Here is a 230,686-nt window from a genome sequence, read left to right on the forward strand (position 1 = left end):
GTCCGACGTGCACTTCTCTCCGTGTACGACAAAACGGACATCGTTCCGTTCGCCCGGCGCCTCGTGGACCTCGACGTAGAACTCATCTCTACGGGCGGCACCGCCGCAACGCTGCGAGACGCGGGACTGCCCGTTACGGAGGTCGCCACGGAAACCGGGGTACCGGAAGTCTTGGAGGGCCGCGTAAAGTCCCTTCACCCCGCAATCCACGCGGGCCTTCTCGCTCGTCGGTCCCACGAGCCCGATATGGCGGCCCTAGAGGAACGGGGCTATGAACCGATCGACCTTGTCGTCTGCAATCTCTACCCATTCGAGCACGTGGTGTCGGATCCGGAAACGGACCGAGAGACTGCGATGGCGAATGTCGACATCGGCGGCCCCACCATGATCCGGGCCGCCGCCAAAAACCACGCGTCTGTCGGGGTCGTGACTACCCCGGACGCCTACGATGCCGTGGCCTCGGAACTGGAAGAAAACGATGGGCATCTCTCCAAACCGACGCGCAGGGGCCTAGCCACCGACGCCTTTGCTCACACGGCGACGTACGACCAAGCTATTCATCAATATCTATCAGCGACCGAGGACTCGGCGGACACGGAGGCGTCCACGTCTCTTCCCAACCCCCTCCGCCTCTCTCTTCCCCGCGCCGAGTCTCTTCGCTATGGCGAGAACCCGCATCAGGACGGAGCGCTTTACGGCCACCCCGAACGCTTCTTCGAACAAATTCACGGGGCCGACCTCTCGTACAACAATCTCAACGACATCAGCGCCGCCCTCTCGTTGATCGACGAGTTTCGGGACGCAGAGCCGACGTGTGCTATCCTCAAGCATACCAATCCCAGTGGGGTAGCTACGGCCGACGCTCTGGAGACGGCCTGGGATCGTGCATTTGCTACGGACCGGCAATCGCCGTACGGCGGCATCGTGATCGTAAACAACGCCCTGGACCGTGCCACCGCTGAGGCAATCGACGAGATCTTCACTGAGATCATCATCGCGCCTGAGTTTGAGCCCGGCGTCGTGGATTTCTTGGCCGAAAACGATCGTCGGCGGGTGGTCCGCCACGTAGCGGCGGCTCGCGATACCGACCGGCTCGACGTGCGCTCGGTTCTCGGTGGTCTGCTTGTGCAGACGCGTGACCCGGTCCTCCCCCCGTTCGACCAAATCGATCACTGGGACGTTGCCACCGACCGCTCCCCTACCGACGCCGAGCGGAAGGACCTCGACTTTGCCTGGCGGGTCTGCAAACACGTGAAGAGCAATGCCATCGTGTATGCGCGTGACAGAGCCACCCTCGGAATTGGCGCCGGGCAGATGAGCCGGATCGACTCGTCGGAGATTGCGGTCCATAAAGCCGGAAAATCGGAACTTGACCTTAGCGGCTCCGTGGTAGCGTCCGATGCATTCTTCCCATTCGCCGACGGGCTGGAAGCCGCAGCGGAGGAAGGGGCCCGTGCAGCCATCCAACCGGGCGGCTCCATCCGAGACGACGAGGTGATCGACGCCGCTAATGCATACGACGTCGCGATGGTCTTTACCGGTCAGCGCCACTTTCGACACTAGAATCCCCGGATCGGAGTTGGATCCGCTCTGACCTTCAGCGGTCGATGGCGCGCCTGATCCGCGTCTCGTAATCGGGACGGTCGAACAGACCCCGGAGGCCCTTGTGTAGAAATTCTGACGTCGCAGGCACTGTCCCTCCAAAACTAGCTGTATTCCCGGACGTTTTGAACGTGGACTCGACTCGATCTCCTTTTTCAGCTGATCGATTGCCGAGCAGCAACGGAGGCTCCCCCTTCTTGGGGTCGCCCTGTGTTTCCCGTCCCTCTTCCCACCGCTCTCCGATTGTGCCGGACCGTCTTTTCGTGAGCGAAGGGATTCGTCTCTCTTCATCATCCCAGCGTGTCATACCAACACTACTGCGGCGATGTATCAGGCTCTTGTCGAGATGATGCATCCAAAAACGCGCCGGTCTCCCCTTTGAACATTTGGAGGCGACACGAATAGGCCCACTTTTCCACTGCCCGTGACTCCATCCGGAGACTTGGACGCCCGCCCTCTAGCCCATATGATTAAGGACGGGACCTGCCTCTCCCCCGCTCATTCGTTTTGTGACCGAACACGTACTCCCCAGGATAGATGTTTTTCAATTTCTCACAGGACGTGGCCATCGACCTGGGCACGGCCAACACACTGGTCTACATCCGCGGCGAAGGTATCGTCCTGAATGAGCCAAGCATCGTGGCCGTGGACCACAACACGCGCGAGGTTCGCGAGCTTGGCTACGAAGCCCTACAGATGCATGAGCGTACCCATAAGGACATTGAGACCATCTGGCCACTCAAGGATGGCGTGATTGCCGACTTCAAGGTGGCCGAACAGATGATCCAGGGCCTACTGAAGAAGGTGAAGAAAAACTGGCTCACGTCCATTCGGAGTATGGTGGTATGCGTGCCGAGCGGGATTACCGAGGTGGAAAAACGGGCCGTACGAGACTCCGCTGAGCATGCTGGCGCCAAAAAAGTCAACCTCGTGGCCGAGCCGATGGCCGCAGCGATTGGCATCGGCCTCGACATTAGTGAAGCCGTGGGCAACATGGTCGTCGACATCGGCGGTGGTACCACCGAGATTGCCGTGATTGCCCTTTCCGGCATCGTGATCGATGAGTCGTTGCGCGTCGGGGGGTCGGAGCTCGACAACGCCATCATGCAATACTTCAAGCGCAACCACAACCTTCTGATTGGGTCCCGAACGGCCGAGCGTATCAAATGCGAGATTGGTAGTGCCATCGAACTGGATACCGAACTGGAGCTGTCGGTGAAAGGACGTGACCTGGTCAGCGGCATTCCGAAGCTGCGAACCATCTCGTCCGTCAACGTGCGAGAAGCCCTCCACGACAACCTCGACCAGATTAGTGCGGCTGTACTGCGCGCCCTCGAACGCACGCCGCCGGAGCTCGGGGCCGACGTATTGGAGCGCGGCATCATGATGACGGGCGGTGGGGCCATGCTCGAAGGCATCGACAAAATGTTGCGCGACCGGGTTGAACTGCCGGTATACGTGGCCGAAGACCCCTTGACGGCCGTGGTACGCGGCACCGGAGAGGTATTGGAAAACCTCGAAGACTACGAGCGCGTATTGACCTAGTGGTCGTGCCCCCCTCACTTTGGCACTTGTGAACGCTATCGGCGACGGTCGACGCTCCGGCCCTTTTGGCCCTCCCCCTCAGTCGCAGGCCGCAAGGATCGGAGGAGATCCCGATGTACTATCGACGATCTCTGGGCACTCAGTTGTGCACGCCCCCTAGCCTAACGCCTGCTGTAGATCGCGACGTACGAGCAGTAAAACGGTGGACCGCAGTTGTTGCCGGTTGGCCGTCTTTGGCGTTCTGTCGACGACCCTCCCCCATCCTCTTCTCCTCGACAGGCTCTCCCGTTGCGATGGACCTCCGATCCCAGCTGCTTGATTGGATCCTGCTTGCGGGACTGCTCTTCCTCTCAGTCGTCACGATGCTCGGTCAGAATCAACCGTTGAGCCGGGCCCTGCGCGCCCAGGCGCTCGAAGTTACCGCCCAGGTGGAAAATAGCTTTGCCTGGATGGGGGGCTATCTGCGTGCTCTGGAAGAAAACCAAGAGCTCCGCCGTCGAAACGTCGAATTGTCGAGCAAGGTGGCCCGAACCCGATCGGTCCGGATGCAAAACCGAGAGCTGGAACGATTGCTCAACCTCCGGGACAGCAGTTCGGCTCAAATGGTGGCCGCCCGCATCGTTACGAAAGACATTTTCCACCAAGAAAACTTCTTGACGCTCGACGTCGGAGCAGCGGACGGGGTGAAAGAGGGCATGCCGGTCGTCCACGAAGGCGGCATCGTGGGGACCGTGATGCTCACAAGCGACGACTATTCCCGAGTGATGCCGTATTTGAATACGGATTTCCGTGTGCCGGGAACGATCGTTCCCCTCCAAACGGAAGGAATCGTTCGCTGGGAGGGCGAACGTCACGACCGCCTCCTCCTCGAACACGTCGTAAAAACAGAGCCGGTCGAAGCCGGTCAGCAGGTCGTCACGAGCGGACACAGCGCTGTCTTCCCCCCCGGCCGGGCCATCGGCACGGTAGACTCCGTCATAGTGCAGCCGGGCCGAAGCGAGCTTCGAATTTACCTTGAACCTGCCGTCTCTCTTCACGAGATTGGGTATGCCTTCGTCATCCTGAGCACTCCGGACTCAGCCCGCCGACAGCTCGACTCTCGCTCGATCGGATAGCCCCATGCTCACGTTCTGTTGTCCCTCCCTCCGCCGTCCTGTTGCCGCACTCGTCTTCTTTGCGGCCTGTCTTCCCCTGTCTGCCGCCGGCCAGGCCCCGTACTCCGAATCCGCCGCGGCCGAAGAGTTGACGGAGACCATCTCCCAAACCCTGGACACTGAACCATTCGAAGGCGCATACTGGGGCGTTCACATCGTCAATCTACGGTCCGGGACCGTCCTGTACTCGAAAAATGCGCAGAGCAATTTCGTCCCGGCCTCGAACGTGAAGCTGCTCACCACTGCCGCCGCCCTCGACCAACTGACCGCCGACTATCGCTTTCGAACCCGCGTCTACGCCGACGGTCCTATCGAAGACGGCACGCTGAAGGGAAATCTCATTGTCCGCGGCAGTGGCGATCCCACCATTGGCGGCTACGAGCAACGCGACGATCCTACGCGGGTGTTCCGCCAATGGGCCGACTCTCTCAAGGCGCTGGGAATTACTCACATCTCCGGTAACATTATTGGGGACGACAACCGCATGGACGACACGCCCCTGGGCCACGGCTGGAGTTGGAGCGACATCTCCTACGCGTACGCGGCCGAGATTGGCGGACTGGTCTTCAACGAGAACACCGTCGACCTTCACGTGCTCGGACAGGAGGTCGGCCAACCTGCCAAAATCACGTGGGAGCCCTTCGACACCGACTACGTGAACGTGGTAAATCGCTCCCGCACCATTCCCTGGCGCACTGAGGACGACGAGAAGTACCAGCGCATTATGGGAACCAACACGATTCACGTTCGGACGAAAGTCCACCCCAACCGGGAAGAGACTGAATCCATTACCATCACCAATCCCACGCTGTACTTCGTCCACGTCCTGCGCGAGGTTCTCCTTCGGGAAGGAATTTCGGTGGGCGGCACGCCGGCAGACCTTGACGAAACGGCCACGACGGTGCAATACGATTCCGACCTCGTTCGCCCTGTGGCGTCCTACACCTCGAAGCCCCTTCGGCAGATCGTCCGCACGCTCAACCACGAAAGCCAAAACCTGTACGCGGAGCAAATCCTGCGAACGTTGGCCGTGGAGGTCCCTCCGCAGACAACCGAGGATCTCAAGCCTGGCTCGTCCGCCCTTGGCGTCAAATCAGTTCGGAAGACGCTCGCAGCAGCACGAGTAGACACGAGCCGTATCCAACTCGTCGATGGGTCCGGCCTCTCCCGTCAAAACCTCGTGCGGCCCCAGTCCATCGTGCGGCTGCTTCAGTACATGTGGACGCACCCCGCCCCTGCAGCCAGTTCTGCCTTTTACGACTCGCTTCCGAAAGGTGGGCAAGAGGGCACCCTCGAATATCGATTTCAGGGAAATGCTCCCGCACACGCAAACGTCCGCGCCAAAACAGGCACCCTCTCTAATACTAGTAGCCTGAGTGGGTACGTTACGTCTGAACGTGGCACTCCCCTTGCCTTCTCCATTTTCTGCAACCACCACCTTGCCGAGGGAAATCAGGTCCGGTCGGCTCAGGACGTCCTCGTAAATGCTCTTGCGCGCCTGCCGCTGTAGTAGGCGGCAGCAAATGCGTAAAGTTCGACAAATACCGTCCCTACAGCCCCTAAGGCCCCCGAGTAGACGAACTCCCCTTCCGGCCAATCGTTTTGGGAGAAGAAACCTTTGGTTTTCCTCGTTCGGGAATTCTCGTCGTAGAGAATGATCCCGGTCGCCTTCGTCTCTCCCAACACGCTGTAGTCGATCTCGATGGGTTCTGCCTCCGACACTCCGCACGGCACTACGGTCCTCGGCGTCCGCCACAACGGGAAAATCGCCCTTGGCTCAGACGGCCAGGCCACTATGGGCGAAACCGTTATGAAGCACAAGGCGGAAAAGGTACGTGAGCTCTACGGCGGGGACATCATTGCTGGCTTCGCGGGCTCCACGGCAGATGCCTTCACGCTGTTCGAGCGGTTTGAGGAGAAACTCCAGGAGTACGGCGGAAATGTCACCCGTGCCGCTGTGGAGCTGGCAAAGGAATGGCGCACGGACCGGTACCTCCGAAAGCTTGAAGCGTTACTGGCAGTGGCTTCCGCCCGACGCCTCCTGCTAATTAGTGGGAGTGGCGACGTGATCGAACCGGACGATAATATTGTAGCCATCGGCTCTGGAGGACCCTATGCCCTTGCTGCCACGCGCGCTTTCCTGGAAAATGGGGAGAGTTTCTCGGCCCGCGAAATCGTCGAGAAGGGCCTGTCGATTGCCGCTGACATTTGCATCTATACCAACAGCAATCAGACGATCCTCGAGATTGACGCCGAATCGAATTAGCCCTGTCATTGCGGTCCAATGACAACCCAGCTCCCTCCCACGGAGAGGCATACGAAACGGGAGACGTGTCCCATCTTACTCATCGGCACATTTATGCTCCTCGTCTCCCCCGTCGTACCGGGACCCGAACGAATGCACGATGTTCTGCGCCCCCACCGGCGTGCTTTCAGTCCAATACACACTGATAAATACATACAATGACCCACGATCAGACGCACGACCGCTCTGCACACGCGGCAATGTTTGTTGACTACGAGAATTTATATTCCGTTCTCACCTCTCAGAGCTCCAAAGACGCAAAGACCAGCGAGTACGCAACAGAGATCCTCGACGAGGTACAACGCTATCTCGAAGAGGGCGATGATACTCCAACCATTCTCGGCCGTGCCTACGGTCCCTTCGATGTATTGCTCGACACCGAAGATTCTGGCGTTCCCGCCGAACTTCACCGCCACGGCATCAATCCGGCCTACGTTCCGGCCGCCATGCAGGGCAATACCTCCGAGATCCAGCTTACCATTGAGGTGACCCAGTTTCTGCAGGAGCGTCCGGATGTGCAAACGGTGGTGATTGTCACGGGCGACCGTCCGTATCTCCCCCTCGTACGGACCATCCGAGAGCACGGACGCCGGGCTCTCGTTGCTGCCGTCAACCCTCCTCAGACGGACCGATACGTGGAAAGTGGCCTCTACCTCGACGCCCGCAACCTGTTGAGCCCCGATTCACGGGAAGACCTCCTGGCCAATGCGCCCAGAAACGGAAAAAGCTACGACGCCTCCTCGTCGAATCAGCGTCACGAGGAGCTCACCGACCCGTCCACCCGCCGGGCAATCGAAATTACGGAGGAGCACTTTGGCCAATACGAAGAAGTGTACCTAACGCCTCTCCTTCGAAAGCTGTCGGAGATTCTAGGCCCTGATGAAGATCCAAAGGCACTGGTAAGCGAGTTGGAGGCTGCCGGCGCCGTTCGACTCGAAAAGCGAAGTGGATACCCCTACGACTATACGGTGCTCATTGTCCACGACGACCACCCCGACGTGCGCGCCATCCAGAACGGGGACCGGACAGCGTCCCGTTCGTCTTCAGATTCCACAGAGCGCTCCTCCTCTGGCTCAACTGCATCCCCTGGGACTGATGAGGCTCCCACTGAGGCTCCCGATGAGGCCTACGAGCCATACGACTACGACGAATACGCGATCGATGAGGCACTTTCGGCGGATCCCGAGGACTCGACCGCCGATGCTGAGCCCGCAATGTCCTCTGAGGGGACCGATGGATCGTCTGCCACAGACGAGGACGCCTCGGCGCCGTCCACGGGGGAGGACTCCCGATAAGCCTTTCACCGAGCGGTTCGATCCTCTCCTTCCTGTTCTCTGACCAAATCGTTTTCCGTTCCCCAGTTTATGCCTAGCGCGACCGAGCACGTCGAAGACCTGACGCCCCGACAAATTGTTGAGGAGTTGGACAAGTACATCATTGGCCAGGAAGACGCGAAGAAGAACGTCGCCATCGCCCTGCGCAACCGGTGGCGCCGACAGAACGCGCCCAAGGAGATGCGGGACGAGATCATGCCGAACAACATCATCATGATCGGCCCCACCGGCGTGGGAAAGACTGAGATCGCGCGGCGGCTCGCGCGGCTGGCCCGGGCGCCGTTCATTAAGGTGGAAGCCTCCAAGTTTACGGAGGTGGGGTATGTGGGGCGTGATGTGGACAGTATGATCCGCGACCTCACGGACATTGCCGTAAACATGGTGCAGGAGGAGCACAAGGAAGAAGTGCAGGATCGGGCCCGGGAGCTGGCCGAAGAGCGCATCCTGGATATTCTCATTCCCCCCCAGGATCAACGTGCCGGCAATGGGGCCTCGGAGAACGATCCTGGATTCCAGGTCGAGCCGTCCACGACTACGGAGTCCTCCTCCGAAAACAGCAGCCTCCGGCAGCGCACGCGCGAGAAGTTTCGCAACAAGCTGGAGCGCGGCGACCTGGATGACCGCGAAATTGAGATTGAGGTGAGCACCGACTCCTCGTCGATGATGCAGGTATTTGGCCCAATGGGCATGGAGGAAATGGGCGTCGACCTGGAGGAGCTCTTTGGCAATCTCGGGGGCGGCGGCAAACAGAAGACACGCCGGGTTACGGTGGAAGAGGCCCGAGAGATTCTGACCCAGGAGGAGGCCCAAAAGCTGATCGACATGGATCAGGTGAAAGAAGACGCCCTGGAGCGCGTCCAGCAGGCCGGCATCGTGTTCGTAGACGAGATTGACAAGGTTGCGGCCGGTACTCGTACCCGAGACGATGGAGGCGCGGGACAAGGCGTGTCCCGGCAGGGTGTACAGCGCGACCTCCTTCCCATCGTGGAGGGGTCAAACGTGCAGACGAAGCACGGCATGGTGAAAACCGACCACATCCTTTTCGTCGCCAGCGGCGCCTTTCACGCCTCTAAGCCCAGTGATCTCATTCCCGAACTGCAGGGCCGCTTCCCCATTCGGGTCGAACTCAACAACCTCGATGAGGAGGACTTCTATGAGATTCTCACCAAACCCAAGAACGCCCTCATCAAACAGTACCGGGCCCTTCTGCGCTCGGAAAACGTGAGCATCGAGTTTGAGGATGACGGCGTACGGGAACTGGCCAAGATTGCCGCGCAGGTGAATGCCGACGTGGAAAACATCGGTGCACGACGACTCCACACGGTCCTCACCACTCTTTTGGAAGACCTGCTCTTTGACGTACCGGAAGAGATTCCGCCCGGCAGCAGTGTGACGGTAGACGCGGAGATGGTCAAGGACCGGCTCAGCTCAATTGCTTCCAGCCGCGACTTGAGCCAGTACATCCTCTAGCTCAGCACCGTTGCTCCCCATCCCCCGGAGGACTTCGGGCCCCGTGCCCTTTTCCTCCCAACGGTGTAGTCCCCGTGTGAGGCATCCTGGGGATCCCGATGCTAATCCTGCATGTCGTTTGGGAAAGCTCGCTTTCATACGAGGTCCGGTTGCAGGCTTCAGGTACGACGAGGCCCTGTCTTGACAGGAGAGGAAAAGGTCCGTTCCTGCGCTGAATGAAGTGGCCTCGGTAGCGCCCTTGGAGTCCAATGGCGCTACAAACCATTTTCATGGCTGGGAGCAAACTCCCGGATTTGATATCGGCCCTCTTCTAGGGCATAAGAGCAATCTCACTCGGGCCCCTGCATTTCTACTTCGATACCGCCCCCCGCGCAGGATTCGGGGGGATGAGGGGGGATCATTCCCGAACGGAGTATGCGGAGCTCGAATGAACCGGCATCTTCTGGAACTCCTGCGGAACGCCCCACGGCTCAAGAGCGAGACGGGTCCTCGCGAATCTGTGTGCAGCACTGAAGAGGCCCTCCATCACTTGAGAGATCATTGTCGTAGCTCCCCTCCACGACCTTCTCTCGGGAGCATTTTCTCAGCGATCGTCGTCGGCTCCAGGAGACTGGAATGCTCACAACAGACGCGCTGCTCCCCCCTGGTATTTCCCTTCGCTCATTCGTTTTGTCCCCAGGAGTCCAGGAAAAAAAAGACCTCCGTTCGTACCATGTCGGCAATCAATGTAACGGGTTCCAATGCGTAACAACACAAAATAAGCAGACGATTTGGACTCCCCCCGTTCCGTAGCCCATTAGCGCCCGATCCTGTTTTCCACTCTAGCCCGACACGGGAGACTGGCCCCCTGCTGCATATACGGCACCTGCGAGTGTGGGACAATTCCCTACATGCAAAAGCGCCATATGTGCTATTGTGGCGTTCTCCAATTTCGTGTCATTATATAGTCTCTGATCAGGCGGCCCAGACGTCGCCTTCCGCACATTCTGGAGATGACTATTTTCGTCCCCATGCAGGCCCGATTGCCCCACCGCTTTTCCTCTTCGGATGCCCCCTCGTACCAGCTTGCCACATCCCTGTACAATGTGGTGGAGTCCGTCTTGCCCACGGAATGTGACGAACGGTACGATGCCAGTGTTTTTTGCCAGTGCTTGGCGCTGGACCATGTGGAAGCCACACAGGACACAAGTGTAATGCGCATGTGTGTCCGTTGCCGTGGCCTGACGAACATGCGCGCTCACATCAAGGTGGAGCAAACGGGCAAACACGCCTTTGACGCTCTGTGCACAGTTCAGGACGGATCATCCCACCGATTCTCGTACTGTCTGCCCGCACGTGCTGTCTCCAGCACCTCCTGCGCCCCCTACCTGGGACGCGATCTCGCCACATTCCTGCGAACCGAACTGGAGAATCGCCTCGGCCGTCTGCTCTTGCAGAGCCCGGCACGCCCCCCTACAGGGGCCTCATCACTCGTGTGAGCCCGCGCCCATTCAGTCTTCAGCGTCGAGATGAATCACCTCCATTTGCTTGGGCGTTCCGTCGCGAATTGTGAGGCGAAGGCAGGTCTTGCGTTCATGGAAGCCGTGTTTGCCTGCCGCTCCAGGATTAACGAAGAGCATGCCCCCGAGGCGGTCGACCCGTTCGACGCGGAGGATGTGACTGTGGCCACAGATCAAAATATCCGGCGGATCTTCCGATAGCTTCTCCCCCATTCCGTTCTGCCAACGTCCGGGTCGGCCTGCAATGTGAGTCATCCACACGTCGAGCCCCTCCACCGTAAACCGCTCGTGCTCGGAGAGGCGACGCCGACTGCCAGCGTCGTCGATATTGCCCCACACGGCCCGTACGGGCGCCACCGTCCCCAGCCCATCCAAGATTCCGAGGTCGCCTACGTCCCCGGCATGAAGGATTAGGTCCACGCCGTCAAGGTCGTCAATGAGCTTGGGATGAAAATAGCCGTGGGTATCTGAAAGGATGCCGATTGTCACAAGCGCGAGCCAATAGTGAGCAGGAGGCAAAGAAAAACACCCGGACTACAACTGGGTGCAGCCCGGGTGCCGGCGACATAGAAGAATCCCTTACAGGGACAAGGTGGAGTTGGGATCCAACTGGTGGCATGTAACTCCAGCATCCTCAATGCTCTCTGCAACCTCTTCAATATCCACCTGAATGAACGGGAACGTATTGTAGTGAATGGGCACGACCGCATCAGCATCGGTCATGTCTGCGGCGTGAATCGCCCCGTCTACGCCCATCGTCACCACATCGCCGACCGGAGCAAGCATCAGGTCGACATCGTACAGATCGCCAATCCACTCCATTTCAGCGAACGGAGCCGTGTCGCCGGCATAGTACACCGTCCGCTCATCAAACTCGAGCACGAATCCTTCGGGCACCCCGCCGTACGATCCGTCCGGGAAGCTGGACGTGTGACGCGCATGAACGGCCTCGACGGATCCCCACTCAAAGTCCACAGTCCCTCCCTCATTCAGGGGCTGTACGTTTTCGTGGTCGTAGTCCTCTCCAACCCGAGAGATGATCTCAAAATTACTAAGCACCAGGGGGCCGTCCGGCCCGGCAAAGGCCTCCACGTCGGCGTAGTGGTCGAAGTGAGCGTGGGAGACGAGCACAACGTCGGGGGCCAACGCGTCGGGGGTCGTCTCAGTGTGTGGGTTGTCTTCGAAAAAGGGATCGAAGAGCAGAGTCGTGCTCTCCGTTTCAATCTGAAAGGTCGAATGCCCAAAGTACGTAAGCTCCATGATCTGTCGGATAAAATATCAGTCCCAAAACATACGAGCTAGCTCAGAAAGTCTACGGATGCCCGCCCTGGTGCAGTTTCGGCCCCGGAATGGTCGTGAGACGACATTCTTGTGAGGCATGCCGGCTGCCCCTCCCAAGTTGATACACTATTTCAGCACGACCATTCGGTGTGAGTCCGTCCCATTCTGCGTTTTCAGGCGCACAAAATATGTCCCGCTCGGAAGATCCTCCGCACTGAACGATACGTCGTGGTATCCGGGCTCTTTCCTTCCCGTTGCGAGTTCAGCAATACGGTGCCCCTTCAGATTCCACACGGTGAGAGTAACCGTCTGAGGGGAACGAACATCATAGGCAATCGTCGTCGTCTCGGCAAAAGGATTCGGAAAGTTGCCGATGAGCCTTACTGACGTCTGCTCCTGTGGAACCGCCCCAAGACCAATTTTAATGGTGCCCGAAAGGCGATCCGATCCATTCCGCCTTTGTTGCCGCACTCGATAATAGACGACCTGGCCGGCCACTTTCGAATCGGTGTAGACAAATTCGTCCCCTCCCGCGGGAGTCCCCTGAGGAGCCACCGTCACCGTAGAAGGAGAAAGTTCGGCAACGGTCGTGAAATGCTCCCCGTTCGTGGATCGCTCCACGAGAAATGTGTGTCCCTCCGACGCCTGCGCCTTCCATCGAAGGGTCACCGAACGGCCGTCCGCCTTCGCCCTCAGGTGACGCAGCCCCGATTGCAGCGAGAGCGTAACCGGAACGCGCCGGGCCCCGTCGGGCCATGCGTTCACGACCGCTCGCCCCTCTTCTTCAAAACCAAGGCGAACGCGGCGGTCTTCCTGCTTGTCTGAATTCGGCAGAGGACGGTTCCTCATGCGGCGAAGCATTCGGGGAGACCGAGCTTCCTTCCAGATGCGGAGTTCGTCCAACCGCCCTGAGTACAAGGGACGTTGCTCCGATTCCGTCATTTCTTTTCGATGCACCCGCCCCCCAAGCGCCATCGGCACTGGACCGGGCGCAACCGGCACCCGACCTTGCAGAGAATCAGTCGCCGTGCCGTTCACGATCAGTCGCAGCCGAGATCGCTTCGCCTCATAGACCGCTGCGATGTGGTGCCATCTGCCGTCTGCTACAGGTGTCCCCGAACGCAGAGCCTGATGTTGACCGGGTCGGCCACTGTAGAACCGAAGACGCCCGCTCCGATCTACGATAAACTCGGCAGGATAAGCTACGGCTTCATTCCCGCTCCACGTCGATAGCACGACCTCATCGAGCCCATTGGTTTGCATCCAAAACTCAATGGTAAATGACGACGCGCGCCCTAGAGGCGGAAGCTGGCCGGCTCGAAGAAGGAGGGGGGTCGAGGCTCCGCTGAGATCAAGCGCATGGTTGCCTCGTTCGGCGGACGAGACAGCGCGGACGTCCACACGACCTTGCCGCTCCAGAACCCGGCGCACCTGGCGCTGACTCGCAGGGTCCGCCTTTTTCTCCCAGACGAAGGGACTGAGCGTCCACTCGAAGCGTCCTGTCTGGTCGGGCAACTGTACGCGAACAATAAATTCGAGAGGCCCCCTGATGGCACGGTCCAGAACGAGCAAATCTCCTCCCGCCTGGTCGCGTGGTCGACGGTCAAAGCTCACAGGCTCCGTCCCGTACCGGAGCACGCGCACCTCCCGGAGCTCCCATTCCGGCGGGAGCTCTAAGACGGCGCCGTCGATAGACTGACGCGAATCAATTGTCTTGAACAAATTTACCGTTTCTCCGGCCTCGCGGACGGTGGATTCCGATAGGCCTTGGGCCTTCGCACAAAGGGACTGGAGGAGTATCAATGCAAGCGCAACACTCCCCACAACAAACATGTAGTTGCGCCGATAGGACATAGTCAGTCCAGCTGCCCGAAAGGGACCATAACTCAATAGGCCTATGGGCATCTGTCTCGGATGGTCCGCTGCCCCCCCTCAAAGCCTTCATTGATGAATCATAGTTGGCCCGTATCCTCGCCCGAACGGGCTCGTTATCATACTCCCCCGAGGAGTGAACCACTAATGACGCCCTTCTGGATATCCATGGACGATCTTCCTGACGACCTCACCTCCGTTGGTTCTCATCACGGCAACCAGCCCCCTACCGAAACGGGGCAAGAAGTCCGCTCCCCGTCGGGCCCGGATCCCGACTCGACCCCTGCTTCACCGACCCCCGCTCTATTTCAACTTGTCCGGGAGACAGACGCGAACCGGATCCAGGTTCGGGTCCACTCGGCCCGAGCGCAGGTATCGTCCCCCGAGGCGGAGACAATTGAAGAAGTAGGGCAGTATCGTACCGTTGACGAGCTCCGCACTGCCCTTCGCGAGGCACCAATTGAGGGCCGGATTGCTATTTTCGAAGATGCGAAAACCGAGACGGTTCTTACCGACGATGACGCCACCGCCGATCACCCGTGGATTGGTCAACCTCGCTATGAGCGTATTACGTTTGTGAGCGATGATGCTGCGGTGTCCAACTACGTCAACAGCCTCGACCGTCCCCTGGCTTAGACTGTCGTTCTCCCTCCAGCGATTGACGGCTCTCCGCCCCTGCCAGTGCCTGTACGGCCGGCCGGGGAAACTGTGAGACCACGCCGCGTGGGGGCCTTCTCACCGAAGGAGTAGATCTCGGAGCGTTAACACAGATTCTCAATTTTCTGCTTCTATGGCCCTCGATCTGCTCAGCGCCACAGTTGCTGCCACCTACTCTCTGACCCCACGCGTTCGCCAACTTGTGCTTGAGGTGGATGGACATACCTTCACCCATACGCCCGGCCAGCACGTCAGCGTGCGGTACGAATCTGACCAAGACGGAGTCGTATACCGCCCCTACTCTCCCGTCAACGGACCCGGAACCGATCGCCTCGTTCTGGCCGTCAAGCAATACGACGGAGGCACCTGTTCGGTGTGGCTGCATGAACGAACAGTCGGCGATACGATCTCGGTTATGCCCCCCTCCGGCAACCTCCACCTCCGGGATCCAGCTCGTGACGCAGCCTTTCTGGCGACGGGGACGGGCCTGACTCCCATGATGGCGATGCTGGAGCAGTATTTAGCTGAGGACTCGGGACATGCCGTACTCCTTTACGGAGAACGATCTCCCGCGGACCTGATGTACCGCCCTACACTCGACCGTCTGTCTGCCAGCCATCCCAACCTTACCGTTGAGTATGTTCTGTCCGATACGTCCTGGAATGGGCGTACCGGATACGTGCAGGACCACCTCGATTCTGCACTCGGTAGCCTGGACGCACCGCACGCTTACATTTGCGGGGTGCCGCAAATGGTCGTCGACACCCAATCAGCGCTTCGGGACGCCGGCCTGCCAGACGATCACATCTTCAGCGAGGGCTGGGAACAGGGCGCTGTTTCGAACTAAGCGACTGTTTTGACGTCACTCGTTGGCGTTCGACGCCTCGCGAGACTTCTGGGCAATACGGCGCGGCATCGGTAATGAGAACGTTGCCTCCACACTCTCTCCCCGCTCTGGAAGATCTCGGGGCCGCTTTCGGGCTCTCTCCGCTCAATACTCCATTCGCTTACAGAGATGTCCTCGAAGCTGCTTCCGGGCTCGGTGAAGCCGAACGCGTACATTGACTTCCGTAAGTCCAAGCCGCTCGGCGGTCTCCGTGGTTGACTTCTCTTCGAGGTCCCTGAGTTGTACCACGCGCCGGTAATGCTCCGGCAGTTCCTGGAGAGCGTCGTGCACAATCCGCTTGCGCTCCGCGGTCTCCACCGCCTTCTCTGTCACAGTCGTTCCCTCATTCTGTTCTGCCTGCAAGAACTCGAGGATTTCGTGCTCCTTGTAATTGTGACGCTTCGACTTCCGCACGTGACCGTACGCCAGATGCCGGGCAATTGAAAATAGCCACGTGGACACCTTCGCCTCCCCTCGAAATGAGTCAATCTGTCGGTAGGCTTCGGCAAAGGCTTCCTGGACAATGTTCTCGGCCTCATCAGCATCGCCCACAATTTTCCAAACGAAATTGTGAAGGCGCTCCCGTTCCTGTTCAAAAAGACAGCGAAACGCGTGCTCACTTCCGGCTTTGAGCGCATCAACCTTCGGGTCCTCTGCGGTGCAGGGCTGGGGCATTTCCATGGCGACTGTGGAATGAGGTAAACATTCAAGAGGATTGGACTCCCTCGTCCTTACTATCATCCTCGTGTACCTTCACATGCGCTACATGTTATCACAAAAGTATAACAGGGGAATAAGATTTTCCTCTCCCCAACAACGCCCCCTTTAACCTCTAGCGCCTGCGCACGAGCCCATGCCCAACGAACGCACGTCCCCCTCCGACAATACTCCCGACGACGATGAACAGATTGAAACAACATTTCGCCGACTCCGACGCGACGGCCACTCGCGCCTCGAAGCGGTGCAACTGATCCTCGATACCCTCGACGTATCCCTCGCCGAAGCCAAACAACTCCTCCTCACCCACAACACTTGGGCAGAAGCCCGCAGTGCAACGGACTCTGATGCGTCGTCTGGGACCTCTGTGCCCCCAGCCCCCGGTTAAGAACCGAATTCGTCACACGACCCTCACCTCAAGAGGCAATCCCACTTCGTCCTGATCGGTACCATGGGTCATAGATACTCGCCTCACGGCCTTTCGAAATAACCCTCCCGCACGATCATGGACTTGAGCGACGCCGTCGCTGTCGTTACTGGGGCCAGCAGCGGCCTCGGGACGCACTTTGCTAACTCATTGATTGGACGAGGAGCCGTCGTGTACGGCCTCGCTCGGAGTTCCGACAAATTGAACGCCCTGCAGAACGATTTCGGCGACGCATTTCGCCCCCTTCCGTGTGATGTACGTGACGAAGAGCAGGTGGCCGATGCCTTCGAGACCGTTCGCGAGGAAAGCGACCGAATCGACGTACTTCTCAACAACGCCGGGCTCGGCCAGTTCGGCCCTGTCGATGATCTGCCGGTTGAGGATTGGGACGTGCAGATGGAGACAAACCTGCGCGGCGTCTTCCTCTGCACCCGAGAGGTCGTACCCACCATGCGCTCACAGAACGAGGATTCGGGCTTCGGAGGCCACATCGTGAACATAGCCTCCATCGCCGGTCTGCTCGGCAATCCCAACCTCACAGCGTACAACGCAAGCAAATTCGGAGTGCGCGGCTTTAGCGAGTCGCTCATGAAGGAAGTGCGCGACGATGGCATCCGCGTCACGTGTATCTATCCCGGCTCCACGGAAACCAACTTCTTCGATGTAGCAGGGGTCGACATGACGGATAACCCCCTCCAGCCCGAAGATCTAGCCGCCACCGTCGTGCACGTACTGGAGTCGCCGGCCAACCATCTCATCTCCGAACTGGTGGTCCGCCCCCTCCGTCCTCGGGGCTGACGCACTGCTGCTGGCCGGAAGGAAGGTGTCCTTTTTCCAAATACAGGAAGCCGTCACAGAACCACTGTGATCAGGAGAAGATCGTCGCACTAAAGGATCTTCACCACAACCCCTTCCGGCAGCGGAAACATAGACGGAAATGGGCCTGTTGGGTATGACGCGTTGTTATCACTCACCACTGGCGAGTGATAACAACAATGAAGAATCCTACCGCACATCACTCACAAGAAGTCAGTCTGAACCGATCATGACGAGCATCAAACCTCTTGGCGACCGCGTCGTCGTCCAGCCGAAGCCGGCCGATGATAAGACCGAAAGTGGTCTGTACATTCCGGATTCGGCAAAGGAGAAGCCCCAGGAAGGCACGGTCGTCGCAATCGGTCCGGGCCGCGTGGAAAACGGCAACCGGATCGAGATGACCGTCGAAGAGGGCGATCAGGTCCTCTATGGAAAGTATGCGGGCACTGAAGTTACCCTCGATGGGGACGAGTACCTCATCATGCGCGAGAGCGACATCTTCGGAGTTGTCGAAGGATAGCACTGTGCCCCTCGCGGCGGAGGAGGATTCTCCCACCCGCGGTCGCACACGACTACTGAGCTGCACTCATAACGAATCAATTACAACCCTACATTATGGCCAAACAGATCAAGTTTGATTCTGAGGCACGAAACGCCCTTAAGGAGGGCGTGGACAAGATGGCGCGTGCCGTCAAGGTCACGCTCGGCCCGAAGGGTCGGAACGTGGTCCTTGAGAAGTCCTTCGGATCCCCGACCATCACGAAGGACGGCGTCACCGTCGCAAAGGAGATTGAACTGAAAGAAAAGATTCCGAACATCGGAGCCCAGCTGCTGAAGGAAGCGGCGTCGAAGACCAACGACGCGGCAGGCGACGGAACGACGACGGCTACCGTTCTCGCGGAGTCCGTCATCAACGCCGGTCTGAAGAGCGTGACCGCCGGTGCCAACCCGATGGAGATCAAGCGTGGGATTGACCTTGGTGCCCAGAAGGTTGTGGAGCACCTGCGCGAGCAGAGTGAGATCGTTGAGGGCAAAGACCGCATCCAGCAGGTTGCCACGATCTCGGCCAACAACGACGATGACGTGGGCGAGCTGATCGCCGACGCCTTTGAAAAGGTGGGCCAGGACGGCGTCATTACCGTGGAAGAGGCCCGCGGCATTGAGACGCACCTCGACGTGGTCGAAGGCATGCAGTTCGACCGTGGCTACCAGAGCCCGTACTTCGTGACGGACTCCGAGGAGATGGAGGCAGTGCTCGAAGACGCATATGTGCTGATCTACGACGACTCGATCAGCAACATGCAGGATCTTCTCCCCCTCCTGGAGAAGGTCTCGCAGACGAGCAACCCGCTGCTGATCATCGCCGAGGACGTGGAGGGCGAAGCCCTTGCCACGCTCGTGGTGAATAAGCTGCGCGGCACGCTGAAGGTCGCTGCCGTGAAGGCGCCTGGCTTCGGTGACCGTCGCCAGTCGATGCTCGAAGACATCGCTGTGCTGACCGGCGGTACGGTCATCAGCGAGGAGAAGGGCTATCGCCTCGAAAACGCCACGCTCGACTACCTTGGGCAGGCCGACCGCATCACGATCGACCAGGACAACACGACGATCGTGGACGGTGCCGGCTCGCAGGAAGAGATCAACGCGCGGGTCAACCAGATCCGGCAGCAGATCGAGAACTCCACCTCCGACTACGACCAGGAGAAGCTGCAGGAGCGCCTGGCGAAGCTCGCGGGCGGCGTTGCTGTGCTCAATGTCGGCGCGGCCACCGAGCCTGAGATGAAGGCGAAGAAGGCCCTCGTCGAAGACGCTCTCAGCGCGACGCGTGCGGCCGTGGACGAAGGCGTCCTGCCGGGCGGCGGCGTAGCCTATCTCCGTGCCCTCGAAGCCCTCGAAGGTGTGGAAGGCGAGAACGAGGACCAGGCGATTGGTATCGATATCGTCAAGACGGCGCTCGAAGCCCCGCTGCGCCAGATCGCCACGAACACCGGACACGAGGGATCCATCGTGGTTCAGAAGGTGAAAGAAGGCGAGGACGACTTCGGCTTCAACGCCCGCTCCGAAACCTACGGCGACCTCCGCGACGAAGGCGTGCTCGACCCGACGAAGGTCACACGCTCCGCGCTGGAGAACGCCGCATCCGTGGGCGGCATGCTGCTGACCACTGAGTCCGTCATCGCGGACCTCGACAGCGAGGACGATGATGACGACGGCGGTGGCGGCGGTGCCGGCGGCGGAATGCCTGCTGGCGGTGCCGGCGGCATGGGCGGCATGGGCGGCATGGGTGGCATGGGTGGCATGATGTAACCCATCCATCCGCGCGTGCCCTCGCGGCACACGCCGATGCACGAAACGAAAGGGCTGCCTTCTCCGGCGACGGAGAGGGCAGCCTTTTTTCTTTTTGGGGCGGTGTTACTTGGTCTGTTTATCCCCCTAGTGCGATTGTATCTTGATTTCGGCTACTCATTTTCAAAGCAGACAGGACGAATGCATTCTCCCTTTCCTCATCTTTCTTGTGTAAGGCACGCCGCCGATTAGGCAGGTTGAGTTGAAGAGTTGGAATTGTTGGCTCAGATTGGAAGTCTCTTGCCTCTGTATTGGCCTCCTCCCTCTTTTCTGTAGTCCATTTGCCACTGGCTACTCCCGAGCTTCGATGGGAACCCGTACAGTGTCGGTGTAAATCGACCCGACGAATCCGTGCCCCCCTTTTACGTTTGAGAATGTGTCGGGGCGCGCCAGGTTGTCGAGGGATGCTTCTCTCCACTGGGGCCAGTCCGGGCCTCCAGCCGCGACCACGACCGTCGCGAACGGATGCACAAACGCAGAGCGCGGCACGCACCGGTTCTCTGTCCCTCGAAACAGAGCATGCAAATCCTGACCGTAAAAAATGGGAAGCCGGTATCCCTCCCCGTCACGATGCTCCGCTTCGTCAAGGTAGTCAATGCCTCCCGCCCCCTCGGGTGCACTGTTCGACCGGCCCAGTGGATAGTAGACCTTGACGGCCGCTAGATGGTCGAGGTGTTTGGCCCTCACGGAAAACGTATTCTGTCGCTCCGCTGGATTTCCTTGAGCGTCAAATTCACAGGGAAGCAGGAACGGTTGCGTTTCTCCCTCAACAGAATGAAGGAGCGTGGGAGGCCGCTTTGGGGTCGTGGTCGTGGCCGTTGTGACGGGCTTGCCCTTCTTCTGAACAATGAGACGGTATGACGTGCCCGCCTGAAGTGCGTGAGTTGTTCGAAAGTTGTGCACCGTTGCCACCTGTCCTACGGTCTCGTAGGTGTCCTGCAGGCGCACCTGTGTACCGGTATCGAGATTCTTGAGAAGGACGCGGGCCTCTAATTCAGGAGGGCTTCCGACCTGCGTCGTGTCACCAATGGGCTCAACGCGCACCACCTGTGTATCGGCGGCCACGTTGAGCGCGGCAAAGAGACTGTACTGGTACTGCTCGGAGGGCTCCAAAACGTCCACAGTGGGATCACACCCCTCAAGGAGAAAGAGGCCCCCTAGAAGAAGCATTCCCCAAACCAAACACTGACGGGTGGATGGTACCATATGAACGCCATTCATGAACGTGAACCTGAGACGCCAAAATAAACTTCAGGTCCCGCTCCGTCTATTGGATGTCGATCTTCACTGAGACGTACGGGAGAAGCGGCAGCTGATCAACACGGTTGAGCGTGAATATGTCAACGTAGAACACATTGGCGCGATTGTATACATTGATGGCTCCTGCCTCAGCGGTAACCCCTACTTCTGAGCTCACATCGAAGGTTTTTCGAAGGGACACATCAAGCCGATGGTAGGCGGGGAGCCGAGCATCGTACGGCCGATCGTAAAAGGTCCGCGGGATTCCAACCACCTCCTCGGGAGATTCCCGAAGCCCTCGAATTTCGAGGAGTGTATCATATCCATATACCTGCGTGTAGGGACCGCCGGTGCTGTATTGCCACCGAAGATTGGCCTGGACCCACCCCGTACGGAAACTGGTAGTCAGCCCAACCTTATGCCGAATATCGTGTGGAGGGGTATACTCAACGAGGTCCTGTCCCCCCCACGCCCCGAGTCGCTCCCTTCCGGATCGATAGGTAACCGTACCATAACCGTACTGAGCATTTATCCGGAGCGGATCGGCATCATAGACCAGCGAAACATCGGCTCCGTAGGCCGTCCCCTCCGCCCGGGTAAGCTCAGTGTTAAACCGGACGATGGGCGTCCACCGTGGTACAGGCAAATCTCGAAATTGCTTGTACCATCCCTCCACTGAAAAGCGGAGAGCCGAAAGCAGCTGGTGCTTCCAGCCAAGGAGGGCGTGTTGTGCTTCAAGCGGGGTGTTCTCGAATGGAGAGGGCAGCCAAACCTGAAACGAGGACCCAGCATCACGCTCGTCCGTGATCCCAGCCGCAAATTGATGGTAGAGTCCAGCCGCGGCGGTGATCTTCATCGTGTTGCTCCCCCCAGGCCGATACGAGAATCGAAGTCGAGGATCAATAGAAAGACCGTCCCAGGCAAACAAGGCCTGAGTACCAACGCTTGGCTGCAGGGTTAGGCGATCGTTCCAGGTCCAACTGCCCCCTACGTGCGTCGACGCGCTCATCAGAAATCGATCCTTCTGCGCGGTCGCGAGTCCTAAAAAGGGCTCATTCAGCTTAAGGGCATACTTGTCAGCATGGACTGCTCCCCCCCACTGCAGAGTTCCATCGAGCAATGGCTGGGCAAGCTGCCATCGGCCATGTACTTTCCAGGTTCCAGCAGTGCGCACCGTTCCGTCCGATGATCGGACCGTATTATTGAAGTGACTCGTCCCGAAACTCACGTCGAGCGTTTGTGCCGATTGCCCCGAAAAGAGAAGGCAATCGCCTCCAACACTGGTGTTGTCCCAGCGGATTGAGGCCTTTTGGTCCGGATCGATTCGCCCTCGATCATAGGTACGCAGTCCCATAAATGAACACTGACTCGACCCTCCCTGGGTCTGGACCTTCGCCACGACATCGTAAAATCGATACGGGGTCTCTTCCCCAGTCAGCGAAGGACCCGCATATTCTACCACAGAATGCCGTGCATGGACGAGAAAGGACTTGGCCCCCGTCTCAAGAGGACCCTCCGCGTGCGCCGTCGCCAAAAAAGGCCCGATACCGATGCTCCCCTCATATTCTTTTGTATTCCCAGAGCGGAACTGAACGTCGAGGACTGACGAAATACGCCCCATATGCTCTGCACCAAACCCGCCTGCGTAAAAGTCTGCACTCGAGACCAATTCGCTCGGAAATGCCGAATAGAACCCGATGATGTGAAAGGGCTTGTAAACGGGAATGCCATCAACAAGCACAAGATTTTGTGAGGGCCTCCCTCCTCTCACGAAGAGTCGTCCACCCCGATCTCCTATTGCGGTGACCCCTGGCAAACGCCGCAGGTACGAAGCCAAATCCCCACCTGGACCCGGAGTGGGAACCCTCTCGATCTCAGCCCTCCGGATTTCCTGAAGTCCAGCCTCTGACTCTTCAACTCCCGCCCGGCCACGAATGGTTACTTCATCGAGACGACGTGGCTGCTGCTTTAATGCAATCGATATGGTTTGACGCGAGCCGGCACTCAACTGTAGCGTATCTTGATAAGCTCGATAACCGACGAAGCTGATCGTCAGTTGGTACTGTCCCGGTGCAATCCCAGACATCTGGTAAAACCCACGTCCATTGGTGGTTGCTGCTTCCTCCACCACACCGGAAGGCGACCGGATGGCGACGTTGGCTCCTTGCAACGATTGCCCATCTGCCACGTCGCGAACGAAGCCCTGAACCACAACGTCTTGCCCTCCCTGTTGTCCCCAGACCGGAGGAACCCACGCCAACATGCTTCCGACAACCAGTAGAGCAATCAGTGTCCAACATGGCCCCCGCTGCCGTTCTTTGAGCCTCCCGTGACAGGGCACGAACGAGGACATCCCAACGACTATGAAGGTAGAGGGGGGATTCATCGTTAGGTGCTCTACACAAGGCGTGCGGACGAGAGTAGAATATTCTCGTGTGACCATCTCTTCCCCCCGAAACTGCTTGGGGAATTGACGTGACTCCCAAGTCATAGGGGGCGAAATCGCTAAAAAGTGCCGAAATAAATCTCCTGGCGAATGCAAAAGACATGGCGCATGGACTCCCCGACAGTCGGAGTCCACAGAATGCCCGTCCGACTTCTTAGGAACGTGCCCCGACAGAATCAGCTGGTACTTGCTCCAAACGAGAAAGAAGAGAACGAATTGGAGCTCGATTTTCGTGCGAGATGCTAAAACTATTCCCTCCTACAGAGCCCGATACAGTGGACACGTTTCCGATTGTCGATAGTTGACGCCCCGATACGTCGACCTTTGCGAAGGTACCACTCCGCACTGTTGACGTCTGCGTGACCTCCCGGGTCTGCGGATCATTCCACTTGATGGTCTCCGTGCCAACCGTGAGCGATAAAGTGCGTGCTTCAAGATTGACAGGTTGTGGACCCCGCTTCACAAAATGAAGATCATACGTCGACGGTACACAACCTTCTCCCTTACAGCGTCCAACAACCTGCATGTAAAACCGATTTCGCTTCTGAAGCCCCGACGTCAACTCCAGACCATTCAGGCGCATCTCGCCGGTTTCGTACGTCGTACGATTCGACGTGGAATCATAGGTCGTAGTTACCGGCTGAGAAGAAGTTGCACAACTAGCAAAAAGAAACCCAAGGGAGAGAAGGCCAAAAATCGCGGATCTCATCATGATGTCAACCTGGTTGTCGAATGATCGGAATAGATGACACTGTCTCTCTACCCAAACAACGAGGACGGCGGATCCTCCAACCTGACAGAACGCAACAGAACAGAAGCCCTCTTCAAGCCCAATGCTCCTGAACTGAGTCCCTCGTGTTCACAAACGACGAATGGGGTCTATTCCTCGCACAAACCGAGAAGGCCGGCTTCCCCAGAGGGCAAGCCGACCTTCCGCGGTACCTTCTATCGTAGACACGAGCCGATCAGTTCGACCCAACCGGCTCTACTGTAATTTCAGCGTAGTCGATTACCGTATTCCCTTCCAACTGGTACGGAGTGTCGTTTCCCGTCAACACTCCTTGAGGAGTGGCAAAATCATACTGCTGATTATCATTCGAGTCCTTGTGAGGCATGGCCCCGAGGGTTACGTCCCCGCTCAATTCCTCGTCGAGAGCAATTTTCACTTCATTAGCGACCGTGGGTCCCTCTATGTAGTCAGAAACCCCCACAGTACTCGCCACTGCGCCTGCACTTTGCATTTCGCTCTTGTCGTGTAGGACAACGAACCCCCCGTCCGCGGGCATATATACCCCGTCCACGACGAGTGTATCTCCCTGAGCGACCGATGTATCCGGCAGTGCACGATCCGTGAAGTCCGCCGACGCAACCGGAGGCAGGAGCGGCGTATTAAGCTCATGGATGACACCGTTCGTCGCCGGAATATCAGCATCCGACACCATGCTTTCGTCCACCGACACCGTTGTATTTCCGAGCAACGTCTCAACATTGGATACCGGCAGGTCCTCCGATGTGAATGAATTTCCTTGCACGGCATGATACTTCACAAGGTCGGCCCGGACGCTTGACGTTCTTGGCTCATCCGCATCCACGGCCTGTGTGGGAACTCCCCCAATCGCTCCGGCCACCTCACCACCAGAGGCGAGAGACGCATTAGAGGGGCCAAAGAGCGTAAAGGTAGACTGGGTTTGTCCGAGGATGCCCGCGATTCCGGAGGGAACGGCCAATGTCGCGAGGGTGGAAAAGGACCCAATCCGGGCCACCTGGCCCCCAATGCTATCCCGAACCGCCGCTTCCACCTCAATCGTCTCGGCATTGATATCGTCCGGACTTGCATTCACAGAGATTGAAACCGTACTGGGATCGGACGTAGCGGTGGTCGACGCAATCGGATCGTCCGCCGTGTACATCACCGTGATGAACTCGCCCCCTCGACTTTCCCATCGGTACGTCTGCTCGGAATTACTAGCAGTAGGGAGATCCGAGTCGTTTACCGACCAGGTATAGCTTTTGTCGACTGTGTATCCTTGCACGTAGTAATCGACCGTGTCGGGCACACTGACCTCATTCGCTCCCGAGAACGACCCGGTTGCTGCGTCTCCAGCCGACGTTCCTCCCTGCTTAATGATATAACGGTTGGCGTTCTCCGGATCTGCCTTCTGTGCGCTCTGGTCGCAGCCGGCCAGGACAAAGGCGACCGCCAGACAGAAGAAAAGAAGCGTTTGATATCGATGTCTCATAGTACCGTAACTGTTTCGAAGTTGACGCATGAAATATGCGGTTCAGCAGAAAAGCAAGAGCTCCCCTACCCAATCTCCAGAGGGGAGCTCTCTGCCTTAGTTAGCATGTGCGTCCGAAGGAGGCCCTTCCATATCCCACCACATTTGGCAGGCCTCATCCTCTTGTTCGACCCCGCCACACATGTTCTCTGCGGCCGACCTCACATTTCTCTCATTGAGGTTGTATTCGGAGTCTGGATAATCAACGCGAAGCGGCGCGTAGGCATCAAATCCGCCGGCCACCCCGCCTACCGGAGAACCAAGCACTCCTTCGAAGTCAAATCGACGCCAGGTTGACCACCCCTGGATGTTGTGCATGTAGAAGGAGATGTAGCGCTGCTCACCGATCACCTGCATTGGGGCGGAGGAGAATTCGCTCTGCACCGCTGAGATGTACCCTTGCGTAGCACTCCCCGAAGCCGAAATGTCCGCATCCGTCTGGCTGGCGTAAAACCCTACGGAGGCCCTAATGGCCTGCGCAATTAGCTGCTGCGGATTTCCGCTAATCAGCCCCTTCTCAGCGGCCCAGGCCTTCGTGAGAAGGACTTCGTCGTAGTACATCATTGGTGCAAAAGCGTCACCGTTACCACTGGGCCCATTTGGAAACCACGCCTCCGGACGGGAAAACACACAGGTCGGATTCGCGCCGTACAGGCTCTGCGCACTTCCTTGCTCCTGCGCAAAGGGAAATCCTTTGTACTCCCCACTTCCATCCTCACAGGGACGGTTGCTGTTGGAGGTCTGCTCGAAGTAGGCATCCAGTCGTGGATCCGCCGAGCCATAGCCTGACTTCAGAAACTCAATGAATCGTTCTGAACCATCAAAGTCGTCTCGAAAGTCGACCTCCCGGTTCACGTAGTAGCTGTTTCGGTGGTCCGAGCTGGTCCCGAATTGGAAGTAGACGTTGTCGTCATTGCTCTGAAGGGCCTTGCCATTCGCGGAGGTAACGGCCTGTTCGGCCCAGCTTCCGCTCCCGGCTGCGTCGTAGGCCCGCAGTCCGATGCGCATCTTCAAGCCATTGGCAAACCGCTTCCACATCCTCATGTCCCCCCCATTCACGAGGTCTCCGGACGGGCCTTCCCCGTCCACACTAATTCGGCTTAGAGCGGTGTTTAGGCTATCAACCAGCACCGGATAAATTTCGGACTGTGACGTGTAGGATGGGGAGCGATTTTCTCGTCCCTGAAGCGCCTGCCCAAAAAAGGGGATGTCCCCGTACGCATCGGTCAGAATCTGGAAGGCCCACACCTGCATAATTGTGGCCACAGCCTGAAAGTTGTCCTGATTTCGGACCGTATTCGGACGCTCTCGGGCAATCTTTTTGGCGGCCCGAAGATCATTCAGTCGGTTGTAAATCCCTCCCCACGCGTAATCAACCGGGGAGTATCTGCTTTCCGACGGATAAAAGTTCTGGGTCGTGTACTGCGCCCAGACGTTTGCCCGGCGCATGGTCCGAGTTCCCCCGAACACCTCCTCCGAGATGTACCGCTGGGCGTTGCTAAGAAGGTTGTTCGGATTGGCAGAAGACGCCTGATTCGGATTCTCGTTGTAACTGGAGAGGCTATCGCATCCCCCCAGCGCGAGGAGCAGGGAAAGTCCCCCAGCAAGGAGGAGTACAAGTGTAGCGTGACGTCTCATATCAGAGAATCAGTCAACTGTTGGAAATGATCGCAAGCCCGGTAACATACCCGTTCCCCCCGGTGGACAGCACCGGGGGACGGACAACCATCAGCACACTAGAAATTCAGGTTCACGCGGAAGGTGAACTGACGCTGGGGTGGAATATTGGCGGCCTCAACCCCTTGAATGTTGCCGGACCCTAGAGTAACCGAAGGGTCCACATTTGGGGCTTTCTTGTAGAGGAACATGAGGTTGCTCCCTGTTACCGAGACGCTGGCCCGTCGAAGGGCAAACTCATTGAACCAACTCTGCGGAAGGCTATAGGTCAGCACCACCTCTTGCAGCTTCGCATACGTCGCGTCGTAGATGAACCGATCGCCGCCTCCGGCTGCAAACCAGTTCTTCCAGTAGCTAGCGGCGGGGATGCGCCCCACGGCTTCTCCGAAGTCAATTCCTTGCACCTGAGACGCGTTAGAGGGATCGGTGCCTTCCGGCAACACAACACCTTCCGGAATGACGCCGGTCTCCCGCTGGTTGTCGGCAATCGTGGACTCAAGCAGGCCACTATAGGTGCCGAACTTATTGGACAGCGAATAGATCTCGCCTCCCATCTGCCCATCGATCAAGGCACTCAACGTAATCCCTTTGTACGAAAGGGTGGTTGAGAGTCCGCCTTTCCAATCCGGCACGTAGCTTCCCAGCACCTGGGGCTGCGAGGTCGTCAGTGGAATTCCATCCCGGTTGAACACGATGTCGCCGTCTTTATCCCGACGGAGTGCCGGCTGCACAAGCGCTCCGAATTCAGCTCCTTCTCGCGCCTGAACCTCCGGCCCAAACACCACACCGCCATCGGAGATCGTGTAGGTTCGAAGGCCTGCTGCAAGCTCTTCAACCGTGTTGACGTTTTTGTTGAAGTTGGCCGTGACGTCCCACTGAAATCCTTCCGTGAGCACGGGTGTGACCGTGAGGCTCGCCTCCAAACCACGGTTTACCACCTTTCCGGCGTTGAGCAGCGACGAGTTCAAACCTGATGCACTAGAGACGTCAACGGCGAGAATCTGATCTCGCGTTACATCTCGGTAGTACGTGGTATTCAGGTTGACTCGATCATTGAAGAAGCGCAGGTTGGCCCCGAATTCAATCCCGGTGGTCAGTTCTCGCTCCAGTTCCGGGTTATTAGCGGACCGCTGCAACTGTTGAAGCGGCTGCCCCTGAAAGGGCACGTTGCCCGGATATGTAAGCCCCAGCCGGTACGGGCTCGTGTCTTGGCCCACCTGCGCCCAACTCGCACGCACTTTTCCGAACGACAGGATGTCCTGCCCCTGCAGTGCATCCAAGCTGGTGAAGATGAAGTTTGCCGAGATCGACGGATAGAGATACGAGTTGTTGTCTGCCGGCAGGGTCGAGGACCAGTCGTTTCGAAGTGTCCCTTCGAGATAGACCATGTCGTTGTACCCCAGACTCACAAGCCCGTAGGTACTGTAGACCATTTGCTCCTCAAAGTAGTCGTCCACAGTCGGGCGTCCCACGGAATTCCCGACCGTGTATACTCCCGGCGCCGCCAGACCATTGTTGGTTGACGACTCATTCTCCTCGTAGGTCGAGTACCGTACCTTTCCGGCCACAAACGAGGAGAAATCAATGCTCTCCGTAAGTGTCCCGGAGTAATCGAAGCGGAGCTCAGAGCTCGTCTCTTGCTCCTCAATGATGTCCTCACTATAACCAGCCGGGGCTCCAGTCGAGATTCCCGACCGCCGGTCGCCAAACCGATGACTCCGGTAATCGGTCGACACGGCGAAAGTCCCCGTCAGGTCCTGTATGATGTCGTACGCGACTTCGGCCTTCCCAATCAGACGCTGTTCATCGTCCTGCTGGAAGTTTTCGTATCGATTCACGTACGGATTGTCCGTATACTGAAACTGCGTGACTGGGCCTTGCGCCCCCGAAACGCCTGCATAGTTCCAGCCTCGCTGCTGGCCGTTTGGGCGCTGGTAATCCCGCATGTAGCTGTCCGGCCCGTAATTGAGCTGTCGCTGCGTGAAGGTGTTGAACGCAGCGAAGGGGTTTTCTTCAAATCCATAGCCCATGCCTGAGCGGCCCTTCACGTTGGTGTAGCTGTACTTCGCAAACGCGGTCGCCCTCAGTTCTTCACTGAGATCTGCCGACCCGTTGAAGTTTACCTGATATCGGTCCATTGAACCGTTCGGCATCACACCTCCCTGGTTTCGAGTGTTGAGGCTCAGCCGGTAATTCAGGAAGTCGGTCTGCTGAGACAAGGCGATGTTGTTGGTATAAACCGTTCCTGTCCGCAGAAAGTCCTTCACAGCATCGGGATGCGCGACCCAGGGCGTCGCCTCGCCTTCGAGTCCATTCACGTTGTCCCAGCTATACCACTGTCGGACTGGACGACCGTCAAGACGGGGTCCCCACGATTCATCTACCGCGTACTGTGCTACATAGTGATCGCTCTCACTCTGCTGCTTGTAGTCCCCGTCGAGCGTCGAGAACGTCGATCCGGGGGGACCTCCTCCGTACTGGTTCTGGTAGTCCATGAACTCGTACGGCTGGCTCAAGGACACACTCGAGGAAAAGGACACACCGAGCTCCCCCTCAAGATTGGCCCCGCTTTTGGTCGTGATCTGAATGACGCCGTTCGCCCCCCGGGAACCATAGAGCGCGGCGGCGGACGGTCCCTTCAAAACAGAGACGGACTTGATATTATTCGGGTTGAGGGACTGAGCTGCATTTCCAAAGTCGAATCCGCCATTCCCCTCAACGGTCCCATCGCCCGTCTGGCGACTTCGGTTTGAGACCACCACGCCGTCAATCACAATGAGCGGCTGATTGTCCCCACTGATGGAGCTATACCCGCGAAGAATGATGTTTGACGAACCTCCCATCGTACTGGAGGATCGAATGCTCGCCCCCGCAATCTTTCCCTTCAGGGAGTTTATAAAGTTCTCGCTGTTCGTCGCATCGAGCTCCGCTCCCCCAACCTGCTGGACAGACGTCGTCACAGCGCGCTCCTCGCGCTCAACGCCAAGAGCGGTTACGACGACATTGTCAATCCCGACCGTTTCGGTGGCCAATTGAATTCGGAGGTTGGTCGTGGAATTCGCTTCGACCTGAACCGTCCGTCTCTTCTGTTGATATCCCACAAAAGAAACGTTGAGGACGTACTCTCCAGCGGGAATGCCCGTGATCCGAAAGGATCCATCCGATCTGGTCGCAGCACCTCGGTTCAAAGCCTGGACGACGACGTTTACTCCAGGAAGGCTCTCAGAAGTGGTGCTGTCCACGACGGTCCCGGCAATCGTTCCGGTCTCCTGGGCGAAGACACTCCCCGGAACCGCCAGTAATACTCCTACCAAGGCAGCGAGTATCGTTCGGTACATGATAGATGGTGTACTAGACGTAAGGGATGCGCAAATGAGACGCTTACTGTGCGGCAAGCACTGCCAGGCAACGACTCTTTCGATAACACCGTCGTCGCGGTCTTATCTGATTGCATTTTGGAAGCGCTTCCACACCAGGGACTCTACTTTTCGGGGCAGGCTCCTCTGTTCACCTGAGTCTACCCTATCACCGATTTTAGGTTATGGGCAGGTTCGCTTAATGTCAAGGAAACCAGTACTTCTTCCTTCTTCATTCCGGGGACTCATGCACCTCAGACTTGAAAACTTCGTCTGACTGAGAAGAATTCAAGGAGAACCCCCTTATCTATGGTCGCTGAATATGTGGCGTGGTGGGGACATCTTCGCTGTTCTCTGTACCTGGTCCCCTTTTCGCCCGAAAGGACTTCTCTACTCGCTTCGTAGTATCCCCACAACCAACGCCTCTAATTTTTCTTTCAGAGCAGATGACCCGCCTCCATCGGAGGAGTGTGATGTTCAACGACAGAGCTTTTCGGCGAAGAAGCATTCTGCACCTGGTACATCTTGCGATCGGTTTCCTACCGTACTACCGTGAGCTTTCGGGTCTTGACCTCGTGTCCAGCCCGTAGTCGTAGAACGTAGACTCCGCTGGAGAGGCCGTCGACGTCCATCACCACCTCATGCCGTCCCCCCTCTGCCTCCCCCGCAACCGTGCGCACTCGCCGCCCCATCACATCGAAGAGCTGCAGGGTCACGGCCGTCGCCCGTTTTTGCGGGACCGCGTAGCGAATGATCGCCCGCTCCCGTACCGGGTTTGGATAGGTGTCCACCAACCGTACCTGGTTCGGTCCCTCGCGGGCCACGACGACGGAGGCCGTATACGAGGTGGTGCCGTCGGTATCCACCTGCTCCAGCCGGTAGCGTACTGAGTCAGTCGCGTACGGCACCTCCCGATCCGTAAATCGATAGTGTTGCGGCTTCGAGGTCGTCCCGCCTCCGTCTACGAAGCCGAGATCTGTCCAAGCCTCTACCGTTCTCTCACGTCGTTGCACCCGAAATCCGACATTCTCCGCTTCCGAAGCGGTTTGCCATTGTAGTTGCACACCGGCCTTCATGGTCGTCCCCTCGAAAGACGCCATCTCGACCGGCAGGTCCGTCGACCCATTTGAGAGTGGAAGCCCGGAAAAGCTCGTCTTATCGTTCCCATTGACCGAGCCGATCTGCGCCCCGAGAATGGAGAGGTCCTCCGGCTGCGCCAATTCAAACCGGACCCCCGAGGCGGAGGCTCCTGTCTCGACGTCAATTGCAACGATCAATGCATGGGCCGTCGGGGGTACCGATTGGTGAAACCCGGTAAACGTGATGGTGGCGGGCGCGCTGTCGACGTCGGTCGTCTGTGCGTCCAGTTCCGTATCCGTCCCCACATTCAGGTCGAGATCGTTCGACCAGAAGAGCCGAGCAGCACTGATGCCGGCCACGCCCGGGGCCTGATTTGTCACTGTAATCTCGTGGATCGTGGCTCCTGTCTGCCCGGCAGACAGTTTCAGCACCCCAATTGCATTGTTGGACGTCCCGGGAGAAACCTCCGCTGTAAAGTCGACTCCACTGCTCGATCCATCGGTAAGGGCCAATGTCGCATTCGTCCGCTGAACAAAGCGAAGTCCATTTGCATCGGCCTCAACGTCGCTAAAGGTAAGATCGGGATCTGCATCGCCATCCATATCCTGAGAAAAGGTGTTAGCCCCTACCCGAAGAGCAGGAACCGCGGCTCCACCGTCAAACGGACTGGAGCTCCCTGTCTCCTCCACAAAGCTCCCTGCTCCATCTCCGTCGTAGTACCGCTGCGTGCCGTCATGATACGTGATGAGATCGAGAGCACCATCAAGATCGAAGTCCCCTGTTTCGAGGGCTACGCTTTTTGCAGTGGCGTCGGCCGCCACGTCGCTCAACGGATGCGAGGCATCTGACTGCACTGCGTACCCAGTGTCGGTATCATCCAGATAGGTCCAGTTTGTGGCATCGCCAGTCCCATCGCGCGAAGCAAGTTCCACGACATCGTCGCCGTCAAAGTCGCGTACGAGGGTCGTGGTGTTGGTCCAAAATGGCTGCGAGATTCCATCGAACGGATTCGCAGCACCCGTCGTCTCAGAAAAAGACGCTTCGGAGCCCGAAGTGTCGTTCTGATAGTAATGAGTACTGCTGCCGTCGTAGACGAGGAGATCCGGGTCTCCATCATGGTCAAAGTCGCCCATGATGGCGTCCACAGTGGACTGGTTGCCGCTGACGGTAATGCCGTCGAACGGATTGTCGGTGCCAGTCCGCCGCGCGTAAGTCGAACCGTCGGTATTTTCGACAAAGGCAAGTGTGCCGGTCCCGCTCTCGGTATAATCGAAGGGCACCACGTCGAGGTCTCCGTCCGAATCTACGTCTCGAAGAAAGGTGCGCCCTCGCGTACCGAAGATCTGGCCAATTCCATTGAACGGATTCTCTGGGCCGGTCGTCGCCGAGAACGTCCCGCTGCCGTCGTTCGCAAAGAAGATTTCCGAAGAGCCGTCGTAGGCGAGGAGGTCCACGTCCCCGTCGGTGTCGAAGTCGCCCGCAAGGGCATCGACGGCAGCCGGGGTCGACGTAGCAGAAAGGCCGTCGAAGGGATTGTCACTCCCCGTTTGCTCGGCATACTGCGCCTGTGCGAGACGGGGGAAAGCGAGAAATCCGACAACAAGCAAACCGATAAACAACAGAGCGCGCCTCTGAAAGCTGACAAATCGAACAGAACGGGCAGACAAAGGGGTCAACAGCATAGGATCACGGATCTGAGAAACGCGGGAGACTGGATTCGAAGGCCCTATCCATATTTAACTCCGACTCGGGTAGATGCCGATCGTAGCGATAATGAAATTGACCGCCAAGTATGGCTGCACGTTACCATGGGCCTGCCCGCCCCCCGCGTTGCTGCTATTCACCGACATCGACCCGTCGGTTGAGCCCGTACTGTAGACCGGCACTGTTCCGCGTGCATCGGGCTGCGCTCCGAGAGCATTGCCCTCCGGTGTCGTGGCATCGGCCTCGTTTGAACTCACCGGAAGAGAGGGACCATGCGTATGACTCGGCATCTCTTGCGCTCCCAGCGTCACCTGCTCTGCTCCCCCATTCTCTCCAAGAGTCCGAGGAGTAAGTCCCGATCCCTGCCCAGTTCCCATCGGGACACGTCCTCGCAGGTCCGGTAAAGCAAAGGTGCTCCGTCCGTCGCCGCCGTATGTAGTGCCAAGAATGGAGAAAAGAGCCGTATTCGAACTGATGGGAAGTAATTGTCCATTACAGAAGGCCCAGTTCTGCGGGGCAAAATTCCCTCCGAACATAGCAATGGTGCCAATCATGCTCTTGTCTTGACTTGCCATTCCTCCGGTCGCACTCGTCCCTGCCCTTGCATCGACTGACCCGAACACGCCTCCAAGGAGCCCGGCCCCACCAAGGGCTGCCGCCACCTTCCCAAAAAACCCCCGTCGTGACGATTTCTCTCCCCGAAATGAGCGATCCGGCTCCCGATTGGGGACATGGCGCGCAAAGGTGGCCTGGTAGTGCATCGCGTCGGAGTCCGGATCAACGACGCACACCGGGCGCACGTCCGTGTCAAAGTCGTCGAGGCGCGGATGAGAAAAGCGGTGAATGCCGGCCTCAAACTGCTCCTCCGCGGGACCGCGAAAAAGAAGCGTAAAGTTCTCCCAATCCCTCGTGGTGTTGCAGGAGCGATCTACTTCGTCGAGGACGAGCGTAGCGTCATCAGCCGTACGAACGGTGAAGGTTGAGCCCTCGGCACCGGCGAAGGCGTGGAGATCGGGCGCGTCGATGAGTTCTCGCATAACGGGATGTGGTACAATGGTGGTGAATCAAAACAGCGGGTCGTGCCCTCTCAGTTCAACACTCCGAACAGTGAACAACGCTTTCTCCTCCCTTCCGCTCATGTCAATTCCTTGCCGCCCGCGTGCTGAAATGCTCGGAACGACATTGTTGGGAATAACCACCATTTTGGAAACGTGCTTACACTCACGTTTCAAATCCTTTGACATATGTTGCACTAACCCATATTCACTCCAACTTCACAATATAATTGAGACAAAACCCCACTACGCGTATCCTTACGACCATAGCGCATCTGCACGGGCGCAGTCCGAACCTACGCTGGTAGATGCATGCTCCCGGCCGGTACCTTCCTCCTGCCGGAACCGCCTCTCCACACGGCAATCGCGTGAAACGACCGCTCGGCGCACGTACCCGAAAGCCGATGACGGAAGGCCCACGCGCTCGGCCCGATCCGCTCGCCGCTCAATTCAGATCTGCTCTGCCCTGCTCGAGGTGCGTGTTCGACCCACCGTCGTGTAGTTCAACGAATTCGAGACCGGATCCAGCGCCTGAATGTTCAGAGGACCCGTCTCCGTGTCGAGTGGTCATTCCCAAAACAAGCCTCTCTCCCCTCGACGTCCCATTCCGAACGGCCAATCAGCGACAGCGAGGGAAGTGAGCACAGCGTGTACGGGCTATGGCGACCCTTCCCAGAGAAGCTCGTCCACACAAACAGTGCCTTCGTCCGCTAGTAGTCAGTCAAGCGGAGGGCGTCGGGTGCTCATTTGAACACGCAGTGTTGCATCCGGCATTCAGCAGCCTGAGTACTGTCCACAAGTCAGTGTTCTACCCGACATGGAAAACATGACGCACCACTAGGCCCTCGAGATGGCATACGGGCCCGAAGCAAAATGGAGGATCCTTGGAGTACGATACGGCAGTTGGGCCTTTATGAACGTCTATGAGATCGTCGGGGACGGTCCTGCCTCCACAACTGCAAGGCTGAAACCGATCTCCGTGCTATCACAGAGGATATTCCCCGATGATCGAGTTGAAGGCACTCAGTGGCGAGATCAGTCTCGAAGCGTTCTGACCGCCTTCACCATGTCCTCGTCCGGGTCGGAGCTATGAACGAGTTCGAAGTCGAGTTTTTCACACACGCGCTGCATGGCCCGATTCTGCTCCAGAATATCGGCAGTGATACGGTCGAGCCCCTCATCTTCTCCCACCTGCACGAGACGACGCAGGAGTTCAGTTCCGATGCCTTCTTCCTGGAACTCGTCGATCACCAGCATGCCAAACTCTGCCTCATTGCGACCGGGCTGTTGCGTGAGGCGGCCCACCCCAATGATCTGCTCCTCCCCATCCGCGTCCGTACGTTCGGCTACCAGGGCCATCTCTCGGTCGTAGTCGATAAAGCAAATGCGCGCCAGGCGATCGTGGGCCACCCGCTGCTCCAACTTCATGAGGCTGGCGTACCGTAGATACACACTTCGCTCCGAAAGTCGCTCGTGGAACGTCACCAGCTTGGGCTCATCCTCCGGGCGGATGGGACGAATGGTGACCTCCTCCCCATTGCGCATGACCTGGGTGCCGATATACTGGCGCGGATAGGGCCGAATGGCAGGAGTCGGAAGCTCCTCCTCATCGGTCGTGTAGGGGTGTAGCACCACTCGCGCGTCAAGTGCCAGGAGGCCGTCCTCACCGGGCCGGGCCAGAAGCGGATTCACATCGATCTCCTTCACACGCGGCTGCTCCACCACCAGCTGACTAAAGCGCACGAGGAGCGTTTCCAGGGCGTCCATATCGACCGGGTCGCGGCCTCGGACTCCCTTCAGAGCCTCGTAGATCTTGGTTTGCTCCATCATGCGACGGGCCAGTGTCGTGTTCAAGGGGGGCAGGCCAAGGGCCCGGTCCTTATACACCTCAACCAACTGGCCGCCGGATCCAAAGAGCAGGACCGGGCCAAATTGCTGATCCATGCTGCTCCCGATGATGAGTTCATACCCGTCACTCCGATCAATCATCGGCTGGACCGTCACTCCATCGAAGCCCTCCCCCACGATGTTGTCGTCGATGCGCTCAAATGCCGTCTTGACGTCTTCGTCGCTCGTGAGTTCAAGATGCACTCCACCGACATCCGACTTGTGCGTGATTGACGTGGAGTGAAGCTTCACGGCCACCGGATAGCCAATCTCTTGGGCCGCCGCCACGGCCTCATGGGGCGTTTCAGCAATCTTCGTCTCCACCGTGGGGATTCCGTACGCTGACAGCAGCTGCTTTGACCCGTACTCCGTCATCAGCACACGGCCCGACTGATGGGTCTCCTCCACGATAGCAGCGGCAGCATCTCGATCCGGAATGCCCTCTTCGTCTTCCGGCAGGCTGGGCGTCTCGTACAGGGCCTTCAGATTGTAGCTGTACCGCCACATGTTGTTGAAGACGCGCGCCGCCGTGTCCGGGTAGGCAAACGTCGGAAGCCCAGCCTCATTGAGAATGTTTTCGCCCGGTGCCACCGAGTCGCCCCCCATCCAGCTGGCAAGAACCGGCTTCCGGTTGTCACGAGCATAGGGTCGGAGATGCTCGGCCGTTTTGGTCGGCTCGGTCATGGCCTGCGGCGTAAGGACAACGAGCAGGCCGTCGCTGTTTTCGTCGTTTGCCGCCACTTCCAGCGACTTGGCATAGCGCTCCGGATCGGCGTCTCCGAGAATGTCGACGGGATTGCTGTGGCTCCAGGCCGGAGGCAGAATCTCGTCGAAGTCCTCCAGCGCCTCTTCAGACAATGGAGTGAGTTCTCCTCCCCCGTCAATGAGGGCATCGGTCGCAAGAACACCCGGTCCCCCCGCATTCGTGAGAATGGTGAGGTTCGGTCCTTCCGGCCGCGGCTGTTTGCCCAGCACCTCAGCCATGTAAAAGAGATCATTGATGTCGTCGACCCGGAGCACCCCGGACCGGCGAAAGGCCGCATTCAGAACCGCGTCGCTGCCGGTAAGGGTGCCGGTGTGAGAAGCCGCCGCTTCTGCCGCCGCCTGCGTGCGCCCGGCCTTGATCACGATGATGGGCTTGCTCTGCGCCACGTCCCGGGCCGCTGACAGGAACGAGCGTGCGTTCCCAATCGACTCCATGTAAAGGACGATGCTGTCGGTCTTCGGGTCGTCGCCCAGATAGGTAATCATGTCGCCCCAGTCCACGTCTAGCATCGACCCGATGGAGACGAACGAACTGAAGCCGACGTTCTCGCGGAAGCTCCAATCGAGAATGGACGTAAGAAGCGCCCCACTCTGGCTGACGAAGGCCACATTGCCCTCCTGGGCCATCGATCCTGCGAAGGTCGCGTTGAGCCCGTCCGGGGGACGCATCACGCCGAGGCAGTTCGGCCCCACGATGCGGATGTTGTACTCACGCGCAATCTCTTTAATTTCGCGTTCGAGCTCGGCGCCTTCTTCCCCAACCTCTCGAAAACCTGCCGACACGATGACGAGACCCTGCACGCCAGCCTCTCCGCACTCTTCCACGATGGTCGGCACCGTGGGAGCCGGCGTCGCGATCACCGCCAGATCCACATCCGCCTCCACGTCCTGGATGCTGCTGTACGCCTCAATGCCGAGAACGCTGTTGCGCTTCGGGTTTACCGGAAAGATCGTACCGCCGAAGGGATTGCTCACAAGATTCCAGAGCAGCGTGCGCCCCACACTGCCGGGCGATTCGCTGGCGCCGATCACCGCCACATTATCGGGCGTAAAGATGGCATCAAGCGGCTGGCGCCCCGACGAGATGAGATCGTACGACGGATCGCTGGTGGGTGTAGAGTTGGGGGACGTTTCGGGATCGGCCATAAAAGCAGACAGGGGAGGAGATGTGTGGGCGGAGTCCAACGCGGACATTGCTTGTCGTGCATCCCTAAAGTACTGGGAGCACGCTGCCATTTCAACGGGGACCGGTTCCACACTCGGATTTCGCGGAGCCTCCGAAATTATTGTCTTTCCGACTTGAGACTACTACCGAGGAAATGCAGAAGGATCTCCTCTTCGATCCTTTCGCCAGTGCCCTCCCTTCTCTCGGGCCAGTTCGCCCAGAGATTGCGTTTCTCTTGCGCCGTAATACGCTCTTCGTCTCGAATAATCCGCGACACTTCGGCGCTCCTCCGGATGCACCGATGGTCCCTATGATCGACCCACCGGGAGATTGGCCGGTCCCGTTCACGAAATGAACAGAAGCGGGACGAGCGCAGAAAGGGGCAAGAAAGAATCAAACAAAAAAAGCCCACCTGAGGGATTCAGGCGGGCATCGTGCTCCCCGGGCTGGATTCGAACCAGCAGCCCTGCGGTTAACAGCCGCATGCTCTACCGTTGAGCTACCGAGGAATCTCAAATGTGCGTCTCCCGTCTCAGGAATCGGAAAAACCCAAAGCCCCGTCGGGAGGTTCCGAACGGCTGCCTCCTTCCGTCCGCAACAAACGGTACAGGATATCCCCCCTCTGTGTCAAGGCGTTGATTCGCTTTTCACGGTTTCACCGAAGCGTCTACCTCCTGCCGTGTCCACTCGTCGTTGCTCCGATCCACATCCGGAAGCGTGTGCCCGGGATTGAGGGTCACCTGCGTAACAGTGCCCTCCTCAAGCCGCACTTCGACGGTGCGCTTCCCATCGAGCCAAGGATCAACCCCGACGCGGCGCTCAACGGTACGGCCATCGGCGTACGCCGCCTCCAGAAAAACGGGCATAACCAACTGTCCCTGGTCGGCCACGGTGACAACTACGCCCTCGTCCGTCTGCTCCACGGACTGTACCGCATGATCCATCGTCCAGGACTCGTAAAAGGCCCCGCGCCAGAACCAGTCCAACTCCCGGCCGGCAACATCCTCAAAGGTATTAAAGAAATCGTACGGCGTCGGGTGCTTATAAGCCCAGCGTTGGGCAAACGTGCGATAGGCCTCAAAAAACGTCTCGTCTCCCACCACACTGCGGAGGGCGTGTAGCATGACCCCGGGTTTGTCGTACGACGCCACGTAGCGGGCCGGCCCCTCCACCGGATAGCGGTCAGCGTGGCGCATCGACGGCACGTCGACCGAGGTTGCAAAACGGTAATAGTAGTGCTCTGACCGTGCCCAGGCATCCTGATCCGGATAGAAGTCGTCGCGCCCTTCCGTTTCGTTGAAGGTCGTCGTCCCTTCATCAAGCCAGGCGTACGCCTTTTCGTTGGTTCCCACCACCATCGGAAACCACATGTGACTGATTTCATGATAGGTGACCCCGAAGAGCGCCTCCGACGAGGAGGGGTCTCCAATCAGCGTGATCATCGGATACTCCATGCCGCCCCCAATCGGCCCCTCGACCGTGGTCATCTGCGGATAGGGATAGGGCATGATCATATCCGAGAGGTGCTCGATCGAATACTGAGCAAACTCCGCCGATCGGCGCCAGGTCTCCTTCTCGGGCCGGTAGAAGGCGTGAATCATGCTGCGCCCCTCTCCGGTCGCTGCCGAGGTGGCGTCCCAGACGAAGTCGTCGGACGTGCCAAACGCGACGTCACGCGCCTGCTCAGCGGAGAACTGCCAGGTGAGGGTGCTGTCGGCATCGGAGGCCGCTACGGTAGCCGTCCCGACGCCGCGGGCACTGCTATCAACAATGGCAATAACCTCATCCGTCGTCGATGCCCGATCGAGACGCGCCTGCACCGAGTCGGTCAGTACCTCTTCTGGATTCTGGAGCGTGCCCGTCGCTCCCACGAGCCACCCCTCCGGGACTGTGATGGACACCTCATAGTCGGCGTACCCCATATAAAACTCCCCGTCGCCCTGATAGGGCTCCGCCTTCCAGCCCTCCACATCGTCGTAGACGGCCATCTGCGGATACCAGTAGCCAAGGTAGTACACCTCTCCGTCCTGCCCCATCCGAAAATTATCCGCCCCGGGAATGTCGAAATGCCAGCGCACGTTCACCGTGGCTGTATCCTTGGGCTCAAGGGGCTGGGGCGGAAACACAATGAGTCGCGTATCCTGCACCACGTAGCCCTGTCCGAGCCGCTGAAGCTGTTGTCGGGACTGCACGCGACGCAAGGAGTCGGCCCCACCGAGCCCCAGCCGGTCGAGCGTCATGCCCCCTGTGATCTCGGCCGGACGGTTCCGAAAGGTTCCTTTTTTGTGGATGTTCTGCCGGAGATGCACGACCAACTGCCGCAGGGTGTCCGGAGAGTTGTTGCGGTAGCGAATCGTCCCTCGGCCGCGCAACACGTTCGCGGTGGGATTTACCCGAGCGGACAGATCATAGGTAGCAGTGTTGGTCCAGTAGTTTGGTCCCGGCTTTCCAGACCGAGTGCGCGTTCCCTCTTCGAGGGCCTGTTGGAAACCGCGATCGGGCGTGATGGGATACGGAAGGGGCCGCCGCTGTTCCAGGGTGGTGTCGGACGTAGCAGCAGGCTGAGCCGTCGCCCCGAATGATCCGACACTTCCCAAAAGCAGAACAAGAAACCAGACGCGGACACGCATTCGAACAAGACTTGGTAGATGCAACAAGATGAAGACCCCGGGCCTGTACGCCGACCGAATTCTGCAGATCCGACCCGGGGCTTCCTGTCCGGAGATCACTCCTCATTCGGTGACGTGCCCCCGTGCCGCTGGAACCACTCCAGTACGTGAGCCGCCTTCGCCGCGAGGTGACTGGGACGTGCCGCGATGCCATGCGACGCCCCCGGCACCCGCACAAGGGCTGTCTTTACCTCTCGTAGCTTTAACGCCTGGTAGAATTGCTCCGCCTCCGACATCGGCGTGCGATAATCCTCCGTTCCCGTCATCAGCATGGTGGGCGTGGACACCTCATCAACATACGTCAGCGGCGAACGGTCCATGTAATGATCGCGGTGATTCCACGGCATCCCGGGAAACCAATACTTGGCCCCGTACGGATACATGTCGGCCGTAAGCACCCAACTGTACCAGTTGATGACCGGCTTCGCCGCCACAGCTGCGCGGAACCGATCCGTGTGACCGACAATCCAGGACGTGAGCACCCCGCCTCCGCTCCCCCCCGTCACAAAGAGTCGATCCGCATCCACGTACCCGCGCTCTAAAACCGCATCCACACCGGACATCAGATCATCGTAGTCGTGTCCCGGGTAGTCATGATGAATCGCATTCCCGAACGACTGCCCGTAGCTAGTGGAGCCGCGTGGATTCGTGTAGAGGACGACGTACCCTGCTGCGGCGTAGAGTTGCACCTCCGCCGAGAAGTACGGCCCGTAAGCCGCAAACGGCCCCCCATGGATCTCAAGGATGAGGGGGTAGTCCTTTGACGCATCAAAGTTGGGCGGTTTCACGATCCACCCCTCGATCGTTTTTCCGTCGTACGAGGACTCGTAGGTAAACTCCTCCACACGTCCAGTTTTGATCTGCCCAAAGAGGTCGTCGTTGAGGGAGGTGAGCACGCGGGGCTCTTGCCCCGGCTGAGCCACCGCTACATCCGCCGGTCGTTGAGGCGTCGCATGCGTGTAAGCAACGCGGCCATTCGAGGCCATACTAAAGGACCCGCTCGTGTAGGGACGCCCGATCGAGGTGCCCCCAACATTGGTGGCCACGACACTTCGCTCCCCGTCCATCGTTACCCGACCAATCTTCGTCGAGCCCTCGTCATCGTACTGAAAAACAATGCTGTTGCCGTCCGCCGTAAAGGTCGGATTCTGCACATCCCGGCCGAAGCCCTCCGTGAGGAGACGGGAATCGCTGCCGTCTCGGTCCATTACATAGAGCTTCGTCACTTGATAGCCCTGCTCCCGGTCGTCAAAGCCCGTGTAGGCGACCTGCTCCCCATCGGGCGAGACCGCGACATCGCCGTCCGGCCCCTGACGGCTGGTCAGCGGCGTCACCGACCCGCTTTCAACATCGATCGCGTAGACCTCAGTGTTGAGCGGATCGAGACGCCAGTCCTCGTGTCGATTCGCGCTAAGAAGAAGCGTCTCGCCATCCGGCGTCCACTTGGGGGTGCCCCCGTGGTCATACGGCGCACTCGTGATCTGTCGGGGCGTGCCCCCGGACGCCGGGAGTGTAAAGACCTGTGTGTATCCCTTTTCCGTGTATCCGCCCCCATCCGATCGATAGTACGTCTGCGTGACAACGTCGGGCCGCTCCGCCCAGTCAGCTCCCTCTGGTGGACTCGGCATTTTCGCAAACGGCTTGTCCTGGGCCTCAACAAACATCGTAAACGCCAGGCGCTCCCCATCGGGCCCCCACGAGAGCCCCCCAGGAGACTGCTCCAACTGAGTGAGACGGGCCGTCTGCCCTGAATCCATCCAGCGCACATAGATTTCGGCGCCATCCTCTGTGGCGGCCACGTACGCCACCCGGTCCCCACTGGGCGACCACCGGGGCTGGGACGCCCTCGTGTCCGGATCCGTGATCGGACGATGGCCTGTCCCATCCGTCCCCACCATCCAGAGGCGCGTCGACCGGCGGTCGGCCCTCTTGTCCATGAAGGTTCGAGCATAAACCACGTGATTCCCGTCGGACGAAAGTTGCGGGTCGGTGGCGTACTCGAGATCAAAGACGTGTTCAAGATCAAAGTTCAGCGAATCCTGGGCGTACTGCGCAGAAGCAGCGTGCGGCCCCAGCACGCCAAGCAGAACGAAGAGACCAACGAGTAGGCGTCGAGCAGTGCGCATGGGCGAACGGAGGGTGTGGAAGAGCGAGTGTGCAATCAAACATAAGAAACGTGAAGGACAGCATGCGAACACGACCTGTGCGTCAATTTCAAGGAACACACGGACCGGCTTCGCACGTAGACCGAAGTGCACTTACTGAGATGCCCGAGTGGCGGAATTGGTAGACGCGCGTGATTCAGGGTCACGTGGCCGTTATGGCCGTGGAGGTTCGAGTCCTCTCTCGGGCACCAGCAAAAACGCCCCTCAGCGCCTGCAGACGGCGATCTGAGGGGCTTTTTCTATTTGTCCCTTTTCGGTCGTTCTCGAAAGAAATAGAAGGAGATGGAAGATTTATGGGGACGCTGTGGGGACGAGATGGGGACGAATGAGAAGTGACCTCAGTCGCTTCCTTCCTCAATGACCACGTGCAAGCTACCAGTTATTGGATTGGGGACGTTCGCCGCGGTCATTTCGTAGTTGATTTCGAAGTTTTTAGTTGCGCCAGGGGGCGAAAAAATCGCATAGATAGAGGAAAGTGATCTTCCCTGATTATGCTTGAGCTTGGTCACGTGGTATTTAGCTATGGAAATATCTTCGTTTCGATTTTCGACTATTGGACTTGATCCAGTCCGCAGCTGCGGCTGAAGTAACTCGGCCCCCTGAATTGGTTTCGGTGAGATCAAGGCAGCTTGCGAAGCAGTGCCCCCCAATCCCCTGTCGCCGACGAGATCACCGAATGTCTTTGGAGGGGTGGGTGGCTCTGGCCTTGACGGCTCTTCCAAATCGGACACTGGGTCTTCATTAAAGAGATGAACAGCCTCCGGGAACCGAAGCACGATATCAATGTCTTCACCCGGTGTTGTACCGTCGTTTACCATCTTTAGATTTATATCGATTATCATATTTTCTATAATTGAGTTTTCCCTTTTGTCTTCTAAGTAAGACGCATAATCTTCATAGAAATTTTCTAAATCACTATTATATCTTTCGTACTCTTCCTTCGGTATAGTAGACCTGACTTTTTCATTTTCTACCTCCTCCCCTATTTTCTTTTTTATACTTGAGTTAATGGATGACTTCAGGTCATCCATAGAGGCGCAGTCTTCTGGATATTCTTTAGGGGGGAATTGTTGTTTTACGTTCGACATTTCAGACTTTATCTCTTCGGATGAAATAACCCTATCTCGGTCCAGCCCCACTTCAAGGTGATCTTTTCCGTTATCGAATCGAAGCCCGAGGTCGGGCATTGTGCCTTCCAATCGCTGCTTTTCATGTCGAAGCCGGGCTATCTCCTTTTCAAGTTCGCTTTTGGGATTTGGTAGTCGAAGATGTTCTGGAGGTTTTTCTGTGTTCACATTCCGAGGTTCAGCGGATAGCCGCGGCCCTATATCGTTCGTCACTATCAGCACACGGCTTTCGCTGTCATTGGTATTTTCCTTAATATGTAAAGCTGTAGCAACGAGATGGTCGTCTGGGGTGTCTCGGTCAAGGTCTTTAGAGTTAAAATATTTCTCAGGTAATTTTCGATAGTGATCGAGCAGCACCGAACTTTGAATCTCGTTTGTATCGTTTTCGAATAGGTACTGCTCGATATTTCCTTGGGCTTTTCTCGCTCGGTCTCGGAGCTTTTCCGAAGATCCTTCATCTTTCTTTTCGTCCAACTCCTCTATCATTCGTCGAGGAATAACAAGCTTTACGCTATCGGCATCGAGCATCTCCCTCCAATCTACGTCTTCTATTTGCTTGAAGTGGAGGAAAAAGTTGGTATCTAAAATAGCGTATGTCATCGATCGGCTTTGGTGCGTTTCCAAAGTTTAATTTGTGGCAGTTGCATAATTAAGCGACATCGCCGAATGTCTCATCCATCGCCCGCTCCATTACCTCGGGCTGTAGGTGACTGTACTTCTCAGTGACCTGCGTGCTTGAATGACCGAGGATCTCCGAAATCACGCGGAGCGGCACGCCTTGCATCGAGAGCCACGAGCCAGTCGTGTGCCGGCATGAGTGGAACGACAACTCCTCCCGGTCTTCGAGTTTCGCCTTTCGTACGTAGAACTTGAACCGCTTGCTTACCCGATCAGGCTTCGGCGGATCGTCGTTCGCATCCAGAAACACCGGATCACCCGGAATCGGCTGCCGCTCGTCATACACCGATTGGAGAACATTGAGTGCATCCCCTCTGAGAGGCACGACCCGTTCCCGCCCATTCTTCGCGGTGAAGTCTTCCCGGTGCCGAACGATAAGCTGACCTTCTTCGAGATCAATATCAGCCCACCGAAGATTCAGCAGCTCTCCACGACGCAGACCAGTGCCTACTGCAACGCGGATCATGTTTTTCAGCCACGTGTCGTGGGGCGTTGGGCCGGGCTCTCCCTCCAGCATTTCCCGATGGGCATCTATCGCACGAAGAAGCGTTTTGATGTCCTCTGGATCGAGAAATGCTTGCTTCGTCTCCTCCTTCCGAGGCTGCTTCAGATCCTGAATGGGACTGTCGTCTGCAAGGCCTCGCTCGACGGCCCACGAGAAGAAGGCTCGCACGTGCCGATAGCGGCTTCGCTGCGTGGCGTTGGATACTTCAGCACTGTGGATGTACGGGCGTAGGTGACCCGAGGTGACATGGCGGACCATCAATCCCGGTGGGAGTTCATCGACAAGGGCTCCCAGTTTGTAGCGGTAAGAATCGATCGAGCTCTGCTGGAGACCCTCCTTTTCCTTGATATCGAGGAAGAGGTCAACGGCATCCGACACCGTCTCATTATCTACGAGCCAACCGCCGGCCCAAGGATCGAATGTACCGTCGGCCCATCCCTCTTCCATTCGGCGGAGCTTCTTTTTCGCAACGCTTTTCCGCGTAGTGTAGAGGGCCAGTTCTTTTCGCTTAGGGCGCTGTTTCTTGTCGTAGAATCGGGCGTAGTACTTGTCGCGTTTCTTGCGAAGTGAAGCTGATCCCATAGGAGTGTGTGCTGAAAATATGTGAAGTAATGTGAAGTACTACCCTTCTTCAGCGTCGCCTCGCTCCGATTCTTCCTGAAGCTTCTGCACCCGACCTCCCTTCCATTCGGGTTCAAACGTTCGGTATGACTTGTCTTGCAGAAGCATCCGGCGACCTCCAACCTCCACGGCATTAAGCCTTCCGTCAGAGATCGCACGATATAGGGTGGTCCGAGAGCATCCTTTCTGCTCAGCGGCGGCGCTGATTGTAATGAGATCGTCGGTATTTATGCTCGGCATACCAGTAAAGTGATTTAGAGAAGAGCACTTGAGTGCACACTCTACGGAACAGCGTGTTTCGAAGAGATGTGTATTAATTGTGCACAGACCTGAACTGATCGCCGGGAGGTTATGAACGACTTCGATGAGTGGAATGAGTGGCTTGGTAAACGGGGCGACGGACCGGTACCGACCATCATGGGCAGTCGCTACTTCTCAGACCCGTCTCGGTCGCCGGAGCAGTGGCGTCGCGACACTATGGAGTTTGTGAAAGAGGTGGAGGCTGAAGCCGAACAGATCTTCGAAGACGACGGCATCAGGGGGTTAAGAGAAGAACGTGACCTGATCGAGGAGCACGTCCAGTCCAAGTTAGCTGAACGCAACCAAGTGAGTACTACATCGACCGTTTATCACCTCATGAGAACAAGCCTCGGCCGTTATGACGAAACCGATTTAGTTGCCGAGGATGTGCCATCAGGACCAAGTGCAGCTACGGTCACAATCGAAGATGGAGAATATTGGGGCCCCTTCGTTCTACGACCTACTGGTACGGCATCGAGAATAATCTTGGAGTTGTCCTTACCCGAATTGAAAATGCACAACCTCCCTACTGATCAACAGGCCTATCTTGATCTCGGAGTAGAGCTCGCGGAAGATGCAACCTGGAAGGATGCGGAACGAGCAGTTCGGGAGAAAATCGACCAGTGGAAAGAGGTTTGGAAGAAGAAGGACAACCGCCTCGCTTACTACCAAGCACGTCTCGGGGTATACGAAAATCTACTGGAGCGACGGGCTATGGGGAAATCCATGCCTTGGGAAACGAGTGACGAAGACACCGAAGACGCTGAGCTCCGTCGGAAACTTTCGGATGACAGTGCTCGACTCGAATGGATTGGCGAATATCTGAATCCCAAGCGCAACAGTGAAGGCTGGACATGGGAGGACTGCTACCAACACTACCGGGACCTGTGTGACGACCTGGATGTGGAATGCAGCTACTCTTCCGCCGATTCGATGGCCCGCTCCTATCGGCAGTACCACAAACGGAATGGCATTGACCAAGAAACGGAATAGTGTTCCGTTGTTAGTGCGAGGGTTTGCTTGGATACTTGGAGAGTACGGGACGGACACTGATCGCATAACATTCGAACCGCCGCTCCCGGCGGTCTGCGCACACGGGGGCACCCTTCGTCCGTCCCGGGACTGGGTGTCCCCGTTCGTGTATGGCCAAAGAAAAAGCCCGCCTCGTGCTGGATACACGAGACGGGCGCAAAGTGCCGAGAGCGGCACAGGTCTAACTACTCTCCATGGTATCAACTACAGGAAACGAAAGCAATAGCGATCCGCCGGAACAGGACCTTCGCACTCAGCTCCGTGAGCTTGTAGCTGGATTGAGAAGAGAGGTAGAAGCCCTTCGCGAGGAGATTACGGCCCTTCGACGCAAAGAAGCTCCAGAGGGTGCAGATTCTCTTCTCACGCGAGAGGAGGCCGCTGAGAGACTCCGGATCTCGACACGCACCCTCCACGACCTGGCCGACGCCGGCGAAATTCAGCCGGTTCGGGTGCGTGGCCGTGTCCTCTACCACCCCGACACCCTTGAGGCATACATTCGGCAGCAGGCGCGCCGGGAGGACGGCCGTCGTGGATAATCTGATTACCGACTCCCAGCGCTACAGCCTGCGACCAGCCCAGGTCGAACGCCTACTTGATGTCGTCCGCGATCTCGCACGCGAGCAACCGGCGGGTCAGCCGGGCGAAACGACGATTCCTGCCCAAAAGGCTGCCCGGATGTTTGCGACCGCGCTTGAGGAGAACCCATACCTCGTGCTTCGCAACCTCATTTTTGCTCTGGAAGAGGTCGGTCATCGTGCCGCCGGGGGTGGTGAGAATGAATAGTCCATCACCCTCTCAGAACGGGAATCCATCTGATCACGAGTTTCTCGCGAACGCCTCCGAGGAGATTCGGAAACTTAGGGACGAGCTCGAACGAGCCAGATCCGAATGTGCGGACTGGAAAGCTCGCGCCGAGGAGCTGCAATCACAGCTTGCTGAAGAACCAGCAGGAACGGCCGACGAGCAGCGTCCCGCAGATACTGCGCCCCTTCCTGACGTTTTCGATGACCTGCCTGCGTTCCTTCCCAAAGCGGGAGCAACGTTCGAGCAGCGTCGCGAACGCGACGTTTTCCTGACGGCGGCGCTCCCGGTACTGGCCGCCTGCATGCCTAACGTCCGCGGTAACTACGGACACATTCCAGAGCCCCTCTCTCCAGACTTATTCGCGTCGATCGTAGCGGGCGCCGCCGGAGGAAAAGGGGCTGTCAAGTGGTCGAGGCGTCTGGGGGCGAAAACGGACGAGCGGATCAGAGCGCAGAGCGAGAAGGCACGGGAGAAATGGAAGGAGCGGAAGGAGGAGCATGAGTCTGCCTCCGAAGGAGATGATGGAAGCGACCCCTTCAGTGAGCCGAAACCTCCGAAAAGGAGTCTGCTTCTTCCAGCCAACTCCAGTGCTGCGACGTTCCACCGAGGACTGAAGGACCGAGATGAGCGAGCACTGGTGGTAGAGACCGAAATTGACACGCTCACGAATGCACTGGGACAGGAGTGGGGAAAGTTTGACGATACCCTGCGGAAGGCCTATCACCACGAACCGGTTTCGTACCGGCGGAAGAACGAGGGGAGTGTAGAACTGGAGAGCCCTCAACTTTCGGTGGTGTTATCAGGCACGCCTGGGCAGTACGCTGAGCTCATGGGCACGACCGAGAACGGCCTCTACAGCCGCTTCGCGGTGTACTACTTCGAAGACGTGCCAATGTGGAAGTCTCAACGGCCGTCGAAGAGTGCCCTTGACGCTCGTGACCGATTCGAGGAGGTTTACGCCGAGGCCGTATCGGACATACATAGAGTTCTGAATAATCGCACAGAGCCGCTTCAATTCCGACTTTCAACCGCGCAGTGGAAGCTACACGGGAAGGCCTTCCGGGAGCTCTTACACAAGGCTGTTTCTGAAGGACGGAGTCACCTGGCCGATGTATACAAGCGTGCGGGTCTGATCGCTTTTCGTATCGCGATGGTGCTCACTGTCCTTCGGGCTCACGACAATGGCGTGCCACTGCAGCGAGCCGACGAGTTGGAGGCAGAGTCGAATGATGTGAATACGGCCATAGACCTTGCAGCGCGGTACGCGTCGCACGCGGCCGCTTTTGCAGAGGACCACCTGGACGGCGAGGTACCACCCGATGCCTCTGGCCGCCGAATAGCGGTGATGCTGGAGGGCGTGGACGACCGATTCTCAAGCGGCGAGGCCTACACCGCCGCCGGAGAGAACGGGATTCAGGTCACGGATAAGACGTTGCGAAAGGACCTGGAGCGGGCCGAGCGCCAGGGGCTCATCCAGCGACTCACCGATAACGGCCGATGGGAAAAGGTGGGGACAGACGCCGTTTCGGATTCCTCCGATAGTTCGGATCCAACCAAGAAACCGTGAAACTACACACCTCCTTCATTCGATCAGAAGTATACGAACCATCCGAATTGTCGCTTGCGTCAACAAACCTCGTTGCCGTAGAAGCTCTCGACCATTGATCACTGAACACGCCTTCTGAAAGCTCACTCCGAAGACCTGACAACTGCAAGCGGCGCCCGGCCGGTACTTCAGCCGTTCTTGGTAGCGTACTGGCTGGTAGCGACAGGGGCGTGCGCGCCCGCATGATGGGTTGACGATTACTTGTTATCGACCGCGTCATCACGCTTCCCTGGAGAGCGGCCGTTCCTGTGACGACCAGCCGCTACTTCCGGATGGACGCCGTTATCGAACCAGGCCCTGATTTCGTCCTCACTCACGGAAGGATTGGGAAAGCCCTCCGACAGGACATCTCGGAATCGTTCCACATACCAGTCCCAGCGGTGACCGGCCTCATTGTATTCAGTATCCTCCCGACCGGGCTCGTCACGAAAGTATGGAGCTTGAGGTTCGGACATGAGTGCTCCGAATCGGTAGTGAAAGGGAAGACGAAGCGCTGCTCTGCAGACAGTGCCAACAATGACCTGGCATGCATCGAGACATTCACAGTTTTGCACGCAGGCTGTCCAGGTCTCCCGAATCGCTGATCACGGTTACGCGATAGTTCAGCCGCTTGAGGCGCATTCGCTTCTGCCGATCGGCCGCCTCGATGTAGTCTTTGTAGTGAGGCGACCCGTCCACGAAGACCGGAATCTTCGGCTCGTAGTAGAAGTCGGCCTCCGCAATGGGCTCGTCCCCGTCGTAGATTGTCTTCTGTGCGGCGTCCGGGAGTCGAAGATCTCGGCTGCTGATCTCGCGCAGAACCTGCCGCTCGAAGTCGGACTGGCACTGCTCCAGGAGAGCCACCAACCGGTCCGGCGATCCTGACTGCCGACCTTCGATCTCCAAGTCGCCGAGCTCCTGAAGGAATGGGAGGACGAGCGTGCGGTCGAGGACATCGTGGTCCCGCTGGTTGTAGAACGTGCAGAGGCATTCGTAGCAGGCCTTCTCGCAACCCTCTTCCCCTTCGTGCAGGACCTCACGAGCGCTCTGGAGCACCGCCCGCAGTCGAGGCGCCTCGGTGAGCGATTGTACGGCCCCGATTCCTCCTTCCGCCGTTTCGTAAATCACGATCCGCCGACGATCCGGGTCCTCCGGAATTTCGTTGATGAAGCCGCTGAGCTCACTCTCGTCGAGCTCCATCGTCACAGAGATGGCCTGCTCCAGCGTGTACCGAAGCGTCTTGTAGAAGCCTTCGACATCGTCGACGCCCTCGGGAAGGGGGCAGTCGATCGTGATGACATCGTTCTGCGTCTCCGTGAAGAGGTGGATGCCCCGTAGAAGCTCATCGGCTCGCGCATTCTGTGGACACTTTCCGTCCTCGTCGTCCCCGCCGACGTGGTTGTCGAGGGCGTTCTCGCTTACGAGCCACCGATTGCAGGCCCGGCAGTAGCCAAACCCCATCGCCTCGTCGTCCTCTTCGGCCTGCCGCGGGCCACGATTCACGTTGATGACTTGTCCGTTGTGCTCGTACGTCAGCGTGAACGCATCTTCCTCACCGTCGCTTACGGCATACGATTCGGCGGCCCGGCTGAGCTGGTAATGGATCTCCATCTCGTAGCCCTTCCGCATCCGCTCCTCCTCGTCGGCCGTGATGGACGCCCGGGGCTGCGCCACCATGTCGGGCATCGGCAGGGCCTTCTCGTTGGCGTGGGTCCCCTTCAGGGACGTCTCGCAGTATTGGCACGCGGCTCGTTTCACGCTGTCCTCCCCGAGATAAGCGGTGTTGCACTCTGGGCAGACGAGAAGCTTCTCGAATGCGAGAGCATCATCGCCTCTCGTTTGCGGCCGGCCGTACACGACCTCGTATCGATTCCCGCTGTAGTAGATGAAGTTGCCGGGTGCGTACTCGCGAAGGGCAAGAACGGGGTCGCGGCTGAGCTTGTCGTCCTTGTCGTAGAACGTCGTCGAGACCGAATCACGGGGGAACGCGTAGTTCGGAAGAAAGCCCTGACTGCCCAGGTACCGGTAGGTGTAAAACTCTCCTTCTCCGCTGCGCATGGAGTCGAGTCGATCCCCAATGACGCCGTATCGCATGCGCTGGGAATAGTCTCCTCCCTCCCGCTCGATGATCCGGTTGATCTCCCGAAGCTCCTGAACGAGGTCGCTGTACTCTTCCCGCCAGCTCTCAAACGTCCGATCCAGTGCAAGGGGGAATTGCTGAATCGTATCCCGGATAAACGACTCCGTCAGCCAGTCGAACCGCTCCATCTCTCGACTGAACGCGGTCTGGACAGCTTCCTCGATCTCCCCGCGGTACGTGGACACGGCCTCCTCAAATTCCCGCTGTAGGTCCTCGAACATCGGATACCCCTCCGTGTCGATGTCCAGAATCTGGGCGGGCCTCGGGGGGAGCTTCACTTCGGCCTTATGGGCCAGCGCCTCCAGCACGAGGGAGTGGATGTGCGTCTTGATGAGTCGCTCGTTGTCAAGCAGGAAACGCGGCGGGCTAATCTCTCCGGCGATAATCTTCTCCGGATTGCGATAGAAGTACTGGTCGTGGGGACCGCGGTAGCTGCCTGCCCCGCAGAATACAGTAATGAGCGACGGTTGCCCTTTCCGACCGGCCCGGCCCGCACGCTGTGCGTAGTTCGAGGGACTGGGCGGTACATTGCGCATGTAGACGGTCGAGAGGTCCCCGATGTCGATCCCCAGCTCCATCGTCGGCGTGCAGACGATTACGTTCAGATCGTCATCCGGATCGCGGAAGTTCTCCTCGGTCTGGCGCCGCTCCTGCCCCGGCACCTGTCCGCTGTGCTCGGCGGCCTGTACCCGAACGACATCCTCCAGGTCTCGCTTGTACTCCCGGCGGAAATAGTTCTCCGAGAGGTCGACGCCGGTCTCAATCTGATCGCAGCTTTTCTCGGTGCAGACCTCCAGGGAGCGAAAGTGGTGGACCGTTCCGCACTCTGGACAGACTTGATGGGTCGATTCTCCGGTGACGGAAAGCTGGAGGAGATCCGCCGGAAGCATGTAGAGGTCGCCGGCATACTGGATGTGCTCCCGTTCCAGAAATCGCACGTCCCCGCTGGCAAGCGTGTCGACGACGGCCGGGATGATCTCCTCTGACTGGCCGTAGTCGACGTTCAGAGCACGCCTCGTCCAGGCCACCACTGTCGTGGAGGGATGCACAAAACGTCGGACATCGGCCCGATATGCGTCCGTGTTGGCCTCGTCGCTGAACCCTGTCGGATTCAACCAGTCGATGTCCTCGATAAAGACCTCCTCGTTCAATTCAGCGAGGACTTCTCGCTTGAATCGCTGGAAGCGCAGAAGATCGGAATGGCGAATCGCGAGCCGCTTCCGCATGATGTCGAGAAAGCCCCGGAGGTAATCGTACCGGATGTCTTCGCTCACCTCCTGGAGGAGGGGTACGTCCCGCCAGATGTCGGAGGCTGCAGCCAATTGATTGAGGCCGTCGTACGTGACCTCCAGGAGTCCCGTGTCTTCGAGGTTCTGGTGGATGCGTCGGCTCGTTCGCTCCAGGTCCTGAAGGAGGGCAAACTCCAAGTACTGCTGATACTTTTCTTCTCCCCCTCGGCTTGACCGAAAACGTCCTGTTTCCTGCTGATATGGCGGGAGTGCGTTTGCCTCCTCCATCGCGTCGAAAATCTTGAGGCCCATGTCTCCGAGTCTCTGCGGCCGCCGGGCGTCTTGGAGTGCTCGGTAGACGGCCCGCCGGAAATGGAGTCTACGTTGCAGGTTGTTGAAGTGGGCGGCCTGCAACGCCGTGTCCTGCCGATTGTCCGAGAAGGCAATCACCTTCCGCTCGTCCTTCGGCGCGGAGGTGAGTTTGTTAGACACCAGGACGTCTGTCGCCGTCGAGCGCCCGACCGTGCCAAACGTAAACAGCTTATTGAACTCGCGTGGACGACGGGTGTGGACGATGCTGCATTCCGAGCAAAGCAGGAATGGCACCTGAATGACTGCCACGTCGATTTGGGGATGCTCGCATCCGGCGCCGAGCTGATTGCATTTCGGGCAGTAGGTGGTGTTTTCCGGAACGGCGTCGCTGTACTTGCTCTTGACGTTTCCGGCCTTCGTGAGCCAGTTATCCGGAATAGGGGTGGCCTGAAAGTCATGGTGCTCCGGGTAGATGTAGGCCGGGGCGCCCTCGCCTTCCTCGCTTCCGAGATCCCGAGGGAGGACCGTGCCGTCTTCCAGCACGGAGACGCCGTAGTACTCCTGCCCACACGCCCGGCAAAAGTTCAGTGGGAGCGCAATCCGTTCGCGACCGTGCTGCTCCTTGCAGGTCGGGCAGACCCGCTCGCCGCGATCGTTCAGATGTGGTCCTTCTCGCGTGAGACAGGTCGTGATGCCGCGGCCCTGCGAGAAGAACGCGTGCAGCTTGGGGATGAGCCGGGAGTCCAGCTCGTCGGTCCCGTTCCGCCGGACCATTGGGGCACTCCCAACCAGGAGCGCCGCCGTGAGCTCGCGCAGTGCGTCCTGCCGGCTGGCCCCCGGCCGATAGGCCTCCTGGTACTCCTCCACAATATCAGGAAGGCTTCGGGTCCCCTCTCCAAGCTTCTCCTCCAAAAAGTAGAGCGTGGCCTGTCGGCTGAGCGCCTCCCCAAGCGCCTCTCCCTTCTTCTCGTCAGGCCCCAACTCGCGGCCTAAGAGCGCCTCGGCAATGGTGGTCACCTGCCCCTCGTCTCCGTCAAACCCCTCAATCATCTCGTCGGTGACCTCGATGCTCGGGGCCAGGTCTCCATCGCCTTGCCCGTAGGTCGGGAGGTGGGTCTCCCCGATCACGTGGTCTCGGTCGAACGTCTCGCCGAAGAGCTTCGTCGCAAAGTCCGAGATGAGCTTCTTCGGGTCCTCCTCTTCCCCGCTCTGCACCGTAGCGCTCGTGGCAATGCAGCGGAGCTCGCCAGTCGTGCCAGTATGCTGCTTGAGGCGGCGAATTAGGCAGGCCACGTCCGAGCCGCGGTTGCCGGTGTACGTGTGGACCTCGTCGAGAACGAGATACTGGAGAATCCCCTCGTCTTCGGAAGGGAAGAGAACCCGGTCCTCGAACCGGGTGAGGAGGAGCTCCAGCATGACGTAGTTCGTCATGAGGATGTCCGGCGGCGACTCCTTGATCTGCTGCCGGCTGATGACCTCGCTGTCGAAGGGCTGCTCGCGGCCGGTCACTTCTCGGAAGGCCTGTAGGGCCTCCTCCTCGCGTTCGAAGGTGTCGCCTGTGTAGCGGGCCAGTTTGAGGCCAGAGCCCTGCAGACGGCGGGCAAAGTCGTCATACTGGGAGTTGGCCAGGGCATTCATCGGGTACACGATGACCGCCTTGATGCCCGTCGTCCCTTGCTCGCGGGCCCGGAGGCACTCGCTCACGATTGGGATGCCGAAGGCGAAGGACTTGCCTGACCCAGTGCCGGTGGCAACAATCGTGTTGTTGCCGGTCTGGATCGAGCGAATGGCCTCCGATTGGTGCTTGTACGGCCGGATCGGCTCGGCCTGCCGATCGCCGGCTTCGGTTGTGAAGCACTTCGGCGTGTCCGGGTGGATATGTCCCTCCTCCACGAGATCGCTGAGCTCAGCACCGCGCTCGAAGCGGCGGTCGAGCTGAACGAACGGGTCCCTCCACAGAAGCGTCCCCTCGTCGATCCGCTCGCCGACCCATTCCTCGATCTGGGGATTTCGGAATTGCTGGAAGGTGTGGACATATGTCCGATAGGCGTCCTGAACGTCGGAGAGGACGTGGAAGGGATTCATACGCTACAGGAAGACTTATTGCTATTCGTCGGTATATCAGATTTGCCAGCAGGATTGGCTACCTGTAAACTATACCCTCTCTATCGTATGAGCAATCAAAAAGATCATGCTCGCAGTTCCAGGCTTTTCTTCTCCATGGCCGAATGCAGTTGAGGCCAAGGTGGAAGAATTTGATTGTCTCTTTGGCGCTGCATTCGACTACTACTTCCGCCAAAGCACTTCCGGAAATCCTCCGGAGGAGGTGCCCCTATTCCGCTCCATGCAGGACGCCTTCGAGCGAATGAGCAGGCACTTTTATGTGGAGGAATACCACGGCCAAGTGTCGCAGGTCGAATTTGCCCCGCCTACTCATGACGAGTACGATTGGGCTCGATCGTCTCCTCAATGTGAGCTTGCAGATCTTCTGATTGTAGCTTTTCGGACGGGGAAAAATCCTTCGATTCGACTAACTTTGCTCCAGGCAAAATCAGAACGAAATCGCAGAACTCCACACCTCGATGATCGACCTTGGTTCAAGGCGAATATGGAACAGTGGGATTTGCTTTCCAGACGGCCACCAATCGAGGGGGCTTTCAGTACATTCAATCCACCAAGGTCTCTGCTTGCCGACGCCCTCCTTCCTTCCGTCGGAACCTTTGGTTTTTTCTACAGGAACCACGGACAAGATGACTACCACTTATACTATGGAAGGGCTGAGAGCTTCAACCCCACCTACAATTACTCAACCCGATACGGCGGACGTCTGAAGGTCAGCAATACACAGCTTGCCGCTCAAAAACATGGGTTCACGGAGGCGTGCCTGGCACCAGACACTCCGGAGTTTGGTGCATTAATGAACGCCCAGCTAATTGGCACGCCCATTCACGCTGAAGCAGATCCGTATAGCAGTACTTCTTGGATCGTTCGGCGATGGTTGCTCAGTCTCGTCCGTTCAGCGGTGGAGGAGCGAAGACGTGAAATTGGGGACGAAGGTATTGAGGTTGGAGAATTCTTTTTGGAGACCTTCGGGGATGGGGAAGACATTATTGAGGATGAAATTCGTCGGTTCGCGCCTGGTACTAAATCATTGGTGTTGATCAAAACCAACGGGAAATTCCGAACCCTACCTCCGGAGATTTTAGCACGCCTGTAGACGTACTTGCCCAATTCTCGAGTTCCATTCAGGTGTCATCACTCCTCACCGAAGCCGTACTGCCCCAAGAGGGTGTTTTCGCCATCCACTGTCTCTGCCCTGTCGCGGAGAACATACGTTGAAAGTGTATCGCCCTCATCTGGAAGTACTGCCGCCTTGCGCTGCTGCATTGACCCGGTCTGCATAGGAAGGTCAAAGTGGACTACAGCATTGGCCTCTATTAGCCCGAGATCTGGGAGAACGTCATCGGAGACAAGAAGCACACCGCCGTGCTCCTGGAAGTCACCCACGAGTTCTTCGCGCTCATCTATGCTAAGTTTATCGTGGAGGCGGTAGACGGAAACGTTCGTCTCTTCCAAACTCACCTTGAGATACTTCAGCGTATGTATATCGAATGTCATGCACGTGACGTGTGATGGCGCGCTGTCATCCAGAAAGTGCTTCAAGCACTCCAACTTTGCATCCGTCTCAACTTCAGCCATCAGATCAAGAAGGCCGTTAATCCATTTCCTGGCCTCTTCGACCTGCATCCATAGTGAATCGAGGTTTTCGATTCCCTCCCAGAACTCGGAATCTTCTGTGCGTCCCCCAAAAGGGTTCGTCGAGTGAGCAAATTCACTTGCATCGACGAGTCGCTTCAGAGCGTAGAGCCACTGATCAACGGAATATAAACTTGAAATCTGAGCTTCAAACGTTCGTCGGATCAAACCTGCTGACTGCCTCGCGTCCGGAGATAGGTATTCACCAATTCGATCTAACTCGGTATGGAAAGCTTGCTCCCTCTCCGTCCGCTCGTACTCAAGAACAGAGCGCTCGAAATCAACACCCTGTGCCTCCACAACAGCATGGTCCTGCTTGAAGACGGTTAGAGGTTTTGAGAACGGTTGATGGACCTCTCGACTGAGAGCAAGGAACCGATCACACTTGTCTGTTATCAGAAGACGTTCCAGAGCAAAGCGAAGGGAGGGCTCATCGTTCTGGAGTTTCTCCCTCACGACCAGATCCAAATCATCTACCACGCCGAGATCCCAAGAAACGTCTTGGAGGGACTCCTCCGCCGAGGGTCGCTGCAGGAGTGACGAATCGAACACGTATGTTGTCCCTCCACCCCAGATATCAGCACTGTCAGCAGATTTCGACTTTTGACGACGGTACCAAGAGGGAGAGGCTAAGTGTACCTTCTCCTCGAAATCCCAGCGGCGGAGGCGTTCAACAAAGTGTCCGGCCTTAGCTGATGAAGGAGCAGCGCAGAACATCCGTGCATCTGAATTGCGCTGCCGCATCCGTGCGAGGATAATAAAGGCAAGAAAGGTCTTACCTGCGCCCGCGGGAGCAGCAACTAACCACCGGCCAGAGTCACTCTCCGAGACATTTTCGGCGACCCTATGTTGCCAAGATGTGGCTTCGTACTCGAACGTTTGCCCCGTTTCTCTTTCAGTCATCCTTCGTCCTCTTGCGTCTGTACATTGGCATTGGCTTGGACCGATTCTCGCCGTTCCCGAATCCAAGTCCGGGTTTCGCGAAGCGTGTCGATCTCGTCTTCGTCGAGAGAGCGTTTCAAGTGAAAAACAGTGTTTCGTAGTTCCCGAATGTCATCAAGGCGCGTCTCTACGATCCCTCGCTGGAGATCATTTCCTGAAGCCGAAAACGCGTCGCCAAAGTGGGTATTCCAATTATCGCCGTGTCGAACTATCCCGACAAGATCTCCCATCGACATTTCGGTGAGTTCTACGGGCACATCTTCCTCATCCTGATACGGACTTTCGTGAAGGGCTCGCACCGCACACTCTTCGAGTTCATCTTCATCCACACACGAGTCGATAACTTCGCGAGCGTGTCGCTCGATTTCTGCTATCAGAACAAACGGCTGAGCGACCGAATGCAGGTGATGGAGTACGTCCATCGCCGTAAGGATTCCAGTGAGATTGGTTCGAGACTCAACGAGAACGGCATCATGCCGGTCCAAATCCTCGAACACCTCTTCGGGATCTCGCTCGACCGAGCGAAATGGAGGTTGGTTCATTAACGCCCCAACCGTAAGCTCGTCCTCAGAAGGGTTTTGCTCCAGGAGGTCAAGGATACCTTCAGTGAAGGAGCGATACGAAAAGATTCCCATTACGCGCTCATCGTCCACCACCGGCAATTGGGAGTAATTTTCCTCCCTCATGATCTCAACGGCATCAGCAACAGGTGTGTCTGGAGAAACAGTCTGAACCTGCTGATCATCGGGCAGTACGTCGCTGATCGACTGATAAAATTGACGATCCTCCATGATCGCTGAGACCCTTCAATTCAATTGTCGATTGGAGACCTGCACAATCTGAGCTGAATAAACGATATCTTCCGAGCAAAAATTGGGTTGACAGAACACAGCCGGACCGTTCAACCGGTATACATTCATCCCGGGGTTGAAAGCCGTTTTCTCAACCGCTCACTTTGGGCTGGGGCTCCTCATCATCCTCGGTCCCAAACAACTCATCGTCCATGAGCTCTGGACTGAACTCCGCATCAATCCATCCGAGCATGTTCAGATTCCGAATGGTTGAGGCAATTTCCTCTTCGTCGAACGACCGGTCCTGCTTCCACGACTGCACGGCCTCCAAAACATCCATCTCCGAAGGGTGATCGTCCTCCACAAGACGAGTGGCCGCGAAATGTACGGTAGCGGCCACCTCCGACTCTTGCGTGTCCATCCGCAGAAAGAGGTCCGTCACCCGATTCAATTCGTCGGACCAATCTCCAAGCTGATCTCGGAAAAGCTCAAGGGCGTCATTGAACGCCGGTCCCGGCTTCTTTCGCAGCATCTGTCCCTGCCTCCGTTCAGTGAGCACCTCGTTGTTCTGGAGACGGCCAAATACCTTTTTTAGATCGTCCGCGTACGGGCCGTACGATCCTTTTCGAAACTCCAGACCCGTCGGAATACCGGCCTCTGTTGCAAAGTATGCGAGCTTCTGAAAGCGCGTGCGACCGACCGGATGACGGTAGCGCTGTCGTTCGATCTTGGCGACCATCGCCGCGAGAGCGAACGTGCCAGCGTCGATTTCCTCTTTCGATCGAATCGACTGAATGTCATCAGAAGTGATTTCCTGTCGCTCCAGAAATGCATGGTCCAGCTGTTCATCCGGTGTCTCGAACGGAGCGTATAGCTCAACCGGAATGTTCATCTCGCTCAAGTATCGATAGAGGGTAGGCCCTACCACACGCCAGTCGAGCTGTCCATTTCCGCAGCCGAGTGGAGGCACGGCAAGCGACTCGATCCCCCATTCCTTGTATTTGTCGAGGACGTGCTCCATGCCGCGACGAATGTCGGACAGGTTGGAGACGGCCCGCCAGTGCCCTTTCGTCGGAAAATTGAGAACCCAGGGCTCCTCATCTCGCCGGTAGAGATAGGGACGCCCTCGCTGTACGTCTCCGTTCTCGCAGCGCTCGACGTAATCTTCGTACATTTCGGGAAACCGCTTCTTGAACTGCTCGGCAATGCCTTTCCCCATCACGCCAACACAGTTCACCGTATTGGTGAGCGTCTGCGCGTCGGACTCGAAAATGTTGCCAATGAGAATGTTAACCATGGCCCTGCTGGAAAAAGAGATCGGAATGAACTTTCACCTCCAGGTCCTCGACAATCCCCTTCACTCTCTCTTTGCTTTCTTCACATGATACGAATATACGTCTCATATGTGTCGGAGCCACATGATCAGGAATGAGGACTTCAGCACACTTGACCGACCTATGTTCCATATAAGCGATTCGACTCGGGTGTGTCCAGTCCCGTGCGTAGACCCACTGATCATCCAAGATCTCAAGATCGTCAGCGCCCCGACCAAATCGGACGTATTTACTTGACGCATTGCGGTCTGCGATTACGACTCCCTCCTGCTTCAATATCCTTTTGTGTACGCTCAATACACACAGATCTTCGTGCTGCCCCCTTCGCTTGTACATCATCGGATTCCGGGCGTGGAAGTAGAGATTCACGTACTCATGAAGGGGCCGCCCCTCCGGTACTCGTTTTTCGGCACGGCGCTCCTGAACCTCCGAATCCGCAACTGATTCGTGGTCGATCTCCTCCACACGAGCATGAGACAAAATCCCGTGCTCGAGGATTGACGGAAGATTTTCGATCGGCGTGATGTAATGAAGTCCGGGTAGGTCGTCGTACGTCACTTCATCAACGTAGGAAATTAAGTAGACGTGTGCAGCGAGTGCTCATCAGTCGGAGTGGCTTCCTCTCTGAGCATCTCTGAACCATCCAACTCGTCGTACGCCTCCAGCACCAGCCGCTTCGTCCGGTACTCCCCGTAGTCTTCTTTGTCCTCCCGCTCCACGATCGGGAAGGTGTCAAGGATGTAGGCCAGTTCCTCGCGTTCCAATCCATAGAGGTGGCCGTATAGGCCGTCGAGGTCGGCGCGGAGCTGGGCGCGGCGCTCCTCGTCCCACATGAACGGTGGATGTGGAAACTTCTCATCCGCATGATCGGAGTGCTCGACCCACTCGGGCGGGGTGGCACCGTGATGGCCGCCGTCGGTAGCGCGGACGTTCGCCTGCCACTGCGCCCTGATGACGGATTGGAGGGCGTCGTCGGATTCACTCCACACGTCATCCACGAATGCGGCCAGGTCCCACGCTGTGTATGTCAACTCAAGAACCCGTGGGACGATGTACTCCAATAACTCCGACGTATAAGCTCCAGGAGGGTGAACAGGGAGCTGCTTTACGATATAGAAGTTGAGTGAAACTCCTCCAACTTTTTGTCGGACTGAGAAGTCGAAAGGAAAGGAGTTGAGTTCGCCAAAAAGTGCGGCCGCTTTTTTGGTATCGACTGTTTCCCACGAGAGAATCGGAGCCTTATTGCTTACTCCAGACCACGAGATCAGGCTAAAGATTCCAGTCCTTTCATCAGTGGTTCGGGCAATGTCCCTAAAAACCAAGAACTGCGACTGACGAGTTTCCTGTTCTTCCTCCACTTCAGTCTCGTCCACCCAGAACCAGGGCTCAGGCGTATATCTCGGATTCGAATGTTGCTCAGCGGAAGCTTTGGAAAGCTGAACATTAGTCCGATTCTCCGACTCAGCAAAGCTTCCATATCGATGATCGAACTGGTGAAACATTTTCGCCTCGTATAATGGCAGGTACGTATCTTCCTCATTCACAAATCGATTGCCCCGGAGCTCAAATCCCTCCGTCTCCATGTCCTCCCGTGTATAGAAGAGATCGCTATCACTCGACATGTTGAAATGTCCTTGCTTGAACGACACGCCCCACGGATTTTCATTCTCCTCCTCATTGATGAGTACGGGCGCGGCCCGGTAAAGCTTTTTCGTAAGCTTTGCGTCTTGCTTCGATCGGAAGGTCGGACAGGTACCAGTATTCGGGTTGATCGTGTACAACTCCTTGCGCGTGAGCGTGAAGTGCCGGTCCTCCTCTGATAGCTGCTCCGGCTGCGTCAGGAAGAAGGCGAAGTCGATCTCCCGCTCTGGCGCACCCAGTCCCGTCAGCGTGAGAAGACAGAACTTCATGCGACTGTCAACACCGTAGAAGAGCTGCTCTCGATTAGCGAAGTCGAAGAGACTCACAAGCTCCCGATTATCTACAATCGCGTTGAAGTAGTCCTGCGTGTAGTAGTCCGTTGCGATCCCGCTCGGCACAATGACGCCCGACCGTCCCTCTGGATCGACAACCTGTCGTACCAGCCCAGCGAAAATCTGGTACACGTTGATCCGGCCCACAGCTGTGAGATCATACCTTCCACTCTTCTTCAGGTAATCTCCCAAGGCGTTGCTGAAATGCTGGGCCTGCTGGTACTCGTCGTAGAGAGGATCACCTTTTTCCTTCAGGTCCTCAATCATTCCCTTTCGCTTAGCAGCCGTATCCGCACCAGCGATTGCCGGTGCCTTCATCGCAAAGAACTCCTTCTCTTCCAACTGAATTTGCTCCCACGGCGGATTGCCGACCACCACATCGAACCCACCGTCGCCGTTCTCGCCGAAGACCTCTGGAAACTCCAGGTGCCAATGAAAGAAGTTGTATTCCTCGGCCATTTCCTCAACGCGAGCCCGCTGCTCGTCAGGGATCGCGTTAGGCCCCTGCCGCTGCACGCGAAACAGCTCCCCGTAGGTCGGCGCCCAGTCGGTGCCCTCTGGCATCGGCCAGAAAAAGGCGGCGGTGTACATGTCTGCCTCCAACTTCGCCTGCCGCCGCTCCTCATCATTTAAGTACTCGGCGTAGATCTGTCGGGCCTGTTTCGGCTTCTCCTGCGCCACCTGTTCGAAATCTCCGGCCTCGTAAGCTACGCGCGGCTCGGTCGTCACCGCACTCTCGAAGGCGCCCATCTGCACGCCCTGCCCTTCTTTGCTTTCTCTCCGTTCCGTCTTGGTCTTCTCCCGAAAGGCCTTCGAGGTCTCTCCATCATCACCGGATCGACTCTTGCTTTTCGTGGGAAAGGCCTCATACGGAATCCCATCGTCCAAAAGCTCGGGGGTGGCACCAATCAGTGAGTTTCCCTGCTTGATGTGGTGATCGAGGAAGCTGAGCGGCCGGTCCTGAACGCTCGCATTTATCCAGAGACTCACCTTGCAGAGCTCCACGGCCATCGGGTTGAGGTCAACCGCATAGATACAGCGGGCCAGCACCGCTCGCTTCGCCTGGCGCACGGCCCGCTCGGTCGGGTACTCGTCGCCGCTCCGCAGCCGAGCCACCTCCGCCCCCATCACGTCATTGGCCTTCACGAGGAAGTGTCCGCTCCCGGCCGCTGGATCTACCACGTCCATCGACAATATCGCCTCTTCGCCCGCCTCACGCTCCCCATCGGACAGGTTGGCATACTCCTCCAGAAGACCCGTCGTCACCTCCCCGAGGTCGTCCTCATCGACCACAGGCAAGCCGCTATCCTGGAGCCGATCTCGCATCACAGGGAGCAGGGCACTTTTCACGAGCTCGTTCACCAGCGAGTCCGGCGTGTAGTAGGAGCCGCTCTGCTTGCGCTCCAGTCCTCGCGGGTCAAGAATGAACTCGTTCGCCGACACCTCTCGGTCCTCGATCGTCTCCGGGTCCTCCGTCACGCGGGGCGTGTAGTCGAGCAGATTCTCGTACACGGCACCCAGCTCCTCCACGCCGAGGTCGAGGTACGAGATGCGCTGCTGCACGCCCTCTCGCTCAATCAAAGTGAGCTTCTGAATGGCTCGCAGGAGATGCGCGTTGTCACATGCCCGCTGGGGCAGGTACTCGCCCTTTTCCAAGTCAAAGAGCTCGCCGTCGTACCCGAACACCCCGAGCGGTTCGGCGCCTTCACTCACCATTTCAAACGTCGCCCGGAGCCCGTGCCAGAGGTCGGAGTGCTCCGCTCGGTCCGGTATATTTCCTTCCGCCTTTTCCCGAAGCGCGGTGAGGCTGTAGTCGCTCCAGTACACGTCTTTCAGTTCTGCGTCGGCATCCGGAACGAGACCCCGCTGTTCAGCGAAGAGGAGAAACAGGATGCGGTACACGACCCGCAGAATTTCGCTGTAGAAGTCGCGGGCCGCGTCGGGATCGCCCTGGAGCTCCTCAATCAGTTCTGGGTCTCCCTGAAGGAAGCCATTCCCCAGGTACTCGATTGCGTCGACGACCTGTGGGCGCAGGTCCTCCCCAATCTTCACGCCGGTGGCACGGGCTGTCTGGTGAAACTGCTCCAGTGGGAGCTGAGCATCCTCCTCGTCGTCATCCACCGCCGGGCGAAATCGACTGGCGTGAGCCAGCCGGTAGAGCGCACGGAAGTCCGCGTAGTTGCGGGTCTCGAAGATGCTTTCGAGATCGAACTCGACGTAGCCCTTCGAGAAGGTGTGGTAGTAGTCCCGCAGCAGCCGGAGCGTACGCCCATTGGAGAGCACGGCCCAGAGGTCGTTCTCATTCACGTTGAGGAAGACCTGCATCATGTCATGGGGCGACTTCGCCTTCGGCCCGCGGCCGGTTCCCTGCCGCTCGTCGAGGTCCTGCGCCGGAGCGAGCAGGTGCGCGGCCGGCGCATGCTCCCCATCCCATCCGCGATGGGAGATCGGGAAGCGAAGATCATCGTCCTCCGTCGGGATCAGGTCCGCTCGCTGAAACTCCGGATCGAAGTCCAGCAGCTGGAGGAGCGGAAGAAGCCACCGCCGCCGCGTCTCGGAGACGTCGAGGTCGTTCAGTCGGTCGGTGTCCTGCCGAATGCTGTCCCAGCGCTCCTGCAGCAGCTCCCACGCCGCCGCAATTTCCTCTTCGAGTGCGTGGGCGGTATTCGGCGTATCGGTCCACGGCACCTCGAACGCCGCTGGCCCGGTGTGCGGCCGATCCGTGCTCGGGGTGCGCATCGAGTCGATGAACGCCTCCGTGAGGAGCCCGCCGGAGGTGGTGATGTGGGAAGTGGATTCGGGCACGACCCAAAGAAGAGATTTAAATGACAGACAAAAATTCGAGCGGGCTCAAGAAGCGTTTCCGAGCACAGGCTTAAGTCGCTCGGCAATGCGGCTGAGTTGATCGGCGAGGTCATCCAGAACCTCGTCCCGCTCAACCCCGAGCTCTAAGGGAAGAGGAATGAGAATCGATGTGGGACGTGCCTCCCCACTCCGAACCTGAAACTCCGGCTCCAGCGCCCTCCGTGCTCCACTCTGCTGTTCAGGAGTTTGCGTGTCGAGACGCATCCACAAGGGCGACCGCCCCTCGCGGGCCCACCACACATACAGCAACCCAAGCGTCACATCGAAGCCATAAAGACTTGTGACGAAGGCATATCGATTCCGACTCGTGGCCATTCGAGTGTCGGAGTCCCATCCTTCGTCCAGCCGGGCTCGGAGATCCTGAACGATCTGAGTCAACTGACGCACCCGTTTCCCTACATCCTGTCCAATCTCGTCTCCGCGAAGCGGATGGAATCCCTCACTACTGTAGCGCTCACACAGGCTCTGGACCTGACGGACATCCTCTAATAGCTCTCGCATTCCACCTTCCGCTTGGAGCGCAGAGGCTAGTGCATCGAGCACTTCTTTCCACGACCGGAGAAGCAGCGTCGTCTCATTCGACAGCTTCAAAACAAACGAACGATCTTCGGACGAGCCATTTGCAGGAATGAATGATGAGGTCGCCCGGTCTCGAATCTTCGGCCAGAGATATTCTCGTCGCGGGTGCGGTACGAGAAAGAGCAGGACACTACCGGACGTGTCTGCAAGCTCTCGAAGATACCCGTTCGGTTGGTTTGTGGTAAGACCAGCCCAGAACTTCGACTCGACCAGCAACGGCACACTTCCATCTTCAGCCATTCCCCGCAGATCAGGCTGACCTTCGCCTTCATCTGTTTGCTCCTGGGTACCGAATCTAAGCGAAGACGATAGCTCCTCACCACTTTGCGTGCTCAGGTAGTCGATGAATGCCTCCCCGGCGACGCGGTGACGCAGGAGGTGACAGAGTCCCTCTGTAGCGAGATCTTCTGGGCTCTGTCCGAACTTGGTAGCGACCTGACTGAATAAACGAGTCAAAACAGTAGGGTAGCTTATACGATTTTTGTTCAGGTGCAGGAGCGGTACGTTTTCAATACCTGACGAGCACACCGATCAGGATCTTCATTAATATCACTCCCCGGGAAGACATTGAAGGTCCAGCCCAATTCCTGCAATTGGTTCCGTGTCCGCCAGTCTCGTTTCCATTGCCCCTGTCGCAGGTGCCACCGGGCTCCGTCGCAATACACGGCGAGTTTTATGTCGGGAAAGGCAAAGTCCGCCCGGCTTACAATTTGGTCTCCGTTTTTGATAACAAACTGAGGCTCGATGTCTTCGAGCTCCGGAATTTTCTGCAGTGCATGAAGGAGCTTTTTCTCGATCGGGGATTCGCACTGGCGCAGCTTCGGATCGACTGCTCGACCGTCCTGGGATGGCGGCTTGACCCTCATCTGCTCCGATGGCGCCCGATCCGTCACGAGCCGCCAGAGCAGTCGGTTATCCACTTGATGGGGACGTTCCTCGAACCAGGGCCGGTTGGCAAGAACAATGAGCTTCCCCCGGGCGCGAGTTGCGGCCACGTTCACCAGGCGTATTCCCGTATCTCCCCTCAGGAGCACTCCTGGACTCGATCGTCCAGGACCGTCGACAACGTCGAAGATCACGACATCGGCTTCACTGCCTTGAAACTGATGGACCGTCCCCACTTCGACCGAGTCGAAAATTTTGCTCTCGGCTTGACGCTCCTTCTTGATCGCCTCCCGAAGCAAATTCGTCTGGGCCCGGTAGGGAGAGATAATTGCAATTGAGGGAGCCGGCGTCCCGGCTTCTCCTACGATGGCACTGGCGACCTCCATCGCGAGACCGGCGGTGTACTCGTTCTCCCAGCTTCCTTTCTCTTTCCGACACCGCCCCATCCCCGCGGTATTGCTGGTGTCGAGAAGGACCACAGGCTTTCCTGACTGCGGGGGAAGGTCGACCAGCTCCTTCCGCTGCACCTCATCCACCTCACTTTCCACCCTCGGATAAAGGTGCTGTACTTTTTCCCAAAGTCCCTCCGTACAACGTCGCTGCGCGCGGATTTGGACGAGCGTCGAATCGTCCAGGTCTATCTCGCGTAGCTCCCCAGTTCCCGACGACACCCCGCTGAAGTCGAAGATGTCGTTTCCCATCCACTGCTGAGCGGTACGACTGCTGGACGCACTGCTCTCAAAAATGGGTCCCAGTTGTCGAGGATCTCCGGTGACGAGAAACTGCTCTTTCGCGAGGGACCCCAGGAAGACACAGAGCGCTGGGGGAGCCATTGTCGCTTCATCAAGGATCACCGTATCCCAATCCAACTCCGAAATGGGACTCGATTGCATGTACGCTGAGGTCGTCGTGGTCGCAACGATCCAGCTATCACTCAGATGCTCTCGTACGCGCTCACGGATCGTTTCCTGCGTTTCGAGGAGCTGGGCTCGAAGCGTAGCGAGTTCTTCGTCCGATGCGTGCTGATCACGCTCCTTCTTCCGTATCTCTTCCGAAAGCTGCTTCACCTTCCCATTGAGACGGTCCAGCTGCGGCGGACCAAGCAGTTCCGCGTGTTCGAGAATCTCTTGTTTCCGGGGATAGCCGTATCGCGTGACTCTCCGATTGCTGATGAGTTTGCTATAGTGCTCATGACCCGCATTGAACTGATCTACCAGCTCTGCAAGGGCAACGTCGACGGCAAGATTTGATGGAGCAACCATCAGTACACTGTGCCCCGGATCCCGTTGGATCAGCTCCTTGACAAAGTGTGCCACTCCATACGTCTTCCCCGCTCCAGGAGGCCCCCAGAGGAGTCGTCCCCAGGGCCGCCCGAGTTCAAGTAGTTGATCAGCGACCTCCACGGAGTCTCGGTCCACAACAGCCTCCGTCGCCTCTCGCCGAAAAATCTGCTCCACCAACCGAGGAAATCTCCGTGCCTCTTTGAGGGAAACGGCCAATTCCCGAAGCAGGTACCCTCGATCGATGATGAGTTTTGCCCCGGAGGGATCTTCTGGAACTCTCTGGTGAAAGGATATGAAGAGCTTACTGCTCTCAGGCTCTTGCCCAACCACCTTTCCTCGAACCATCCGTCCACCGGTCACACGGAGGTCAACTGGAACCTCGGTTAGATTGACCGCACTTTCTTCCGTTTCTATCTCAACGATTTGAATATGCCGGCCCTGCGTTCGCGTCAAATGCGTCACTCCATGTACAGTTAGGCTGATGGCTTCCAACCCAGCTGCGTATTCCTTTACCGCCTCCGCGACATGGTCCGCCTGGAACTCAATGTCGTCACCGGTAGAGCCCGAACCCGTCTCGTCGTTTTCGGCCTCCGACCTGACGAGCCGAGTCCCCTTGGTGGTCAGTTTCACCTTCTTGCCGTTCCGTGATATGACGAAATGTTTTTCACCCTGCTGGTTGAAGAACTCGGCATATGCTCGAAACTGGTCATCGAGCGACGCTGCCCCAGCGTGCTTCTTTGCAACTTTCCTCCATGTTACCCAATCACCTGTGGACTCGGAAATCAACGACGCTATAGTCTGGGCAAGCTTGATCTCGTCTTGCTGTGTAAGATCGTTCTTCCCCATGGTCTCTCAGAGTAAGCAGAACAAAAAATGAGCGGGGGCAACAGTGACCGACATCGTTAAGCGGGGTAATATACCGTCATAGCCAGGACGTCGAAGCTCCCCTCGGCAATGTCCGCAATGCCTTCGGTCCAGGATGTCACCTGTCCTCCTTCGGTTTCGGCCAACTCTTCCTGCATCGAACGCCGCTCGTGAACGATCTCGGTTCGCCGTTCGTCAACGGCCACCCGAAGCTGGTCACTCACGTCCTCGCGAAGCTCGGAGAAATCCTTGAGCGTCTCTCTCACCTCGTCTTCGGTGCGAGTTTGTGCAGTCGGGTCTGCCTCAATCAGTTGCTGCACCTGCTCCTCAGAGAGAGCTCCCTCGGCGTAAACCGGAAGGCCGACCGGCACCAGTTCCTCTAAAATCGAGGACGACGATCCGTCGCCGATCGCCACGGCGTAGCGGGCCAGAAGATGAAAGACCATCGCGACCTCCTCGGCTTCGTCAACAACGTAGTAGCTGGTACGGCCGTAGTGCTCTTCTGAGGGACGAAAGGTCTCTTGCTTCACCAGCTCCACGAGTCGACGAACGAGTGGGTGCCCAAGGTCGAGGACCGTCACGTCCGGATCGTCCAGCCCGAAAGACGGATCGAAGGTGGCCCGCTCGATCACGCGCCCAACAGACTGCGTGCGGAGCTCCGGATGGGCAATCACAACTCGCAACGAGCCATCACCATTCTCCTCTACTCGGCATCCAAAGCGGTCTAATCCGCTTCGTACAAAGCGCTCAATCTGCTCGGGTGAGCCGATCGTGCGTTCGGTCTCCTCCAGCCGCTCTTGAATGTCCGGCAATCGAATGTCGGTCTGGCCGTAGAAGCTGTCGTCCTCGATACGGTCGAGCGTTTCGGTCGAGAACGGATCTTCGACATCGCTCGTCGCCTCGCTCGATTCGCTGGATTCCTCATCGAAGAGGTGCAGCTGCTGCGGGCCGACCTTGATGTCGTGTTGAGCCAGGAGCTCCATGATGTCGGTCTCCTCCCCGAAGTACGGCGGCGAAAACCCGTATTGCCGCCGGATCTCCGCGGCCTTGTCGACCAGCACGCTCATGATGCTCGCGTCGAGGGTCTCGTCCATCACCATCGTCCGGATGTGGACCGTGTCCTTCTGCTGCCCGAACCGGTCTACCCGCCCGTTTCGCTGCTCCAATCGATTCGGATTCCAGGGGAGTTCGTAGTGGACGACCTGCGCCGCCGCGTGCTGGAGGTTCATTCCCTCCGAGATGGCGTCCGTCGCGACGAGGACGGCCTTCTTCGACCGATCGAACGACTGGAAAACCTCCCGACGCTTGCGCTCGGGGAGGCCGCCGTGGATCGTAAACACGTCCGTGTCGGCAAACCGATTGGAGTCGCCAATCTCCTCGGCCAGGTATTCGAGCGTGTCGACGTAGCGCGTGAACACGATCACCTTCGGGTCTTCCCGAAGCCGATCCGGCAGGACAACCTCCAGAAGCTTCGTCAACTTGTTGTCTCGGGAGGACGTCACGCTGCCGGCCGCCTCGATGGCCTCCTCCAGCTGCTCAAGCTCGTTCTCGATGGCAGCCACGTCTCCGAAGACGGAGCGCTCGGTGCGCTTCGACGCCTCTTCGCTGTCGAGGCGCTCGCCGGTGTCCTCGTCGAAAACGTTGGCCTTTGCCTCCTCCTCCGAAATCGACACCTCTGCACTCAGCTCCTCCTGAATACGCTGCTGAAGGCTCTCCTTTCGGTTCTGCAACGACCGGCGCAGGGCCTCCGGCGAGCTGAGGGCACGCTTATGGAGGTGGAGGACGGTCCAGTTTGCCAGTGTGCGCGTCTGTGCACTTCCCCGTTCGGCACTCGACAAGACCCGCTGCCCGTATTCTTCGACGGCCTCGATCGCCTTCTGCTCGTAGGAGGTCGGCGGTACAATAATCTCCTCTTGGTCCCGATCCGGAAAGGGATTGTCGTCTGCGTCTTGGCCAAACCATTCCTGCACGTCCTGCCGCCGGCGCTGGCATACATAGTTTGCTGCCCGATCCCCGTGAATCGTCGGGTCGTGGGACGGCCCCGTGACGAGCCCTTCTCTGAGCAACCGGAGAAGGCTCGCGAATGAGTCGGTGTATCCGTTGTGTGGGGTCGCGGTGAGGAGAAGCAGATGTTTGATGCGGTCGCTGTCAGCAACCGCCTGCGCAAACTCCCACCGCTGCGTCGACGCCGATTGGCCCGGGCTTGACTCGTGCGGCTTCGCGGCAAGGTGCGCCTCATCGAAGAGGGCAACGTCCCAGTCCTGCTCCAGAATCTGATTCTTGACGGCCGGCTGCTTCGCGTAGTCGATCGAGGTGATCAGCACCGGGAACTGTCCCCACGGACTGGCCCCGGCCGGGAGCTCGCGCTCCATTTCCCGGCGGTGCCGGGACGAGATGATTCGAGCGGGCAGGTGGAAGAAGTAGTCCAGCGCCTCCCGCCACTGCTCGCGCAGGGCCGCCGGGACGACGACCAGCACGCGAGACGCCCGCTGTCGGGCCATGAGCTCCGTGATGATGAGTCCGGCCTCGATCGTTTTCCCGAGCCCCACGTCGTCGGCAAGGAGCATCCGCACCCGCTCCTGCATCTCAAGCGCCATCACGACCGGCACCAGCTGGAAGTCCTTCGGGATGACGCGACTCCGCTGCAGGCTCAGGAGCGGGGCCGTGCCGTGTAGCATACTTAGCCGGTGGGCACGAAGCAGAAGATCCTGGGCCGCCTGGGCGCCGATGAGCTCCCTCGACGGCCAGTCCAGATTGCTCCGATTGACGTCCTCCACCGGAAGATAGAATCGCTGCTGTCCGGCATCACCGCTATCGATCGGCGTCGCGGTAAGAATCTCGTCGTCTTGCTGGTCGACGCGCCAAAGTCGATCACGGGCGGAGATGACGGTGCCGGGCGAAAAGCTCTGTTGGGCCATCCTGGAGTTGCGAGTCTAACTGATAGGCTCCAGTTGGAGCCAAGAACTGTCGGTGCGTGCTAAAGAGAAGCACTGCCCTCCAACATACAACTCTACCACCGCCGTGACAACGACCCTGTATTCCTGACTTCAACCGATCGCGCAACCCAATAGCTCTACTTCGTTGCGGATCGAACGGGAATCGGATTTCGGATCTGAATCGACGAGATCACTTGACTTTACTTGACAAATAATCGCCCCGGCTCCGGCCCACAGCTCTGAAAGTTGTGATCGTGAGTCCGACCCATGGCACAGATCTCAATCGAGTAGGAATCGAACGTCGAGATGACTGGGGAGATCGGGTTCGTCTCCCTCGACCCTCATGTAGGTTTCCTCATTCAGGATGGGAACGTAGCTGCACCGACACCCCTCATTGGCACAGTTCCCGTGAGGAAGTGGTGTTTGGTTACGTGCTTCCTGAATTGTGTACTGCTTGCCATCCCGCTTCAGGCATGGCGTACACGTGTCCTGATCGCGTCGGGACATAACCATCACTCTGTGTGCTCCGAAGCGCTCCGCTCGATCGAGGAGCTTGGCCGCGAACACGTCCGACTCCAATTCCTCGGGAGCCTCTTCTTCCAGGTATTGACCGGATAGAAACTGTTGTGCCTCTTGTCGGGAAAACTCGGTATGAGCCCTTACAATCTTCTCGAATTTGCTCTCGGTCGGCCAACCGGGGACCAGGGGAAAATCCATCGCTCTACGGATGTGTTGAGAAGACGATAGGAGCTTGTATTTCGACCCATTTCGGAGGTTTTGGGGACGTCATGGGGACGAGATTTTTCGATCACGGCCATATTCGGCATCCTAAGGCCCTGAAAGCCGTTTTGTGGTAACACACCACGTGATTCAGGGTCACGTGGCCTTTACGGCCGTGGAGGTTCGAGTCCTCTCTCGGGCACCGTTTGGAACTCCTCTCTCAAACCCCGCTCAGCCCCGTTATACGGCGGTTGAGACGGGGTTTCTCTATTCCCCTTCCCTCTGTGCCCGTTTCTCCCCTCTCCTCGCAAAGCGGGTCATCCCCCCTAATTGTACATCCCACTGTGTACAGGCTCTTCTCCAGTGCCAGCCGTTGATTGCGACAATTGTGATCGCCCTCAACTCTGGCCGTTCCCCTTTGGACACCTTCCAGGGCCTTCGTCGTATGTCCCTTCCCCACCAGCGACGTACAAGGCCTTTCTGCTCATGACGACAACCGCAGACGAGTCTTCCCGTCCCGACGCCTTCGCGAATCTGCCCAAACACATCAGCTACGTGCCTCAGGGGGGCGGCTCCGGCCTGCAGGTCCGTATTTGGCGAGACGGGACTACCTACCAGAAGTTTTTTGCCCAAAGCCACTTCGACACGGACGAGGACTGCCTCGCTGCCGCCCGGTTTTGGCGCGACCTCAAACTCCAGGAGCTTCCGGCGCCTCAAGGTCCCGGCGTAGAGCAGACGGAGAATGTGCGTGAAAAGATCAGCGAGAAGATGACGCGGACCGGCATCCGGGGCCTGGGCTTCCAAGTCGGAAAGAAAAGCGGCACGTTTCGCCTCTACGCAACTGCCCAGTGGCGAGAGGAAGGACAAAATTGGTCGAGGATGCGCTCCCTACACGCCCATGGGATCGATGGCGCGGCCACTCAACTCTCCAGGATCCTCGTCACGCAAATCCCGGAGCACAAAGGAACGAATCCCGCCCAACTGGCAACGGAGTGCGCCCGGGCGCTTCGCCGGCTCATCAGCCGCATCTATCGGTCTGGACGGTACCCCTCTTCCCGCCATGGTCACGAGGAGGAGCGATATGAGGCCCTTGCCCGGTTCGTCGAGCAGACGGCGTCCCTGCCCGTGGAACCGCCGGACGATGCCTAACCATTTTGCTTTATACGGCCCCTCTTCGCCGAGCACTGCCCCACACATGCGATCGGAAACCCCTGCCACCGAATGGCCGACAGCAATGAGTCAATCGCAGACGCTCGCTCGGTCCGTCCACGACTCCTTTCTTTGGTCCCGCCCGTCCTTCGGCGACTGAGGACATCCAATAAAAACACCCGCTTCCGGCGAGCAGAAGCGGGGGGTTGGTCGTGCGCTCGGGAGGATTCGAACCCCCGGCCTTCGGTACCGGAAACCGATGCTCTGTCCGACTGAGCTACGAGCGCATCTCTGCTAATATGCAGTCATGTCCTTCGGGTCACACCCCGAAATGTTCCTGCGTCCTGCGAAGAATCGGCAAAGGGACAAACCGCAGGAGACGCGAGACTTTCAATCGTGCACTTCTCATGCTAATACGCTCGTCGCCATGGACGCCGATCGCTCGAATGCCGACGCTTCCACCGCCCCCACGTTGAACGATCAATGGGGGCGACCGCTGTTCTTGAACGGCCCGCTGGAAACCTCTCGCCGGTCTCCGACGACCCTGCTCGTCATGGGCCTCCTGGGACTGGGGGCTTCCTTCATCCTCTTCCAGGTGGTCGTAAGCCCCATTCTCCTCTTCGCGCAAATTGGACTGTCGGAAGGCGGACTTTCGAACCTTGGGGATCCCAACGCCCTCCTCACTACCTATACGCGCGAGCTGATTATCAGCAACAGCGTAGGCCAACTCTTTGGACTCGCTGTTCCCGCCCTCCTGATGGCCCGCCTCCACACTCGGCAGGTCACTAGCTACGTGCGATTCCGGGCCGTCGACCTCCGGCTCGTGCTTCTGTCGATTGTTGGGGTTCTGGCCCTCCAGCCCGTCGTGCAGTGGCTGGCGCAGATTAACAAGCAGTTGCCGCTCCCGGAAACCATGCGGATGCTTGAGCAATCGCAGCTTGAACTGATCCAATCCGTCTTGGAAAGCGGGCTCGGGGTGGAGTTCAATCTGGTCATGTTGGCCCTCGTCCCAGGAATCTGTGAGGAACTGCTCTTTCGGGGATACGCGCAGCGCCAATTCGAACGGGCGACCGGTGTGGTCGGGGGGATTCTCCTCTCCGGAATTCTCTTCGGCCTGTACCACCTTCGGCTCTCCCAGCTGCTGCCACTGGCCCTCCTTGGAATTTACCTGGCCTACCTCACCTGGCGTACTGGGAGCCTCTGGCCTGCCATCCTGGTCCATATGGCACACAATGGGATTGCCGTTCTGGCGGCCCGATACGCCCAACAACACCCGTCCTACGACCTACAGACCCTAGAGCAAGCATCGATGCCCTGGTATGCTGTCGGGGCCGGATTCGCCATTTTCGGCGGCATCCTCTATGTTTTGCACCCGCTGGCGCACCAGCTTCGCGAGAACGAGTAGAATGCCCTCTTTCTGACCGAAAGGACCCCGCAAGGGGCATCGGTTCTATACGAGGCCTAGTTGTGGTGTCGGAGCGCCGGTGTGTTCGCCGTTGCCAATGAACAACGCTTCTGTTCCTATGAGCAAGCACGAGGACTGGGTGAGCATTTTCCGCACAAGCACCGACTACGAAGCTGATTTGGTCCGCGACCGCCTGGATGACAGTGGGATCCCTGCCGTCGTCCTTACGCAGCGCGACCATGCCTTTAACCTCACTGTTGGGGACCTTGCGTCCGTTCACGTCATGGTGCCGCCCGACCGGGCCGACGATGCTGTTGAACTGCTGGAGCAGCGGCTTGATGACGACGCCCTCGAAGAGGCCGCTCTCGGGGCCGACCCGGACGCGCCCGATGCACGCACGCCCGACGAGGAATCAAAACTCGACTCAGGACATGAGCACATGGACCTGGGTCCGCCCGAGGAGGATCCCGAGGAGGAGAACGACTAGGTCGCTACTCCTCTCCCGTCCGTGGCTCCCCTCCACTCATCCGGGCTCGACGGGCGCCCCCGTGCGATCTGACGGGCGAGTCGCCTTTCTATCCGTCGTTCACGGTTCTTCCCACTGACACCGCGTAGCGCGTTCTCGTGAGCAACAATCTGCAACGGATCCTAACCGCCCTCGTCGCAGCCCCATTGGTGATTGGTCTCGCCTATTGGGGCGGCTGGGCCTTTGTGAGTCTCGTCGTACTCATCGGCGTCGTCGGTCAGGTTGAACTCTATCGAATGGCCCGCTCAACCGGCGCCGCCCCCAACGACACAGGCGGCCTCGTGCTCGGGACCCTCACCGTGGCAAGCCTGGCCTGGCCGTCGCTCTGGCCCGTCACGGCGGGATGGCTGGTGACCTTCGTCGTCCTCGCCCCCTTCCTCCTTCCGCAGACCCAGTTTCTTCCAAGCCTCACCACCACTCTAACCGGGGCCATATATCCGTCGGGACTGCTCGGCAGCCTCGTGCTCCTGCGCACGGCTCGTGCCCCCTCCGTCGACTCAACGACGGCGTTCTGGATGGTCGTGCTTACCTTCCTGCTCGTGTGGGCCACCGACATTTTCGCCTACTACGTCGGGAAGTGGATTGGCCACCGATCCCTGGCCCCGTCCATCTCGCCCAACAAGACGTGGGAAGGAACCCTCGGGGGCCTCGCCGCCGCCCTGCTCGTCGCTGTCGGCATGAAACTCACCGTCCTCCCGTTCCTGACATGGCAACACACCCTTGCGCTTGGCCTCATTGGGGGTGGGGTGAGTCAAATCGGCGACCTAATGGAGAGTCAACTCAAGCGATCGACCGGAGCAGATGACTCCAGCTCTCTTCTTCCGGGGCATGGCGGGGTGCTCGACCGCTTCGATGCTATGGTCGTAGCCGCCCCACTCATCTATCTGTACCTCTCCCAGATCGTCGATCTCTTCTAATCCCTCACCTCCTCGCCCGTCTGCGCCTGGACGTTTCCTGGGCCTGCACGGCAAAATGATCCGAGAACACACCCCTTCTCCCGCTGAGAATATCCGCCAGTAGACGTCCTCGGGGCCACACGTACGGAAATGAGGGATACCGGTGACACTCCCCGATGCAAAAAGGCGTTAGAAAGACAAAACGAAGAAAATTTGCCTGTCCGTGAGGGTGCCTAAAGCTCACTTCCCGATGATCCTCGGCGGGTTCTACATCTGGCCAAGAGCCTGCCACTGGGGACTGGACGAGACAACAAGTCCAGCCCCCATGCGGAGGCGTCTACATTCTTATCCGGACTCCGGAATGACCTGGATGTCGAGAGATGCAGTCACATCGTTCCGAAGACTGATCGTCGCGGTATACGCCCCCACGTAGCGGATGTCCTCGTCGAGTTCGATATCGCGGCGGTCGATATTGAAGCCTCGGTTCGAGAGCTCGACAGCAATCTGCTGGGTCGTCACGGTGCCAAAGATGCGGTTGTCCTCCCCCACCTTGGCCGAAAAGACGACCTGCATGTCTTCGAGTTCTTTTTTCACCTTCTCGGCCTCCTCCTTCTTGGCCGCCTGCTTCCGGGCCTGTTGCCGCTCCTCATCGCGGAGCTGGCGGATGGCCCCGTCGGTGGCCACGCGGGCCAGTCCCTGTGGGATAAGATAGTTGCGACCGTAGCCGTCGGCCACCTCGTGGACCTCCCCGGTTTCGCCCAGGTGCTCCACGTCGTCGAGTAGAATAACCTGCATGGTATCGTCCTGTCACTCAATCGTGTGCGAAAGAATCGTCGTCGCCCGTGGATTACCGGATCGACTCCGATACGTAGGGAAGCAGCGCGAGGTGCCGAGCCCGCTTAATCGCCGTCGTAATCTGGCGCTGAACGCGAGCCGGAACCGAATTCACGCGGCGGGGCAGGATTTTGCCCTGGTTGTTGATAAACTGCTCCAAAAACTCGGTGTCTTTGTAGTCCACGTACTCAATGTGTTCGTAGTCAATGTCTTCGTTGGCCATGGGTCGTTAACAGATTGGGTTCGACAATCAGTGTAGAAAGCGGGTGGCGGCCGCGGCGCTACTCTTCGCCGTTTTCCTCGTCGGCCTCCTCTTCTTCGCGGGCCTCCCGTTTCTTGCGCTTCTCGTAGTGCCGCTTCATCTTCGCGTCCATCCGAAGCGTGAGGTACCGAAGCACGTCGTCGTTGATCTGCAACTCGCGCTCCAGCCGCTGGATGAGCGTGCCGGGGGCCTTGAAGTACATGTTGACGTAATACCCGCTCCGCTTGCGGTCAATCTCGTAGGAAAGGCGCTGATTGCCCCACTCGTCGACCTCAAGAACATCTCCGTCGTTGCTCTCGATGAGATGATTGACCTTGCGGACGATGTCGTCCACCTGATTCTGCTGGACGACCCCACTAATGACGTACGTGAGCTCGTACTGATACTTGTTGCTTGCCATAGTCGAATCTCCCTTTGGAATGATCGAAACTCATGCCCCTCGTAGTACCCCGACAGTCGTCGGCGTGCGGAGGAGCAGGGATGAGAATGCGAAATGTATGTACGACCGCGTCCGGAAGAGGTCGCACGACTGCCTTGAAAAGGGAGTGAGGATTCGCTAGGAAAGCAGACGGAACGGATGCAATCCACACGCCCACGAGCGCCTGTGCTCCCCCTTCCCTCCGTGCCAGACACTACAAATTAGCGAGCTTCTCGGCGTTTTCCTCCGCCCGAAGAGCGTCGATGATCGGATCGAGGTTTCCATCCATGATGGTCTGGAGCGAATGATTCTTCTGTCCCCCCTCTAGCCGGTGGTCGGTGACGCGGTCCTGCGGAAAGTTGTACGTCCGAATCTTCGCTGATCGATCGCCGCTCCCGACCATCGACCGGCGCGCCTGTTCCCGCTCCTCACGCTGCTCCTGGAGCTTCTTCTCGTAGAGGCGCGAGCGCATGACCCGCATCGCCTTCGATCGATTCTTGTGCTGGCTCTTCTCGTCCTGGCACGACACCTCAACCCCGGACGGAATGTGCTTGATGCGCACTGCCGAGTCGGTGGTGTTTACGGACTGCCCGCCCGGCCCCGTTGCCTTGAACGTTTCGATCTTGAGATCACTCGGATTGATGTCCACGTCCACCTCTTCGGCTTCTGGCAGGACCGCCACCGTGGCGGCGGAGGTGTGAATGCGACCGCTCGACTCGGTTTCTGGCACACGCTGTACACGATGCACGCCGGCTTCGTACTTGAACGTGCCAAACACGTCCTCGCCCTTCACCCCGAAGATGACTTCTCGGAACCCCCCCTGCGTGCCCTGCGACACGTCCATCATCTCGTAGGTCCAACCGTGCCGCTTGGCAAACTTGGTGTAGAGCTCGAACAGGTCCCCGGCAAAAAGAGCCGCCTCGTCCCCCCCCGCACCGGCTCGAATCTCGATTATAGCGTTCTTCTCGTCCTCCGGGTCCTTCGGAATGAGCTTCTGCTTGAGGTCCTCCTCCACCGCCGGCATTCGCTTTTCGAGCTGGTTGAGCTCTTCTTTTGCCAGCTCCTCCATCTCGCCATTCTCGGTGCGCACCATCTCCTGAAGGTCGTCGCGCTCCTGCAACAGGTTCTCGTAGCGATTAATCGCCTCCACGACCTCCTCGAGCCGACTGTGCTCCTGGCCCAATTCCTGCATTTGATCCGGATCGGTGGCCACCTCGGGGTCGGCCATCAGGCTCTCGACCTCTTCGAAGCGGCGTTTCACCTTTTCAAGTTTCTCTAACTCAATCATGAAGCGGGGGACATCTATCGAGGCGTATGCAGGTGATGTACGATCCCCTTGGGTTCGAGTTCGTCGTCAGAACGACCTGTGTCTCAGTTCCGCTCATTCGTCTGGTTTTTTCTTCGCTCTTTCGCCCCCTTTCATCAAGCTTAACAAGAAAGACTTGATGGTAAGACGGCCTCCGGCTATCCTCTTTCACAAAAGTGAAGAACAGATTCATGTTGCCCTCGTCATTCTTGAATCTCTCCCATCCTCAGTATGATTGCACGCGTCTCCGTTCTCACTCTCCTCCTCTCCCTGATGGGACTTATGGGGGGATGCTACTCTCCTCGTCCGTCTTCTTCCCCGGACGCTTCTCTTTCCCCGACTCGGATTCCCACCACGCCGGATTCACAGGCAACGCTCCCGCGTCCGCTCTTTTACCGGAGCTCATCGCCGATCCCGGCGCGACCGCAGCCGGACGTCCCGACCGAAGCAAAGCTGGAGACGGCTGCCCACAGGAGCGGCGGGAGAATCCATCAGCATCCCGCCGGAGCCTCGCCTCGTGCCACGGTGGAGGTAATGGGAGGCAGGGACACAAGCAAAAGGGCACACTGGGGACTCATGATCCATTCTGTGGTCCCCGATCGCTCTTCGCTGTCCCCCAACTCGTTCGTCAACCTGTTTGGAAAGAAGATGATGATGCAGCGGGGGGAATCTTGGCGCACCCTGCAACGGAAAAACGACTCGCTCCATGAAAAGCGATTCGTGCCTCTTTCGGCCCGGGATGTCCACCGCCTGGCCCACGTCGATACCGTGAGCGTAATCTTGAATCGGACCCACTACCAGTTGCCGTCCCGATTCCGGCGTGAGCTTCATGCATTGCACAAGGCAACACCTGACTCGTTGTCCCCCGATACGGCACAGGTCAACAATCAACTGACCGTCTTCTATTCTCCAGAAAACGATCCGGCCGTTCAGGGAGGCGTGAGCACGCTGGTCACCGCCATGAGCTATCCTGCAGACGCGCGGAAAGAGCTGCTTGAGGGAACGGTGCAGATTGGATTTCTCATCGAGCCGAACGGCTCCCCCTCCCATATTCAGATCCTTCGTCCGGCCCACCCCACCCTCACGGCCGCCGCCGTGCGCGGGCTCAAGCAGCTTCGCTTCACCCCTGGAACCCACGGGGAACGCCCGGTGCCGGTCTGGCGCACGATGCCCGTTACCTACAACGTCCGCTAGTGTGAACGTTTGCCCCCCTGCTACTCCACCGTCACACTCTTCGCGAGGTTGCGCGGCTGGTCCACGTGGCACCCGCGCATGACGGCAATGTGATACGAGAGCAACTGGAGCGGAATCACGGTCAGGAGTGGGGACAAAAATTCCTTGGTCTGGGGAATATTGATGACGTACTCGCAGAGTGCGTCGAGGTCCCCGTTCTGTTCGTCCGTAATCGCAATCACCGAGCCGTCTCGCGCAGCCACCTCTTCGATGTTGGAGAGCACCTTGTCGTACGTGCTGTCCTTCATGGCGATGAACACCACCGGCATGAAGCGGTCAATGAGGGCGATCGGCCCGTGCTTCATCTCGGCCGCCGGGTATCCTTCGGCGTGAATATAGGAAATTTCCTTCAGCTTAAGCGCCCCTTCCAGGGCCACCGGAAAGTTGTACCCACGCCCCAGATATAGAAAGTTGGAGGCGTACCGGTAGACTTGGGCCATTGCCCGCAGTTCATCGTTATTATTCTCCAGCACGCCTCGGACCTTTTCCGGCACCTCCGAGAGCGCCTGAATATTGCTGGCCATCTCGGCGGTTGAAAGGGTTCGTCCTTTAGCCAGCTTGAGGGCAATCATGGACAGGACCGTCACCTGTGCCGTAAAGGCCTTCGTGGAGGCGACGCCAATCTCGGGTCCGGCGTGCAGGTAGACCCCTGCATCGGTTTCTCGGGCGATGGTGGACCCGACGACATTGCAGATCCCGAAGCATTTCACCCCTTTGCTCTGTGCCTCCCGGACCGCGGCGAGTGTATCGGCTGTTTCCCCACTCTGGGAAATGACGAGCACCACGTCCCCGTCTCTAAGAATGGGATCACGGTAGCGAAACTCACTTGCGTACTCCACCTCGACCGGAACCTGAGCAAACGACTCGATCAGATACTCACCCACCAATCCCGCATGCCACGACGTACCGCACGCCGCGATAATGATCCGGTCAGCATCGTAGAGTTCATCCCACGCGTCGTGGAGTCCTCCGAGCACGATGTCATTGTCCTCAGGCAGCACCCGGCCGCGCATCGCGTCGGCCATGGCATCGGGTTGCTCCATGATCTCTTTGAGCATGAAGTGGTCGTACCCGCCCTTCTCGATCTCGCTCAGACTCCACTCCAGCTCGTGCACTTCTTTTTCCAGAGGCTCATTCTCAATGGTGCGCACCTCATACCCGGAACGCCGCACCTCCACCATTTCTCCGTCGTTCAGATAAACAACCTGCCGCGTGTGCTCCACCAGCGGCGCCGCATCCGATCCGATGAAGTATTCCCCCTCTCCAACCCCAAGGATGAGAGGACTTCCCTTCCGGGCAGCAAGCAATAAATCGGGGTCGTCGCGGGACACCACCGCGATGCCATACGCCCCAACGACCTGGGTAAGGGCCTGTCGCACTGCTTCGGGAAGACTCAATTCCGCCTCGTGCTTCACCTCTTCAATCAGGTGGACTAGTACCTCCGTGTCGGTCTGGCTATCGAAGGCATATCCCTTCTCCTGCAGCTGCTTCTTGATCGCGCTATGGTTCTCGATAATCCCGTTGTGAACCAGCGCAAACGACCCATCCGAGCTGACATGGGGATGGGCGTTTACGTCATTCGGAGCCCCGTGGGTGGCCCATCGCGTGTGGCCGATGCCGAGCGTCCCCTTCATCGGTTGCCCGTCCAACGCCCCCCGCAGGTCATCCACCTTCCCCTCCTGCTTCTCAACGCTGAGTCCGTCGTTTCCGACGATCGCAACCCCGGCCGAATCGTAGCCCCGGTATTCAAGCCGCTTGAGTCCCGTGAGGAGCACCCCTTCGGCCTGCTCGCTACCGATATACCCGACAATTCCACACATACCTGAGAGTTGATCTGATGAAAGAGTGACCAGTGAAAGACCCCCGAACTGGGGCTCCCGAAATGAGAAAAGATCGATGCGCACTGCCGAATCTGGCTAAGCGCCCGTCGCACGTACTGCCGTCCCCCTTTCTGCAAGTGTCGTGCCCAGCTACCGACCCGTGTTCATTTTCGTAGCTGTGGACGGCCTGTTCGGTCCGGAACGGTCGTGTCTACGGAGACGGATCAGAGCTCAGGGCCCTTACCGATCCTATACTAGTACCGATCCAGAGAAAACTTCTCTCCCAGGTACCGCTTCCGAACCTCGGGGTCGTCCGCCAACTCTTCGGCCGTGCCCTGCTTCAAGATTTGCCCCTCATACAGCAGGTAGGCCCGATCCGTAATGGCGAGAGTCTCGTGCACGTTGTGATCGGTAATCAATACCCCGATTCCCCGTGTTTGAAGATCCGCAACGATCTGCTGAATGTCTTCCACTGCAATGGGATCCACCCCAGCAAAGGGTTCATCCAGAAGAAAGAACCGAGGCTGTGTCGCCAGCGCCCGAGCAATTTCGGTGCGACGTCGCTCTCCCCCAGACAACGAGTAGCCTTTCGACGACCGCACCCGGTCCAGCCCGAACTCCTCAATAAGCGACTCGACGCGGGCCTCTCGCTCTTCATCACTGATGGGTTGAAATTCGAGCACTGCGTGGAGATTGTCCTCCACAGTCAGCTCGCGAAAGACCGAGGTCTCTTGGGCCAGGTATCCAATACCCCGGCGTGCCCGCTTGTACATCGGCAGGCGCGTAATGTCATCATCCCCCAGGAGAATGCGCCCCTCGTTTGGACGAGTCATGCCCACAATCATGTGAAAGGTGGTAGTCTTGCCAGCGCCATTGGGTCCCAGCAGGCCAACGATTTCTCCCTGCCTCACCTCCAGGCTGACGTCGTCCACCACCGCCCGCTTGTCGTAGCGCTTGGTGAGGCCGCGCGCCGACAACGTCAAGGGAGGCTCGGAATCGTCCCGTGATTCGGTTGTTGAGTTCGACGACATTATTCTGAATCCGGTTCGGAAGAAGTCGCGGTCGTGTCAGCGGCCTCCGGGCGACGTGCAGGTCGCTGGAGCGAATCGGGGCGGTACAAACCATCGGACGCCCCCGTCCCCCTGCCCGGCTCCACTTCCTCATCAGCTTTGGACGACGAAGCGGCCCCTTCCTGCGGTGGCCCCGGTGGTCCCGCCGCCCGGCGCCGCCGATCCAACGGGGGGCGCGACTGCGTATCAAGGCCCAATCGCTCCCGTATCCGCGGCGTGCGGAGCAGTCCTTGTTTGGTCGGTTTTCGGTCAGGTGTCCACTGAAAGCCCGAAAGCTGAAAGGGATTCGGGATGTCGTCCGGGCTACGGTAGTACGAACTCTCCACACCTCCGATTACACTGACGCGCTTCACGCTGTTCTCCCGAAATCGGAGGACAATTCGATCACCCGATGCCTTCGCCGCCCCTTTCAGTGCACCCTGCTCTGTGGTAAGGAAGCGAATTGCCTGCGCGTTCGGCTCGGCCTGAATGCGTCGAAGCGAGTCGCGACGGAAAAACGCCGTGATGTCTTTTCCCTTAAGTTGTTGAATGCGATCGATCGTGGTGTCTTGCTGAGCCGCAAAGGCCGCCCCCCGTACGAACACGGTGTCGAGGCTTCGCTCGTGGGCCCGGACCCGAATTGAATCTCCCCACACCTGTGCCTGCTCGAACCAGGTCACGGGCGCTTGGAAGAGACGCGTCTCCTCAAGCGGCGTGTCCTCCTCTGATCGAGGCGCAGGACGATCCCACACGCGGGCACCATGACGAGTGCGAGACGAGGAAGGCCGTCCCTGATCGGGCGCTCGCGAAGACGGGTCCTGCACTTGAGAACGCGATGCACGCCCCCCCGCATCCGGCGGGGAGACTTGTACGTCTCGGGACGCCGCAACAGTCGAATCGACCGGAGGAGACTGCATCTTAGTCTCTCCCTTCGAGACGGCCACCGGCCCCGCGAGAGCGGGCGGCTCAGTCTCAGCCACCAGCGAGTCCAAAACACTGGCGTAGGTCTGCTCCGGCGTCGGGGGCGTCGGGTCAGAATCCGGCAGGGGCGCCGGGGCCCGTGCCGAATCGGCCTCACCGGCCGCCAATACACGATCGTACACGGCGGAATCGGCCACGGCCGCGAGGTCAGACTGCCAGATGCGTACCGAGTCGACGGCAATGAGGCGACGGTAGGTCTCAGTTCGGATGGCCTCCAGTTGATGCGCTCGTACCGCCAGCGTATCCTCAGGCGCGCCGGTCGAATCCATTCGGACCCGAACGAGGACGGCCCGTCCTTCCACCCGACTATACTGCCGCTGCTCCTGGTTGTCTACCCAGTCCCCAAAGAGATACGTCCGGGACGTCGTGTCGGCCGAAACGACAGCGGTTGAGTCCGTCCCTTGCTGTCGCCCCTCCGTTTCGTTCGTTTCCTCACGCCGCAGAAACACCTCCCCCACAGCGATCGATCGGTCTTCGTCCCGGAAATATGTCAGCGAGTCGGACTCCAGATACGTTTCCGGATCGGTAAGACGCACATGTCCTCGAAATTCTGCCCGCTGCTCATTGGACCAGTAGGTTCCCATTTGGGCTCGGAGCACGCGACTGCTGTCAACGAGGGTCACGCTGTCGGGAAAGACCGAGCGTTTTTCCCTGGTATAGTAGGTGGCCCGAGGTGCCCGCACCACCACTTCTCCATCGGTGAGGCGGACGTGGCCCCGCGCATGGCCCACCTTAGTTTGTTTGTTATACCGTACCGTATCGGCCCGAAGCGTATCTCCACGCTCGTAGATCACCACGTCCCCCGTAAAGAGCACCTCGTCTCGCTCCAGGTATCGCAGGGCAAAGTTGGACCGGAGGCGCGTCGTGTCGTCCTTGACAAACACGTTGTCCAAAAGCTCCTGAAGACGCTCGCCATCGCGTTGAATCGTACTGAGCGAATCGGCACTCACGTCGTACGTATCTCGTTGCTCGCCAGCCCCGACGTCTTGCGACCGGACCGAATCGGGCGGGGCAGCCGGCGGTGCGGTAACGGAGTCGTCAGGGAGACTATCAACCGCCGCGGAGTCTGCTACCTGCGCATGGACACTTTTGCCGCCGAAACTCGCCAAGCAAAGCACCGCCAGGAGCACCGCAACACTCCCCCGCCCCCTCCTCACAATCCCAAATGTGATCGTTGGGATACTCATCATGCCCGCCGGATGAGGTTGGGCTCAGTTCAAGAAAAACCATCTACGAGCCCCTCCTACACCAAGGACATAGGATGGGCGTTCCGTAGTCTCGCGTCGCGAGTTACTTTTCCGATGGGTCTTCGTCCTCAATCTCCACTTCAGCCTGAAACCGGCCGATCTGGTACGTCTCCAAATCCTCATCGGCAACCAGTCCATTGCCCCGGACTTCTTCGGTCGGCGTAGTAATGTGTACGAAGCGACGCGTCCGGATCGTCCGATCGATCTGGTTCCACGTCAGATGCTCACTCTCCAGTCGTCGGTTGTCATCTGTGCGAACCCGGACGTTCCCATAAGCCTCAAAGCGCCCTTCCTGACTGAAAAAGACGACGCTATCAGCAATGATGGTGGCTGAGGAGTCTCCTGCCGCATCGAACACGTACGAGTGTACACGGGCAGAGTCACTGCGGCCCCGCCAGACCGAATAGGTGCTATCTGCGGTCTGATACTGTTCCATGTGCTCAGCACGGATCATGGCGCGTGGCTGCCCCCCCTTTCTCAACATAAATCGGGCATCTCGGGTGATCTGCGACGGAGTTCCAGCCTGTGCCGAATCGGGAGACAACGGCGGCGTCTCTGTGCGCGCCCGAAACTCACACCCACTCACCGCACCAGCTCCCGCAACCCCCCCGAGAAGGAGCGCACACGTGCCGAGCAAAGAAGCCCATCCCCTGGTTTCCATCGTGTTGTCTATTGCTTATACTCAGAACCGAACATGGGTGGTGCTATTGAATCAGCATGGGATACACTTCCGAGTGTGGGAAATTTCACCGACGTCGCTCTAGACTCTGGTGAGCCAGGTTGAGATCAGAGCTGGAATCCCAATCGGAGAGTCGTTTTCGCCCTCTGCACATTCCCTCCGGGATGTAGAATCGACAGTACAATTGTATCTTCTCCCTCGAGTATTCTCCAGGGAACGACCGTCTGAGGGTCTTCTTTTTCAACCTAAACATTCAGGTATTTCTTCCCGTGCCTTTATTCGCAAAAGTCCCCCAGCCGGGTAGGGCTCTCGGACTCTAGGGAAAAGGAGACAAAGGACATGGTCGCCTTTTCTACCCCGATGCGGGAGGAGGGCCTCTCCACTCGATGAGCCCTTCTTCTCGATGGAATGCGATGATTCTGCCAGCGTTGAACCTCCTCAATCGTTTTCTGATTCGTCCAAATTGACTTGAGGAACGAGCCTAGATGCTCTTTCCCCCCAGGAGGAACCTCCTTCCCCGGTTTGGACAGTTCTCCCGTGCTGACTCAATGGCACTAGCCTTCGTAGATACTCCCCTCCCCGTTTTACACGCGAACGCTTCTGCCACGGGACTTCAGCAGTCCCGTTGATTCAACTCACGTAGCGGTACTTCTGCCCTGCCTTCCGAGCCGTCCTGTACGGCCGGACCGTTCTCTGCCCCTTTCTTTCAGAATAGTACGCTCGTCGCTATGAGCTTTGACGTGGAATCCCTCTCTTCCGAAACCGTCGTCGTCCACATGGGCGAGGCCCTCGATTTTCGGAACGCCGATAGTTTCAAATCTACTTTCCAAGCCCACGTCGAAGACGGCGTCCGCAACTTCATTCTCGATTTCTCGGAGACGGAGGTGCTCGACTCTACGGGACTGGGATCCATCTTTTCGCTCTACCGCGAGATTTCCCCGGATGACGGGAAGGTGGCATTTGCAGACGTCTCTCGGCCGGTCCAGGTCGTCGTGCAACTGACCCGCACCTACAAGGTTTTTCGCCAGTTCCCGTCGGTCCAGGCCGCCAAAGAGGCTCTAGCGTGAGGTCCCTTTTTCCGTAGGTCCCCCCCTGCCGGATCCCCCCATGTCATGAGTACGCTTGCAAAAGAATATACCGACCTGGACCGCGCACTGGACGAGGTACGCTCAGTGCTGAAAGAGTGGTATAACGAGCAGGCTCCCTCGTCCTCTCCGTCCAGTGAGACCCTCCGCTATACCCAACTCGTACTGCATGAATGGATCGCAAATCTCCTACAACACGGGGATTTTGGGCACCGCACCCCCGCTATCGAAATTCGCCTTAAGACCGAAAACCGGCACGTCGCTTGTGCTGTTATCGATAACTCGACGGGCTTTGACTTCGACGAGCGACTGCCCTCCCGGGATGAGGTGATGGACGAACTCCCGGAACGCGGGATGGGCCTCCGAATCATCAACGCCTGCACGGACACCGTTTCCTACCTCCCTACAGACTCGGGGTACTATCGCTTTGAGTTCTCCATTCCTGCCGACCACGATCCATGGCTGAGCATGCTATTTTAATCGTCGAGGACGACAGCACCGTCCGAGAGCTGTTGAAATACCGCCTCGGCAAGCACTATGAGGTCTTTACGGCCACGAACGGGGAAGAGGCTCTGCAGGAAATCGACGATCGAATCCCCGACCTCATCATCTCGGACATCATGATGCCGAAGATGGATGGGTTTGCCCTTCAATCGGCGCTCCAGGCCGACAAAAACACGCGCGTGATTCCGTTTATTTTCCTGACGGCGCGGGCGGATGAACCGGCCCGTCAGGAAGGGGCGCGCACTGGGGTCGACGATTACATTACAAAGCCGTTCGACATGGAGCAGCTCCTGTCCCGGGTCGAACGCCTCCTGGAGCGGGTGGAGATGTTTCAAACGCAGCTCGACGCCGAAATCGGACGAGACTTTTCCAACCGCCTTCTCCCTGATAACGTCCCGTCTGTCGAAGGCTACGAATTCTACTTTCACTCCGAGGCCCACGAGCAAGGCGGCGGGGATCTCTTCGACTGGAGCGAAACGGACGAGGGAACTTACTTCTTAACGATCGGGGACGTGATGGGCAAAGGCCTTCGGGCAAAGTTTTACGCCTACAGCTTTCTCAGCTACGTACGCGGCACCCTCCACACGCTTCTTCAGGAGTCCTCTTCCCCTGCCGCGGTCATGGAGCACATCAACGATATGCTTCTGGAGGACGAGGTCCTGGAAGATACGTTCGCCTCCTTCCTCCTCATGCACTGGGATCCAGCGGCCCACACGGTCACCTACGCCAATGCGGGCCACTGCCGACCCGTGCTGCTTACTGAGAACGGCCCCGAGATCGTGGAGCATAGCGACCTGATTCTCGGACTCGAAGCCGATGCCTCTTTTTCGGATGCGACCCTTAGCCTCGCTCCCAATACGGCCCTCGTGGCTTATACCGACGGCCTCATGGAACTCCCGACCACGAACGGCAACATGCTGGGGGAAGATGGCGTCCTGGAGGCAACGGCCACCGCATACGGAAGTGCCAATCCCATCGATACTCTCCATGAGACCGCCCTTGAGCACAGCAGCGAAGACTCGTTTCAAGACGATCTCCTCGTCGTGTGGCTCCAGCGAGCGAAATAGTCCCCTCTACACCGTGGCTTCTCGGGATCGTCCCTCGGAGGTGGAGTCAAAACGACTCTCGTATTCGTGCTCCAGAAGGCCGAAAAGCTCTTTGTCCCAATACTCCTCATCACGATACAGGTAATCGCGAGCAGTCCCCTCTTTCTGAAAGCCCAGTCCCTTCACCAAATCGCGCCACGTCGTGTTGTACTCAAACGTCTCCGCACTTACGCGGTGAAGCTCTAGGGCTTCAAAGCAGTATTCCAGAAGGAGGCGAAGAGACTCCTTGCCGTACCCCTGCCCCCAGTACGCCCGTTCCCCAATCGTGATGCCCACCAGGGCATGGCGATTGTGCTCACTGATTTGGGTCGCGTACGCCACCCCGATCAACTCCTCTTCCACCCGGTCGTGAATCTCGAAGTGGCGGTGGCTGCGGGAGGACTCTGTGCAGAGGCGCTCGAACCGCGCCTTGAACGTCCCAAAGGACTCCTCTTCATACGGCAATTCACTGTCGAGGCGGTTGAGCTCCGCATCATTATTCCACCGAAAGTGGGTGTGGATATTGTCCATGCGCAGCGGCATGAACCGGACTCGATCTCGTGTGAGAGGCGTCACTTGCTGAACCGGAAGTGGAGTACTCATAAAGCAGGAAGCGCTTCCAAATGCAATGCTATCGAATAGGTGCTTTCGTTCCCAACGATGCCGATCCCGTCATTCAACGATGAGCTTTTGCTACTGCCCCCTTCCTACCCCAGAGTCCCGCAACTTGCGTGCCCGTTCTCGGAGTGCCGAACGGTCAATTTTGAGCCCGTTCGTCTCGATCGATTGGGGGAGAGAATGAAATGCATCCGGTATTTTGAATCCAGGAAGGGACCGCCGCAACTGGACCTCAAGGTCCGAAATTGTCCCGCCGTCCGCAAGGCGGACAAATGCAACCGGGCGTTGTCCATACTCCTCATCCGGCACCGGCACCACAACGGCCCGCTCTACTTCACCGAGCCGCTCTAGAGTAGATTCAACCTCCTCCGGCTGGATGTTTTCCCCCCCCGACACGAACATCCGATCAAGGCGACCACGTACGTGCACTCGCCCACTGGCATCGATTTGCCCCCGATCACCCGTCTGATACCAGCCGTCGTCGGTGAAGGGGGCCTCGATCCCGTCTTCCGTCACGTAGCCCTGAAAGAGGGGCGCTCCTGCCACCTGGATTTCCTCATCGACAATGCGAAGGCGACGATGGGGCAACCGGCGACCTGCCGTGAAAAGATCGGCCTGTGGATCGCCCGGAGCCGTGGTCGTCACCTGAGAGGCCATCTCCGTGCATCCGTAGCTGGTCAGGAGCGGCCACCCCCGGTCATGCCCCCGACGCAGGAGTGCGTCGGGGATTGGACCGCCCCCCAGCAGAACGCCCCGAAGTGACGACGGGGGAGCTCCCCTCGTAGCCTCTAGTATGCGGCGGAGCTGAGTCGCCACCAGCGAAACGTGTGTCGCCTCCATTGCTCGAAGCGACTCGTGCAGCGGTGGTTCGTCTCGTGGAAGAGCGACGGCCCCTCCGGCGAGGGCACAGCGGATAAGAATGGCCAGACCACCGACATGGTACAGCGGAAGTGACAGCAGCCAGCGGTCGCCTCGCCGCACTGGCAAATTTGCGTTCGATCCCTTTGCACTGAACCGGTGATTGGCCCAGGTGTGAAGGGCTGCTTTCGGCTTCCCGGTACTGCCAGACGTAAAGAGAATGGTGGCAGGCCGATCGTCGGACCCCTCCCGAGCCGGGGTCGTCGCCTGCTGCGCTCCCTCCCTCTGCACGAACGCCTCCGGGGAGAACACAGCAAGATCGGACGAGCCGGCGTCAATCTGGTCCCCTGACGTAATGAGGACGGAGCACCCCACCTGTTGCGCTCGTTGTACGGCTGCTTCGGCCGGCACGCGGGTGCTGATTGGCACGGCAACCGCTCCTTTCTGCCACAACGACCACAGCAGAACGATCATAGACGTTTTGTTCGGAAGCCGGAGACCGACTCGGGTCCCCTTCTCAATGTTGTGGGTCGATAGTTGGGGAATTGTTTTTGCAATAACGGAACCAAGACCGCCGTAGGTCCACCGCTTCTTCGATGTCAAAAGGGCGGGCACATCGGGATGTGCCTGGGCATGCCGAAAAACCGGAATCATCTCAGTACGGTTTGTGCTATAGTGCAAAGTACGTGCGGCACACTGTCAAGTAGCTCCTCACAGGAAACAAACAGCCTCTTTCGTTGCACTAGGCCAGCTAGATGACCTGAAGTGACGGGGGACCATTTCTGTCAATTGGAGGAGAAGTCACGTGTCATTGAAAAATAGCATCACGCGTTCTCAGTAGGACTTGATCTATAGCGCAAAGTACCCGTAGTGTCCTGGATGCATCCCCTTTTCAAGAAAATACCCCCTCCTCCAACTCTCTCAATCCCAAAGCCTACCCAATCGAACGGTGATCGTACAATACTCCCAGCCGACTGAAGGAAGCTGCTATTCAACTGCCTCTATTGGCTGAAGACGTGTACTCATGACCGTCGACGCAAATCCCGCCTCGACCGAGACCTCTGCCGTATCCATCGACAGACGGGGGGAGAGCACATCCGTTTCCAATCGGGAGTACGTGGACAATCCTGCAGGGACCTCCGAAAAGACGGCCGCTAACGCTACTAGCATGCGCGTGCCTACCCCCGACTCATACGCGGCACTGAAGACCGGGGTGGCGCCGGCATTCAGGGCATGAATACTCCAGCGTCGCACAAGGCGGATCCCCCCCAGCAGCATGGGCTTGAGGACGACGGCAGCAACCTCCTCCAGTTCGTCGAGCATCCCCGGTCCTCCCTCCCGCGTGGTTTCGTCAATCGCCACTGGCATCCCCGTCGCATCTACGAACGCCGAAAGCCGATCTGCCTGTTCCAGCGGCTCTTCGATATACTCCACCGGTACGTCCTCGATGCGCTCCGCAAAGGCCACCGCCTGCTCGTAGGTCCAGGCCCGATTGGCGTCCAAGCGCAACGAAATCGCTTCTCCAAGGACCTCTGAAAGCGCCCGCACACGGGCTGCATCCTTCTCAATAGAATGCCGTCCCACCTTTAGTTTTACCGCCTGAAATCCGGCCGCTTGATACTGCTCGGCGACCTCGGAGAGGGTCGACTCATCATCGGCGATCAATGCATTGATCGGGACCGACTGTGGGCCCCCACCCAGCGCTGCCGAAACTGTTGTGTCCTGCTGATCCGCCCACAACTCAGCAATCGCGCTCGTCACCGCAAACTGAACAGAGGGCGGCTCTGCATCTCCCGCCTGTCGGCGAAGCACGTCGTCAATCACCGAATCCATCAACTCCACCCCGGAAAGTTCTTCAGCCCGTCGACGAAGGTGGTGCGTCGCCTCGTCCAGCGTCTCCGTACTGAAGCCGGGCAGTGGAGCCGCTTCTCCCCACCCGACCGCTCCGTCCGCGCTCTCCAGGCGCAGTAACAGGCCCCGCCGCTCGTGCAGCGTGCGGGGCCCCAACGCGAGAGGAGTCCTCAGCGGCAGTGCATACCGAAAGCAATCCGCAGTAGCTATGGTCGTCATTGTGCCAAGGACGTGGGAGCGGTTGTTAAAGATTCCACCCAAGAGAAAACAGCACGGCCCAGAGGGCCAGAAGTTGTCCGGTCGTCGCCAGTAGCGCATTCAGAGCGTCCGGATCCGTGGCCCGTAGCATCGTCCGGGCCGCCCCCACCGCAAACGGAATGAGGCCGAGGGTCAACAGACTCCACCAGTGTCCCCCCGTCCAGACCGACAACCCAACCGGCAGGAGAACGGCGCCGAGAAGACATCCCCCGTACAATATCCGCCCAACCCCGCGGCCGAGTCGCACAACGAGGGTCCGTTTTCCTGCTTCGCGATCATTAGGCGCATCCCGTACATTGTTTACCAGCAGGATGCCGACCGAAAAGAGGCCCGGACCAGCCCCGGCAACAATCACCTCGGGCGAGCACGAGAGAACTTGCACGTAGTAGGTTCCTGCTACCGCCACAGGCCCAAAAAAGACGAAGACGGCAAGGTCGGCCAGCCCAAGCGCAGCAAGGGAGTACGGCCCGGCTGTATACCAAAAGGCCGTCCCGATCGAGGCCATTCCAATGATGAGAATGGGGAGTCCTCCCCGATAAATGAGATACCCCCCGGCCGCAACGGCGGCGACAAAAACCGCCACGGTGGCGCGTCGCATCGCCTCCGGGGTCGCAAGTCCGGCCTGCGTCACGCGCATCGGTCCCGTTCGGTCCTCCGTATCGGCGCCCTGCAAATAGTCGGTGTAGTCGTTATGGTAGTTGACGCCAATCTGAATGAGAGCGGCACTGCACACCGTGAGACTCGCGGCCAGCCAATGCCCGCCTCCGGCTTCTATCGCCATCGCCGTTCCCACAAGGACTGGCGCCAATGAAGCCGCCAGCGTCTTGGGACGAGCAGCCAGAATCCAGACTCGAAGTGACTCCCACATGTTCGAAGTACCGTCAAGTGAACAGGTTTTCTACAAAAACGTCTCGCGTGAGGCCAGATGCGACTGTCTTCCACAGCACGCAGCCGGCTGAGGTCCGTGCAAAAAATGGAGGGAAGTCCCCCGATGGCCGTAATACTGCCGAGCCGCGCCGCATTTTCAATACAGCGCTCTCGATCGTCGAAACTGAGAAGCTGTTTTGATTACGTACGCTGTGAGTCCGGCAAGACGCACCGACTGCGGACCCGCTCCTCCCCGCCGGGGAGGCAGTCGTATACGCTCCGATTTCCTTCCGGTCTACGGTCCCATCGGCATCGGATCCGGAGACGGACGTTGATGAAAACAGGTTCTGAGAACGGCTTGTGCTATAGTGTAAAGTATGTGCAGCGCTTCAGAAGTAAGTTCCTTCCAAGAAAATGGCAGGAGCGACGGTGGTGCCTTTTTCTCGGTGGAGGGAGATGCACATGTCATCGACACATTGCACAACGCATTCTGAGCGCCGCCATCGGGCCGCATCACAGGCTTCCAACAGCCCAACAAAAGGAATCCGGTTAGCAAGCGTCGTCGACACCTGTCCCCCCACCCACGACATCCGCAACCGCCTTCTCAATCTGCTCGTGAATCTGCCGATTGCTCTCTCGTTCAGTTTTGACTTCGAGAATCGTCGGCTCGCCAGCATCACAGGCGTGTCGATAGGCCTCGATGAAGGCCGAACGCGAATCCGGTCGATGGTACGCAAGGGTAAACGTCTCTGCTACAGCTTCGAAGTCCCGGTGCTGAGGCGTCGTAAAGTGGGGATCAAACACATCGTCGTATTCCTGAATGGGTAGGAAATGAAAAATTCCGCCCCCATTGTTGTTCAGAACAACCACCACTACCGGCCGGTCTTGAAGCAGGGCCAAACTGTTGAGATCGTGCCACAACGCCAGGTCGCCAATCAGCAACGTGACGCCCCCCTTTTGGGCCTCGGCCAGGCCCGCCGCCGTGGCAACCGTCCCGTCAATCCCACTCGCCCCCCGATTGGCGTACACCGGCACGGCCGACCCAGCGGTAGAGGCATGTCGGTTCAAATCGCGGACGGGCATGCTGCTGGCCGCCATGAGTGCGTGATCGGACGGCACCTGCCGGGAAAGCAGTGTCGCGACGGACGGCTCCGTCAGGGCCTCGGACTGGGCGTGCTCCTCCACCACCGCCGCCGCCCGTGTGTTGGCTCGCTCCCAGGCCATCTGCCAGTGAGAGGGTTCGGGAACCGCCCCTACCCGTGCCAGCAACTGTTCTACGAACGAGGCCACGTCGGCCTCCACGTGGTGCGTGCCCCGATGATCCGGATCAATGCGCGAGGGATCGGGGCGCACGACTGCCCACACGTCCGGATTGGCATCGCGAAGAAAGAGACGAAGCCGCTTCGATGTAAACCGCCCTCCCACCTGTACCACTGCCTCGGGACGCTGGGTCTTCTGAAAGTCGTCCGATGTAAGAATCAGATCCCCAAAGGCACAGCGATCAGCACGCGATTCAGGTCCCAGACGAAGGCGAGACGTAATATCGGGGAGAAGCGGCCATCCCAGACGCGCGGCGAGGCGACGAGTTGCCTTCACGTCAGCCTCTCGGTCCAAACGCCCGGCTACGACAAGCCCGTCAAGCCCCCCCTCTACGGCCGATGCCACCGCGTCCACGTCGGGGGCAGACGCGGACGGTACAGGGGTCGGATACGTCGTAAATGGCGTCTCCTCGCGGGCCCAGTCGGCCACCGGATCAGGCACTTCAATTGACCGATCCGATTCGACGGGCTCCAGGGGTTTTCGGAACCCGCAGTTCAGGTGAACGGGTCCGGCCGGCACCCGACGCGACTGATGTACAGCTTGATTGGTGGTTGTCAGCACGTACGCCGGATCCACCTCCACAGACGGCGGCGGTACGTCGACCTGCCAGCGCACGTAGTCGCCAAAGATCTTCACCTGATCGATCGTCTGATTGGCCCCGGTGTCCCGCAGCTCCGGCGGCCGATCAGCCGTAAGGAGCAGCATCGGCACGCCATCGACAGACGCCTCCACCACTGCCGGCTGCCCGTTTGCCACGGCCGTTCCGGAGGTGGTAATCCACGCCGCCGGCCGCTGGGTGGCCCGGCCGTACCCAAGCGTCGCAAACGCCGTCCCTCGCTCATCTACGTGCAAAACGACGCGGGCCTCAGGATGCCGAACTGCGGATACGGTAAGGGGTGTTGACCGGGAGCCGGGGGCCACAAAAAACGTGTCGACCCCGTTTCGGACCAGCTCCTCTATAAGAAGTTGGGTCCAGAGATACGTGACATTTGGGGCGTCGAGCGGATCGTAAGCCATCATCGAAACTCAGTGACCGTGTATGACGACTCGTTCGGATTCGGTCACTGCTCAGTGTGCATCTTAACGAGAGAACGCGGACTGGCGGAAGGAGACGACGCTTTCGAAAAACGCCATATTCGTAACCGGAGCATACCTGACGAGGGCTGACCGGTCCCCCGTACGGGGCAGATGCGGACGCCATCACCGGCTGGGATCCTTTACGCGTGCGCCCAATCCCATCACAGCCGCAAAGTCACCGATCTTCTGCTCGATCTCTTCCCATTCCCGTGCCGGCACCGATCCCTCCACGATGCCTGCCCCTGAATACAGCGTAAGCTTCTCCTCCTCCGCAAGGCCGGACCGAATCGCCACGGCAAACTCAGCAGCCTCGGGTCCAACCCACCCCACTGGTCCGGCGTACCAGCCCCGGTCAAACGGCTCCTGCGTCCGAATCGCCGTAAGCGCCTGGTCGGTCGGCACCCCCCCGACCGCCGGCGTCGGGTGAAGACGATCGAGAAGATCCGTCGTCGCTACCTCCGCCCGCAGCCTGCCCGACAAACGAGCGTGGAGATGGCGTCCCCGTGCAAGCCGCAACTCTGAGGGCGTATCCGGCACTTCGACCGACGAACAGAGGCGATCCAACACGTTGCGAATGGCATTCTGCACGAAAGCGTGTTCGCGGCGCTCCTTCGGACTGTTTAGCAACTCCTCCCAGAGGGCAGCGTCGGCACTCGGCGTGTCGCCCCGCTCGCCGGTACCGGCCACGGCCTCGCTTACCACCTGTCGTCCCTCCTGCCGGAACAGGCGTTCCGGGGACGCTCCTAAGAATGCGGGACCGCCCGCCGGAGAGAGAGCAAAATGAAAGCAGCCGGGCGTTGCCGCCTTAAGATGCTGTAGCACATCAAGTGGGGTGAGCGTCCTCTCGAGCTCCAACGCCACCTTCCGAGCCAATACGACCTTGTCGAGTGCATGGTCTGAAATGGCAGAAAGAGCCCATTGCACCATGCGGGTCCATTCCTCTTTTTCCGGTGCATCCGTTCGCCCGAGCGGCTTGGGGAGCGAGGGCGAGGCCTCCCGTGTGGGGATCGACAAGACCCGGGCCTGTTCGATAAGCGTCTCTGCCCGACCAGCGTCCCGTGGAAAAACGAGATTACACGCCAGCGACACGCCGTCGGGGGCCCGACGAAGCTCAAATCGGGGCAAGACGAATCGATAGGTGCCGAAGGGCCTCCAGGGACACTCCGGATTCTCGGTAGTGCGAGACTGCGGTGCATCGAACCGGAGCCCGCCATAGTAGCGGACCGGGGCCGCCGCCGTGCGAAATCGGTCGTTGAGCGCTCGCTGGAGGCGGTCGTACTCCATCGGCTGCCGGGTGCCAGTAAGCACGTCGGCCGTACCGGTCGCCGCAACCGCGGGGCGGGACGCCGACGTTTTGGCCTCAGAATGTCCGTTTCCGGAGGGGGAAAACGACGTCGTTTCTGGACTCCGGGGCGCCCAAAACACCTGCTCCTCGTTCTCCCGTCCCCGAAGCCATTCCAGAAGATTCGCGTTATCGGTCACCGGCACCTGTACCTGCACTGTCCGCTCCGCCCCGTTTGACCGGTCCGCGCAGGCCGCCCGGATACGGTCTGCAAGGTGTTCGGACGGTGAATCGGCATTGCGGTCGTGCACGAACGGCGAATCCAGATTGGGCATAGGGCAAAAACTAAACAATAGAAAATGGTCCGCTACGACGCGGGGTGCTCTTCGGAGTCGCTGGACGACTCCGACTGTGCGCCCCAGTTGTCCAGAATGTCACTGGTCATGGCGTCGACCTGCGGAACCGACACTCGGTATTTGAGCGCAGCACGCACGATAAGGCCCCGAAGAACCTGATCGGCGACCGGGAGCGGATACAAGCGACGGCGTACAGATCGGAGGGCCGCTCGCATGGTCCATCCCACAATGCCCCACCGGAAGAGCACAAACGCCGTCAGGCCTACGCCCACGGCTGCCAGCTGCTCGGCCGTCGCCAGGAAGCTGAGAGTCGCCACGTAGTACCCCCCCTGCAAATACACGTTGCGGAGAACCGATACGACCCGTACGCCCCCTACGCCCGGAAACGAGGGACTGGCCAGTGTCCACCCACAATACACGCCCACGGCAGCAAGCACCGCCCACTCAAGCGGAACGGCCCACAACAACAGGGGAAGTGCCCATAGAGTTACGGTACAGGGCGAATCCATCCAGGCATCGGCCCAGCGAATCAACTGATCGAGCGAGACGTGGTCGAGCACCCCTCCGGCGTATTCCCGTATCCCCTCTTCCGGGATGTGGTACCAGCGCCCCGCCGCCGACATCAATCCGTACGGGGTCGCGACGTACGCCGAGGCGTCGGTACTGGAAGAAGCATGTGACTCCTCGTCACCGGACATTGCCACTTTGGACTGCGATCATCAACGGTGCGTAGTACGAGCCTCTCGTCACGGCCATACTTAGCGTCTCACTGAGCCGTTCTGGTCCGCCTCTACTCGACAGGCCACAATAGTTTGGTGAACGTACACGGGACCCGGAAAGCAGTTTCAATCAGTTCTGAAAGTTTTGTCCATCGTTCTCTTTCGGCACCAGCGAGAGTCGGTCCCCCACCCAGATCCGAAATTGAGGCGCCTCTAGCCCCGTTGCCTTCAGGGGCGGAGTGAGCATCGCCTTTAGGGCCCGTGCCGTATTCACGCTCGGCTGTGTGGCAGACGCAAGATGGCGCTGAGCCTGCGTTCGAAATGCTTCCTGCACACGTCCCAGGGCTTTCGTCCGCACCTCCTCGTATACATCCGAGGGGAAAACCCGCATCCATCCCTGGGTTTGACTGCGAACGCGAAGACGCGCCAGATCCGGCTCAACACTGTGCACCGACAACGCCGGCAGGTCCACGACCACGACATTGCCCTCTTCAATCGCGATCATACGGGGCGAGAGGGCCTGCACGTTGAATCCGTAAGAGACTCGCCCCGGCACCTGTATGTCGGTACGCGAGGTGCCCTGCAGAAGCGGAAGGGCGGCCGGCTGGGCATACGACAGCACGTGAGTCATCCAATCGGGCGTCAGATACTCAGAGGAATCGAGACGAACACGGACGCTGATGTCGAGCGTGCCGGTGACGAGAAAAGACGCCGGCGCTTCTTCCTGTACCGTCGTGATCACGGTTCGCCGCACCTGCTCCTCGGACGGTTCCTGCGACCACCACAGGCCCACCCCGGCGGCGATCAGGAGCCCGATGAGAATGCCGAGCCCGAGCGACGTGCGACGATTCATGGCTTAAGCACCTGCGTCTGTGAAAAATCCGTCAGAGCCTCAAAAGCACCAGTGCGACGACCGCACAGCCCATACCGATCTTGTTTTTTGCCGTGAGCTGTTCCCTCCATCCAAACACCCCAATCCCCGCCGATAACACCATGATGGCAATATTGTTGGCCGGAAATACGAACGGCCCGGGCAGCTCCGCAACGGCGCGCAGCAAGAATTCCAGCGAGCCGTAGTTGGCAACCCCAAGCACAACGCCCCACCCAACGGTCCGAAGAGACGGCCACGGTTGCCCCCGTAGAATCCGGGCGCCTACGATGCCTCCCCCAATCAGAAACGCCATTCCAAACACCAAAAGTAAAAAGAGAACCTGGCTGTTGGCGGCCCCAAAATGCTCCTCGAAGGCCTTCATGGAAAGGTCCACGCTCCCCCCTCCAATAAAGGTGAGCGCCAGTACTCCAAAAGCATACCAGTCGACCCGCCCTAGTGCAGAACCGACCGGCGGGTCCCGAGCTACGTCCGCCCCGCCGGCAGGCACCGGTTCGGCCTGCCGCTGTTTCTGGGCAAGCAGAAAAAACGCGCAGGCCGCCAACCCCATGCCTCCTCCCTGCGCAACAGAAGGGACCTCATGCCACACCCACCAGGAGGCAAGAAATGGAATGACGGCCGAGACCCGCATCACCCCAACTGCGAGCGACATGCCCGCCACCTCTGTCGCGTACGAGAGCAGAAAGAAGCCGGCAATAAGAAGTACCCCCACACTTCCCCCCAGAGCAAGCAGCCCTGGCGACAAGACCAACCCCGCGTCGGTGGAGCGCCCCCCTGCCCACATCAATAGGCCTGCTACCCCCACGGCCGCTGCGTAGTTGACAGTGAGTAGTGCCGTTCGATCGACATCCGTAGCACCGGTGTGCTTGAAAATGGCGCCGATGGCCACACTACAGACCACCGCCAAAGCAAGATTCAGCATAGACAGGCAGGCATGCGGACAAACCAGTTCACATTCTCCCCCCTCTACTCCAGGGCAATTTCAGCGTGATGCCCCCTCCTTCGGGACAATCAGACTGGAAACTCCCTTCCCCCCCTACGCTCCGGACTCTCTCCGCCCATGGCAAGTGCGTTGCTGCTCGCGCCAAGCACACGCCCAGTCAGTCGCTAGACAGGAATGTATAGTACTGTAGACGAGACGGGATGGGCTCCGGATCGCGGATGACAAGATCGGAAGGGACGTGGATGTTGGGACGCACGTATCCGGTGGTATCCGACCGAATCTGGCTGTACGAGACTGTCGCAAAAAACTCGGAGGAGCGACGAGACGCGAACAACTGCCGGAACAGCACCCGGTAGCGAATACGGATGGTCGAAGGCTGTAGGGTCACGAGATCCTGCCCGGCCGGAACGCCCGTTACCTCAACGGTGACCTCACGGGTTTCTTCCGCAAACTTCCCCGCCCGCGCCGTCACGGTCACCTGTTCGGCACTCTTCTCAACCAGCGGAGACAGTGAATCTCGAAGGGCCACCTGGCGGCGAACCGTATCCTGGACGTTCCGCATCACCAGCGAATCTGTGGGCCAGTCCGTAATCGTTCCCACGACAGATTCTGCCCCCCAGACCGTAACCGAGTCGGGCTCAACCGTCGGTTGTTCAATAAGCTCATGCGCCGACTCGAGCTGCACGCTCAATCGCGGACGAATCGGAACCGTACGCTGAATGCGCGGCTCCAGTTGGATGTCGATCACGCCCGGCGCCACACTCTCAATCTGGGCATCATTGGTTCGAGGCAGATTCAGCGTCTCCTGGACGTTTACACGCCCCTGCCCAGCCTGCACCTGAATCGGGGGCGGGGTAAAAACGAGTCGCAGTAGATCCATTCCCGTGCCGCGCAGCTGAACGGTAACCGAGGACGGAGGGTGCTCAACCAACGCCTGCCCGTCTGGGACTCCGGCCACCTCTACCGGAAAGTCGACGCTCACCATGCGCTGCTCCTGTAAGGTGAGCGACAGCCAAAGCACAAAGGAAAGAAGCACGCAGACGGCCACGGCCATCCCCTGTCGCGGATCCTCATCGCGCTGCTGCATCCCCTCGGACGGTCGAAACAAGGACCGTATGCGCTCCAGAAAAATCGGGACCTGAGAGTCAGAATCAGACGGCACAGCACGAAACCACTACTCAAAAACCGACGCGACCGATGCAAACCCTCCTACTCGGCATCCGGCGAGCCGGAAGAAGGATACTCTTCAAGCACGCGGGCGTCTTCCATATTCGGATCCATCTCTCGATCAAAGGCCTGCTTGGACTCCGCAGCAATCTTGGTTACCCGCTTGGCTGTCGAGTCAATGAGATTGGCCGTGAGTCGCATGACGGCTCCCCCCACGTAGACGGACTTCCCAAGCCAGTTGAGATCACTGATGTTGACACGGCGACGGGGCGACGATTCGTCAGACATAAGAAATTTGGCACTGGGACGTACAGAAAAATCGGGAGGGGTCCACTGCAGACCCAACAGCTTTAGAAACGGTGCTCTGTTCATACACTGCGAGTCTGGCAGAGCGCGACGACTGCAGAATCGCTGTCCCCAGCCGAGGAGGCAAACGAATACGCTCCAACGTACGTTCGGACTACGCAAATATCGGCATCGGGGGGCGCCTAAATGAAAACAGGCGCCTCGCCCGGTCCTTGAAAGTCAGGACCCGTTCCGGGGAGCCTGTCGCTGGGACGTCTCCGGCTCTGCGGCCCCCGGTCCCTGTCGTGTGGCGCCAGGCGACTCCGTCCGCGCCCGCCGCAGCACTTCTTCAAGTCCATCGGCCAGCGTCTCGCCAACCTGGAGCATGCCACGCGCGAGAGTGGACGCAGTGGCCTCCACCAGGAAGCCCGCCTGCTCTTCGATATTAAGCTCGTCGAAGTTGCGCCGAGCCTCGTCGTACCGGGACGATTTCTTGTCCACCATGAATCGAACCGTTTTCGTTGGGGCACCGTTGAGAACAGTCGCACCGGGCCACCGGACGGTGGCCAGGGAAGAAAGAGACGCATTGGCCCACAGAATGGTTTCTCTTCACTCGGACGACCTGCGCATGAGCCCTCCGGACACCAACGACACGACTGAGACACAATTGGAGGGGGTCGTTACCCGCTCCACCGGCAGCTGGTACGACGTACGGGTGGGGGATCAGGTCATTCCCTCCCGCGCACGAGGCAAATTTCGCCTCACGAAGCAGAACGTCACCAATCCTGTGGCCGTGGGCGACCGCGTCACGATCCGCCTCAACGATGAGGACAACACAGGACTCATCCTCTCCATCCACGATCGCACAAACAAACTCAGTCGACGCGCAGCGGGCCACCGGCGCGGAGAGGAGCACGTGATGGTATCCAACGTGGACCGCGCCTGGATCGTCCAGGCCGTGAAGCGCCCCCAGTTCAACCCGGCGTTCGTCGACCGGGTGCTGGTCGCCACGGCCGTCAATGAGATTCCGGCCGGCCTCATCATCAACAAGATTGACCTTCTCACGGAGGAGGAGCGCGCGGCGGTAATGGACGTGCACCTTCGCTACGCCGACCTGGGGTATCCCGTAATCACGACGAGTGCGACGGAGAACCTCGGCCTCGCTCGGCTGGAGACGGAGTTGAAGGACCAGGTGAGCGTCATCACCGGCCCGTCGGGCACCGGCAAGTCAAGCCTGCTCAATGCGATTGAGCCCGGACTGGACGTGGAGACGGGCGAAGTCAGCGAAAGCACACGAAAGGGGACCCACACCACCACCCACGCCGAGCTCCATCCCCTCTCCGTCGGAGGCTACGTGGTGGATACCCCGGGCATCCGCGAGTTCGGCGTCCGTGACATCCACCCGAAGGATCTCGCTCACTTCTTTCCGGACCTTCGGCCCTACGTCAACGAGTGCAAGTTTCCCGACTGCACGCACGACCACGAACCGGGATGTGCGATCAAGGCCGCCGTCGACCGAGACGCCATCCATCCTGCCCGCTACGAGAGCTACCTCCGCATTCTGGACTCCCTGCAAGAGGAAGAAGAGCAACGGTTTTGAGCTCGCCCTCGATACGTTGCGTGAGATCCAACCCAATGGAAGGTGCGACGCTCGACGGTGGAAGGTTGTTGAAGAAGGCGGAGCGACACGCTGGTGACCGTCCCCCTCCCAGCCTTCAACCTACTCGGGAATGGGCAACTGCTAAAGAACAAGGCTCGCTACGTTTGACAATTAGCTACGAGCTTTCTTCGTGGCGTTGTCGCCCTTATCGAACAGCAGATCCAGCGCCTCATCCATGGTCAAGGCGTCGATCGACTGGTCGTCCTTGAGCGAGGCGTTGGTGCCGTCGTGCTTCACGTACGGCCCGTAGCGTCCCTTCCATACCTCAATGGGCTCGCCGCTCTCCGGGTGCTGCCCCAATACACGCTGCGGCTTGTTTCGGTTTTCTTTCTCCCGAATGAGCTCCATCGCCCGGTCGAGGCCCACCGTAAGCACATCATCGTCGTCCTTCAGAGACGCAAAGGTCCCCTTGTGCTTCACGTAGGGGCCGTAACGCCCGATGTTGGCCGTAATCGGATTGCCGGTCTCGGGGTGCTCTCCCAGTTCCCGAGGCAGATCGATGATTTGCAGCCCGAGGTCAAAGTCCACGTCGTCCGGCTCTACGCCCGGGGGAAGCGACACGCGCTTCGGTTTGCCCTCCTGGTCGTCGTCGCCCAGCTGCACGTACGGACCGTACGGGCCAGACTTAAGCAGCACCGGCTGGTCGACCTCCGGATGAATGCCAAGAACCCGATCGCCCTGGTTGGCCTCTTCGAGAATGTCCTTGAGCGTCTCTTCCGTCGTGTCGCCGGGGGCAAGATCATCGGGCAACGAGGCAGTGACGGTGGTGTCGTTCATCGGACCTTCCACATACGGTCCGTATTTGCCCACGCGGACCACGTAGTCGCCCCACTGATTCGGAAATGAGATTTCGCTGATCTCGCGCCCATCGATCTTGTCGAGCCCCTCTTCCACCCGCGGCTCGATGCCATCGTCCCCAAAATAGAAGTCGTGGAGATAGGGATCGGGATCCTTGCGTCCGCGCGCAATCTCGTCGAGCACCTCCTCCATCTCCGCCGTAAAGTGCACGTCCACGAGCGGCTCGAACTGGGCCTCCAGCAGGTTGTTGGTCGCAAAGGCCGTGAAGGTGGGGACGACCGAACTCCCGTTCTTCCGCACGTAGCCTCGCTTCTGGATGGTGTCGATAATGGACGCGTAGGTCGAGGGGCGCCCGATGCCTTCCTCTTCAAGCATTTTGACGAGGGAGGCCTCGGTGTAGCGCGACGGGGGCTTCGTCTCGTGCCCCAGTGGCTCGATGGAGTGCACAAGGAATCCCTGCTCCCCATTCTCGGCGGCGTTGCCGATCGAGGTCTCTCCCACCTCCAGCGGGGGCAAAGGACGCTCCTGGTCCTCCAACTCTGCATCGGGATCGTCGCTCCCCTCAACGTAGGCCCGGAAAAAGCCCGGAAAGTCGATGTTCTTGCCCGAGGCCCGGAACCGGGCCGCCTCCCCGTCCACGTCGACCTCAAAGTAGACGTTCGTATAGCGAAGCCGTGCGTCGGCCATCTGGGTGGCCACTGTCCGCTTCCAAATGAGGTCGTAGAGCGCTCCCTGAATGCCCGTCAGCTCAAGCTCCTCTTTCGTTTTCATGTCGGAGCCGGCGGGCCGGATGGCCTCGTGGGCCTCCTGCGCGCTGTCGGACGAGCTGTACTGCCGCACGCTATCGCTGAGGTACTCTTCGCCGTAGCGCTGCGCCACGGCCCCCCGGGCGCCCTTCACCGCCTCGTCGGCCAGATTCGTCGAGTCGGTCCGCATGTACGTAATGAACCCGTTTTCGTAGAGCGTCTGGGCGATGCTCATCGTACGCCCGGACGAGAGGTTGAGCTTGCGGTTGGCCTCCTGCTGAAGGGTAGACGTGATGAACGGCGCCGCGGGCGACTTCGTCCGCGTCCGCTCTTTCCGATCCACGACCTCCCAGGACTTCTCCGGTAGCTGCTCGGCAATGGCGGTGGCCGTTTCCTCGTTCAGCAACCGCACGTCCTCTCCCTCGGTCACATCGTCTTTCAAGCGCCCCGTGTCCTCGTCGAAATCCTTCCCCGACGCGAGCCGGACCCCGCCGAGATGGGTCATGTCTGCTTCGAACTGGAGCCCCTTTCGGAGCTGGGCCTTCAAGTCCCAGTAGGTGGCGGGGACAAACGTAATGCGCTCTTTTTCCCGCATCACCAGGAGCCGCACCGCCACGCTCTGGACGCGCCCCGCCGAGAGCTTCGGCTTGATCTTGCGCCAGAGGAGCGGCGAGATGCTGTAGCCCACCAGACGGTCGAGAATGCGACGCGTCTGCTGCGCTTCTACTAAGTGTTCGTCGATGTCTCGGGTGTCGTCGAGCGCGCGCTGGATGGCCTCTTCCGTGATTTCGTGAAAGACCATGCGCCGCACCGGGATATCCGGCTCCAGCACCTTCACCAGATGCCAGCCAATCGACTCGCCTTCCCGGTCTTCGTCTGTCGCAATGTACAGCACGTCGGCCTCGCGGATGGCCTGCCGGAGCTCCTTCACCACGTCCCGCTTCTTCGATGGAACGACGTACAGAGGCTCAAAACCGTTGTCGACCTTCACACCCAGACGGGCCCAGTCTTCGTCTTTATGTTCTTTGGGAATCTCTTTCGCAGAGGCGGGCAGGTCTCGAATATGGCCCATGCTCGCCTCAATCTGAAAGCCGTCCGACGGGAGAAAAGCACGGATGGTGCGTGCCTTCGTGGGCGACTCAACAACGACTAAGTTTTTCATAGGAGGGAAAATGAAACGGTCGATCGAGAAGCGCAGATACACTCCTTGAAACAGCACGACGACAAATTTCAAGGATCGTAGGCACGCTTGCTGTGGGAAAGTCGTTCCGGACTGGACTGTAATCTAACGAAGACATCTCTTCGCTCCTCCACTGGCAAGGGGGCGAACTGTCGTTTGCCAACGGTTTTCCCTCGTTCGATCGTACCGGGATTCCCAACCAGTCGTGCCGGGGATTTCCCCAATCCTGGTCATTCGAGAACCTACGGTCGAATGCGTCAGCGACGCATCCGGAACGCAGAAGAAAACGACACTCCCGATAGGCGATTTTGTGTTGTTTGTCTTCCAGTTTCCCCAACGTTCGTGATTTCTGCCTCGCAACGAGAGTGCTCCCCACCACCCAATATCGGCCGTCCCTCCACATGCGCGTCGATCCCATACTGCCATGATTCATCTTCGAGACCTCCCCCTTCCATCCACTGCTCAACGAGAGATCCGTGCGCTTCTCACTGTGGGCAGTCCCCCCTACGTGTCATTGTACATGCCCCTCCAACGCACCTGGAACGGTTCGCAACACGACCAGACCCTTTTGCGCACGCTGACGGAAACGGCGCATCGTGCCCTCCGCGACCGGGGGCTCTCGTCCGATACGCCGGATGCGCTCCTCACGCCACTCCACGAGTTTCAAAACACCCCAGAGACATGGCCGACGGACGCAAACGGACTCGTCTTGTTTGCGGCTCAAGGACACCATGCCGTCTTCCCCCTCCCCACGGCCCCAGAGGCCTCCGTTCACGTGGACGAGCGCTACCACATTCGGCCACTCTGGGATATGCTGGCCGTCGACGGCACGTTCTTCGTCCTCGGACTGGCCAAGGGAGGCGTGAAGCTCTTCCGGGGATCACGCCACGCAATGACCTCGATTCCCCTTTCCGACATTCCCACGAGCCTAGAGGAAGCCACCCAGTACGATGACCCCTCTTCGACCCTCGGCTATCACACGCGGGCCCAAACCTTCGGCGGCGGCACCTCCAGCGTTCGAGCCGCCCGATATTTCGGGCAAGAGGACAACCGAACCAATGTGAAGGACCAGATCCTCCAATTCTTCCGGCAGCTGGACAATGGCGTACAGGAGGAAATGAACAAGCACGTTCCCCGTCCCCCCCTCATCCTGGCCGGCATCGATTACCTGCAGGGCCTCTACCGAAAGGCCAGTTCCTACGATCCACTGCTCCTCCAGGGCATCGACGGCCCTGCGATCGGTGGCCCCTCGTCGCAAGATTGGAACGAGAATGCCTTGCATGAAGAGGGGTGGACCATTGCTGCGGATTACTTCAACGCGGAGCGGCAAACGGCCGTCCAGCGACATGAACAATTGCAGGGAACCACGCCCCACCTAACGGCCGCAACGCTCTCGACGGTCGTTCCGGCGGCCGTACACGGACGCGTCGATACTCTCTTCGTGCCGCTTCACACCGAGGCCTGGGGACAATTCGATCCTCACCGGCACGCGATGACGATTCGGGATGAGAACGAATCGGCCCCAACCGACACCGAGCTCTACAATCTGGCGACGGCCTCCACGCTTCTCAGCAGTGGAACGGTCTACACGGAAGCGTCCGACAATGCCAAGGGTGAGTCGTCCATTCGGGCCACACTCCGGTACTAAAAAAGTGCGTAGAGGACTTCCCTGCCTCTTTCCTCTTCCAATAAGTCCTGTTCATGCCGCCCTCTCCCCTTCCTTACACCTTTTGCTTTCTTTCCTTTGAGGGACCGGATCTCTACGCCCAGGCCGGAGGCCTCAGCGTGCGGATCACGCAGCTTGCGACGCATCTCGCCCAAGAGGGCTACGAGGCGCATCTCTTCTTCGTCGGGGACCCAGAACAGCCGGGCCGAGAGGAGCGGGTGGACGGGCGCTTGACCCTGCATCGATGGTGCCAGTGGATCAGTGCCTACCACCCGGGTGGGGTGTACGCGGGGGAGGACGAGAAGCTGCAGGATTTTGCGGACTCCCTCCCCCCCTTCCTCATTGACGAGATTATTCGCCCGGCCCTAAACGCTGGCCGCCTTCCGGTCATCATGGCAGAGGAGTGGCACACGGCGGATACCCTGATTCGGCTGCACGACCAACTGTCGGCGGAGGGGCTGCGAGCGCGGTGCTTGCTCCTCTGGAACGCCAATAACACCATGTCCTTCCACCGGGTTGATTGGGCCCGGTTGCCGCAGGCCGCCACACTCACTGCGGTAAGCCGGTACATGAAGCACATTATGTGGGACTGGGGCGTGAATCCACTCGTCATTCCGAACGGCATTCCAGAACGCCTGCTCACACCAGTCTCGAAAGAACGCATCCAAAATCTCCGAGATGCCCTTGCCCTCAGCGACCAGTCGACCCTGCTGTTCAAGGTCGGGCGCTTCGATCCGGCCAAGCGCTGGCTCATGGCCATTGACACGGCCGCCCGGCTGAAAGCACAAGGGGTCCACGTCGCCTTCGTGCTGTCCGGCGGCGTCGAATCGCACGGGCACGAAGTCTTTGAGCGAGCGCGATCACAGGGGCTTTCCACCCACCACATTTCCGGCTCGCCCTCGTCGTGGGACGAGTTGCTCTTGACCCTTACAGACGCGCCCGCTACTGACATTTACAACCTTGACTACACCCTCACGGAGGAGATGCTGCAAGGCCTCTACGCGGCGTCCGATGCCGTGCTCGCTAACAGTGGGCATGAACCGTTTGGCCTCGTCGGCCTCGAAGCGATGGCGGCGGGCGGCATCGTGTTCACGGGAACCACCGGGGAAGAGTACGCAACTGGAGGCGGGGCCTTCGCGCTCGACACGGATACCCCGGCGGAAATCGTAACGCCGCTCCTGCACCTGCACGCTCATCCGGCCGAGGCTCGGGCTCGCCGCAGCGCAGCACGGCGCAAGGCGGCCGATTTTACCTGGGACCGCGTGTCGGACGTCCTCTTCCGAAAGCTCAACGACCTCGCTGTGCAACAGGGCCTCCTCACCTTCTCCCCCGACCACACCCTCATGCCTACGCCCCGCGTTCAGGATGTCGTCATCTACACCGTCGTGCACCAGCCGCGCCGCCTCCGCCTGCCCGCCGAGCCACTCTCGACCGATGAGCCGACAGCGGTCATTGAAAAGGCTCTGTTCGACGACGACATGAACGAACGCTACTTCCGCAAGGTGGCCGCCAGTAGCTACTGGCCCGCCACGGAGCGCTTCCTCCGCCTGGTCGACGAGGGCCTCAAACTCAGCATCGGCTTCTCCCTCTCCTTCATCGAGCAGGCCGAGCGGTGGGATTCGGCGCTCCTGGACCGCTTCCGAACGCTCGTGCAGCACGAAAACGTGGAACTCGTGGCCGTCGAGCCTACACACAGCTTCGTCCTGCTCTGGGACTTGCCGTTCTTCATTGAACGAATGAGAGAGATCCGCAACCAGCTTGAAGCAACATTCGGAGAGCGGCCGGTCGTGGCCGACACGACGGAGATGATGATGTCTGACGGCATCTACCACGCGCTGGAGCAGGCCGGTTTCCGAGCGGGCCTCGTGGACGGGCGCTCGTGGGTGCTGGACTGGCGCCAGCCCACCTACGTGTACCATCACGGAACCGGTCAGCTGAAGCTCCTGGCCCGCCACTACACCCTGAGCGACGACGTGGGCTATCGCTTCTCGAACCGCGGCTGGGAGGGGTGGCCGCTCATGGCCGACGACTACGCACAGTGGATCGCCAACTCGCCCGGCAATGTCGCGGTCCTGGGGTGGGACTTCGAAACCTTCGGCGAACACCACTCGCCGGAAAGCGGGATCTTCGACTTCCTCGACGCCCTCCCCCGTGCCATTCACGACGTCGGACTCTCCTTTGCCACCCCGAGCGAGGCCCTGACCCGCCACGGCGACGACAGCTACGACCTCCCGCTTTCCCCCTTCCCCAGCACGTGGGCCGGCAGCGGGGGCCTCGAATTCTTCCTGGGCAACGCCGCCCAACAGGCCGTCCACATGCTCATGATTCAGACGTACCAGAAAGCGCGGCTGACCGGAAAGGAACGCTGGATTGACCTTGCAACGTGGCTGGCCCAATCGGACAACCTGCACCTCATTCAGTGGTACGGCCGCTACGGATCAGAGGCCGAGGTGTCCGCCTACTTCACGCCCGACGAATGGTGGTCGCTCGGCCCCGACGGCATCATCTGGGAACTGCAGCAGGTCTACAAGCACGTCATCGCGGCCCTGGATGCCGAGCTGCCGTCCTCCCCGAGTCGGCAGCAGCACGAGGGCGACGGAACCGGGATCCTCGCCCCCCACACGGCCCTCCGCAAACCGCCGCGAACGCCGTCCCCACCGGAGCGACGATAATTTCCCGCGCACTGGATCGATCTCCGATCATTGAAAAGCCGGCTACCGTGGCTTCTCAGCGCAATCCCTCACATTGTAACAAAAAATATCTAAACGGCACTCCTCGCCTTCCTGCTTCCACCACTGGTTCTCTTTCCAACAAAAAAGCCTGCCGCCGGGAAAACCGACGACAGGCCCGAAGTATCTCAGATGCCACGCGTAGACCTTAGCCCTGGGCGGGCTCATCAGCGCTGAGTCCATACTCCAGCGTGTCCTCACCGAGGAAGTGGTCGAGGTGGTGGGCGCGATCTTCGGCCTTCGTGAGCACCTTCTCCAGCTCGCGCTTGGTCCCGTGGTCGCCGTGCTCCAGGGCCACGTCAATCGTCTCGCGGACGAGGACGGAGAGGATGCGCTCTCCCTCCAGGTCATGCTCCAGCATGGCACGCAGGCGATAGGTGCCTTCCGGCTCGTGCTCCACATGCGAGAGCTCCGCCTGGTTGGCGGGACTGCTCGTCGGAATGCCGCCGAGGGCCGTGATGCGCTCTGCAATGCGGTCGACGTACTTGTGCACTTCCTCGTAGTTCTCCTCTAGGAAGTGGTGCAGGTCACGGAACTGCGGGCCCTCCACGAGCCAGTGGTGCTTGTGATACTGGTGATAAAGGGTCCACAGCGTGCACTGAATCTCGTCCAACTTCGGAATGAGCTCCTCGGTCGCTTCTTCGCTGAGCCCCACGGGATTTTCCTCAATCATTTGCTGGGGGCGCCAGGGATCGCCGTGACCAGTTTTTTGCTCAGTCGTTTGGGCTGCGTCTTTAGTTTGGGTGGTCGGCATAATGTGGGCGTCGGGCTTGGTTCAACAAGGACTCGAAGGTGCTACCGATCCGATCTACATCCTCTCACAATTCGAGGCCCGGATGCGCGAACAGGAATTCGCTTGGACGGACCGGCATCAACATGACAGAACGTTCGTGTCGTAGCTGTCAGTCCGTCACCGCTGATTGGATGACAGCATGACGGAAAGGGCTGTCAATCTGTGACAGATATCGACTATGTGTAGCGTATATTATATGTACAAACCCAGTGCCAGGCTCCCATGTGGACACCCTCCCTCGAAGCCCTTCCCACTTCGTAACAGGGGTTCGTGTAGGGTAATCTCCCACTCAACACTTCGGGGGAGCCTGAACCGGCAATGGAAATAAGCGCTTATGTAACACGATCCAGTCCCTCGTACTCTTCTGTTGTTCAGCCTTTTCCACTAGTCCCGAAAGCGAATGCCCAACAAACGCACTGCTCTCGAGAGCCTTTCTTTCCTCAGCGCCGTTGGCGTCGCTGCCACAACGGCTGTTGGAGTCACCGCCCTTGCCCGAGGACAAACGCACGGTGCCCCGGGCGTCACCAAGTCGCTATCGACCCTTGGGAAATCGGTGGGTGGGGGTATGCTTACTGGAGTAGCAGTAGCGGCCGGCAGCGGCGCACTCGTCGGACTCACGTTGTACCGCAGCGTTCATTCTGTGAGGTGTTAGTTCCCTTCCGGTTTGACAGCCCCCAAGACGCATGGGCCCTCTCGGGATCAGAAGCGCCCTTTCACCAAATAAGACTTATCCGATGAGACGTACTGAGTACGGAAAGACGGCTGCAAGAAGATCGTGCCACGGGGGGCCAGTGCTCGGTTCATCACGTGGGACAAGCTCCATCCAATTTCTGATTCGCCGCTACTGCCTTGAAGGAAAAACCCGTGGGGGCTCTCAACCCGAGACTCTTGACGAGGGACCAGTGGACATCCCCAGGCGGATTTTGCTTCGCTTTTCGGACACCGCGGTTCCCCCTTTCTGTTCGTAACATCCCGTCATAACCGACCCATCTCGACCATGAGTACAACAACGGATACCAAATACGTTTATCGCTTTGGAAACGGGCGATCTGAAGGCAACCGCCACCAGAAATCTCTCCTCGGCGGCAAGGGGGCCAACCTCAACGAGATGAGTGGAATCGGCCTCCCCATCCCGCCCGGCTATACGATCACCACTGAGGCTTGCCGGTATTATGTGGACCACGACGGCGACTGGCCGGCGGGCATGGAGACTCAGGTGCAAGACGGCATTCAACACCTGGAAGAGGCGATGGATCGGCGCTTCGGAGACCCCGAAAATCCCCTGCTCGTCTCGGTGCGGAGCGGTGCGGCATTGTCGATGCCGGGCATGATGGATACGGTGCTCAACCTGGGCATTAACGACAAAGTGGCCGCCGGATTCGCGGACGCCACTGGCAACGAGCGTCTAGCCTACGACGCCTATCGCCGCTTCATCGACATGTTCGGCGACGTGGTCGTCGGCATCGACCGGAGCCGATTTGAGAACGCCATCACCAAGCTGAAGGAGGAGCGGGGGGTCGAAAGCGACGTGGAGCTCACCGCCGCCGACCTGCGCGACCTCGTCGACCGCTACAAAGCCATTTATCGCAAGGCCACGGGCCGGATGTTTCCCGATGACCCGTACAAACAGTTGCACCTTGCTATTAACGCCGTTTTTGGGTCGTGGACAAACGACCGCGCCGTGCGCTATCGGCAGATCAATGACATTACCGGCTTGAAAGGCACCGCCGTGAATGTGCAGGCCATGGTGTACGGAAACATGAGCAACAATAGCGCCACCGGCGTCTGCTTCACCCGAGACCCCGGTACAGGCGAGAATGATCTCTACGGCGAGTTCTTAGTCAATGCCCAGGGCGAAGACGTTGTGGCAGGCATCCGTACCCCTCGCGACATCAGTGAGATGCAGAAGCTGATGCCCTCGATCTACGACGAGTTGCAGGAGGTATGTGACCACTTGGAGGAGCATTACGGCGATATGCAAGATCTGGAGTTCACCGTGGAGGAGGGCACACTCTACATCCTTCAGACGCGCGACGGGAAGCGCACCGGTCCCGCCGCCCTCACGATTGCCACCGACATGGTGGACGAGGGACTCGTGAACAAGGATCACGCGGTTAAGAAACTCGTCGAGCCAGGGCACCTGGAGCAGCTGCTCCACCCGCAGTTTGAGACTGGTGTCGACTATGAGGACGACGTACTCGGCGAAGGGCTGCCGGCCTCTCCCGGAGCGGCCGTGGGACGGGTCGTGTTCACCGCCGAAGACGCCGAAAACTGGAACGACGACGGGGAGGACGTCATCCTCGTCCGTGTCGAAACCAGCCCCGAGGATGTCGGCGGCATGGATGCTGCGGAGGGCATCCTTACCTCGCGCGGCGGCATGACCTCACACGCCGCCGTGGTGGCTCGCGGCTGGGGCAAACCCTGCGTGGCTGGCTGCGACGACATCGTGGTCAACTACGATCAGAAATCGTTCACCAACGGCGAAATTACAGTTCAGGAGGGCGATTGGATCTCCATCAACGGCTCGACCGGCGAGGTTGTGCTCGGCAAGCAGCCCCTGCGCGACCCGGAGCTGAGCGGCGAGTTTTCACGCTTCATGTCGTGGGCCGACGAGTTCCGCACGATGGCGGTCCGCACAAATGCCGATACAGGCCCGGATGCCCATCAGGCCCTTGACTTCGGCGCAGAGGGGATTGGCCTCTGCCGCACCGAGCACATGTTCTTCGGCGAGGAGCGCATCACGGAAATGCGGCGCATGATTCTTTCCGAGAGCGCAGACGAAGAGCAGGCTGCCCTCGAAGCGCTCCTTCCCTACCAGCGGACAGACTTTGCGGACATCTTCCGGGCGATGGATGGACACCCCGTCACGATCCGTCTCCTCGATCCGCCTCTGCACGAGTTTCTACCAGACGCTAATGCCGACGGTGAAGTGGAAGAGCTGGCTGAACAGCTCGACCTTGCCCCCGAGGTCATCCGTGAAAAGCTCCGCTCCCATGAGGAATTCAACCCGATGCTAGGCCACCGGGGCTGCCGCCTTGGGGTCACGCAGCCGGCCATCACGCAAATGCAAGCCCGTGCCCTCTTCGAAGCGGCTCTCGACGTGCAGGCAGAAGGCGTGGACGTACAGCCGGAAGTCATGGTGCCCCTCGTGTCTACGGTGGGAGAGTTTCGTCACCAGAAGCAAGTCATCGAGGATACCGTAAACACCGTCTTCGAAACGCGGAATGACTCGGTTGACTACCAGATCGGTACCATGATCGAAGTCCCCCGGGCGGCCCTGCAGGCCGATCAGATCGCCACGATCGCGGACTTCTTCTCGTTCGGCACCAATGATTTGACGCAGATGACCTTCGGCTACAGCCGGGATGATGCCGGCACGTTCCTCCCCCACTACGTGGAAACCGAAATTCTGGAGAAGGACCCGTTCCAAGCTCTCGACCGGAATGGCGTCGGAGAGCTGGTCGAAATGGGAACAGAACGTGGTCGGTCGGCCGCCCCTGGCCTAAAGGTGGGCATCTGTGGCGAGCACGGCGGCGAACCGTCGTCGGTGTACTTCTGCTACGAAGCAGACCTCGATTACGTCTCCTGCTCTCCCTATCGTGTACCGGTCGCCCGTCTCGCTGCGGCGCAGGCTGCTCTGGTCAATGCTGAGAAGAACGAACCGACCGCTCCTCCGAGTGGAAATGGAGCCGCGGCCTGATCCGGCGTCCGCGTTCAGAGGAGCAGGACGAACCAGCGCAGGGCTTTTTGTGTGCCTACTCACACGCCCTGCGTCGGTCGTCCTTCCAACCGAGGCCCGCCCCGATGCGTCGGGGCGGGCCGTTTGTGGTTTCTCCCCAACGGGGAACAAGCATGAGTCCCACGCCTCCATCGTCCTTCCGTTGTCAGGGAAACCTCTCGCCCCCTCCCCCCCGTTCACGCAATTCGTCGCTCTTCCGTCTCAGTTCTCCCGAGGCATGCGCAGTACCACCCTGATCGACCCAAACGGCCACATGGTTACCGTGAAGGCACCAGACGACCAGCCGACCAATGATCCGAAGGAAGACACACACCACGATTTCCTTACGGAGCACTGGATGGATGTGGCCGCGGCCTCTTACCTTGGCTTCAAGCGGCACGGCATCGGCACTGTGGTGGTCAGTGAACGCGATCCGGCCACTGGACGCCTTGACGAAATTCTCAAGACCCACAACCTGATGTACAGCCCGGCAGAGGGGGGCTGGCTCAAGCAGCAGGAAGAGCGCCTCCCTGCCCAGTGGCTCGACACACGATTCCAGTCATACGATCCCAACGAGACCGCTATTGTCGTGCTGGCGGACGGTGACGGGTCGCTCCGTACCTACACGGTCGAAGGCACCCCAGCCCCGCCCCGCGCTTTCGAACTGGTGCAGGCCCGCAGCAACTGATGGAGCCCCGTCCCGCACACAATGGATCGCGGCGGGCCGCCGTTGGCTCAATGAATCACGAGCCGCCCGTTCCGCCAGGCCCCCGCCCTCCTCAAACTGTAGCAGGAGCACTACGTACCGGACAGAGTGCTCAGGGCCCCGAACCTCTCTTCTCCAACCGTCACTCCAGACCCCGATCTAGACCCTCGAGATCGCCAGAGATTCCTCGGTGCCCAGTCCGGTATCCCGATAGAAGCATTTGTTGTGCCTAAATCAGGGGAACGAATCTGGTATCCGGCCCCTGATGCGGTAGACGAGCATCGGGCGTGCATTTCCAAATCCGCCCTTGCCCCCGTCGACTCAAGTGCCCCTAGGCCGGCACCGTTTGTTCTTCCGCAACCGATTCGAAGAGATCGTCGTAACGCTCTACGTGGCGATCCCAGTCGAGCGGCGCCGGAATTTTGCGGAGCGTTTTCGGCGGCAGTGGGCGCTCGTCTCCTTCCAGAATGCCCCGAAGCACCTCAAAACGGTCCTGATCGTCCTCATACAGGATCGGCGCGTGCAGCAAGGGCTTGTGGTGAGACTCCGGGATGAGTTCCGGATAGCTGAGCCGGTTGGGAAGCACAGGGTGACATCCGCAGTAGATGGCCTCCTGGATGGCCACGCCGAAGAATTCGTGGTGTGCCGTCGAGACGACCACGTCGGCTCGGTGGAGCAGGCGACTGTACTCGGCAAAGTCCTCGGCGTAGCCGTAGTGCAAGATGCGCTCGGCATAGCGCTCAAAGGCGTGCTCGAACTCCTCTGGCTGCTCGTGAAAGTGCCTGCCAGCCAGAATGAGCTGAAACGGCACCCCGGCATCGTCGAGCCGGTTCATGGTGTGGAAAAAGGCCGACGGGTTCTTGTCGTACTCCCAGCGCTGATTCCAGAGCACCACGGGGGGGACTGTGGAGTGTAGCCTCCGCTCCGTGCGTGCCCCTCGATACTCGTCGTGAGCCGCCAGGTCCATGCCCAAATGCAGCACTGTGCTCTTCTCCCGCAGGTCGCGAACCGTGTGCATGTTCGTAAAGTCGGGGAAGTCCCGCAGCAGCTGCGGAAGGGCCTCAATAAACTCGTCGAAGTGGGACTGTGAGTTAAACACGACCCGATCAGCCGCGAGGGCCGAGAGGTAATTCGTGATCGAATAGGCTCGCTCTCGCTCCCGGTCCGGCGGAAGCGGGTACGTGAGCTGATTTTCGTGAAAATAGAGCACGACCGGCACATCCTGAAGGTGCGGGCGCGTCAGCGACAGGACGGCCGGCAGATTCACCATGTCCGTCGCGAAGAGCAGATCGGGACGAAAGCCCTCGTCAACTGCGGACCGGACCTTCTTGGCGAGCGTCACGCCGCCGCCTTCCATGCGCCAGCGCCAGAACCGGCCCGGCATGGTAATGGTCTTGATTTCATGTGTGCTGTGGTCGACGAGACCATCGAGAAAGCGCTCGTGCGAACCGCTGTACCAGGGCTCAAGGGCTAGAATATTCATCAGGGGGGAAGGACCTGTGGATCACGAACCGAAATGGACGTTCTGCACGCACGTGCCTCCGGCTGGTTCACGAGCGTCCCCACCGGTCGGCAAACGACGTTACGCATCAGATTGCTCGTCGAGGCGCTCCTGTAGAGCCTCTTCCTCCGCCTCCGTGGCAGGCCGGACAATAGAGATGCTTCGTTCCTGGAGGGCCAACCGCAGGGTCGGATCGCGCACTTCCTCCGGCGTAATGAAGCGCTCCTCTCCTGGCCCGATCCGGAGCTCCCGCGAACCAAGGGATACAGAGACCTCCTCCGTTCCATTGTTCTTAATCAACATGCCGCGGCGCACGCGATCACTCATAACTGATCCTGATGTCGTTGAACGTCAAGTGCCCTATCATGAATGCCTTGCAGTATCGTAACCGACGGGGGCGACCGAATCTGTGTCGGGACATGGCTATACTACAAAAACGACGGCGGAAGGCAAAAGGGGCCGCCGTTGGAATTATCGCAAATCTTTGCCGTCCCTGCCTCCTGTTCCCCCGTCTCCGATGTCCACTTTTTCGCCCCTTTCCTCCCTTCTTTCAGCACTTCAGGGTCCCGTACACGCAATCGGCCGCGGCCTTCTGGATCTTCTCTATCCGCCGCGCTGCCTGGGCTGTGGAGCACGTCCCGAGTCGCCTCAACTGCCCCTTTGCCCCCGGTGCCTTCAGCGAATGGAGCGTGCCCCCAGGATGGCCGTCGCAGCCCGATTGGACCGCCTGCCCGCCGGCCGGGGAATTTTCGAAGCGACCCTGCCCCTCTGGGTGTTCGATAAGGATGGCACGCTACAGGCCGTACAACACGCAATCAAATACGGCAACCGTCCTCGCTACGGGGTCGCTCTGGGTCACCTTCTCGGGAATGCCTACGCCGAGGTCGGCCTCGCCCCCGACGGGGTCGTGCCGATCCCCCTGCACCGCACCCGCAAACTTGAGCGCGGCTACAACCAAAGCCGGATGCTGGGAAAAGGCGTCGCGGAGGCTCTCGACCGCCCCCTCTGCCCCGAGCTCCTCTCTCGCCCCCATCCGACCCGCTCACAGACGGATCTCTCCCGCAAGGAACGGTGGCAGAATGTTCATAACGCGTTTGCTGCCACTCCCGCCTGTGCCGAGGGGCACTGGCTGATCGTTGACGACGTCCTCACGACCGGCTCCACAGTCGTCGCTGCCGCTCAGACGTTGGCCAACGCCGGCGCCCACACCCTCTCCCTCGCCACGCTCGCCCTCGCTCGTCAATAGACGACTGCGGCCTGGTCGTCCCTCCTCTCTGTACTATCCATTCTGCTCCCCTCACTTCGCACTTGCCAGCTTGTCGGCGTGCTTCTGACGGAGCTTCGTTACCTTCGGGGAGATGACGCTCTGGCAGTAGGCCTGCGACGGATTATTTCGGTAGTAGTCCTGATGCTCCTCCTCGGCAGTGTAGAACGTGTCAAGTGGCGCCACCTCCGTCACGATCCTGTCGAATACGTCGTCTTCCTCCAACTCCTCAATGAGAGTGGTGGCCACCTGCTTCTGCTCCTCGTCGTGATGCAGAATGATGGAGCGATACTGCGGCCCAACGTCTGGTCCCTGGCGGTCCTTCGTGGTCGGGTCGTGGATCGTGAAGAAAATCTCCAGTAGATCGCGGTAGGAAATGGTCGACGGATCGTACGTGATCTGCACAACCTCGGCGTGTCCCGTGTCACCGGTGCACACCTGGCGGTACGATGGATTGGGCACCTCCCCACCTGCGTAGCCGGATACGACCGATTCGACTCCATCAACTTCCTGATACACGGCCTCCAAACACCAAAAGCATCCGCCCCCGAAAGTTGCCGTAGCTGTAGTGGACACAATCAGTCGAGATTTTTTCATGGGTAGAAACGCCTTTCCTCAACGCACCGGTCCACAGGCTGTTGCCCGCCTCTCTTTCGGCATCGCAGACTCGTTACGATGTCCCTCTCCCCAGACTGACCGCAATACGAAATACGCAATAATCGAACGCCTGTGTAGACCATGGAGCAACGCCCCCCGTTGTATTGCGGTCGATCGTCCCCTACTTTTCATGCGGGTTCAGGGCGGGATCGTTACGATTCGTTTTTTTAACCACTGTTAGTACCGATGGCTGTTGAACGCACCCTTGCAATTCTTAAGCCCGACTGCGTCCGCAAGGAACTGGTCGGCGAAGTGCTGAGCCGCATTCAGGACGCGGGCTTCCAGCTGCGCGCCCTGAAGATGATCACAATGTCGAAGGCCGAGGCCGAAGGCTTCTATTCCGTCCACGAGGACAAGCCGTTTTTCGACGATCTGACCGACTTCATGTCGAGCGGCCCCTGCATACCGGTCGTGCTGGAAAAGGAGAACGCGATTGAGGACTTCCGCGCCCTGATTGGAGCCACCGATCCGGAGGAGGCAACCGACGGGACCATTCGAAGCGACTTTGCGGGCTCCATCGAGCAGAACATCGTCCACGGCTCCGATTCTCCTGAGAACGGTAAGAAGGAAACCGCATACTTCTTTGCCGAGCACGAGATTGTCGCCAACAAGTCCTCCATGGAGTAATGACGTGCCTGCCCCTTTCATTGCGCTGGTCCCTGCCGTCGTCCGTGCTCGGTCTTTTTCTCGTCCTCAGCATCGCCGGCTGCGGGGCAAACTCGCCCCCCTCTGTCCGGAGCGGAGCCGAGGTGCTGGCCGCAAACGACTTTGCGGCACTCGACGGCGAGCGGGTGGGCCTCATTGTAAACCACACGGCGCAGGTCGATACGGCCCACCTGATCGATCGAATCGACCGTGCCCCCAACGTGGAGCTTGGGGCTCTTTTCGGTCCCGAACACGGCCTACGGGGCACGGCCGGGGCCGGGGAGAAAGTCAATGATGGGCGCGACGATCGCACCGGGGCCCCCATTTACAGCCTCTATGGCGACTCGCGCACCCCAACGCCGGGTGAGATGGAGGGCCTCGATGCACTCGTGTTCGACGTGCAAGACGTGGGGGCTCGCTTCTATACCTACATCACCACGATGGGGCTCGCCATGCAGGCCGCGGCGGACGCCGGCCTTCGATTCGTGGTGCTGGATCGGCCCAACCCTTTGGGAGGCAACTATGTCTCTGGCTTCGTACTGGAGCCCGAGCACAAAACCTTCGTGGGACGATACCCCATCCCCATCGCGCACGGCATGACGGTGGGCGAGCTCGCACGAATGATTAAAGGAGAGGGTCTCCTGCCCGGCCTCGACGACCTAGACCTGACCGTCGTCTCGATGGAGAACTGGACGCGGGACATGCAGTGGCCGGACACGAACCGCGAATGGACGCCCCCGAGCCCGAACATTCCCACCTGGGAAACGGCCCTGCTCTACTCGGGCATGTGCTTCTACGAGGGTGTGCGCGTAAATGAGGGACGGGGAACAGATCATCCCTTTCTCCAGATCGGCCTGCCCTGGTCCCAAGAGGCAGCTCACTCCGTCGTCGACACGCTCCAGGCGCGCTCCCTTCCGGGCGTCGCCATCGACACGACGTCCTTCACGCCGGAGTCGCGTCCACAGGCGGCCCCCTCACCACGCTTCGAGGGCGAACAGATGCACGGGTTTCGCGTGCAGGTCACCGACCGGACCACCATCCAGCCGGTCGAGGTGGGAATTCATACTCTACAGGCCAGTTATCAGCAAGCTCAGGTCGAAGGAGATACGAGCTTCATCAGTCGCCCCGACCACTTCACCCGCCTTGCGGGCACCACTCGGCTCCGGACCCTTCTAGAAGAGGGCGCCTCTGCCCAGACCATCATTGAATCGTGGGCAGACGACGTACAACAATTCCGGAATCAACGCTCCTCCTACCTGCTCTACTAACGCTACGCCTCCTCCACGGGCTGTGGGGACTCGTCGGGCCGTCGGAGAATGGCGTAGACCAGCAGGGCGTACCCAGACAGAATGATGATGGGCGAAACCGTTAGAGAGACAAAGCCGAGAAACTGACCGTCCAGGTACATTGCAACAAAGCCCACGGCAATGAGAAGCACACTTACGGCCAGAAGCACGTAGTTCTGCTTTCTAAAGATCAGGGCCGACCGGCCTGGACCGCTCGTTCGCTTTGAGGATTTCGGCATGTCGGGAAAAAACCTCAACAGTCGATACGGACAAACGACGTGATGTACGGCTGGAGGACAACTGTCGACCAGCCGCTGCAGGAAACCAAGGCTCCCGTCGGTAGGTTCCACTGAAGTTCTTTGCCTCCTCGTGTAATGCTCCTCCCTCATGCGCCGCTCCTGGTTCCTTCTCCCCCTCAGCGTTGTTCTGCTCTCTGTCCTCGTCGGAGGCTCCACAGCCCCCGCCCCATCGCTCTCCGATGAAATTCAACGCCTTCTCCAGCGCTGGCAGGTCGACCAAGCATTCTGGGGCATTGCCGTTTACGATCTCGACGCGGAGCAGATGCTCTACAGTCGCAATGCCAGTCAATCCTTCCTCCCGGCCTCGAACCAAAAAATTTTGACCAGTGCCACCGCGCTGGACGTCCTCGGCAGCACCCATCGGTACGAAACCGTCCTGCACTACAACGGGACCACCAACGGCGCCACCATGCAGGGCGACCTGATCCTGGAGGGCTCCGGCGACCCCACCTTCGGAAGCACCGAGGTGCGCGGCGAAGATCCACTCAAGGTTTGGGCGCAAAAACTGGCCGACATGGGGGTCGAGCGCATTGAGGGTCGCCTCATCGGGGATGATAACGTCTTCGACGATCAGCCATACCCCGGTGGGTGGACAGTCGATTACATCACGGAGCAAAAAGGACGATACATGGGCAACAGTGCCGGCGGCCTCACCTACCGCGACAACGTAGTGCCGGTCACCGTTCGCGCCACTCGCCCGGGCGCTCCTCCGAGCGTAGAGGTCCAGCCCGAAAACGCGGTGTCGATCACCAACCGCGCCACGACAAGCTCTCGTTGGCGCGGCAACACCCTCCAGGTCAACCGTACCTTCTCCACAAACGAGCTCGTGCTGACAGGCTCGGTGGCCCGGTCCTACAGCGGTACGGTCGCGGTACCGGTCAGCGACCCCACTGCATTCGTGCTTCAGAGCTTTGAGCGCCGCCTACAGGAAGCGGGCATCGAGACGGATCTGGACCTCGTGGATATCGACAATCTGGACGACCGGCCCGATGAAGGATCTCCTCTCTTCGTTGAATACTCCCGGCCGTTCGCGGAGATCGCAGCGGTCGTCAACAAAGAAAGCAATAACTTCTACGCCGAGCAGGTCTTCCGAAGCTTCGGCTGGGGTGGCTCGGCCCGAGGGGCCTCGCGCCGTACGAAATCGTTCCTCCGCGAAGCAGACATCAATACACGTAAGCTCCTGATCCACGACGGCTCCGGACTGTCCCGTAAGGACCTCGTGACCCCACAGGCCATGGTGAAGCTACTCGCGCACATGAACGAGCACGAGGAACGTGAGGCCTTTCTTGCCTCTCTGCCCCGCGGGGGGGAGCGAAATACGACACTCGACTACCGGTTGCACCGCACAGACGTGCAGGCCAAAACCGGCTCACTGGAGTTCGTGCGCGCCCTGAGTGGCTACACCGAGCGCCCCAATGGCAACCGCGTCGCCTTCGCGCTTTTCGCCAACAACTACACCAGCCCGTCCTATCGGATCTCCCGCACGATCGACGACATTGTGCGTGCCGTGGCATCAGGCGGCTCGTGATCCCTTTCCCACGCCGCTCTGCTCTCTCTGCAGGCCGTCTTCCTAACGGATGTCTTATTCCGCCCGTCGTCTTCTCGTCGCCCTCGGCGTGTTTGCGCTGCAGTGGCTTCTTCTGGGGCGCCTTCAAATCTACGGCACCTACCCGGACGGCGTGATGCTTTACCTCACGTGGTATGCCCTGCACGAAGGACGGCAGCGCGGCATGCTCACCGGATTTGGACTGGGGCTTGCAATGGACACGGTCTACGGCACGTGGGGCATTCACATGCTCACCAAAACGCTCGTCGGCTTCATCGTGGGGACATTTGCCGTCGAGGACCGGAAACCGCTCCTCATTCAGCCTCAGCAGGCCTTCCTCGGGGGGCTCGTGATTGCCCTCCTCCATAACGGTCTTCTGGTCATCCTGCTGGCCCTGCAGACCGAAGCGACAAACAGCTTTCTGCTCTACGGCCTCTGGCTGGGGGCTGCTCTTTACACGGCCGTTGTGGCCTATATCGCTTCGCTGTTCATGCAGTAGGACGCTGGCCAACCACTGTCCCCATTGCTCCTCGTTTTAGGACCTGGCTTGCCCCCCGGCTGCGATGAGGGGCGGGAACAGAGGAAACCGGAGCCCCCTAGTGGTCAGTCAAGCGGAGGGCGTCGGGTGCTGAATTGAACACGCTGTGTTGCATCCGGCATTCAGCAGCCTGAGTACTGTCCACAAGACTGTCCACAAGTCAGTGTTCTACCCGACATGGAAAACATGTCGCACCACTAGTCGCTGACGGCGCCTGAACGTCGCTGGAGGCAGTGTCTGCCTTAGCCACTGCGGATTGCTTCTCTCCGCACATGCTCTCGTGTATTACACTTCCACGTCCAGGAACTCCTCGAACGCAGCGAGCACACGTTGGCGGACGGCGGATCGCTCCTCCATCGGGACAAGCGGCAGCCGCACGTGGGGATCGATAAGGCCCATGGCCGCGCAGACGTCCTTGATCGGCACGGGATTGGTTTCGAGGAAGCAGGCCCGCATGGCGGGCAGCAGATCGAAGTGGTGCGTCCGCGCCGTGGCGAAATCGCCGTCGAGCCCCGCCCGTACCATGGACGACATCCGCTCCGGAAGAGCATTGCTAATGACCGACACGACCCCATCCCCTCCCATCGCCAGCAGCGGGAGCGTAATCTCATCATCGCCCGCATAAACGGCAAAATCGTCCGGCCGGTGGTGAAGAATGTCGCCCACCTGTGCAAGATCCCCGGAGGCCTCTTTTACCCCGACCACCGACGGAACCTCATCGGCCAAGTGGAGCACCGTTTCGGCCTCAATATTAAAGCTGGTCCGAGACGGAACGTTGTAGAGAATGATGGGCGCATCGGCAGCATCGGCAATCGCTTCGACGTGAGCAATGAAGCCGGACTGCGACGGCTTGTTGTAATACGGTCCCACCACGAGAAGACCATCGGCCCCCGCCTCCACGGCAGCCGTGGAGTAGGCAACACTTTTCTCCGTATTATTGGTACCAGTCCCGACAATCACCGGCACACGCCCGTCCGCCGTGTTGACAGCGATGTCTACCAGTCGGCGACGCTCAGCTTTACTTACCGTTGGATTCTCACCGGTGGTACCCAATACCACAAGGCCCGAGACGCCCTTGTCAATCTGACGCTCAATGAGCGTGCGGAACGCGGCCTCATCTACGTCATCCTCGTCCGTAAATGGCGTAACGAGCGCCGGGGCCACGCCCCGAAAGAGAAGATCGGTTGCCATAAAACATCACTATTCAGTTCGAAGTAATTGCAAACGGAGGGGGGGCGCCGTCCCTACCCCGACAGCAAGTCGTCAAGCATGCCGTCAAGCGAATAGAGACCGTGTCGGCCCTCCAGCCACTCGGCCGCCTGTACCGCCCCCGCCGCAAATCCTTTTCGATTCTTTGCGCGATGGCCCACGGTAATCTGGTCGTACGGACCGTCGAAGGTCACCGTGTGCTCGCCGAAGACCGTCCCGGCTCGGGTCGACGTCACGTGCACGGCGGTGGAATCGATCCGCTGGTGCTGCGTCTCGGTTTCGACGTGGTCTTTGCGCTCCAACCCCTCCACGAGGAGCCCGCCCAGCATCTGCGCCGTGCCACTGGGGCTGTCTACCTTCTTCGTGTGGTGGACCTCTTGAACAAACGGGTCGTAGGCGTCGAGCTCATCGAGCAGGGGCAGTATGCCGGAAAGGGCTCGCTGGACGACCGACACGCCCATCGAAAAGTTGGGGGCATAGAGAAGTGAGGCCTCATGATCGGCCACCCATTGCTCAACAGTGTCGAGCTCATCGTACCAGCCGGTCGTCCCGATCACGGCCGGAAGGCCCCACTCACAGTATTGACGGATGTGATCCAGAGCAAGGGAAGGAAGCGAAAAATCGATGGCTACGTCCGCACCGGCCACGGCAGCGGGCGAGGCCATCTCAAAGGGCCGGTCTGAGCTAAACCGTGCGTGAATGTCGTGCCCCTGTTCGGCGGCAACATGCTCGACGGCCGTCCCCATCTGGCCGGTACCCACCAGCGCAATGTGCATTGTGCAATCAATAGACCGAGTGCGAGAGGATTGAACGTCTAGGCTTAATCTATGCCTTACGGGGCCACTTTGCAAAAGCTGAACTGCTCACCCGCATGGACTCACAATTTCTGTGAAACGGCGATTCTGAACAACAAGACCGGAACGCGCCCCTCGCGCAAAAGTTAGTCGACTGCTACTTAGGAAAGAGGCTGTCCCGAGCACAGGCAGCACACTGAGAGTCTTTGGGGCCATAGCTCAGTTGGTAGAGCGCTTGCATGGCATGCAAGAGGTCCTGGGTTCGAATCCCAGTGGCTCCACATTCCTTCTTACGATGCCCCGAGCCCCCGCGGTTCGGGGCATCGTTTTTTGTCTCCCTGCGATTCTCTTCCCCTCCTGCCGTCCCCCCAGAACAGCGTGCTCGGTCGGCATTCGCGTCCTCCCAGCCGAACACGAAGGGAGGTCCCCACAACGAGGATCCGCTTCTCTTCCAGTATCGGGTCGGCTCACAGCGCATCGAGTAGCCAGTCCACCTGCCGCTGGCGCAGACGTCGGACCGCCTGCTGCGAATGCGGATCGGCGCTGAATTCCGCCCATCGTTCGCTCATGTGTGCGGCGTCGACGGCTGCCCACAGGGGATCGGGATGCGTGCAAGCATGAACCGTCAGCAGACGAGCAGCATCGGCCTCGCGCCGCGGAAGGCCCAATGCCGCGGCCCGCACGATCTCGTCCGCCAGGTCTTCCCGCACCTCCGTCCAGGGTTCATCTCCCTCTTGTACTGCCCTCCAAAGGCGTCCAGTGGGAGACGCTGATTCGTCTGCCTCTCCCCTCGTCTGCTGTGCACACCTCCGTGCAAACGCCCGCATGTGATCGACGGACTGCTGCTCCCCCACGTACGTGATAAGTTGTACGCGGGGCAGAGAGGTCCAGGGCACTTCTTCTCCCGTCGTACGGTCGAGCACAACCGCCCGCTGCTCCCGGCTATCAAAAATGTAGTAGAACCGGTCCACCGTCGCATCTGAGATCATCGCAGAACGAACGCAATAGGTGTTGGAGAAAAAAAATGATCGTCGCGCTTCTCATTCATCATGCACGTCACACCAGCGCCGCAGGATTCTGCAACAAACACGTCGTCACCAAATATAGAAAGTTCGGACAGACGACTTCCCCCTACCACTTCCGGGAGCGCGCCCTCCGACACGGGGCCCACCCGCCGTCGATTTGCGGCCTGTTCCTGGTCACCCTCCCGAACACGCTTGCCTGACTGCCTATGTGGTCTTTTGCCAAACGCCGCCTTCTTCCGGCCCTCGTCCTCGTTATAATCGGGGGCGTCGCCGGCGCGCAGCTTCACTCGTATGTGTCCCCCGACGACGCGATCGACCAGTTCAAGAAGCTGAAGCAGGCGTTTGTGCTCATCAGCGGAAAATACGTGGAGCCCGTCAGTGCGGGAAACCTGGCCGAGAGTGGTGTGAAGGGCATGCTCAACGATCTTGACCCCCACTCCACCTACATTCCCGCCAAAGAGGCGAAGCGAACCCGCGACCGGTATCGGGGCTCGTTCGGGGGCATTGGGATTCGATTCGACATTTTGAACGACACGGCCCGCGTGGTGTCGCCGCTGGCGGGAGGGCCCAGCGAGGAGGCCGGCATCATGGCCGGGGACCGGATCGTGAAGATCGAGGACTCAACGGCCATTGGACTTTCAAATACGGGAATCCGGAAGCGCCTGACCGGAAAGATCGGAACGGAAGTCACCTTTACCGTCTACCGCCCCCTGTCTGAGAAGAACTTCACCTTCACCATCGAGCGTGGAGAAATTCCCTTGTACTCGGTCCACTCCTCTTACATGATCGACGAGAGGACCGGCTACATTGACGTTGGGCGATTTGCCAAATCGACGCCCGAGGAGTTCCTCAGTAAGGTTGACACGCTGAAGACGGAAGGCATGGAGCGGCTCGTCGTGGACCTTCGCGGCAATCCCGGTGGCGTCATGGAGTCCGCCGTGAAAATCGCCGATGAGATGCTCGGAACGGCCGGCCAAACCATCGTCGAGACGAAAGGACGAAGTGCCCGCATCAATCAAACCCTCCGGGCGCAAGGGGGTGGCGCACTGGCGGGTCAACCCATCACCGTGCTGGTGGACGGCAACTCCGCCTCCGCAAGTGAGATTCTGGCAGGGGCCCTCCAGGACCACGATCGAGGGCTCCTCGTGGGCCGCCGCACCTTCGGCAAGGGCCTCGTGCAAAAGCCTTACCGCCTCAACGACGGCAGCTTCCTGCAGCTCACTGTGGGCCGCTACTACACCCCGGTGGGTCGCCTCATCCAGACGCCGTACGAAAAGGGCAACATGAAGCAGTACTACAAGGATAAGTTTGCGAACCGTCGGGACGCGATCTACAATGTCAGCAAATACAAGGAGAGCATTCCGGATTCACTGACGTACACGACTGAGCATGGCCGAACGGTCTTCGGTGGGGGGGGCATTCTCCCTGACTATGTCGTTAAGCCGGACACGACCTCTCTCTCGGGCTTCCTCCGCCGAAGCGAAGTGGATCGGCTTTTTGCCCTGGCGGCGCGGGAGTGGTTTTCGCAGCACGATAAACAGCTCCGTAGCACGTGGCAGGGCCGGAAACAGGAATTCCTCTCCACGTACGAAGTGCCCGACGAAGCGGTCTCCTCGTTCTGGAGTTACGTGCAGGACAACGGGGTCCTTACCCTCACCACAACCCCCGACAGCGTGGACGCTGGCGATCAGGTGTATCTGAAGGCGAACGCGGACGACGCCCACGCGCTTGTGCGCCCCCACCTCAAGGGCTTCCTGGCGAATACGTTGTTCGGTCGAGGAGCGGGACGCCCTCTGCTGAACAGGGTGGATCCCGCCGTGCAGAAGGCCATGACGCTGTGGCCTTCGTCGAAAGAGCTCGCGGGCTATCATGCGTCTGCCGGCGCCGTTCAAAACGACTAGACCGGCGCCTCCCGTCCATGAAGCTCGACGTCCCACGCTGCGGGGATCCTCGGTCCCCCCAACGGCTCTGGGGATCCGCTCCGTTCTAGCCGTTCGATCCCTGAAAAATCGGGGATACCACACGCGACGCCTGTATTCTCGCGTCCGACGGAGGCTCTGGTGGTACGTCACGTCTCTACGTCCGGGAGAACGATGGCCCGCGGACTGTATTCAGGCCGCAGAATGCCATATTCAACACAGCGTGTTCATTCAGCACCCCGACAGCCTCAGCTTGACTGCCCACTAGACCCGATGGTCGCGCAGGGGACACTGCAACAAAAGTGCCTCTCCGAAATAGGAAGAGAGTTGGGCCTTTGCACTCGCTCCCGGACTCATGCCCCGGCCTAGCGCTCCCCAACGCCGTTGACTTCTCCTTTTTCAGATTCTCAGCGATCCTCCATGACGCGGCTCAACAAGTATCACATTCTTCCCGCCCTTGCCCTTCTCCTGTTTGGGGCGATTCTCGGCGTGCAGTTCGACTCGCGTCTCTCAGCCGATGACGCCCTGAACCAGTTCGAGAAGCTCAAGCAAGCCTTCGTCATCATCAACGGGAAGTACGTTGAGCGCGTCGACTCGAAGGCAATGGTGGAGGAGGGCGTGAAGGGAATGCTCAAGAGCCTTGACCCTCACTCCAGCTACATCCCGCCCGAGCAGGTGCGGGACACGCGCGATCGGTACCAGGGCTCGTTCGGGGGCATCGGCATTCGGTTTGAGCCCGGTGATACGGCGCGCGTCGTGGCCCCCATCGCAGGCGGCCCCAGCGAGAAGGTTGGCATCATGGCCGGCGACCGAATCGTCGAGATTGAGGATTCCACTGCAATCGGCCTCTCCGGAGATCAAATCCAGGACCGCCTGAAAGGGAAAATCGGCACGGAGGTGACCCTTACGATCTACCGCCCTCTCGCCGACAAGCGACTGACGTTCACAATTTCGCGGGACGAAATTCCTCTCTACTCGATCCGCTCTTCGTACATGGTGGACGACAAGACCGGATACATCGAAATCACCCGGTTTGCCATGTCCACCCACAAGGAGTTTATGGAGAAGGTCACGAGCCTCAAGAAGCAAGGCATGGAGCGGCTCGTCCTAGACCTGCGTAACAATCCCGGCGGCGTCATGCAATCGGCCGTGAAAATTGCCGACGAGATGCTGGGCGCCGACATGACGCTCGTGCGCACAAAGGGGCGCAGTGCGGAAATGAACACGCGGTACAAGGGCCATGACGGTGGCGCCCTCGAAAACCAGCCGATTACCGTTCTCATTAACCGGCAATCGGCGTCGGCCAGCGAGATCTTGGCCGGGGCACTACAAGATCACGACCGGGCTCTTCTCGTGGGCCGCCGCACGTTCGGCAAGGCCCTGGTGCAAAAACAGTTTGAACTGAACGATGGGAGCCTGATGCAGATGACGGTGGGCCGCTACTATACCCCGGTGGGCCGGCTTATCCAAACGCCGTACGAAAAGGGCAAGATGCAGCAGTACTACGAGGAGAAATCCACAAGCTGGCGGGACGCGGTCTATAACGTCGAGGAGTACAAGAAAAGCATTCCGGATTCTCTCGTCTTCAAGACCGACCATGGCCGCACGGTCTTCGGGGGCGGCGGCATTCTTCCGGATTACGTTGTAGCCCCGGATACGACATCCCTCGCCACCTTTATCCGCGGGAGCCAGCTCGACGCCATCTTCGCCCGCGAGTGGTTCTCACGGCATGAGCAACAGATCCGGAGTACATGGCAGAACCGAGAGCAGGAATTTCTCGCCTCGTACGAGGTGCCCAACGACGCGATCTCCGCGTTCTGGTCTTTTGCTCAGGAAGAGGACGTGCTCACGTTAACGCCCACCCCGGACTCGGTGAATGTAAAGGAGCGAGTCTTTCCCCAATCTGAGGCCGATGACCTGAATTCGTTTGTGCGCTCCCGCCTCAAGGGACGCCTCGCAAATGTGATCTACGGGACGGGTACCGGACAGCCCATCCTGAATCGATCGAATCCGACGTTCCAGAAGGCCATGTCGCTCTGGCCGTCCTCCATCGATCTGGCCGGGTATCATACGGCCTCTTCCCCGCTCAAGAACGAGTAGAGGTCGGCCTCCCTCCTCCTCGACAGCTGCAACGGCCCAGTCCTCCGTCTTTCCGGAAAGCTGGGCCGTTTGTAGTTGTGCGGAGCTGTCCTTCCAATGTTGCTTCAGTCCGCCCGGTCTCCTACGGACGGGTCCTCTCTTGAAGGGTAGAAAACGGCACCGTCCGTCCGCGGCGCATCTTGTCGGCCAGGCTGCCGCTGACGATCGCAATCCGTACTTCCACGGGAATCGTCTCGTTGTAAATGGTCCGATCGCTGCCGTAGTTGGTCCCGACAATGACTCCAGCAACGCTGATGCTGTCCCGGGTCCACGTCGACCGCACCTCGACGCGTCCGGGACGCGGATTGGCCTGCCACTCCTCTGTTCGAATGACGCTGCCAAAAGACCCTTCCTTGGTCGCTTGCAACTCGTACTGTTGGAGTCGGAGATCTTCCCCCACCACAGACTGAATCGCACTTAGGTCGGTGGTGGACTGTCGATAGGTCACCTCTCCAGCGGCATTGGCGGTGGGATACGTACCGGCACTCGCCCCGCTTAGATCACTGTCAAACGGAACCGGAGGGGGCGTCGTAAACGTCTCAACAATGCCACTCTTATACTCAGAACCGGACGCCGCGTCATACGCTCGAATGCGTGCGGTAAAGCGGTCCGGCTCGACGATGACCTCGTGGATATCGTGTTGGTCGGTCGTGCCTGTGTAGAAGCGACGATCGCTCCCTCCTACGGCCTCGGCCGCAAACAGACTGTCGCGAGACGGCGACGGAAGCTGCTCCAGCAGATCGTACTCGACCTGAGCAAATGGATCCGCTTCGCGCTCCACATTGCTCGGATTTCCTTCTCCATCAAACGCGAAGCGAATCGGTCCCGGCTGGAATCCACTTCCCGGCACCCGAACGTAGGTCTTAACGTACATCGAGTCGGCAATCGTCACCGATGTTATGGCCGTGTCCATGGCCGCCCCCCACTGGATCGAAAGAGTGTCCCCCTTCGACGTCAGGGTATTGCTCCCCCGGTCGAAGGTTGTATTCTGCACGTGATCCGTCAAATCCAGATTGATGATCTTGGGCTCGGCTCCGTCCGCCCCCGGAGGCCCCTGTTCGCCCTGCGGCCCTTCCGGCCCCTGCGGGCCCTGGGGTCCCGCCGGCCCTTCGCAGGCAAGCAGCCCTCCCCCCACAAGCCCCCAGATGAGGACGACGACCACACGCGAATTCAGAAGTGCCCGGACGGACAAACCGAGACAAACCATGGTACGTTCAGGTAGATGTGAGACACAATCGGCGTCGAAATCTTAACAGAAGTGTGAACGAAAAGACAAAGAATATCAAGTCCTCTTCACATTTTCCGTCATTCGGCTCGCTCGGAGAGGGACGCCCACAGCAGTTCGGCCGGGTGTTGGGCCGTTCGGTCGGTCACATCTTTGATTTGTGAACGGCACGAAAAGCCCGTAGCCGCGAGAATCGTGTCGTCGTCAGCCGCACGGACCGCCGGGGCCAGTTGCAGCTCCGCCATCTCCTTCGATACCTCCACGTGCTCCGCTTCGTAGCCGAAGCTGCCGGCCATGCCACAGCAACCGGCATCAACGGCCTCGACCTGATAGCCGGGCAACGAGAGGGCCCGTTCCGTGGCGTCAGTGCCGATGAGGGCCTTCTGGTGGCAGTGCCCGTGCAGGAGCACGTCGCCGGTCGTCGTCGCCCAGTCCACATGCTCGAACGCGCCGGCCGCGGCCCGTCGCGCCACGTACTCCTCAAACGTGCATACGTGCTCCGCCACGACCTCCGCCCGAGGTTCGCCCGGCAGGAGATCCAAAAACTCATCTCGCAACGTCAGGATGCAACTCGGCTCCAGTCCGACGATGGGCACCCCGTCGTCGGCGTACGGAAAGAGTGCCTCCACCGTCCGCAGGGCCCGGCGCTGGGCCGCCGGGATCTGTCCCTTTGAGAGCAGGGTGCGCCCGCAGCACATGCGCGCCTCCGGGACCTCAACCCGATGGCCGGTGACGTCGAGAAATTGCGCGGCGGCTTGGAGGGGCGGAGGCGTGTGATACGAATTGAAAGAGTCGGCAAAAAGCACCACACGCGGACCGGGCACCGTGTTCGACGACGTCGAGGACTGGCGTCGGAACCACTGGCGGAACGTTTGCTGAGCAAACGGCGGCACGCTCCGGTCCGCATCGACACCAAACATCATTTCCCCCATCTTCCGCAGCGTCGGGCGCTCGCCGAGCCAGTTGGCCACCGGAGCCAGCGGCGTCCCGCTCACCCACCGCGCCCAGTCCGGCTGATGGGCAAAGAGGCGCGTGCGAAGCGGCATCGAATGCTTCTGCCAGTACTGGTGTTGCCACTCGGTCTTGACCTTCGCCATGTCGACATTCGACGGGCACTCCGTCTTGCAGGCCTTGCACTGGATGCAAAGATCCATCACGTCGGCCATGTCGTCGCCCGTCATCGCCTCCTCCGACAGATCCCCCGCCAGGGCACTACGGAGCGCATTGGCACGGCCCCGGGTCGAGTCCTGCTCGTCTCGTGTGGCCCGGAAGCTCGGACACATGGTGCCCGCCCGCAGCTTGCGACAGGCCCCATTGCCGTTACACTTCTCCACCGCCCCGGCAAAGTCCCCATCGCCTGAAAAGTCGAGCTCCGTCCGGAACGGACGCGTCCGGTACTCCGGTCCCATGCGCAGATGCTCCGTCATGCGCGGGGCATCGACAACCTTCCCCGGATTAAGAATACAATCGGGATCGAAGATCTCTTTTGTCGTACGACAGAGCTCGTAGAGGTCCTCGCCCAGAATCTCCGGATTGGCCCAGCCCCGAGCAATGCCGTCCCCGTGCTCCGAGGACACGACCCCGCCATACCTTTTCACGAGATCAAGCGACTCTCTCGCGATCTGCTCCATTTTTTCCACTTCTGCCTCGTCGCGGGTGTTAATAAACGGCCGGACGTGCAGACACCCCGCAGAGGCATGCGCGTAGTACGCGGCCCGCGTGTCCGTGGCGTCGATGACGGTGGAAAGTTCGTCAATGTAATCCGCAAGATTCTCGACCGGAACCGACGCATCTTCAATAAAGGCCCACGGCTTATAGTCGCCCTCCACGCCCATGAGGAGGCCGAGGCCCTCCTTCCGGATGGACCACACATTCTCCACGGCGTCCGGCTCTTCGACCCGAACGACGGCGTAGCCCCGACTCGTGTTCGCAATGGCGTGATCGAGTGCGTTGAGCTGGTCGGCCACCTCCTCCCTCGTGTTTCCCGAGTATTCTGTAATGAGGACGCCCCCGGGCTCCCCCTTGATAAAGGTCAGCCGTTTGGCGTACCCTTCGGTCTGCCGGGTGCGCTCGATTGCCACTCCGTCAAAGAGCTCGACGGCCGTCGGATCGGTCTCCAGGACCGTCGTCACGGCCCGGAGGGCATCGTCGCGCGTCTCGAAATGAGCCACCCCGAGGGCCGTATGGCTCGGCTTCTCCACGAGGTCACACGTAATTTCGGTGGTCACGGCCAGGGTGCCCTCACTGCCACAAATGAGCTTCGCCAGATTGCGCTCCTCTTCCAGAAGCGTCTCCAACCGGTAGCCGTTGTTACGCCGCCAGTGGCCCGGCGTATCATTCACGATAGTCTCCCGCCCCCCGTCCGCAAGCATCGCCTCCAGACTGCGATAGATGGCCCCTTCCAGCCCCGACCTCCGCATCCGCTCCTGCCACTCGGGATGGCTCAGTGCCCCGAACGTAGCAGACGTCCCGTCCGCAAGCAGTACCTCCGCCTCCCGCACGTGGTGGATAAAGTTGCCGTAGGTGATCGAATGGGTCCCCGTAGAGTTGTTCGCGAGCATGCCCCCAAGGGTGGCGCGATTGGCACTCGCCGGATCCGGCCCGACCATGAGGCCGTGCTCGGCGGCGGCCCGATTCAGTTCGCTGAGCGTTACGCCCGGCTGAACCCTGGCGGTCTGGGCCTCTGGGTCGATCTCCAGAATATCGCTGAGGTGCTTCGTAAAGTCGATGACCAGGGCCGTATTGACGCCCTGCCCCGCCAGCGAGGAGCCGCCGCCCCGGGGCAGCACCGGAATGCCCATGGTCGAGGCCACCTCCAGGGTCGCCTGGACATCATCCACGGTCTCGGGCACCAGCACTCCAATCGGGGTCATGGCATACATGCTGGCATCCGTCGCGTACAGCGCCCGCGTCATCTCGTCGGTGTGCAACTCCCCGGACACCCGGGGCCGAAGCGTCTCGTCGAGGGCCTGGTGGTATTTGGTGGAAGCAGAAGACATGCGGTCGAATGGCAGTGGAAAAACGCGTACGGGATTGCCTCTTCAAGGTACCCAGGCAGAGGGATGCGCGTCAATCCATCCCCTCCGGTTTTCTGGAAAGAATGGAGACCGCCCCCGTCCCCTCCAGACGACTGTCGCCTGGCCCCGGACTCCCTGCTGCTGTCTATCGAAGGAATCCTCCACGTGGACGTGCGGCGGATCGAAATCGTCGTAGTCCCTCGTCATCCGCACCCCGTAAAGCGACAGAGCTCAGGCATGAGCTTTAGACTTCAGATTCGGAAATACCTCCTCTGGTGATTTGCCTGTCCACTTCAGATACGCCGCATCCGGGCGGAGTTCGATCGAGATTGGCATTCGTCTTCCGTCAGCTCTATCAGTGAGTTATACAGACACTACGGATTCGCTTGGACTCACATCTTCGGTCATAATTCTACGCGGAACGATGACACCTCCCCGGGCACGCGCTTTCCGTCGTCCATGGTCGCCCCCCACCAAAAAACGCGAATCGCGTCCTCGTTCTCCCCCATCGTGATCACCTCGAATTCCACCACCCTCTGCTCACCGGCAGGAATCGGCTCGCCATCAAGGTCTGGAGGAGCTAAAAGTACGGTCGGGAGGACGCTAACGCCAATCATGCGGACCCAAACCGGCCCACTCCGGCGGTTCTTAATCACGATCGCTTCGTCTTGAACGGTTGCCGTCACCCCGTCAGACCCAACGGATTCCTCTTCTCCAAACAGGGAGCATCCTGTGAGAAGGAGACCGCATACTAGAACTGGTGCCAAAATGCGAAGCGGAAGAGGGACACGGTCGGGATGAGAACAACGGAAGATCATGGATCCATAGCTGTGTAAAGCGACATCATCGGAAAAAACCCGCCGTCTTCCGATGGGAATACACCTCAGGGATATGTCGATGACCACTGACCCTCCGTATAACGATAAAACTCACCTGACCCGGGCAAGCAAAACGTTCAATTCGAACCGACACCAATCAAGACAAAAGCGTAGGACGGAGTGTTCATCGGCTCGTATCGTCACTGTTAGTCACCGAAGTCAAACTGCACTATCGTACCTGCTCGAAAACGGCAGCAGCCGGGGGTCAAGTGTAGTGGCGGGTCAAAGCGTCCATTCATTTATCGATCCGTGCGGAAATTTCTAGACTTGCTCCCAGGAGCTACGAGGAGTACAGGCATCCCGCACTCCGAAAGCCCTGAGACAGCCCTGAATGATCAGACATGTCCGCCCCTTCAGACCTCACGTCCGGATTTTCTGGGGGCGGCGGCATATTCTCTCGATGTTCAGTCATCAATCACGAGCAAGATTCGGTTCCCATGATCTACGCTCGCCTCCTCCTGCTCCCACTTCTCTTCGCCGCTTTGGCGGGCCCGGTACACGCCCAGCAGCCCGTCTCCAACGCCCGGGACACCACGAAAACCGTGACTCACCGAAAAAAGCCGCGCCAGGCAGTGATCTATTCGATGAGCGGAACGATCCTTCTTACGCCTGCTCTCGGGACCGGGCTGATCATTGGCCCCGCCTTCGGCCACCTCTATGCTCGAAACTACCGGCAGGCCCTCCTCGGTATCGGAACCCGCCTGAGTGGATTGCTGCCACCGGCTGCCGTGTGGGTAGCGGCCGCAATGGACGACCAGACCGCAGGACCAGCTTACGGTCCCCTCCTTGGATTGGCCGCCATCGCGGGCGGGGTCATCATTCTTCAGAGTGCGATCCAAGACATCCGCACGGCGGACAACTCGGCTCGCGAGTACAACCGGGCCCACGGCCTGCAGACCTCCGGCGTGCAGATGCAAATGGCCCCAACCCTCGGGGGACCTCGAGGCACGGAGGTCGGATTGGCCCTGCGGATCCGGTTCTGAACGGGGCCGGGAGATGTCGTGCTGCGCCCTGAGCGACGGGACTGAAGGAAACGAGCGAGGAAGTAGTTTTCGACTGCGGCATTCCTTTACCCCCACCTGCTGGACGACGGAACGGGCATCCGCACCGTCCAGAAGCTGTTGGGTCCCATGGACGGGCACACCACGATGCAGTCCGTTCACGTGCGAGAACGAAGCGGGGCCGGCGTGTAGAGTCCCTTCGACCCACTCGACGCGCCCTAAGCTCGACTTTGGCCATTTGACTTCGACCAATCGTCGTTTCTAGAAGATGGAGGCCGGTAGGCGTAGTATTTATTTGATGTCGGGGGCAAACCGCGACATGGAAATAATCAAAAAGTGCCTCAATCCGCTGGAATAGGCAGTTTTTCGGTCAATCGAAAGCGCCAAAGTCGAGCTTAGAACCTGTTTTCATTTACGCCCGTCTCCACATCCGATGCCGATATTTTCGTAGACGAAAAGCACATCGGAGCGTATACCCCTGCATCCCCGGCGGGGAGGAACGGGTCCGCAGTCGTAGCGTCCTGCCGAACTCACAGCGTATGAAATTAAAACAGATTCTAAAACGTTATGAGGGAGTCTCGGCCCCTGTCGCAATCGGGGCGGACAGGCATGCATCCGGGATCGCAAACGCATCCACCAGTCCCTCGGCCGCCGGTCGCACCTCGTCGCAGAGGTCGTTCACTTCGCCCCGGATGGCTTTGGCCTTGGTCGACTCCACGTAGCCCGCCTCCAGGAACCAGTCCAGGTCCGCCTCGATGCGGGAGAGCGCAAATAGCTGTCGGAGCAGCGTGAGGGGGGCAGCAAGCACCTCGTCGGGCTGGTCCTCGACGGCCTGAGCAAACCGATCGAGAACGATGCGTTCGGCCTCTGCGTGGGCCACCTGCACGAGGTGGTCCTGCACGTCGACAAACGCGTCGAACGGATCCATGTCTTCCTCCGTGATGCGACGCTGCAGACGACGACCAGCGGAGAGGAGCATGCGATCGGCCCGGTACTGGAAGGCCGAGCGGTGAAAGTCGAGGCTCCGCAGGTGCGCCGACTCCGTCTTGCGGGTCACCACCGGGTTGAGTTCGGTCATGCGGGTCGCCACTTCGTCGACCACGAAGCGGACCATCCCCAGCAGGTTCATATCGCGAAATTCGCGGCGAAAGTCGGACAACAGCCCCTTCGCCACCTGGAGCATGAGGACGGTGTTGTCGCCCTCGAACGTCGTAAACACGTCGGTGTCGGCCTTCAGGGCGGCGATGCGGTTGTCCCACCGGTAGCCCTGCCCGCCGCACGCCTCGCGGGCCTCCTGTAGCGTATCGGTGGTGTGCCACGTAGCGTACGCCTTAAGGGCATTGGCCTCCGCCTCCACCCGTTCGAGCGGATCTTCGGGGCCTTTCGCCGCAAACCGCTGCGTCAGGTCGTCGAGGGCAAAGTGCAGCGCGTACGTGGTGGCGAGCTTTGGCAGCAGGCGGCGCTTGTGTGTGCGGTAGTCCAGCAGCGGCACCTCCGGCGCGTCCTTCGGCCCAAACTGCCGCCGCCGATTGCCGTAGCGCACGGCGATGGTGAGGCCCGATTTTGCCGCACTCACTCCGGCCCGCGCCACGCTGATGCGTCCGCCGATGAGCGTACTCAGCATGGTGAAGAACCGCTTGCCCGCGCTCGGGATCGGGCTCTCGTAGGTGCCGTCCGCCGCCACGCTGGCAAATCGGTCCAGCATATTCTCGCGCGGGATGCGCACCTTGTCGAACCAGAGGCGCCCGTTATCAACGCCGTTCAGGCCCATCTTTTCTCCGCAGTCCTCGATCCGGACCCGCGGCATGGGCGACCCATTCTCTCGTCGAATGGGCACGAGAAAGGCGTGCACACCGTGCGCCTCCCCATCCGTGTGCAGCTGGGCAAAGACGGTGGCCAGCCGTCCGTGGGCCGCCGCGTTGCCGATCCACTCCTTGCGCGCCCCGTCGTGCGGCGTGTCGATGATGAATTCCTCCGCGTCTGGGTCGTAGTGTGCCGTCGTTTCCAGCTCGCGCACGTTCGAGCCGTGCCCCCACTCCGTCATCGCAAAGCAGCCGGGCAGCTCCAGCGAACCTGCCGTCTCCAGATACTCCTCGTGGTGTCGCTCCGTCCCCAAACGGTGAATGCTTCCCCCAAAGAGGCCGAACTGCACGCCGTACTTGATGACCATGCTGAGGTCGTGGTACGCCAGCGTCTCGAACGCCACGACGAATTTCTCCATGTCCCCTTCCCCTCCGTACTCTTCCGGATAGGCCAGGCTGCCCAGTCCCTGATCGGCCAGGAGCCGACACCAGCGGAGCACCTGCTGGCGATAGGCCGCCGTGCTTGGGGAATCGGGATACTCAAAGACGGGATCCTGCAGCAAGGTGCGAATGTGGTCGCGAAGATCGGCGTGTGGGCCGTCCAGCAACGCCGCCATCGCGTCGACGTCGAACGGCGCCTCCCGCTCCGTCGGCTCGGGCTCCGGCCGCTCCCCCAATAAGTCGCCCATCAGCTCCTCGCCGTCCACGCCTAGGGCATTTTCAATGTCTTCCAGCGCGCGACGAGACGCCTCCGGAAGAGCCGCCCCGTCGCCCCCGACGTTCGCCATCGACACCCCGAGCTCCGCCAGCGAGCTGCGCGCAGTGACGGGGGCATCCTTCGCGGCCGTCTTCAACGCACGGATCCACTGAAAATACTGCGTGGCGGTCGGCGGCGACTGTGGATCGAGATAGCCACATACCTCCTCGCGGACGTCCTCGTCGATCCAGTCTTGTGCCCGGACACGAGCGCGAAGGGTGTCGGCCTCGGACGGTGTGAGCACCCCGTCGGCCCAGGCCACGTAGAGCAGTGGAAGAAGGGCGCGGACCTGCGGAGAGGAGGTATTTAACATTCTTCTGGGTATGGGCGTCTGTGAGTGTGGACGTGGGGGCGTGCCGGGCGAATGTGGCATTCGACCGGCACATTGCTCAACACCGGAGGTGGAAGGGCTTCCGATTGCGATAAAGAAGACGTGCCCCCAATCGTTTCTGCGCGTCTCCTGGGAAGCGGCGGAATGCGGCCACAGTCATATCGCCCATACTCCCCCTACGCCATTCCGGCGCAACTTTAGATGTGGGCAAAAGAGTTCTCTCCACCGTTGAACGCTCAAACGGTCCTCATTCGTCGAGAATGCTCGTGCACGGCGTCCACAAAGACCCCGGCGTGCTCGGGATCATGATCGGGCAGCATGCCGTGGCCGAGGTTCGCAATGTGCTGGTGCGGCCCGAACCCGGCGAGCATGTGCTGCACCTCGCGGCGGAGGGCGTCGGGCGCCGCATAGAGGGCACACGGGTCGAGGTTCCCCTGAAGTACCGCCCGGTCTCCCACAACCTCTCGGGCCGACTTCGGATCCATCGTCCAGTCGAGGCTGATGACGTCGTAGTCGGTCTCGGCGAGGGCGTCGAGGCCGTAGTGGACATTTTTCGGAAACACGACGAGCGGCACCTCGGGGTGGGCGTCCTTCACGCGGGTCGCAATCTCGTCGAGATACGGAAGACAGAACGTACGGAAGGTTTCGGGTCCGTGCAGCCCCGCCCACGAGTCAAACACCTGCAGCATCTGCGCCCCGGCCTCCACCTGCTGGATGAGGTAGTCGACCACCACGTCGGTAATCCGTTCCAGGAGCGCCTTGCTAGCATCGGGGTGCTCGTAGAGCCAGGCCCGAGCGTGGCGATACGACTTGCTGCCGCCGCCCTCGACCATGTACGCCATGAGGGTCCACGGCGCCCCCGAAAAGCCGATGAGCGGCACGCGCCCCTCTAGCTGCTGTCGGGTAACAGTGAGGGCCTCGAACACGTGCCCCAGTGCCTCGTCAATGTCCGGCTCCACGAGTCGCTCCATCTCGTCGGGGGTGGAGAGGGGATTCGGAAAAGTCGGCCCCTTCCCGGACACCATCTCGACAGTGAGTCCCATCGCCTCCGGCACCACCATGATGTCAGAGAACAGGATCGCCGCGTCGAGGGGAAATCGGTCGACGGGCTGGATCGTCACCTCGGCGGCCAAGTCGGGCGTCTCTACGACGTCGAAAAAGTCATGCTCTTCCCGAATTGCGCGGTACTCCGGCAGATAGCGCCCAGCCTGGCGCATCATCCAGACGGGCGTGCGATCGGTGCTCTCCCCTCGGGCAGTGCGGAGGATCAGGTCGTTTTCAAGAGACGGGAAGTCGGGCATTCAGACGAAACGAAATGGAAGGGTCGTGCGGGTAGGGATACTGTAAAGGCACAGCCCACCGCTAACGTTCGCCCCGGAACGGGATTTTCGTGTCAATCTGCCCTCCGCACCGCACAAAACGAGGTATGCAATTCCTCCCCCCATCCAAGAACGCTTTCTTACGACCTCACAGGCCTTATTCCGTCGGGTACAAGTGTGATCGCAAGAACTCCGTTGTGCGCGACCACGCAGTAGACGCCGCTTCCGGATTGTAGCTCTCCCCAGACGGATTGGCAAAGGCGTGACCAGCGTCGTACTGGTGAATTTGAATGTCTTTGTCAAGCCCTTTCAGGCGAGACTGGAACGCCTCCACCTGCTTCGTCGACACCACCTCGTCCTGTCGGCCGAAGTGGGCAAGAATGGGCGTCGTGACCTTCTGCAGCACCTCGTCTGTCATGGCGTCCGGCGTCCCATAGTAGGCGACCGCGGCATCGTAGGCCGTCGGCCGGTCGGCGACGGATCGGAACGTCAACCCCCCACCGAAGCACCAGCCCATCACCGCCACGCGGGGCGCTCCAGTCTCGGTGCGCAGGTAGTCGTGTGCCCCACGCAGGTTGGCCATCATCCGCTCCGGAGTGCTCGTCGCGGTCTGCATGAGGGATTGCGCCTGCTGGGGCGTCTGGGCCACCGAGTCGGCATACAGGTCTACCGCCAGGGCTCGGTAGCCTTTTCCGGCCAGCCGGCGGGTGGCGGTGCGAATGTTGTCGTTCAGCCCCCACCACTCGTGAATGACGACAATGCCGGGCAACCGATCGGCAGAGGGATCCATTCCATGGGCCGAAAGCACGGAATCGGGGGTGGACGGCGCTGCGAGATAACCGGTCACGTCCGCCCCATCTACCTGCGTGTACGTAACCTCTCGGGCGTCTACCGGGATCGCAGGCTCACGCGCCGCCGCCGTGGCCGTGGGCGTATCGCCCTCGTGTGCCCCTGCCATCTCCTGTGCCGCTGAGCGGCCCTCATCCTCCTGTCCGCCGCACCCAACCAGAACAAAAATCGCGATTAGTGCAGTACTACATGAGCGAATCATCATGACAAAATCGAAAGAAACATGAATCGATTGGCGTCCACAACGTAGGAGGCAGATTTCCGATCTACAATGCTCTTTCGGCTGAACTTTTTGAAGGCATGGGGGTTCGGGCAGCGTCGTGACATTTCTGGCACATTTTTCCTTTCCGTGAGCGCTTCTGATACGTTTTCGTACACGGCTGAAGTGGGACGGAAGGCTCTTCACCTGCTTGCCCTCGTCATCCCCTTTGGCATGTGGGGACTGGGAATGCCCCTCGCCCTGTATCTCCTCGGAACAGGCGCCCTGATCGCCGTGGCGGCGGATATCGGCCGAGCGTATTCGCCCACGTTCAACACCTGGATTCGGGCGATTTTCGGGCCTCTCATGCGGGCGGAGGAATTGCCGGACGTCGGCACCCGCGTCACGTTCAATGGCGCCACCTGTGTGCTCGTCGGGGCGGCCCTCCTGGCACTGCTGTTTCCTCTCCGCGTGGCGGTCCCCGTCCTCACCATGACGATGCTTGCCGACGCGGCCGCTGCTCTCGTGGGCCGGCGCATCGGTCGGCACACCTGGGGCTCGCTTTCGGCCACCGTCGAGGGCACTGCCGCCTTCGTGCTCACCGGTCTTGGGGTCATGGCTGCCTTTTCGTCGATTGCCGTCGCCCCTGCTGTGGCGAGCGTCGTGGTTGCCGCCGCAACCGAAGCCCTTCCCCTCCCCGTGAACGATAACATTCGGGTCCCGCTCGTGGCCGCTCTTGTGGTCGTGGGCGGAGAGATGCTCGTCACCGGCGTTCCAGCCTGACCCCTGACGTTCGGCTTGTCGCCCTCACCCGAAGCATCATCTTCGCTATGGGTCCTTTCATCGATTCAGTCGAATCTCTCCCGCCAATCCTGCCTTGATCCGGACACGACTGTGGATCTGCTCACAGCCGGGGTCATCGTCTCATTGTTCTCCCGTTCCTCCCTTGGATTCCCTTCGCGAGCAATGCTCCTCAATACCAATCCTTCTTTCCGTCCTTCTGCTCTCAACACCTGTCCTCTCATAAAGAGCGGTGGCAGGTCGACCGGCCGTACCAGCCGCGGTCTACTGCAGACGGTGCTGTGGGTCCTCCTGGTGGGTTTGTTGCCGCTTGCAAATGGACAGGCTCAACCGGCCCCGACGCCCGGCGAAGGCCTCTATGCTCCCGACCGCGTGTCTCTTCCCCCTCCCGTCGACGCGGCCATTCAGGGCGTCGTTCGCGCCTCTCCAACTGTCCGCTTTCAGTTGACGCTCTTCGCCCATGCCGACTCGGCCGCAGCAGCCCGCTCGGCCCCCGGAGCCCGGGCAAAAATTCCAACGGACCGAGGCACGCTCTGGCCGGTCCTCGTTGACACGTCTACGACCTCGTCCCTCTGCTCCTCTCCCCTGACCGCCGCCCAAACGGGCTTTCACGAGCTCTGCCAAACGCTCCGCCACTCGCCCTGCGAGGAATACCCCTGCTCGCGCGTAACTGCTCCCCTGGCTGGATCGGCGACAGGATTCTTTGTCGGGCGGCGCCCCAACGGAAGTGCCCTGGTGGCCACGAACTATCACGTCGCCCGAGAGGCCATTGAACGACATAACCGCACGGGAGGCGTCGATTCGTTCCGTACCGCAAGCATAGAGCCGGATCTGTCCATTGCGGTCAGCCAGGACGGGAGCCACTCCTCTGACTCATACGCAGTCACCTCCGGGGGCGCTCTCCTTTCGAACGCGTCTCAGGCGGAATGGCAGGCCGGAGAAGACTGGGCCCTTGCCGAAATTCCGGCCTCCGAGGTTCCCTCATCAGCCCGGATGCTCCCGCTTAGTGACGAGCCGCCCACCGTCGGGGATACGCTGTATGCCCTCGGCTTTCCGATTCGCACGATCCGGGACCTTCCGGCCGATGCCCCGTACGAGAACGCTGCCAACGACCTACGGGTGAGTGTTGGCATTGTCGTAGAAGGCGACTCTGCGGCCCGGGCAAAAAGTGAACCGTCCGATATCCTCTCCACATTGGATGCCGTCTCGGGCAACAGCGGCTCGCCGGTCCTAAACCGACAGGGGCACGTCGTCGGGATCGTCCGTCACCACACGCACACGAACGGGGAGATTGATCTCAATATCGGATCCTACGGAGGCCTCACCCAGATCGTCCCCATCCGGTTTCTCAGGACCCCGATTCAGCGCGCCCGGGCACAGGACTAGCCCCAGCCGGCGCTTCCCCATCCCCCGTCCTCCCGGCAGATGTGAACTCCCGACTCCCCCCGTAGGTACAAGGCGCCGTCCCGATGCCTGCCCACTCGGCGTCCATCTTGCTCCTATCCCGCCCATGCCCAAACCCGACACGTTTCCGGCCTCTGCCCTGCAGCGCCTGACCGGTCTCAAGCCGTTCCCGCAGCCCTCTCTCATTCCCACCCGGCACCCGGTGGTGTTAATGCACGGCTTCGGCATCGGGGCATCGTTTCGACGCGCCGGGCACCTGCACGACGAAGCCATGTACCTGCGCTCCCGAGGCGTACGGGCCGTAGCCCCCAACGTGTCGCCCTACAATACCGTCCGCGCCCGATGCGAGATGTGGGAAAACCGCCTCGCCCGCGTGCTCGACGAGACGGGTAGCGACCGCCTGTCCCTCATCGCCCACTCGATGGGCGGCCTCGATGCTCGGTACCTCATCAGCGAAAAGGGGTGGCACGACACGGTTGATGTGCTCGTGACCGTCGCAGCCCCACACCGCGGCTCCTCCATCGCCACCCTCACCCTGGAACAGCCAGAGTCTGTGCGCGAGTGGCTGGTGGACATGGCAGACTGGCTGGGCACTCACATCCTGGAGGACGGCTCGGCCAATATCCGACAGGCCCTCCACGAGCTCACGCCCGAGTACGTGAAGCATACCTTCAACGAGGCGGTCCCCAACCATCCGGATGTTACCTACTGGTCGTACGGCTGCCAGGCCGGCGAAGGCACCGACATTCCCATCGATCCCATCTTTCGCTACCTCAACAAATATCTGTACGAGCGCGAAGGGGTGAACGACGGGATTGTGAGCGTGGAGAGTGCAAAGTGGGGAGAGTACCGGGGCACGATCGATGCCGACCATGCCCGTCAGGTGGGCATCAAGTCCAGCCTGGCCGCTGACTTCGATTCGAACGAGTTCTACGCCTCGATTGCACAAATACTTGCCGACGAAGGCTTCTGAAGTATGACTGTGTGGACGCCTGGAGGCCTGAAGGGCTTCCCCACCGCCACACGTCCAACCATCCCCACGTTTGTATGTCCTCCGACCAGCGCTTCAAGATCTTCTCGGACCCAGTGCACGGGTTCATCTCTGTCCCGAAGAATCTGATTCTGGATCTCATCCAGACCCCCGAGGTGCAGCGGCTGCGCCGAATTCGGCAGCTCGGCGTGGGCCACCTGGTCTTTCCCGGGGCCGAACATACCCGCTTCAATCACGCCCTCGGGGCAATGGCGCTCATGCAGGACGCCCTGTCCAGTCTCTCGGAAAAGGGCACGCCCATCTCTCCGGAGGAGCAAACGTCGGCTCTCGCCGCTGCGCTGCTGCACGACGTGGGACACGGGGCCTTCTCGCACACGCTGGAGCACGAACTCATTTCGGAATTCGAGCACGAGGACATGAGCCGCGTGCTGCTCTTGGAACTGAACGAACGACTCGACGGAGCGCTCGACCGTACCCTCGCGATTTTCGATGACACCTACGAGCGTCCCTTTTTCCACCAGTTGGTGTCGAGCCAGCTTGACATGGACCGGCTCGACTACCTCCGCCGCGACTCCTTCTACACCGGCGTCGCGGAAGGCGAGGTCGGGGTCCAGCGCCTCATCAAAACAATGCGCGTGCATCCGCTCGACGGCGAGAGCAATTCGGAAATCATGATCGAGGGCAAGGGCATTTACGCCGTCGAGAATTTCCTCATCTCGCGTCGGCTCATGTACTGGCAGGTCTACCTGCACAAGACGGTGCTGGCAGGCGATGAGCTCCTGCGCGGCATCCTCCACCGTGCCAAAGAGCACCTGAACGGAGGCTCTGCCCCCGACTGGCTCCGGCGCGGCTCCCGGTCGCTCCTCTTTTTCTTGGAGCACGACGTGCACGCCGAACAGATCGACCAGTCGCCGGTGCGGGACCACTACCTCCAACTCGACGATACCGACATTCTCTTTAGCCTCAAGCAATGGATCCAGGGCGACGATCCGCTGCTCGCCGACCTCTGTCGCCGCTTCATCAACCGCCGGTTCTTTCGCGTCACATTTCTCCCCCACGAGCCGAATGCCCCGCAGGTGGAAGACTGGCGGCAACAGGTGGCCGACTGGCTAGTCGCGCAGAATCTGGCGGCGCGGGATGAAGCCTGGGACGCAGCTCGCCACTACCTCACGGTGGACGTGTCCCGCCACACCGCCTATGACAGCAATCAGGAGATGATTGGGATTCTGGACCGGGAGGGGAACGTGCGGGAGCTCTCCGAAATGGCCGACACCGCCGCCATCTCCGAGCTCACGACCTTCGTCGTCAAGCCCTATGTTTGCTACCCCAAGCCCGTGGCCATCGACGTGGACGCCGTGCCCACCGGATAATCCTTCGTGCCGTCCATCCACCGAGCCCCTCCCGCAAGACCGTTACTCCTCTTCAGAATAGACGCTGATTTCCCGGCGTTCCGGCTTGACTTCGATGCTCGGGTCGGGAATCGTCCCCAGCACCTCCCTGAGAGCCGACATGGGACGCTCCTCCCCCTCGGCGACGAGGGTCCAATAGCCCTGATCGATGTGGCGTGGGTCGAGCGCCGTGGATCCAGTCGTAATGTCCACCTGAAGGGCCAGGCGAAGCTCTCCAGTCTGAGCGTCCGTGTAGGTGGTGGTGAAGAGCGTCTCTTCGGTCCGAGTTGTCTCTGCAATCAGCTCGTCCCCATCGTGAGTGACAAGACTATCTCCGACCGCCAAATCTGTGGTCTCGTTCGGCATCGTAGAAGTACAATTGTTGAGCGCTCAAGTGTGACGTCTGCGGCGGGACCGGAGGCCCCTGAAGCTGCAGGATACGAAATTATACGTCGATCATCTCCCCCCACTCCGGCCGGAGCACATTCATCTCCGGGTGCTGCTCTTCGATCGCCCCCTGCATCCATTCCTGCGCCGCCGGCTCGCCGTGAACCAGCAACACGGTCTCCGGAGAGAGGTGATCAACGATTTTGAGGAGCTCGCGGCGGTGGCTGTGCCCGGAGAAGCGAAACCGTTCCACCGTACAGTAGACCGGCTGTGGCCCATGGCCGTCGGCCAGCATGACGGGGGATCCAGGCCCATTCGCGGCAGCATCCTGCAGGCGCCGGGCCGGGGTCCCTTCTACGGCGTGTCCCACAATGAGCACCGCGTCGCGCTCGTTTTCCACGATGCGCCGCGCGAGGATGTTAGAGAGGGTGGGCTCAAACATCATCCCGCTGCTCACCACCATGATGCCCGGCCCATCAAGGACATCGGTCTTGGCCTCGCTGCTATACGGCACCCGTTCCTGCTCTACCCCAAAGACCTGAAAGTCCTCGTCCAGCCGAGGCGTCGTTTTGCGGGTATCATCGTAAATCCCCGCAATCGCCCGGAGGGAGCCCGCCGTGTAAATCGGGACGTCCGAGGGGATACTTCCCTCGTCCTTCAGACGCTGAAGCATCGCCAGCATTTCCTGAGCGCGCCCCATCACAAAGACGGGGATGAGCGCAGTGCCGCCCCGATCGATCACTCGTTCCAACGTTTCCCGAAACCGCTCTACCTCTTCCGGCCGGCTGGTCTTCTCGGTTTCCTCGTCGGCCCCCAGCGTCGTTTCGAGCACGAGAATGTCGGTCGTCGACGGATACTCGCCCCCAGGGATGATGGACTGGGGCTCCATATTCGTGTCGCTGGTGTAGAAGAGCCTTCGTTCCTCTCCCTGCTCCTCAAAGCAGAGCTCCGTGCCCACCGAGCCGAGGATGTGCCCCGCCGAATAAAACCGACCCGTCACGGGCGTCTCGCCCTGCATCCCGGTCAGATCAAACTCGTCCTCCAACTCATGGGTGAGGTAGACGTGACTAAGAAAGTCAAGATCCTCCTCCGTAAAGAGCGGTTCGTGGGGCGTCTCGTTCTTCTCGTATCGCTTCTTCTGGAGGCGGGCGGAGGCAGGAAGCAGAAAATCGAGCAACTGGCGCGTCGCGTCGGTCATGTGCGCCATCACGTGCGGGAATTCTTCCACGAGCACCGGAAGACTTCCCATATGGTCGTGGTGAGCGTGCGTGATAATGGCGTGATCAACATAACTGTCGGCCCGATCCCGCACCCAGTCGAATTTTGGAAGCGAGTCGGGCCCGTCGCGACGGGGATCGGTCCCGGCATCCAAGACGAGGCCGGTCCCGTTGATGTCGAGAAAATGGCAACTCGCGGCAATGTCCGCAGTGTCCCCGAGAGCGAGAAATTTCATATAGTTGGAACCGAAACAGACCAAACAGGACCACGCCTCCCCCTCGTGGAAACACACTCAACATCCTCTCCCCCTACGCCTCGGACACCCCCCCGTACAGCCCTCAGCCGCACCAGCTATGCCATTCCGGCCTCCGCCTTCCGCGCCTCCTTATACTCCTCCCAGTCGGCCAGAAAGCGCTCCAATCCCCGATCCGTGAGCGGGTGGTCCAGCATCTTCAAGAGCGTATCGAACGGCATGGTTGCTACATCGGCCCCCGCCAACGAGGCACGCTTCACGTGGGTCGGGTGCCGAATCGAGGCCGCTAGCACCTCCGTCTCGTAGTCGTAATTGTCGTACACCTGCACAATCTCCTCAACCAGCGTCATGCCGTCAGACGAAATGTCATCGATGCGCCCGATGAAGGGACTGATGTAGTTGGCACCCGCCTTCGCGGCCAGCAGGGCCTGCATCGGGGAAAAGCAGAGCGTACAGTTGGTCGGAATTCCTTCGTCGTCGAGCGCCCTCAGTGCCTTAATGCCCTCTTGGATCAAGGGAATCTTGACGACGACATTCTCATGGATGCCGGCGAGGCTGTGGGCCTCCTCCATCATGCCGTCAAAGTCGGTCGCCGTCACTTCTGCAGACACGTCTCCGTCCACAATCTCACAAATCTTGTACACGTGCTCGTGAAAGTCGACGTTGCCCTGCTCCTTCACGAGCGACGGGTTCGTGGTGACGCCGTCGAGGATGCCCATGTCGTTGGCTTCCTGGATCTCCTCCAAGTCGGCCGTGTCGACAAAAAACTTCATGGTCCTAGGCAATTGATGATGGGTGCTAACCGTACCAAATACGTCCCGAAGTCCCGTAGAACGTGTCCCGACCCGGGGAGCATCGTGACTCTACGCTTGAAGAGCCCTTCTGAAAAAGACGGTTGCAAGGAGCGAAGATGAAGGCCGGGCCGCATTAGACGGGAGACTCTCCTAACGAATGATCGCCGAGGGAGTTTACGAGTGCCCACACCCTCCGTCAAGAGCGTCGTTTTGGCCGTCCCCTCTCTTCAAGAAAGAGAGCGCTCAGGTTGTTTGGGGAACGGTCCCCCCCGTAAGAGATGATATAGGAAAAGGATTGGCACGTCCTCTCTCCTTCACCACACGACCGTTCTTTGCTCTGATGCACCTCTGTCTCTTTGAAGATGCGCGGGTTCAACACCTCCGTCCCCTCACCGAAACACGACCGGTCTACGACCTGCGTCTTGGCCTCCGGACGCTTCTGGACACAACCGTCGACGCGTTTCCCGCCCAGAACCTCCTACTCCACAGTCGTCCGCTCGTCGCACCGATCACCGCCCAGACGTACGACGATGAGGCCATCCACGTCAATGCGCTTTCCCACGAAACCGACGTCCTTTTCGTGAATGGCCGGTTCGTCGCGACGAACGGCCCGGCTGTTGAACAGATTCGCGCGCACGCCCAGGCCAATGCGAAGGCTCGAACCTTTACTCACGACGGAACCCTCGTCGCCGCCTGGGTCCCCCGTGCCTCCGCCCGTCTGCCCGACAATGTTCTTTCAACCTCGCCCTTCTCCCCTGCCCCCTTTGCCGACCTGCCAACGACCTCCCTCGACGAGGCCACACTCATAAGGCAGCCCTGGGACCTGTTGACCCTTCTGCGTCCGGCCCTTCGTCGTGACGCAGCCGCCCGCTCCGCGCCGTCCACTGCCCCGCTGTCGGCGCGGCCGCAGGCCTCCGTACACGAAAGTGTTATTGGCGTGCACCCCGATCGTATTTCTCTCGGGCGTGGGGTTACGGTGTGCCCCGGCGCCATTCTAAACGCCGAGGCGGGACCAATCGTGATCGACGACGAGGCCACCATCTTTGAACAGGCCGTCATTAAAGGACCGTGCTACGTTGGACCAAAAACTCAGATCAAGGTCGGGGCCAATATCGAAGGGGCCGCGTTCGGCTATTACTGCAAGGTGGGGGGCGAAGTGCACGATACGATCATCCACTCGCTCTCCAATAAGGCTCATCCCGGGTTTCTTGGGCATTCCTACCTCGGGCGCTGGTGCAATCTGGGCGCCGACACGAATATCTCCAACCTCAAGAATAACTATGGGGAAATCTCTGCCTACGCGCCCGCCGAGGACGCTTTTGTACCAACCGGTCGCCGGTTTGCTGGTCTGTTGATGGGCGACCATTCGAAGTGTGCCATCAATACGATGTTCAACACGGGCACGGTTGTGGGAACCTATTGCAACCTCTATGGCGGCGACTTTCCCCCTCAATACCTTCCGCCCTTTTCGTGGGGCGGCCCCCGCGCGGGCTTCTCAACCTACCGCCTCTCGAAAGCACTGGAGGTCGCCGAGCACGTCATGAACCGTCGGGACCGGTCCTTAACCGATGCAGACCGCACCCTGCTCTCCACGCTGTTTGAAGAAACCGCCGCCGAGCGCGAGGCCCATCACTGAACGCTGGGAGCCCCTCTTCGGGCATCGGGACTGGAAGCGCCTTCGAATTGCCGTACGTCCTGCAACCGTCAGGTCCAAAGGAGCGGTACATCCATGTGCACATCGAAGAGAAGCACCTCGCTCTGTGCCTCAAACTGAAAGTCGAGCGCGTCGGTATCCGTGAGACCGGCCCCGTCCCCGCTCTGCAGCGTCACTCCGTCCACGTCCACCCGGCCCTCCACGACCTGAACCCACGCCCCGCGCCCATCCCCCAGCGCGTGTTGTATCCGATCCCCCGCCGAAAAGAGCCCGGCGTAGACGTAGGCATCGGTGTTAATCGGGGCTGGGCCATTCTCGCCGGCCACCTCGTCGCTGTAGGGCGCCACGTAGCACCGAAACTCCCCCTCTCGCTCCTCCGGAGAAAAGCGGCGCTCGTGGTAGGCAAAATCGGTTCCAGCCCGATCGGGAATGAACCACATCTGGTAGTTGTGCTCTACCTCGTCGTGAACATTTTCCTCTGAGTGGACCATGCCCTCACTTCCAGCACTGATGAGTTGCATCTCCCCCGCGCCGATGTGCGCCTCGTGGCCCTGATCGTCCCCGTGGGTCAGAATGCCGGACGACACATACGTCAGGATTTCTGCATCCCTGTGCGGATGGGCCGCAAAGCCTTCGTGGGGCTGAATGTGGTTTTCAACCATCACGCGGAGCGGGCCAAAGTGGACCCAGTCCGGATCGTAGTAGTCCGCAAACGAAAAGGTCATCCAGTGGTCCGTCCACCCAACATCCTCGTAGCCCCGCTCGTCGCTTCGGCGAAGACGAATGGTAGGAGATTGGGCGGCCGTCGAGTCTGGAGGCATGGGTCAACGATCAGGCTATGAACAAAAAAAAGAAGCGGCGAAGTCCCTGATGTCCCGTCCGATGCCGATGCTCTCGTAGACAGAACCCAGGCTACCCGCGAGGGGCGAGGTGCTGCAATGAGTCGAGGGTCTCAGTGGTCGCGCCATTCTGCAATTCGTCCCAGGTCGGGTAGTCCGTATATCCGTGCTCGTCGCCGTTGTAAAAGGTCTCTTCGTCGGGCACGTTGATCGGCAGCTCGTCACGGAGGCGACGCGGCAGGTCGGGATTGGCGAGGAAGGCCCGGCCGAAGGCGACGAGATCAGCATATCCGCGCTCAATGGCGTCCGTCGCCGTTTCCCGATCGTAATTGCCATTGGCGACGAGGGCACCGTCAAAGGCCTCTCGCACGGCAGCAAAGACCGTCGCCGTCTCTCCCTCCCCTACAACGGGGGGCTTTGGGGCGGACGGTTCCACGAGGTGCAGATATGCGAGGTCGAAATCGTTGGCCGCGGCCGCCGCGCCCGAAAAGGTCGCTTCGGGCGTCTCGTCGGCAATGCCGTACGCACGACTTAAGGGCGAGAGCCGAAGCCCCACCCGATCCGCCGCCCATTCTCCCGTAACCGCCTCCGTCACCTCTCGCAAAAAGCGCAACCGATTCTCTAGCCCTCCCCCGTAGCGGTCGGTGCGGCGGTTGGTACCGGAGCGTAGGAATTGATCGATGAGATATCCGTTGGCCCCGTGAATCTCGACTCCATCGAACCCGGCCCGGCGGGCATTTTCCGCCCCACGGCGGTACTGCTCCACCACCTGTGGGACTTCTTTTGTATCCAGCGGGCGAGGGGTCTCGAACGGGACCATCTCCAGGTCGGGTGTAAGCACCTGGCCCTCCGGCTCTACGGCCGATGGGGCTACGGGACGCTCGCCGTCGTGATACGCGGAGTGTGATATTCGGCCCACGTGCCAGAGCTGTAGAAATATACGCCCTCCAGCTTCGTGAACTGCCTCCGTCACCTTCTTCCATCCCTCTACCTGTGCCTCAGAATGGATGCCCGGTGTCCGCGGATACCCCTGCCCCTTCGGCGCCACCTGGGTGGCCTCGCTCACAATCAGCGCGGCGGAGGCCCGCTGGCGATAGTACGTCGCGTTCAGGGCGACGGGCACGTTGCCCTCCCCGGCGCGATTGCGGGTGAGGGGGGCCATCGCCACGCGGTGCGGAAGAGACAACGCGCCGACATCGATCTTGGAAAAGAGCGGAGAAGCCATAGAGGGAGGGGACTTGGATACGTCGTATTGATCGCAGGTCTGTACACCAATCTGAAACGGACGTTCCAGAACAGTGTCGAGCGTTGCATCTTTTCCGCATTTTCCAAACGATCAACTGCCCCATTGCCGCTGTCCCCGAACACAGAAGGGCCCTTCCATTTAGCGGTTCAGGATCAGTTCAGCGGAGCGAAACGACGGTATACTAAAGCGCAAACGACTCGCCGCAAGCACACTCGCGGGTGGCCTGCGGATTCGCAAAGTGAAATCCGTCCCCGTCCAGCCCGTCGGTAAAGTCCAGCTCCGACCCGTCCAAGTACAACCGGCTCTTCTTATCGAGCAGCACTCTGATCCCTTCATGCTGCTCCACGCTGTCCTCCTCCCGGACCGTCGTGTCCCAGCCCAGGTCGTAGGTCAACCCCGAACAGCCCCCCGGCACCACCGCCACGCGAAGCATCGTATCCTCCAAGTCAACGTTCTCCTCGGCGGCCACCGCCCGAATCTGGGCGGCCGCTCGGTCGGTCATCGTAATCGTCATAGCAGACAAGCGCGACAGTGACAGCAATAAGCGACGCGTAGCATCCGTACCTCTCCCCGCGCCCGAAGGTTTCTAGGGAACGGGCAGAGAGCGGACCGGGGCACTGGTCCTCCTACCGTGGCCCGCTGCTTGCCGCTCTCTTCTCATCGGTCGGCGTAGAACGACAGCGTCGGCCCCAACACTCACGACGAGGGGTCCGTCAGATCCAGCCGTCGGAGTCCCTGTTCGAACACTTCGGCCAGATAGTCCACATACTCGCGTCCCATCAATTCAGCGATGATAGCAAAGGTGTCGTCTGGCGCAAAGGTGGGCAGCGGATTCACCTCCAAAAACCAGGGCTGCCCGTCGGCGTCCACGCGGAAGTCGGCACGTGCAAAATCCCGACAGTCGAGCGTCTCGAAGACGCGGAGCGCGAGCGTCTGGAGCCGGTCTTCAAGCGCCGGGGCCAGTGTACCGCCGAGGTCGTAGTCCCAGTCGGCGTCGGCGGACGGAGCGCCGCGATGCTCCAAGGCGTGCAGACCGATTCCGGTGGACGGCTCGACCGCCCGCTGCAGCACGGGAAGCGCCTCCGGAGGATCGTGTCCCACGACGGCCACTGTAAACTCGCCGCCGCCTTCCACAAAAGTCTCGACCACAGCATCCTGCTCGTAGGTTGCGGTGACGCGCTCCACCTCTGTCCGAAGCGCCTCGACCGTTTCCACCCGGCTCTGGGGCGTAATGCCCTTCGAAGTGCCCTCGTACCGGGGCTTGACGAAGAGAGGAAACGGGGGAAGATTGTCCGCGTCGACCTCCGTCTTATCGCTAAACACACGATGGGGCGGCGTGGGCACGTCGGCAGCCGAGACGAGGTCCTTCGTCCACGCCTTGTCGAGCGTCACGGAGAGCGTGAGAGCATCCGACCCAAGGCAGGGAATTCCAGCCATCTCGAGCAGGATTGGGGCATAGGCCTCTCGATTTCGACTGTGCGCCCCTTCCGAAATGTTGATTGCCGCGTCGAGGGAGAGCCCATCGTGAAGCGTTTCGCGGAGATCGAATGCCGTCCCCACCCGCACCGGAGTGTGTCCCATATACCGAACGGTCTCTGCGAGCGCATCCACCGTTTCTTCCGGCTCATACTCGGCATCAGCATCGGGGGGATCGTCGTCGGCCCACGGGTACGCGTCGAAAGTGTCGTAGATGAGGCCAATGCGCATAAGAGTCCGCGGTTCGTTGGAAGAGCAAAATGCAGCGTCGTCCGTCCGCACAGAACGATTGCCCGCGGTAGATCGCCAACAAACCACCGATCACGTCGTTCAGGCAAGGCATCGTACTCCGCTGAGGAACCGTGTATGGCTCCATGACCCAGAAGGCTGTCATTGTTCGTACCGGGCCTGAGGGACACGATGGGCTCGAAGAGCTCAACATTGAACTGGAACGCGGCTGGACAGTGGCAGAGGTCTGTGCTATGGGCGGAGCCGACACGTCCGCCGCGGCCCCCACTCATGCCGCGCTTGTGATTCTGGAGCGACGGGACCCGGACCGGGCGACGCCCGCGGCGGCCGTAGCGGCCCTGGAAGAGATCGGGGACGAATCGGAAGAAGTGGTCGAGCAGGTAATCGAAGAAGCAGAAGAGGTCGTCGAGGACAACGGCGCAGATCCCTTTGAGAATTAAGCGCCTCCCTCTCTAAACGCCCTTTTTCCATAGAAAAGGGCCCGCCCCACAAGGAGGCCGGCCCTTCAACTCTGCACAATGGCACTTTTAGCGTTACATCCCAGGAGCGTCAATGTGGATAAGCGCTCCAGCAGGTTGGTTGTCTGATCCAGGAGCATCAATCGCCACTCCTGTCAAATGCATACCTGGCTGTACCTCTAGGCTACCCTCCGACCCTGTTCCGACCGGCAACTCCAAAACACGAGTTGTCTGTCCTGCAGGTGTTACCACGAGCACACTTCCGTTGTCCGAAAGCGCCTGAGGTGCAAACTGCCCAGCAAACTCACCCGGGAAATCTTCTCCAAACTGGAAGTCTTCGGTGATGAGGTCCTGCTGCGTCAGATCCGTCCCCGGCGCATTGAGATAAATGTCGACGGCTCCCGGCATTGCAGCCCCATGGACGAGGCGCAGTCCAATCTGGCTGTCTCCCAGATCGTCCCGAAACTGATCTCGAAGCGCAATGGCCCGAGGAGCGCTTTCTGCCGATGGGGTACCGGCGACAATGATCGTATACTGGTTGTCTTCCTCAAGATTGGCGGCTCCTGCGGTCGTCGAAAGCACGGGAGCACCGGAGGCGTCCTGAACTTCGATCTCGGTATCCGTACCAACGGAGATCTCTTCGTAATCCGACACGGTGGGGCTAACAATATTCCCACTAAACGAGACCCCACTAAGAATCGTCTCTCCTCCGACGACGACCGATACGTCTCCTGCTCCCGGGGAAGCATGCATAAACCGAACCTCCGCCGTCGGTCCTTCGCCGCCGCCATTGCTATCGCAGCCGGCAAAGCCAACAGCAAATACCAGACAAAGCGCGATGGTAAGTACCTGTCTCATGATATCAGGGTTTTTTCTAAAGAAAAAGGTGAGATCGCTTCCACTCCCGTTTTGTTGTAGTCGACTGATGTTAACACTGTTAAGCGAAGAATACAATGAAGCTCCAGGGTTGGAGCCGTCATGCATGGTACAGCCCGTTCCAAGTCAGACAGTCCCCGCCTTTCCCAAAACGTGAGTCTCGAACCTTGTGAGACCCCTATTGCAATTTTTGGCCACCTTAGGTATGATATTCAGGTCCAATGCCCACCTCTTGAAACCGCTTCCACCCTCGGGAGCCGTTCATCAGTCGGTGCTGGAGTCTCTTCCACTTCGCTCAACATTTTAGACTCATGTGGTGCCATCCGTTCCAGACCATCAGTTTGAAGCCCTATGGGCGCGTCGCTCTCGGTGTGGTCGTACCGGCGTTGTTTTGCCTTTTGCTCTCCTCACCGGCCTCCGGTCAGGGATTCAGTGTGTACGAACAAGGAACGTGCACAATGGCCCAGGCAGGCGCTGCCGTAGCGTCGCCGTGCGGAGACGGCTCCTCCATTTTCTTCAATCCGGCCGGTCTACTTGAAACCGATGGCATCACGGTGAGCGGGGGCGCCACGGCCATCGCTGCCCAAGGCAGTTTTACGGCCGATTATACCGGCAGAGAAACTGAACTCCAGAACGATCCGATTTTCGTCCCTCACCTCTACGGGACATGGCGTTCCTCTCCTGACCTCGCGGTCGGGCTGGGCGTATACGTCCCCTATGGTCTCGAAACCGTGTGGCCGACCAACTGGGATGGCGCATTCGAGGGATACGAAAACAGCTTGCAGTCGATCTATATTCAGCCGACGGTCGCCTACGAGCTGACTGACCGCATTCAGATTGGAGGGGGCCCGATTCTCGGCATTAGCCGCGTAGAGCTAAACCAGCGACTTGACGTATCCGCCCAGACGGTGCCATCGGATGCTGTTCCGGAGGGCACGACTTTTGGGAATCTCGGAATTCCCTTTCACACGGCATTCGCCGACGCAGGGCTGGAGGGGGATGCACTTGGCTTCGGGGGCCACGTGGGAATCATGGTGGAGGTAACAGACCGAATCCGGTTCGGTTCTCGCTACCTCTCCCCTATCAAGTTTGAGTATGAAGGAGACGCCAGCTTCAGTCCCGTTCCGACTGGGCTCCAGCTTCCCTCCAATAATCCAATCACCGGAAGCCCAATCGCGTTGGACTTTCTTCTTGAGGCCTCCTTTGTAGACGGTCCTCTCGTGAATCAGTCGATTGAGACAGAGCTGACGATGCCCGCTCAGCTCGTGGCGGGCATCGCATTTGACGTGACGGACCGTCTCCTCCTTCAGGCCGACTACCAATGGACGGGATGGTCTGCTTTTGATACCATTCCGCTGGACTTTGAGCGGGACGCGCTCGACCAGTCCCGAGATGAGGGCTACGAAAACACGCATGCAGTCCGGATTGGGGGCTCCTACGACCTAACGTCGGCTCTGACCCTCCGGGGCGGGTACCTTTTCAACCAAGCTGCAGCTCCGGATCGGACGGTGACGCCCCTTTTGCCGGAAGCCAACCGCAATCACATTACCGCAGGACTCGGATGGCGTGCCCTTGACCAAATGGAACTGAATGTCTCCTACCAGTACCTTGGCCAAAACGATCGTCGGGGACGGGTTCGCGGCCCTCGACCTGGGGAGAAAAACCCATCGGTCGAGGACCTTAACAGCGGACTGTACTCCTTCCACGCCCACCTCATCGGGACGACTCTCACGATTTACCTCTAAGCTGCTATGACTCTCCGTTTTCTTCCCTTTCGTCCTGGCCTACTGGGCATCCTCGTCCTCGCGGGATTCCTCCCTTTGCTAACGAGTTGTAGCGACGAATCACTGGTTGCTTCTGAGGCCACCAGTGACACATTTGCCCGGTACGTGGCCCTTGGAAATAGCATTACTGCTGGCTTCCAGTCGAACGGTATTGTTGACTCAACGCAGCAGGCGTCCTACGCGAATCTCCTGGCGGGCCGGATGAACACCCGCTTTGAGATTCCTCGTTTGAACGCGCCGGGCTGTCCTCCCCCAGTCGACAACATCATTCTTTCGGCACTGGATGGCATTGGTGGCGACTCTTCTTCCCGCTGTGGTCTTCGGTCCAGTCCCATCCCGACGGCGCTCAACAACGTTGCTGTTCCGGGCGCGAAAGTGATTGACGCCCTGAACAACGGTTCGGAAGCCTCCTCGCCAAATGAACTTACGACCTTCATTCTCGGCGGTCGAACGCAGGTAGAGGCCGCCACACAAGTCGATCCGACATTCGCCTCGGTTTGGCTTGGCAACAATGATGCGCTCAGGGCCGCTCTGTCCGGAAATCCTGATCGCCTGACCCCCATCGCCGCATTCGAGTCTCAGATCACCCGGGTCGTCGACAGTCTCTCAAATGCCGGTGCGGAACGAGGCGTTCTTATCGGCGTCGCCAATCCCACCTACATTCCGCACCTCTCTCCTGGACAAGCCTACGCCCAGGCAGAATCGCAAATTAACCAAATTGGGAACAGCGTCGCCAGTCAAAACCCCGATCTCACCTGGGGCGGTTTCTCCGTAGAGGGCACTTGTAGCGGCTCAGGGGCCACCACCCGAATTCCCTTTCAGTACGGAATCGGTACGCTATTCACGACTGCCCTCCAAGGCACTGCTGTACAGCTCGACTGCGGGCCGAGCAGTGCTCCGGCCCCGCTCCTCACCCCCGCCGAGCAGCGCACAATCTCGAGTCGCGTTCAGGCGTATAACTCAGCACTCTCCGCTTTGGCCAGCGATAACGGCTGGGCTTACGTTGACGTCAACCCTGCCCTCGCGGCCCTGTACGGCGCAAACGCAGCGGATGCGGATCCAAGCAATGACCTCGTGCCCAAATTCCCTAATCCCCCAAATCTCCAGAATCCATCGGAGAGTCCACCAACGTTCGGTCAGTACTTCAGTGAGGACGGGGTGCATCCTTCAAGCTCTACCCACCGCGTGGTTGCTCATCTCGTGATCCAACAACTGAATAGTCGATACGAGGACGTCAGTCTCGACCAGATCTCCATTCCGGACGAGATTGCGTCGCTGCTGGAGGCAGGATAAAATTAAAGCCTCGTCTCCCTTCTACCGACCCGCTCCTGTATCGGGCGTTGGGGTCGAGGATGACGGTATGGTATCTTGGGGCACACTGGGACCGGACCCTGTACCGCTCAGTGTGTCTCCTGAAGCAGAACTGCCAGCTGCATTCGGGGCGGGTGTGGTAGATCCACCGGACACAGAATCCGCCGGCACTGATTCGGTAGCGGCCGTGTCCACCCGCACAGGTCGCTCCCTCTCCGGAACGCTGGTGCTCTGCACCAAAATCGATCCGTTTTGGACCTGCACCTCAATGGACGCGTCCCCGGTTCCCATCCGTGCCGTATACTGCCCGCCGGCATCGCGTGGCATGAACCGCTCCTCCGCAAGGGAGAGCCCCTTTGTCTGAATCACCCCCACGTTGGTCTGGACCTCAAACTGCGCGGAGGCAGTCGGGGGGACGCCCAGCGTAACGTCGCCGTTGGCAGTCCGCAGGGCGATGGTGGCGTCGGACGGCAACGACTGGAGATCAACCTGTAGATCTCCGTTTTTCACCTTCACGTCTACCGACGCCGAGGCCCCTTGGATCGTGACCGGACCGTGGTCGTGAGCGACGGTAAGTGCCCCTTGCACACCCGAAAGGGACACCGGGCCTTTGGACTGCTCAACACGTAGATCGGCGGTGCGCGGGACTGTGCCCAGCACGTCCACCGCCGCGTACGCTCCCCCGTCCGTCTCCAACGTGTAGCTGTACGACTGCTCGCTACCGGACTCCGTGATCGTAACGTCGTCCAGCACCCCCCGTGCAGCCTCTCGACTCTGCCCCCGTCCCTGGCGCACAAACTGAAGCTCTGCGGTGGATCCGTCGCTTCCCTTCAAATCCACGCTTCCCCGAAAACCATCAATGACGAGCGGCCGATCGTTGGGCGCTACGGCTCGCGAGACGGTGTCGACCACTGCGACGGTGCCGAGCCGGAGCACGCCCTCGTCGGTGTGATCTACATCGGACGTACTGGGCTGCTGACAGGCCCCCAGCATAAGCGTCGTGGCAAGAAGCGGGAATACGAACAAACGACAATACGAAATCATGGCGTGAAGAGTGTTGCGGAAGAGAATGGATGACAGGTACGATCGCACCGAACCAGTTCTCGCTGGTCGTTGTCCTGCAATCGACGTCCCGTCTTCGATTTGTACGTCTCAGCCGAAAGAGAAGAGAATGAAAGAAGCCCCACCTGAGCCCAGATTCCGGGAATCGATGTGCACTGAATCGGATCAGACCGAGCTACGGTCGCGAGATGCCTCCTGCGACACGTTCATCATTCCAAGGGTTCCAAAGGACAATGCTCGCCTCTTGTCCTTTGGCTCTGAATCGTAACCCTCGGGTCGTCCTCGCGATAGGGACAACCAAAGCAGGCTCTCAGTGCAATTCAATGTTTTGAATGAAGCGACGGGCCGCAAAGTAGGACCCGACCCAACCGAGGAGGACCCCTGCCGTAACGAGGCCTCCGATCAGCGACACCTCTAAGTAGAAGGGGACCGGCCCCTGATCCATCTGCTGGAGAAAGAGACGGTAGAGTCCCCACACGACCCCCGCCGCAATACCGCCGCCCAAGATTCCCTGCAGAACGCCCTCGACCAAAAAGGGCCGCCGGACGAAGCGATCGGTGGCCCCGACCAGCTTCATGGTGCGGATTAAGAGCCGACGCGCGTAGATCGTGAGACGAATCGTGTTGGCAACCAGAAAGACCGATGCCATGACCACGATAATTCCCAGCGCAAAGCCAATGGCGCTGATGAGACGACGGTTCTGCGCCACCTGCACGAGAAGATCCCGGTTGAAGACCACCTCGTCAACGTGCCGGAAGTTCTCAATACGGGCCGCCATGCTCGACATGCTGTCTGGCGTAGCGTAGGGCGGAGCCACCGTGATGCGAACCGACGCCGGAAGAAAGGTCGGGTCCTCAAATAAGGATGCCTCTTCTCCAAACTCGCGCCGGAAAACCTCCGCCGCCTCCTCGTGGGAGACGAACTCCGTTCCGGCCACGCCCGGCAACGTCTGGATGCGGGCATGGAGCGCCTCCTGCTCCTCCATTCCGGCCTGCCCGTCCACAAACACTTCCATCTCCCCCGCCTGCTCGCGGAGCATCGTGGACACAACCTGCGCCTCATACCCCACCACCGCGAAGATTCCAATCAGAACGAGGGCCACTGTAATGGCGCTCGTGGACGCAAACGCCGCAAACTTGGCGCGCCCGAAGTTGGCAAATCCCTCGCGTATGAAGTACGGGAACATGAAGAGACTAGCGCTCAGAAAACGGTGCAGGAGAGGACTCTGCGCAAGATAGGAAGGCAGTCCCAGAATGGGAAATTGCCCCGGTCACGGTCCATGTGCCCCCCTGCGCCCGACTCGCCCTACTCCTCGCCGGTCTCCAACGTCCCCCCGTACGTAGCCCCGTGTGGATAGGAGCCCAACACCTGTAGCTCCATTGTAATCTCGCGTAGGTGGTCGAACGCGCGGGACACCGCTTCGTCGTAGGCCGCCCCATCCACATCTACGTAAAACCGATACCGGCCGGGCCGCCCGACCAGCGGACGACTTTCAATCTTGAGAAGATCGAGCTCACGAAGGGCGAAAACAGCGAGACTTTTGAAGAGCGCCCCCGGCACATTGTCCTGTAGGACGAACGCAACGGAGGTTTTCTGAGGGCCGGAGCCGATCGGAGAGACGTCGCCGTTCTCCGGGGCAAGGATGAGGAAGCGGGTAAAGTTCTGCACGTCATCCTCCAGTCCGTCGGCCAGGACGGTGAGCCCGTACTGATTCGCGGCACGCCGGGAGGCAATCGCGGCAACGGACGGGTCCCCGGCCGCCGCGACGGCGCGGGCAGCCCCCGCTGTGTCCGGCGTGGCCTCCGTCGTGGCGTGCGGCACGTACGAGCGAAGCCACGTGCGACACTGCCCAAGGGCCTGTGCGTGGGACCGAATAGTGTCCAGCGTCTCGATGGCCGCGCCCTCCACTCCCATCAGATGATGCCGGATGCGGAGCTGGAGCTCTCCCACGATCGTGACCGCATGGGTCCGAAGATGGTCATAGTTTACGCGCACGCTGCCGAAAACAGCATTCTCAATCGGTACTACCCCTCGATCCACGTCTCCTCGCTCCACTGCTTCAAACACATCTTCGAACGCCGTGGACGGAACCGTCTCCGGATCCTCAAAGACACGTTCGACGGCCTCTTCGCTAAACGCACCCGGCTCCCCCTGAAACGCAACGCGGAGTCCCATGCTGGTATCCAGTCGATTGAGGAAAAGAAATCCGGCTATGGGTTGTCCGGTGAGAAGTCCTGAGCGTAGGGATTCGGCACGTCTTCGAGGTCCACCTTCACGAACCCGTGCTCCGTGGCCGTGTGGCACTGATTGCAGGCACGCTCCAGGTCACTCAGGGCTCCGTCCACAGCCGTCCAATCTCGGTTTTCCAGCGCCCTTTCCAGCGCCTCCACACTCGGCACCAACATTTTCTCCGTCAGCTCTGCGACGGCATGGCCTTCGTAGGTCGGCGCCTCGTCCTGAATAGTCTCGATGGACTCCTCCATCTCGTGAAGATAGAATCCCGCCAGCGTGGCATTTTGGGCGTCCATCGCAAGAGTCGTCTTGTGCGTCCAGCGCTGGAGACGAGACATGTGCAGCGCCAACTCCGCGTGCTCCGACGCGTCTACGGTCTCCGCGACGGCGTCCGTTTCTCCATGTGTGCAGCCGCCCACAGCGCCCCCCAAAAGAAGGATAGGAATCGCAAAGACGAGGAAGAGTCGGACATTCATCGCGACTGTAGATCCCGAAATAATGGCACTTCTTCGAACAACTGCGCACTCCCACGAACCGAACCTCCCCACGTTCCGCTCTACTTCGCAGCCACATCAACAACGACCGGAAAATGATCAGAGGCCGTGGCGGTATCCCCCGAGCGGAGGTCGTGTCGGTTCAGCTGCTCGTCAGAGAGAGTAGCGGTGTTCAGAACAAACTCGTGCACCACGTCGAGGACGCTGTCGGTAACGAACGCATAGTCGAGACGGCCTGGCGGAAACGAGCTGCCGGTTGATTCCCAGGTGGTATGCATCGGCGCACCGGTTTGCCGAGGCCTAGTATCGAGAAGGGCGGTGCCGTCCCAATCCGGCGCCTCCGACGAGCCGAAGTCCTCATTGTGCACGATGTCGCCCGTCTGCAGGGTTTTGGGCTGTTGCGCGTCGCCCACGAAGTTCATGTCTCCCACCACGGCGATTGGGGTCTTGGCCGCTACATCGAAAGGCCCTTTTCCACTCTTCACCTTTCGGATAAAGGCCACGACGCCATCCACGACCCGCTGCCGTTGCACGTTGCGGGCCGGATGCTCGTCGTTGGCGTCGTAGTTGCAGCAGGGCGGGTGCATGTTTACGACAATCAGTCGGCGTCCCAGCGCCTCCGTTGCGTCGAGCAAAAACGCCCCACTCTCGTACTCCTCATAACCCGGAATCGTGTGCGTATCGACAATCGGATAGCGGCTGCCAAGCACAAGGTCCTGTCCCTCCTTCGCCCACTCCCACTTCTCAGCCCGGCCGAACGTCCCTTCCACGACCTCTTCCGTTTCGGCTGCCGTCTGAGAATAGATTTCCTGGAAGGCGATCACATCCGGCGCGACTGCTTGAATCATCCGCCGGTAGCTCGGTTGGCGCTCCTCGGCAAAAATGGCGCTCCGCTCTTCGTCAAAGTTGTTTACGGAGTTTTGGGAAAAGATGCGCAGATCTGCCGTCGTAGGCGCGTCAATGCCCGGTGCCTCCAACTCCGTCGACGCCTCCGTAAGCACGTAGCCAAGCCCTCCACTTCCATCCGGCAGGCGATCGCCGTCGCTGGACAACGCAATCCGGAGACTGTCGTCGGCCTGTACTGCCGACCGGTCAATCGCAACCTCAAAAATGTCGGATGTAACCGTTGGCAGTGAATGGAGCCCAATTTCGGCGTGCCCCACGGTTTGCCCCCGCACGGTGCCCTCCCGTTCCCCAAAGGCCCACTCCAGTTCCGCCCCGAACGTCCCGGTGCCCGTAGAGGGGTCGTTGTCAGCATCCACAAAGAGAGTCAGACTGTTGCCCTCCTGCAGGTTGATGGCCTGCCCAAGTTCGACACGCAGGAAAAGATGCTGCTCGGTGTGGGCCGTCCACAGGCGCTCAACGTCCAGTCCCTCCCCATCCCCCACCTCCTCGTGCCGTACCGACAGCGTCTTCCAGTCGGTCCCGCTCCCATCAATGTAGATGCGAGCCGGCTGCGCTACGTACCCATCAACCGTTCCCGACTCGACAGCCGCCGAGTCGTCCGTGGAGTTGGGCGGGTCACTCGTCTCGCCCATGCCGCTACACCCCAGGGCTAGCGCAAATATAAAGATGCAAAGGACCGGTGCGACACGTGATACCATAAGGGACGGGGGGTAAAAGCCAAACATGCAACGAGAACCGGGTCGATAAATTCAATTGACGGATCCTTGTTCACCCCCAGCGGTCCTTTCGTCCCGACTTGACGTTTCAATAACGAGCCGCCTCTCGCATGCAAACCGTCTGGATTGCCCGCCACGCCAACCGACAAGACTTTGCCGATCCCAACTGGGCTGACACCGCCGACCGCCCGCACGATCCCGGCCTTTCGACGGACGGGGTTGAGCAGGCCCAGCAGTTGGCCCGTCGGATCAACGATCTCGACGTGGACCGCATCGTCGCCTCCCCCTTCCTCCGAACGGTCGAAACGGCCCACTATGCCGCTGAAGCCGTCGACGAGCCGGTCTTTATTGAGCCTGGCCTCGGGGAATGGCATAACGATGACTGGTTCGACGCCCCGCCGAGCACACTCCCGTTTCCGGCCTTGGCTCGCCGCTTCGATCGCCTGTCCCCTCATCACACACCGTGTCGCACCCCGAGCTATCCAGAATCGAAACATGAAGCACTGGGCCGCCTCGGCGCTACGGGACAGTGCCTGACAGAAACGTTCCCTGAAGAAACGCTCCTACTCGTCGGCCACGGCATTACCGTCCAGGGCATCTTGCACGGCCTAGTACGTTCAGACCTCCCCAATCCGGGCTGTCCGCTCGCGAGCCTTACCCAGGTCGTCCGCCAGGAGGACGGATGGACCCTCCGCACCCGGAACGACACCCGCCACCTCGAAAACGGGGCCCGAGCCTCTCGCCGACTGGCCTGACGCTCCGATCCGGAATGGAACCAGTCCTACCTACCCCCAACAATATTGAAGAAAAAATTAAATACAAAATACTCCGAAAACTTTTATTCTGTCCCCTGTATATCCTCTCGCATTTGTATTTACACGGTGCTCCTCACTTCGATAGACTCGTGGCTCATCTTCATCGGAGGTGATCCGACGTGCCCGACTCCTCGTCCGATCAGGATTCCGATCCTCCTCCCTGGCCCCAACGGCTGTACGATAGTATTTGGCTGATCGCGGGGACTGCGATCGTGTTTTGGGTATTATCCTACGTGATTTGGGGCGTCATCGACCTTCTCACACTCCCTGGAGGTGGTTGACATGGCTTCACCAATCGAACCGCCCACGGGACACTGGTGGAATCATCCGGTTGCGGACACCGAAAAGACGTGGCTCTGGATCTGTCTCTTGACGGCCCTCATCCTCTTCGGCTGGATGGTGGGATGGTCCCATCTTGGAGAGCAGAATCCGACGGGCCATACCTACCGCGTGAGCGCCGAAGCGTATCGCCAGAAAGTGTCCAGCTTTACCGACCAGGCCGTCGACACAGAGCAGGGACTCCGTCCTGCGGGTACGGATGTCTACGTGGCAGCCTATCAGTGGGGATGGGACGGCCTTCCCGTCGTGCTGGAAGCCGGGAAAGAGTACCAGGTCCACCTCGGAAGCTACGACGTGCAGCACGGCTTCTCGGTGCGCGATCAGGAGGACCTCATCCGACAGTTCAACCTACAGATTCTCCCCGGGTACGAGTGGGTCATTCCGATGACCTTCGACGAGCCGGGCACCTACCGCCTCATCTGTAACGAATTCTGCGGGCTTGGACACCGCGTCATGCAAAACAAAATCATCGTGGTGGAGGGTGATTCGTCATGAACCTCGCACTGCTCAGTAACCCGTACGACGAACAGGGCTTCCGGACGTGCTCCGTTACAGGCCTCAATGTCCACCGGTCGGCGGAGCGGCCCACGAAGCTGTTCGTCCTTTCTGCCGTCCTGTCGATGGTCCTCGGCGGGATTGCGGCGCTTTTTGTCGCCCTGACGCGCTGGGAGGCCGTGGGCGTGCTTTCCGCCCCGGCGTTCTATAAGTGGCTCAGTATCCACGCGTGGAGCCTGCTCATCTTCTGGATGGTGTTCATGGAAATCGGGATCCTGTACGTGGGCGGGCCGATGGTGCTGGGCCGTCGCCTACCGGTTCCCCACCTCGCCAAAGCGGGCTGGGGGCTCATGGTCGGATCCGCCGGCCTCATTCTCTACTCCATCTGGATCAGTACGCCCCCCAACTATCAGCCGCTGCTCACCTCCTATGCCCCCCTGAAGTCGCACCCTCTCTTCTACGTCGGGGCCATTCTCTTCATCCTCGGGACCATTGTCGCAGCCCTTCCCTTCTTCGTCGCCATCTGGCAGGAAAAAAGCACGCATCCCCACAAAACCCTGCCGTTGGTCACCTTTGGTGCATTCATGACCTCCATCATCGCGCTGGAGTCGCTGATTGGGGGTCTCATTACCTACGTGCCCACCTTCTTTTGGCGCATCGGCTGGGTAGAGCACATTGACGCCGCCTGGTACCGACAGATGTACTGGACCATCGGCCACGGCACGCAGCAGATCAACCTCGTGGCGATGATCACGATCTGGTACTTCATGACGTACGTGGCGGGGGGAGCCGAAGTCGTAAGTGAGAAGGTGTCGCGCACGGCGTTCATCCTCTACGTCTTCTTCATCAACATGGGGGCGGCGCATCACCTGCTCTCCGATCCCGCCGTCTCGTCGCAGTGGCGCATGTGGAACTGCTCGTACGCCACCTACGGCGCGGTCCTGGCAAGTTTAATTCATGCCTTTGCCCTGCCCGCCGGGCTGGAGGTCGGCCGCCGGAAGAAGGGGCTGGGCGATGGCTGGTTCGGCTGGCTGAAAAGCGCTCCGTGGTCCGACCCCGGTTTTTCCGCCACTGCGTTCAGCATCATTCTGTTCGGATTTCTGGGCGGTACCACCGGCGTCCTTATGGGACAAATGCAGCTCAATACGCTGCGCCACAATACGTTGGCTGTGCCCGGCCACTTTCACGGCACTGTGGCGGTTGGCACCACACTTGCCTTCATGGGCTTCCTGTTCTACGGCATCAAGCTGCTGTTCCGCCGCGACTGGATCGCGAAGGGACTGGCCCGCGCGCAACCGTTTTTCTATGCTGGCGCCATGAGCATAGCGGTGATGGCCATGATGTCGGTTGGCATCGTCTACGGTCTTCCCCGCCGACACCCCTCTACGACCAGCATCCCCGGCACGGACTTTAGCTTCGCCGCGGCCTCTCCCCTCCTCGCAGCAATGGGAATTATGGCAATTCTCGCCATCCTGGCCGGCGCTGCTTTTGTAATCGTGGCCGTTGGGTCTCTCCTCTTCGGCGAAGAACTCTCCCCCGCCGACATGCTGCCGAATTATTCGACCCTCCCGGAAACCGACCAGCCCACGCATGCCATTTCGATGCGGGGCACCGCGGCCCTCACGGGCTTCTTCCTCCTGGTCCTCGGGGCCCTGTATGGGCTCGACTGGATGTGGCTCGCCCACCTGTGGGAATTCGGATTGTAGTTCTGCGGGATTCGTGAAGCGGAAACGGTCGGAATCTCTCTTCGCAGTTCGCGTCTCACGAATCCCGGGTCTCCATTCACGGCTTCAAGCTCGACAAGGCATTCCCTTCATAAATCCGGAGCCTCTTTCCAATGAAAAAACCAGATGCCTCTGAAGACCCAGGCTTCCTCCCTGCCATGCTGCTGATTGGCTTTCTGTTCGTACTGTCCGTGGCTGGCGTCGTGCACTCGCTTATCGCAACCTTCGCGGGATGAGACTCCATTCATGAGCCGGGAACTCCTGCTCCAATAGTAATTAGGACAGAGAGGTACGAAATAAATGGCGATTCCACCATATGCTCTCCAAAAGCTGCGAATACGGACTCCGGGCGTCGCTTTACCTTGCTTCTCTGGAGCAGGAGGGATACGTGTCAATTGGCACGATCAGTGAGGAGTTGGACATTTCGTTCCCGTTCCTCACAAAGATCTTCCAGAAGCTCAACGACGCCGGTCTCCTTGACTCTCGTCGAGGGCCGAACGGGGGCGTTGCCCTCACTCTCCCCGCTGAGGAGATCACCCTCTACGAGATTGTCGTCGCGATTGACGGCGATGATCTGTTCGAAGAATGTGTGCTGGGCCTTCCCGGATGTGGCGAGGCAGAACCCTGCCCTCTCCACGAGCAGTGGGCGGACGAGCGGGATCGCGTGGAAAACATGTTTCAGAACACGACCCTCGCTGAACTGCCTGAGGTCCGACTTGCGGCCTTCGATTAACAGGGCATTTTTCTTTTTTGGAATAAAAGAATATAAAACACTCTTCTAAACGTAATTCGGCTCCACGATCCTCCTTGCATCAGAGGACGCCTCCCCAAACCGCTCGACACTGCACGTAGACCCCTGAACGCCATTATGTCCCTTTCCGCTGACACCCCTGTTGCCGAACTCGTGACCGACCAGCCGGGTCGTGCCCGCATTTTCGAAGAATTAGGCATCGATTACTGTTGCGGGGGCGACCACTCTCTGGCCGAGGCCTGTCGGAAAAATGACCTCGACCCTGAGACTGTGGTCCGCATGTTGAATGCCACCGTGCAGTCTGGGACCTCCCCCTCAAAGGACTGGACCAAAGCATCTCTTGGCTCCCTGATGGACCATATCGTCGAGACGCACCACGACTATCTACGGAGCGAGTTGCCCCGACTGGAGCAGTTGCTCTCTCGGGTGGTGCAGGCACATGGGACCGAGGTGCCCTGGCTGGACCCAACGCTGGAGGTTTTTCAGACGCTCAAGCTGGATCTCGAGACGCACATGATGAGCGAGGAGGAACGGGTCTTTCCCTCCATCCGCGCCCTGACGACAGATGGGGATGCTCCCGAAACCGGCCTGGATGAGAATGGGATCGACAAGATGATTCGTGAACACGATGATGCCGGAACGGCTCTGGAGCGTCTTCGCGACCTCACGAACGGGTTTACCCCTCCCGCGGGGGCGTGCCCAAAATTCCGGGCCGCACTGGACGGGCTCGACGAACTGGAAACGGATATGCACCAACACGTCCACAAGGAAAACAACATCCTCTTCCCTCGCGCCCGCGCTCTGGCGTGATCGAATGCGCCCCCACGTCGGGATCTCCTCCACACCGCGCCCCGACCTCGCCCCACTGAAGGGCCGCCGCGGGCTCTTGTTCTTGAGCCTGGATGTCCATCGCCGCACTCATCAACCGCCGGTTCCATGCAGACGGACCTTTCAATTGATCTCGACCTCATCCGCCGCTACAACCAACCGGGCCCGCGGTACACGAGCTACCCGACAGCCCCGCACTTCACCGACGAGTACGGCACGGAGGCCTTCCGCCGGGACCTCTCAGAGGCCTCCTCGAACACGCCACTCTCCCTGTACCTGCACCTTCCCTTTTGTCAGTCGCTGTGCTACTACTGCGGCTGTCACATGAAGGTGACACAGAATCCGGAGACGATCGAAACGTACCTTACGGCCCTCAAGCAAGAGATTGACCAATTGGCGGCCGCGGTGGACACGTCTCGTCCCGTCGTGCAAATGCACTGGGGAGGCGGCACCCCCACGTATCTGTCCCCCGACCAAATCCGGGACCTCGGCGCACATCTCCGGCATCGATTTTCGTTTGCGTCAGACGCGGAGATCAGTCTGGAAGCGGACCCACGAACAGTAACGGCGGAGCGCATGGCAGCGGCCGCCTCGGTGGGCTTCAACCGAGTCAGCTTCGGGGTGCAGGACGTGAACCGAGAGGTGCAAGAGGCCATCAACCGGGTACAACCGATCGCGATGGTTGAAGAGGCCGTGGGGTGGGCACGGGAGTACGACTATAACGGAGTAAATGTCGATCTCATCTACGGACTCCCTCATCAGACGCTCGACCGTTTCGACCGCACGCTCGACGTGACGCAGCGTCTGGCGCCGGACCGCATCGCCGTCTACAGCTATGCTCACGTCCCGTCCATCAAAAACCACCAGCGAGTCATCGATCAGGAGGCGCTGCCGTCGCCCGACGAAAAGTTGCGTCTCTTCGAACGGGCTCTGGAGCGCCTCACCGGAAGCCAAAATGGGCGCGCCTACCGATTTATCGGCATGGACCACTTCGCGCGCCCCGATGATCCGCTGTCGGTGGCGCAGGACGAGGGCACCCTCCACCGCAACTTTCAGGGCTACTCCACGCGTGCCGGCGCCGAAATTCTGGCGCTGGGCATCTCCGGCATCAGTCAACTGAGCGGAGCCTACGCACAAAATGTGAAGGCCTTTCCGGCGTACTACGATCGGATCGAGAGCGACCGCCTCGGAACCTACCGGGGATACCGGCTCACTTCCGAGGACCGACTGCGCCGACACGTAATCATGCAGCTTATGTGTCACTTCCACCTGCAAAAGGCCGACATTGAAGAACGCTTTGCGGTTGACTTCGATCGTCGATTCGCCTCGGCTCTTGAATGGCTGAAACCAATGGAGGGAGACGGGCTCGTGACGCTTACCCCCGAGGCCATTCACGTGCGCCCAGAAGGCCGACTTCTCATCCGCAACATTGCGATGGCCTTCGATGCCTACTGGAGAACCGACGAGGAGCAGCCCGTCCACGCGCAAACCGTTTGACGATTGCGTATTTCGTGGAGCGCAGGCTAAACCGTGTCGGAGCACGAAATACGGAATTCGAAATACGTACGATCTACTCTCGTCCATAGCACTTTTTTCCTCAATGCCCCCCTCCTCAGACGCTGAAAATCCGGTTCTTATCGTCGGCGCCGGCACCATCGGCCTCTCCATTGGCTGGGAATTAGCACGCGCCGGAACGCCGGTGGAGATCTTCGATCGTGGGGAGCCGGGCCGCGGGGCTACGTGGAAGGCGGGCGGCATGCTCACGCCCGACGCCGAACTGCAGTTTGAGGAACCGGAGCTGTACCGGTTGAATCACGAAAGCCTGCGGCGCTGGCCGTCGTTTGTGGAGACGCTGGAGGATGCAACCGGAATCGACCTGGGCTTTCGTACGGAGGGCACGCTCACTGTGGCCCCCGATGAGGATAGTGCCGCCGCAATGGAGCGCGTCTACCGCTACCAACAGAACATTGGCGCCGACGTGGACCGCCTGACAGGCGCTGAGGCACGCGACCGGGAGCCCTTTCTCGCTCCTCACGTGGCCGGAGCCGTGTATACCGACGATGCGCAGGTCGACAATCGGGCCCTCGTGCGCGCACTGGTCACGGGCATCGAGCAGCAGGGCGGGGCCCTCCACTCCCCCACGCGCATTGAGGCAGTAGAGCCGGATGCTCACTCCCCTGCCCTCCGGACGGCCGCGGGAGAAAGAATCGAGGGACGACAGGTCATCATCGCGGCCGGAGCATGGTCGCGTCAAATCGACGGACTGGACGATGCGGTTCGTCCCCCCGTTCGTCCCGTCAAAGGCCAAATCATCGAGCTGGTGAGCCGTCCGACCTTCGACCTCCAGCACGTCGTTCGCGGGCCGGACGCCTACCTGGTCCCGAAGGCAGACGACCGTCTCCTCGTAGGAGCGACAAGTGAGGAGAAGGGCTTCGAGAAATCCGTGACGGGCGGTGGACTCTACCACCTTTTGGAAGGAGCTTTGGAGCTCGTGCCCGGAATTCGAGAACTCACGGTCCAGAATCTCGACGTCGGCCTTCGCCCTGGCACCCGCGACAATGCTCCCCTCCTCGGCCCCTCTGGTGCCCCCGGCGTGGTCTATGCCACGGGCCATTATCGACACGGCATCTTGCTTACCCCCGTTACCGCTCAGGAAATCACGACGTACGTCGAGTCCGGAACCGTCTCCGACTGGCTGGAGCCTTTCCTCCCCACCCGCTTCGCCGGCGCGGCCCCAACCGCCTGACCCAGCGCGATGGGGTCTCGGTCATGACGTCCCCTCGAAAAGCTCTTCCGTACAGGCGTCCCGCCAGGACGCCCCAGCGGACCCATTTACTGTTCAGTTCAAGCCCCAATCCATATGTCCCGCGACACTCTCGATCCCTCTTCTCTTCCTTCCATCATCCAGGGCGGCATGGGCATCGGCGTCTCCTCCTGGCGCCTGGCCCGGCACGTGGCCCAGCGCGGCGAGATCGGCGTCGTGTCCGGCACCGCCATCGATTCGGTGATCATCCGTGAGCTGCAGGACGGCGATCCAAATGACCGGCGCCATGTGCTTCGCACGTATCCGGATGAGGACATTGTTGATCATCTGCTCGACCGCTTCTACCGGCCCCAGGGGCGGGACGAGCAAGAGCCGTACGACCTCCTCCCCATCCACCAGTTCAACCCTAAGGTGAAGTCGCAGCGTATCCTGGCCGCAGCCACGTACACCGAGGTACGCATGGCATGCGAGGGGCACGACGGCCTCGTGGGCCTGAACTTGATGGCTGAGCTTAAGCGGTACTCGCTTCCCTGCCTCTACGGCGCCATGCTCGCAGGCGTGGACCTTGCCTTCATTGGGGCGGGCATTCCTCTCGACGAAGCGAAGCAAATTCCGAAGCTGGCGGCGGGAGAGCCGGCACAGCTACGACTGGATGTGGATACCACTCAGCTCGACGATCCCGACGGGCCGTATACCTACGATCTTGATCCTGCCGACCTCTTAGACGCTCCGCCTTCTCTGGATCGTCCCTCCTTTTTCCCTATCATCTCGTCGGATGCCTTGGCCCGGATCATGGATGCCAAGCTGCCGGACGAGCACATCGACGGCTGGGTGGTAGAGGGGCCGGTCGCCGGGGGACACAACGCTCCCCCTCGCAACAAGCAATACGAGGACGACGACACCCCCATCTACGACGAGAAAGATGTGGCGGACCTCGATCGCATCCGCGGCCTGGGCAAGCCTTTCTACCTGGCAGGCGGATACGGCTCCCCGGAGGGCCTCCAGTTTGCCCACGACGTGGGTGCTACCGGAATCCAGGTCGGATCTCTTTTTTCCCTTACCGACGAATCGGGCTATCCCGACGATATGACGCGGAAGCTCATTCGCGGCCTCCATTCCGGAAATGTCACCGTACGCACGGACGGACGGGTGTCCCCCACGGGCTTTCCCTTCAAGGTGCTCACCCTCTCGGGCACACTCGCCGAGGAGGATCGGGCCCAGCAGCGGTCGCGCATCTGCGATCTCGGGTACCTAAGGACCCCCTACGTTGACGAAAAAGGGCGCCTCCTGGGCCGTTGCCCGGCCGAACCGGTGGACGACTACCTGCGAAAAGGGGGCGATGAAGCCGACACAGACGGCCGGAGTTGTCTCTGCAATGCCCTTATGGCGAACATCGGACTTCCTCAGTACCGCAACGATTACACCGAGCTCCCCCTTTACACCGGCGGCGATGCCCTTCTCAATCTCCCGCTGGGCTCAGTAGAAACACCGCAGTACGACGCCGACGACGTGCTCGATTACCTGTACGGCAATCGGCCGACTCTATACGACACCGTTGGAACGGCCTCGGCGAAGGTGTCGTGACCACGGGGAAACATTCTGCCGTCCCTATTGCGTCTCCGCAACTGCCCCCCGATGTTTTGGGGAGTACCGCAATGGACGTCAATTTCTCCGGTTCTCATGGCTGATTCGATCACGACCCTTTCGACTGCGGAGTTCGCCCGCCGCGTAGAGGCTCCCAACCACAATATTCTTGACGTGCGCCCAATGGCTGCCTACAATGGATGGCAGCTGAATGGGGAGCCTCGCGGGGGGCACGTGCCCGGGGCCAAAAGTATTCCGCAACACTGGACCCAGTATATGGACTGGGTGGAGGTTCCCGACGAGAAGGAGTTGGACGAAGCCACTCCGATCACCGTGTACGGGCACACCGTTGAGGCCCCCGAAGCGATGGCTGACAACTTGGCCCGTCTGGGATACGAGAACATCAGCCTCTACCCCGACTTCGTGGAAGAATGGACGGCTGACCCCAATCGCCCCCTCCGCCGCCTCGACCGCTACCGGCAGCTTGTGCCCCCTGCCTGGGTGCGAGATCTCATTCACGGCAACGCGCCCGACGGGTACGATGGAGAAGAATACGTGCTCTGTCATGCGCACTTCAACGACCGATCGGATTACGACAACGGTCACATTCCCGGGGCAATCCCCCTCAACACGAACCGGCTCGAATCGCCGGAGACCTGGAACCGGCGCTCACCGGCAGAGCTTAAAACTGCGCTCGAAGAGTTGGGCATTCGTCACGACACCACCGTGGTCCTCTATGGTCGATTCTCACACCCGACCTACGAGCAAGAGCATCCCGCCCAGAGCGCCGGCCACCTGGGGGCAATGCGCTGCGCCGCCATCATGCTCCACACAGGTGTTGAGGACGTTAAAATCCTCAATGGCGGCATGAATCGATGGGAATCGACCGACTATGCCGTGTCGACTGACTTAACCTCCCCCACCCCGGTGGACGACTTCGGTGTGGAGGTGCCTGCTCATCCTGAATACATGGTGGATCTGCCGAAGGCACAATCGCTTCTCGATGCCGAGGACGGCGAACTCGTAAGCGTTCGCAGTTGGACGGAGTTCATCGGGGAGTGGAGTGGCTACCACTACATCGATGAAACCGGTCGTATTCCCGGCGCGATCTTCGGCAATTGTGGCAGCGATGCGTACCACATGGAGAATTACCGCAACTTCGACTACACGACGCGGGAGTTTCCGGAGATTGCCGAGAAATGGATAGAGGGCGGCATCACGCCCGACAAGCACATTGCCTTCTACTGTGGCACGGGCTGGCGGGGCAGCGAGGCCTTCATGAATGCGTATCTCATGGGCTGGCCACGGATCTCTGTCTACGACGGCGGCTGGTACGAATGGGCCCACCATCCGGATACGCCGACCGCGACCGGGCCTCCCACTACCCCCGCGTAATTCTGCTCCGAAGGCAATCAGTCGGCGTGAGAATCGCGTTAGCGACTATTGCGAGTTGATCGTTTTGCAATTGAGGAATTGCCCTTCGGTACGGCCGTGAGGATACCAACGCCGGGAGCTCTATTCCGGTAGGAAGCAGGATTCCGTAGCGCCGTTGGAGTGTAGGATTGCAAAATTATCCGCCGGACGAGAGAGATGTCCCCGTTGTAGCGTCGTTGGAGTCCAACGACGCACAGAGGACATTGACCTTTGTAGAAAACGACCAATCCAGTGTCACGGCCTGTCGGTCCTGCGATGAATCTCGTAACGACACAGTCCAAGGTGCTTCTAAGGCCATCCTTGACCGCGCCGACGATACGAGAGGGGTTTGCGTATTGCACCGCCGGACCTCCTGTCTGAAGTCTGCAGCAGGACTTGGTATGAGACACGCTTTGCAACGTGCTCGTTCCAACCATTCCGAAGCCCAGATGCACAGAGAAGCTGGGCATTCGATGTTCTTGAGCCCCCCTTCAGACGGGGCAGAATCTAGACATGGAGGACGAAGTTCTGAAAGGCAAACAGAAAAGCAAACGCAAGGGTGACAGCCGTCCCAACGGTCGGCCCGGACGTGGTCTCAAGCGCATCCGGAATCAGTTCAGCAAACACCATCCAGATCATAGCCCCCGCTGCGAGCCCCAACCCGACGGGCAAAAATGGCTCAAAGAAGAGCACAAACAGGAATGCAGGAAGTGCCATCAAGGGTTGTGGCAAACTGGTAAAAATGCTCCATCCTGCAGCCTTCCACAACGGCGTCCCTCGTGGAATGAGCACGAGACTGATCGCTAACCCTTCGGGAATATTGTGAACGGCAATCGCGGCGGTGATAAACATTCCAAGCTCATCGCCCCCTCCAAAGGACACCCCCACGCCGACCCCCTCCGCGAACGAATGCGCCGTCATGACTCCTAGAATAAGTAAGGCCTTTCGCGCATCGGCCCCCGCCAACTCAGCAACGTCGTGGCCGTCCTGCGACTGAATCAGCGTATTGGCGAGAACGATGGCCGCAAGCCCCACGAGAATGCCGATGAGGGTTCGCGCCTCCCCCAGGGACGAGCCTTCAACCACCAGGCTATGGCTTGCGGCCAACATTAACCCTCCAGCCGCGGCATTAAAGACCCCGAGCCACCAATCGCTAAACTGCTGGACAAAAAGAAATGGCAGTGCGCCGAGGCCGGTCGTAATGGCCGTTACGCCGGCGGCTAGAACGACCGTTAGTACGTTGGTCTCAATCATCGTGCCGTCGTGAATATCAGTCGTTTCGGAATGAAGTGTGATACCAAATCTGGATGCAGGCGTCAGGTACGGACAGGCGTCCTTCGTTCGCAGAGGGCGGCCTGAAGGTGCGAGGGTCTTAGCACCGCTGAACGCCAACGACGCTGCAGATCATTTCATGCCTGGCCTCATGCACCCGACTTGGGTGGATGCCCTACCCCGCAGAACGCCGTTCGCAAAGACGGCGATTTCTGTGCGGGACGGAGTTCGGAAATGGACAATCATCTTCGATCGACGGTATTATTTCGCCAGTACCGGCTGGAGTTGATCGCGGTAGGCCGTATGACAGCCCACACATCCGTCCCGGATCCGTGTGTATTTCTTTAGCACGCCCGACCAGTTGCGCGCTTCCGCCGCACTGACCAGTTCAGTGGCCGTTGTGTGAACGGTTTTGTCAAATCGGACGAAGTTCTGAAATTCGGCCCCAAGGGTCTTCTTGATTTTGGCAATCTGAGCGGGCGGAATCTTCGGGTGATTGGCAATAGACGCTGCCCCCTGCTGAATCAGATCGTACTCCTCGTGCCAAATGCCGGTATTGATTCGGGCCATGTCCTGGGCAAGCCCCACCATCAAGAGGCGCAACGGCTTCGTGTCAACGGTATCGGACGAGGTGACCGGTTCCCTCGGTTTTATAGGTTGTGTGGCGGAAAATAACGTCCCTCCAATCAACAGAAGTGCAACGGGAAAGAAAAGCGGCAGCCAGAATCGAGAATCAATACGCATGAGATTGAAATACTAGAGTTTATGGAGTCGAAGAGGTTGTGAAACGACACACAAAAGGACAGCGGAGGAGCCGACAGCCAAACGCAGATGCTGTCGTCAGCCGGTGGGCCGGTCCGTCGGGGCCAGAAGACGCATTCCGTTGACCGTCACCACGAGAACGGAGGCCTCATGGATGAGCATTCCCCCAGCCATGCCAACGGCCCCATAGAAAACGGCCCCAAGAAGTCCTGCAACGGTGGCGAGAGCAATCACGACGTTTTGTCGAATGGCTGTGAGCGTACGTCGAGAAAGAGAGATGGCCTCCGGTATTTTTAAGAGATCATCGGACATGAGCGCAATGTCGGCCGTTTCGAGTGCTACATCCGTCCCTGCCACTCCCATGGCAATGCCCACATCAGCGCTGGCAAGCGCCGGAGCGTCGTTGATCCCATCCCCCGCCATAGCGACGACCGTCCCGTCCTGCTGCAACTGTTCAACAACGGCAAGCTTGTCGTCGGGCATCTGCTCGGCTCGCACGTCCTCGATCCCCACTTCTGTCGCGAGCGCCTCGGCAGTGCGGCGATGGTCCCCCGTGAGTATGACGATGGGATCGAGTCCGGTGGCTTTGAGTCGTCGGACGGCGGTCGTAGCGGTTGTCCGGAGGGTATCGGCAAAGCGTACGATGCCCGTTACCTGTCCCTCCACGGCAACCAGGACCGCCGTATCTCCGGCCTCTCTGCAGTCTTGAAGATGATCTCGAGTGACCTCTCCCACCGCGATTCCCTGTGTCTCCATCCACTCGGCCCGCCCCACCACCACGGGCTGTCCCGCGACGACGGCCCGCACGCCTCGTCCCGTTGCACTCTCAAACTGGGCCGGGGCGTCCCACCCGTTCGCTCCCGGCACCGCCGCCCGAATGGCCAACGCCAGAGGATGATCGGATCCGGCCTCGGCCCGTGCCGCCCACTCCAATATCGATTGCTGCCGGTGGGACCATCCCTCCTGATCCTCAGGAGCCCCGTCTCTCTCCTCCGGCACCGGAATTACGTCCGTGACGCGGGGACGTCCTTCCGTGAGCGTCCCCGTCTTGTCCAGCGCCAGCGCCGAAATCCTCCCTGCCCGTTCGAGGTGCACGCCTCCCTTGATCAGAATGCCGTCGCGCGCCGCTCGACCGAGGCCAGACACGACTGACACCGGCGTCGCGATGACGAGTGCTCCAGGACACCCAATCACAAGCAGGGTGAGTGCCAGATGAGTATCCCCCACCAAAAGCCCAACACCGCCGCTCAGCGCGATGATCGCAGGGGTGTACCATTGTGCAAACCGGTCGATGATGCGTTGTGTAGGGGCCTGGGCCTCCTGCGCCTCTTCCACTCGCTGGATAATGCCCGCCAGTGTCGTGTCGCGACCTGTACTGTCCGCCCGAATCCGCAACAGGTCTGCCTGATTGATGCTTCCTGCGTATACCTCATCGCCCTCTCCTTTTTCAGCAGGCATCGACTCTCCCGTAATCGGGCTTTCATCAACCGCCGAGGCTCCCTGCAGCACGGTTCCATCAACCGGAACAGTGGCCCCCGGCCTTACGATCACTGTCTCACCGGGATGCACCTCACGGGCCGGAACAGAACGCTGCTGTCCCTCCCGCACCACGAGGGCCGTGGACGGCGCCTGGTCAATGAGGTCCTTGAGGGCCCGGCGAGTGCGACGCATCGTGCGGGCCTCCAGGGTCGCGCCCAGCAAAAAAAGAAACGTGACTGCGGCCGCCTCCCAGTACGCCCCAATCACGACCGCCCCCGCCGCCGCCACGGTGACGAGCAGCTCAATGCTCACGTGCCGATTCCACAGGCTCTGGACCGCCCGCCAGGCAATATTCCCCCCAGCCGTAAGTGCTGCCCCCACCATAAGCCCCGACCGAAGAGACATCCACCCGGCTCCGTACTCTGCCACAAGGGCTCCCCCAATCAACATCCCGCTGACCACGGTGAGTCCCTCCCGGCGTCGACGGGGATGACTCAACCAGTGCACGAATGAGAAAACCCCAAGGAAAGAGGACATCGCGGAAGGATATGAGGGAAAAAAGCGACAATCGGACCTCAGAACTGCCATTCAGAATGCCGATACTTCCGCCTCATACCCGGCCCGCTCGACCACCGCTACGAGGTCGGCCTCCGTTAAATGATCGGCGTCGTATTCCACCTCAATCCGGCCGGTGTTGAAGTGTACCGTGGCGTCGTTCACTCCTTCCGTACCGGTAAGCGACGTCTCGACAGTTTCCACACACGACGGACACGACAAGTCTTGACTGCGAAGCGTGGTCTGCATAAGACTCAAGTGGTTGGATCCGAATCGGTGGAGGGTGCATCTAGATCGACAGAAGACTCGCCTCCCGTTCCCTCCGGTCCTTCGAGGGCATGGAGCACGCGGCATTCACTGGGATCACTATGGGCGTCACAGGCTTCATCCAGTTCCACAAGCTTCTCCCGAATCCGACGGAGGTCCTGAATCTTGGACTCTACCTCCTCAATCTTTGCCTGGGTCTTCTCCCGAATGTCCGTCCCGGCATCGGGCGCGGCCCGAAGGGAAAGCAGCTCTCGAATTTCGCTGAGCGTGAAGCCAAGTTGCTTCGCCCGCTTGATGAACCGAATGTGGGACACGTGCTCGTCACCAAACTGACGATGCCCGGCCGCACTCCGCGGAACGGGAGGCAGGAGCTCCTTCTCCTCGTAGTATCGGACGGTGTGTATATTCACATCCGTACGTTCAGCAATTTCCCCCGTCGTCAGGGTCGACATGGCTGGCAATCTCGTGTCTTGATCATCATCAATGCACCCTCCCCTACGCCCTAGAGTATGGTCTAGGGTTTCGGGACACTTCTGGTATACACCAAACCTTCACGCTTCGGGCATCGCACTGCCTCTACATCTACAGTGCCTCGACTCCAACGCATACAGCCGCACTACAGAGACGGGATCGGCGGCGGTACGTCACAGGGCACAGCGCTAAAGCAGAACGTGCTGCTCGCTGTCGTACACAGAGGCTGACGGGTACCTGCGTCGATGAACTCGTTGCCCGTCATGCAAACCGCGAGATAGTGTAAGAGGTGAGCACATCGTGAAGGGACGAAACTCGCTTCTACGTCAACTCGTCACCCGCAATTGTGCTGGTGAGCCGGTAGTTTTGCTCTTTCGTCTCCTGTGCAGTCTCGGCCAGAGTGGCCCGTCGAAAAAGGAGTTCCAACTGATCCCGTTGCTGGGCCCAGGACTGATGAAGTGGACAGGGCTCTTGCTCCCCGCATCCTGGCAAGCCCAGTACGCACTCCGTAAACAACTCCTCCCCATCCAGCGCAACCACCACTTCATAAAGCGTTATGGTCGTGGGATCGCGCGCCAGGGCTACTCCGCCGCTCGGCCCACGCCGGGACGTCGTCAACTCTGACTCATTTAGGGATTGAAAAATCTTGCCGAGAAAGGCGAACGAGATATCGAGTCGCTTGCTGATCTCGCGGAGCGAAACGTACCCTTCTCCCTCTTCGGCAGAAAGGTACAGGAGCGCGCGAAGTCCATACTCGCAGCTATTTGAGAGAAGCATCAGGTCAAAAACGAAAAGGGATGAACGAAGAATACTGCTCTTTCTACCAGGAACCCGTCGTGTCCGGCTGTCCTCTCGGCGCGCTCTCTCCCACAATCTCGACCCTCATTCTCGCACCGATCCTGAATCATGAGGACAGGACTCGTTTGATGCAAACGACCCTCCGAGTGCATGACGCTCGCCAATAAATTCCGACTCCCGGAGCCGTGCGGAGCCGGCGAAGGGATGCCGTCGGAAAAGCATCCAGCCTGCGACCATCACCAGCCCAAGGGACGCCCACGCCGCCACCGTAAACGCCATCGTCCCCCCAGGCCCCCAGGGTGTCAATGGAATAAGCGTGCACAGCACTCCTCCGACTGCCCCATACAGAACCGCAAGGTCCGTCGTGTTCCGCCCTCCCCACACCTCATGCGCCGCTACGACGAGCGTGAGCGTGAGAAATCCGAGCAGCATCAAGTGCAGGTACAAAATCCGTAATCCGTGGATTTCCCCCAACCAAAGCCCCGGCACGAGACTTCCCACCAGCTGAGCACCGGCCTTCAGCAGTACGCACGCGAGCGGTACTCCCCAGAGCCAGCGCCGTCCCTTGGCGGAAAGACAATTCACGAGTCGGATGCCCATCGCAAACAGGCCAAGGGCAACCAGCGTCCCCCCGATTCGCCCGGCCACCTCCAGCTCGAGCGATAGGCCCGACGCCGGGAGACTGAGCAGAAACGTTAAGGGAAGTCCAGCCACCACCAGCCCCACACTGCTCGCGCTCGGCGCCGACGGCGACGGCTCCAATATGGCGAAGGCAACCCCCAGTCCCCCGAGCACAAACCACCCTTCCGAAAACAGGTCCAGAAACACGTGAGTCAGTCCTTGAGCAATCAGTGGGCTATGGACGCCAAGCAAAGGTAGCAAGGAGAGACTCCACGCCCCTAAAGTGGAAAGAACGAGAGCCCCGACTGCCACGTCCCAGAGCCGGAGTGCTCCGCGTCGGGGATGTGGGTATGTGACGACAATATACAACCCCACAAAGCCATACCATCCGATAATGTTGAGCCCAGCCCCCACCACGGCAATGGGCATCTGTACGGATCCAATCTGTACCACTGAGTACCCAAAGAGGAGAAACGGCGGATAGGCCAGCACTGCCGCCGCAAGCGTGCTTCCTGCAATCCATCGAAATGCCCGCCCCCACCCAGCGGTCAAGGAGGCCGGCAAGCACCGCCAAATAAGCACCATGAGGGCTGGCGTGCCCCACCCAAAGTACATGAGATGAGAATGGGCATGACGAACGTTTTCCAACTCCAGCGGCCCAGTGCCCCCATACACCATTCCGAAACGGAAGACGGCACCGGTGGCTCCTGCCAACACAAATAACAGCAGTGCTCCCCACCATACCCACGCTCCTTTCGGCGATGGGCCAACCGGCGTTTGGCTGCGCTGAGGCAAGGTGGAAACGGACGACGGCATGAGCTTCGGACAACTGATCGAACGGAATTCGGAAGCAATATACGGGCGCACCCTTCCCATTTCGGACCAAATAGTCTTCTTTTCAAAATATACACACTCCTCCGTCCCTCTCGATCTAAACGCTCTTTCTGGAGATCCTTGGGTCTCCTATCTCGCCCCGTGAGCGGGATTCGCACGTCCTCCCTCATTTCTTCGCGTGTTCTCCCCGGACATCGCTTGTTTATCGGACAAAAAAGTCCGAAATATAGAATGGCGGCCGACGAAGCCTGTCTTCTCCCCGGTTGCTCTCGTGTACGTCTACCGCCCTCACATCTACCGATTGTTGTTATGACTTTTCGTCCCCTCCCTTTTTTGCTTCTCGCCGCCACCCTCATTCTTAGCACCCTGACCTGGACTGCCTGCACGCAGGGGACCGCCGATCCGGTCCCAGACGAAGCGGTCGCCGCCGCTGAGGCGTCGAAAGAGCCGGTTGAGCCGCGCGTTCGGGGCACCGTCAAACCCGCTACTGCCGACGACGCCCGGCTGCCTGACGTTACGCTTCCGCCCCTGCGCGGCACCGAAACTGCACCGCTGACCTTCGCCCCGGAAGTCCCGGCTCCCATTACCCGCTCGCATGCCTCTCGCGTGGTCGTCGACATGGAGGTGATTGAAGTCGTCAAGGAGTTGGCCGACGGCGTACAGTACACTTTCTGGACGTTCGGCGGTGAAGCCCCTGGGCCCATGGTGCGCGTCCAAGAGGGCGACCTCGTGGAGTTTAATCTCCACAACCACCCCGACAACAAAGTGCCTCACAACATCGACCTGCACGCCGTGACCGGTACGGGCGGCGGTGCTGAAGCCTCCTTCGTGGTCCCCGGCAAGTCGGCTACGTTTGAGTTCCGCGCCATCAAGCCCGGCCTCTACGTCTACCACTGTGCCACGGCCCCGGTTGGCCTCCACATCGCGAACGGCATGTACGGTCTCATCCTTGTGGAACCAAAAGAAGGCCTGCCTACCGTCGACCGTGAGTACTACGTAATGCAGAGCGAATTCTACACGCAGGGTGCGTTCAAAGAGAAAGGCATGCAGCCGTTCAGCATGGACAAAGCCCTGTCCGAGACGCCGGAGTACGTGGTCTTTAACGGTGGTGTCGGCGCGCTCACCAACGAGAATGCCCTGCAGGCCGCCGTCGGGGAAAACGTCCGCCTTTTCGTGGGCAACGCCGGTCCGAACCTCACGTCCAGCTTCCATGTGATCGGCGAGATGTTCGACAAGGTGTACGGCGAAGGCGGCACGGCCCTCGCGCAGGAAAACGTGCAAACGACCTCGATTCCCGCGGGCGGCTCTACGATTGTCGACTTCCAACTCGACGTGCCCGGTACCTACACGCTCGTCGACCACGCCATCTTCCGCGCCTTCAACAAGGGCGCGATCGGCATCCTGAAGGCCGTGGGCCCGGAAAACGAGGACCTTTTTTCTGAGCAGAAGAGCCTCACGGACTACCGCGGCGCAGACGCGGAGGCCACGAAGACGCCCGCCGGCGAGTAACTGTGCTAATGATCGGGGATCGTCCGCATCTCGGGCGGTCCCCGCTCTGATTCCCCCTTGCTCCAGCTAGGGCACCCTCATCAATCATCAGTTCCTCATTCCAACATTATGACTCTACACTCTTCGCTCCTGGACATATAGAAGGACTTCTCACTAAGAAGTCGATTCGGGCCGTACGCACAGCAGACCCAAAAACGCCCATATCCACGTACGCATTCCGGCTCAACCAGAAAAACGCCAGTCAGAAGAGCCCCTTACCGTTCCACCTAGTTTTCCTCCCCTAACCGTTTTCTGCCATGTCTCGCTCCTCGCTCATCTGGATTACCCTGGGATTGGCCGTCGCCGGACTGGGCTTGGTCCTCACGAGTGCAATGAGTGACCCGTGGGCTTCCGGCGTCTCGGCCACGCAGGATACGATGGTCCGCATTCCGAGTGGCACCTATCAGCCGCTCTACGCGGCCCCGACGGACACGGCGGCAACCCAGGTAGAGGGATTCTGGCTCGACCGCCATCCGGTGACAAAGGCCGAGTACCAGGCCTTCGTCGAGGCCAACCCGTCGTGGCGTCGCTCGCGGGTGTCGACGCTGTTTGCCGACGGCGGGTATTTGAACGACTGGCGCGGGGACCTGGATTTTGGACCGGACTCGCTGGCCCATCGCCCGGTGGTCAACGTGTCTTGGTTTGCCGCACGGGCGTACGCCGAGTGGCGCGGCACGCGTCTCCCTACGACGGCCGAATGGGAACGGGCCGCCGCGGCAAGTGCCACCCGCGAGGATGGAATGAACGATCCTGGCCTCCGCGACCGAATCGTGGCGTGGTACAGCCGTCCGACGCCGAATCCCCTCCCGCCCGTCGGCTCCACCAGAGAAAACGTGTGGGGCGTGTGGGATCTGCACGGACTGGTGTGGGAGTGGACGGAGGACTTCAACACGGCCCTCGTGACAGGGGAGTCGCGCAACGACAGTGACCTCGACCGGCAACTCTTCTGCGGCAGCGGCTCGGTGGGCGCCGCAGACTTCGAGGACTACGCCGCCTTCCTGCGCTACGCGTTCCGCAGCGGCCTGGACGGCGCATACACGGTGCCGAATCTCGGCTTCCGCACCGCCGCCGACCTCTCTCCTCGTTAACCCCTCCGCCCGTCGCCTTGACACGCCTGCTCTTTCCTATTCTGCTTTTCAGCCTCAGCGTGCTCCCGCTCGGATGCACCTCGACCGATGCGCCGTCCGCCTCCGATCCTTCAATCACCGCGTACCACGTGAGTGGACGGGTCGTGCAACGTCAGGACGACGACCGTACGCTCCTCGTTGAGCACGAGGCCATCCCCGGATACATGGCGGCAATGACGATGGAGTTTACGGCCAAATCTCCCCGGGAAATTGACGGTGTGAGCGTAGGAGATGCGATCCGATTTCAGTATGTTGTAGGGGATGACGACATGTGGATCGAAGACGTTGAGCGTCTTGTGGATACGGCGCTTCCCAAGCACCCATCCAAGGCAGACGTCCCGACGCGCATCACGCCGACCGCGGCGTCCCTTTATCAGCTCGAATCGACCTGGACGATGCAGGACAGTCGGCGGATTGATCTCGCTGCGTTTCACGGCCGGCCCGTGCTGATGGCAATGGTCTTCACCCACTGCAGCTACGCCTGCCCCGTCATTGTGCGGGACATGAAGCGCATCACGTCGTCTCTTCCCGCTGAGGTGGACGATATCGTGCAGCGGGTGCTCGTGTCCATCGACCCGGCCCGCGATACGCCCGAGGCCCTCACGCGCTTCGCAACCGCCCACAGTCTGTCACTAGACCGGTGGACGCTCTTGCGTGGCGCCCCGAACGATGTACGTACGCTCGCAGCCCTGCTCGGCGTCCGCTACAAGCCGGACGGCGACGGGCAGTTTGCCCACACCAACCTCATTACGCTCCTGGATGCCGAAGGCGAAATTGTCCACCAACAGGAAGGCCTTGAGAGGAACCCTTCCGAGATTAGCATGGCACTCCACAATGCGAAGTGAGCACTCTCTTGTGATCCCGCTTCTGAATACGACTACACAGGACACTCTCCTACTTTCCAACCCTCAACTTTTTACCCAAAAGAACTGAGATACGAGCAGACCGCTCAGAAAAATACCCACCCACAAACCAACGCAATCGACTCTCTACCATGACCTTTCGCCTCCTTCCCCTCCTTCTGTCTCTCTCCCTCCTCCTCATCGGCCTCACGGGCTGCGGCGGTGCTGAAGCAGAGCCCGATGGCGCTGCGGTCTCATCGATAACGATCACGCCCGTCGGCAATCAGATGGAATTTGAGCAGACCGAGTTCACCGTCACGGCCGGCTCTGAAATCACGCTCACGTTCAACAACACCGCCACGAGCCCGGCGATGGAACACAACGTGCTTTTTCTCACCGACAACGAGGAGGCCACGATCAACCGTGTCGGGCAGGCCGCAATGGGCGCCGCCTCCAACGCGTACGTCCCTGAGGATGACGCCGTCCTCGCAGCCACGGACCTCGCCAAGCCGGGCGAAACCGTCACCCTGACGTTTACAGCTCCGAGCGAGCCCGGCGAGTACGCCTACATCTGCACGTTTCCCGGCCACTATGCCATGATGCAGGGCACGATGCGCGTGACGGAGTGACCGAGGACGCCCCAACAAAACAGAAAAAGCCCCTTGGAGCCAATTCAAGGGGCTTTTTTCGTGGTCAGAGCTGTACCATCGGCCCGTGTACCACACAGGAAACCAGGGGGAAGACCTATTCCATACAAAAGAGTCCGAATTCTTTTCCAAACATGTCCCGGCTTCGAAAACTGGCCTCGCCATGTCCGAAACGCTCCACCTCTTCTCCATCTGGCTCCACATTCTCGCCGCTACGGTCTGGATCGGCGGCATGGCGGCCCTGGGGCTTTTGCTGGTCCCCCTCCTGCGCCAAGAGCGGTTTCAAGACGTCGCGCGGCCCCTCCTCTATGCCTCCGCCCTCCGCTTTCGCTGGATTGGGTGGGGCGCACTGGCTGTGCTCGTCATCACCGGACTGGTGAATGTGCGGGCGCAAGGGGTGTCCTGGGCCTCTTGGCTTGCGTTGGACTTCTGGACGACGGCATGGGGCGCGGCCCTCGGCGGGAAGCTCCTGCTCGTCGCTCTCACACTAGGAATCAGTGCTGTTCACGACTTTCATTTCGGACCAAAGGCCATCCGTCTCATGCAAAATGCTCCCGAGAGTCCGGAAGCGGAGCGCATGCGGTGGTGGTCCAGTTGGCTCGGCCGCCTGACACTTCTTCTGTCGCTCGGCATTCTCTGGTTTGCCATTCTCTTGCCCCGAGGAGGACTCTAAGAGACGGTTTTCATTTCACACGCTGCGATCTGCTTCTGGGCTACGAATATATCGGCATCGGGTGTGGAGACGGCCGTACACTAAAGCAGGGTCTAATGCCGATCTTGCCCTCTCCCCTCGCCCCAATTGAAGAGAGACGCCATTTCCCGATCGGATTCGAAAATCACGTTCAGGCATGGATCATTCTCACTCAAGCTGGAAGGGCTTCCGACCTCCCCCGTAAGAACGGTCCGCACTATTTTCGTGAACGAGCGCCTCTTTCCATGTCCGGATCCGCCGACGACTCTATCCACAAAGCTGCCTTCCTCGGGCCGAAGGGCGAAAACGCCGATGAGTTGGAGCACCTGCTCCTGGAGGTGCTCCGCGACCACGTCTTCTGGCGCCGCAATTTCCACCCGAGCGACCCGCGCCTCATTGACGAGCGCGACAAGCGAACGGAGGCGTTTGACGAAATGTCGGCCCGGCTGCGGGACGAGCTCTCCCAAATCCTGGCCAAGTTGAAGCGGGCCGCCCCGCTGTACTCGCCCCGTCAGGTGGCACACATCGTGAGCGATCCGTCACTGCCCGCCCTCGTGGGGTATTTCGCCGGACTCCTCTACAATCAAAACAACGTGGTAGCAGAAGTCTCGCCGGAGACCGTACGCGAGGAGCGCGAGTACTTCAAGGGCCTGGCCCAGATGGTGGGATATCCCCCCTTCCTGCCCGAGACGCTCCCCCCCGATGCTCGCACGCGACGCTCGGCGTACAGTTGGGGCCACCTCTGCAGCGGGGGAACCGTCGCCAATCTCGAGGCCCTCTGGATCGCCCGAAATGTGCGGCTCTATCCCCTGGCGATTCGTCTGGTGGCCGACCAACACGATCAGTTCAGTGCGTTTGCCAACCTGGAGGTGACCACGGCCCAAGGCGAGCAGGCCCCTCTTCGCACCCTGCCGACCTTTCGTCTCTCCAACCTCCCCATCAACGAGATTACCGACCTCCACCTGCGCATCAAGGCCATGCTGGGCGAGGGCGACCCAGCCCGCGCCGAGGCGTTCCAGGAAGCACTGCCGAGCGTGCGAAACGCGGGTCTGGCCTCGTTCCTCCTCCAGTACAATGAGGCCTTCCCGAACGACCGCGCCCGCCTGCCCAAGGTGCTCATTTCTCAGGCCACGCACTACTGCTGGCAAAAGAATATGGACTTGGTGGGCCTGGGCGCAAACGGGCTGGAGAAACTTCCGGTGGACGACCGGATTCGGCTCGACACCGACGCCCTCCAGGAACGCCTCCACGAGTGCATCGAGGATCGCCAGCCCGTGCTGGGCGTCGTCTCCATCGTAGGCACGACCGAAGAAGGCGCCATCGACCCGCTGCACGAGATCGAATCCGTACGGGAAGAGGTCGAACAAGAGGGCCTCACCCTCTGGCATCACTGTGACGCGGCCTTCGGGGGATTTTTTGCCTCCATGATGCCCAAAACGGACGACCGCTCGTTCGCCTCCGTGTCGGACCTGGACGACGACCTCGTGGGCGGACAGGGACTCCTCCGCCCCGACAACGCAGAGGCGCTCGCGGCCCTGCCGGCCACCGACTCGATCACGGTCGACCCCCACAAGTTCGGGTACGTTCCCTATCCCGCGGGGGCCGTTCTCTTTCGAGACTACCACGTCCGTGATGCCATTGCCTACAAGGCGCCGTACCTGGCGGACGAGGATGCTTCGGGCTTTGGCGGCTTTCTAGGACAGTGGACCCTAGAGGGATCGCGGCCCGGCGCGGCGGCGGTGAGTTGCTATCTCTCGCAGGAACTCGTGCCCCTTACGCCCGAGGGACATGGCCATTTCATGCGCAACTGCATCGACGCCAACCAGAAACTCGTCTCGGCCCTGCGCACCCGCTTTGGCGAAGAGACCACGGCGGAGCTCTCCATTCGTCCCTTTCACCCGCCCGAAACCGTGGCGTTCTGCTTCGTCATCTCGCCCGACAGCGACTTCGAAAGCATCGAGGGCCTCAATGAGTTGACCAATCGCATCTGGCAGCGCATGACCGTGGACGGGCGCGAGGACATCAGCCAGTACTCCTTCCTCCTCTCTCGCACCGAGGTGGACGTGGTAGCGTACGAACATATTTTGGACGACCTACTTGCCCCCGAGGTCCTTCGCGACGCCGTCGAGTCGGATGCCTCCCTGACCCTGCTGCGCACCTGCCTCATGAACCCGTTCCAGGCAGACTGGAGCGCCCGTGACGAGGCCCCCTTCCCCGAACGTGTGGCCGACTTCCTCTACGACGTGGCAGTGGACGAGTACCTGGAACAGGTGCTTCCGCCCATCCCGACCCCCGACACGGACCGTCGATCGGTGCTCGTGATTGAGGAAACGCCCCGGTCCCGGCAGCCGTCGGGACTGGCCCGGTACCTGGAGTACGACGAGAAAGTCGTGGCCCACTTCGACGTGCGCTCCTGCAGCGCGGCCGACGTCCGAAATGGAGAGGCCGACGCCCTCCTGCAAACCGCCGAAGACGTCGTCGTGCACCTCAACGCCGAGGCCCCCGGTCGGATGCTGCATCTCTTGGAGGAGATGGTCGCGAACGGACACGTGCCCGCCGATCATCTAACGGCCGTTACGACCGGAACGAGTGAGAACCACGATCTCACGCAGCGGATCGAAGAAATCGGCCTCTCCTCCCAGCACCTCATCATGGAATCGGAAATGTCTACTGGCGCGCGCCGGCTCATCATGAACCTCGCGGGCATGCACACGCAGTAGCCCAAACCCATTCGCACGACGGAGGATGCAACCCAAGGAGGGCCTTCGGGAACCGCCTCAGGGAATTTCCTCGCGAACGGATCCGTCCCCCCGCTCTCGACCGATCGATCTGTTAAGAATCGGGCACAAAGACGGCCCCGGGGGGCCTTCCTGGAAACCCCTCCTCCCGATGCATCTATCTCCACTCCGAGCCGGGGTCTTTTCGTGATGCAGGGCGTCTGTTCAACTGGCCCTCTCGACCCGCGGCGCAGTGGACGTTCGCCCAGCGTTTCTCCTCCACACACTGATCTGCCTGGACACACATGGCCATCGACCTTTCCTTCTCCGACACGTTCGCGCAGCGCCACATCGGCCCCTCCGACACCGAAGTGGACACAATGCTCGACACGCTCGGCTACGAGTCGCTCGACGCGCTCGTGGACGCCACCATCCCCGACACCATCCGGACGGAGCGTCCGCTCACCCTGCCCCCTGCCCAAACGGAAGAGCAGGTGCTCGACGATGCGCAGTCGAGGGGGGAAAAGAATGACAACTGGCGCTCCTTCATCGGCATGGGGTACCACGGCACGCTCACCCCTCCGGTGATCCAGCGCAACATCTTGGAAGACCCGGCCTGGTACACGCAGTACACTCCCTATCAGGCGGAAATTGCACAGGGCCGCCTGGAAGCGCTGCTCAACTTCCAGGACATGACGATCGACCTTACGGGCATGGAGATTGCCAATGCCTCCCTCCTGGACGAAGGCACGGCAGCGGCCGAGGCGATGCTCATGCTCAACCGGGTGGACCGGCGCAGCGACGCCTCGACATTTCTCGTGGCAGAGGATTGCCATCCGCAGACCATCGAGATTGTGAAGGGACGGGCCGAACCGGTGGGGATCGATGTGATTGTGGAGGACCCCGAAAACTTTGTCTTCGGGGAGGACACCTTCGGCTGCCTTCTTCAGTACCCCACCACCGACGGCGCCGTTCGTGACTACAGTACTATTGCTGAGCGTGCCCACGAGAACGACGCTTACGTGGCGGTCGCAGCCGATCTGCTGAGCCTTACGCTGCTGGAGGCACCGGGCGAATGGGGCGCGGACGCCGTGCTCGGCTCTACCCAGCGCTTCGGCGTGCCGATGGGATACGGTGGGCCGCACGCCGCCTACTTTGCCACCCGCGAACGCTTTCAGCGTCAGGTGCCGGGCCGCATGATCGGGGTTACAAAGGACGCCGACGGGGAGATGGCCCTCCGCATGGCCCTCCAGACCCGCGAGCAGCACATCCGACGGGGCCGCGCCACCTCTAATATCTGTACGGCCCAGGTGCTGCTGGCGGTGATGGCGTCGATGTATGCCGTGTACCACGGCCCCGAAGGACTGAAGCGCATTGCGACCCGCGTGCACGACCTCACCAAGACGCTGGCAGAGGGCCTCCGGCGCACCGGCCACTCCGTCCGCCACGACCACTTCTTCGACACCCTCCGCGTTGACCTGGCCGAAACGAAACAGGAGCGCATCCGGGAACGGGCCGAGGCGCACCAGATGAACCTCCGCTACTACGATGACGGTTCGGTGGGCGTGGCCCTCGACGAGACGGTCAATGCCGAGGACCTGGACGCCCTCTTTACCGTCTTCGGCGCCACGAACGGACAGCGCCTCTACGCCGACGAGGTGGCCGCCGACCTCGACAGTGGATACGAGGGACCGGTGGCCCGCCGGACGAGCTACCTGGACCACCCGGTCTTCAACAAGTACCATTCGGAGGGCGAGCTCACTCGGTACATGAAATCCCTCGCGGGGAAGGACCTCTCCCTCACCCACAGCATGATTCCGCTGGGGTCCTGCACGATGAAGCTGAACCCCACGGCGGCCCTCATGCCGATCTCCGACCCGCAGTTTGCGAAGCTTCATCCCTTTGCGCCGAAGGAGCAGGCGCAGGGGTATCAGCAGGTCATCGAGGAGCTGTCGGACCAGCTCACCGAGATCACAGGCTTCGACGATGTATCCTTCCAGCCCAACTCCGGCGCCTCCGGCGAGTACACTGGCCTGCTCGTAATTCAAGCGTATCATGAGGCGCAGGGGGAAGGACAGCGCGACGTCTGCCTAGTACCGGAGTCAGCACACGGCACCAACCCCGCCAGCGCCAACATGGCCGGGATGGACGTTGTGACCGTCGACTGCGACGACAACGGCGACGTGGACCTCGACGACCTCCGCGAGAAGGCGGAGGCCAACAGCGATCGCCTCGCCGCCCTGATGGTGACGTATCCGTCCACACACGGCGTCTTCGAGGAGCACATCGAAGAGATCTGCGACACGGTGCACGAGCACGGCGGGCAGGTGTACCTCGATGGCGCCAACCTGAACGCGCAGGTGGGCCTCTGCCGGCCGCGCGAGTACGGAATCGACGTCTGCCACCTCAACCTGCACAAAACGTTCAGCATCCCGCACGGCGGGGGCGGCCCGGGCGTCGGTCCCGTCTGCACTGCCGAGCACCTCACCCCCTTCCTCCCCGGCCATCCGGTCGTCGACACGGGCGGGGAAAACGGCATTCCGCCCATCGCCGCGGCCCCGTACGGCAGTGCCCTCATCCTGCTCATTTCATGGGCCTACATCAAGCTGCTAGGGCCGGATGGACTCACGAAGGCGTCCAAGACCGCCATCCTCAATGCCAACTACGTGGCCGAGCAGCTGTCTTCGCACTACGACATCGTGTACCGCGGCCCGAACGACCGCGTGGCCCACGAATTCATCCTCGACCTGCGCCCGTTCCGGCAGGAGCTCGACGTGACCGAGCAGGACGTCGCCAAGCGGCTCATGGACTACGGCTTCCACGCCCCCACGATGTCGTGGCCGGTCGTGGGCACGCTCATGATTGAGCCGACGGAGAGCGAGTCGAAGGCCGAGTTGGACCGCCTCTGCCGGGCGTTCAAGTCGATCCGTGACGAGATTGCAGAGGTGGAGTCCGGCGCCGTGAGCGTGGAGGAAAGCGTGCTCAAGCAGGCCCCTCACACCGCCGAAATGGTGACGGCGACCGAGTGGACACAGTCCTACAGCCGCGAGACGGCAGCGTATCCGGCCGAGTGGGTCCGCGAGAATAAGTTCTGGCCCACGGTGCGGCGCGTAAACGATGCCTTCGGCGACCGAAACCTGTTCTGTGCCTGCCCGCCGGTGGACGCGTATGACGCCGACGAAGAGGACGAACTGGAGGCGGCCCTGGACGCGTAATACCAAATCCTGCTGCCGACTTCAGGTAGGAGGTGCGGCGATGCAATACGCAAAAGCCTCTCGGATCGTCGGCGCCGTCAAGGATGGCACTAGAAGCGCCGTAGGACTGTAGGATTGCGAGATTATCCACCGGATGTGATGGATGCCCCTGTGTAGCGTCGTTGGAGTCCAACGACGCTACACAGAGAATATTGACCTCTGCAGAAGACGTAAAATCCAGTGCCGGGGTGTGTCGCTCCTGCGGTTAATCCCGCACAGGCACACTCCAACGGCGCTACGGAAGCTTGCGTCCCACCGGAATAGAGCGCCCGAAGTTGGTATAAGACGGAGGGATGCGTGGAGGCCCGGAAGCTGGATTCTTTTTGTTCCTCCACGCGTCCCTGCCTCCCGTCTCTGGTTCTGCTCCCTCGGCCTACCCGCCAGCCGGGCCAACAATCCGCGCTCGAAAGGGCGTTCAGGGGATCTATGCCTCCGCCCCGTACCGCCACGCCAGATACGCCATGAAGCCCGTGCCGGTGCGCAATGCCTCCTCGTCCGTCGCGAATTTTGAGGTGTGCAGTCCGTGTTCCGTGCCAGCCCCCAGCTGGTAGAACGAGCCCGGACACTCCCGCAAAAAGTAGGCAAAGTCTTCGCCCGCAAACCACGGATCGACGTCAACGGTGTGCTCTTCGCCGAGAAAGTCGATCGCGGCCGCTTTTACGAGAGCGGTGGGCTCCTCGTGGTTGTAGAGTGCCGGGTAGCCGACCTTCACCTCTACGTCGGCGGTGGCGCCGTGGGCCTCGGCCGTGTGGGTGGCCACGCGTCGGATGAGGTCGTGCGCCCGAAAGCGCCAGTCCTCGTCCATCGCGCGGAACGTTCCTTCCAGCCGCGCGGTCTCCGGAATCACGTTCGTTGCCCCATCCGCGATCAGGCGCCCAATGGTGAGTACCGACGGCACGTCCGGCGGGCACCGGCGACTAATGATGGACTGGAGCGCCACGACGATCTCGCTGGCAACGACCGTGGCGTCGGTGGCCAACTCATGCGGACTGGCCGCGTGCCCGCCCTCCCCATTCACAGTAACATACACCTCGTCGCTCGACGCCATCGACCATCCCGAGCGCACGCCGATCGTGCCTGCGGGTAGCCCCGGCTTCACGTGCTGTCCGAACACCGCCGCCGGCCCCGCCACGCCATCAATGTCGTCCAGCACCCCCTCCTCGATCATAAACTTGGCCCCGCCCGGCAGCCGCTCCTCGTGCGGCTGAAAGCAAAAGCGCACCTGCCCGTGCACGTCTTCCTGATGTTCCGCCAGGACCATGGCCGCCCCCAGCAGCGAAGAGGTGTGTACGTCGTGCCCACACGCATGCATGACCCCCTCGTTCTCAGAGGCAAAGTCAAGACCGGTTTCCTCCCGAATGGGGAGGGCATCCATGTCCCCCCGCAGGAGCAGGGTCGGGCCGGGCTTGCCTCCATCTAACAAGCCCAGTACACCGGTTCCGTGAATGCCCGTGCGAACCGTCAACCCCAATCCTTGAAGCCGCTCCGCCACGCGGCGCGCCGTCTCGTGCTCCTCTCCCGACAGCTCGGGATGTCGGTGCAACGTCCGGCGAAGGTCAACGACGTCTGAAAACACGTCGTCGGCGGTCGATTTGAAAGCGTCGATCATGACTGTATTGCGTGTTGCGTATTGCGTGATCGTCCCTTTTCACCTGCGGCTCCCGTCTCCCTTCTTCGTTTCTCCTGTCCGTTCAGGATCCACTGTCCAGAACCCCCAATCCCGGCACGTGATTCTCGCACTGACGGCACGTCCCGTTCCCGCGGGATCGCCCCTCCCGTCCTATCCCCATAACTCGCCAGTATCACACACCCCCAAACGCACATACGCAAGCACGTCCCCGATCTTGAAATCCCCGTCTGCCGACCGCCCTCGGGCTGAACCTCCGATCCCCCCTCGCGTTGGTATTTTTGATACGATAGATTTCTCGGCAGCCGCCCCGCTCTATGCGCCAGTTCGACGTCCCGACCTTCTACCAAAGCCCCATCATCTCGACGGTGAAGGACGCGCGCGAAACCACCGATCCGCGCAAAAAGGACCTGTCGCCATCGGTGATCGACTTCGGCCCGGTGCGCTTTAAGATCGCGCGCCACTTTGGCTTTTGTTTTGGCGTGGAGCAAGCCATCGAGATTGCGTACGAGGCGCTGGACGAAAACCCGGACAAGCGGATCTTCCTGCTTTCCGAGATGATCCACAACCCACACGTGAACGACGACCTGCGGGAGCGGGGCATCCGATTCCTCCGCACCACGAAGGGCGAACAGCTGATTCCTTTCGACGAACTGACCCCCGACGACGTGGTCATTATTCCGGCCTTTGGTACGACCCTGGAGGTGGAGCAGGAACTGGAGGCGCGGGGCGTGGACACCGAAACCTACGACACCACCTGCCCCTTCGTTGAGAAGGTGTGGCGCAAAAGCTCGCAGATTGGAGACGACGACTACTCGATCGTCGTGCACGGCAAGCGGTACCACGAGGAGACGCGCGCCACGTTCTCGCATGCGAAGGAGGAGGGTCCGGTCGTGGTCGTGCGCAATATGGAAGAAGCCGAACAGTTGGCTGCTGTCATCCGGGGCGAGAAGGACGCCGACTTCTTCTACGAGTATTTCGACGACAAGTATTCTGACGGATTCGATCCTGCCACCGATCTGAAAAAGCTGGGCGTAGTGAACCAGACGACGATGCTGGCCGAGGAGACGGCCGCGATTGCCGACTTGATGCGAGAGGCCATGCTCGATCGCTACGGAGAATCCAACGTAAAGGAGCACTTCGCAGATACGAGCGACACGCTCTGCTACGCGACCAATGAAAATCAGAATGCCACGCAGGCCCTCATCCAAGACGGAGCTGACCTCGGCATTATCGTCGGCGGATACAATTCATCGAATACGAGTCACCTAGTGGAGCTCTGTGAGCAGGAGATGCCGACTTACTTTATCCGAGATGCCGAGGAGTTCGAGGCCCCGTCGGAAATCCATCATTTCGACGTGCACACCCAAGAGGAGGTGGTCACCGACAATTGGTTCCCGGCCGACGATACACCGGTCGACGTGTTGTTGACGTCAGGCGCCTCCTGTCCCGATGCCCTGCTCGACGAGGTCATTCGAAAAATCGTGAGCTGGTACCCGGAGGCAAAACCCGTGGAGGAGGCGCTCGCCCCGTTCGAGGACATGGCTGAAGAGGATGAGTAACGAACGGCCCTCTTCTCGCCCCTCGCCTTTCCTTCCCTCGACTATGACCTGGTACGAAGGCTGGTTTGACAGCGCCGCGTACGACCTCGTCTACGACCACAGAGACGAGACCGAAGCCGAGCAGCTGATCGACCTCATTGAACGCGACATTGCCCCGGCCCCGGCCGCCCACATCCTTGACGTTGGGTGCGGCCGCGGACGCCATTCCCGAATCTTGGCCCGACGCGGCTATACGGTCACGGGCATCGATCTCTCTGAAGAGGCCATCACGGAGGCTCGTGCACGAGCCCAAGCGGAGAACCTCGATGTGATGTTTGAACGGGGCGACATGCGCGATCCGTACTGCGACGGCTGCATGGATGGCGTCGTGAATCTCTTTACCACCTTCGGCTACTTTGCCACCGACGCTGAGAATCAGCGGGCACTGGCGGCAATGACGCAGGCCGTGCGCCCCGACGGCTGGTTCCTGCAGGACTTCCTGAACGCCCCGCACGTGGCCGAAAATATCGTTCCCACCACGACGCGCACCGTGAAGGGCGTTGACATTGAGCAGCACCGGTGGATTGAAGATGACCGCATCAAAAAGGAAATCACGCTCCACCACAACGGAAGCACGAAGACCTACCACGAAAGCGTGCGCCTCTACACGCTCGACGATCTGCAAGACATGTACGCATCGGTCGGCCTTACCCTCGTGGACACGTACGGAAACTATGACGGCGCGCCCCACACCCCGAAAAGCCCTCGCCTCCTCCTCTACGCCCGGAAACCGTCCGACTGAACAGCAGCCCGCCTCCGGCAAACAACGACGGCGACGATCTTGTGCACTTGACCAATTCTAGGGGATCGTGTATTTCGCATTGCGTATTCACTGCCGTCCCCACTCATAACTGAACAACTCATGACGACTCACCTCGGAGCAGGCTGATCCACCCAAGCCTCCCTCCCCCGACCCGATAACCCGCATTCGACATTCGCCACTCGAAACTCGCAATTGTCCATGGACGCCGCCCTCTCCTACGCCGACGATCACTTCGATACGTTCGTCGGCGAACTTGAAGACCTTCTCCGCATCCCCTCCGTCAGTACCGACTCGGCCTACGCCGACGACGTGCAGCGCGCCGCCGAGTGGCTGGCCGAACACTTCGATACGATTGGAATGCAGCACAGCGAAGTGGTGGACACGGATGGTCATCCAATCGTCTATGCCGAACACCTCACGGGCGACGATAAACCGACCGTGATTGTGTACGGACACTACGACGTACAGCCGCCCGATCCCCTCGACGAATGGGACTCGGAGCCGTTTGAGCCGACTCGCCGCAACGGATCGATCTATGCCCGAGGCGCTTGCGACGATAAGGGGCAGATGTTCATGCACGTAAAGGCAGCCGAGGCGTACCTGCAGGGCGAGAGCGACCCGCCGGTGAACCTCAAATTCGTGGTCGAGGGCGAAGAGGAAACCGGCTCGATGGCGGTCGGCCCATTCATTGAGGAGAACGCTGAGCGACTGGAGGCGGACGTAGTGCTTATCTCCGACACCGCCATGCTCTCGGAGGATACGCCCTCGATCGTGTACGGACTGCGGGGACTGGCCTATACGGAGATCACCCTTCAAGGTCCGAACCGCGACCTCCACTCTGGCAACTACGGCGGAGCCGTGGACAATCCCGCCAATGCCCTCAGCCGCCTGATTGCCGGTCTTCACGACGAGGACCACCGCATCGACATCCCTGGTTTCTACGACGACGTACGTGACCTAACCGAAGAGGAACGCGCCACCTACGCCGACCTTCCGTTCGACGAAGAGGCGTGGATGGATACCATTGGCGTCGACGCCGTTCGCACTGAGGGCGGTTACACAACGCTCGAATGCCTTTCGGCGCGCCCGACTCTCGACGTGAACGGCATTTGGGGCGGCTATACGGGCGAGGGGGCCAAGACTGTGCTCCCCTCCGAAGCTCACGCAAAAATTTCGATGCGCCTCGTGCCCGACCAGGAGGTCGAGGACATCTACGACAAGCTGGAGGCCCACCTAGAGGACGTGGTCCCGGACACGATGAGCCTCACCTTCCGGCGCCTGCACGGAGGCGATCCGGTACTCGTCGACCCAACGGCCCCGCCCATGCAGTCCGCCAAAGCGGCGATGGGCGAGGTGCTGGGCACTGAGCCGGTCTTCGTGCGCAACGGCGGCACAATTCCCGTGGTGGCCGACTTTCAGGACACCCTGGGCCTGGACAGTGTGCTCATGGGCTTTGGCCTCGACTCCGATGCCATCCACTCCCCGAACGAACACTTCGGCGTCGATCGCTTTCAGAAAGGGATTCAGTCCATCGTCCGCTTCCATCAGCACTACGCCGATTCTGCCCAGCAACGCTAACCAACAACGGACATTGCTTCCGCGGTCTGCCTGAACGGCGCCGTTGGTGGTCCATCGGCGCCCCAGGGTCGCCCGCACGGTGTAGTCGTTCCAGTGTGCCTTAATTGACCGGCTCGTCCGAGATGTCCATCAGGTCCTCGGGCACGGTCTCGGGCACCGTCCATCGGTAGACGGTTTCCCAGCCCGTATTGCCCTTCCCAGCATCCACGGTCCGTTCCGGGTCCCACTCTCCCATCCGAAAATCGTGGGAGACGATACGATCTCCCGGATCGAGCTCCCTCAGGAGCTTCGGGCGGAGCTTGATGTTGATTTCTGGCCAGAGGTAGAGCGTGACGACGGTCGCGTCGCTAAGATCGACGTTAAAGAAATCCTTCTGCCGAAACTCGACCTTGTCGGCCACGCCGGCTGCCTTTGCCTTTTGCCGTGCCTTCGCCACCAGAGCAGAATCAATTTCGATTCCCACGCCTCGGGCCCCGAACTCCTTGGCGGCCATAATCGGAATACGACCGTCTCCACTGCCTAGGTCGTAGACGACGTCGTCGGCCGTCACATCTGCCGTCTCCAACATCTTTCGCACGACCGACTTGACGGTTGGCACGTACGGGACATCTTTTTCCCCATTGTCACTGGTAGCACTCTCTGCCGGCGGCACCGACTGCACGGTCGTGTCCGGTTGCTGCGCAGCAGTCCCGAGCGGCATCGCAGCAACCAGGAGCAGGAACGCTCCGACAATGGAAACGGCACGGCGAAACGCGGTCGTCATGTCACGAAAGGATCTATAAGAAAGCAGGCGTAACGTGCTCTTCCCAGCCCGACTACCTAACACAAGAAGGGAATGATGGATTCCTGTGGGCTGATCCCGCATCTGTTTCCAGGATGAACTGCATCAGTCCGCCGTCGGTCTCTTGTGAGGCGATGTAATCCCATCTCCGAAGGATCATGCCCCCTAAAGCGCCAATCAAAACGAAAGCCCGCCACGAGGCGCGCCTCGTACCCCTTTCGTTCCGACACTCTTCCAGCAAAGTGCATACCCATCCTCGGCATCTGGTATAAGAATGTCTGGAGGAATGGAACGGCCTCTCCCCTCTCGCCCGCCGCCTGCTCCCAGATGGAGCATACAGAATTCGCATGAGTCCTGCGCTTGCAACGACGCCGGTGCTCCGTCCCATGTCCGGAAACTGGAGTCGAGAGATGAGTACATGTTCTCCTCACGTTCCACTTCTGCTTCTTGCTCGTCCCTATGCCCCAGGTTACCGACGCTCGTGGAACCACGATCCGCCTGCCTGCCCCCCCGCGTCGCATCGTCTCGCTCGTGCCGAGCCAGACGGAATTGCTCTCCCACCTTGGCCTTGACGAGACGGTCGTCGGCATTACCCGGTTCTGCGAGCGCCCCTCCCACTGGCAGTCGGAAAAACCAATCGTGGGCGGCACAAAGGAGGTCGATCTGGATCAGGTCCGCGACCTAGAGCCCGATCTCGTGCTCGCCAACCACGAGGAGAATACCCGAGAGGATGTCGCGGCCCTTGAGGACATCGCCCCCGTATTCGTGACGGAAGTGCGGACGGTTACCGGTGCCCTCGACATGATCCGAGCGGTCGGCACCCTCACCGCCACAACCGACCAGACGTCGACCCTTGCCGGACGCATTATTTCTCGCTTCAGCAGCCTGCCGGACTTTGCTCCGCTTCGCTCCGCTTATCTCATCTGGCGGGACCCCTACATGACCGTCGGCGGCGACACATTCATCCACGACGTGATGTCGTGGGGCGGATTCGAGAACGTCTACGGCGAACAGCCCCGATACCCCGAGGTCTCCCTCGACTCGCTGGCCGAACGCGACCTGGACGTGCTCCTTTGCTCAAGCGAGCCGTTTCCCTTCCACCAGAAAGACCGGTTCACTGCGGACCTTCGCGACGCGCTGCCGAATGTGACGGTCGAGCTCGTGGACGGACAACCTTTCTCGTGGTACGGTCCCCGTCTGCTCGATACCCCAGCCTACCTGCACGACCTCCGCCAGACGCTGCCAACTCCTCAGCAGGCATAGCCGGACCGGACTCGATACTCCTGCCATGCACGCCTTTGTGTCTCATGCCCTCATCCAACGTCTCGCCGGATGCACGACGCCTGGCGCATCGCTCCATCCTGGTGGATGGCCATATCGACCTCCCCGACCGCCTCCACCACTTCGATGAGGATCCTGCCGACGCCACCATCGGCGGAGACTTCGATTATCCGCGCGCCCAGCAGGGCGGCCTCGACGCTGCCTTTATGGCGCTCTACCTCCCCTCCGCTCTGCAAACGACGCCCGGCGCCGCTCCAAAGCGAGCCGATGCGCTTCTCGACCGCGTTCAACGGATGACCCGGATGCATCCCGACGCGTTTTCCCTTTCCGTCTCTCCCACCAAGGTCCGCGAACTTGCCTCAACTGACACTATTGCCCTTCCAGTTGGAATGGAAAATGGAGCGGGCATCGGAAACGATCTCGACGCCCTCCACCATTTCTACGACCGCGGCGTGCGCTACATCACCCTCACGCACGACGCCCACAACCAGATCGGCGACTCGTCGTACGGCGATGGGGACCCGCGCTGGGGCGGCCTGAGCCCCTTTGGACACGACGTCATCGACGAGATGAATCGTCTCGGCATGATGATCGACGTCTCGCACGTGACCGACCGGACGGCATGGGACGTCCTGGACCACACTGCTGCCCCCATTATCGCCTCCCATTCCGGCTGCCGTCACTTTACGCCCGGATGGGAACGCAACCTGAGTGATGCTCTGATTGAAGCCATTGCCGAAACCGGGGGCATCATCATGATCACGTTCGGATCCCCCTTCCTGCGCGCCCCCTACCGAGAGCAAGACGACCCGATTGAAGATGCGGTAGCATCGTATCTCGACACGAGGGGATGGGCAGACGATTCCAAGGACGCCGTCGAATACGAACAGAAGATGAGGCGATTGCATCCAATTGGCACCGTCTCGGGCGTGGCCGACCACATCGATCACGCCGTGGCGCTTGCCGGGGAAGATCACGTGGGGCTGGGCTCCGACTTCGACGGCGTCTTTGCGTTGCCGAAGAACCTCCAGGATGTGTCTCACTACCCCAATCTCATCGCCGAACTCCTCCGTCGCGACTACTCAGAGGCGACCCTCCGGAAGATTCTCGGCGAAAACCTCCTGCGCGTCTGGTCGGATGTCGATGCCCACACCTGACGCCGCGTACAGAAGAAGAGTCCCCGCACTCTCCTCATCCAGCCTGGAGGGAATCCTTAACCGCCCATACTCACAGCCGCCACACACCAAACGCAGAAATGCTACACGACCTCGTCGTCCTAGAGCTCGCCTCCGTCCTCGCCGGCCCCAGCGTGGGACAGTTCTTCGCTGAGCTCGGCGCCACCGTCCTCAAGGTCGAAAATCCACGAACGAAGGGCGACGTGACGCGCCAGTGGAGCGCCCCAAACGGAGCGAGCACCGGCGAGACCGACGATCGGTCCGCCTACTTCTGCTGCTGCAATCACGGCAAACAGTCCCTTGCTCTGAACCTATCGACTGATGCAGGGCAGAATCTCCTATTTGAGCTTGCAAAGGAGGCAGATATTGTCCTCGCCAGCTACCGTCCCGGCACGGCTCACACACTCGGGGCCGACTACCCCACGCTCTCGGAGGCAAACCCCGATCTCATCTACGGTCACATCACAGGCTACGGGCCGGATCGGGCGCGAGCAGGATACGACGCCGTTATCCAGGCCGAGAGCGGATTCATGCACATGAACGGGCCGTCCGACGGCCCACCGACAAAGCTTCCGGTAGCGCTGATGGACGTGCTGGCGGCCCATCAGCTGAAGGAAGGACTGCTGGTGGCCCTGCTGAAACGCGAACGAGGCGACGACGGGGCCTATGTGCCGGTGTCGCTCTTCCAGTCCGCAGTGAGCGGACTCGTCCACCAGGCCACCAACTGGCTCGTGGCCGGCCACAGCCCAGATCGCATGGGCTCGGCCCACCCCAACATCGCCCCCTACGGCACCCCATATCCCACCGGCGACGGCCCATCACTCGTCCTGGCCGTGGGCACCGATCGCCAGTTCAAAGCCCTGTGCGAGGTCATCGACCGCCCCGACCTCGCCGACGACCCCCGATTTGCCTCAAATGCTCAGCGTGTGGAGCACCGCGACGTCCTCGACCGCGAGCTGGAAGATCGGTTCTCCCACTTCGACACCGATGAGCTTCTCGGGGCCCTCCACGCCCGCAACGTCCCGGCCGGGATTGTCCGCGACGTGCCCACCGTCTTCGAACAATCGACGGCGAAAACGATGGTGCTTCGTCCAGAGGACAGTCCCGCAGGCCTGCGCCAAACCGCTTTTCCGCACCCAGACGGTGCGTTTCCTGCTCTCTCCCCACCCCCACACTACGCCGAACACACGACCCAAATTCTTCGGGACCATCTAGGGTACTCACCCGAGCAGATCCGATCACTGCATACCGACGGTGTGATCCCCGGAACGTAGCGAACAACGCCCTCGGCCCTGCCCGCCCCGGACCGGCTACTCGTCCCGCTCCCAGTTCTTCGTGCGATCAAAGATATAGGTTGCGAGTTGGTCGATGGCCACGCGGTCCTGCTCCATCGTGTCGCGGTCGCGGACGGTGACCTGCTGGTCGTCGAGCGTGTCGAAGTCGACCGTGATGCAGAACGGCGTGCCCGCCTCGTCCTGCCGCCGATAGCGCTTGCCCATCGAGCCCCTGTCGTCGTAGAGAACGTTGAAGTGCTGATTGAGGTCGTCCTCGATGTCGCGCGCAATGTCGGGCAGGCCCTCCTTGTCCATGAGTGGGAAAATGGCCGCGCGGACGGGGGCCACCTTCGGGTGGAACTGAAGCACCGAACGCGTGTCGCCCTTTACCTCCTCCTCGTAGTAGGCGTCGCAGAGAAGCATAAAGAGCGTGCGGTCGAGGCCCGTCGACGTCTCCACCACGTACGGCGTGTAGCGCTCCTCCTCCCACGGGTCGTAATACGACATCTTCTTGCCCGAGTACTCCTCGTGTCGGCTCAGATCGTAGTCGGTCCGCGAGTGGATGCCCTCCAGCTCCTTCCACCCGATGGGAAAGTCGTACTGAATGTCGACCGCCGCGTTGGCGTAGTGTGAAAGCTGCTCGTGCTCGTGGAAGCGGAGGTTCGACGGATCGATGCCGAGATTCTGGTGCCACTCCATCCGGCGTTCCTTCCACTTCTCGAACCACTCGAGCTCATTGCCCGGCTTCACGAAGTACTGCATCTCCATCTGCTCGAACTCCCGCATGCGGAAGACGAACTGCCGGGCCACAATCTCATTCCGGAAGGCCTTGCCAATCTGGGCGATGCCGAACGGCACGTGCTGGCGTGCCGGCTCGCGGGCATTGTGGAAGTTCACGAAAATGCCCTGTGCCGTCTCGGGCCGGAGAAATACCTTCTGCCCATCTACCGGCCCCATCTGCGTCTCAAACATGAGATTGAATTGCCGCACGTCCGTCCAGTCGAACGCGCCGGACTCCGGAGCGGGAATCTCCTCGTCCATGATGATGTCGTGCAGCTTATCCGTCATCTCGTCGCCCGCATTCAGCGCCTCGACGAGCCGGTCGTGCACATCCTCCGCGTACTTTTCCTCTCCATTTGCCTGCAACTCACGAATATAATCCTCGATGAGCTCGTCGGCCCGGTAGCGATTGCCGGACGCCTTATCGTCGATGAGCGGATCGTTAAACGCCTCCGTATGGCCCGACGCATCCCACGTCTTCGGGTGCATCATGATGGCGGCGTCCAGCCCCACGATGTCGTCGTTCTGGTACACCATCGACTGCCACCACTCCTCCTTCACGTTGCGCTTGAGTTCTACCCCCAGCGGGCCGTAATCGTACGTGGCACTCAGGCCGCCGTAAATCTCCGACGACTGCACAATGAAGCCGCGTTGTTTGGAGAGGGAGACAATCGTGTCGAAGAGGTCGTCGCTCATAACGAACTCGGGTCAATCGTGGGAAATGGACTCGAAATCAGGGTGCCCGTACCGGGCAGAGGTTCAAAATCTACCAAGCGCTTCTACTGGATGCAACGGGAGACCCGCAATGTTCACCGAGCATTGGCGAGCCGCGGCGCGTTCTCTGCTCCATTTCTGAGAAACCATGGGGATCCCCCCTGCCACTGGCCTCCTCCATCAATGACCGTCCTCACACCTCATTCAATGTGGGCGCACTGTCAGCATTGAGATCGCGCCAGTGCAGGTCTCCCCTCAACGAGCTCCGGCTTCCCTGTCACTTCCCCCACCCGAGCTGCTTCTCGCGCTTAATGGCGTCGCGGATGTCACGGTGCTGTTCGCAGTCGACGAGGCGCTCCACGTCATGTCGGGCAATATAGCTGTCCGTCTTGCGTTCTCGACGATCCTCCTGCCCCCGACATACGAGGAGAGGGGGCCGTTTCGTTCGGAAGTAAGGATGCAGACGTAGCCGGGCTCGGGACCTCGTAATGGAGGACATCTGGACACGGATGGGATTCCCTCCTAACACGTTTGCGCCCCGGAATGGCGGGGGCCACCACAGTCGGGGATTGTCATGGCGTCGGCCTCCCCTTTTGAAAGAATCCCGTACAGGAATCGAATTGTCCTTGACATGCGACCATCAGCAAGAAGACTGCCGCATGTTCTGAAAACGAAAAACTCCCGACGCAGGCGGAACCCATCCGGCTCAGGGTTCGCTGTATCTCTTCCTATCTGGTGGTTGTTCTCATTGGACGCCCCCAGCTAATGGTACGTCATGGTTGCATGTCGGGTCAACCGCTGGTTTGTGGACTGTATTCAGGCCGCAGAATGCCGTATTCAACACAGCATGCTCAATTCGGCAGCCGGCATCCTCAGCTTGACTGACCATTAGCGTCGTGTTCTACTCTCAGCCCCCTGTGTTTCTGTGCGGTCCATCCCGAATCCCATTCGTGCTCTCGTGGAGGCTCTCGGCCAGGGACTCGCTCGTCTCGGGCTTCTTTCTCGGGCTCGGGCCCGGCAGATCTCAACGCTGGCCTGGCCGCGAATGGTGACGGGCCTGGCCCGCATGTCAAAGGCCACCGCCGACGTGGCAATGGTGGGAACGGCCCTCGGCGCGTCGGCCATCGCAGGGGTCGGGTACGGGGTCCCCTTTTGGACCATGACGTTCATGATCGGCGGTGGCATTGCCGGAGGCACCATCAGCCTCGTCTCGCAGCGCTTTGGAGCCGACCGACACGAACACATCAGTGTGGCGGTGAAGGTGAGTGCGGTACTGGCGATTGCTGCCACCCTCCCGCTCGTGGTGCTGTTCTGGACGATCCCGGAGCCGCTCATTCGCCTCATCGGAACCGGAGACGCCGCCATTGCCTACGGCACGCGCTACCTTCGGGTGGCCAGCCTGGCCATGCCATTTTCGGCCGTCAACCTCGTCTGCAGCCGCGCTCTGATCGGGGCAAATGACGCCCAAACCCCGATGGTGATCCGAGCAGGCGGCGCGGCGGTCAACATCGGAATTAACGCCGTGCTCATCTTCCTTTTCGACATGGGCGTGGTAGGGGCCGCTGTGGGCACGGTGATCGGCAGCGTGGGCGGTACCGCCCTGTTTGCCTGGGGATTGCTGAGGGGACATTTTCCTGGGGTCGGATCCCTTCCCATTCGCGTTGACAAAACCGGGCCCCATTGGCGTACGGCCGACGCCCGGCACCTCCTCCGTATCTCGTCGCCATTGGCCCTCCGCAAAATTGCCCAGAACGGCGGGCAGTTCCCCATGCTCGCCATTGTTGGCCTCATGGGACCGGAGGTGGTGGCGGCCTACGTGGTGGCCCTGCGGATCCGTGCCCTCATGAACACCCCGGGCTGGGGCTTCGGACTCGCCTCCAGCAGCCTTGTGGGACAGGCCCTCGGCGAGCAGGACGAGCCAAAGGCAGATGCATACGCCCACGACACGTTCCGCTTTACTGTTGCGGCCTTTGCTGCTGTTGCCCTGGTCGTCTTCGCGGGCGCCGCTCCTGTGAGTCGTCTTTTTGTGAGTGACGCTGCCACCCTTGCAACCACGACCGCACTGGTACGTGCAGCCTGCATCAGCGTCCTCCTCTGGGGCTTCATGAGTGGCGGGATGGGACCGCTTCGGGCCAGCGGCGACACACGGTGGCCCTTCTACGGGCAAATCGCGGGGCTCTTCGGGTTTGCCCTCCCGGCCGCCTATCTCGGCGCCACGACCGGACTGGGCCTCTGGGGCCTCTATGCCTCCCTTGTCCTCGAAACCGGGGTGCCGGCCGCCGTCATTTACTACCGGTTCCGCTCAAAAGCCTGGATGCGCATCAGCCGCACCCATCGCTCCGCGACCGTCGGCGCCTAATCGGGCTCTCGTGGTTCCGAATTCGGAATGCGGATTCATGCCCACAAGGCGTCTCGTGCACGTACGTCGCACGATCGGAAGACATTACGACAGACGAGCCGCCTTCACGCCCCATGAATGCCCAACAGGCCCTCGCCCTGACCTTATAGATGAGGAGTGTGACCCTGAGTCCCCTGTTTCTTAGGTTGGAGTTTCTGCATTGCTTTCTGCTCGCGACTCTACTGCACTAGTAGCCTCTGCCCACAGATGGACGACGACGTTGAGGTGTTCTACGAGGCCTACGCCGACGAAGAGATGCTGTCGCTCCGCACGGAGGACGGCATCCACATTCAGGTGGCCGCCGATCAACAGGAGACGTTCTATAAGCTGGTCTACGAGATCTTTGGCAATCCGGATACGATTGCCGGCCAGGTCTACCGGGACCTTCAAGAACGAGAAACCAGTTCCGGCATGACGGTCGCCGAGATGATAGAGGCCGGCCGCCGCGCCGCTGAACAAAAAAATTGAGCGCTACTCGCCTTTTCTCTGACCTTCCTTTTCCCCCTATGCCCGACGAGCAACCCAACGAAATCACCTTCGTCTACGAAGAAACCGACGAGGTGCGCACCATCGCCGCCACCGGTGCACACGGCGGTCCCACGCCCGACGGGGCCTCTGTCGTGGCCAATTTGTACGTCGAACGGGCCAGCATCCCCCACCACGTGAGTCATCAAATTGACGAGCGTGGTGAGGTGGACCTCAGCGAAACCAGCCAAGAGGTCGCGCGGGGCGAGGTGACGCGTGAGGTGCAGGCGTCCCTCGTCTTGACGCCGGAGCATGCCATGCAACTGGGCCAATGGCTGCAGGAAAATGCCCAGCAGGCAATGGAACAGCGCCGGCAAACCTACGGATGAGGCACTCGGAACGTAGCCCGGTCCGGTTCTCGTCTGTATCGGCGACGCCCCGTCTAAGACAAGACTCCGGACCCAACCCAATCAGAGCACCATGCCGTTACTACCTCTAGACGGCGATCATGCCAGTACGGACGAGGAGGACGCTCCCGTCACGCTTACCGGCATTGACGTATCCGGAGGCGATCGGGAGCAAATTCTGGAGGCGTTGACCCTCAACCGCCAGTTGCTCCATGAGCCGCAGCCGGACGCAGAGGTAGACGAACAGGCGGTCCGGCAAACGATCGACGATCTTTTAGATCAGTTGAATGCGTCGGAGTAATCCGCAGCGGGCCGACGCCTCCTCTCCTGTTTATGCAGGCGATTGTCTATGACGATTTCGGGGCTCCCCCCGAGCTCCGCACCGTTCCGGATCCCGTTCCATCCCCTACCGGCGTGGTTTTGTCGGTGGAGGCCACCGGCGTGTGCCGCAGCGACTGGCACGGATGGAAAGGGCATGATCCAATCATCGACCCGCCTCACGTGCCGGGACACGAGGTCGCGGGAACCATTGTCCAGGTGGGCGCGGACGTCTCCCACTGGTCGGTTGGAACGCAGGTGACGGTGCCCTTCGTCGGGGGATGTGGCACGTGTGCTCAGTGTCGTGCCGGCGATCCGCAGGTGTGCCCCAACCAGTTCCAGCCTGGCTTTTCGGCTTGGGGATCGTTTGCGGAGTACGTTGCCATCGACTACGCGGACGCCAACCTGGTGCCGCTGCCCGACGCCCTCGACACCGTCACTGCCGCGAGCTTGGGCTGCCGGTTTGCTACCGCCTTCCGTGCCGTCATCGATCAGGGGGAGGTCAACGGGGGCGACTGGGTAGCCGTACACGGCTGCGGAGGCGTTGGCCTATCGGCCGTTATGATCGCCCGCGCGGTGGGCGCACAGGTGATAGCCGTCGACATCTCCGACGATGCGCTCGCCCTGGCCTCTACAGTGGGTGCCGCCAAAACCATCAACGCAGACGCCGTACCCGACGTGGTTTCGGCTCTCCGTGAGCACACCCGTGGCGGCCCCCACGTCTCTCTCGACGCGCTGGGCAGTGCCGAGACTGCCTACAACTCCGTCTCCTGCCTCCGTCCACGCGGTCGGCACGTGCAGGTGGGCCTGCTCGTGGGAACAGACGCCGATACGGCCCTCCCAATGGACCGAGTCGTCGCCGACGAGCTAGACATCCGGGGCACGCACGGCATTCAGGCCCGCCGTTACCCCGCGATCTTCGACATGATCGAGGCGGGAACGCTGACTCCTGGCCAACTCATCCGCCGCACAATTCCCCTCAGAGAAGCTGGAACGGCGCTGGTGGAAATAGACGAGAGCAGCCCCGCCGGCGTGACGGTCGTCCGTCCTTCCCAGAACGTCCCTGCCGATCCGTCCTAACGATTTGAGAAGGCGTCTCCACATCAGCCGAACCGGACGGTCAGTTATATCGCCTGGATTTCCTCTTCGAGAAGCTGCTTCTCGTAGAGATCCGCATAGAGCCCGTCCTCGTCCACCAACACGTCGTGAGTGCCCCGTTGCACAATCTCGCCATGCTCCATCACCAGAATGAGGTCGGCATCCTGCACGGCGCTGAGACGATGGGTCACGATGACGAGCGTGTGGCTGCCCTGGCGCTCTCGGAGCGATCGGAGAATGTTGCGCTCCGTGGCCGTGTCCACTGCCGAGAGGGCGTCATCAAAAATCAAGATGCGCGGATCGCGGATGAGGGCGCGCGCGATGGAGGTGCGTTGCTTCTGCCCGCCGGAGAGGGTGATGCCGCGCTCTCCCACGTAGGTATCGAATCCGTCCGGGAAGTCCTCCACGTTCTCCAACAAATCGGCCTCGTCGGCCGCCGCCCGTACCGCCTCCCGTTCGGCCTCTAGATCCCCAAAGGCAATGTTGTTGGCCACCGTGTCGCTGAAGAGAAAGACGTCCTGCGGCACATAGCCAATGTGCTGGCGCAGCGTGTCGAGCGGGACGGTCGCGGCGTCATGCCCGTCGATCAGAACCCGGCCCCGATCCGGATCCAGCAAACGGGGAATCATGCGCACCAGCGTACTCTTGCCGGAGCCCGTCCGGCCCACAATGGCGAGGGTCTGGTCGGCAGGCAAGTCAAAACTCACGCCTCGGAGCGCCGCTTCTTCCTCGCCCTCGTACTGATACCACACGTCCTTAAACGTGATGCGCCCCTCGATCGACTGAATGGCCGGAACGGTCTGCGGCCCATCGTCAATGTCCGGCTCCGTGTCCATGATCTTCTGTAGCCGGATCACGGAGGCGGAGGCGCGCTGAATCATGGTAATGACGAACCCGAGCGACGCGACCGGCCACGTCATCATATTGATGTAGATAATGTACTCGGCAATATTTCCGATCGTGATAACGCCCTCGGCCACGAGCCGTCCGCCCATCCACACGACAATAATCGTGGAGATGCCCACGAGCAGTAGGAACGAGGGGCGCCAGGCCGACTCCACGAGGGCAAGGTCGAGGTTTCGCCACTTGTACTGCTCACTCTCCTCTTCAAAGGCCTCGGCTTCGGCCTCCTCCCGCGTGTACGCTTTCAGTACCCGGATGCCGGAGAGTGCCTCCTGCACCCGGCTCGTGAGCCTCGAGTACTGCTCCTGCAACTTTTCGCTGCGGTGATGCACCATCTGGGCCATAAAGAAGACCGATATGGCCAACAGCGGCATTGGAAGCAGTGCATAGAGCGTCAGTGTGGGCGAGATGAAAAACATCGCCGACATGGCCACCAGAACCATCACCAGCGAGCGGGTGACGTACATGATGGCGGGCCCGATGTAGCGTCGCACCTTCTCGATGTCGTCGGTGGCACGGGTGATGACGTCGCCTGTCGAGTACTCGTGGTAGAACGTCGCCGAAAGCTGCTGCAGGTGGTCGTACAGCGCGTTGCGGAGATCGTACTCGATGTGCCGGGAGGCGACGACCACGGTCTGACGCATCAGAAACATAAACAATCCACTCGTCGCCGAGAGCCCGATGATGCCCCCAGCAAACAACAGGAGGGCGATAAAGAAGAAGGCATAGAGCTCGGCCTGGGCAGGCGTGCCGTCGTACAGCGCAAACAGCCGCACAAACCGCGGAATGCTGTCGACGGCCTGCCGGACCACCATCGGAACGGTGATCTGAAAGGCAGCCGAGATCATCGTGAACAGCAATCCCGGAATGAAGAGATACTTGTACCGCCAGAAAAAGTGATTGAGACGAGCAAGGGGACCCATGCGGTACGAAACGGTTCGAGATCGAAGAATGAATGTGGTCGCAGAACCAGACCTCAGCAGTGGACGTCCAGTCCCTGATGCTAACAGTTGTCTTTTTCCGTGACCGTAGAGGAAACGGAGACAATGGAAGGGCTGATCCGAACCGGGCCTTGCGCAATGCAACGCATCCATTATCCATCGGCTCCGTCGGGCCCGACGCGTCGAACGAACGAGCGGGGCCTTACGGCAGCGGCGCGGACTCTTCTTCGACGCGTGCAGAGGCCTCCGCGTACACGTCGAGGGCCGCATCGCGTCCCTCCCGCTCTTCCATCACCCGAACAGCCTCCACGTACTGCGTCGCGACTCGTCGCGCCATCGCCATTACGATCTCGGTACCGGCCTGCGGATTTCGACGCACCACGTTCTTGAGGTCGGGGCGAAAGAAGCCGAGCACGCGGGCCTCGGTGATCGTTTCGGCCGTTTCAAGCCGCCGAACGTCCCCAAGCAGCGAAAGCTCGCCAAACATTTCGTGGGCCTCCAGTTCCCGAAGCGTCTGGGGCCGTTCGGGGTCGGCGTCGCTCACGAGCCGTATTCGCCCGGATTCGACGATGTAAAGGCCAAGTCCGGGATCCCCCTCGTAGTAGAGCGACTCTCCCCGGCGGTAAGTTCGGCGGTGGGTAGCCGCTGCCATGGCGTGTAGGGCCCCCGACGACAGGTGTCCGAGCACCGGAACGCCCCGTAGAATATTTGCGATCTCGCGGGTGTGGGGATCAAGCTGTCGCCTGAACACGCGGCGGTACAATCGCCCCATGGCCCGGAAGAAACGGCGAACGATAGACATAGGGAAAAGTCTGAGCCAACTGAGAACGGAATCAGGCGTCGGGACGAGGCGCCCCCCAACGCGGGCGACTTCAGAAGGCCTGTCCAATGCCAAAGTGGAGCAGCGGCTCCTGAACGTTGTCGGAGAAAATGTCGTCGTTTTCGGGAGAAGGATCGTGCAGGCGATAGGCAAGGTCAAAACGAACGATGAGATATTCCCACTCAATTCGAATCCCGAGCCCTCCCCCCACGCCCACTTCTCCCAGATCTTCCACTCCATCGAACCGCCCGCTCTGCGGAGGCGGGACCGACGGCGGAGACGAAGCCGATGTCTCTAACCCATTCTCGGGCATAGTGGTCTCCTCGAACCCTTGATTCCGAGGCCCGAACCACACATTTCCTACGTCGAGAAAGGTAGCCCCCACCCAGCTAGCAGCCAAGAGCTTTTGAATGAGGGTGGTCCGCACCTCCACACTCGACTCCAATTTCAGGTCGCCCCCCAGGAAGTCGATCCGTTGCCCGGCCCCGCCCGGCCCCAATTGGCGGAGACGCCATCCCCGCACGCTGTTCCCCCCTCCACTAAAGAACCGACGATCAAAAGGGACGAGCGTTGGTCCGCCGGTGGGTTGGGCAATCCCCCCAAAGACCTTCATAGCAAGCGTCGATCCCGCCCCGAGGGCGATGTACCGACGAAGGTCAACTGTGCCTCGAACATACGGCCGGTACCGCAACCGACCACTGAGTCCCCCTCCCGATCGGCCGGTCACCCCCGGGACGGAATACTCCAAGGTCCCGGGAGAAAACACAAACTGGTCGAAGAGGTACGGAAGCGTATTCCCGACCTCACCCGACAACTCGTAAATGTGCCCCCGTCGTCGCCGCAATGGATTGGCTGTGGCCGAGCGAAATGTGTAGCGAAACGCCGTGTTAATCTGGGGCTGCGTATAATCCTCCAGAATCTGCGCCCGCTGCACCGGATCTCGAATTCGTACGAAGAGGGTGTCGAGAAACCGGTTCTGGAATCCGGAGAGCGTATCCGGATTGCTGACGCTTAAGTCGAACACGTCTACCAAGGACGACCGGGTGGGCGTATGGTCCATCTCCAACCGAAACCGGGCACTGTTTCGACTCCGAATGCGGAGTCGAAGGTCGTTGCGCCGAGCCGTAAGTGCCGACACCGAGAGCTGAGTCCGAGAATTCGTCAGGTCGAACACACGTTCGAAGCCCCCAAATGGCCACACGAGATACGGAAGCGTCAGCGACACCGTCCCCTCAAGCTGTCGAGACGTGATCAGCGAAAAGCTCCGATTCGTCGCCACCGATCCGGAGGTGCGTATGCGAAACGTTTCCCCCCCTCCAAACGCATTCACATTCTCGTACACCCCGCTCAGCCCCACGCCGAGCTCACTGGTCCCGAGCCCTCCCCCGGATCCCCGCTGCAACCCGAACGTCTCCATTCGCAGGCGGTGTCGCTGACGCGTCTGCCCCTCAATGCGCAACGGCAAGTAGCGAGTCGAATCGACAAGAACCGCATCTTCGAACTGGGGAGAGAGGCTCGTGAGCGTAAAAATGCCCGTCCCCTCAAGTCGTCGCTTCGTCGCCAGCACCTGGGAGCGATCGTAGGTGGCCCCAGGGACAAACTGGAGGGAGCGTCGCAGCAGTCCCGTTCCGAGTTGGGTTTCATCCCCGATCATGCTCGTCACCAGCGGCTGATATTCACTCAAGGACGCGCTTCCCACGTCAATCGTGTCCCGACGAGCATCGGCCTGCTCCGGACCCTGAATTTGAAATCGGACGTCCCCGAAGCGGTACTGGGGACCGGTATTCACGCGAAACGTCACGTCGAGGGAGTCCGACGAGGTTCGGTGAGAATAGACGATGGCCCGTATGGAGTCCCGACTGACGGCCGCGTAGCCCGCATCCTGGAGGAAGGACAGCATCCGACGGCGCTCCTCCAGAAGCAGGGGCTTCTGAAACCGCAGATCGCCGACGCGAAACGACAGCGGCGTGTCGGGATCGCCTTTCGCAGCGTCGAGAACCGTTCCCCGAACCAGTTGGCGCTTCTGGGCAAGTGACAACTCGGACAGGCCCTCGTACTGCACCCGACGGAGATACGTGGGCGGACCCGGCTTGACGTGAAAGACAACTGCAACCCGATCTGCCGGCGTTTTCGGCTGCACCTCGGCCGTGACGGTGGCCTCTCGAAACCCCTGCTGCTCATAGAAGAGGCTCAGTCGCTCCACATCCCCCGCAACGGTCGTCGAATCCAGATAGGCAGGCGGTTCTCCTCCCGACCGCAGTGCGTTCCCCAGACGCCCCCACATCCAGTCGGCATCTCCCAACTGGTACACCCACCGCCACCAGGTAAATCCTGGAATGCCAAGAATGCGACGGTTCCGACGCGTGCGGATATGACGCTTCAGAACGCTCTTGGAGAAGTGGCGATTGCCTCGGATATTTACGTCCTGGACGACGGAGCGGACGGTATCCTGAGAGATCGCGAGGCTTGAGATGCTCCCCTGGCCCGCGGACCGGACGTCTCCCATCGCCACGAGATTTCCCCCGAGGCTGAGAAGAAAACAGACAATGCCCGCGACTGCGGGCCCCCAACCGATACGAACCACAAAACTCAACACAGACCGCAAGGTGCGTCCCCCCACTGCTTCATCGTACAGAACTCCCCAACAATCGGCGGATGCACAATCGAAGATAAACCAAGTTGGCAACTCACATCAGGAAAGACTCTGCATTCTTTCCGGACTAACAGTCGACTGGTGCCGAAGATCCCGCCCCCTACGGCCTCAGAACGCCATTATCGCGACGTTCCAGGCCCATTCGGAACCGTCTCTTCTCCCTGCGCCCTCGATGCCATCTTGGACTGATACTCCTTGGTCCGCTGCTCAAGTTCGTGATATTCCTCCGGCGTCATGTCCGGTACAAAAAATCGCATCGGGTCCAGGGTCTGCCCGGACTGGTTATGCACTTCGTAGTGCAGGTGGGGCCCGGTCGATCGTCCCGTATTTCCGCTGTATCCGATGGTGTCTCCACGCTCCACTTCGACCCCACGCCGGATGTCATCGGGAATCTCGGAAAGATGCGCGTAGCGGGTAAAGTATCCCGCCGCCGGGTGACTAATTTCGACGAAGTTCCCGTAGGCAGGACTCCGCGTGGCCCGTCGCACCTCCCCATCTCCAGCCGCCATGACCGGCGTGCCGCGACGCAGGAGAAAGTCGACGCCAGCATGCATCTTGCGTACCTTCAACACCGGATGCTGGCGCATGCCATAGCCGGAGACGATGGGTCCATTTGCAGGGCGAATGGCCGGCAGTTGCACCATTCGCTGTCGCCGGTTCTTCGCAACCTCGGAGAGCTCCTGATAGCTGGCCCCCTGAAGACTCATCTGGCGTTCCAGCTTATCGAGCTTCTGAGCCGTATTCTTCAGGAGCGCCGACGCATCTTTCCCCATCTCATCAAACTCTTTGTAGGGATCCGATCCGCCGACCCCGACCTGCCGGATATCCTCCGAGATGGGCTCGATCTGAAAGAGCCGCCGGTAGAGCCGCTCGTCGCGCTCCGCCAGCGTATCGAGCTGGGACGAAAGAGTGCTCATTCGCCCGCTCACCTGATCCAACTGGCGTTCCAGCGCCTGATTCTCAATCTTCAAGGACTGCTCTTCCGGGGTAGTCACCCAGTACACGTCCAACGCCCACACGGCCAAGCCCGTCATGATGAGCGCCAGGCCAAAAATGCGTCCGTAGTGGGCGACGTGATCTTTCCACGACCGTTCGACCTCTACGAAGGAGCAACTCTCTGGATCGTAATAGTACTTCTGATCCTGATTCATTCCGGTCAGGAGCCTTTCGTATTTGGTGGGACACTAATTACAGGAGGCACTCTTTGTATCCAGTGCGGCGCCACGCAACCGGCTCCAGGGTGCGCCAACACTACTTCTTTTTTCCTTCTTCCATTACAACATCCTCGTACGGAAAAGCCCGAGCTTTTGCCCTCTGAGGCTCGTGTACGACACGGCGCAATATAGTGCCGAGTCGCAGGCATTTCAACCGTTTCCGTGCGACTCTGGGGTGTAGATGGCGTATTTTCCACAAAACGTGTCTGTTCTGCTTCATTTCACCCCATTTGCGCCTAATCTTTCACAATCGTCATACCAGATTATGGGTCCTCTCGCGCCGATTTCGCCCATCCTCTGTGCCGTCAGGATAACTTCATGACAGCCACGTCCCTCCAGTCCGTTCTTTCCTCTCCTGCTACGGGAAGTTGCCGCTGACGGTCCACGGACCCACTGGCCCCAACCAGAAGCAACTACTCGTAGTCCTGTTCAAAATACTCAATCCCTCGACGCGGCGTGGGCGCCCCTTCCTGTTGAATGCGCTGTCGCAACCGCTCGGTAAAGACCTCTGCTGGATCGTAGCCGTAGTGGCGGAGAAGGTAGTTCATCGCAATCACCTCGCAGATCACGGTAATGTTCTTCCCCGGCGTGATGGGCACCTGCACCATTGGCAAGTCCACCCCCAGAATGTCGTGGGTATCCTCCACCATGTTGATCCGCGTGTACTCCTCATCCGAGTCCCAAAGTTGCATGTTGACCACGACCTCAATGCGCTTCTGAAACCGGATTGCCCGAATGCCAAACATGGACCGTATGTCTACGAGGCCGAGGCCGCGTACCTCCATAAAGTGCTGTACGAGTTCAGTCCCCGCCCCCATCAGAATCGACTCTTCTCGTTTTGTGGCAATCACCACGTCGTCGGCAACGAGGCGATGCCCCCGCTCTACCAAATCAAGCGCTACTTCGCTCTTGCCGATGCCAGACTTGCCGATGAGTAGGAGCCCAATCCCATAGACATCCACCAGGGATCCGTGAACGGCCCGCTGTGGGGCAAACTGATCGGACAGGAAGCCGCGAAGGAGCGACATGAACCGGACCGTGGGAACCGGCGACCGGTACACCGGAATTCCTTCGTTCGTGGCCATGGCCACCAGCGCCTCGTCGAGTTCGTTCCCATCCGTTACGATAACGCACGGCACAGGAAACTGTACAAGATTATTGAATGCCTCCCGTCGCTCCGGTGAATCGAGGTGGTCAAGATACTGGTTTTCGGTATTGCCCAATATCTGGATGCGCTGGTGTGTAAAGAGGTCTACGTACCCAGCGAGGGCGAGGCCCGGACGATGGAGATTGCTCTCCGTTACTTCCCGCCGATCGGGGTTCACTTCCGAATTCACCAGGTCGATCTCTACGCCTACGGTTTCCCGCATCTGGCGAATCATGAACGCCACGGAAATCGACTCTTGCTGAAAGCTCTGAGGCCGTCGCATAAGGAATCCGGACAATGATAATAGATTTTACAGCGCTCCGGGGCACCCGGGCCCAGGCGTCTCTGATGGAGGATCCCCCGACGCGTCTACGGAACTTCGACCGTATTCAAGATGCGCTCGACTATATCTACCGGGGTCACTTGTTCCGCCTCCGCCTCGTAGGTAATTACGATGCGGTGCTGGAGCACGTCCATCGCTACGGCCCGCACGTCCTCCGGGGTTACGTAGGCGCGGTGCTGCAGGAAGGCATGGGCACGGGCGGCCAGGTTGAGGTTGATGCTCGCCCGCGGCGACGCCCCGTACTCAACGAGGGGCCCCAGGTCATCCAGTCCTTTCGTCTCCGGCTCCCGTGACGTCAGCACGAGATCCACAATGTACTGCTCGACCCGCTCGTCCACGTAGAGGTCGTTAATCACGTCCCGCGCCCGCAGGATTTGTTCCGGGGTCGCCACAGAGCGGACACTTGGGCGCTCGCTCGTTCGGGCCATCCGGCGCATGATCTCCAACTCTTCGTCCCGTGTCGGATAATCAACCCCGATCTTAAGCATAAACCGGTCCACCTGCGCCTCCGGCAACGGATAGGTGCCCTCCTGCTCGATCGGGTTCTGGGTCGCAAGCACGAGAAACGGATCATCGAGGGGAAACGTCCGCTCCCCGATCGTCACCTGCCGTTCCTGCATGCTCTCCAGAAGGGCACTCTGCACCTTCGCCGGCGAACGGTTGATTTCGTCGGCCAGGATGATGTTGGTGAAAATCGGCCCCTTCTTAATTGAAAATGTCCCTTTCTTCTGGTTGTAAACGAGCGTCCCGAGCAGATCGGCGGGAAGCAGGTCCGGCGTAAACTGGATGCGCTGAAAATCCGTCCCGATGGCCTTCGACAAGGCACTGACGGTGAGCGTCTTGGCCAGCCCCGGCACGCCTTCCAGTAGCACATGGCCGTCCGCCAGCAACCCGATGAGCAGGCGCTCGATCATGTACTGCTGCCCCACCACCACGCGGCCGATCTCATTCAGCAGGTCGTCTACGAAGGCGCTCTCCGTAGCAATCCGGTCTTTGACATCCGATAAGTCCTGTTCGGGCATAGGACAATGGAGAAAACGGGTCGAAGGCAATCACGTATCCGACGCCTGTAACGGACGAAGTCCCCAGTGGTTGAGGACAACTGTTCGTTTCCTGCTCCGTCGTCCTCAGATCAAAAGGTGGCGCTCAGCTTGGCGCGGACGGTGTGAATGGTTGGGGCATTGGCGGGCGCGCGACCATCGTAGCTCACCGATGCTCGGAGGTTGTCGGTAATCACGTACCGGCCCTGGAGTCCCCAAAGCATCGAGGTGCCTGCCCCCCGCCCATCCGTGAGCTGGAATTGTGCGAGCCCCACGGCGTCTCCAGTCAACTCCACACTGGCGACCTCATAGGTCCCCGTGAGGCGCAGGCGTCCAGCGCGACTCCATTCGATCTCCAACGGCACCTTGAGTACACGCGCCCGCCGGCCCTGTCGCCGATCTCGCTTTTGGGCGTAGGACCCCGCCAGCGAGAGCGTAACCGCCCGGGCAGGCTGGTACGAAAGACCCGGGCGAGCTTCAAGCGTCCGGATGTCGAAGCTTCGCGACTCCGCGAACGCCTCGCTGCGTGTGCGGTCCACTTCATGACGACCTCGCAGCCGCACGGCCCATCGATCCGCCGGCCGCAGGCGTCCCTCGGCCTCCCACTGGTTGAGAAAAGAACTCTCTGCCCCAGCCGCCCGATCATTCAGACCTCGAACCTGTCGCCAGGCCCCCTCCAATCCATAGGCGCGGCGCTGACGAAAGAGCTCGACCTCCTGCTCCAACCGGAGCTCTCCACTCAGGGTGGTCTCCGGCTGTCGGAAACGACGAAGGTTGAGCGCATAAATCTGCGTCACGTCTTCCGTCCGGCTTTTTTCCTGCACCTCTACGGTGGTGCGCGTCGACACCTGTGAGACTGCCCGTTTCCACCACACCTCCGGGTCGTCCCAAATCCGGGCAGGCTGTAGTGAAAGACGCGTCCGCGCCTGCAAGTCGATCACCGACTCTAGTGAATCCGACGGCACAAACCGCTGGACGTAGGTCCCCTCATTCGGCGTCGTTTCCGGCACAAACTCATCAATCTGCTGCACGCCATCCTCGTTGGCATCGCGCCACACATACTGGCCCAGATTGGGACCGGTGCGGATATAGGTCTCCCGAAGTACGGGCGTGCGCTTGGTGAGGGCATCGTAGAAGGTTTTCACCAGGATTGCCCGATCGAGGGGGCGCGCCTGCCCCTCAAGGCGGAGGAGCAACGATTCGGTGTCCTCACGCTGCCGGTTCCGGCGAAAATAGTCCGTCACCCGTCGGACCCGATATCCCCCGCGCACCGTCCCCCGGTATGGCGCCTCAGGGTCGTAGGTCGTCTCCGACTCCACTGTCCACCCCTGCGACGCATCGCGGAACCGCCCTGCCCCCGCCCGTCGCTCCGTCTGGTATTCCACACTGCCGGTGGTCGTGAGGGCACCGGCTCGGTACGACAATCCGGGCCGCACCTCTAGAATCGAAAAGGCGTCTTGGGTGAGACTATCGGTTCCGAGCGTCCGCTGTCGGCGTTGTTCACGTTCGAGGCTCACGCGGGGTTCGAACGCGTCATCGAAAAGCGGCTGCCGAATGGTGGCCCGCTGCCGAAGCCAGCTTCCCTCCGTCTCCCCGGCCCGACTCGTGCTTTGAACGTACTCGGAACGAAGAGCCACCCGGGGCCAGCCCGGCCTCTGCAGGGCGAACTCCTCTCGATGCCGCCACGCCTCGAATGCCGACCCGATGGTAAGCCGCCCCCCACCAGCTTCGATCGAGGATTCCCCCACCGCCAGTTGCACCATCCCTTCGTCCCGCGTCTCATCAGCCACGCCCCGGAGGCCCGCCGGCAATCCAGATCCACGACGCGAAAGATTCCATCGGCGCCCGTACTCCACCGACCGCGTCTGGTTGAAGGTCTCAAAGTACCGCCCCCGGACCTCCCGACGCACCTGTCCCGAAAGGCGGGCCTCCGGAATCGATCCAAGATCAAGTGTCACCTCCTCAAACCGGGCGCCCGTCACATACGATTGATCACGATCGTCCTTCGCATCAAGCGACGAGAAGCGGTTCTGGTCGTTGAGCGACTGGGCCCACTCCCCAAATATCTCAAGTCCTGGAACGGGTTCAATCGAGCCCGTCAGGTCGACGAGGCGTTGCCGAGTGGGGGCCGGAAGCGGCTGAACCGGCTCATACGCCCCCCGTCCTGGTCCTCGATACTCGTAAACCACGCCGTTCACCTCCCGTCCGCCGCGTTCGTATCGTCCTTCCCCGGCCCCAACCCGCGTGAAGCGTACCCGAAAGACCGGCGTGCCTTCGGGGGGAGGCTTTTCGATTGCCACGAACGCCGTATCCTGCTCGCCGGCGGGCGTCATGACTTCCTCGCGTCGGTACTGTACGAAAGGGGACTCTGGGTCGAACGGAACCCGTTCCGCTCCACTCCGGACGGCCTGCTCGTCTCCGGCCCGGACGAGCCGAAGGGAATCCGCTCGGGAAAGGTCAAACGCCGTCTGGAAGTCCTGTCCATCCGCCTTGCGAAGCACGCTGGCGCCTACAGAGATGCGGGACTCGCCATTTTCGTCTCGCCAGGCCCCTGCCTCGGCCTGAGCCCCGAGCAGCGTCCGCGTAAACTGGGTCGTCGAGTACTGAAACTCGACCGTAATGCGCCGATCGTCGGTGATCAGGCGGTTCGAGGTGAACGTGATCTCGCCCTGCGTGTAGTCAATTACATAATCGTTCGAACGCCCTCGCTCCAGCCGTTCCCCGTCGAGATACACGCGCTCCGACCCAGCGATGACGATAATGTAGTCTTCTCCGTTGCGCCCTCGCAGACGATACGGCCCCTGAACCCCATCGGTCGGTTCAATATCCTGCGTGCGATACTGGCCCCGGCTCACTGCCCCCATCATCGTTGCAGTTCCCTTCGTCAGGCCGACGTCGCCGCCAAGGCCTTCACTCTCCAAGGTCACCCCCTGCACCTTCTGGCTGAACTGCCCGAACGTCCCGGCCCCAAGGTCCACGTCGATGTCCCCAAGACGGGCGTCGCCGTGTGGCGTCTGAATGCCGAGAAACACGCGGTCGAAATCGCGCAGGCGCTGGGTGCTGCCCCCGGGCTGAATAGGCGTACTCTCGTCGGTCAATAGGGCCCGAATGTGTACGCCCTCAGCCACTTCCCCCTCTAACTGCATCCGCATGCCCGATTCGATGTTGGCGTCCCGATTCGTTCCACTCACGATGCCGCGCGAGATGGAACCGCTCCGCTGAATGTCCACGCCCGCAAACGGCGAAAATCCGCTATGAGCGACGGAGTCCTCTTCGACGACGGCCACCGTCCCCGCCTCCGTCGCCGAAGAGTCCGGAGCCCGGCGGCGATAGACAGGCTCAAACGTAAAGGGAAGCGTCCGGTAGGCGGCGAAGAGCGTATCGCGGGCCCCAATCAGGTCGTCCCGATGAATCCAGAGCCGCCCCTGGTCGGCATCGAGACGATATTCGGTGGTGTCGAGGCGGGTGGGCCCCACCCAAATCGTCTCGGTGCCGGGGACGATGAAGGGCCGAAGCGTGTACGGCTGCGGCTGGAAGGTATCGATCGTGTCCCGATGTACGCCCACGTCGTCAAGCACGAGCGTCGAGTCCTGCGCCATAACGGCTCCGTGAATCAGCAGTCCTCCCAGGAGACCCAACGCTCCAATGCGGGCAAAAAGCAAACCGAGGCGCACGGGCGAGCAACGGAAATGACGAAGGGGGAGGTCTGCAAGCAGAGCCTCTGTGACCCCACATCAACATCGACCGCCCCCACAGGCGTTCCGCCCTCCCGGCCTCACCGGTGCGGAAGGCGAGACATCTCCTTCGACGTGAGCAAAAACAGATCCTCGCCCTGACGGGCCACATCCACGAGCGGGGCCTCCAGAGAGATGGGATGCTCGGTGGTCGATTCGGTCTCCGGATCCCAAATCATCACCCGGTCGGGACACACGATCCAGAGCCGCTCTCGATGCACCGATACTGCCCGAATACCCGGCAGAGAGGGCGTAGCCACCCGTTCGACGAAGGTGCCGAAGAGATCGTATGCGAGCACGGCCTCCTGCTCGGCGTCAGCAACGTAGAGCCGCCGAGCGCCGTCGAGGGCGAGCGCCACCGGCTCTTGCAGCCCACCTCCGCCCATGCCACTCCCAATAATTCGCTCGGCCCGGCGCTGAGCATCGAATTTCACGACCACCCCCTCTCGCCCATCGATCACGAAGGTCTCGTCGCCGTCACTGCTCGCCACGGCGAGGGGCCGCCCCTGCCCCTGGACGGTGGATCCATCGCGCCCATCGTCGAAGGCGCGCTGCCCCCACTCGCCCCCAAACGTTGATCCGACCGGCAGGGCCTCCAGATACTGCCATTCGGAGGAGAAGCGCTGAATGCGCCCGTTCCCGGCATCGGCCACCAGAAGCGTCTGCCCGTTCGTCGCATCCAGATCCACTGGATCATCAAACTCGCCTGCTCGGGTCCCGGACTGCCCGAGCGTCGCGTGGACTGTCCCTTCCGCGTCAAGAATCTGCACCACGTCGCGCCCAGCATCGGCCACGTAGAGACGGCCCCTCGGGTCTACGTCCAGTGCGACCGCCTCCTGAAAACGAGCCAGAACCGTCGGCTTCGATTCATTTTGTGCATACACCGCCGTCCACGGCCCCATGAGCAGAAGCAAAAGGATGCCCCATCGCACTAGCGTCATACGGGATCCGTGGTGCAGGTGTGGTTGCAAAGTACAGTCGGCGATCGGTCGTTAGTGAAGACAAACAGGACCAGCGTGCACCTCGAGCATGCCGGGCCCAAACGGGAATGATCTACGCCTCCGAAAGGTGCCGCACTCCCTTCTCCCCTATGTCGGTCCGGAACGTCTTTCCGTCGAAGTGCACGGCCTCCACGCCCTCGTAGGCGCGGTCGAGGGCCTGCGGTAGATCCGTCCCAAGCGCCGTAACGCCGAGTACGCGCCCGCCGTCCGTGACGAGGACGCCATCGGGACGAAGCCGCGTGCCCGCATGGAGAACGGACACCTCCGGCAGCGACTCTGCGTCGTCAATGCCCGTGATCTCAACCCCAGTGTCGTAGTCGATGGGATACCCTTCGGATGCGAGGACCACACAGGCCGCTGCGCCGGACGAGGCCCGAAGCGAGCCGGTTTCCAGTGCCCCGTCGGCCAGACGGTCGAAGACCTCCACGAGATCACTCTCCACCAGCGGCAGCACGACCTGTGCTTCTGGATCGCCCAACCGGCAGTTGTACTCGACCACTTTCGGTCCCTCCTTCGTAATCATGAGGCCGCAGTACAGCACGCCGGTGTAGGGCGTGCCTTCGTCCTCCATCCCCTGCAGCGTCGGCTCTACAATCTCTCGACAGATGCGCGTGAGCAACGGGCCGTCCACGATCGGGGCTGGACTAAAGGCGCCCATGCCCCCCGTATTCGGCCCCGTCCCGCCCTCTCCAATCGGCTTGTGGTCCTGAGACGGGCTAAGAAGGACGTAGTGTGAGCCATCCGTGAGGGCAAAGATGCTGACCTCCTCTCCTTCCATTTTCTCTTCAATCACGACTTGATCGCCCGCCGCTCCAAAGGCGCGGTCGTCCACAATCTCGTCGAGCGCCTGGTGGGCCTCTTCCAGAGTATTGCAAACAAACGCCCCCTTTCCGGCCGCCAGTCCGTCGGCCTTCACGACAATCGGGGCCCCGACCTCCTCCAAATAGCTTGACGCTTCGTCGTACTCGTCGGCGTCAAACACGCGGAAGTCGGCGGTCGGAATGCCGTGCCGCTCCATGAACTGATCGGCAAAGGCCTTGCTGCCTTCGAGCCGAGCCGCCGCCGCTTTCGGACCAATGATGCGGAGCCCTTCTTCCGTAAACCGGTCTACGATTCCCTCTACGAGCGGCTGCTCAGGCCCCACGATTGTGAGATCAATATCTTCGGTCCGAGCAAACTCGACCAGTCCGTCGAAATCGTCGGAGGCAATTCCTACGTTGGTGGCATGCTGAGCGGTGCCCGGATTGCCGGGCGCAGCGTACAACGCATCGGCGTGGGGACTCCGGGCAAGTGCCTGAACGAGGGCGTGCTCGCGCCCGCCGCTTCCAATGACGAGAATTCGCATGGAGATCTTGGATGATTGTGGCGCACGTGTCAACTATAATGCAGTCGTCCGCGTGAAAGCACTCCGCGGATTTCGTTCCCAAGATAGGCGTCCACGTCCACGGATGCACACGCCGTCCTCGGCCCCCTTTTCGTCCCCCTTTCTCGCCTGGCCCAATCGCCGCCCAGTCCGGCTGGCCCTTCTGGTGCTCGTAACCGGCCTGCTGTTCTGGCCGTCGCCTGCCCTCGGTCAGGCCGACTTCCCCGGAGCTCCCGACACAACAAGCGTCAACTTTCGCGCGTACCTCGCTGATTTCCTGGGGCCTCGTGCCGGCCCGGGCATTGGCGTAGGAATGGTCGTGCACAATCTTGCGCGAGACGACGACCAGTGGCTGGTAACGGCTGCTCCGGCCCTTCACGAACAGGTGGCCACCCTTTCGTTTGCGAGTGCCAATCCGAACCGCGCCCACCGGTACGTACTGACCGACGTGCGCGGACTTCATACCAACCGCGACTGGCTAGCCGGCCGGGGCGAGAGACGCCCTGCGATCGAACGATCTTCTGTCCACGGCCGCATTCGCGTGGGTCAAGCGTTTCTTGATCGCCAACTCCTCATCCAGCCGCACGTTACGGTCTCGCATCACACCATCCAGAACGTCTCCAGCCCCCTCCCCCACCCGGACGGACACGCGAGCTTCCGCTCTTCCCTCCGCTCGCCGCAAACCGGAATGCGCCCGGGCCTCGCCCTCCAGTTCGACACTCGTGACCAAACGCTCCACACTACCCGCGGCCTGTTGGTTCAGGGCACCTGGGCACAGTACGTTTCCCTCAGTGCCGCATCGGTCCGCTTCGATCAGTTTGCGCTCGACGCATACGGATACGTTCCACTCGGCGGCCTGCATCGGGTGGCCATTCGGGGCTCCGGAATCATCACGCAGTCGAGAGGCTCCGATCCGGTCCCGATCTACATGCGGCCGCGACTGGGAGGCTCGCAAGTGCCTGGCCTCGCACGGGGACAATTCATCGGAAAGCACCGGCTGCTGGGCAGTGCCCTGTACCGGTTTCCTCTGAAGCACATCCTGGGTTTTGCGGCAATCGAGGGACACCTGGGCGTACATCTTGCGAACGTGTATGACGATCTCGACGCCCAGTTTTCACCGTCCGTCTCGTTTGAAGAAGATCCCCCGTACGAAGACGCCCGCCCGCTTCGGCCGGCCGCCTCCGCCGGCCTCCGATTCCTTGCCCCGGCTCGCGAACGAGTGACCCTTGAGGTTGCTCTTGGCGTAACCCCCTCCGGCGTCTCCGGCGTTCGCTTTTCGTTCCTGCAGTCGTTACAGGCCCTCCGTCCGCCTCATCACACGCTCAGTCATCTGTGGTGATGCCTGCTCTGTAGCATTCCCTCCACGGTTCTTTTTTCATTCTCGTCGCGTCTCATGCCTCGCTGGCTGCGCATTCTGCTAAAATCGTCCCTCACTCTCGGAGGAATGACGGCGCTCGTGATGGCCGTGGATCCAGCGGTTCTGCTCGACTCGCTCCATCAAGCCCGTGGCTTCTGGATCGCAGCGGCGGTGCTCTTGCTTCCGCTGAACCTCTTCCTGGACGGATGGGTGTGGACCCGCCTTCTCAAGACTCTGGATGGCTCCTTTCCCTCACGCACAATCGCAAAAGCAGTTATGAGCGGCCTTGCACTCGGCTTTTGGACGCCGGCGCGGCTCGGGGAGTACGCAGGGCGGGCGTTTGCCTTTCCGGACGCCGACCAATGGGCGATCTCACTCACTGTATTTGTCCAGCGCATGGTGGACATGGCGATAGGGGTGATCGTCGGGCTGGCGACCGTTATCGGCGCAATCGGGCTGGGCCTTCTGCCCTCGTCTCTCTCGTGGCTGGCAGCGGCGGGAATCGGCCTCGGCACCGGGGGCGGACTCCTCGCCGTGCTTCTGAATCCGGCCTGGGGCCACCGCTGGGCGCAGGGGCTCCTGCCCGACAGTCGGCTCACGGAACGCACGATCCTGCTTGAGCGCCTGACGCCACGACAAGGCCTCGCGGTCGGACTAGGGTCGTTGGTGCGATACCTCGTGTTTACCGGCCAGTTTGTGTGCCTGGGTCTCGCCCTTCAGCCGTCCGCTTCTGTTGGAGCTCTCGCCATTGCTGTGAGTCTCACGTTCTACGCCAAGTACCTCTTGCCCTCCCTTACGCTGCTAGACCTCGGGATCCGGGAAGGCGCCGCCGTCTTTTTCTTCTCCCTGGTTGGCTTGGGTACGGCTTCGGGCCTCAACGCCGCTCTCTTGCTCTTTGCGATCAATGTGCTCGTGCCCGCCCTGCTTGGCCTCCCGTTCGTCGCCCGCCTTCCGCTGCCTTCCGCTTCGGACGACGCCATTACCCGGCGTTGCTCCGTCCTCCCTGAATCCGGATAAGTCACCCTTCTCTCGCACTGGCCCGTTTTTGCCTTCTGTGCCAACGCCTATTCTCGCTTTGTTGATTGTCGTGGTTGCCCTTTACGGGGTGCAACTCGGACTGGCGGCGTGGGGGTTTGCGCGCGTAAGGCGGGCCCCTGGCCCCGCTCCGCCGGATGAGTGGCCGTCGGTGTCCGTCGTTGTCCCCGCCCGCAACGAGGCCGACGACATCGACACCTGCCTCGACAGCCTCCGGGCCTGCGACTATCCCGACGACAAACTCGAGATTATCGTCGTCGACGACTTCTCGACGGATGGGACCCCAGAGCGGGTGCGCCAACGACAGCCGGCCGGCATGCCGGCCACGGCCGATCCGGTCCGGCTCGTCAAAATGGCGGCCGAGCAACCGGAAAATGGCAACCACAAACCCGCAGCCGTAGCGACGGGCGTAGACGCCGCCACCGGAGACGTCATTCTGACGACGGACGCTGATTGCACGGTGCCCTCGACCTGGATTCGCTCCATGGTGCGACGCTGCACGCCGGAGACGCCGTTCGTGGCCGGACCGGTGGCCTATGAGCACGCCGATCGCTTCCTCCCCCGCCTTCAGGCCCTCGAACTTATGGGACTCATCGGCTACGGGGCTGGCACGCTGGGCATAGGCCTTCCCACGTTTTGCAACAGTGCCAACGTGGCGTACCGGCGCGAGGCCATTGACGCTCTGGCCGCCGCCCCAAACGGCGCTGCCCAGGACGAGCTCCTGCTGCAACACGTGGCCTACGACACGGAGCGGGACGTCACCTTCAACCCCGATCCCGCCGCCCTGGTCACGACGGCACCGACGAGTTCATTTTCGGGATACTTGGCCCAGCAGGCCCGATGGGCACACATGGGGCTCCGGTATCCTTTTGTGTTGCCCAAACTAATGGTGGTGGGTCTCTGGGCAGCCCATGTGGCTCTCTTCCTGGCCTGCGCGGCGGCACTGGCCCTTCCGGCCTGGCGCGAACCTGTACTCACGGTCTTTCTGGCAAAAATGGGGGTCGATGCGCTGCTCGCCGTGCCTCCAGCCAAGCATTTTGGACAGCGTGGCCTGCTCCGCTCCGCGGTGCCCACCGAGCTACTGCTGCTGGTCGCCGTGCCGATCGTGGGCATTGTGGGTACCTTCGGGCCGCTGGAGTGGAAGGGTCGGGAGTTGGAGTAATTTGTCGTTGAAGGTTCGAAAGTTGAAGGTTGGATGCTATTCCCTTTCGACGACTGAGAACCCCAACCCTCGATTGGCGTCCTGCCCTCGACCTCCTTCCTTGTGAAACAGCCTCCACAGCCCCACACCCTCTCAGTCGAACACCGTGTAATCCCAGCAGGCACTGTTGACGCACGCAAACAGTTATGGAATCCCTCTCCCCAATAAAATGAGAATCCTCGTCCCCTACCTTGCCACCCATGGCCTGCGCCCGTTCCATCGCTTCTTCCCCGACATGCTCTGGCGCGTAGACGCTCAGGCGCCCACAGCGTACCTCACGTTCGACGACGGCCCGACGACTGAGTGTACACGGGCCCTCCTCGATACTCTGTCAGAGTACAATGCCCAGGCGACCCACTTCCTCCTCGGCCACCATGCCGAGCAGCACCCCAAGCTCGTAGAGGATATTGTGGACGAGGGGCACCGTGTGGGCAACCACACCTACCGCCATTCCGATCCCTGGACGACGCCACAGGACAAGTTGGCCCGCGAGCTGCAGCGCACAACCGAGATTTTGGAAGACCTCGTGCACACTCCGGTGCGTGCCCTTCGCCCCCCCTACGGCCACCCCACCGGATTCCTGCGCGAGTGGTGCGCCGCCCAAAACCAGCGAATGGTGATGTGGGACGTGATGCCGGGCGACTACCTCCAGACCGCTACTGCCGACCGCGTCTCGTCCTTCGTGATCAACCACGTGCGCCCCGGCTCCGTCATCGTTCTGCACGACAACCCCATCTGCCAGGACGTGACGCCACAGGCACTCGACACAATTCTGGACACGCTGACGACAAGAGGATGGCGGTTCGATGCACTTTGACTATTGCGGATCTCGTATTGCGTATCTCGCCAGCGAAGCTTCTTACCGAATACGAAATACGCAAAACGCGATAGTCCCTTCTCAACCACGGCAGATGGTCTCCTTTCAGCCGCTATCCACTGCTTCCAGCTCCCCCGTCTGCCGAAGCGCCGCGTCGTACTTCTCCTCCCAGTCCTCCAGCGTCTCCTCGGAGAGGGTGTCCACGTGCGTCGCAATCTCGCGAATGGAGGTCCGAATGCCGTCCACCTCCCGCCGCACCATCTCTGGATTTTCCTCTTCCGGCAAATACATGTCTATAGCCGTCAGGCGGTTCTTCACCACGTCCGCAAGCATCTGTTGAATCTGCTGGATGGACTGTCGACGAATCTGTCGCTGGCGTCGCCGAACCACCCAGAAGATGACGCCGTGAATGGTGCCCACCGCAATCGCGATGATGGCCGTCAGCCGCCAGAACGCTAGACCCTGTGGTCCCACCACGGCGGGAATGCCGAAAATAAGCACGAGCGCGACCGCACTGAGCCAGAGCTCGATGTGATTGACGAATCCACGGGGCAACCGATCAAGCATGAGCAGCGATGCTGCTTGAGAAAAACAACTGATCGGCCCTCTTATGGATGAGGCGATGATGAGTTTGTGTGTCTCAACAAATGTTGACCCTACGTGGGGGATCCCCCCACATATAAATCCGGAATTTTTTCCACGACGTCGTCGGGGACGAATCACGATCCGGGGCGTATGAAAAGATGCGCTTTAAGTCCGGAATTCCCCACATGCCTGATTTGCCGTTATGAGTGACCCCAGCACTGCCCCCACGGATCCCTTCGGTGCCCTCGACACATTTGAGACGGGCCACGGGCCGGCTCAGCTCTACCGGCTATCGGCCCTGAAAGAGGAGGGCTACGATTTGGATCGTCTCCCCCTCTCCATTCGCATTCTACTGGAAGGGCTCCTCCGCCGCTTCGACGGCACGTCCGTCACCGAAGAGGACGTGCGACGTCTGGCGTCGTATGACCCGAACGATCCGGCCGAGGAGGATATTCCGTTTCAACCCTCCCGCGTCTTGCTTCAGGACTTCACCGGTGTGCCCGCCGTGGTGGACCTGGCGGCCCTGCGCTCCGCAATGGAGCGGCTCGGCGGCGATCCGCAGAGCATTAACCCAGAGGTGCCGGTCCATCTCATCATCGACCACTCCGTGCAGGTGGACCACTACGGCCTGCCGGACGCGGTGCAGCTCAACAGTGAGATCGAGTTTCGGCGCAACAAGGAGCGCTACAAGTTTCTGCGCTGGGGACAGCAGGCGTTCGACAACTTCAGCGTTGTCCCTCCCGCCAGCGGCATCTGTCACCAGGTGAATTTAGAGTACGTGGGCCGCGGCGTGTGGACGCGAGAGCTGGAGAACGGGCAGACGCTCGCCTACCCGGACACGCTCGTCGGCACCGACAGCCACACCACCATGATCAACGGCCTCGGCGTGCTGGGTTGGGGCGTAGGCGGCATCGACGCGGAGGCCGCCATGCTGGGCCAGCCGCTCCACATGTTGATGCCGGAGGTCGTGGGCTTCCGCCTCACCGGTGAGCTGGCCGAGGGCGCGACGGCCACCGATCTTGTCCTCACCGTCACGCAGATGCTGCGCGAGTACGGCGTCGTCGGCCGCTTCGTCGAGTTCTTCGGCCCCGGACTGCAGACGATGACGGTGCCGGACCGGGCGACCATAGCGAACATGTCGCCCGAATACGGCGCCACAATGGGCTTCTTCCCGATTGACAATGAGACGCTCGACTATATGCGCCGCACGAACCGGAGCGAGGAGCAGGTGGAGCTTGTCGAGCGCTACATGAAGGAGCAGGGGCTCTTCCACACCCCTGACACGCCGGAGCCGGAGTACCTGGACGTCCTGGA

General features: G+C 60.1%; 174 protein-coding genes, 5 tRNA genes and 3 pseudogenes (1 of these 182 cut by a window edge). 83 read left to right on the plus strand and 99 right to left on the minus strand.

The features are described 5' to 3' along the window. From purH to hslU, 7 genes are all read left to right on the plus strand, one after another. Window positions 1-1,563 (plus strand): bifunctional phosphoribosylaminoimidazolecarboxamide formyltransferase/IMP cyclohydrolase (purH, locus tag BSZ35_RS02245; RefSeq protein ID WP_219846568.1); only part of this gene is annotated, 1,563 nt, incomplete at its 5' end. Between the two features lie 576 nt (window positions 1,564-2,139). Then, window positions 2,140-3,147, plus strand: coding sequence for a rod shape-determining protein (locus BSZ35_RS02250; RefSeq protein WP_105010932.1), 1,008 nt, complete (start codon window positions 2,140-2,142; stop codon window positions 3,145-3,147). 293 nt (window positions 3,148-3,440) lie between these two features. Further along, window positions 3,441-4,262 (plus strand): rod shape-determining protein MreC, encoded by an 822-nt coding sequence (gene mreC, locus BSZ35_RS02255; protein ID WP_181149146.1) that lies wholly within the window; start codon window positions 3,441-3,443, stop codon window positions 4,260-4,262. A 4-nt stretch (window positions 4,263-4,266) separates the two neighbouring features. Continuing rightward, window positions 4,267-5,811: a D-alanyl-D-alanine carboxypeptidase/D-alanyl-D-alanine-endopeptidase gene (gene dacB, locus BSZ35_RS02260; protein ID WP_105010933.1), complete on the plus strand. Its 1,545-nt coding sequence runs from the start codon at window positions 4,267-4,269 to the stop codon at window positions 5,809-5,811. A gap of 192 nt (window positions 5,812-6,003) precedes the next feature. Continuing rightward, a complete protein-coding gene (gene hslV, locus BSZ35_RS02265) occupies window positions 6,004-6,567 on the plus strand; it encodes an ATP-dependent protease subunit HslV (protein ID WP_105010934.1) in 564 nt (187 codons plus the stop codon). Between the two features lie 197 nt (window positions 6,568-6,764). Next, window positions 6,765-7,901: an NYN domain-containing protein gene (locus tag BSZ35_RS02270; protein WP_105010935.1), complete on the plus strand. Its 1,137-nt coding sequence runs from the start codon at window positions 6,765-6,767 to the stop codon at window positions 7,899-7,901. A gap of 69 nt (window positions 7,902-7,970) precedes the next feature. Then, on the plus strand, window positions 7,971-9,410 hold the full coding sequence (hslU, locus tag BSZ35_RS02275; RefSeq protein WP_105010936.1) for an ATP-dependent protease ATPase subunit HslU: 1,440 nt from the start codon (window positions 7,971-7,973) through the stop codon (window positions 9,408-9,410). Window positions 9,411-10,900: 1,490 nt separating this feature from the next. Here hslU and BSZ35_RS02285 read toward each other — a convergent pair. The 3 genes from BSZ35_RS02285 to BSZ35_RS02295 all read right to left on the minus strand — a co-directional run bounded on the left by BSZ35_RS02285 (window position 10,901) and on the right by BSZ35_RS02295 (window position 14,044). Continuing rightward, entirely contained in the window at window positions 10,901-11,398 is a 498-nt protein-coding gene (locus BSZ35_RS02285) for a metallophosphoesterase family protein (RefSeq protein WP_105010938.1), read from the minus strand. Between the two features lie 90 nt (window positions 11,399-11,488). After that, window positions 11,489-12,169, minus strand: a complete 681-nt coding sequence (locus tag BSZ35_RS02290; RefSeq protein ID WP_105010939.1) for a metal-dependent hydrolase — start codon at window positions 12,167-12,169, stop codon at window positions 11,489-11,491. Window positions 12,170-12,316: 147 nt separating this feature from the next. After that, window positions 12,317-14,044, minus strand: a complete 1,728-nt coding sequence (locus BSZ35_RS02295) for a LamG-like jellyroll fold domain-containing protein (RefSeq protein WP_181149147.1) — start codon at window positions 14,042-14,044, stop codon at window positions 12,317-12,319. Window positions 14,045-14,230: 186 nt separating this feature from the next. Here BSZ35_RS02295 and BSZ35_RS02300 point away from each other — a divergent pair, with 186 nt between their 5' ends. Then, on the plus strand, window positions 14,231-14,698 hold the full coding sequence (locus BSZ35_RS02300) for a hypothetical protein (RefSeq protein WP_146109975.1): 468 nt from the start codon (window positions 14,231-14,233) through the stop codon (window positions 14,696-14,698). A gap of 154 nt (window positions 14,699-14,852) precedes the next feature. Beyond that, window positions 14,853-15,566, plus strand: coding sequence for an FAD-binding oxidoreductase (locus BSZ35_RS02305; protein WP_105010942.1), 714 nt, complete (start codon window positions 14,853-14,855; stop codon window positions 15,564-15,566). A gap of 144 nt (window positions 15,567-15,710) precedes the next feature. Here the strand turns inward: BSZ35_RS02305 and BSZ35_RS02310 are convergent, their stop codons facing one another. Beyond that, a complete protein-coding gene (locus tag BSZ35_RS02310; protein WP_258096037.1) occupies window positions 15,711-16,280 on the minus strand; it encodes a sigma-70 family RNA polymerase sigma factor in 570 nt (189 codons plus the stop codon). 178 nt (window positions 16,281-16,458) lie between these two features. On the opposite strand from BSZ35_RS02310, the gene BSZ35_RS02315 reads away from it, so the two are divergent. The 4 genes from BSZ35_RS02315 to groL all read left to right on the plus strand — a co-directional run bounded on the left by BSZ35_RS02315 (window position 16,459) and on the right by groL (window position 19,869). Beyond that, complete coding sequence (locus BSZ35_RS02315) at window positions 16,459-16,710, plus strand: hypothetical protein (RefSeq protein WP_105010944.1); 252 nt, start codon at window positions 16,459-16,461, stop codon at window positions 16,708-16,710. A 117-nt stretch (window positions 16,711-16,827) separates the two neighbouring features. Next, on the plus strand, window positions 16,828-17,547 hold the full coding sequence (locus BSZ35_RS02320; RefSeq protein WP_105010945.1) for an SDR family NAD(P)-dependent oxidoreductase: 720 nt from the start codon (window positions 16,828-16,830) through the stop codon (window positions 17,545-17,547). 247 nt (window positions 17,548-17,794) lie between these two features. Then, window positions 17,795-18,085, plus strand: a complete 291-nt coding sequence (gene groES, locus BSZ35_RS02325; protein WP_105010946.1) for a co-chaperone GroES — start codon at window positions 17,795-17,797, stop codon at window positions 18,083-18,085. A gap of 95 nt (window positions 18,086-18,180) precedes the next feature. Continuing rightward, a complete protein-coding gene (gene groL, locus BSZ35_RS02330) occupies window positions 18,181-19,869 on the plus strand; it encodes a chaperonin GroEL (RefSeq protein ID WP_105010947.1) in 1,689 nt (562 codons plus the stop codon). 330 nt (window positions 19,870-20,199) lie between these two features. On the opposite strand, the gene BSZ35_RS02335 is transcribed toward groL, so the two are convergent. From BSZ35_RS02335 to BSZ35_RS02385, 12 genes and pseudogenes are all read right to left on the minus strand, one after another. After that, window positions 20,200-21,078, minus strand: coding sequence for a hypothetical protein (locus tag BSZ35_RS02335; RefSeq protein ID WP_258096038.1), 879 nt, complete (start codon window positions 21,076-21,078; stop codon window positions 20,200-20,202). A 97-nt stretch (window positions 21,079-21,175) separates the two neighbouring features. Next, entirely contained in the window at window positions 21,176-22,501 is a 1,326-nt protein-coding gene (locus BSZ35_RS19805; RefSeq protein ID WP_258096787.1) for a hypothetical protein, read from the minus strand. A 285-nt stretch (window positions 22,502-22,786) separates the two neighbouring features. Then, window positions 22,787-23,638, minus strand: a pseudogene (locus BSZ35_RS20095) (carboxypeptidase regulatory-like domain-containing protein); the annotation flags it as partial. Between the two features lie 920 nt (window positions 23,639-24,558). After that, window positions 24,559-25,833 carry a fasciclin domain-containing protein gene (locus tag BSZ35_RS02345; protein ID WP_105010950.1) on the minus strand — a complete coding sequence of 425 codons (1,275 nt, stop codon included), beginning with the start codon at window positions 25,831-25,833 and terminating at the stop codon, window positions 24,559-24,561. 96 nt (window positions 25,834-25,929) lie between these two features. Beyond that, window positions 25,930-27,510 (minus strand): SusD/RagB family nutrient-binding outer membrane lipoprotein, encoded by a 1,581-nt coding sequence (locus tag BSZ35_RS02350; protein ID WP_105010951.1) that lies wholly within the window; start codon window positions 27,508-27,510, stop codon window positions 25,930-25,932. 98 nt (window positions 27,511-27,608) lie between these two features. Continuing rightward, the gene (locus BSZ35_RS02355) at window positions 27,609-30,887 is read right to left on the minus strand and encodes a SusC/RagA family TonB-linked outer membrane protein (protein WP_105010952.1); all 3,279 of its coding nucleotides are present in this window, start codon (window positions 30,885-30,887) and stop codon (window positions 27,609-27,611) included. 557 nt (window positions 30,888-31,444) lie between these two features. Next, window positions 31,445-33,592 (minus strand): T9SS type A sorting domain-containing protein, encoded by a 2,148-nt coding sequence (locus BSZ35_RS02360; protein ID WP_181149148.1) that lies wholly within the window; start codon window positions 33,590-33,592, stop codon window positions 31,445-31,447. A gap of 129 nt (window positions 33,593-33,721) precedes the next feature. After that, window positions 33,722-34,264: a tail fiber protein gene (locus BSZ35_RS20100; protein WP_105013687.1), complete on the minus strand. Its 543-nt coding sequence runs from the start codon at window positions 34,262-34,264 to the stop codon at window positions 33,722-33,724. A gap of 1,515 nt (window positions 34,265-35,779) precedes the next feature. Then, on the minus strand, window positions 35,780-38,542 hold the full coding sequence (locus BSZ35_RS02370; RefSeq protein WP_105010954.1) for a bifunctional acetate--CoA ligase family protein/GNAT family N-acetyltransferase: 2,763 nt from the start codon (window positions 38,540-38,542) through the stop codon (window positions 35,780-35,782). Window positions 38,543-38,998: 456 nt separating this feature from the next. Then, window positions 38,999-39,070, minus strand: a tRNA-Asn gene (locus tag BSZ35_RS02375). Between the two features lie 138 nt (window positions 39,071-39,208). Then, window positions 39,209-41,191, minus strand: a complete 1,983-nt coding sequence (locus BSZ35_RS02380) for a M1 family metallopeptidase (RefSeq protein ID WP_105010955.1) — start codon at window positions 41,189-41,191, stop codon at window positions 39,209-39,211. Between the two features lie 95 nt (window positions 41,192-41,286). Beyond that, window positions 41,287-43,356: a S9 family peptidase gene (locus BSZ35_RS02385; protein ID WP_105010956.1), complete on the minus strand. Its 2,070-nt coding sequence runs from the start codon at window positions 43,354-43,356 to the stop codon at window positions 41,287-41,289. A gap of 142 nt (window positions 43,357-43,498) precedes the next feature. Here BSZ35_RS02385 and BSZ35_RS02390 point away from each other — a divergent pair. Beyond that, window positions 43,499-43,586 (plus strand) — tRNA-Leu (locus tag BSZ35_RS02390). Window positions 43,587-43,733: 147 nt separating this feature from the next. Here BSZ35_RS02390 and BSZ35_RS02395 read toward each other — a convergent pair. The 3 genes from BSZ35_RS02395 to BSZ35_RS02405 are packed head-to-tail and all read right to left on the minus strand — an operon-like array spanning window position 43,734 to window position 46,566. Then, window positions 43,734-45,122, minus strand: a complete 1,389-nt coding sequence (locus tag BSZ35_RS02395) for a PIN domain-containing protein (protein ID WP_105010957.1) — start codon at window positions 45,120-45,122, stop codon at window positions 43,734-43,736. A gap of 49 nt (window positions 45,123-45,171) precedes the next feature. Further along, entirely contained in the window at window positions 45,172-46,287 is a 1,116-nt protein-coding gene (locus BSZ35_RS02400) for a site-specific integrase (RefSeq protein ID WP_105010958.1), read from the minus strand. 39 nt (window positions 46,288-46,326) lie between these two features. Next, a complete protein-coding gene (locus tag BSZ35_RS02405) occupies window positions 46,327-46,566 on the minus strand; it encodes an excisionase family DNA-binding protein (RefSeq protein WP_105010959.1) in 240 nt (79 codons plus the stop codon). Between the two features lie 111 nt (window positions 46,567-46,677). Between BSZ35_RS02405 and BSZ35_RS02410 the strand changes: the two genes are divergently transcribed. The 4 genes from BSZ35_RS02410 to BSZ35_RS02420 all read left to right on the plus strand — a co-directional run bounded on the left by BSZ35_RS02410 (window position 46,678) and on the right by BSZ35_RS02420 (window position 50,029). Continuing rightward, the gene (locus BSZ35_RS02410) at window positions 46,678-47,619 is read left to right on the plus strand and encodes a hypothetical protein (protein ID WP_105010960.1); all 942 of its coding nucleotides are present in this window, start codon (window positions 46,678-46,680) and stop codon (window positions 47,617-47,619) included. Window positions 47,620-47,852: 233 nt separating this feature from the next. Continuing rightward, the gene (locus BSZ35_RS02415) at window positions 47,853-48,194 is read left to right on the plus strand and encodes a helix-turn-helix domain-containing protein (protein WP_105010961.1); all 342 of its coding nucleotides are present in this window, start codon (window positions 47,853-47,855) and stop codon (window positions 48,192-48,194) included. Then, a complete protein-coding gene (locus BSZ35_RS19425; RefSeq protein ID WP_181149149.1) occupies window positions 48,187-48,441 on the plus strand; it encodes a hypothetical protein in 255 nt (84 codons plus the stop codon). The genes BSZ35_RS02415 and BSZ35_RS19425 overlap by 8 nt, the downstream gene beginning before the upstream one ends. After that, window positions 48,434-50,029 carry a DUF3987 domain-containing protein gene (locus tag BSZ35_RS02420; RefSeq protein WP_181149150.1) on the plus strand — a complete coding sequence of 532 codons (1,596 nt, stop codon included), beginning with the start codon at window positions 48,434-48,436 and terminating at the stop codon, window positions 50,027-50,029. The genes BSZ35_RS19425 and BSZ35_RS02420 overlap by 8 nt, the downstream gene beginning before the upstream one ends. Window positions 50,030-50,265: 236 nt before the next feature. Here BSZ35_RS02420 and BSZ35_RS02425 read toward each other — a convergent pair whose 3' ends face one another. Continuing rightward, a complete protein-coding gene (locus BSZ35_RS02425) occupies window positions 50,266-50,523 on the minus strand; it encodes a hypothetical protein (protein WP_105010963.1) in 258 nt (85 codons plus the stop codon). Window positions 50,524-50,608: 85 nt separating this feature from the next. Next, a complete protein-coding gene (locus BSZ35_RS02430) occupies window positions 50,609-55,813 on the minus strand; it encodes a DEAD/DEAH box helicase (RefSeq protein WP_105010964.1) in 5,205 nt (1,734 codons plus the stop codon). A 106-nt stretch (window positions 55,814-55,919) separates the two neighbouring features. On the opposite strand from BSZ35_RS02430, the gene BSZ35_RS02435 reads away from it, so the two are divergent. Further along, a complete protein-coding gene (locus BSZ35_RS02435) occupies window positions 55,920-56,945 on the plus strand; it encodes a hypothetical protein (RefSeq protein WP_105010965.1) in 1,026 nt (341 codons plus the stop codon). A 38-nt stretch (window positions 56,946-56,983) separates the two neighbouring features. On the opposite strand, the gene BSZ35_RS02440 is transcribed toward BSZ35_RS02435, so the two are convergent. The 8 genes from BSZ35_RS02440 to BSZ35_RS02475 form a co-directional block, all read right to left on the minus strand. After that, the gene (locus BSZ35_RS02440) at window positions 56,984-58,201 is read right to left on the minus strand and encodes a helicase-related protein (protein ID WP_181149151.1); all 1,218 of its coding nucleotides are present in this window, start codon (window positions 58,199-58,201) and stop codon (window positions 56,984-56,986) included. A 182-nt stretch (window positions 58,202-58,383) separates the two neighbouring features. Next, a complete protein-coding gene (locus tag BSZ35_RS02445) occupies window positions 58,384-59,217 on the minus strand; it encodes a CBS domain-containing protein (RefSeq protein ID WP_105010967.1) in 834 nt (277 codons plus the stop codon). A gap of 151 nt (window positions 59,218-59,368) precedes the next feature. After that, window positions 59,369-60,514, minus strand: a complete 1,146-nt coding sequence (locus BSZ35_RS02450) for a macro domain-containing protein (RefSeq protein ID WP_105010968.1) — start codon at window positions 60,512-60,514, stop codon at window positions 59,369-59,371. Further along, window positions 60,507-61,109 carry a DUF4433 domain-containing protein gene (locus BSZ35_RS02455; RefSeq protein WP_181149152.1) on the minus strand — a complete coding sequence of 201 codons (603 nt, stop codon included), beginning with the start codon at window positions 61,107-61,109 and terminating at the stop codon, window positions 60,507-60,509. Before BSZ35_RS02455 ends, BSZ35_RS02450 begins: the two co-directional genes overlap by 8 nt. 17 nt (window positions 61,110-61,126) lie before the next feature. Beyond that, entirely contained in the window at window positions 61,127-65,329 is a 4,203-nt protein-coding gene (locus BSZ35_RS02460; RefSeq protein ID WP_105010970.1) for a restriction endonuclease, read from the minus strand. A 45-nt stretch (window positions 65,330-65,374) separates the two neighbouring features. Further along, on the minus strand, window positions 65,375-66,208 hold the full coding sequence (locus BSZ35_RS02465; protein ID WP_146109976.1) for a hypothetical protein: 834 nt from the start codon (window positions 66,206-66,208) through the stop codon (window positions 65,375-65,377). Window positions 66,209-66,453: 245 nt separating this feature from the next. Beyond that, window positions 66,454-68,766, minus strand: a complete 2,313-nt coding sequence (locus BSZ35_RS02470) for an AAA domain-containing protein (protein ID WP_219846570.1) — start codon at window positions 68,764-68,766, stop codon at window positions 66,454-66,456. 272 nt (window positions 68,767-69,038) lie between these two features. Then, window positions 69,039-71,918 carry a helicase-related protein gene (locus tag BSZ35_RS02475; RefSeq protein ID WP_105010973.1) on the minus strand — a complete coding sequence of 960 codons (2,880 nt, stop codon included), beginning with the start codon at window positions 71,916-71,918 and terminating at the stop codon, window positions 69,039-69,041. Between the two features lie 851 nt (window positions 71,919-72,769). Between BSZ35_RS02475 and BSZ35_RS19430 the strand changes: the two genes are divergently transcribed. Next, a tRNA-Leu gene (locus BSZ35_RS19430) sits at window positions 72,770-72,858 on the plus strand. Between the two features lie 284 nt (window positions 72,859-73,142). Further along, window positions 73,143-73,805: a hypothetical protein gene (locus tag BSZ35_RS02485; protein WP_105010975.1), complete on the plus strand. Its 663-nt coding sequence runs from the start codon at window positions 73,143-73,145 to the stop codon at window positions 73,803-73,805. A 213-nt stretch (window positions 73,806-74,018) separates the two neighbouring features. Here BSZ35_RS02485 and BSZ35_RS02490 read toward each other — a convergent pair. Beyond that, window positions 74,019-74,092 (minus strand) — tRNA-Arg (locus BSZ35_RS02490). A 140-nt stretch (window positions 74,093-74,232) separates the two neighbouring features. Here BSZ35_RS02490 and BSZ35_RS02495 point away from each other — a divergent pair. From BSZ35_RS02495 to BSZ35_RS02505, 3 genes are all read left to right on the plus strand, one after another. Continuing rightward, window positions 74,233-75,210 (plus strand): CPBP family intramembrane glutamic endopeptidase, encoded by a 978-nt coding sequence (locus BSZ35_RS02495; protein WP_105010976.1) that lies wholly within the window; start codon window positions 74,233-74,235, stop codon window positions 75,208-75,210. A 118-nt stretch (window positions 75,211-75,328) separates the two neighbouring features. Further along, on the plus strand, window positions 75,329-75,697 hold the full coding sequence (locus BSZ35_RS02500) for a DUF2007 domain-containing protein (RefSeq protein WP_105010977.1): 369 nt from the start codon (window positions 75,329-75,331) through the stop codon (window positions 75,695-75,697). Window positions 75,698-75,834: 137 nt separating this feature from the next. Next, the gene (locus BSZ35_RS02505) at window positions 75,835-76,653 is read left to right on the plus strand and encodes a phosphatidate cytidylyltransferase (protein ID WP_105010978.1); all 819 of its coding nucleotides are present in this window, start codon (window positions 75,835-75,837) and stop codon (window positions 76,651-76,653) included. A gap of 324 nt (window positions 76,654-76,977) precedes the next feature. Here the strand turns inward: BSZ35_RS02505 and rplI are convergent, their stop codons facing one another. From rplI to prfA, 4 genes are all read right to left on the minus strand, one after another. Next, window positions 76,978-77,427 carry a 50S ribosomal protein L9 gene (gene rplI, locus BSZ35_RS02510; RefSeq protein WP_105010979.1) on the minus strand — a complete coding sequence of 150 codons (450 nt, stop codon included), beginning with the start codon at window positions 77,425-77,427 and terminating at the stop codon, window positions 76,978-76,980. 52 nt (window positions 77,428-77,479) lie between these two features. Next, complete coding sequence (gene rpsR / locus BSZ35_RS02515; protein ID WP_105010980.1) at window positions 77,480-77,689, minus strand: 30S ribosomal protein S18; 210 nt, start codon at window positions 77,687-77,689, stop codon at window positions 77,480-77,482. A gap of 58 nt (window positions 77,690-77,747) precedes the next feature. Beyond that, a complete protein-coding gene (gene rpsF, locus BSZ35_RS02520; protein WP_105010981.1) occupies window positions 77,748-78,128 on the minus strand; it encodes a 30S ribosomal protein S6 in 381 nt (126 codons plus the stop codon). Window positions 78,129-78,360: 232 nt separating this feature from the next. Next, window positions 78,361-79,434 (minus strand): peptide chain release factor 1, encoded by a 1,074-nt coding sequence (gene prfA, locus BSZ35_RS02525; protein ID WP_105010982.1) that lies wholly within the window; start codon window positions 79,432-79,434, stop codon window positions 78,361-78,363. 594 nt (window positions 79,435-80,028) lie between these two features. Between prfA and BSZ35_RS19435 the strand changes: the two genes are divergently transcribed. Next, the gene (locus tag BSZ35_RS19435) at window positions 80,029-80,646 is read left to right on the plus strand and encodes an energy transducer TonB (protein ID WP_181149154.1); all 618 of its coding nucleotides are present in this window, start codon (window positions 80,029-80,031) and stop codon (window positions 80,644-80,646) included. 20 nt (window positions 80,647-80,666) lie between these two features. Here the strand turns inward: BSZ35_RS19435 and glmS are convergent, their stop codons facing one another. The 4 genes from glmS to lptC form a co-directional block, all read right to left on the minus strand. Then, window positions 80,667-82,505, minus strand: a complete 1,839-nt coding sequence (gene glmS / locus BSZ35_RS02535) for a glutamine--fructose-6-phosphate transaminase (isomerizing) (RefSeq protein WP_105010984.1) — start codon at window positions 82,503-82,505, stop codon at window positions 80,667-80,669. Between the two features lie 254 nt (window positions 82,506-82,759). Further along, a complete protein-coding gene (gene lptB / locus BSZ35_RS02540) occupies window positions 82,760-83,536 on the minus strand; it encodes an LPS export ABC transporter ATP-binding protein (protein ID WP_105010985.1) in 777 nt (258 codons plus the stop codon). Continuing rightward, window positions 83,536-85,725 (minus strand): OstA-like protein, encoded by a 2,190-nt coding sequence (locus BSZ35_RS02545; protein WP_105010986.1) that lies wholly within the window; start codon window positions 85,723-85,725, stop codon window positions 83,536-83,538. The genes lptB and BSZ35_RS02545 overlap by 1 nt, the downstream gene beginning before the upstream one ends. A 100-nt stretch (window positions 85,726-85,825) precedes the next feature. Beyond that, window positions 85,826-86,443 (minus strand): LPS export ABC transporter periplasmic protein LptC, encoded by a 618-nt coding sequence (gene lptC / locus BSZ35_RS02550; RefSeq protein WP_105010987.1) that lies wholly within the window; start codon window positions 86,441-86,443, stop codon window positions 85,826-85,828. A gap of 746 nt (window positions 86,444-87,189) precedes the next feature. Between lptC and BSZ35_RS02555 the strand changes: the two genes are divergently transcribed. From BSZ35_RS02555 to BSZ35_RS02565, 3 genes are read left to right on the plus strand one after another with little or no spacing between them, the layout of a single operon-like run. Then, window positions 87,190-87,528, plus strand: coding sequence for an STAS domain-containing protein (locus tag BSZ35_RS02555; RefSeq protein WP_105010988.1), 339 nt, complete (start codon window positions 87,190-87,192; stop codon window positions 87,526-87,528). A 45-nt stretch (window positions 87,529-87,573) separates the two neighbouring features. Beyond that, window positions 87,574-88,026, plus strand: a complete 453-nt coding sequence (locus tag BSZ35_RS02560) for an ATP-binding protein (protein WP_105010989.1) — start codon at window positions 87,574-87,576, stop codon at window positions 88,024-88,026. Next, a complete protein-coding gene (locus tag BSZ35_RS02565) occupies window positions 88,005-89,117 on the plus strand; it encodes a fused response regulator/phosphatase (protein ID WP_105010990.1) in 1,113 nt (370 codons plus the stop codon). Before BSZ35_RS02560 ends, BSZ35_RS02565 begins: the two co-directional genes overlap by 22 nt. Window positions 89,118-89,123: 6 nt before the next feature. Here BSZ35_RS02565 and BSZ35_RS02570 read toward each other — a convergent pair whose 3' ends face one another. The 12 genes from BSZ35_RS02570 to BSZ35_RS02625 all read right to left on the minus strand — a co-directional run bounded on the left by BSZ35_RS02570 (window position 89,124) and on the right by BSZ35_RS02625 (window position 102,129). Then, on the minus strand, window positions 89,124-89,738 hold the full coding sequence (locus tag BSZ35_RS02570; protein WP_105010991.1) for a GNAT family protein: 615 nt from the start codon (window positions 89,736-89,738) through the stop codon (window positions 89,124-89,126). Window positions 89,739-89,828: 90 nt separating this feature from the next. Continuing rightward, entirely contained in the window at window positions 89,829-91,265 is a 1,437-nt protein-coding gene (gene menE / locus BSZ35_RS02575; RefSeq protein ID WP_105010992.1) for an o-succinylbenzoate--CoA ligase, read from the minus strand. A gap of 333 nt (window positions 91,266-91,598) precedes the next feature. Continuing rightward, on the minus strand, window positions 91,599-92,681 hold the full coding sequence (gene menC / locus BSZ35_RS02580) for an o-succinylbenzoate synthase (protein ID WP_181149155.1): 1,083 nt from the start codon (window positions 92,679-92,681) through the stop codon (window positions 91,599-91,601). A 25-nt stretch (window positions 92,682-92,706) separates the two neighbouring features. Beyond that, window positions 92,707-93,588 carry a 1,4-dihydroxy-2-naphthoate polyprenyltransferase gene (locus BSZ35_RS02585; RefSeq protein ID WP_105010994.1) on the minus strand — a complete coding sequence of 294 codons (882 nt, stop codon included), beginning with the start codon at window positions 93,586-93,588 and terminating at the stop codon, window positions 92,707-92,709. Between the two features lie 548 nt (window positions 93,589-94,136). Continuing rightward, window positions 94,137-95,927: a 2-succinyl-5-enolpyruvyl-6-hydroxy-3-cyclohexene-1-carboxylic-acid synthase gene (menD, locus tag BSZ35_RS02590; RefSeq protein ID WP_105010995.1), complete on the minus strand. Its 1,791-nt coding sequence runs from the start codon at window positions 95,925-95,927 to the stop codon at window positions 94,137-94,139. Window positions 95,928-96,107: 180 nt separating this feature from the next. Beyond that, the gene (locus BSZ35_RS02595; protein ID WP_105010996.1) at window positions 96,108-97,601 is read right to left on the minus strand and encodes an isochorismate synthase; all 1,494 of its coding nucleotides are present in this window, start codon (window positions 97,599-97,601) and stop codon (window positions 96,108-96,110) included. A gap of 32 nt (window positions 97,602-97,633) precedes the next feature. Continuing rightward, window positions 97,634-98,320 carry a hypothetical protein gene (locus BSZ35_RS02600; protein ID WP_105010997.1) on the minus strand — a complete coding sequence of 229 codons (687 nt, stop codon included), beginning with the start codon at window positions 98,318-98,320 and terminating at the stop codon, window positions 97,634-97,636. Between the two features lie 151 nt (window positions 98,321-98,471). After that, window positions 98,472-99,194, minus strand: coding sequence for a DUF4230 domain-containing protein (locus BSZ35_RS02605; protein ID WP_105010998.1), 723 nt, complete (start codon window positions 99,192-99,194; stop codon window positions 98,472-98,474). A gap of 31 nt (window positions 99,195-99,225) precedes the next feature. Next, complete coding sequence (locus BSZ35_RS02610; protein WP_105010999.1) at window positions 99,226-100,152, minus strand: hypothetical protein; 927 nt, start codon at window positions 100,150-100,152, stop codon at window positions 99,226-99,228. Window positions 100,153-100,330: 178 nt separating this feature from the next. After that, window positions 100,331-101,335, minus strand: coding sequence for a YbbR-like domain-containing protein (locus BSZ35_RS02615; protein ID WP_258096039.1), 1,005 nt, complete (start codon window positions 101,333-101,335; stop codon window positions 100,331-100,333). Window positions 101,336-101,382: 47 nt separating this feature from the next. Then, on the minus strand, window positions 101,383-101,628 hold the full coding sequence (locus BSZ35_RS02620) for a hypothetical protein (RefSeq protein ID WP_105011000.1): 246 nt from the start codon (window positions 101,626-101,628) through the stop codon (window positions 101,383-101,385). 237 nt (window positions 101,629-101,865) lie between these two features. Beyond that, entirely contained in the window at window positions 101,866-102,129 is a 264-nt protein-coding gene (locus BSZ35_RS02625) for a hypothetical protein (protein ID WP_105011001.1), read from the minus strand. A gap of 94 nt (window positions 102,130-102,223) precedes the next feature. Here BSZ35_RS02625 and rsgA point away from each other — a divergent pair, with 94 nt between their 5' ends. Beyond that, window positions 102,224-103,225 carry a ribosome small subunit-dependent GTPase A gene (gene rsgA / locus BSZ35_RS02630; protein WP_258096040.1) on the plus strand — a complete coding sequence of 334 codons (1,002 nt, stop codon included), beginning with the start codon at window positions 102,224-102,226 and terminating at the stop codon, window positions 103,223-103,225. A 171-nt stretch (window positions 103,226-103,396) separates the two neighbouring features. Here the strand turns inward: rsgA and topA are convergent, their stop codons facing one another. After that, window positions 103,397-105,991, minus strand: coding sequence for a type I DNA topoisomerase (gene topA / locus BSZ35_RS02635; protein WP_105013690.1), 2,595 nt, complete (start codon window positions 105,989-105,991; stop codon window positions 103,397-103,399). Window positions 105,992-106,433: 442 nt separating this feature from the next. On the opposite strand from topA, the gene BSZ35_RS02640 reads away from it, so the two are divergent. Then, a complete protein-coding gene (locus BSZ35_RS02640; protein ID WP_105011002.1) occupies window positions 106,434-107,657 on the plus strand; it encodes a hypothetical protein in 1,224 nt (407 codons plus the stop codon). 53 nt (window positions 107,658-107,710) lie between these two features. Next, window positions 107,711-110,347, plus strand: a complete 2,637-nt coding sequence (locus BSZ35_RS02645) for a glycosyltransferase (RefSeq protein WP_105011003.1) — start codon at window positions 107,711-107,713, stop codon at window positions 110,345-110,347. Between the two features lie 205 nt (window positions 110,348-110,552). Here the strand turns inward: BSZ35_RS02645 and BSZ35_RS02650 are convergent, their stop codons facing one another. Next, the gene (locus BSZ35_RS02650; protein ID WP_258096041.1) at window positions 110,553-111,158 is read right to left on the minus strand and encodes a DNA starvation/stationary phase protection protein; all 606 of its coding nucleotides are present in this window, start codon (window positions 111,156-111,158) and stop codon (window positions 110,553-110,555) included. A gap of 1,036 nt (window positions 111,159-112,194) precedes the next feature. On the opposite strand from BSZ35_RS02650, the gene ppdK reads away from it, so the two are divergent. Both ppdK and BSZ35_RS02660 read left to right on the plus strand, forming a co-directional pair. Beyond that, complete coding sequence (ppdK, locus tag BSZ35_RS02655; RefSeq protein WP_105011005.1) at window positions 112,195-114,897, plus strand: pyruvate, phosphate dikinase; 2,703 nt, start codon at window positions 112,195-112,197, stop codon at window positions 114,895-114,897. Between the two features lie 256 nt (window positions 114,898-115,153). Beyond that, window positions 115,154-115,603: a hypothetical protein gene (locus tag BSZ35_RS02660; protein WP_258096042.1), complete on the plus strand. Its 450-nt coding sequence runs from the start codon at window positions 115,154-115,156 to the stop codon at window positions 115,601-115,603. A gap of 349 nt (window positions 115,604-115,952) precedes the next feature. Here the strand turns inward: BSZ35_RS02660 and BSZ35_RS02665 are convergent, their stop codons facing one another. Beyond that, window positions 115,953-117,104, minus strand: coding sequence for a DUF3524 domain-containing protein (locus BSZ35_RS02665; protein ID WP_105011006.1), 1,152 nt, complete (start codon window positions 117,102-117,104; stop codon window positions 115,953-115,955). A 99-nt stretch (window positions 117,105-117,203) separates the two neighbouring features. Continuing rightward, window positions 117,204-117,449, minus strand: coding sequence for a hypothetical protein (locus tag BSZ35_RS02670; protein WP_105011007.1), 246 nt, complete (start codon window positions 117,447-117,449; stop codon window positions 117,204-117,206). A gap of 190 nt (window positions 117,450-117,639) precedes the next feature. On the opposite strand from BSZ35_RS02670, the pseudogene BSZ35_RS20105 reads away from it, so the two are divergent. Together BSZ35_RS20105 and BSZ35_RS02675 are read left to right on the plus strand one after the other, a co-directional pair. Next, window positions 117,640-117,798, plus strand: a pseudogene (locus BSZ35_RS20105) (double zinc ribbon domain-containing protein); the annotation flags it as partial. A gap of 24 nt (window positions 117,799-117,822) precedes the next feature. Beyond that, window positions 117,823-118,368, plus strand: coding sequence for a phosphoribosyltransferase family protein (locus tag BSZ35_RS02675; RefSeq protein ID WP_258096776.1), 546 nt, complete (start codon window positions 117,823-117,825; stop codon window positions 118,366-118,368). Between the two features lie 51 nt (window positions 118,369-118,419). Here BSZ35_RS02675 and msrA read toward each other — a convergent pair whose 3' ends face one another. Further along, complete coding sequence (gene msrA, locus BSZ35_RS02680) at window positions 118,420-118,962, minus strand: peptide-methionine (S)-S-oxide reductase MsrA (RefSeq protein WP_105013691.1); 543 nt, start codon at window positions 118,960-118,962, stop codon at window positions 118,420-118,422. A 267-nt stretch (window positions 118,963-119,229) separates the two neighbouring features. Between msrA and ndk the strand changes: the two genes are divergently transcribed. Continuing rightward, window positions 119,230-119,670: a nucleoside-diphosphate kinase gene (gene ndk / locus BSZ35_RS02685; protein WP_105011009.1), complete on the plus strand. Its 441-nt coding sequence runs from the start codon at window positions 119,230-119,232 to the stop codon at window positions 119,668-119,670. After that, window positions 119,670-120,956 carry a DUF1343 domain-containing protein gene (locus tag BSZ35_RS02690; protein ID WP_105011010.1) on the plus strand — a complete coding sequence of 429 codons (1,287 nt, stop codon included), beginning with the start codon at window positions 119,670-119,672 and terminating at the stop codon, window positions 120,954-120,956. Before ndk ends, BSZ35_RS02690 begins: the two co-directional genes overlap by 1 nt. Before the next feature lie 2 nt (window positions 120,957-120,958). Here BSZ35_RS02690 and BSZ35_RS19440 read toward each other — a convergent pair whose 3' ends face one another. Beyond that, window positions 120,959-121,213 (minus strand): DUF3098 domain-containing protein, encoded by a 255-nt coding sequence (locus tag BSZ35_RS19440; protein ID WP_181149156.1) that lies wholly within the window; start codon window positions 121,211-121,213, stop codon window positions 120,959-120,961. A gap of 148 nt (window positions 121,214-121,361) precedes the next feature. Here BSZ35_RS19440 and dacB (BSZ35_RS02700) point away from each other — a divergent pair, with 148 nt between their 5' ends. Both dacB (BSZ35_RS02700) and mreD read left to right on the plus strand, forming a co-directional pair. Further along, entirely contained in the window at window positions 121,362-122,801 is a 1,440-nt protein-coding gene (gene dacB, locus BSZ35_RS02700; protein ID WP_105011012.1) for a D-alanyl-D-alanine carboxypeptidase/D-alanyl-D-alanine-endopeptidase, read from the plus strand. A gap of 49 nt (window positions 122,802-122,850) precedes the next feature. Continuing rightward, window positions 122,851-123,318 carry a rod shape-determining protein MreD gene (mreD, locus tag BSZ35_RS02705; RefSeq protein ID WP_105011013.1) on the plus strand — a complete coding sequence of 156 codons (468 nt, stop codon included), beginning with the start codon at window positions 122,851-122,853 and terminating at the stop codon, window positions 123,316-123,318. A gap of 324 nt (window positions 123,319-123,642) precedes the next feature. Here the strand turns inward: mreD and dapA are convergent, their stop codons facing one another. Further along, window positions 123,643-124,548, minus strand: coding sequence for a 4-hydroxy-tetrahydrodipicolinate synthase (gene dapA / locus BSZ35_RS02710; protein ID WP_105011014.1), 906 nt, complete (start codon window positions 124,546-124,548; stop codon window positions 123,643-123,645). A gap of 53 nt (window positions 124,549-124,601) precedes the next feature. Further along, a complete protein-coding gene (gene dapB, locus BSZ35_RS02715; RefSeq protein WP_105011015.1) occupies window positions 124,602-125,342 on the minus strand; it encodes a 4-hydroxy-tetrahydrodipicolinate reductase in 741 nt (246 codons plus the stop codon). A gap of 226 nt (window positions 125,343-125,568) precedes the next feature. On the opposite strand from dapB, the gene BSZ35_RS02720 reads away from it, so the two are divergent. Next, window positions 125,569-125,641: transfer RNA gene (locus tag BSZ35_RS02720), tRNA-Ala, on the plus strand. A 186-nt stretch (window positions 125,642-125,827) separates the two neighbouring features. Here BSZ35_RS02720 and BSZ35_RS02725 read toward each other — a convergent pair. Further along, entirely contained in the window at window positions 125,828-126,349 is a 522-nt protein-coding gene (locus BSZ35_RS02725) for a hypothetical protein (protein WP_258096043.1), read from the minus strand. A gap of 242 nt (window positions 126,350-126,591) precedes the next feature. On the opposite strand from BSZ35_RS02725, the gene BSZ35_RS02735 reads away from it, so the two are divergent. Then, on the plus strand, window positions 126,592-128,286 hold the full coding sequence (locus tag BSZ35_RS02735; protein ID WP_105011017.1) for a S41 family peptidase: 1,695 nt from the start codon (window positions 126,592-126,594) through the stop codon (window positions 128,284-128,286). 438 nt (window positions 128,287-128,724) lie between these two features. Next, window positions 128,725-130,404 (plus strand): S41 family peptidase, encoded by a 1,680-nt coding sequence (locus tag BSZ35_RS02740; protein WP_105011018.1) that lies wholly within the window; start codon window positions 128,725-128,727, stop codon window positions 130,402-130,404. Window positions 130,405-130,525: 121 nt separating this feature from the next. Here the strand turns inward: BSZ35_RS02740 and BSZ35_RS02745 are convergent, their stop codons facing one another. The 3 genes from BSZ35_RS02745 to BSZ35_RS02755 all read right to left on the minus strand — a co-directional run bounded on the left by BSZ35_RS02745 (window position 130,526) and on the right by BSZ35_RS02755 (window position 135,371). Then, complete coding sequence (locus BSZ35_RS02745) at window positions 130,526-131,650, minus strand: collagen-like protein (RefSeq protein ID WP_105011019.1); 1,125 nt, start codon at window positions 131,648-131,650, stop codon at window positions 130,526-130,528. Window positions 131,651-131,748: 98 nt separating this feature from the next. Beyond that, a complete protein-coding gene (locus BSZ35_RS02750) occupies window positions 131,749-134,667 on the minus strand; it encodes an FAD-binding and (Fe-S)-binding domain-containing protein (protein WP_105011020.1) in 2,919 nt (972 codons plus the stop codon). A 422-nt stretch (window positions 134,668-135,089) separates the two neighbouring features. Then, window positions 135,090-135,371, minus strand: a complete 282-nt coding sequence (locus tag BSZ35_RS02755) for a hypothetical protein (protein WP_146109977.1) — start codon at window positions 135,369-135,371, stop codon at window positions 135,090-135,092. Between the two features lie 629 nt (window positions 135,372-136,000). Here BSZ35_RS02755 and BSZ35_RS02760 point away from each other — a divergent pair. Further along, window positions 136,001-136,546 (plus strand): hypothetical protein, encoded by a 546-nt coding sequence (locus BSZ35_RS02760; protein ID WP_105011022.1) that lies wholly within the window; start codon window positions 136,001-136,003, stop codon window positions 136,544-136,546. 583 nt (window positions 136,547-137,129) lie between these two features. On the opposite strand, the gene BSZ35_RS02765 is transcribed toward BSZ35_RS02760, so the two are convergent. From BSZ35_RS02765 to BSZ35_RS02775, 3 genes are all read right to left on the minus strand, one after another. Continuing rightward, complete coding sequence (locus BSZ35_RS02765) at window positions 137,130-139,436, minus strand: acyl-CoA dehydrogenase (RefSeq protein ID WP_105011023.1); 2,307 nt, start codon at window positions 139,434-139,436, stop codon at window positions 137,130-137,132. Between the two features lie 254 nt (window positions 139,437-139,690). Then, window positions 139,691-140,755, minus strand: coding sequence for a uroporphyrinogen decarboxylase (gene hemE, locus BSZ35_RS02770; RefSeq protein ID WP_105011024.1), 1,065 nt, complete (start codon window positions 140,753-140,755; stop codon window positions 139,691-139,693). A gap of 175 nt (window positions 140,756-140,930) precedes the next feature. Further along, the gene (locus BSZ35_RS02775) at window positions 140,931-141,827 is read right to left on the minus strand and encodes a dienelactone hydrolase family protein (protein WP_105011025.1); all 897 of its coding nucleotides are present in this window, start codon (window positions 141,825-141,827) and stop codon (window positions 140,931-140,933) included. A 144-nt stretch (window positions 141,828-141,971) separates the two neighbouring features. Here BSZ35_RS02775 and BSZ35_RS02780 point away from each other — a divergent pair, with 144 nt between their 5' ends. From BSZ35_RS02780 to BSZ35_RS02795, 4 genes are all read left to right on the plus strand, one after another. Continuing rightward, the gene (locus BSZ35_RS02780) at window positions 141,972-142,604 is read left to right on the plus strand and encodes a phosphatidate cytidylyltransferase (RefSeq protein WP_105013693.1); all 633 of its coding nucleotides are present in this window, start codon (window positions 141,972-141,974) and stop codon (window positions 142,602-142,604) included. Between the two features lie 183 nt (window positions 142,605-142,787). Further along, on the plus strand, window positions 142,788-144,008 hold the full coding sequence (locus BSZ35_RS02785; RefSeq protein ID WP_105011026.1) for a serine protease: 1,221 nt from the start codon (window positions 142,788-142,790) through the stop codon (window positions 144,006-144,008). Between the two features lie 124 nt (window positions 144,009-144,132). Further along, window positions 144,133-144,999, plus strand: coding sequence for an alpha/beta fold hydrolase (locus BSZ35_RS02790; RefSeq protein WP_146109978.1), 867 nt, complete (start codon window positions 144,133-144,135; stop codon window positions 144,997-144,999). Between the two features lie 74 nt (window positions 145,000-145,073). Beyond that, window positions 145,074-146,387: an HD domain-containing protein gene (locus BSZ35_RS02795; protein WP_105011027.1), complete on the plus strand. Its 1,314-nt coding sequence runs from the start codon at window positions 145,074-145,076 to the stop codon at window positions 146,385-146,387. Window positions 146,388-146,429: 42 nt separating this feature from the next. Here BSZ35_RS02795 and BSZ35_RS02800 read toward each other — a convergent pair whose 3' ends face one another. The 3 genes from BSZ35_RS02800 to fsa form a co-directional block, all read right to left on the minus strand. Then, on the minus strand, window positions 146,430-146,771 hold the full coding sequence (locus tag BSZ35_RS02800) for a hypothetical protein (RefSeq protein WP_105011028.1): 342 nt from the start codon (window positions 146,769-146,771) through the stop codon (window positions 146,430-146,432). Between the two features lie 79 nt (window positions 146,772-146,850). After that, a complete protein-coding gene (locus BSZ35_RS02805; RefSeq protein ID WP_105011029.1) occupies window positions 146,851-148,245 on the minus strand; it encodes an MBL fold metallo-hydrolase in 1,395 nt (464 codons plus the stop codon). Between the two features lie 116 nt (window positions 148,246-148,361). Further along, on the minus strand, window positions 148,362-149,036 hold the full coding sequence (gene fsa, locus BSZ35_RS02810; protein ID WP_105011030.1) for a fructose-6-phosphate aldolase: 675 nt from the start codon (window positions 149,034-149,036) through the stop codon (window positions 148,362-148,364). Window positions 149,037-149,397: 361 nt separating this feature from the next. Between fsa and BSZ35_RS02815 the strand changes: the two genes are divergently transcribed. Then, the gene (locus BSZ35_RS02815) at window positions 149,398-150,693 is read left to right on the plus strand and encodes a putative sugar nucleotidyl transferase (RefSeq protein WP_105011031.1); all 1,296 of its coding nucleotides are present in this window, start codon (window positions 149,398-149,400) and stop codon (window positions 150,691-150,693) included. Between the two features lie 68 nt (window positions 150,694-150,761). On the opposite strand, the gene BSZ35_RS02820 is transcribed toward BSZ35_RS02815, so the two are convergent. From BSZ35_RS02820 to BSZ35_RS02835, 4 genes are all read right to left on the minus strand, one after another. Continuing rightward, window positions 150,762-151,532: a pirin family protein gene (locus BSZ35_RS02820; protein WP_105011032.1), complete on the minus strand. Its 771-nt coding sequence runs from the start codon at window positions 151,530-151,532 to the stop codon at window positions 150,762-150,764. 91 nt (window positions 151,533-151,623) lie between these two features. Beyond that, on the minus strand, window positions 151,624-152,775 hold the full coding sequence (locus BSZ35_RS02825) for an alkene reductase (protein WP_105011033.1): 1,152 nt from the start codon (window positions 152,773-152,775) through the stop codon (window positions 151,624-151,626). 202 nt (window positions 152,776-152,977) lie between these two features. Next, entirely contained in the window at window positions 152,978-153,310 is a 333-nt protein-coding gene (locus BSZ35_RS02830) for an iron-sulfur cluster assembly accessory protein (RefSeq protein WP_105011034.1), read from the minus strand. 182 nt (window positions 153,311-153,492) lie between these two features. Continuing rightward, a complete protein-coding gene (locus BSZ35_RS02835) occupies window positions 153,493-154,503 on the minus strand; it encodes a D-alanine--D-alanine ligase (protein ID WP_105011035.1) in 1,011 nt (336 codons plus the stop codon). 143 nt (window positions 154,504-154,646) lie between these two features. On the opposite strand from BSZ35_RS02835, the gene BSZ35_RS02840 reads away from it, so the two are divergent. Further along, entirely contained in the window at window positions 154,647-154,961 is a 315-nt protein-coding gene (locus tag BSZ35_RS02840) for a hypothetical protein (protein ID WP_105011036.1), read from the plus strand. Window positions 154,962-155,054: 93 nt separating this feature from the next. On the opposite strand, the gene BSZ35_RS02845 is transcribed toward BSZ35_RS02840, so the two are convergent. Then, on the minus strand, window positions 155,055-155,837 hold the full coding sequence (locus BSZ35_RS02845) for a DUF4397 domain-containing protein (RefSeq protein WP_181149157.1): 783 nt from the start codon (window positions 155,835-155,837) through the stop codon (window positions 155,055-155,057). 329 nt (window positions 155,838-156,166) lie between these two features. On the opposite strand from BSZ35_RS02845, the gene BSZ35_RS02850 reads away from it, so the two are divergent. Together BSZ35_RS02850 and BSZ35_RS02855 are read left to right on the plus strand one after the other, a co-directional pair. Further along, entirely contained in the window at window positions 156,167-157,600 is a 1,434-nt protein-coding gene (locus BSZ35_RS02850; protein WP_105011038.1) for an outer membrane protein transport protein, read from the plus strand. Window positions 157,601-157,606: 6 nt separating this feature from the next. Beyond that, complete coding sequence (locus tag BSZ35_RS02855) at window positions 157,607-158,932, plus strand: SGNH/GDSL hydrolase family protein (RefSeq protein ID WP_105011039.1); 1,326 nt, start codon at window positions 157,607-157,609, stop codon at window positions 158,930-158,932. 21 nt (window positions 158,933-158,953) lie between these two features. Here the strand turns inward: BSZ35_RS02855 and BSZ35_RS02860 are convergent, their stop codons facing one another. From BSZ35_RS02860 to BSZ35_RS02880, 5 genes are all read right to left on the minus strand, one after another. Next, window positions 158,954-159,994 carry a DUF4097 family beta strand repeat-containing protein gene (locus BSZ35_RS02860; RefSeq protein ID WP_105013694.1) on the minus strand — a complete coding sequence of 347 codons (1,041 nt, stop codon included), beginning with the start codon at window positions 159,992-159,994 and terminating at the stop codon, window positions 158,954-158,956. Window positions 159,995-160,322: 328 nt separating this feature from the next. Then, on the minus strand, window positions 160,323-161,198 hold the full coding sequence (locus BSZ35_RS02865; protein WP_105011040.1) for a permease-like cell division protein FtsX: 876 nt from the start codon (window positions 161,196-161,198) through the stop codon (window positions 160,323-160,325). A 119-nt stretch (window positions 161,199-161,317) separates the two neighbouring features. Then, window positions 161,318-162,187, minus strand: a complete 870-nt coding sequence (gene pheA / locus BSZ35_RS02870; RefSeq protein WP_105011041.1) for a prephenate dehydratase — start codon at window positions 162,185-162,187, stop codon at window positions 161,318-161,320. A gap of 35 nt (window positions 162,188-162,222) precedes the next feature. Next, window positions 162,223-162,720: a hypothetical protein gene (locus BSZ35_RS02875; protein ID WP_105011042.1), complete on the minus strand. Its 498-nt coding sequence runs from the start codon at window positions 162,718-162,720 to the stop codon at window positions 162,223-162,225. A gap of 80 nt (window positions 162,721-162,800) precedes the next feature. Further along, the gene (locus BSZ35_RS02880) at window positions 162,801-164,342 is read right to left on the minus strand and encodes an endonuclease/exonuclease/phosphatase family protein (RefSeq protein WP_105013695.1); all 1,542 of its coding nucleotides are present in this window, start codon (window positions 164,340-164,342) and stop codon (window positions 162,801-162,803) included. A gap of 128 nt (window positions 164,343-164,470) precedes the next feature. On the opposite strand from BSZ35_RS02880, the gene BSZ35_RS02885 reads away from it, so the two are divergent. The 9 genes from BSZ35_RS02885 to BSZ35_RS02925 all read left to right on the plus strand — a co-directional run bounded on the left by BSZ35_RS02885 (window position 164,471) and on the right by BSZ35_RS02925 (window position 175,055). Continuing rightward, window positions 164,471-165,115 (plus strand): histidine phosphatase family protein, encoded by a 645-nt coding sequence (locus BSZ35_RS02885; RefSeq protein WP_105011043.1) that lies wholly within the window; start codon window positions 164,471-164,473, stop codon window positions 165,113-165,115. A 342-nt stretch (window positions 165,116-165,457) separates the two neighbouring features. Next, window positions 165,458-166,009 (plus strand): cytochrome C oxidase subunit II, encoded by a 552-nt coding sequence (locus BSZ35_RS02890; protein WP_105011044.1) that lies wholly within the window; start codon window positions 165,458-165,460, stop codon window positions 166,007-166,009. Next, window positions 166,006-167,715 carry a cbb3-type cytochrome c oxidase subunit I gene (locus BSZ35_RS02895; protein WP_105011045.1) on the plus strand — a complete coding sequence of 570 codons (1,710 nt, stop codon included), beginning with the start codon at window positions 166,006-166,008 and terminating at the stop codon, window positions 167,713-167,715. Before BSZ35_RS02890 ends, BSZ35_RS02895 begins: the two co-directional genes overlap by 4 nt. A gap of 334 nt (window positions 167,716-168,049) precedes the next feature. Next, on the plus strand, window positions 168,050-168,466 hold the full coding sequence (locus BSZ35_RS02900) for an Rrf2 family transcriptional regulator (RefSeq protein ID WP_105011046.1): 417 nt from the start codon (window positions 168,050-168,052) through the stop codon (window positions 168,464-168,466). 135 nt (window positions 168,467-168,601) lie between these two features. Then, a complete protein-coding gene (gene ric / locus BSZ35_RS02905) occupies window positions 168,602-169,294 on the plus strand; it encodes an iron-sulfur cluster repair di-iron protein (protein ID WP_105011047.1) in 693 nt (230 codons plus the stop codon). Between the two features lie 126 nt (window positions 169,295-169,420). Beyond that, a complete protein-coding gene (hemN, locus tag BSZ35_RS02910) occupies window positions 169,421-170,809 on the plus strand; it encodes an oxygen-independent coproporphyrinogen III oxidase (protein WP_105011048.1) in 1,389 nt (462 codons plus the stop codon). Between the two features lie 103 nt (window positions 170,810-170,912). Beyond that, window positions 170,913-172,058, plus strand: coding sequence for a glycine oxidase ThiO (gene thiO / locus BSZ35_RS02915; RefSeq protein ID WP_105011049.1), 1,146 nt, complete (start codon window positions 170,913-170,915; stop codon window positions 172,056-172,058). Window positions 172,059-172,172: 114 nt separating this feature from the next. Continuing rightward, complete coding sequence (locus tag BSZ35_RS02920; protein WP_105011050.1) at window positions 172,173-173,660, plus strand: nitronate monooxygenase; 1,488 nt, start codon at window positions 172,173-172,175, stop codon at window positions 173,658-173,660. Window positions 173,661-173,756: 96 nt separating this feature from the next. After that, on the plus strand, window positions 173,757-175,055 hold the full coding sequence (locus BSZ35_RS02925) for a rhodanese-like domain-containing protein (RefSeq protein ID WP_258096044.1): 1,299 nt from the start codon (window positions 173,757-173,759) through the stop codon (window positions 175,053-175,055). A 525-nt stretch (window positions 175,056-175,580) separates the two neighbouring features. Here the strand turns inward: BSZ35_RS02925 and BSZ35_RS02930 are convergent. From BSZ35_RS02930 to BSZ35_RS02960, 7 genes are all read right to left on the minus strand, one after another. Next, window positions 175,581-176,327: a ZIP family metal transporter gene (locus tag BSZ35_RS02930; RefSeq protein ID WP_105011052.1), complete on the minus strand. Its 747-nt coding sequence runs from the start codon at window positions 176,325-176,327 to the stop codon at window positions 175,581-175,583. A 279-nt stretch (window positions 176,328-176,606) separates the two neighbouring features. Then, on the minus strand, window positions 176,607-177,089 hold the full coding sequence (locus BSZ35_RS02935) for a hypothetical protein (RefSeq protein WP_146109979.1): 483 nt from the start codon (window positions 177,087-177,089) through the stop codon (window positions 176,607-176,609). A 96-nt stretch (window positions 177,090-177,185) separates the two neighbouring features. Further along, window positions 177,186-179,123, minus strand: a complete 1,938-nt coding sequence (locus tag BSZ35_RS02940; RefSeq protein ID WP_105011054.1) for a cation-translocating P-type ATPase — start codon at window positions 179,121-179,123, stop codon at window positions 177,186-177,188. Between the two features lie 51 nt (window positions 179,124-179,174). After that, the gene (locus BSZ35_RS02945) at window positions 179,175-179,390 is read right to left on the minus strand and encodes a heavy-metal-associated domain-containing protein (RefSeq protein WP_105011055.1); all 216 of its coding nucleotides are present in this window, start codon (window positions 179,388-179,390) and stop codon (window positions 179,175-179,177) included. Between the two features lie 5 nt (window positions 179,391-179,395). Beyond that, window positions 179,396-179,860 (minus strand): heavy metal-responsive transcriptional regulator, encoded by a 465-nt coding sequence (locus tag BSZ35_RS02950; protein ID WP_105011056.1) that lies wholly within the window; start codon window positions 179,858-179,860, stop codon window positions 179,396-179,398. Between the two features lie 340 nt (window positions 179,861-180,200). Then, entirely contained in the window at window positions 180,201-180,656 is a 456-nt protein-coding gene (locus BSZ35_RS02955; RefSeq protein WP_105011057.1) for an Rrf2 family transcriptional regulator, read from the minus strand. A gap of 105 nt (window positions 180,657-180,761) precedes the next feature. Continuing rightward, entirely contained in the window at window positions 180,762-182,114 is a 1,353-nt protein-coding gene (locus tag BSZ35_RS02960; RefSeq protein WP_146109980.1) for a hypothetical protein, read from the minus strand. A 327-nt stretch (window positions 182,115-182,441) separates the two neighbouring features. Between BSZ35_RS02960 and nirK the strand changes: the two are divergent. From nirK to gcvP, 7 genes and pseudogenes are all read left to right on the plus strand, one after another. Beyond that, a pseudogene (gene nirK / locus BSZ35_RS02965) lies at window positions 182,442-183,581 on the plus strand (copper-containing nitrite reductase); the annotation flags it as partial. 356 nt (window positions 183,582-183,937) lie between these two features. Continuing rightward, on the plus strand, window positions 183,938-184,768 hold the full coding sequence (locus BSZ35_RS02970; protein WP_219846572.1) for a formylglycine-generating enzyme family protein: 831 nt from the start codon (window positions 183,938-183,940) through the stop codon (window positions 184,766-184,768). A 17-nt stretch (window positions 184,769-184,785) separates the two neighbouring features. Continuing rightward, window positions 184,786-185,652: an SCO family protein gene (locus BSZ35_RS02975; protein ID WP_105011060.1), complete on the plus strand. Its 867-nt coding sequence runs from the start codon at window positions 184,786-184,788 to the stop codon at window positions 185,650-185,652. Window positions 185,653-185,801: 149 nt separating this feature from the next. After that, on the plus strand, window positions 185,802-186,278 hold the full coding sequence (locus BSZ35_RS02980; RefSeq protein ID WP_105011061.1) for a plastocyanin/azurin family copper-binding protein: 477 nt from the start codon (window positions 185,802-185,804) through the stop codon (window positions 186,276-186,278). A gap of 181 nt (window positions 186,279-186,459) precedes the next feature. Beyond that, window positions 186,460-186,969, plus strand: a complete 510-nt coding sequence (locus BSZ35_RS02985; protein ID WP_105011062.1) for a CopD family protein — start codon at window positions 186,460-186,462, stop codon at window positions 186,967-186,969. Window positions 186,970-187,232: 263 nt separating this feature from the next. Then, entirely contained in the window at window positions 187,233-189,707 is a 2,475-nt protein-coding gene (locus tag BSZ35_RS02990) for a pyridoxal-dependent decarboxylase (protein WP_105013697.1), read from the plus strand. A gap of 302 nt (window positions 189,708-190,009) precedes the next feature. Continuing rightward, window positions 190,010-192,919, plus strand: coding sequence for an aminomethyl-transferring glycine dehydrogenase (gene gcvP / locus BSZ35_RS02995; protein ID WP_105011063.1), 2,910 nt, complete (start codon window positions 190,010-190,012; stop codon window positions 192,917-192,919). Window positions 192,920-193,382: 463 nt separating this feature from the next. On the opposite strand, the gene BSZ35_RS03000 is transcribed toward gcvP, so the two are convergent. After that, window positions 193,383-194,567 carry a M20 family metallopeptidase gene (locus BSZ35_RS03000; protein ID WP_105011064.1) on the minus strand — a complete coding sequence of 395 codons (1,185 nt, stop codon included), beginning with the start codon at window positions 194,565-194,567 and terminating at the stop codon, window positions 193,383-193,385. Between the two features lie 335 nt (window positions 194,568-194,902). On the opposite strand from BSZ35_RS03000, the gene BSZ35_RS03005 reads away from it, so the two are divergent. From BSZ35_RS03005 to BSZ35_RS03015, 3 genes are all read left to right on the plus strand, one after another. After that, window positions 194,903-196,147 (plus strand): 4-hydroxy-3-methylbut-2-enyl diphosphate reductase, encoded by a 1,245-nt coding sequence (locus BSZ35_RS03005; protein ID WP_105011065.1) that lies wholly within the window; start codon window positions 194,903-194,905, stop codon window positions 196,145-196,147. A gap of 43 nt (window positions 196,148-196,190) precedes the next feature. Then, the gene (locus tag BSZ35_RS03010) at window positions 196,191-196,928 is read left to right on the plus strand and encodes a class I SAM-dependent methyltransferase (RefSeq protein ID WP_105011066.1); all 738 of its coding nucleotides are present in this window, start codon (window positions 196,191-196,193) and stop codon (window positions 196,926-196,928) included. Window positions 196,929-197,147: 219 nt separating this feature from the next. Continuing rightward, window positions 197,148-198,527 (plus strand): dipeptidase, encoded by a 1,380-nt coding sequence (locus tag BSZ35_RS03015; RefSeq protein WP_105011067.1) that lies wholly within the window; start codon window positions 197,148-197,150, stop codon window positions 198,525-198,527. A 100-nt stretch (window positions 198,528-198,627) separates the two neighbouring features. On the opposite strand, the gene BSZ35_RS03020 is transcribed toward BSZ35_RS03015, so the two are convergent. After that, window positions 198,628-199,290, minus strand: coding sequence for a class I SAM-dependent methyltransferase (locus tag BSZ35_RS03020; protein WP_105011068.1), 663 nt, complete (start codon window positions 199,288-199,290; stop codon window positions 198,628-198,630). Window positions 199,291-199,767: 477 nt separating this feature from the next. On the opposite strand from BSZ35_RS03020, the gene BSZ35_RS03025 reads away from it, so the two are divergent. The 3 genes from BSZ35_RS03025 (at window position 199,768) to BSZ35_RS03035 (ending at window position 203,038) form a co-directional block, all read left to right on the plus strand. After that, window positions 199,768-200,571: a helical backbone metal receptor gene (locus tag BSZ35_RS03025; protein ID WP_105011069.1), complete on the plus strand. Its 804-nt coding sequence runs from the start codon at window positions 199,768-199,770 to the stop codon at window positions 200,569-200,571. 44 nt (window positions 200,572-200,615) lie between these two features. Beyond that, window positions 200,616-201,746: a dipeptidase gene (locus tag BSZ35_RS03030; protein WP_105011070.1), complete on the plus strand. Its 1,131-nt coding sequence runs from the start codon at window positions 200,616-200,618 to the stop codon at window positions 201,744-201,746. 98 nt (window positions 201,747-201,844) lie between these two features. Further along, entirely contained in the window at window positions 201,845-203,038 is a 1,194-nt protein-coding gene (locus BSZ35_RS03035; protein WP_105011071.1) for a CaiB/BaiF CoA-transferase family protein, read from the plus strand. Between the two features lie 36 nt (window positions 203,039-203,074). Here the strand turns inward: BSZ35_RS03035 and BSZ35_RS03040 are convergent, their stop codons facing one another. Beyond that, window positions 203,075-204,514 (minus strand): glycine--tRNA ligase, encoded by a 1,440-nt coding sequence (locus tag BSZ35_RS03040; RefSeq protein WP_105011072.1) that lies wholly within the window; start codon window positions 204,512-204,514, stop codon window positions 203,075-203,077. A 295-nt stretch (window positions 204,515-204,809) separates the two neighbouring features. Then, entirely contained in the window at window positions 204,810-205,031 is a 222-nt protein-coding gene (locus BSZ35_RS19185; protein ID WP_146109981.1) for a hypothetical protein, read from the minus strand. 426 nt (window positions 205,032-205,457) lie between these two features. Between BSZ35_RS19185 and BSZ35_RS03050 the strand changes: the two genes are divergently transcribed. From BSZ35_RS03050 to BSZ35_RS03070, 5 genes are all read left to right on the plus strand, one after another. Next, entirely contained in the window at window positions 205,458-206,891 is a 1,434-nt protein-coding gene (locus BSZ35_RS03050) for an MATE family efflux transporter (RefSeq protein ID WP_105011074.1), read from the plus strand. Between the two features lie 246 nt (window positions 206,892-207,137). Then, on the plus strand, window positions 207,138-207,398 hold the full coding sequence (locus BSZ35_RS03055) for a hypothetical protein (RefSeq protein ID WP_105011075.1): 261 nt from the start codon (window positions 207,138-207,140) through the stop codon (window positions 207,396-207,398). Between the two features lie 38 nt (window positions 207,399-207,436). Then, the gene (locus BSZ35_RS03060) at window positions 207,437-207,784 is read left to right on the plus strand and encodes a hypothetical protein (protein WP_105011076.1); all 348 of its coding nucleotides are present in this window, start codon (window positions 207,437-207,439) and stop codon (window positions 207,782-207,784) included. 91 nt (window positions 207,785-207,875) lie between these two features. Continuing rightward, window positions 207,876-208,103, plus strand: a complete 228-nt coding sequence (locus BSZ35_RS03065; protein WP_105011077.1) for a hypothetical protein — start codon at window positions 207,876-207,878, stop codon at window positions 208,101-208,103. Between the two features lie 32 nt (window positions 208,104-208,135). After that, the gene (locus BSZ35_RS03070) at window positions 208,136-209,200 is read left to right on the plus strand and encodes a zinc-dependent alcohol dehydrogenase family protein (RefSeq protein ID WP_105011078.1); all 1,065 of its coding nucleotides are present in this window, start codon (window positions 208,136-208,138) and stop codon (window positions 209,198-209,200) included. Between the two features lie 44 nt (window positions 209,201-209,244). Here the strand turns inward: BSZ35_RS03070 and BSZ35_RS03075 are convergent, their stop codons facing one another. The 9 genes from BSZ35_RS03075 to purD all read right to left on the minus strand — a co-directional run bounded on the left by BSZ35_RS03075 (window position 209,245) and on the right by purD (window position 224,359). Next, window positions 209,245-211,044 carry an ABC transporter ATP-binding protein gene (locus BSZ35_RS03075; protein ID WP_105011079.1) on the minus strand — a complete coding sequence of 600 codons (1,800 nt, stop codon included), beginning with the start codon at window positions 211,042-211,044 and terminating at the stop codon, window positions 209,245-209,247. A 220-nt stretch (window positions 211,045-211,264) separates the two neighbouring features. After that, window positions 211,265-211,864: a cyclic nucleotide-binding domain-containing protein gene (locus BSZ35_RS03080; RefSeq protein ID WP_105011080.1), complete on the minus strand. Its 600-nt coding sequence runs from the start codon at window positions 211,862-211,864 to the stop codon at window positions 211,265-211,267. Between the two features lie 70 nt (window positions 211,865-211,934). Beyond that, window positions 211,935-214,466 carry an outer membrane protein assembly factor gene (locus tag BSZ35_RS03085; protein ID WP_258096047.1) on the minus strand — a complete coding sequence of 844 codons (2,532 nt, stop codon included), beginning with the start codon at window positions 214,464-214,466 and terminating at the stop codon, window positions 211,935-211,937. 188 nt (window positions 214,467-214,654) lie between these two features. Continuing rightward, a complete protein-coding gene (locus BSZ35_RS03090) occupies window positions 214,655-215,686 on the minus strand; it encodes a M23 family metallopeptidase (RefSeq protein WP_105011081.1) in 1,032 nt (343 codons plus the stop codon). Between the two features lie 476 nt (window positions 215,687-216,162). Continuing rightward, window positions 216,163-217,179: an HPr(Ser) kinase/phosphatase gene (hprK, locus tag BSZ35_RS03095; RefSeq protein ID WP_105011082.1), complete on the minus strand. Its 1,017-nt coding sequence runs from the start codon at window positions 217,177-217,179 to the stop codon at window positions 216,163-216,165. 86 nt (window positions 217,180-217,265) lie between these two features. Then, window positions 217,266-218,261: a MoxR family ATPase gene (locus tag BSZ35_RS03100; RefSeq protein WP_105011083.1), complete on the minus strand. Its 996-nt coding sequence runs from the start codon at window positions 218,259-218,261 to the stop codon at window positions 217,266-217,268. 110 nt (window positions 218,262-218,371) lie between these two features. Continuing rightward, window positions 218,372-221,878: a hypothetical protein gene (locus BSZ35_RS03105; RefSeq protein ID WP_258096048.1), complete on the minus strand. Its 3,507-nt coding sequence runs from the start codon at window positions 221,876-221,878 to the stop codon at window positions 218,372-218,374. 176 nt (window positions 221,879-222,054) lie between these two features. Continuing rightward, window positions 222,055-222,954, minus strand: a complete 900-nt coding sequence (locus tag BSZ35_RS03110; protein ID WP_105011084.1) for an NHL repeat-containing protein — start codon at window positions 222,952-222,954, stop codon at window positions 222,055-222,057. A 112-nt stretch (window positions 222,955-223,066) separates the two neighbouring features. Further along, window positions 223,067-224,359: a phosphoribosylamine--glycine ligase gene (gene purD / locus BSZ35_RS03115; RefSeq protein WP_105011085.1), complete on the minus strand. Its 1,293-nt coding sequence runs from the start codon at window positions 224,357-224,359 to the stop codon at window positions 223,067-223,069. Window positions 224,360-224,462: 103 nt separating this feature from the next. On the opposite strand from purD, the gene BSZ35_RS03120 reads away from it, so the two are divergent. From BSZ35_RS03120 to BSZ35_RS03135, 4 genes are all read left to right on the plus strand, one after another. Then, entirely contained in the window at window positions 224,463-225,716 is a 1,254-nt protein-coding gene (locus BSZ35_RS03120; RefSeq protein ID WP_105011086.1) for a BamA/TamA family outer membrane protein, read from the plus strand. Between the two features lie 54 nt (window positions 225,717-225,770). Then, window positions 225,771-226,751: a lysylphosphatidylglycerol synthase domain-containing protein gene (locus tag BSZ35_RS03125; protein WP_105011087.1), complete on the plus strand. Its 981-nt coding sequence runs from the start codon at window positions 225,771-225,773 to the stop codon at window positions 226,749-226,751. Between the two features lie 37 nt (window positions 226,752-226,788). After that, on the plus strand, window positions 226,789-227,931 hold the full coding sequence (locus tag BSZ35_RS03130) for a glycosyltransferase (protein WP_219846573.1): 1,143 nt from the start codon (window positions 226,789-226,791) through the stop codon (window positions 227,929-227,931). 208 nt (window positions 227,932-228,139) lie between these two features. Further along, window positions 228,140-228,787 (plus strand): polysaccharide deacetylase family protein, encoded by a 648-nt coding sequence (locus tag BSZ35_RS03135; RefSeq protein WP_105011088.1) that lies wholly within the window; start codon window positions 228,140-228,142, stop codon window positions 228,785-228,787. Window positions 228,788-228,892: 105 nt separating this feature from the next. On the opposite strand, the gene BSZ35_RS03140 is transcribed toward BSZ35_RS03135, so the two are convergent. Next, window positions 228,893-229,354, minus strand: a complete 462-nt coding sequence (locus BSZ35_RS03140) for a hypothetical protein (protein WP_105011089.1) — start codon at window positions 229,352-229,354, stop codon at window positions 228,893-228,895. 220 nt (window positions 229,355-229,574) lie between these two features. Here BSZ35_RS03140 and acnA point away from each other — a divergent pair, with 220 nt between their 5' ends. Then, window positions 229,575-230,686, plus strand: partial view of an aconitate hydratase AcnA gene (acnA, locus tag BSZ35_RS03145; protein WP_105011090.1) — the 5' end (the start) only. Its footprint extends 1,627 nt past the window's final position; only the first 1,112 of its 2,739 coding nucleotides appear in the window; the start codon lies at window positions 229,575-229,577; the stop codon falls past the right edge of the window.

Origin of the sequence: Salinibacter sp. 10B, assembly GCF_002954405.1 — a bacterium.
GTDB lineage: Bacteria > Bacteroidota > Rhodothermia > Rhodothermales > Salinibacteraceae > Salinibacter.

Excerpts from the sequence above, each read along its gene's own strand:
- BSZ35_RS02250 (WP_105010932.1), top strand. The coding sequence starts at position 2,140 with ATGTTTTTCAATTTCTCACAGGACGTGGCCATCGACCTGGGCACGGCC.
- mreC (WP_181149146.1), top strand. The coding sequence starts at position 3,441 with ATGGACCTCCGATCCCAGCTGCTTGATTGGATCCTGCTTGCGGGACTG.
- dacB (WP_105010933.1), top strand. The coding sequence starts at position 4,267 with ATGCTCACGTTCTGTTGTCCCTCCCTCCGCCGTCCTGTTGCCGCACTC.
- hslV (WP_105010934.1), top strand. The coding sequence starts at position 6,004 with ATGGGTTCTGCCTCCGACACTCCGCACGGCACTACGGTCCTCGGCGTC.
- BSZ35_RS02270 (WP_105010935.1), top strand. The coding sequence starts at position 6,765 with ATGACCCACGATCAGACGCACGACCGCTCTGCACACGCGGCAATGTTT.
- hslU (WP_105010936.1), top strand. The coding sequence starts at position 7,971 with ATGCCTAGCGCGACCGAGCACGTCGAAGACCTGACGCCCCGACAAATT.
- BSZ35_RS02290 (WP_105010939.1), bottom strand. The coding sequence starts at position 12,169 with ATGGAGCTTACGTACTTTGGGCATTCGACCTTTCAGATTGAAACGGAG.
- BSZ35_RS02295 (WP_181149147.1), bottom strand. The coding sequence starts at position 14,044 with ATGTCCTATCGGCGCAACTACATGTTTGTTGTGGGGAGTGTTGCGCTT.
- BSZ35_RS02300 (WP_146109975.1), top strand. The coding sequence starts at position 14,231 with ATGGACGATCTTCCTGACGACCTCACCTCCGTTGGTTCTCATCACGGC.
- BSZ35_RS02305 (WP_105010942.1), top strand. The coding sequence starts at position 14,853 with ATGGCCCTCGATCTGCTCAGCGCCACAGTTGCTGCCACCTACTCTCTG.
- BSZ35_RS02310 (WP_258096037.1), bottom strand. The coding sequence starts at position 16,280 with ATGCCCCAGCCCTGCACCGCAGAGGACCCGAAGGTTGATGCGCTCAAA.
- BSZ35_RS02315 (WP_105010944.1), top strand. The coding sequence starts at position 16,459 with ATGCCCAACGAACGCACGTCCCCCTCCGACAATACTCCCGACGACGAT.
- BSZ35_RS02320 (WP_105010945.1), top strand. The coding sequence starts at position 16,828 with ATGGACTTGAGCGACGCCGTCGCTGTCGTTACTGGGGCCAGCAGCGGC.
- groES (WP_105010946.1), top strand. The coding sequence starts at position 17,795 with ATGACGAGCATCAAACCTCTTGGCGACCGCGTCGTCGTCCAGCCGAAG.
- groL (WP_105010947.1), top strand. The coding sequence starts at position 18,181 with ATGGCCAAACAGATCAAGTTTGATTCTGAGGCACGAAACGCCCTTAAG.
- BSZ35_RS02335 (WP_258096038.1), bottom strand. The coding sequence starts at position 21,078 with ATGCTTCTTCTAGGGGGCCTCTTTCTCCTTGAGGGGTGTGATCCCACT.
- BSZ35_RS19805 (WP_258096787.1), bottom strand. The coding sequence starts at position 22,501 with ATGGGACTGCGTACCTATGATCGAGGGCGAATCGATCCGGACCAAAAG.
- BSZ35_RS02345 (WP_105010950.1), bottom strand. The coding sequence starts at position 25,833 with ATGAGACATCGATATCAAACGCTTCTTTTCTTCTGTCTGGCGGTCGCC.
- BSZ35_RS02350 (WP_105010951.1), bottom strand. The coding sequence starts at position 27,510 with ATGAGACGTCACGCTACACTTGTACTCCTCCTTGCTGGGGGACTTTCC.
- BSZ35_RS02355 (WP_105010952.1), bottom strand. The coding sequence starts at position 30,887 with ATGTACCGAACGATACTCGCTGCCTTGGTAGGAGTATTACTGGCGGTT.
- BSZ35_RS20100 (WP_105013687.1), bottom strand. The coding sequence starts at position 34,264 with ATGGCAAGTCAAGACAAGAGCATGATTGGCACCATTGCTATGTTCGGA.
- BSZ35_RS02370 (WP_105010954.1), bottom strand. The coding sequence starts at position 38,542 with ATGGCCGATCCCGAAACGTCCCCCAACTCTACACCCACCAGCGATCCG.
- BSZ35_RS02380 (WP_105010955.1), bottom strand. The coding sequence starts at position 41,191 with ATGCGTGTCCGCGTCTGGTTTCTTGTTCTGCTTTTGGGAAGTGTCGGA.
- BSZ35_RS02385 (WP_105010956.1), bottom strand. The coding sequence starts at position 43,356 with ATGCGCACTGCTCGACGCCTACTCGTTGGTCTCTTCGTTCTGCTTGGC.
- BSZ35_RS02395 (WP_105010957.1), bottom strand. The coding sequence starts at position 45,122 with ATGACATACGCTATTTTAGATACCAACTTTTTCCTCCACTTCAAGCAA.
- BSZ35_RS02400 (WP_105010958.1), bottom strand. The coding sequence starts at position 46,287 with ATGGGATCAGCTTCACTTCGCAAGAAACGCGACAAGTACTACGCCCGA.
- BSZ35_RS02405 (WP_105010959.1), bottom strand. The coding sequence starts at position 46,566 with ATGCCGAGCATAAATACCGACGATCTCATTACAATCAGCGCCGCCGCT.
- BSZ35_RS02410 (WP_105010960.1), top strand. The coding sequence starts at position 46,678 with ATGAACGACTTCGATGAGTGGAATGAGTGGCTTGGTAAACGGGGCGAC.
- BSZ35_RS02415 (WP_105010961.1), top strand. The coding sequence starts at position 47,853 with ATGGTATCAACTACAGGAAACGAAAGCAATAGCGATCCGCCGGAACAG.
- BSZ35_RS02420 (WP_181149150.1), top strand. The coding sequence starts at position 48,434 with ATGAATAGTCCATCACCCTCTCAGAACGGGAATCCATCTGATCACGAG.
- BSZ35_RS02425 (WP_105010963.1), bottom strand. The coding sequence starts at position 50,523 with ATGTCCGAACCTCAAGCTCCATACTTTCGTGACGAGCCCGGTCGGGAG.
- BSZ35_RS02430 (WP_105010964.1), bottom strand. The coding sequence starts at position 55,813 with ATGAATCCCTTCCACGTCCTCTCCGACGTTCAGGACGCCTATCGGACA.
- BSZ35_RS02435 (WP_105010965.1), top strand. The coding sequence starts at position 55,920 with ATGCTCGCAGTTCCAGGCTTTTCTTCTCCATGGCCGAATGCAGTTGAG.
- BSZ35_RS02440 (WP_181149151.1), bottom strand. The coding sequence starts at position 58,201 with ATGTTCTGCGCTGCTCCTTCATCAGCTAAGGCCGGACACTTTGTTGAA.
- BSZ35_RS02445 (WP_105010967.1), bottom strand. The coding sequence starts at position 59,217 with ATGGAGGATCGTCAATTTTATCAGTCGATCAGCGACGTACTGCCCGAT.
- BSZ35_RS02450 (WP_105010968.1), bottom strand. The coding sequence starts at position 60,514 with ATGGTTAACATTCTCATTGGCAACATTTTCGAGTCCGACGCGCAGACG.
- BSZ35_RS02465 (WP_146109976.1), bottom strand. The coding sequence starts at position 66,208 with ATGGCTGAAGATGGAAGTGTGCCGTTGCTGGTCGAGTCGAAGTTCTGG.
- BSZ35_RS02475 (WP_105010973.1), bottom strand. The coding sequence starts at position 71,918 with ATGGCCCAACAGAGCTTTTCGCCCGGCACCGTCATCTCCGCCCGTGAT.
- BSZ35_RS02485 (WP_105010975.1), top strand. The coding sequence starts at position 73,143 with ATGACGACAACCGCAGACGAGTCTTCCCGTCCCGACGCCTTCGCGAAT.
- BSZ35_RS02495 (WP_105010976.1), top strand. The coding sequence starts at position 74,233 with ATGGACGCCGATCGCTCGAATGCCGACGCTTCCACCGCCCCCACGTTG.
- BSZ35_RS02500 (WP_105010977.1), top strand. The coding sequence starts at position 75,329 with ATGAGCAAGCACGAGGACTGGGTGAGCATTTTCCGCACAAGCACCGAC.
- rplI (WP_105010979.1), bottom strand. The coding sequence starts at position 77,427 with ATGCAGGTTATTCTACTCGACGACGTGGAGCACCTGGGCGAAACCGGG.
- rpsR (WP_105010980.1), bottom strand. The coding sequence starts at position 77,689 with ATGGCCAACGAAGACATTGACTACGAACACATTGAGTACGTGGACTAC.
- rpsF (WP_105010981.1), bottom strand. The coding sequence starts at position 78,128 with ATGGCAAGCAACAAGTATCAGTACGAGCTCACGTACGTCATTAGTGGG.
- prfA (WP_105010982.1), bottom strand. The coding sequence starts at position 79,434 with ATGATTGAGTTAGAGAAACTTGAAAAGGTGAAACGCCGCTTCGAAGAG.
- BSZ35_RS19435 (WP_181149154.1), top strand. The coding sequence starts at position 80,029 with ATGATCCATTCTGTGGTCCCCGATCGCTCTTCGCTGTCCCCCAACTCG.
- glmS (WP_105010984.1), bottom strand. The coding sequence starts at position 82,505 with ATGTGTGGAATTGTCGGGTATATCGGTAGCGAGCAGGCCGAAGGGGTG.
- lptB (WP_105010985.1), bottom strand. The coding sequence starts at position 83,536 with ATGTCGTCGAACTCAACAACCGAATCACGGGACGATTCCGAGCCTCCC.
- BSZ35_RS02545 (WP_105010986.1), bottom strand. The coding sequence starts at position 85,725 with ATGATGAGTATCCCAACGATCACATTTGGGATTGTGAGGAGGGGGCGG.
- lptC (WP_105010987.1), bottom strand. The coding sequence starts at position 86,443 with ATGGAAACCAGGGGATGGGCTTCTTTGCTCGGCACGTGTGCGCTCCTT.
- BSZ35_RS02555 (WP_105010988.1), top strand. The coding sequence starts at position 87,190 with ATGAGCTTTGACGTGGAATCCCTCTCTTCCGAAACCGTCGTCGTCCAC.
- BSZ35_RS02560 (WP_105010989.1), top strand. The coding sequence starts at position 87,574 with ATGAGTACGCTTGCAAAAGAATATACCGACCTGGACCGCGCACTGGAC.
- BSZ35_RS02565 (WP_105010990.1), top strand. The coding sequence starts at position 88,005 with ATGGCTGAGCATGCTATTTTAATCGTCGAGGACGACAGCACCGTCCGA.
- BSZ35_RS02570 (WP_105010991.1), bottom strand. The coding sequence starts at position 89,738 with ATGAGTACTCCACTTCCGGTTCAGCAAGTGACGCCTCTCACACGAGAT.
- menE (WP_105010992.1), bottom strand. The coding sequence starts at position 91,265 with ATGATTCCGGTTTTTCGGCATGCCCAGGCACATCCCGATGTGCCCGCC.
- menC (WP_181149155.1), bottom strand. The coding sequence starts at position 92,681 with ATGACGACCATAGCTACTGCGGATTGCTTTCGGTATGCACTGCCGCTG.
- BSZ35_RS02585 (WP_105010994.1), bottom strand. The coding sequence starts at position 93,588 with ATGTGGGAGTCACTTCGAGTCTGGATTCTGGCTGCTCGTCCCAAGACG.
- menD (WP_105010995.1), bottom strand. The coding sequence starts at position 95,927 with ATGATGGCTTACGATCCGCTCGACGCCCCAAATGTCACGTATCTCTGG.
- BSZ35_RS02595 (WP_105010996.1), bottom strand. The coding sequence starts at position 97,601 with ATGCCCAATCTGGATTCGCCGTTCGTGCACGACCGCAATGCCGATTCA.
- BSZ35_RS02600 (WP_105010997.1), bottom strand. The coding sequence starts at position 98,320 with ATGTCCGGTGACGAGGAGTCACATGCTTCTTCCAGTACCGACGCCTCG.
- BSZ35_RS02605 (WP_105010998.1), bottom strand. The coding sequence starts at position 99,194 with ATGAATCGTCGCACGTCGCTCGGGCTCGGCATTCTCATCGGGCTCCTG.
- BSZ35_RS02610 (WP_105010999.1), bottom strand. The coding sequence starts at position 100,152 with ATGCTGAATCTTGCTTTGGCGGTGGTCTGTAGTGTGGCCATCGGCGCC.
- BSZ35_RS02620 (WP_105011000.1), bottom strand. The coding sequence starts at position 101,628 with ATGTCTGACGAATCGTCGCCCCGTCGCCGTGTCAACATCAGTGATCTC.
- BSZ35_RS02625 (WP_105011001.1), bottom strand. The coding sequence starts at position 102,129 with ATGGTGGACAAGAAATCGTCCCGGTACGACGAGGCTCGGCGCAACTTC.
- rsgA (WP_258096040.1), top strand. The coding sequence starts at position 102,224 with ATGGTTTCTCTTCACTCGGACGACCTGCGCATGAGCCCTCCGGACACC.
- topA (WP_105013690.1), bottom strand. The coding sequence starts at position 105,991 with ATGAAAAACTTAGTCGTTGTTGAGTCGCCCACGAAGGCACGCACCATC.
- BSZ35_RS02640 (WP_105011002.1), top strand. The coding sequence starts at position 106,434 with ATGATTCATCTTCGAGACCTCCCCCTTCCATCCACTGCTCAACGAGAG.
- BSZ35_RS02645 (WP_105011003.1), top strand. The coding sequence starts at position 107,711 with ATGCCGCCCTCTCCCCTTCCTTACACCTTTTGCTTTCTTTCCTTTGAG.
- BSZ35_RS02650 (WP_258096041.1), bottom strand. The coding sequence starts at position 111,158 with ATGCCGACCACCCAAACTAAAGACGCAGCCCAAACGACTGAGCAAAAA.
- ppdK (WP_105011005.1), top strand. The coding sequence starts at position 112,195 with ATGAGTACAACAACGGATACCAAATACGTTTATCGCTTTGGAAACGGG.
- BSZ35_RS02660 (WP_258096042.1), top strand. The coding sequence starts at position 115,154 with ATGCGCAGTACCACCCTGATCGACCCAAACGGCCACATGGTTACCGTG.
- BSZ35_RS02665 (WP_105011006.1), bottom strand. The coding sequence starts at position 117,104 with ATGAATATTCTAGCCCTTGAGCCCTGGTACAGCGGTTCGCACGAGCGC.
- BSZ35_RS02670 (WP_105011007.1), bottom strand. The coding sequence starts at position 117,449 with ATGAGTGATCGCGTGCGCCGCGGCATGTTGATTAAGAACAATGGAACG.
- BSZ35_RS02675 (WP_258096776.1), top strand. The coding sequence starts at position 117,823 with ATGGCCGTCGCAGCCCGATTGGACCGCCTGCCCGCCGGCCGGGGAATT.
- ndk (WP_105011009.1), top strand. The coding sequence starts at position 119,230 with ATGGCTGTTGAACGCACCCTTGCAATTCTTAAGCCCGACTGCGTCCGC.
- BSZ35_RS02690 (WP_105011010.1), top strand. The coding sequence starts at position 119,670 with ATGACGTGCCTGCCCCTTTCATTGCGCTGGTCCCTGCCGTCGTCCGTG.
- BSZ35_RS19440 (WP_181149156.1), bottom strand. The coding sequence starts at position 121,213 with ATGCCGAAATCCTCAAAGCGAACGAGCGGTCCAGGCCGGTCGGCCCTG.
- dacB (WP_105011012.1), top strand. The coding sequence starts at position 121,362 with ATGCGCCGCTCCTGGTTCCTTCTCCCCCTCAGCGTTGTTCTGCTCTCT.
- mreD (WP_105011013.1), top strand. The coding sequence starts at position 122,851 with ATGTCTTATTCCGCCCGTCGTCTTCTCGTCGCCCTCGGCGTGTTTGCG.
- dapA (WP_105011014.1), bottom strand. The coding sequence starts at position 124,548 with ATGGCAACCGATCTTCTCTTTCGGGGCGTGGCCCCGGCGCTCGTTACG.
- dapB (WP_105011015.1), bottom strand. The coding sequence starts at position 125,342 with ATGCACATTGCGCTGGTGGGTACCGGCCAGATGGGGACGGCCGTCGAG.
- BSZ35_RS02725 (WP_258096043.1), bottom strand. The coding sequence starts at position 126,349 with ATGATCTCAGATGCGACGGTGGACCGGTTCTACTACATTTTTGATAGC.
- BSZ35_RS02735 (WP_105011017.1), top strand. The coding sequence starts at position 126,592 with ATGTGGTCTTTTGCCAAACGCCGCCTTCTTCCGGCCCTCGTCCTCGTT.
- BSZ35_RS02740 (WP_105011018.1), top strand. The coding sequence starts at position 128,725 with ATGACGCGGCTCAACAAGTATCACATTCTTCCCGCCCTTGCCCTTCTC.
- BSZ35_RS02745 (WP_105011019.1), bottom strand. The coding sequence starts at position 131,650 with ATGGTTTGTCTCGGTTTGTCCGTCCGGGCACTTCTGAATTCGCGTGTG.
- BSZ35_RS02750 (WP_105011020.1), bottom strand. The coding sequence starts at position 134,667 with ATGTCTTCTGCTTCCACCAAATACCACCAGGCCCTCGACGAGACGCTT.
- BSZ35_RS02760 (WP_105011022.1), top strand. The coding sequence starts at position 136,001 with ATGATCTACGCTCGCCTCCTCCTGCTCCCACTTCTCTTCGCCGCTTTG.
- BSZ35_RS02765 (WP_105011023.1), bottom strand. The coding sequence starts at position 139,436 with ATGTTAAATACCTCCTCTCCGCAGGTCCGCGCCCTTCTTCCACTGCTC.
- hemE (WP_105011024.1), bottom strand. The coding sequence starts at position 140,755 with ATGCCCGACTTCCCGTCTCTTGAAAACGACCTGATCCTCCGCACTGCC.
- BSZ35_RS02775 (WP_105011025.1), bottom strand. The coding sequence starts at position 141,827 with ATGATGATTCGCTCATGTAGTACTGCACTAATCGCGATTTTTGTTCTG.
- BSZ35_RS02785 (WP_105011026.1), top strand. The coding sequence starts at position 142,788 with ATGCTCCTCAATACCAATCCTTCTTTCCGTCCTTCTGCTCTCAACACC.
- BSZ35_RS02790 (WP_146109978.1), top strand. The coding sequence starts at position 144,133 with ATGCCCAAACCCGACACGTTTCCGGCCTCTGCCCTGCAGCGCCTGACC.
- BSZ35_RS02795 (WP_105011027.1), top strand. The coding sequence starts at position 145,074 with ATGTCCTCCGACCAGCGCTTCAAGATCTTCTCGGACCCAGTGCACGGG.
- BSZ35_RS02800 (WP_105011028.1), bottom strand. The coding sequence starts at position 146,771 with ATGCCGAACGAGACCACAGATTTGGCGGTCGGAGATAGTCTTGTCACT.
- BSZ35_RS02805 (WP_105011029.1), bottom strand. The coding sequence starts at position 148,245 with ATGAAATTTCTCGCTCTCGGGGACACTGCGGACATTGCCGCGAGTTGC.
- fsa (WP_105011030.1), bottom strand. The coding sequence starts at position 149,036 with ATGAAGTTTTTTGTCGACACGGCCGACTTGGAGGAGATCCAGGAAGCC.
- BSZ35_RS02815 (WP_105011031.1), top strand. The coding sequence starts at position 149,398 with ATGCACCTCTGTCTCTTTGAAGATGCGCGGGTTCAACACCTCCGTCCC.
- BSZ35_RS02820 (WP_105011032.1), bottom strand. The coding sequence starts at position 151,532 with ATGCCTCCAGACTCGACGGCCGCCCAATCTCCTACCATTCGTCTTCGC.
- BSZ35_RS02825 (WP_105011033.1), bottom strand. The coding sequence starts at position 152,775 with ATGGCTTCTCCGCTCTTTTCCAAGATCGATGTCGGCGCGTTGTCTCTT.
- BSZ35_RS02830 (WP_105011034.1), bottom strand. The coding sequence starts at position 153,310 with ATGACGATTACGATGACCGACCGAGCGGCCGCCCAGATTCGGGCGGTG.
- BSZ35_RS02835 (WP_105011035.1), bottom strand. The coding sequence starts at position 154,503 with ATGCGCATTGGCCTCATCTACGACACTTTCGACGCGTACCCGTGGGCC.
- BSZ35_RS02840 (WP_105011036.1), top strand. The coding sequence starts at position 154,647 with ATGACCCAGAAGGCTGTCATTGTTCGTACCGGGCCTGAGGGACACGAT.
- BSZ35_RS02845 (WP_181149157.1), bottom strand. The coding sequence starts at position 155,837 with ATGAGACAGGTACTTACCATCGCGCTTTGTCTGGTATTTGCTGTTGGC.
- BSZ35_RS02850 (WP_105011038.1), top strand. The coding sequence starts at position 156,167 with ATGTGGTGCCATCCGTTCCAGACCATCAGTTTGAAGCCCTATGGGCGC.
- BSZ35_RS02855 (WP_105011039.1), top strand. The coding sequence starts at position 157,607 with ATGACTCTCCGTTTTCTTCCCTTTCGTCCTGGCCTACTGGGCATCCTC.
- BSZ35_RS02860 (WP_105013694.1), bottom strand. The coding sequence starts at position 159,994 with ATGATTTCGTATTGTCGTTTGTTCGTATTCCCGCTTCTTGCCACGACG.
- BSZ35_RS02865 (WP_105011040.1), bottom strand. The coding sequence starts at position 161,198 with ATGTTCCCGTACTTCATACGCGAGGGATTTGCCAACTTCGGGCGCGCC.
- pheA (WP_105011041.1), bottom strand. The coding sequence starts at position 162,187 with ATGGGACTCCGCGTTGCGTTTCAGGGGGAGCCGGGTGCGTTTAGCGAA.
- BSZ35_RS02875 (WP_105011042.1), bottom strand. The coding sequence starts at position 162,720 with ATGAATGTCCGACTCTTCCTCGTCTTTGCGATTCCTATCCTTCTTTTG.
- BSZ35_RS02880 (WP_105013695.1), bottom strand. The coding sequence starts at position 164,342 with ATGGTATCACGTGTCGCACCGGTCCTTTGCATCTTTATATTTGCGCTA.
- BSZ35_RS02885 (WP_105011043.1), top strand. The coding sequence starts at position 164,471 with ATGCAAACCGTCTGGATTGCCCGCCACGCCAACCGACAAGACTTTGCC.
- BSZ35_RS02890 (WP_105011044.1), top strand. The coding sequence starts at position 165,458 with ATGGCTTCACCAATCGAACCGCCCACGGGACACTGGTGGAATCATCCG.
- BSZ35_RS02895 (WP_105011045.1), top strand. The coding sequence starts at position 166,006 with ATGAACCTCGCACTGCTCAGTAACCCGTACGACGAACAGGGCTTCCGG.
- BSZ35_RS02900 (WP_105011046.1), top strand. The coding sequence starts at position 168,050 with ATGCTCTCCAAAAGCTGCGAATACGGACTCCGGGCGTCGCTTTACCTT.
- ric (WP_105011047.1), top strand. The coding sequence starts at position 168,602 with ATGTCCCTTTCCGCTGACACCCCTGTTGCCGAACTCGTGACCGACCAG.
- hemN (WP_105011048.1), top strand. The coding sequence starts at position 169,421 with ATGCAGACGGACCTTTCAATTGATCTCGACCTCATCCGCCGCTACAAC.
- thiO (WP_105011049.1), top strand. The coding sequence starts at position 170,913 with ATGCCCCCCTCCTCAGACGCTGAAAATCCGGTTCTTATCGTCGGCGCC.
- BSZ35_RS02920 (WP_105011050.1), top strand. The coding sequence starts at position 172,173 with ATGTCCCGCGACACTCTCGATCCCTCTTCTCTTCCTTCCATCATCCAG.
- BSZ35_RS02925 (WP_258096044.1), top strand. The coding sequence starts at position 173,757 with ATGGCTGATTCGATCACGACCCTTTCGACTGCGGAGTTCGCCCGCCGC.
- BSZ35_RS02930 (WP_105011052.1), bottom strand. The coding sequence starts at position 176,327 with ATGATTGAGACCAACGTACTAACGGTCGTTCTAGCCGCCGGCGTAACG.
- BSZ35_RS02935 (WP_146109979.1), bottom strand. The coding sequence starts at position 177,089 with ATGCGTATTGATTCTCGATTCTGGCTGCCGCTTTTCTTTCCCGTTGCA.
- BSZ35_RS02940 (WP_105011054.1), bottom strand. The coding sequence starts at position 179,123 with ATGTCCTCTTTCCTTGGGGTTTTCTCATTCGTGCACTGGTTGAGTCAT.
- BSZ35_RS02945 (WP_105011055.1), bottom strand. The coding sequence starts at position 179,390 with ATGCAGACCACGCTTCGCAGTCAAGACTTGTCGTGTCCGTCGTGTGTG.
- BSZ35_RS02950 (WP_105011056.1), bottom strand. The coding sequence starts at position 179,860 with ATGTCGACCCTGACGACGGGGGAAATTGCTGAACGTACGGATGTGAAT.
- BSZ35_RS02955 (WP_105011057.1), bottom strand. The coding sequence starts at position 180,656 with ATGCTTCTCTCAAATAGCTGCGAGTATGGACTTCGCGCGCTCCTGTAC.
- BSZ35_RS02960 (WP_146109980.1), bottom strand. The coding sequence starts at position 182,114 with ATGCCGTCGTCCGTTTCCACCTTGCCTCAGCGCAGCCAAACGCCGGTT.
- BSZ35_RS02970 (WP_219846572.1), top strand. The coding sequence starts at position 183,938 with ATGTCTCGCTCCTCGCTCATCTGGATTACCCTGGGATTGGCCGTCGCC.
- BSZ35_RS02980 (WP_105011061.1), top strand. The coding sequence starts at position 185,802 with ATGACCTTTCGCCTCCTTCCCCTCCTTCTGTCTCTCTCCCTCCTCCTC.
- BSZ35_RS02985 (WP_105011062.1), top strand. The coding sequence starts at position 186,460 with ATGTCCGAAACGCTCCACCTCTTCTCCATCTGGCTCCACATTCTCGCC.
- BSZ35_RS02990 (WP_105013697.1), top strand. The coding sequence starts at position 187,233 with ATGTCCGGATCCGCCGACGACTCTATCCACAAAGCTGCCTTCCTCGGG.
- gcvP (WP_105011063.1), top strand. The coding sequence starts at position 190,010 with ATGGCCATCGACCTTTCCTTCTCCGACACGTTCGCGCAGCGCCACATC.
- BSZ35_RS03000 (WP_105011064.1), bottom strand. The coding sequence starts at position 194,567 with ATGATCGACGCTTTCAAATCGACCGCCGACGACGTGTTTTCAGACGTC.
- BSZ35_RS03005 (WP_105011065.1), top strand. The coding sequence starts at position 194,903 with ATGCGCCAGTTCGACGTCCCGACCTTCTACCAAAGCCCCATCATCTCG.
- BSZ35_RS03010 (WP_105011066.1), top strand. The coding sequence starts at position 196,191 with ATGACCTGGTACGAAGGCTGGTTTGACAGCGCCGCGTACGACCTCGTC.
- BSZ35_RS03015 (WP_105011067.1), top strand. The coding sequence starts at position 197,148 with ATGGACGCCGCCCTCTCCTACGCCGACGATCACTTCGATACGTTCGTC.
- BSZ35_RS03020 (WP_105011068.1), bottom strand. The coding sequence starts at position 199,290 with ATGACGACCGCGTTTCGCCGTGCCGTTTCCATTGTCGGAGCGTTCCTG.
- BSZ35_RS03025 (WP_105011069.1), top strand. The coding sequence starts at position 199,768 with ATGCCCCAGGTTACCGACGCTCGTGGAACCACGATCCGCCTGCCTGCC.
- BSZ35_RS03030 (WP_105011070.1), top strand. The coding sequence starts at position 200,616 with ATGCCCTCATCCAACGTCTCGCCGGATGCACGACGCCTGGCGCATCGC.
- BSZ35_RS03035 (WP_105011071.1), top strand. The coding sequence starts at position 201,845 with ATGCTACACGACCTCGTCGTCCTAGAGCTCGCCTCCGTCCTCGCCGGC.
- BSZ35_RS03040 (WP_105011072.1), bottom strand. The coding sequence starts at position 204,514 with ATGAGCGACGACCTCTTCGACACGATTGTCTCCCTCTCCAAACAACGC.
- BSZ35_RS19185 (WP_146109981.1), bottom strand. The coding sequence starts at position 205,031 with ATGTCCTCCATTACGAGGTCCCGAGCCCGGCTACGTCTGCATCCTTAC.
- BSZ35_RS03055 (WP_105011075.1), top strand. The coding sequence starts at position 207,138 with ATGGACGACGACGTTGAGGTGTTCTACGAGGCCTACGCCGACGAAGAG.
- BSZ35_RS03060 (WP_105011076.1), top strand. The coding sequence starts at position 207,437 with ATGCCCGACGAGCAACCCAACGAAATCACCTTCGTCTACGAAGAAACC.
- BSZ35_RS03065 (WP_105011077.1), top strand. The coding sequence starts at position 207,876 with ATGCCGTTACTACCTCTAGACGGCGATCATGCCAGTACGGACGAGGAG.
- BSZ35_RS03070 (WP_105011078.1), top strand. The coding sequence starts at position 208,136 with ATGCAGGCGATTGTCTATGACGATTTCGGGGCTCCCCCCGAGCTCCGC.
- BSZ35_RS03075 (WP_105011079.1), bottom strand. The coding sequence starts at position 211,044 with ATGGGTCCCCTTGCTCGTCTCAATCACTTTTTCTGGCGGTACAAGTAT.
- BSZ35_RS03080 (WP_105011080.1), bottom strand. The coding sequence starts at position 211,864 with ATGTCTATCGTTCGCCGTTTCTTCCGGGCCATGGGGCGATTGTACCGC.
- BSZ35_RS03090 (WP_105011081.1), bottom strand. The coding sequence starts at position 215,686 with ATGAATCAGGATCAGAAGTACTATTACGATCCAGAGAGTTGCTCCTTC.
- hprK (WP_105011082.1), bottom strand. The coding sequence starts at position 217,179 with ATGCGACGGCCTCAGAGCTTTCAGCAAGAGTCGATTTCCGTGGCGTTC.
- BSZ35_RS03100 (WP_105011083.1), bottom strand. The coding sequence starts at position 218,261 with ATGCCCGAACAGGACTTATCGGATGTCAAAGACCGGATTGCTACGGAG.
- BSZ35_RS03105 (WP_258096048.1), bottom strand. The coding sequence starts at position 221,878 with ATGGCGCAGGACTCGACGCTCGTGCTTGACGACGTGGGCGTACATCGG.
- BSZ35_RS03110 (WP_105011084.1), bottom strand. The coding sequence starts at position 222,954 with ATGACGCTAGTGCGATGGGGCATCCTTTTGCTTCTGCTCATGGGGCCG.
- purD (WP_105011085.1), bottom strand. The coding sequence starts at position 224,359 with ATGCGAATTCTCGTCATTGGAAGCGGCGGGCGCGAGCACGCCCTCGTT.
- BSZ35_RS03120 (WP_105011086.1), top strand. The coding sequence starts at position 224,463 with ATGCACACGCCGTCCTCGGCCCCCTTTTCGTCCCCCTTTCTCGCCTGG.
- BSZ35_RS03125 (WP_105011087.1), top strand. The coding sequence starts at position 225,771 with ATGCCTCGCTGGCTGCGCATTCTGCTAAAATCGTCCCTCACTCTCGGA.
- BSZ35_RS03135 (WP_105011088.1), top strand. The coding sequence starts at position 228,140 with ATGAGAATCCTCGTCCCCTACCTTGCCACCCATGGCCTGCGCCCGTTC.
- BSZ35_RS03140 (WP_105011089.1), bottom strand. The coding sequence starts at position 229,354 with ATGCTTGATCGGTTGCCCCGTGGATTCGTCAATCACATCGAGCTCTGG.